The following is a 182,246-nucleotide window of genomic DNA, read 5'->3' on the forward strand; positions in this document are numbered from 1 at the left end:
AGCGTCACCGTCTTCTTCGGACCCACCTGCGCCTTCGGCGCACCCAGACCGGAGCGCGTGTCCATCAACCGCGCCGGCTGCACCGGCTCGAACGTGCCGGTGAGCTGCGGCTGGGGCGCGGTGACGGTCAGCGTGCCCGTCGCCTTCGCGGCCGGGCCCGCGCCGTTGGCGGGGGCGACGGTCAGGGTCCAGGTGTACGCGCCTGCCGCGACGGTCCGGCCGTCCGGGCCCTTGCCGTCCCAGGCCGCGCGGACGGGGCCGCGGGTGGCGCCGGAGGTGACCCGGTGCACCTGCTTCCCCGCCTGGTCGCGCACCGTCAGCTCCCAGGAGGAGGCCGGGCGGGAGAGCTGCCAGCGCGGCTGCCAGGAGTCGCCGTCGACCGTCGTCAGGGTGCCGGGCACACCGGTCGGCAGGGCTGCGAGGTCGGAAGGCGCCACCGGGCTCGGGAGCACCTTCCCGTTGCGCTCGTCGTCCAGGTAGGCGAGACCGCCGCCGAAGCGGTCGACGGACCAGGAGTAGCGCCGCATGGCGTGGCCGCCGTTCCAGGCGGGCCGCTCCTCCAGGTGGCGGGTCTCCGGCGTGCCGTCCTGGAAGGTGGTGACCGCGAAGTTCCAGGACGGGGTGCTCACGAAGTAGCCGTCGCCGAGTAGACCCTGTCCCCTCGGCAAGGTGACCTTCGCCCCCGTCTTCCGTTCGACTGCGCCGGAGGCGCCGAAGCCGGGGCACGACCAGGAGAGCCAGCGTCCCGCCGTCTGGAGGTCCACGATGGCGCACGTCGCGCCGGTCTGGAGTGTGCCGGTCTTCTTGCCCGTCTCCAGGTCGGTCAGCTCGACCTCACCGGACGTACCGGTGGATGTGTAGAGCGTGCTGCCCCAGATTGTCGCCGCGCTGTACGGCTTGCGCAGCACGATGCCGGAGCCGGCCGGCGCGTCGAAGTCGGCGACGATCAGCTCGCCGTCGACGTCAGGGTCGCCCGGGTAGCTGGGACGGCCGCTGGTGAAGGCCGCGTAGCGACCGAAGACATCGACGATCTGGCCCTCGAACGCTCCGGTGTTCACCCGGGAGACCGCGTCCCCGCCGCCTCGCGCGACGAGTTCGATGCGGGAGGAGCGCACGGGGTAGACGACCCGGCCGTCGCCCGAGGCGAAGACGTACTCGCACGCGCGCTGCCCACAGCTCGTGTAGTCGTAGCGGCCCGACTCCCGGCCGAGCCACGTGGGCTCGCCGGCCGTCTCCGGCTCACCCAGGGGCGCGAGGTCGCGGCGGTAGAAGCCGGAGGCCGCCTTCACACCCGTGTTCTCCACGGTGGTGACCGAGCCGCCGGCCACTGCGATTCCGTCGGCCCTCGCGTTCATGGGGTCGATCCGGGTCAGCTTGCGCACCGCGGGCTCGCCGTCCTCGACGGTGATCCGGTGGGCGAACCACGCCTCGGCGGAGTCGCCGCCCAGGGCGAACGCTCCGCCCCCGGGGAACTGGTCGGTGTGTCGGTCCGCGTTGTCCAGCAGAACCGTGCGCCGGGTGCCGTCCAGGGTGAAGGCGACGAGCTCTCTGCCCAGCGAATAGTCGCCCGATTCCTTCTGCGGCGCGACCATCCAGTCGCCGCCGAGGAACATCGCGTACTGCGGGTCGAGGTCTTCGGGAACGGTGACCAGGCGCGCGGCGGCGTCGAGGTCGTCCCGGTCCCGGACGTGGAGCTTGCGGTCCCGGTACTCCCACCAGCCGATGTGCTCGGGATCCAGGGCGAGGCCGAGCGCCGAGTGCCCCGCGACGGAGCGCAGCCCACCGGTGTCCAGGTCGACGACACCCACCCGGTCCGGCTCGTCGTACTGGTCGGGCGTAGTGCTGAACGAGAGGACCACGGACTCCGCGTCACCACCGAGGACCTGCACGCTCGTGAAGACACTGCCCTCGGGCCAACCGGTGACCTCGGTCCGGGCCACGGCCTCCTCGCCCTGCGGACGGAGCAGGTAGTAGCCCGTCGCCCGCGCCGGGTCCTCGCCCTTGTAGTCCTGGACGAGGACGGCGGAACCGAACACCCCTTGGTTGATGTCCCCGTCCGGGACCTCGATGCGGGTGACCTTGCCGGTCGTCATGTCCTTGAGGTCGACGTTCTCGCTGTCGCCGCCGACGCCCTGGAAGGCGACGACGTCGGAGCCCTCACCTGCCGCGCCGGGGTACCCCGCGCCGGGGCCGCTGCCACCGCCCTCGCTGACGAGTTCGACGCTCTTGCCGGTCGCGTACTCGGTCCACACCGAGGCGTGGCCGCTGATGCTGCTGTGGCGCTCCGAGCCGTGCAGGAAGCCGGTCGGACCGACGTTCCACACTTCCTCGGTGCGGGGCTGCTTGCGCGGGTTGAGCGGGAAGGACAGGCTTCCGGCCTGCCGCGCCTCCGCGGTACCGACCGTGCCGGCCGGATCGGCGGCGGCGGGTGTCGCCACCAGCGCCAGTGGCGCGACGAGTGCCGCGGCCGCCACGACGGCTACCGCGGCATGACGGACATGGGCGCGTTGTGGCACCTGATTCCCTCCCCAGGGACAGGCCGGGGATGTGAGCGCTCGCCGGGTCACGGCCCCCCTGGCCGCCCGACCTGCGCCTCCCGGCTAGATCAGGCGGATCCTAGCAACGGCCTCCGGCTGGATTTCACCCCCGCCCCCGGTCGCCCACCCGTCCCCGGCCCAACGGCCCGTCGGCTCTCCCGTCTCCGGCGCCCAATCCGCTTGCGGCACCCACCCGCCCCCGACGACCATGCCCGGCATGACGTCATCGATCCGCAGGATCAATCCCGACACCCTCCACGAGACCCCCGGCTACCACCACATCACCGTCGTGGAGACGGGCCGGACGGCCTATCTGGCCGGGCAGTGCCCCCTGGACGTGACCGGGGACCTCATCGGCGAGGGGGACGTGACCGCGCAGGTCCGCCAGGTCGCCGCCAACTCCATGACGGCGCTCGCCGAACTGGGCGCCGGGCCGGAGCACGTCGTGCGGTCCGTGATCTACGTGGTCAGCGACCGGGGCAGCGTTCTCGCCAACGCCTGGCGCATCTTCCGCGAGTCCCCTCTCGCACCCGCGTTCACCACGGCGAGCACGCTGCTGGGCGTGGCCCAACTCGGCTACCCGGGCCAGCTCGTGGAGCTTGACCTCACCGTCGCACTCCCCGACTGAGGTCCGACGGGCGGGGCTCGTGCCACTGCTGCTGGTGAGCGAACGATGGCGTCCGCTGCGGGCCCGCGCCCTGGCGGCGGTGACAGGTCGTACAGCCGCCGGCACCGGGCAACCGCGCGCCGCTAGCTTGCGTCTCCCCCGCCCTCCACCCCATCGGCCTCCGTCCCGACCTCCGCCCAGACGGTCTTGCCCACCGGGTCCCGCTTCTCCGCGCCCCAGCGGTCGGCCAGCGCGTCGATCAGGAGCAGGCCCCGGCCGGACACCTCGTCATCGGGCGGGGTCGTGGCGGTGGCCGGGGGCAGTTCGTCGGACGCGTCGGACACCTCGACGCGCACCCGGCCGCGCCGGGCGTCCGCGCGCACCCGCAGCAGGAAGTCCCGCCCGGGGACGTGCCCGTGGCGCACGGCGTTGCCGGCCAGTTCCGCAACCAGCAGGGCGACGGTCGAGGAGAGGTCGGAGTCGGCGGGGTGCCCCCAGTCGGCCAGGTGCCGGACGGCGACCCGGCGGGCGAGCCGCGCGCCCCGACGCGTGGAGCCGAACATCGCGGTGAACTCCGCGACCTGGCTGTCCTGTTCCCGCGCGCCCGTACTCGCCGTCGCCGCCGCTCCGTCCGTCGTGGTCTTCAGCACGTTCCGCCGTCCCGTTCTCTTCGGTCTCTCACTCCCGGACACCACCCACTGGTGTGCGGATGGTGACTTTCCGTGTTCAAGAGTGGTCCGGCGGCCCTACGCTCGGAAGGGCGGACTGCCTTACATCGCGAGCGGTAAGGAACGGAAGTGAGCCCATGGCCAGAGCAGTTGAGCCCGAGGAGTCCATGGCGGCCCTCTTCGGCGCGCAGGTCCGCCGCCTGCGCCTGGCGGCCGGGCTGACACAGGCGGAGCTGGGCGCGCTGGTCCATGTGGTGAGCACCCGCATCACCCAGATCGAGCGCGCGTCCGGCGCGAAGCCGACGCTGGAACTGGCCCGCGCCCTGGACGCGGCGCTGGGAGCGGACGGCCTGCTGAACGACCTCTGGCCGCACGTCCACCGGGAGTCCTTCCCGGACTGGTCGCGCACGTTCATGGCGCACGCCGCCAGGGCGACGGCGATCCGTGAGTACACCGCGCACGTGGTTCCGGGCCTTCTCCAGACGGAGGCGTACGCGCACACCCTGCTGGGGGTCGACCCCGCGCTCAAGGACGAAGTCCAGTTACGGGAACGCCTGACCGCCCGACTGGAGCGCCAAGAGCGGCTTTCCGCCCCGGATCGGCCAGAGCTTCTGGTGATCCTCGACGAGTCGGTGCTGCGGCGGCCAATCGGCGAGCCGGAGGTGATGCGAGCGCAGCTGACCCGTCTGCTGCGCGAAGCTACCAAACCGCACATCACGGTCCTGGTACTCCCCTTCGACCACGGCGCGCACGGCATGCTCGGCGGGTCGCTGACCCTCCTGACGCTACCTAACGGCTCTGAAGTCGCCTACACAGAAGGCGCGTACGACGGTCAGCTATTCGAGGAAAACGAAGACGTCAAACGCTTCGCACTGACCTACGATCGGCTCCGGGAGGCCGCTCTGCCACCGCGCAGGTCCCTCAGCCTGATCCAAACCGCCTTGGAGGACGATTACCGTGACCTCGCTCTCCCTTCCCGGCACGCGCGACGCCGCCTGGCGAAAGAGCAGTTACAGCAACCAGGCGGGCGGCAACTGCATCGAGGTCGCGGACGGCATCCCCGGCCACGTCCCGGTCCGTGACAGCAAGAACCCGCACGGCCCTGCCCTCACCTTCACCGACCCCGCGTGGGCGGACTTCGTCGCCACCCTCAAGTCCCCGCGACGGGGCTGACCCGACCGGGGCCCGGTGGCCCCGGGGCCGGTGGGCCGACGGGCGTCAACGTCCCTCCGGGGCCCGGTTCGCCAGGGGGCGGTGGGGCACGGGATCCCCCAAAGAACCTGGGGGAAAGAACCTTCCCGCCCTCCCTCCCCTCCCGCGTCACCCGGACGGGTGACCGGCTTGCAGGGGTGGGGAGTTGGCGGTTACGTTCCCCGCAACAACCGCAGACATATGACGGCCCCCGCCGGGACGGCAATCCCGAACGAGGGCCTCACCGCTCAGGAAGACGAGACCTTCCCGATGGCTGATCGGCAGTCTAACGCGCCCCTGCGCGCCCCCGCCGGAGCTCCGAGTTCCGGGGTGATCCACGTCCGCACCCGGCTCGACGCCGACTTCACGGTGATCTCGAACCGCCTCGCTCAGCGCACGGGAAGCGCCGTCACGGTCGGCGTCGCGGCGTACATCCTGTCCCTGCCGGACGGGGTGCGGATCCGCATCGAGGACCTGTGCGCGCACTTCACCGAGGGCGAGATCCTGATCGCCCGCGCGCTGCGGGAGCTGGAGGCGGACGGCTACCTGGAACGGCTCGTCGGACGCGGCGGCGACGGCCGGCTGCACACACGCACCCTGTTCCACGACGTGCCACCGCGCGGCGCCGGGCCCGAGCCCGACCCGCCGCCACAGCCACCACAGCCACCACAGCCACCACGACCGTCGCGCCCCCGCCGGACCGCGCCGATACCGGGCCCGGCACCGGAGGGTCCGGCACCAACCGCTCCCGCCCCCGCCCCGGAAGCCGCCGCCCCTGCGCCGGGCCCGGCCCACGAACCGCACCCCGGCCCGGCCCACGAACCGGACCCCGGCCCGGACCCCCGCGCCGCGTCGCTCCTCGCGGCGCTGCGTCTCGCCGACCCCCGGCTGATCCTGTCCCGCCGCGAGGTGGAGTCGCTCGCCCCGGCCGTCGCCGAGTGGCTCGCCCACGGCGTCGCCCCCGAGGACCTCACCGCCCACCTCACGGACCGCCTCCCGGCCCCGCTCCGCGCCCGCCCGGCCCGGATCCTCGCCTACCGCCTGCGCGAACTCCCGCCGCCCCTGCCCGCCACCTCTCCCCCGGCCGGCCCCGGCACCCCCGTCCTCCCCTGGCAGACCTGCGACGGCTGCGAGCGCGCCGTCCGCGCCCCGTACCCGGGCGCCCGCTGCCGCGACTGCCCGCCGGGAGCGGAGGAGTCCGCGCGGGTGCTGGAGGCGGCATGCTGAGCAGCGCGTGTGCCGTCGCGAGCCGTCGGGGAGGCTGGTTGTGCGACGCTGGGCCCGTCGGTGCCAGGAAGAGGTGGAACATGATCGACAGGTTCACGGACGGGTTGCTGACCCCGATCGAGACGTCCTCCTACCTTCAGATCCCCGTTTCCACGCTCAGCTCGTGGCTCAAGGGCACGGCCGCCGGCGCGCCCCTCGTGCACCAGGTCGAGCCGGTACGCAGGAACCAGCCCTCGGTGCCCTTCATCGCGGTCGCCGAGGCCCATGTACTGCGTTCGCTCCGCACCCACGGCCTGCGGATGAGCGAGATCAAGGAAGCCGCGGCGGCTGTCCGGGAGGCCTTCGGCACGCCGTACGGCCTCGTCTCCAAACGCATCGCCACCGATGGCGTCGACATCTTCGTGGAGCACGGCCTCGGGGACCTCCGCCGGGCCCGTGACGGCCAGGCGCCCATCCACGAGGTCGTCTCCGACTACCTGCGCTATCTGTCCTGGGACGCGGACGACGCCTTCCCCACGAGCCTGCGCCTTCGCCAGTACCCGGACTCCGTACCAGTCGTCATCGACCCCCGGTTCGGCCGGGGCCTCCCGGTCATCGAGGCCAACCGCGTCCCGGTCGGAGCCGTCACCGATCTGTGGGAGGCGGGCGAGACCGTGGAGGACATCGCCTATGAGTACGACATGACCCCGGAGCAGGTCGCCGCCCTGTGCGACGCCGTGGTGCACTTTGCCGCCTGAGTTCTTCCTCGACCGCAATCTCGGGCGCCGGGTCGCCGAGGAACTGAGGGCGCGCGGCTGGACGATCCACTGCATCGCGGACGTCTTCGACTCTGACGCCCAGGACGTCCCCGACGCCGACTGGATCATGTACGGCCTGGAGCGGTCCTGGGTCCCCCTGTCCAAGGACGGCAGGATCAAGACGCGCGACCGGGAAATCCAGCCCGTCCGCGAGCGCTCGGCAGTGCTCTTCTACCTGGACAACCAGCAGCTCCGGACCCTCGCCATGGTCGAACGCCTCCATGACCGGCGAGATGCCATCCACGCGGCTGTCGCACGTGGCGGCCCCGCCGCGCACGCCGTTCGCCAGGACCGCATCGATCGCACCTGGCCCTGAGGCCGCGCTCCGACCAGGGCAGACGCGGGGCCTCGCCTCCAGGAGACAACTTCCGCTGTACGTAGGGTTGTCGGGCCGCAGCAGAACCGCCCCACCCCGCCCCGCGGATGAATCACCGACGTCCAGAGCCAGGAGCGCCCCGCCCCCTCCGCGCCCGTGGGAGCGGAGGGTCCTGACACCGCGTCCGCGAGGCGGTGGCGGGCAAGCGGCCGTGGTGGGACTCGTGGTGCTTGTCAGAGGGCGAGCAGGGCACGGCCTGCGTACGTCGGGTCGGCGAGGGGTCTCAGGGCGAGGCGGACCAGGGCGAGCGGGTTGTCGTCACCGGCGATGCGGTTGACGCTGAGCTCGCCGCAGGTGGCGCACTGGTGGATGATCATCCACTCCCCGTCGCTGCGGACGGACATGCCCAGCGCCTCCATCCGGCCACGGCAGTCCGCGTCACGGTCGCCCGGGACCTTCCGGTCGACGTGCAGGCTGGCCAGGCAGTTGGGGCAGTGGTTCCGGTGCGCGGTGCCGGGCGCGTCCAGGGACACGTCGAGCCGGCAGGAGGCGCACCGGAAGTCATTGGCCCGGTGGCCCCCCTGGGTGTGCAGTACGTCCTTGTGCCGTTGCGCCCGGCGTCGGCCGCGACCGCTGCGGTTGTGGCGTGACATGGCGGTGCTCCTTTCCTGAACGGGCGGTCAGAGGGTTCCGAACGCTTCGAGCGGGAAAGGTGGTTGGGCCAGTGGGCGGACCGCCATGCGCATCAGGACGAGCTGGTTGTCGTCCGCGCGGACCGGGGTCGAGGTGAGTTCGTCGCAGCGCACGCAGCGGTGGATCACCATCCAGTCACCGGTGCGGAGCACGGCGACGGCGATCGGGGTCATCCGGCCCTCACAGGCGCTCGGACCGCCCTCGACGCGGTCGACGACATGCCGGGAGTGCAGGCAGGACGGGCAGTGGTCGCGCTGGGCGCCGTCGGCGGCGTACGCGGACACGGTCAGTCCGCACCACGCGCAGGCGAAAGTGCCGAGGTCGAGAATGTCGTTGTTGGGGGTGGTGTGGCTGGACACCCGGGTGCTCCTTGCTGGAAACGGTTCACGACAGCAAGAGCAGGCCGAGTGGCCTCGTCAGACGGCAGCCCGAGAACGCCTCAGAACGGCGGACAGGCGGATCGGAGCACCGGAGAACACGTCCGGCAGCCGCCCGGAAAAGCGGGCAGCCAAAGGCAGCGGACGGTTACGCGGTACGGCGAGGCGCACTCGGCGCGGGCCGGGACATAAACACACCCTTTTCCAGGACTCTCAGGCCCAGGACGAATCGAGAACGAGTAAGGCCTTTGCAGGTTAACAAGTCGCCTTCCGGGGGTGTCAACGCATTAAACGACGCCGCCGTTCGAGGCGCCCGCTCAGTGGGCCGAGGACAGGGACTACACCCTCGGCGCGTTCCCCTGGTCTTCACCGACCGCCCGCTCGTCGCCCTGGTCCACTTGCGCGTCAGGAGCCTGGACGGACGACACCCACGCACCCGCCCTCGAACGATCGGCACGATGCCCCCGGCCGGCCGTCACGCGTCGAACCAGCGGTCCCGTTCCAGTTCCGCCGTGCGGGAGGCGTCCTCCAGGAGGGCGGCGACCTCGAAGCGGCGGGGCCACTGGCCGGCGGCCCAGGCGAGGCCGGCGGCGACGCCCTCGAAGGTGGCGGCGTGGATGGTGCCGTCAGAGGTGCGGCGCCAGTCCAACTCGACGTCGCCGACGCGGAGTTCGTCGTGCTCGACGTAGGTCACGGGGGTGGCCGGGCCCAGCAGGGTGCGGACGGAGGCCGGGACCTCGTGCTCCTCACCCTCGGTGGTCACCTCCGCCGTGACCGCCTCGCTCAGGCGCCGGACCTGGAGGAGCTCCGCCAGGTCCGCCGCGCGGGACGGGGCGACCGGGAGCAGGGGCAGACCGGCGGCGAGGGGCAGCAGGTCGGGGGTGTCGGCCACCACCGCGTCGGCCGCGTCGACCACGACCGGTTCGCCGTCGACGACCGCGCGCAGCTCGTCCGGGAGGGTCACCTGCTCCGGGTCCAGCTCGGCCAGGGCCGTGTAGAGGGCGTGCAGTTGGGCGGCGCGGACCGGGCGGTCCGGGTCGGCCAGCCGGGAGAGGAGTTCCGCCGCGCCGCCGGGTTCGTCCAGCAGGGCCGCGGCCGAGGTGCGCACCCCGAGGGCGTGCAGGACCTGGGCGTCCTCGAATCCGGTGGTGTCGGCCGCCTCGTACAGGCCGTCCAGCAGCGGGTCCGCGCCCGCCGCGCGCAGGCCGGCCGGGCGGCGGCCGTCCAGGACGGGGTGGTCGCGCAGCCACCAGGCCGTGTAGGGGCGGACGGACTCGGTGGTGCCGTCCGGGAGGAGGACGCGCACGGGCTGGGTCAGCGCGTCCCGCAGCGGCTGCCGCGCCAGCAGGGCGAGGGCCTGCGGCCAGCGGTCGTCGTCCACGAGGTCCAGGTCGCGGACGGCGACGATCTCGGTGGCGACCGGCGGGAGCGGGCTCTCGGGCAGCCGGTCGAGAGCGTCCTCGCACCAGACGTCGACCGCGTCCAGCAGTCCCACGTCGTCCGGTTCGGCGAAGTCGCCCTCGCGGGGCTCCAGTTCGTCCGGGTCGAGGACGACGTCGGTGGCGCGGACGAGGGTGAAGCCGGCGAGCACCCCGCAGGCGGCGAGGGGCTGTTCGCCCCAGCGCTCGGCCAGTTCGGCGTCGCAGAGGGCGAGTTCGTCCTCGCGCATCACGGCGGCGAACGCGCTGCCGGGCAGCACCAGTTCACCTGCCGGGGCCAGTTCGCCGTCCTCGTCGGGGAGGGCGAGGGCGCCGAGCCAGGGCTCGTCGCCGGGCTCCAGCTCCGCGTCCCGGACGAGGGCGAGGACCGTCTCCGCCAGCTCCTCCGCGTCCAGCGTGTCCGCGTCCTCGTCCCAGATCTCGCCCTCGTCCAGCGAGGCGGCGACGGCTGCCCGGACCTGGGGGGTGGTCAGGACGGCGCGGGGCGTGGCGGGGAGGGCGCCGAGCTTCTCCAGGAGGGGGTGGGCGGCGTCGGGGTGGACGACCTTCAGGCCGAGCCGGGCCAGGTCCGCCGGGGTGTCGGCGAGGGGGAGGAGGGTCTGGCGCGGGCCGATGGTGGTGCGGCCGTCGGCGAGGGGGACGGGCAGACCGGTCAGGCGGTCGGGGTCGGTGCCCGCGAGGCTGTCGTACAGCCGGCGCCACCAGTCGGGGGCGCGCTCGAGGCCGGCGAGCCGGTCGATCGCCTCCGTCAGCGGGACGCGGGCGACACCGAGGGTGCGCAGCTCGACGCGGCGCTCCAGACCGGCGGGCAGCAGGCTCGGCAGCACCTCGGCGAGCACTCGCACGGTCTCGGCGCCCGCGCCCTCCAGCACCTCCGCCTCGACGGGGCGCAGCGCGGGCGGGGCGTCGCGGCCGGGCAGACCGGTGGTGTCCGAATCGGATTCGGGGGCGAGGTCGGGGTCGGGATCGAGGTCGGCCGGCGGGGTCGCGGGGAGGGCGGGCTCCAGGAACGCGGTGCGCGGGAGCCGGTTCAGGATCGCGGCGCGCAGCGCGCCGTCGAGCGCGCCCTTGCCGAGCGGGCCGGGCACCAGGTCGATCGTGCCGGTCGTCACCGGCCGCCAGGCGGCGAGGAGTTCGGCGTACGCGTCGGCCGCCCGCGCCACGAGGAAGTCGGTCAGCGGACCGGGCGCGGGGTGCCGGCGGGTCGGGTCCAGCGGCAGGCTGGCGATCAACAGGGCGGGCACGCCCAGGGGTTCGTCGGTGGGCGTGGGCGCGTGGACGACGGGCGCGGTGTCGGGACGGGCGGGCGCGCCGTCCGCGTCGACGGGCACGGCCCAGGTGACGGACCAGTGCGGACGCAGACGTTCCTCGACGGGCCGGTCCGCGAGGAGGGCGGGCTCGACGGGCCCGCCGCGGTGGACGACGCGCCAGCGGCGGGCGTCGGCGCGGGCGCTGTCCTCGATGCGGACGTACGGGCCGCCGTGGCCCTCGGGCGCGCCGTAAACCCCGGGCGCGCCGCGGTCGTCCGGGGTGGGCCGGTCGTCGGGGACGCGGCGGATCTCGCGGACGCCGTCGGGGGTCTCGACGACGATCTCGGCGAGGCCGGGGAGGGTGAGCAGCAGCGCGTCGTCGATCCCGGCGAGCAGGCGCTCGACGAGGTCGACGGCGGCGCCGTCGCGCAGCGGGAGCACCACGACGGTGTCGTAGCCGGCGGGCGCGGAGCCCTCGGCGGGCAGCGGGAGACGGAGCAGGGGGACGTGGCCGTCGCGGCGGCGGAGTTCGTCGCCGAGGCCGGGGCTGCCCTGGGCCGTCTGCCGGGCCAGTTCCCGGGCCTCGGGAAGCGACCAGCGGACGCCGCCGTGGCGGCCGACGAGGGCGGGTTCGTCGCTGACGGCGAGGACGGCGGCGAAGCCGACGCCGAAGCGGCCGACGGCGGTCGTCGCGTCGGCGGCCTCGCGTTTGGCGCTGGCGCGCAGGGTGCTGAGGGACTCGACGCCGGCCGCGTCGAGGGGGGCGCCGGTGTTGGCGGCGGCCAGGACGGTGGGGTCGTCGCCGCTGCCGGGGCGGAGGGTGAGGCGGAGGCGGCCGGGGACGCGGGCGCGGGCGGCGGCGTCGGCCGCGTTCTGGGCGAGTTCGACGACGAGGCGGTCGCGGTAGCCGCCGAGGGCGAGGTCCTCCTCGGCGTTGGCGTCCTCACGGAAGCGGGCGGGGCTCGCGGACCAGGAGTCGAGCACCCCGCGCCGCAGCCGCGCCGTTCCGAACGGGTCGGCCCCTTCGGTCGTGTGGACGCTCACGCTGCGACTCCGCTCTGCTGTGCGTTTCGGCTGGCCGGGTGGGGCGGGTGTGCCTGTGGCGAAGGTACCGCGTCCTGCCGACGCCGCGCCCCGCCGCCCACCCTTTCCGCCCTCGCGGGCCCGGGCCGGGCCCGGCCGCCCGCCTTCCCGGACCGGGCCAAGGCCGGCTGCCCAGCCCCGCCGGCGATCGAGGCGCGAACCCGGCCCGCGGACCGGCGGTCGCGGCACGGCCTACGGCCGTGTCCTCAAACGCCGGACGGGCTGAGAAGACATGCGCTCCACGCCAAGCCCGACCACAACGGCCGCCCGCACGGACGGCAAGCACGCACACCCGCCACCGACCCCTCCCGCCGGCGAACGAGGCGCGAACCCGGCCCCGGGCCGGCGGTCGCAGCACGGCCTACGGCCGTGTCCTCACACGCCGGACGGGCTGAAAGGCGCGCTCTCCACCGCAGCCCGGACAGGCTGAAAAGCGCTCCCCCGGGCTAGGAGTGGCCCAGGTCTGCCGAGGCCTCGTCCGTGTCCGAGGACACGGAACCCCCGTCCCGCGCCGGCCGCAACGGAAACGCGTCCGCCGTCACCGAGTCCAGCACCGGCGCCGACGGCACCGGCGGCTTCGGCATGATTGCCGCCTCGGAGTGCCCGCCGCACCCGTACGCGAGGGACACCACCCGCCCGTCCGCCGGGGAGAACTCGTTCGCGCAGACACCGAACGCCTGGCCCAGCGAGCCCCCCACCGGCATCAGGAACGCGCAGGTCATACAGGACGCCGGGGCCGCCTGGGCCATCGGCGTCTTCGCGCCGAACGCCTCCTCCCAGCGGTCCGCCGCCGCGTGCAGGCCGTACCGGGACAGGACGCGGGGGCGGGCCATGCCCATTTCCTCCGCGAGCGCCGCGATCTGGCCGCGCCCGGTGCCGTCGGCTCCCGCCGACACCGCATCCGCCCGGTCCGTCAGCTCCGCGTCCTCCGCGTCGACCCGCTCCGCGAGCTCGTGGGAGGGCGCGCCGGGCGCCAGGGCCGAGTTCGGCGGGACCTCGTCCTCGCCCGTGTAGCCCGGCTCCAGCCGCAGGTCGTCCGCCTCGGTGGGCAGCAGGTCCCCGGGGCCCATGTCCCCGGGCCGCAGCCGCTCGCTCCACGGCACCCATTCCGGTGCGAGGAGCGCGTCGGGGCCGGGCAGCAGGACGGTCTCGTCCAGGGTGACGACCTTGGCGCGGGACGCGCGGGCGACCGTGACGGCCCAGCGCCAGCCCCGGTAGCCCGGTTCCTTGCACTCGAAGAGATGCGTGACGACCCGGTCCCCCTCGGAGACGAGGCCCACATGCTCACCGACCACCCCGGGCGCCGCGGTCTCCTCCGCCGCCTCCCGGGCGAGGTCTACCGCCTCGGCGCACAGACGGTCAGGGGTACGGCTTCGCGTCGTCGCAGCACTCACAGGTCTCGCTTCTCTCCTACGCCGTCTCACGGGTGCGCGCGCCGGCACGGGAGGTACGGGGCGGTGGGCGGAGCGGACCTGGGGGCCGCATCGACGTCCACGCGCCCGGACCGATCAGTTTCCGGGCACACCTGACGTCATCCATTCTGCGGGATGCCGAAGAGGCGCGCGGCCGAGAACAACCGCCGGTGGCGCGCTGTGCACGCTACCCCCTTCACCGCTCCCCGCCCACATGCCCGTCCCAACACGAGCCGAACCGGTACCCCGCGCACGGCTTCCCGCACCCCGCCCCGGACCCCGGACGCACCCCGCCCCGGACCCCGGACGCACCCCGCCCCGGACCCGGGACGCGCCCCGCGCCGGACCCCGAAAGGGCACCCGCCCGGCGGCGAACACGCGGCGGACATACGGCGGACCCGCGGCGAACACGCCGGGGCCGGGAACACGATCACGGTTCGGGGCGGCGGTCGTTGGGGCACTATGACGAGGTGGCAGCCGCGAGGTCGTCCGACGACTTGCCCGGGCCGCTCCGTCGAGCGGGCCGGGCGACAGGGCGTGCCCTGCACCGTCCGTTCACCGGCACCGCCCGCGGCATCCGCAGGGCGACGCACGCGCACGGCGCGGGCGAGTCGGGTCTCGGCAAACTGATCGAGCTGCACGCGGTCAACGGCGCGGGCGACGTGATGATCACGGTCGCCCTCGCCTCCACGGTCTTCTTCTCCGTCCCGACGGACGAGGCGCGCGGCCGGGTCGCGCTCTACCTCGCCGTGACCCTCGCGCCCTTCGCCCTGCTCGCCCCGGTGATCGGCCCCCTCCTGGACCGCATCCCGCACGGCCGGCGCGCGGCGATGGCCGGGGCGATGCTCGCCCGGGCCCTGCTCGCCGTCCTGCTCTCGGGCGCGGTCGCCACCGGCGGCCTGGAGCTGTATCCGGCGGCGCTCGGCGTGCTGGTGTCCTCCAAGGCGTACGGAGTGGTGCGCAGCGCCGTGGTGCCACGGCTGCTGCCACCGAAGATCTCCCTGGTCAAGGCGAACTCCCGGGTCACCCTCGCGGGTCTGCTGGCGACCGGGATCGCAGCGCCGGCCGGGGTCGGTCTCCAGATGATCGGACCCGAGTGGCCGTTGTACGGGGCGTGCGTGCTCTTCGTGCTCGGCACCTACTGGGCCTTCACGATGCCGCCGAAGGTCGACTCGGCGAAGGGCGAGCGCAAGGCGCACATGCTCACGCACGGCGAGAAGAAGCCGAGCCTGCGGACCGTCGGCCCCTCGGTGCTGCACGGCCTCCAGGCGAACGCGGCCCACCGCGCCCTCTCCGGCTTCCTGATCTTCTTCCTGGCGTTCCTGCTGCGCGAGCACCCGCTGCCGGGCCAGTCGGCGGCGGTGTCGCTCGGGATCGTGGGCGTGGCGGCCGGGGTGGGCAACGCGGTGGGCACGGCGGTGGGCGCCTGGCTCAGAGCCCGCGCCCCGGAGGTGATCATCGCGACGATGCTCTCCCTGGTGCTGACGGCGGCGATCCTCACGGCGGTCTTCTTCGGCACGGGCATGGTCGCGGTCCTCGGCGCGACGGCGGGCTTCTCGCAGGCACTGTCCAAGCTGTCCCTGGACGCGCTGATCCAGCGTGACGTGCCGGAGCAGGTCCGCACCTCGGCGTTCGCCCGCTCCGAGACCCTGCTCCAGATGTCCTGGGTGGTGGGCGGGGCGATCGGCATCGCGCTGCCGCTCAACGGCTCGCTGGGCATGTCGGTGGCGGCGGGCATCGTGGGCGCCGGGGCCCTCGCGGCGGGCCGCGGCCTGCTCTCGGCCTCCCGCCGCAGCACCCAGCCCGGCCGCGCCCGGGTCGCCTGACGCGCCCGTGCTGCCTGACGCGCCCGGGTCGCCTGAGAGGGCCGCGCGGGACCGGCTCAGCCCTACGTCTGGCCGCAGCCGCCCGCCACAGCCCCCCGTACGCCCGCCGCAGCCGCCCGTACGCCCCCACGGGGCAAACGTGCCGCCGCGCCGTACCCCCGCGACGCGGGGACCACCGGGCCCGATAGCCTTCGGAGCATGACCGTTGCGTTCTTCTCCGGCAAGCGCCGCCGGGCCGTCGCCGCTCTCGGCGTCGTGTCCGCCGGGCTCCTCGTCCTCTCCGCCTGCGACAAGCCGACCCCGCTCGCCACCGTGACGGTCGGTTCGGACTCCGTCAACACCGAGGCCACCTGCTACAACGACGGCAAGGCCCTCAAGGAGTCCGAGGTCCAGGACTGCCTCACCAAGGGCACCCCCACCAAGATCTCCTTCAGCATGGACGACAAGGTCCGCCTGGGCGTGGACCCGGAGATCGCCGACAACGGCTGGACGCTGCTCTTCGGCACGCAGCCGGTCGAGCAGGAGCCGTACAAGAAGACGTACCGGACGATCCCCGGCAACGCGTTCTTCTCCTCGCAGACCGGTGAGCCGACCGACAAGGCCGACGTCAACATCCTGGAGACGCAGGGCAAGAAGGTCATCGGCATCTACCGCTTCCAGTTCGAGAAGAAGGACGCCTGACCCCGCCGTCCCCAAACGGCACGGAGCGGAGGGTGCCCGGGATGCGCGTCCTCGTCGTGACCGCCGTCGAGGCGGAGGCGTCGGCCGTCGCCGGACCGTCCTGCGGCGACGGCCGACCGGGCGCCCTGCCCGGCGGGTACGCGCTGCTGCGCTCCGGCCCGCTGGACGTCCTCGTCGCCGGGGTCGGGCCCGCCGCCGCGGCGGCGGGCACCGCGACCGCGCTGGCCGTCGCCGGGCCCGGGGCCTACGGGCTCGTCGTGTCCGCCGGTATCGGCGGCGGCTTCCCCGGCCGGGCGCCCGTCGCCTCCCTCGTCGTCGCCGACGCGATCGTGGCCGCCGACCTCGGCGCCGAGACCCCCGACGGCTTCACGCCCGTCGACGCCCTCGGCTTCGGCCGCGCCGTCCACCACCCGCCCGCCGCCCTGTCCGCGCGCCTCGCGCGGGAGACGGGCGCCGTCCACGCCCCCGTACTGACCGTGTCGACCGTGACCGGCACCGCCGGGCGGGCCGCCGAGCTCACGGCGCGTCACCCCCGGGCCGCCGCCGAGGCCATGGAGGGCTTCGGCGTCGCGGAGGCGGCCGTCGCGCACGGTCTGCCGGTCTGCGAGATCCGCGCCGTGTCCAACCCCGTCGGCCCGCGCGACCGCGCCGCCTGGCGCATCGGCGACGCCCTCGCGGCACTGGGCGGGGCCTTCGGCCGGCTCGTCCCCGTCCTGCGGGCGCACCCGCCCCCGTCCCGACCGGAGTCGTCATGAGCCTGAAGATCGCCTACTCGCCGTGCCCGAACGACACCTTCGTCTTCGACGCCTGGGCGCACGGCCGCGTCCCCGGCGCCCCGGAGCTGGACGTCACCTTCGCGGACATCGACGTCACCAACGGGATGGCCGAGCGCGGGGAGCTGGACGTCCTCAAGGTGTCGTACGCGGTGCTGCCCTGGGTGCTCGACGACTACGCGCTGCTGCCCTGCGGCGGCGCGCTGGGCCGGGGCTGCGGGCCACTGGTGCTGACGCGCGAGCCCGGCGTCGACCTGACCGGCCGGACGGTCGCGGTGCCGAGCGAGCGCTCGACGGCTTACCTGCTGTTCCGGCTGTGGGCGGCGGACGCGGTCCCGGGCGGGATCGGCGAGGTCGTGGTGATGCCGTTCCACGAGATCATGCCCGCGGTACGAGACGGGAAGGTGGACGCCGGTCTGGTGATCCACGAGGCCCGCTTCACGTACGGGCAGTACGGGCTGCACTCCCTCGCGGACATGGGCGAGCACTGGGAGGCGACGACCGGCCTGCCGATCCCGCTCGGCGCGATCATCGCCAGGCGGTCCCTGGGCGCGGACACCCTGCGGCGCCTGGCGGACGCGGCGCGCGCCTCGGTGCGGATGGCCTGGGACGACCCGGCGGCCTCCCGCCCGTACGTCCTGGAGCACGCGCAGGAGATGGACCCGGCGGTGGCCGACCAGCACATCGGTCTGTACGTCAACGAGTTCACCCACGATCTGGGCGTCGACGGCTACGCGGCCGTGCGGGGCCTGCTCACGCGCGCGGCGGCCGAGGGGCTGGTGCCGCCCCTCAGGCCGGACGCGCTCGCGTTCGTGTGACGGTGCTTCGTGTGTTCGTGTGACGGTGACGTCGGTGTGGTGGTGGCGGACGGGAGCGGAGGTTCTTCCGGGCTCAGACGTCGAGTTGGTCGGCGACCGCCCGCAGCAGGCCGGCGATCTTCTTGCCCTGGGTCTTCTCGGGGTAGCGCCCGCGCTCCAGCATCGGCGTGATGTTCTCCAGGAGCGTGGTCAGGTCCTGCACGATGGACGCCAGTTCGTCCGGCTTGCGGCGCTGGGCCGCGGCGACGGACGGGGTCGGGTCGAGCAGGGTCACGGACAGTGCCTGGTCCCCGCGCTGGCCGGCCACCACGCCGAACTCGACCCGCTGGCCGGGCTTGAGCACGTCGACCCCGGACGGGAGCACGGAGGAGTGGACGAAGACGTCGCCGCCGTCGTCGCGGGAGAGAAAGCCGAAGCCCTTCTCGCTGTTGAACCACTTGACCTTGCCGGTGGGCACGTCTGTCCTCGTCCTCGTACTCGTGGGGCGCCGGTGGCACCGCATGCGGGGCGCCGGAAACCGGCTCTGGATAGCACTACAGCGGGTCGCCCTGACCCGCCAACCCCAAGGCTAATGGTCCAGAGGCTGGTGACAAGACGTCCCCGAACGGTTCCTGCGCGCTGGGGAACTACCCTGGCCGAATGACTGCTACTCCTCCGGCCGCCTCCGCCGACTCCGCCGCCCCGGGCGACGGTCTGGTTCGCGTCGGCGCGATCGTGTTCATCGTCGGCGCGGTGGCCACTCTGGTCACTGTTGCCCCGCTGTTCCTGGGCACCGAGCCGTTCCCGACAGTGGCGTACGCCGTGTCGATGCTGATGGGAGTGGGTTTTCTGATCGCCGGGGCCGGGGTGCTGCGGTCCATCGCGGCGCAGCGGCGTCAGGCCGGATCCGCTCGGTCCTGACCGCGCTCCGGCCGGATTCCGCCCGTCCGTTCGGGCGGTGGGCGCCCGGATCCGGCCGCGGGGCGGGGCCGGACACGCGCCGTCCGCTGCCGGGGCGGGGCCGGTGCGCGGCCGGGCACGCGCCGTCCGCTGCCGGGCCGGGGCCGGGCGGGGGCGTCCGCCTGTGGGCCGCGGGCCCCTCGCGGGTCAGACGGCCGCCGGGCGGCCGACGAGATGCCCCTCCAGCCAGGCCGGGAACGCGGTGAGGTCGGCCAGGACCACGTCCGCGCCCGCCGCGCGCAGCGCCGCCTCGTCGCAGGGCCCGGTGGGCACCGCGACCGAGAGCGCGCCGGCGGCCCGGGCACCGCGCACGTCGCCGATGTGGTCGCCGACGTACACGCTCGCGCCGTGCTCGCGCAGCGCCTCCGCCTTTGCCTCCGCCCACAGCCAGCCGATCGTCTCGTCCGGCTCGATGCCCAGGTGGGCCAGGTGCAGCCTGGCGTTCGGCTCGTGCTTGGCGGTGACGACGACCGCCCGCCCGCCGAGCGCGCGCACCGCCGTGATCGCCTCCCGGGCGCCGGGCATCGCGGGCGTCGGCCCGACCGCGTACTCGGGGTAGATCTCGCGGTAGCGGTCGCCCATCTCCCGCACCCGCTCGTCGGGGAACCAGTGCGCCAGCTCCTGTTCGAGCGGCGGGCCGAGCCGGGTGACGGCCAGGTCGGCGTCGATGAACACCCCGGTCTCGGCCGCAAGGGCCGTGTACGCGGCGTGGATGCCGGGCCGCGAGTCGATCAGCGTCATGTCGAGGTCGAAGCCGACGGTGAACGGCGGCCGGGCGGCGGGCTGCGAGGTCATGGGCCCATTGTGCCGAGGGGGCGGGACGGGCCCGGGGCGGGGGGACGGACCCGAGGGCGGGCCGGGCCCGGGACGGAGGGGCGGGCCCGAGGGCGGGACGGGCCCGAGGGCGGGACGGGCGCGGGGCGGGGGGACGGACCCGAGGGCGGGCCGGGCCCGGGACGGAGGGGCGGGCCCGACCTGCGGGGCCCGTCCCGGGGTCAGCGCACCCGGGTCGCCGTGCGGGCCCGCCACAGCAGGTACAGGGCCGTGGCGACGGCCGCGCCCTTGAGGACCCACGGCCAGGTCCCGGTCAGCACCTCGCGCATGCCGTCCTGCGGGATCGGTTCGCCCCAGCGGCCGTTGACCCGCCCCCAGAGCCAGACCAGCCCGCCCGCCACCGCCGCGCCGGGCAGATAGAGGACGGCGGTCTTCGACTGCCCCGCCGTCAGCCGCCGTGAGCCGTACGCGATGAGCCAGCCGCCCGCGAGCGGCAGCAGGGAACCGAGCACCGCGCCGGTCAGCAGCAGCGCGGCGGCGAGGAGCAGCAGCGGGTTGGCGAGCCGGACCCGGGCCGGGGTCGCCGCCACGACGGGTTCGGCCTCCACCACCTCGGGCGGGCCGGCCCGGCGCAGCACCCGGGGCAGCCGGGCACGCAGCCGTCGGTGGGCGGGGGCCGCCTCCGTCCCGGTCCCGTCCCCGGCGTCCGCGTCCTCGTCGCCGGTACCGGTGCCCGGGGCCCGGTCGTCCTCCTCCGGGGGCGGACGCAGTATCTCGGGCACCTCGATGCCGCCGACGAACCCACCGACCCGTTCCCCGGCGCCGAACGGCCCGGTCTCGGTCCGCCACCAGTCGGGGCGGGCGGCGGCGGGGCCAAGTTCGTCCATGCCCGCGAGGTGGGGCGGCGAGGCGCCGGCCGGCGCGGCGGGCGCGTCCAGCGCGGGCGCCTGCTTGTCGCGGGGGCGGGGCCGGGGGATCCGGAGACGGCCGCGGGGGCGGGTGGGCGGGCCGTCGGGCCCCTCCCCCGCCGGTCCGGGGCCGGCAGGTGCGGATCCGGCGGGGGAGTCCGCCGGGGCGGTCGCGGCCGGGCGTGGCTCCGGGGCGGAGGCGGCGGGTCCCGTGCGGGCGGCGCCGGGGTCCGCGCCGGTGCCGGTCCGGTCCGGCCCCGGGCCCTCCGCTCCCGGGTCCGGCAGCGGCACGCCGGGCGCGGGCCCCGCGTCCCGGTCCCCCGTGGACGCGCCCGAGCCCGTGGACCAGCCCACCGGCGTGGCCGTGGCCGTACCCCGGTCCGTGGCCGTCTCCGCGGCGGAGGCGACCACCTCCGCCGGGGTGCCGAGCCGGCCGAGGATGCGCCGGACCCCGGCCGGGCTGCCGCCGCCGGTCCGGGACCGCTGTTTCTCGATCTCGCCGCGCAGCGAGGTCACCAGCCGCATCCGGTCCCCGGACGGCAACTGGGCCTGCTGGGCCAGGTCGCCGACCCGGCTCAGATAGTCGTAGACGAGCTGATCGCTCTCGATCCCCACGGCCGTCCCCCGCGCTCCCCTGCGTCGCTCACGTCGTTCGCGTCCCTGCCCCGCCGCCGCCACGGCCAGGCCGCACCTCACACCCCGCCGCGTACCGCGGAGCGGGCCGCCCTGCCCCCGACGGTAGCGCTCCAGCGGCTACCGTGGGGCGGATGGGGACGATGCCCGAGGGAAGCGGTGGCAGCGGCGGCGCCACCGGACCGCGCACGCTCGCCGAGGCGCTGCGCGCACGCGCCGACGGGGAGCTGGCGGCGCTGCTGCGCGCCCGGCCCGATCTGCTGAGCCCGGTGCCGAACGACGTCACCCAGCTCGCCACCCGCGCCGGCACCCGGGCCTCCGTGGTCCGCGCCCTGGAGCGCCTGGACCGCTTCACCCTCCAGACGGCCGAGGCGCTCGCGGTCGCCCCCGACCCGGCGCCGTACGCGACGCTGAGCGCCCTGCTCACGGGAGACGAACCGGACCCGGCGATCGAGGCCGCCCTGCCGGGCGCCCTCGCCGAACTGCGCCGCCAGGCCCTGGTCTGGGGCGGGGACGACCGGCTGCGGCTGGTGCGCACCGCCCGTGAACTGCTGGCGCCCTCCCCGACCCGGCCCTCCCCGACCGGTCTCGGGCCGACCGTCTCGGAGGCGACGGCCGGGATGTCCCCGGGCCGCCTCCAGGAGATCGTCGCGGCGGCCGGGCTGCCGCCGACACACGATCCGGTGTCGGCGGTCGCCGCGTTGACGGCCCTCTTCACGGACCGGGAGCGGATGGGGCGGCTGCTGGACACCGCCCCGCCGGAGGCCCTGACGGTCCTGGACCGGCTGGTGTGGGGTCCGCCGTACGGGGAGGTCACGGCCACGCCCGCGCCGCCGGTGCGCTGGCTGCGGGACCGGGGTCTGCTGCTGCCCGCGTCGGCGCGCACGGTGGTGCTGCCCCGGGAGGCGGCGCTGCATCTGCGTGCGGGGCGGGCGCACCGCACGCCGGAGCCGGTGCCGCCGGAGCCCGTGGTGACCGCCGAGCGCCGTCCACAGGTTGTGGACAGCGCGGCCGCCGGGCAGGCGTACACGGCCCTCGCCACCGTCGAGGACCTGCTGAAGGACTGGCACGAGGGCGGCCCGGCGGTGCTGCGTTCGGGCGGGCTCTCCGTCCGCGACCTCAAGCGCACGGCGGTGGCCCTGGACACGAGCGAGCCGTTGGCCGCGTTCTGGCTGGAACTCGCCTACGCGGCCGGGCTGCTGGCCTCCGACGGCGAGGCGGACGAGCGGTACGCGCCGACCCCGGCGTACGACGAGTGGCTGGAGCGCCCGGCGGCGGACCGCTGGGCGGACCTGGCCTCGGCGTGGCTGGCGGGGACGCGCGCCCCGGGGCTGGTCGGCGGCCAGGACGGCAAGGGCCGGGCGCTCTCCGCGCTCGGCCCGGACCTGGACCGCTCGGCGGTCCTGGAGGTCCGGCTGCGGGTCCTCGGGCTGCTCGCCGCCCTCCCGGAGGGGGCCGTTCCGGACCCGGACTCGGTGCGGGAGCGGCTGCGCTGGGAGCGCCCGCTGCGGGGGGACGCGTCGGCCCGGGCGTCGGCGGCGGTGGCTCCGGGACCGGGGGGCGCGCGTGATCTGCGCGACCGGGCGGTGGACTGGACCCTCTCCGAGGCCGAACTGCTGGGCGTGACGGGGCGGGGCGCCCTCTCCGCCCACGCGCGGGCGCTGCTGCCCCCGGAGGCGACCGGCCCGGGCGCGGGCGCGGACCTCCCGGACGCGGGCGAAGTGCCGGGCACGGGCGGGGCCCCGGGAGCGGGCGGGGCCCCGGGCGCGGACCGGACTCCGGAAGCGGGCGCCCCGGGAGCGGGCGCTCCGGGCGCGGACCGGACTCCGGAAGCGGGCGCTCCGCAAGCGGACCGGACTCCCGGCACCGGCCGCACCCCGGAGGACGCCGAGGCCCGCCGGGCCCGGGCCGTCGCCCTCCTCGCCCCGCTTCTCCCCGAGCCGCTGGACCACGTCCTGCTCCAGGCCGACCTCACCGCCGTCGCCCCCGGCCCGCTGGAACGCCCCCTCGCGGAGACCCTGTCCGTCCTCGCCGACGTGGAGTCCAAGGGCGGCGCCACCGTCTACCGCTTCACCCCCGGCTCGGTGCGCCGCGCCCTGGACGCCGGCCGCACCGCGTCCGACCTGCACACCTTCCTCGCGGCCCACTCCCGTACGCCGGTGCCGCAGCCGCTCGGCTATCTGATCGACGACGTGGCCCGGCGCCACGGCCACCTGCGCATCGGCGCGGCGGGCGCCTATGTCCGCTGCGACGACGACACCCTGCTCGGCGAGATCCTGGCGGACCGGCGCGCCCAGTCCCTGGGCCTGCGCCGGCTCGCGCCCACCGTGCTGGCCGCCCAGGCGGACCCCGGCACGCTGCTGGCGGGCCTGCGCGCCATGGGGTACGCGCCGGCGGCCGAGTCGGCGGAGGGCGATGTCCTGATCACCCGCGCACACGCCCGGCGCACCCCGCCACGCACGCCCCCGGCGCCCGTCCCGGACGGCCCGCCGGTCCCGGACCGCACCCTGCTCGGCGCGGCCGTCCGCGCGATCCGGGCGGGCGACCGTGCGGCGACGGTGGAACGCAAGCCCGTCCCGTCCGCCGCCGCGCGCCCCCTCGCCAACGGCGAACTCCCGCGCACCACCGCCGCCGAGACCCTGGCCACGGTCCAGGCGGCGGCCCTCACCGGCTCGGCCCTCTGGATCGGCTACGTCAACGCGGACGGCGCCGCCAGCCAGCGCGTGATCGCCCCGGTGCGGGTGGAGGGCGGCTTCGTGACGGGCTACGACCACACGGCGGAGGAGGTCCGCACCTATCCGCTGCACCGCATCACGGGCGTCGCGGAACTCGCCGACGACTGAGCCCGCGGACGACTGAGCTCGCGGACCAGCCGACAACCGGCCTCGCCGACGACTGGGGACGCCCCGGCCCGGGAGCCGGACGCGCACTCAGGACCCGGAGGCCGGCACGACCTTCTCCGCGCCGATCCGGCGCGCCCGCTGCGTGCCCCACGCGCCGAGCGGGGCCAGCGCCGCGTTGAGCGAGACGCCGTCCTCGGTCAGCGAGTACTCGACCTTCGGCGGGACCTGCCGGTACACCTCGCGGTGGACCAGCCCGTCCTCCTCCATCTCCCGAAGATGCTGGATCAGCATCTTCTCGCTGACGCCCGGCAGTCCCCGGCGCAGCTCGGCGAAACGCCGCGTCCCGAAGGTGTCCAGCTCCCACAGGATCAGCGGCTTCCACTTGCCACTGACCACGTCCATCGCCGCGTCGATCCCGCAGAAGTACGGGCCGGACCGGGTCCGGCCGCCCGGCTTCCCCTGCCCGCCACTCGCCGTCCGCTCCGCCATCCCGGCCCGCCTCCCCGCACCCGTACTCCCCGTACTCACCAGAAGGTAAGTACCCCACCAATTAGTCCGTACTGGTCAACGGTAGCTGCAGCGACCACGATCGGGACAACGGCGGAACAACGCCGCCGCAACCCTGCCGAAGCGAGGAGCCGAGACCATGACCGGAACAGCGCCCGCCACCACACCCGTGACCGTGCTCGGGCTCGGCGCGATGGGTGCCGCCCTCGCCCGCACCCTGGTCGCGGCCGGGCACCCGACCACCGTGTGGAACCGCTCGCCGGGGAAGGCGGAGGCGCTTGTCGCGCTGGGCGCCGAGGCCACCGCCACCCCCGGGGAGGCGGTCCGGGCGAGCCGGCTGGTGATCGTCTGCCTGCTGGACCACGCCTCCGTCCGCGAGGTGCTCGACCCGCTCACCGGCGACCTCACGGGCCGCACCCTGGTCAACGTCACCACCACCTCCCCGGACCAGGCCCGCACCTCGGCCGCCTGGGCCGCCGACGCGGGTATCGACTACCTGGACGGCGGGATCATGGCCGTGCCCGAGATGATCGGCGCCCCCGGCTCCTCGATCCTCTACAGCGGTTCGGCCACCGCCTTCACCGAGCACCGGAAGCTGCTGGACCTCTGGGGCGAGAGCGAGTTCTCCAGCGAGGACGCCGGTCTCGCCTCCCTCTACGACCTCGCGCTGCTCGCCGGGATGTACGTGATGTTCGCCGGCTTCCTCCAGGGCGCGGCCATGGTGGCCCCGGCGGGGATCACCGCGCGCGAGTTCGCCGCCCGGTCCGCGCCGTGGCTGTCCGCGATGACCGGCGGCCTCGCCGAGTACGCGGAGGTGGTCGACGGCGGCGACTACACCGCCCCGGGCCAGCAGAGCCTGCGCTTCTCCGACCTCGGCGACATCCTCGCCGCCGCCGCGGAACAGGGCGTCGGCGACGAGCCGGTCGCCATGGTCCAGCGCCTCATCCGCCGCCAGATCGACGCGGGCCACGGCGACGAGGGCTTCGCCCGCGTCTACGAGAGCATCCGCCGCGGCCCCCGCTGAACCGCGGGGCCGCCCGCCGACGTTCCGCCAGGTCCCGCGACCGGCGTACGGGATAGGGACGCAAGTCAGCGCATCGCTGCGGCCTTCTGGTCCAGCAACCCACCGACGAGCACATCCACATCGGTCCACGGGTTGCTGAGGTGGCCCTTCTCTGCACTGGCTCGCAACGTTCCTGCCCGCGCGCAGGCCCGACCGTGCAACGTGCGCAGCGACTCATAGTCCACATGCTTCCGGTCGGATCGATAGCCACAGACGTCGAGTTGTTCCAGCGCCCGCTGAGCGGCCACCGAAGTGCGGTAGCCGTGGAGATCCTGGAAGTGGAGCAGCAACCAGAGCTCGAAGCAGGGGTTCGACAGGGCCACCTTGATGCCGTGATCCCTTGCCGTGCGCAACGCCGACGCGAGGTCGGGGTGGGGCACGGGTGCCTCCACGTCCATGACACACCACACATCGTCGTAGGCCGCCGAGCGGTCGGCTCGGCTCGTGGGAGCTCGCTTCTTGTGTTTCACTGCGGCCCGGACCAACTCCGTGGGGACCCCGTGCGCCGGGCCGAGTTCGATCTGCACGGGGATTCCCCGGAGGTCGGTCTTCAGACCTCGGAAGTACTGGTCCTCCGTGCACTCCCCCTCGCAATAGATGAGGACCCTACGCAGCTCCGGGCGCCGACTTCTCCCCCGGGTCAGCGACTTTCCCCGCCCCATGGGCCCCTCCGCTCGACAGGTCATTCACCAGACGCTTCAGGAGCGCGTCGTCGAGATACGGCAACGCCCCATAACGACCGGACAAGTACCGTTTCTCGATGTTGTCCTTCGCCGCCCTCGAATCCCTTACGTGGAAGTCTGTGACGGGGAAAAGCCGGGTAGCACAGGTATCGGCGTCCTTCTCGGTGAACCAGATCTGGTCACGGAAGAGTTCGGTTCTGGCATTGCCCCCTAGGAGGGACGCTTCGTGTGTCGTGAACACCAGCTGTGCACCGTTGCGATTGGTCTCGGGATTCTGGAAGAGACCGACAAGCGCATCCGTGAGATACGGATGCAGGCGGGCATCGAGTTCATCGACGCACAGAACACCGCCGTCGCGCAGGGAAACGACAACCGGGCCGAGCATCCCGATCCAGGTCCGGGTCCCACTCGACTCCTCATGGATGTCCAGCCCGAACACCCCTTCATGGGTGCGGTGTTCCACCTGGACACGATGGCGGGGAAACCCTTCCACCCTCCTCAGACGCTTCCCCAGGGCCTTCTCTAGCGCCTCGGTGACCCGCCCCTGCTCCGCCTTCATGTGCTCGTCCTGGTCCCGGACGTGCAACCCTTCGACCCCAAGGTCCGCGAAGCGCAGCAGCTCTGCCAGAGAAGCGGGCATCTGCCGCACCTCCCCATCTGCGGGCCGGCGGAAAAGCTCCACCGTGAAGTCGAGCCGTTCGGCGAAGTCGTTGTCCGTGGCAACTCTGATCCCGTTGCGGAACCACCGGTACAGCACCCCGAGACGTTCATGACCCTGAGCTGCTGCAACGGACAAGTACAGGCTGTTGGGACGCAGGAGTTCCGAGATCGTCTTACGACGCCCGGTGAGCCAGCGACCGAATTTCACTGATGCCGGGCCATCCCCCGTGCGCTCGTAGAGCCGTCGGCGGTTTCCTTCCGGAAAGTAGAAGAGCCACTCCTCGAGCACTTTCTCGTCGTCCACCGTGAAGCCGTACTCGTACCGCGTCCCGTCCACGACGAGATCCATCTCGTAGGTGCTCGGGAAGGCTCCCGGGTCGCTGCGCAGCTGAAACGGTCGGCGGGGCACGCCGCCGCCCGGGTCCCAGCTGCGGAACGATGACAGGACAGCCCACCGCATCCACATCACCGCGCCCAGAGCGTTGGACTTGCCGGATGCGTTGGGGCCGTAGACAGCGGCGACCGGTACTGCGTGGTGCGAGCTTCCGGGCACTGACCGTTCCGCCCGGTCGGGCCGCCGCACACCGTCAGCGATCAAGGACAGAGCCTGCTCGTCCCTCAGTGACGCATGGTTGGTGACACGGAAACGGAGTAGCATCCCGACCCCTCTCTGCGCACTCGGCCATGCTGTTTGTGTGGCGTTATCGTCGGGTCCCGACGATAACGCCACACAAACAGCAAACACCACCCCCTTCACCCGTCCGGGAAGCCTCCCGTGCTCCCGTTCGCTTCCCAGTTCCTCTCCCAGGAGCGGAGCCCCCACCGGGACGCCGGGTGCGGCACACTGGAGGTTTGGCCCGCGCCGAAGGGATGCACGTACGTGAACGGACCCCTGATCGTCCAGAGCGACAAGACCCTCCTCCTGGAGGTCGACCACGAGCTGGCCGACGCCTGCCGTCGCGCCATCGCGCCCTTCGCCGAGCTGGAGCGCGCGCCGGAGCACATCCACACCTACCGGGTGACCCCGCTGGGGCTGTGGAACGCGCGGGCCGCCGGGCACGACGCCGAGCAGGTGGTGGACGCGCTCGTCGAGTACTCCCGCTACCCCGTGCCGCACGCGCTCCTCGTGGACGTCGCCGAGACGATGGCCCGGTACGGGCGGCTCACCCTCTCCAAGCACCCCGTGCACGGGCTGGTCCTCACCACGACCGACCGGCCGGTGCTGGAGGAGATCCTGCGGTCCAAGAAGATCCAGCCGCTGGTCGGCAACCGGATCGACCCGGACACCGTGGCCGTGCACCCCTCCGAGCGCGGGCAGATCAAGCAGACGCTGCTGAAGCTGGGCTGGCCCGCCGAGGACCTGGCCGGGTACGTCGACGGCGAGGCCCACCCCATCGAGCTGGCCGAGGACGGCTGGGCGCTGCGCCCGTACCAGACGCAGGCCGTGGAGGGCTTCTGGCACGGCGGCTCGGGCGTCGTCGTCCTGCCCTGTGGCGCGGGGAAGACCCTGGTGGGCGCGGGGGCGATGGCGCAGGCGAAGGCGACCACGCTGATCCTCGTCACCAACACCGTCTCGGCCCGCCAGTGGAAGCACGAGCTGGTGCGGCGGACCTCGCTGACCGAGGACGAGATCGGCGAGTACAGCGGCACCAGGAAGGAGATCCGCCCGGTCACCATCGCCACCTACCAGGTGCTGACGACCAGGCGGAAGGGCGTCTACCCGCACCTGGAGCTGTTCGACTCCCGCGACTGGGGCCTGATCGTCTACGACGAGGTGCATCTGCTGCCCGCCCCCGTCTTCAAGTTCACCGCCGACCTCCAGGCCCGCCGCCGCCTCGGGCTGACCGCGACCCTGGTGCGCGAGGACGGTCGCGAGTCGGACGTGTTCTCGCTGATCGGGCCGAAGCGCTTCGACGCCCCCTGGAAGGAGATCGAGGCGCAGGGCTACATCGCCCCGGCCGACTGCGTCGAGGTCCGGGTCAACCTCACGGACTCGGAGCGGCTCGCGTACGCGACGGCCGAGACGGAGGAGAAGTACCGCTTCTGCGCGACCACCGCGACCAAGCGGAAGGTCGCCGAGCGGCTGGTCCGCAAGCACCGGGGGCAGCAGATCCTGGTCATCGGCCAGTACATCGACCAGCTCGACGAACTCGGCGAGCATCTGGACGCCCCCGTGATCAAGGGCGAGACGCCGAACTCCCAGCGCGAGAAGCTGTTCGACGCCTTCCGCAACGGCGAGATCAGCGTGCTGGTGGTCTCCAAGGTCGCGAACTTCTCGATCGACCTGCCGGAGGCGACCATCGCCATCCAGGTCTCGGGCACCTTCGGCTCCCGCCAGGAGGAGGCCCAGCGCCTCGGCCGGGTGCTGCGCCCGAAGGCGGACGGCCACAAGGCGCACTTCTACTCGGTCGTCGCCCGCGACACCATCGACCAGGACTTCGCGGCGCACCGCCAGCGCTTCCTGGCGGAGCAGGGCTACGCCTACCGGATCGTGGACGCGGACGACCTGCTGTCCGGGGCGGCGGAACCGGAGGGCGAGCAGGCGTAGCGGCGGCGTCGCGGGGTCACGGGGTCGTCGCGTAGCGGGGTCGAGGTGTCACGGCGGCACGGGGGCGCGAGGGCGCGGGGTCACGAGGGCGCAGACTCGCGGGGTCGCGGCCTCGCAGGGCTCAGTCGGCGAGGGCGAGCAGCGGGCCCGTGACCAGCAGGCCGTACTGGAGCCACAGCAGCGTCGCCCGGGTGGTGCGGCTCAGGGTGTCGCGGGAGGCGGCGGCCGCCACGGAGCCGGGGAGCAGGGAGAGCCCGAGTGCCCACAGGGCGGCCAGGGCGAAGCCGCCCGCCGCGCCGTCGCCCGGCTCGTAGGCGTCGGTCAGCATCAGCAGGAAGGTGCCCAGCAGCGCGGGCACGAAGAGGGCGAGCCCGATCAGCGCGGCGACGCGGGTGCCGCCGGTGGAGACCTCTTCGGGGTCGCGGAGCAGGTTCGACGTGGTCATGGGTCCAGCACACCGGACGGCCGGGGCGGGCCCATCCGCACGGGTACTCAGGCACGTACTCATCGGGTCCGCCGCGTACTCACACACACGGCGGGTCCGCTGCGAGGGGGCGGGTCAGCGGCGGCGGACGCCCGCCGCCTCGCCGTATTCGCCCAGGACCGTCACCGAGAACAGGGTCTCGGTGAAGACCTTGACCGCGCGCAGGGCGTTGCCGAGGCGGTGCGGGGCGTGGTGGACGGAGCCGGTGGCCGTGGCACCGCGGCGCGGGGCGGGGCCCGGACCGGCCGGGTTGCCTGGGGTGAAGGTCGCTGTGCTCATGTATCCAGAGTGGACCCGTTCACCCGCTCGGAGCATCGGCCGCGGGGACCGATCACGGGCCCCCGCGCGTACGACTCGCGGCAGAGGCCGTCCCCTTCAAGGAGGACGGACGCCCCTGAGGGCCCCTGACCCGGGATCCGGCGGGGAGGGCCCGGCCGGGCGGGCGGCGCGGAAAGGCGTTCACGGCCGGGAAGGGCGTTCGCGGCCGGGCGGGCGGCGGGGAAAAGCGTTCGCGGCCGGGCGGGCCGCTGGCTAGAATCGCCGGCTTGCCCCGGGTCGTGCCCGGGACCTCCCCGCCTCCCTCGCCGGAGTGCCGCCGCCCGGTTGGAAACCGGCCGGTCCGCCATGTCCTGATCACGCAGCAGCGCCCTTCCGCGGCGGCCCGCTGTGTCCTGTCGAGCCGGAGGCAGCCCCGTGCCCGCGCACGTCCCCGACCCCGCGTCCCCGACCACCGAACCCGGCCACGGCCCCGGCCCCGGCGGGGATTCCGCCGCGCCGGTCCATGACGACCCCCTCGCGCGCGAGCAGGCGCACCTCGCCGCCTCCCGGGCCGCGCTGCGCGCGATGCGCGAGGAGGTCGAAGGACTCGACATCCGGGACGTCACCGCGAACTGGGTCAACGCGGCCGTGCTGGAGTCGCAGATCGAGCAGCGCGTCAAGGCGCTGGCCGACCTCGCGCACACCCCGCTGTTCTTCGGCCGCCTCGACTACCTCCCCACCACCCAGGAGGGCCAGAGCTTCTACATCGGCCGCCGCCATGTCCACGACGCCGACGGCACGCCCATGGTGATCGACTGGCGCGCCCCCGTCTCCCAGCCCTTCTACCGCGCCTCCCGCAAGGACCCGCACGAGGTCGCCCTGCGCCGCCGCTTCGGCTACACCGGGGGCGGGCTGACCGCGTACGAGGACGAGCACCTGACCGACCCGGACGAGGCCGACCGGACCTCCGCCCTCCTCCAGGCCGAGATCGAGCGCCCGCGTGTCGGCCCGATGCGGGACATCGTGGCGACGATCCAGCCCGAGCAGGACGAGATCGTCCGCAGCGGCCTCGCCGGCACGGTGTGCGTGCAGGGCGGGCCCGGCACCGGGAAGACGGCCGTGGGCCTGCACCGGGTCGCGTACCTCCTCTACGCGCACCGGGAGCGGCTGGCGCGCACCGGCACCCTGGTCATCGGACCGAACCGTTCCTTCCTGCACTACATCGAGCAGGTGCTGCCCGCGCTCGGCGAGCTGGAGGTGAGGCAGTCCACGGTGGACGAGCTGGTCGCCCACGTCGAGGTGCGGGGCACCGACACCGCCGAGGCCGCCGTGGTGAAGGGCGACGCCCGGATGGCGGCGGTCCTGCGCCGGGCACTGCGCTCGCACGTCGTGCCGCCCACCGAGCCGGTCGTGGTGGTCCGCGGCTCCCGGCGCTGGCGCGTCCCGGCATACGAACTGGCTGAGATCGTGGAGGAGTTGCTGGCCCGCGACATCCGCTACGGGGCCGCCCGTGAGGCCCTGCCGCAGCGGATCGCGCACGCGGTGCTGGTGCGCATGGAGGAGTCCGGGGAGGCGCCGGACGACCGGGTGCAGGACGCGGTCGCCCGCAACGCGGCGGTGAAGGCGGCGGTCAAGGAGATCTGGCCACCCGTCGACCCGGCGAAGCTGGTGCTGCGGCTGCTGTCGGACGCGGAGTTCCTGGCCACCCACGCGGAGGGCCTCCTCACGCCGGACGAGCAGTCGGCGATCCTGCTGGCCCGGCCGCCGCGCGGCCCGCGCACCGCGAAGTGGTCGCCGGCGGACGCCGTGCTGATCGACGAGGCGACGGACCTGGTGCGGCGCACCCAGTCGCTCGGCCACGTCGTCCTCGACGAGGCGCAGGACCTCTCCCCGATGCAGTACCGGGCGGTGGGCCGCCGGTGCACGACCGGGTCCGCGACGGTCCTGGGCGACCTGGCGCAGGGCACCACCCCGTGGGCGACGGACTCCTGGGCGCAGGCGCTGGCGCACCTCGGCAAGCCGGGGGCGGCGGTCGAGGAGCTGACGGCGGGCTTCCGTGTGCCGCGCGAGGTGATCGCGTACGCCTCGCGGCTGCTGCCGCACATGTCGCCGGGGCTCGCGCCGGTCTCCTCGGTCCGCGAGAACCCCGGTTCCTTCACCGTCCGGGCCCTCGGCCCGGCGGACGGGGCGGAGCCGGACGGGGCGGAGCCGGACGGGGCGGAGCCGGACACGGCCGGGACCGCCCCGCAGCCGGAGCCCGACGCGGCCCGGACCGCCCGGGAGCCGGGGCGGGACGCGGCCGTCGTCGCGGCCTGCGTCGAGTCCCTGGAGCGGGAGGGCTCGATCGGTCTGATCGCGGCGGACGCCCGGATTCCGGCCCTGGCGGCGGCGCTCACCGCCGCGGGCCTGCCGTATCTGGCCCCCGGAGAGGAGACCACGGCCGTCTCCCGGCTGACCCTGGTCCCGGCCTCCCTCGCCAAGGGCCTGGAGTACGACTACGTGGTCCTGGACGAGCCCGCCGCCGTGGTCGCCGGCGAACCGGACCGGCGCACCGGCCTGCGCCGGCTGTACGTGGCCCTGACCCGTGCGGTCTCGGGCCTGGTCGTGGTGCACGCGGAGCCGCTGCCGGACGAGCTGGCCGGCCCCGCGGCCCCCGCCGCCCTGTGAGCCGCGTCTCACCGTGTCAACCGGTCGGGGGGCGCGGTGCGTAGTCGCGTGTGAGTACGACCTGACCAGCAAGGAGACCGCCGTGACCGGAAAGCCCGTGGCCGAAGCACCCCCGGCCGAAGCGCCCCCGGCCGGAGTGACGCGTTGACCGAGGAGGAGTTCGCCGCCTTCTACGCGCACTCCGCCGGGCGCATCACCGGCCAGGTGTACGTCATGACGGGGGACTTCCACGAGGCGCAGGACGTCGTGCAGGAGGCGTTCGTCCGGGCCTGGGACCGCCGCCGGGTCCTGGACCGGGGGCTGGGGCCGGAGGCGTGGGTGCGCACCGTCGCGTGGCGGCTGGCCGTCAGCCGGTGGCGGCGGGCGCGCCGGGGCAGGCTGGCCTGGCTGCGCAGCGGGGCCGGGGGCGCGGTGGCGGAGGGCGTCCCGGACCCGGGGGCGGTGGACGTGGCGTCGGCGCTGCGGCGGCTGCCGCCCCGGCAGCGGCAGTGCGCGGCGCTGTACTACGTCTGCGATCTGCCGGTGGACGCGGTCGCGGCGGAGACCGGCCTCTCGACGGGCACGGTCAAGACCCATCTCGCCCGGGCCCGCGCGGCCCTCGCCACCAGCCTGGACGGCCCGTCCCGTGCCGGTGACCGGGCCCGGGCTCGTGCCGGTGACCTGTCCCGTACTTCCGACCCTGCCCGCCCCGCCCACGCCGTGGAGGACCGTGATGCCTGAAGGGACGACCGGAGGGACGCCCGGGGGGACCCCGGAACGCGCGGACGACCGGGTGGCCGCGCTGCTGCGGGGCGCCGCCGGGGCGGCGTCCTCGCACGCCCGCCCGGCGGGGCTCGGCACCATCGCGGCGGGGGGCCGGCGACGCCGGCGCCGCCGGCTGGCTGTGGCGGCGGGCGCGGGAACGGCCTGCGCGGCGGCGGTCGTCGCGTTCACGGTGGCCGCGCTGTCGGGGCCGCCGCGGGGCGCCGAACTGCCCGCCTCACCGGACGTGGTGCCCACCGCCCCGCCGTCCGGCACCGAACCGACGGGCGGACCGAGCGGGCTGCCGACCGCACCGCCGACAGGCGACGCCTCGGTCTCCGTCCCCCCGGAGTCCCCCGAGGGCTCGGACTTCCCGACGGGCACGGACTTCCCGACGGGCTCGGACACGCCGACGGGCACGGACTTCGCGACAGGCACGGCCACCTCCGGGTCCCCGGGCGCGGGCCCCACGGGCAGCCCGCCCCCGACCGGCGGTGGCCCGCGCACCTCGCCCCCGGCGACGACCACGCCGCCGGGCGGGTGACGGAGGGGGGACGGGCAGCCGGGTGTGACTCCGGTCTCAGGCGTCAACCCCGCGTGGCGCGCCGGGCGTAGGACGGGCGACACACCACCCACGCGAGGAGCCCGCCGATGACGCCACCGACTGCGCCGGCCACGGGACGGCGGCGTCGCCCGGGTGAGGGTGGAGCGCCCGACGGACGCGTGTGCGCCGGGCGAGGGACCGCCGCCACCCGGCCGGCGCTTCGGGGCGGGCGGTGCGGTGGGAGCGCCGAGGCGGCCCCGGACGCGGGGAAGTTGGGGCCGGGTACTGCCCCGGGGGCCCCGAGCCGGGTCCGCGTCCGGGCGGGTGCGGTGGCGCGGGCGGCGTGGCCGGTTCTCGCCGTGCAGGCCGCCGCGGGGGCGCTGCATCTGCTGATGCTCGCGCTGCTGCACCGCCCCGAACGCGGCACGCTGCGGGACCACGTGCTCGCGTGGGACGCCCGGCACTTCCTCACGATCGCGACGGACGGCTACCCGGACGGCTTCACGTACACGCCCGAGGGCGAACTCACCGGCAACGAGCTGGCGTTCTTCCCCCTCTATCCGCTGACGGTCCGGGCGGTGGGCGCGGTCACGGGCACCGCGCCGGAGGCGGCGGCCCTGCTCGCGACACAACTCGCCTTCTTCGCCGCGCTGTTCGCGGTGCACCGGCTGGTGCTCTCGCTGCACGGTCCCCGGACGGCCCTGATCGCGATCGTGCTGCTGGCCGCCGCGCAGCCGATGGGCGTGGTCTTCCTGATGGGTTACAGCGAAGCGCTGCTGCTGGCGCTGGCCGCCGGGGCGCTGCTCGCCTGCCGGCGGGAGGCGTGGCTGACGGCGGGCGCGGCGGCCTGCCTGGCCGGGCTGACCCGGCCGACCGCGGCGGCGGTGACGCTGGCGGTCGCGGTGGCGGCGGTGCAGTTCGTGGTGCGGGAGGGGCGCATCGGGTGGCGCCCGGTGGCCGGGGTCGCGCTGGCGGGGGCGGGGATACCGGCGTATGTGCTGTGGGTGGGCGACCGGCTGGGCCGCTGGGACGGCTGGTTCCGGGTACAGGAGGCGGGCTGGGGGACGCACTGGGACACGGGCGCGCAGTTCGCCGGCTTTCTGCCGGGGGCGCTGGCGCGGGAGACGGGCTGGGTGCCGGTGAGCACGGCGGTGCTCGTCCTGGTGCTGATCCTGCTCACGGTGGCGGCCTGGCGCACGCCGGGGTGGTTGCCGCTGCTGGTGTACGGGACGGGGGTGGTGGTGATCGCGCTGGGGCAGAGCAACTACTACCACTGCAAGCTGCGGATGCTGGTCCCCGCGGTGATCTTCCTGCTGCCCCCGGCCCGGGCGCTGGCCGCGGCGCACCCGCGGACGGCGGGGGTGTGCATGGCCGGGGCGGGGGTGTTCGGGGCGTGGTACGGGGCGTCGATGCTCACGACGTGGCCGTACGCCATCTGACCGGGCCCGGCCGCCCTTTCGACCGGGCCCGCCCCGCGAGCCCCGGCCGCGCGCCCGACCGGGCCCGCCGCTTCGACCCGTCCGGCCTCTGGGACCGGGCCAACCTCTCCAGCCCGTCCGGCGATTGAGGACACGGCCGCAGGCCGTGCCGCGACCACCGGGAGTCGGCGCACCCCGAAGCCGAGCCCCGCCCACGCCTCGAACGCCGGCAAGGCTGGGTAGTCGGGGCCGGCCAACCCCGCAAAGCCGTCCCACCCCCACGCCTCAAACGCCGGCGGGGCCGGGTAGTCGGAAGCAGCCCGACCCACGACCTGCGCCCCGTCCACGCATCGAACGCCGACGGGCCGGGCGGCCCGGGCCGACGGGGCCGGGGGCCCGGGGCCGGCCCGGTCGGGGCCGGGGGACGCGGCCCGCTACGCGTCCAGCGCGTCGCGCCATTCCCGCACCGCGCCCGGCGAGACCGGCGCGTCCCACCCGCCCGGCCTCGCCGCCCCGCCGATGTGGAAGCCCTCGACACCCGCCGCCCGCAGCGCCGGGAGGTGGTCGAGGCGCAGGCCCCCGCCCACCAGCAGCATCGGCTCGTAGCCCGGCTCGCTGCGGTGTGCCGCCTCGGAGAGCAGCGTCGGCAGGCCGTCGTCGACGCCGGCCGCCGAGCCCGCCGTCAGATACGTGTCCAGGCCGGGAACGTCCGCGAGCTGCTTCCGCAGCGTGCCCCGGTCCGCCGCGTGGTCGATCGCGCGGTGGAAGGTCCAGCGGCAGCCCTCCACCGCCGCCGCCAGGCGCTCGACCGCCGCCAGGTCCGGCAGCCCGTGCTCGTCGAGGAACCCGAGGACGAACTCGTCCGCGCCCGCCTCCCGCAGCTCCTCCGCCGTGCGGACCAGGGCCTCGACGGCGGCCTGCCCGCCCGCTGCGAAGCCGTCGGTCCGGCGCAGCATCACCCGCAGGGGGATGTCCACGGCCGCGCGGATGCGCGCGAAGGTCGCCGTGGAGGGGGTGAGGCCGTCGGCCGCCATGTCGGTGACCAGCTCCAGCCGGTCGGCGCCGCCGGCCTGCGCGGCGACCGCGTCCTCCGCGTCGAGAGCGATCACCTCAAGGAGTGCACGGTTGCTCATGGGCCCATTCCTCCGGGACATACGGGGCGGCGGCCGCTTCGGCCCGAGCGGCCGAAGAGGTCAGGAAGAGACGGAGAGGTCTAGTCCAATGTCCAGCCTAATGCCCATCCCGCCCTGAAGCAGCCGCCCGGACCGCACCTGGCCCGTTCCCGCCCCTGGCCCGTTCCCACCCCTGCCCATGACCCCGCCACCGACCGGCACGACAGCCCGGCACCTTGCATCTCGATACCCCCTAGGGGTATACAGTGGTACCAGATACCCCCTAGGGGTACTCTGTCATCAGCGGACACCGACGAAGGAGCGCGGACATGCCGACCGCAGCCGTTCATCCGGCCCCCGGGGAGGCCCAAGAGGTCGAACTCGCCATCGGCGGGATGACCTGTGCCTCCTGCGCGGCCCGGATCGAGAAGAAGCTCAACCGCATGGACGGCGTCGAGGCGACGGTCAACTACGCGACGGAGAAGGCCAGGGTCAGCTTCGCGGGCGAGGTCGCCGTGGCGGACCTGATCGCGACGGTCGAGGCCACCGGCTACACCGCCCACGAGCCCGCCCCCGTGCGCCCGGCGACCCCCGGACACCCCCGAGATCCCGCAGGCCACGCACACGACGCCCACGACCGCGGGACCCCCGCGGAAGGCGACGACCTGCGCCAGCGCCTGATCACCGCCGTGGTGCTGTCCGTCCCGGTGATCGCGATGGCCATGGTCCCCGCGTTCCAGATCGAGTACTGGCAGTGGCTCAGCCTCACCCTGGCGGCCCCCGTGGTCACCTACGCGGCCTGGCCCTTCCACCGCGCCGCCTTCGTGAACGCCCGGCACGGCGCGGCCACCATGGACACCCTCGTCTCGGTGGGCACCTCGGCCGCGTTCCTGTGGTCACTGTGGGCGCTGTTCTTCGGCACCGCGGGCGAGCCGGGCATGACCCACCCCTTCGAGTTCACCATCGCCCGCGGCGACGGCGCGGGGAACATCTACCTGGAGGCCGCCGCCGGCGTCACCGCGTTCATCCTGGCCGGCCGGTACTTCGAGGCCCGGTCCAAGCGCACCGCCGGGGCGGCCCTGCGGGCCCTGCTGGAGCTGGGCGCCAAGGACGTGACCGTGCTGCGCGACGGCCGCCAGGAGACCGTCCCGGTCGGCGAGCTGACGGTCGGGGACCGGTTCCTGGTGCGCCCCGGGGAGAAGATCGCCACCGACGGCACGGTGGTCGAGGGCTCCTCGGCGGTCGACGCGTCCATGCTGACCGGCGAGTCCGTCCCGGTGGAGGTCGCGGTCGGCGACGCCGTCACCGGCGCGACCCTGAACGCGGGCGGCCGCCTGGTCGTCGAGGCGACCCGGGTCGGCGGGGACACCCAGCTCGCCCGGATGGCGCGCATGGTGGAGGACGCGCAGAACGGCAAGGCGGCCGCCCAGCGGCTCGCGGACCGGATCTCGGGCGTCTTCGTGCCGATCGTGATCGCCCTGTCGCTGGCCACCCTCGGCTTCTGGCTGGGCAACGGGGCCGGGCTGACCGCCGCGTTCACCGCCGCCGTCGCCGTGCTGATCATCGCCTGCCCCTGCGCCCTGGGCCTGGCCACCCCGACCGCCCTGATGGTCGGCACCGGGCGCGGCGCGCAGCTCGGCATCCTGATCAAGGGGCCCGAGGTGCTGGAGACCACCCGGTCCGTGGACACCGTCGTCCTCGACAAGACCGGCACCGTCACCACCGGCCGGATGACCCTGCTGGCCGTCCGCACCGCCGAGGGCACGGACGAGGCCGAGGTGCTGCGGCTCGCGGGCGCGCTGGAGCACGCCTCCGAGCACCCCGTCGCCCGGGCCGTCGCCACCGCGGCGGCCGAGCGCACCGGGCCGCTCCCCGGGCCCGAGGACTTCGCGAACGTCCCCGGCCTGGGCGTGCGGGGCGTCGTCGAAGGCCGCGCCGTCCTCGTCGGGCGCGAGCGGCTGCTCCACGAGTGGGCCATGGAACTCCCCGAGGAGCTGGCCGCCGCCCGGGAAGCGGCCGAGGCCGCCGGCCGGACCGCGATCGTCGTGGCCTGGGACGGGGAGGCCCGCGCGGTCCTGGAGGTCGCCGACGCCGTGAAGGAGACCAGCGCCGAGGCCGTCCGCCGGCTGCGCGCCCTGGGGCTCGCGCCCGTACTGCTGACCGGGGACAACCGGGCCGTGGCCGAGAGCGTGGCGGCCGAGGTCGGGATCACCGAGGTGATCGCCGAGGTCATGCCGGAGGACAAGGTGGACGTGGTCCGGCGGCTCCAGGCCGAGGGCCGCAGCGTCGCGATGGTCGGCGACGGGGTGAACGACGCCGCCGCCCTCGCCCAGGCGGACCTCGGACTCGCGATGGGCACGGGCACGGACGCGGCCATCGAGGCGGGCGACCTGACCCTCGTCCGTGGCGACCTGAACGCGGCGCCCGACGCGATCCGCCTCGCCCGGCGCACCCTCTCCACGATCCGGACCAACCTGTTCTGGGCCTTCGCCTACAACGTGGCCGCCCTGCCGCTGGCCGCCGCCGGCCTGCTGAACCCGATGATCGCCGGGGCCGCGATGGCGTTCTCCTCGGTCTTCGTCGTCGGCAACTCGCTGCGGCTGCGGACCTTCAAAGCCCTCTGAGGTACGGGTCCGGCCCCGCCCGAGCCCGGAGCGCCGGGCGGGGCGGGCGGGACGGGCCCGGCGGCACAATGAGCCCATGCCCGCCGCCGCCCCGCCGCCCCCGCACCCCGCCCACGACGACCTCCGCCGCCGCTGGCGCGCGGCCCTGCCCGGCCTCCCGGCGCGGTCGGAGGACAGCCCGGACCCCGACCGCTACGCCGAGGACCTGCTGCGCCGCTGGGCCGAACCCCAGCGGCGCTATCACACGACCGACCACCTGGTGGCCGTGCTGGACCGGATCGACGAACTGGCCGCGTACGCCCGCGATCCGGCCGTGGTCCGGCTCGCGGCCTGGTTCCACGACGCCGTCTATCTGCCCGACCGCTCCGAGAACGAGGAGAGGTCGGCCCGCCTCGCCGAGCGCGCCCTGCCCGAGCTGGGCCTCGACGCGCACCGCACCGCCGAGGTCGCCCGCCTGGTCCGGCTGACCGTCACCCACGACCCGGCCCCGGGCGACGCCGACGGCGAGGTGCTGTGCGACGCGGACCTCGCCGTCCTCGCCGCCGCCCCGCGGACGTACGCGGCCTACGCGGCCGCCGTCCGCGAGGAGTACGCCTTCGTCCCCGAGGAGGCGTTCCGCGACGGCCGGGCGGCGGTCCTGCGGCAGCTCCTGGCCCTGCCCCGGCTGTTCCGTACGCCCCACGGGCAGGAGCGGTGGGAGGGCCCGGCACGGCACAACCTGACCGTGGAGCTGGAGTTGCTGGCCGCATCGTGAGACGGTCCCGGACCACGGAATGACAGGGACGAACGCCGTGTTGGCACCTGTCATGCCCGAGTCCCCGGAACACCTCGACACCACCTCCGGCGAGGGGGCCGCGACCGCCTGCGCCACCGCCGACCTCCCGCGTCCGGCCCCCGGCCACCAGCCAGGCCCCGGCCCGGCCGTCGCCCACCCCGGAACCGCAACCGGAGCGGCGCACCCCGGCGCCGGACCGGACCTCACCAAGGCGTCCCCCGGGCCCGGCGCGGCCACCGCCCCCGCCTCCTCCGCCTCCTCCGCCGCCCCGCGCCGGATGCCCCTCGCCGTCTACATCCTCGGGCTCTCCGTCTTCGCGCTCGGCACCAGCGAGTTCATGCTCTCCGGGCTGCTGCCGCCGATCGCGGCGGACCTGGGCGTCTCCATCCCGCAGGCCGGGCTGCTGATATCCGCCTTCGCGATCGGCATGGTCGTCGGCGCGCCGCTGCTCGCGGTGGCGACCCTGCGGCTGCCCCGCCGCACCACCCTGATCACCCTCATCACCGTCTTCGGCCTGGGTCAGGTCGCGGGCGCGGTGGCCCCGACCTACGAGGTCCTGTTCGCCTCCCGGGTGATCAGCGCGCTCGCCTGCGCCGGGTTCTGGGCCGTCGGCGCGGCCGTCGCCGTGGCCATGGTGCCGGTGACCTCGCGGGCCCGCGCGATGGCCGTGATGATCGGCGGACTGTCGATCGCCAATGTGCTGGGCGTCCCGGCGGGCGCGTTCCTCGGCGAGCACCTCGGCTGGCGCTCGGCGTTCTGGGCGGTGGGCGCGGCCTCGGCCGTCGCGCTCGTCGGCGTCGCCACCCTGATCCCGCGCATCCCGCTCCCCGCCGAGCGGCCCCGGCTCACCCGGGAGCTGGCGATCTACCGGGACCGGCAGGTGTGGCTGGCGGTCACCGTCACCGCGCTCGCCGCGGGCGGCGTCTTCTGCGCGTTCTCCTACCTGGCCCCGCTGCTCACCGACGTCGCCGGACTGGCGGACGGCTGGGTCCCCACGGTGCTGGGCCTCTTCGGTCTGGGCGCGCTCGTCGGCACCACCATCGGCGGCCGGGTGGCCGACGCGCACCTCTTCGGCGTGATGCTGTGGGGCGTCGGCGCCTCCACCGTCCTGCTCGCGGCCCTCGCCCTGCTCGCCTCCCTCCCCGTCGCGGCGGTCGCGCTCTCCTTCCTGCTGGGTGTCTCCGCCTTCTTCACCGCCCCGGCCCTCAACGCCCGCATGTTCAACGTCGCCGGTGCGGCCCCCACCCTCGCGGGCGCGACGACCACCGCCGCCTTCAACCTCGGCAACACCGGCGGCCCCTGGCTCGGCGGCACGGTCATCGACGCGGGCCTCGGCTTCGCCGCCACCGCCTGGGCGGGCGCCGCCATGACGATCACCGCCCTGGCTCTCGTCGCCGTCTCCCTCCGCCTCCACCGGCGGCCCGGGGCGGGTACGGCCGTTCCGGCCTGAGGGCCGCCCGGCGGCCCTTCCGTGCGTGTCCCGGTTCTTGATCACCCGATCGTGGGACGCTGAGGCGAACGCACTCGCGGAGCGATCTCCGGCCCCTACGTTGCGGAGCGTCAGGGCAACCGAGAGAGGAATCCACGATGCCCGCGTCGCTGGTCGAGCCCGAGCTGTGGGAAGCGGAGGATGACATGCCGTCGTGGGACTACCTGCTGAGTACCTGGCAGGAACTGGACGGGCCGGAGGGCTGGCGCGCCGAGATCGGCGAAGGGCAGATCACCTTGGTACCGCCGCCGGACGACGGACACCATCTCATCGCAGCGCGGGTCCACAGGGAACTGATCAGAACACTGCCCAGCGGCTGGGGCGTGTTCCAGAACCTCGGGCTGTTCCTCTACCGCGACGAGCGCCTGTGCATCCCGGATCTCGTCGTCGTGCCCACCGAGGTGCTCGTGGAGCGCGCGAAGAAGAAGGAGAAGGCTCCGCTGCCGGCTGCCGAGGCCGCGCTCGCCGTCGAGATCACCTCACGGGGCAACGCCTCGCACGACCGGCGGGCGAAGCTGCACGCGTATGCGAACGGCGGTGTGCCGCTGTACCTGCTGATCGACCGCTTCGACGACGGCGGGCCGGCCGTCACCCTGTACTCGGAGCCGCACGAGGGCCGGTACCGCACCGGGCTGCGGAAGCCGTTCGGCGAGACCTTCACGCTCCCGGAGCCGTTCGACGGTGAGCTGGAGACCACCGGCTTCGTCTTCTGACCCGTTCCGGCCTCCCAGCGGCCGTGCACGAAGCGGCCCGGCACCGGGCGGCCCGGCACCGGGCGGCGGTCCCGGGCTCAGGCGTGGGGGCGGCCCTTGGGGCGGCGGAGGCCCGCGGCCGTGATGCGGCGGACGAGTTCCTTGGAGCCGATCTCGACCGCGCCCGCGGCCACCGCGTCGGCATAGCGGTGGGAGGGCACGTCGTAGTGGTCGCGCTCGAAGGCGCGCCGGGGGCAGCCGATCGACGCGGCGAAGGCGTGCAGCTCCTCGAAGGAGGCGTCGCTCACCAGGTGGGACCAGAGGCGCCCGTGGCCCGGCCACTCGGGCGGGTCGATGTAGAGCGTCACCGCAGGCCGCCGACCGGGGCGACGACCACACCCGCCTTCTCGCACACCCAGCGCGGATCGGGCCCCAGCTCGGGGTCGACCGCCAGCGCGTGCGGATCGCCCGCGTCGCACACCGGGCAGAGCGGCCAGCGGCCGTAGCGCTCCAGCAGGGCGTCCTGGACGTCCTGGGCGACGAGCCCGGCCACGTACTCCGCACCCTCGGGCCACTGCTCGACCCACCAGCGGCGGTGCGTCACCGCGTCCTCGACCAGGGAGACCACCTCCGCCTCCGCCACATCCCGCGCGGCGAGGTCCGCGAGGACCAGCGCACGGGCCGCGTGCAGGGCCTGCTCCAGCGCGTCGGGGACGGGACCGGGGCCGCCGGATCCGTGGTCGGGGGCGTTCATTTCTCCATTGTCACCCGGTGCCCGGGGGGCTTGACGCGACCCGAAATGTGAAAATACCTTTCATAGGTGACCTATCCAGTGAAGGAAATTTTCAACGGTGAGGCACCGCCCGCGCCTGCGGCCCTGGCGGCGAAGGTGCGCACACTCTCCCCGTCCATGACCCGTTCCATGCAGCGGGTCGCCGAGGCCGTCGCCGACGACCCGGCGGGCTGCGCCGCGCTCACGGTCACCGGACTCGCCGAGCTGACGGGCACGAGCGAGGCGACCGTCGTCCGCACCGCCCGCCTCCTCGGCTACCCGGGCTACCGGGACCTGCGCCTGGCCCTCGCCGGGCTCGCGGCCCACCAGGAGTCCGGCCGCGCCCCCGCCCTCACCACCGACATCGCCGTCGACGACCCGATCGGGGACGTCGTCGCCAAGCTCGCCTACGACGAGCAGCAGACCCTCGCCGACACCGCCGCCGGACTGGACACCGTGCAGCTCGGCGCCGCGGTGGCGGCCGCGTCCACGGCCCGGCGCATCGACATCTACGGCGTGGGCGCCTCCTCCCTCGTCGGCATGGACCTGGCGCAGAAGCTGCTGCGGATCGGCCTGATCGCGCACGCGCACGCCGATCCGCACCTCGCCGTCACCAACGCGGTGCAGCTCCGCTCCGGGGACGTGGCCATCGCGATCACCCACTCCGGCTCGACGGGGGACGTCATCGAGCCGCTGCGGGTGGCGTTCGACCACGGGGCGACGACCATCGCGATCACCGGCCGTCCGGACGGACCGGTCTCGCAGTACGCCGACCACGTCCTGACCACGTCGACGGCCCGCGAGAGCGAGCTGCGGCCGGCCGCGATGTCCTCGCGGACCAGCCAACTCCTCGTCGTGGACTGCCTGTTCATCGGCGTGGCACAGCGGACGTACGAGTCGGCGGCGCCCGCGCTGGCCGCGTCGTACGAGGCACTGGCGCACCGGCACAGCCCGCGCACCACGCGCTGAGCGGCGCTCCCTCGCCCCGGCCCGCGTCCCCGTCCCCGGCCCCCGGGCCCGGCCCAACTCAACACCCGCACCCGCACCCGCACCCGCACGCCGTACGTCCCGAGAAAGCAGAGCCGCTCCCCATGACCTCCACCCACGGTGAACTCCGCGCCCAGCTCGCCACGCTCGCCACCGAGGCGTTCCGCCCCGAGCTGGCCGACATCGACCGGCTCCCGACGGCGGAGATCGCCCGGATCATGAACGGGGAGGACGCCGCCGTCCCGGCGGCCGTCGCCGACCGGCTGCCCGCGATCGCGGCGGCGATCGACGCCACCGCGGAGCGCATGGCGCACGGCGGCCGCCTGGTCTACGCAGGCGCGGGCACGGCGGGCCGGCTCGGCGTCCTGGACGCGAGCGAGTGCCCGCCGACGTTCAACACGGACCCGTCGGCGGTCGTGGGCCTGATCGCGGGCGGCCCGGAGGCCATGGTCACGGCGGTGGAGGGCGCGGAGGACAGCAAGGAGCTGGCCGCGGCCGACCTGGACGGCCTGAAGCTCACGGCGGACGACACGGTCGTCGGCATCTCCGCGTCCGGCCGCACGCCGTACGCGATCGGCGCGGTCGAGCACGCGCGGGGGCTGGGCGCGCTGACGATCGGGCTCTCCTGCAACGCGGGCAGCGCGCTGGGCGCGGCGGCCGAGCACGCGATCGAGGTGGTGACCGGCCCCGAACTCCTCACCGGCTCCACACGGTTGAAGGCGGGGACGGCGCAGAAGCTGGTCCTCAACATGATCTCGACCATCACGATGATCCGGCTGGGCAAGACCTACGGGAACCTGATGGTCGACGTCCGCGCCTCGAACGACAAGCTCCGCGCCCGCTCCCGCCGGATCGTCGCCCTGGCGACGGGCGCGCCGGACGCGGAGATCGAGGCCGCGCTGGAGGCGACCGACGGCGAGGTGAAGAACGCGATTCTGGTGCTGCTGGCCGGGGTGGACGCGGGGGTGGCGGCGGGGCTGCTGGCGGGTACGGGGGGGCACTTGCGCGCGGCGCTGCCGACGGGGCCGGACCGCACCGGCCCCGCCGGGCCCGCCGGGGTTTGACCCACCCCGACGACTCCGGCCACCCCGACCGCTCCGGCCCCGCCCGCGCACCCCGAACCCCCAGGAGGTGCTCGCCGGACACCTCCTGGGGACGGACGGGCCGCAAGCGCGCCCCCGTCACGACACCCGGTCCCGCACCACCACCCGCCCCTTCCGGATCGTCGCCACCCTCGGCGCACGCCTCGCCAGCGCCGAATCATGCGTCACCATCACGAAGGTGAACGCGTGCTCCTCCCAGAGCCCCTCCAGCACGTCCATCACCTCGTCCCGCATCGACTCGTCGAGGTTCCCCGTCGGCTCGTCCGCCAGCAGGACCCCCGGCCGCTTCACCAGCGCCCGCGCGATCGCCACCCGCTGCTGCTGCCCGCCGGACAGCTCCCCCGGCAGATGCCGCAGCCGCTCCCCGAGCCCCACCGAGGCAAGCGCCTCCCCCGCCCGTTCCCGGCGTTCCCGCGCGCCCAGCCGCAGCGGCACCAGCGCGGTCTCGACGTTCTCCTGCGCGGTCAGCGTCGGGATCAGGTTGAAGCCCTGGAACACGAAGCCGATCCTCTCCGCGCGCACCCGCGTCAGCCGCGCCTCCGGCAGCGTCGCCAGGTCGGTCTCGTCGAGCAGCACGCTTCCCTCGCTCGGGCGGTCCAGGCCGCCGAGCATCTGGAGCAGCGTGGACTTGCCCCCGCCCGTGGGCCCCTGGATCACCAGCCGCCCGCCGTCCGGGACGGTCAGGTCGACGCCGTCCAGCGCGTTCACCGTGTCCCTGCCGCGCCGGTAGCGCTTGACCACTCCACTGAGCCGGTACATCTTCAACTCCTGCCGTGCCAAAGGGAACCAAGGAAATACGTGCGCATACGCCGGCCGAACGCCCCGCCGGCGCCGCTCACCCGAGCCGCCGCAACGCGTCCGCCGGCCGCAGCCGGGAGGCCCGCCACCCGCCGAACGCGCCCGCGACGAGTCCTCCGGTGACCGCCAGCGCGACGGCGAGGCCGACCGTGGTGAGCGAGACGGGCGCGGTGAGCGCGACGTCCAGGGCCCGCGACGCGCCCCCGGGGCCGTCACCACCGGGCCCGGCCGTGCGCATCCCGCCACCACCACCGGGACCCCCGCTCCCCAAAGCCCGTGCCCCGCGACCGAGTTCTGCGGTGAGCGTCGGCCCGAACGCGGTGATCAGCCAGGCGCCCGCGAGCCCCGCGGCGATCCCGAGCGCTCCGCCGATCAGCCCGTTGACCAGCGCTTCCCCGGCGACCTGCCGGGTCACACGCCCGCTGCGCCAGCCGAGCGCCTTGAGCGTGCCGAACTCGCGGACGCGGCGGCTCACCGCCGAGGAGGTGAGCAGCCCGGCGACCAGGAACGCCGCTCCGAGGACCAGGTACGACAGCCACTTCCCGACGCCCGAGGCGAGCCCGGCCGCCGTGGACAGGGAGCCCGAGACCGTGTCCGCGAGGTCGGCGGAAGTGGTGACCGTCGTCCCGGGGACGTTCTTCTGCACGGCCTCCTTGACGCCCTCGATCCGCTGCGAGTCGTCGGCGCGGACGTAGACGGTGGTCACCTTGTCCTTGGCGTCGGCCAGGGTCTGCGCCTGCTTCAGGGGGAGGTAGACCTGGGCGGCCGCGTCCCCGCTGTCGGCGGTCGCGATGCCGATGACCTCGAACTTCTCACCGGAAACGGTGAGTTCGCCGCCCACCGCGAGGTCCTTCTCCTTCGCCCACGCGCTGTCGAGGACGACGACCCGCGCGTCCTGCTCGTCCGCGCGGAAGGTCCGGCCGGAGGTGATCTTCGAAGTGGTGAGCGGGCCGAGGTCCTGACGGGTGACGTCGGTGCCGTAGGCGGTGTACGCGTCCACGTCGAAGGCCGCGCCCCCGCCGCGCACGGCCCCGCCGGGTCCGGGCCGGCCCTCGCCCTGCCCGTCCCGCGGCACGGTCTCCACCGCGCCGCGCGTGAACTCGCCGTCCACCTTCATGACCCGGATGCTGAGCCCGCCGACCGCGTCCGCGACCCCGTCCTGCCGGGCCACCTGCGAGACGGTGGACGAGGCGAGCGACTGGAAGCCCTGCACCATGACCATGTCCTGGCTCTGCCGGGCGTCCTCGTCACCCTCCTCCCCCGCGTCGAACCTGAAGCGCGGCGCCCGCACGGCCCCGCCCTCGCCGGGCGGTTCGGCGGCCTTGGTGACGGTCATGTCGGTGCCGAGCCCGTACAGCGACTCCAGCACCCGCTCCTGGGCCCGGTTCATGCCGGTGGAGACCGAGTTGACGACGATGACCAGCGCGATACCGACCGCCAGCCCCGAGGCGACGACCAGCGCCGCCTTCCTTCGACGGCGCAGCTCGCGCCGGAGGTAGGTGAAGAACATGGCGCGACGCTAGGAGCGGGGTGTGATGAACGCTTAAGGCCCGGATGAGAGCCGGATGAGTCTTCGGACCTCCCGGCACTCACCCGCTCACCCCTGAACCGCAAAACAAATTCTGCAAAACTTCTTTTGCAGAACGCGGCATCCGCTCTACGCTCACCCCGTGCCCACCGAACCCCGCCGTCGCGTCCTCGACCCCGCCCGGGACACCGCCGCGCTCAAGGCCCTCACACATCCGCTGCGGATCCGGCTGCTCGGGCTGCTGCGGCAGCACGGACCGGCGACCGCGAGTGAACTGGCCGTACGTACGGACGAGTCGTCCGCGTCGGCCAGCTACCACCTGCGGGTGCTGGCCCGGCACGGCTTCATCACGGAGGCCGAGCACCGGGACGGACGCGAGCGCCGCTGGCAGGCCGCACACGAGCTGACGAGCTGGTCCAACGCGGCGATGACGGACTCCGCCGAGGCCCGCGCCTTCGTGGACGCGGCGCGGGGGGTCCAACTCACCCATCTGGAACGGTCGCTGGCGGCCCACGCCGAGGACGTGGCGACGGGCCGGGCCGGGTCCGCGTGGGTGGAGGCGGCGGGGATCACGGACCTGGTGCTGCGTCTCACGCCCGAGTCGCTCACCGAACTGTCGGAGACCTTCCTGCGCACGGCGCTGGCACTGGCCGCGCGGGACGAGGGTGCCCCGGGCGCGCAACAGGTCGTCCTCGTCACGGCCGGCGTCCCCGTCCTCCCCTCCCCCGGGCCCGGAACCGGACCGGAACCGGGGCCGGGACGGGGGGAGGGGCCGGGGCCCGAACCTGGGCCCGGACCCGAACCCGGCTCAGGGGGGCCCGAACCCGGGCCCGAATCCGCTGTCTCCGCGGAGACGGCCGAATGAACCCCACCACCGCCCGCCGCCGCTTCGCCGCCGTCACCTTCCTCTTCTGGCTGCCCGTCGGCCTCTACATCCCGTCCCAGGTCCTGCTGCTCACCGAGCGCGGCATGGCACTCGCCGCCGTCGCCGGGCTGTTCGCCGTCCACTCGCTGACGGTGTCCGCGCTGGAGCTGCCCACCGGCGGCCTCTCCGACGTCCTCGGCCGCCGGCCCGTGCTCGCGGTGTCCGGGCTGCTCAACCTCGGCGCGCTTCTGCTCCTCGCGCTCGGCGGCTCCCTGTGGGTACTCGCCTGCGCCATGCTCCTCCTCGGCTCGGGCCGCGCGCTCTCCAGCGGCCCGGCGGAGGCGTGGTACGTGGACACGGTCCAGGCATCCGCCGGACCCGGGGCCGAGCTGCGCACCGGGCTGGCCCGCGCCGGCGCGGCCTCCGCCGCCGCCCTCGCCGCCGGGACCCTCGCGGGCGGCGCGCTGCCGCTGCTGGCCGGGCTGCTCCCGGGCCCCGGGGTGCGGGCGGCGACCTCCGGCCTCGTCCTGCCGCTGTCGGTCCCTGCGCTGCTGGGCTCGCTCGTGTGCGCCGGCTACATCGCGTACGTCCTCACCGCCCTGCCCGAGCCGCCGCGCCCACCCGCGACCGCGCGGTCCGTGCTGCGCGGCGTCCCGACCACCGTCCTCGCGGGGCTGCGACTGGGGACGGGGGACGCCCTCGTCCGCAGGCTCCTGCTGACGGCGGGCGCGACCGGTGCGGCCCTCGCCCCGGTCGAACTCCTCGCCCCGGCCCGCGCGGCCGGCCTGACCGGCGGGGCGGAGTCGGGCGCGGTGCTGTTCGCGCTGATGGCCTGCACGGGCTTCGCCTGCACGGGCCTCGGCAGCCACCTCGCACCGCGCACGGCCCGCCGGGCGGGCGGCAGCGGCGAACGGGCGGTGCTGCTGAGCCTCGCCGTGAGCGCGTCCGGGCTGCTGCTCCTGGGCGTGACGGCCCACCCGGCCCTGGCCGCCCACCCGTTCGCCCTGATCGGGGCCGCGACGGGCTACGCCCTCGTCTACCTCGGCCTCGGCTCGGCGGGCCCGAACGCCAACGAACTCCTCCACCGGCGCGTGGGCGGCTCGGTACGGGCGACGGCCCTGTCCGTCCAGTCCCTCGCCCTCCAACTCACCGGCGCCCTCGCGGGTCTGGCCGCCGGCACCCTCCCGACGGGCCCCCTCCCCTGGCTCCTGGCCGGCGGCGCCCTCCTGACGGCGGCCCTGCTGTGGCTCCGCGGCGCGAACACCACGGCGGGGGCGGTCGATTCGACCCGCCCGCTACCGGACGCGGTTCCCTCGGGCAGGGGGACGGGCACGGGCACGGGGACAACGGCGGGGGCGGGCGTGGTGTGACGCGACACCCGCACCACCCGCCCGCCACCTGCCGGCTCGTCGCTCACCGGTGTCACCGGCGGCACCGGCGCCACCCGCTCTCCGGTCAGTCGGCGGCTTCGGTGGAACCGTCGGCATGGATGAGCAGCCGCATCGCGCCCCCGAAGCGGTCGTCGTGGACCACGGCCACCGCGGGGACACCGGTCTGCTGGGCCCGCTGCTGCAGGATGCCGATGACGACGTCCTGGATGTCGCCGTAGGGGGCGACCACAGGGAGTCCGAGTTCGGCGGGTGGTCGGGAAACCGGACGGTGAACGAGTCCGTGCGGCGGGAGCGCGTCCTCCAGGTCTCCGACCTGGGGTCCATGCCCCCGGGACGGGCCCTGGTGCTCGCCTCCGGCACCAAGCCCGTGCTGGTGGAGACGATTCCGTGGTGGGAGGGGCCGTACGCGCGCGAGGTGCGTGAAGCATGCGTCACATTGACGACTCGACGACGCGGAGGGGCCGTACGCGCGCGAGGTGCGTGCCTCCTTGGCCGCCCACGATCCGGGCACCAAGGGCTGAGGGCCTTGGGGGGCGGGCCCGTTCCCGCCCCGGCGTCCCTCAGCGCCGGCCCGCCCCCGGAGGTCTCCTCACCCCCGCAGCCGCACCCCGTGCCTCACGCGGAGGCGGTCGATCTCCCAGTAGGCAACCGCGGTGACGGACAGCGGGCCGCAGAAGACCGCGAGGATCTGGATCAGGGGCGGGCCCGGGGGCATGCCCGCCGTGACGAGGTTGATCACGGCGAGCTCCCACACCAGGACACCGGTCAGCAGCGCGGGCAGTGCCGCGTGGACCTCGGAGGTGCCGAACGCGGTGCGGACCATCGTCGGGGAGGCGAAGCCGACGAAGCAGAGCATCCACAGCACCGGGTAGAGCAGCGCAAGGGACAGGAACGGCGACCAGGGCTTCCCCCCGAAGTAGTCACCGACCGCCATGACCAGCACGAACGTCACCGGTACCAGGGTGAAGGCCCCGAAGTACCAGAGCACCAGCCGCGCGGGCCGCCGCAGCCGGGACCGCATCCCGGGGCGGGCGGCCGGCGGGGCGAGGCGGAAGAGGAGGACGATGACCAGGGGCGCGGTGAGCAGCAGCAGCCAGGGCGTGATCGCCAGGCGCAGCAGAAACTGGTCCTGGGCCTCGGCCCAGTCCTGGTCCGTGCCGTAGGCGGTCAGGATCAGCAGGGAGGCGGCCAGCGCGATCCACGCTCTGGTCCGCTGCACCTTCCACACCTGTGGATCGTGGATGCGGCGGTGCGGTTCGGAGGGGAACGTCCGCCGCGACCGCGTGCGCGCCGACCGCGCCACCGGGTACGCGAACAGCAGCAGGCCCGGTACGCAGCAGATGAGCAGCGGCAGCAGATAACAGCCGCTGACCCGGGTTCCCGACAGCAGCTCCCGCAGCGTCGGCCACTCGTCCTCGCGGAAGCGGGCCCACAGCGACCTCGGCCCGGTCGGCGGAACATAGGGCGGGGGCACATAGGGCGGCCTGTAGGGCGGGGGCGGAGGCACATGTGGCCCCGGGCCATATGGGGGCGGAACGTGTGGCGGCGGCCCATAGGGCCCGGGGCCATAGGGGTTCCCTCCCGCATAGGGATTCCCGCCTCCATAGGGATTCCCGCCCCCGTAGGGGTTGTTGGGCCCCGGCCTGCCGCCGCCCGGCCCGTACGGATGGTGTCCCCCGGCTGTCACTGCGTGCGCTCCCTTTCCCGCCCGACCTCGCCCCGCCCGCCCGTGCGCGGACGGCGGCCGTCGATCGTCCCAGAGCATTGAACAGCGTCGACGCCGGCGAGGAGGTGGATTTACCGGCGCCACCGTCGCGATCAGGCCGGCGGGCGAAAAAGGCCCGGAACAAGCCCGGTTGACGCCCCCCGAGCACGCACGGGCGACGGAGCCGAGCCGTCCCCGACCCCGGCCCGAGACCCGGGATCCGGGACCCGAGCGCCCCTACTGAGGAATGGGTGGAGGGCTCCAACCCGCCCTCCCACCCTGCTCGTTGACATGCACGCTGACGTGCGGCGACGGATTTGCCACACAGCGTCACCGCGCTCTACGGTTCCGTCCTGACAACCGAATCCGATAAACGAACGACCCCCGCCGGTGCACCAACACCGAACGGGGGTCTGACCAACAAGATCGAATGAGAGTCGATCCATGGCTGACGCAGAGTTTAGCGACGCCGCGTACCCCGTAGCCAATCCCGGCTACGGCAAGCGCTCCGTCCCCGGGCAACTCCCGCCCACAGGGAACGACTTCGGACACCTCCGACCGCGGGACGCGGACATCGCCTCCTTCATCGACCGGCGGCGCGACAACGACGACATCTCCCTGAAGACGCTGGCCAAGTACACCGTGTACGGTCAGACGGCGGTCGGCAGCGCGCTGCGGGCCCTGGTCGCGGCAGGGCATCTGCGACGCGGGCTGGAGGCGGTGACCTCGGAGTCGGGTTCCACCCTGTGGGTGACCCGCACATGGTGGTCGCGCACACCACGGGACGACGCCTGGTGGGACGCGTACGCCAGGGGCGAGCTGCCGGCCGGGACGGCCGAGTCGCGTCCGCCCCGGCCCACCCGCTCCCGGGCGTACATCCTGCTCGCCGCGCTCGGGCGGGAGAACCCGGCGCTGTCCCTGTCCCACATGGACTGCACCCTCCTCGCGCCGCTGGTGGAGGAGTGGTTCTCGCGGGACGCGACCGAGCGTCAGGTACTGCACGCGCTGACGGTCGGGCTGCCCGTACCCGTCCACCACCCGGCCGCGCTCGTCCGCCGCCGCCTGCGCGACAAACTCCCGCCCGCACCCCCGCCCCTGCCGGACCGGCCCCGCATCCTGGAGTGCTCGGAGTGCGGCCGCCCGCCGGGTGCGGGGGTGGTCTTGCGGCGGGGGCTGTGCGACCGCTGCCGTGGCGTACCGCGCATGGACCCACCGCCCGCCCTTCCGCCCGCCCGCGTCCACGCCCTCGCCGCCGAGGCCCGCGCGGCGGCCGGCCGCCCACCGGAGAGGACACCCGTATGAAGCGCGACGGCTACGCCGGAGTCGGCATCCCCGTCCACCTCCTGATCGACCGAGGCAAGGGCGCCGTCGTGGTCAACAGCGCACCCATGGACGGCACCTACCGGCTCGTGCGCATCCACCCCTACGGGAGCGTCGGCCGGCGAGCTCCGGGCCAGAGCTTGCCGTATACGGCTGCCTCACGTACGTTTTTCTGTACGTACAAAATCCCGTACAGCATCGAGGAGTCCAGGATGCGCACCCTGACCTACACCGAGTCGCGCGCGAACTACGCCAAGACCCTGGACGCGGTGGTCGACGACCGGGAAGAGGTCATAGTGACCAGGGCGGGCCGGGAGCCGGTGGTCATCGTCGCGCTCGCGGAGTATGAATCCCTGAAGGAAACCGCCTACCTGCTGCGCAGCCCGGAGAACGCCCGGCGTTTGCTGGCGTCCATCGACCGTCTGGAGAACGGCGGCGGGACGGTCCGGGAGCCGGTCGAATGAAGTTCGTCTGGGACGAGTCGAGCTGGGCCGACTACATCTGGTGGCAAGCACAGGACCGAAGGGTCCTCAAAAGGATCAACACCCTGCTCCAGGACATCGCCCGGAACGGCAACGAGGGCATCGGCAAGCCGGAACCACTCAGGCACGGCTTCCAGGGTTACTGGTCCCGGCGCATCACCGACGAACACCGGCTCGTCTACAAGGTGGTGGACGACGAGATCCGGGTGGCCGCCTGCCGGTACCACTACGAGCGCTGAGCCGGCGCCATCACGGGACAGGCCGGGCGCCGCGCCCCGCTCGGCCTTTCGGCCGGGGAAGCGCGAGGCCGTGCAAAGCGCAGGAGGGCGCCGACGCAGACGCCCGAGGGCGGCACCCCCGGTGGGGGTGCCGCCCTCGGTCCGTGCGGACGGGTCCGATCCGGGAGCCGGATCAGAAGTCCATGTCACCGCCCGGCATGCCGCCGCCGGCCGGGGCCGCGGCCTTCTCCGGCTTGTCGGCGATGACGGCCTCGGTGGTGAGGAACAGCGCGGCGATGGAGGCCGCGTTCTGCAGGGCGGAACGCGTCACCTTCGCCGGGTCGATGATGCCCTCGGCGATCATGTCGACGTACTCGCCGGTCGCGGCGTTCAGACCGTGGCCGACGGTCAGGTTGCGCACCTTCTCCACGACGACGCCGCCCTCGAGACCACCGTTGACGGCGATCTGCTTCAGCGGGGCCTCCAGCGCGAGCTTCACGGCGTTGGCGCCGGTCGCCTCGTCGCCGTCCAGCTCCAGCTTCTCGAAGACCGCGGAGGCCTGGAGCAGGGCCACGCCACCACCGGCGACGATGCCCTCCTCGACGGCCGCCTTGGCGTTGCGCACGGCGTCCTCGATGCGGTGCTTGCGCTCCTTGAGCTCGACCTCGGTCGCGGCGCCGGCCTTGATGACGGCCACGCCGCCGGCCAGCTTCGCGAGGCGCTCCTGGAGCTTCTCGCGGTCGTAGTCCGAGTCGCTGTTCTCGATCTCGGCGCGGATCTGGTTGACCCGGCCGGCGACCTGGTCGCTGTCACCGGCACCGTCGACGATGGTGGTCTCGTCCTTGGTGATGACGACCTTGCGGGCGCGGCCCAGCAGGTCCAGGCCGGCGTTCTCCAGCTTGAGGCCGACCTCCTCGGAGATGACCGTGCCGCCGGTGAGGATGGCGATGTCGTTCAGCATGGCCTTGCGGCGGTCGCCGAAGCCCGGGGCCTTGACGGCGACGGACTTGAAGGTGCCGCGGATCTTGTTGACGACCAGGGTCGACAGGGCCTCGCCCTCGACGTCCTCGGCGATGATCAGCAGCGGCTTGCCGGACTGCATGACCTTCTCCAGCAGCGGAAGGAGGTCCTTCACGTTGCTGACCTTGGAGTTGACGATCAGGATGTACGGGTCGTCGAGGGACGCCTCCATACGCTCCATGTCGGTGGCGAAGTACGCCGAGATGTAGCCCTTGTCGAAGCGCATACCCTCGGTGAGCTCCAGCTCCAGACCGAAGGTCTGGGACTCCTCGACGGTGATGACGCCTTCCTTGCCGACCTTGTCCATGGCCTCGGCGATCAGCTCGCCGATCTGGGTGTCGGCGGCGGAGATGGAGGCCGTGGAAGCGATCTGCTCCTTGGTCTCGACGTCCTTCGCCTGCTCCAGCAGCGCACCGGAGACGGCCTCGACGGCCTTCTCGATGCCGCGCTTCAGGGCCATCGGGTTGGCGCCGGCGGCGACGTTGCGCAGACCCTCGCGGACGAGCGCCTGGGCGAGAACGGTCGCGGTGGTCGTACCGTCACCGGCGACGTCGTCCGTCTTCTTGGCGACTTCCTTGACCAGCTCGGCGCCGATCTTCTCGTACGGGTCCTCGAGCTCGATCTCCTTGGCGATGGAGACACCATCGTTGGTGATCGTGGGGGCGCCCCACTTCTTCTCGAGGACGACGTTGCGACCCTTGGGACCAAGGGTGACCTTGACGGCGTCGGCGAGCTGGTTCATCCCGCGCTCGAGACCGCGCCGTGCCTCCTCGTCGAACGCGATGATCTTGGCCATGTGAAGTGGTCCTCCCGGACTGGGGTGGATGCTTCGGATCGCGTCCGGCGCCCGCGACGGCCGGCCTGCGCGCCCTGCGGTTCCTTGCCCCGCACGACCCGCGGGCCTCACCGACCCGATCCAAGTTCTGTCACTCTCACTCGGAGAGTGCTAACGCCAATGATTAGCACTCGACCCCCCCGAGTGCAAGCGCCTTCGAAGAAGGCTCGATGAGGGGCGGTGGTCGGGCGACGGGAGGGAGCAAGCGCCTTCGAAGAAGGCTCCACGAGGGGCGGCGGTCGGTCGACGGGCGGGAGCAAGCGCCTCCGGCGAAGACCCGTGGGGGGCGGTGGCCGGGCGGCGGGCGCCTCCGGCGGCCCGGGCGCGGGCATGCGCGAGGGGCCCGCTTCCCGGTGGTCGGGATGCGGGCCCCTCGGCGTGAGTGCGTCGGTGGCCGAACGCGCCTGAATCAGTCGGATCAGTCGGATCGGACGGATCAGACGGCGAGCTTGACCATGTCCGCCTGCGGACCCTTCTGGCCCTGCGAGATCTCGAACTCGACCCGCTGACCCTCTTCAAGGGTGCGGTATCCGTCCATCTGAATCGCGCTGTAGTGGACGAAAACATCCGCACCACCGTCGACCGCGATGAAGCCGTACCCCTTCTCCGCGTTGAACCACTTGACGGTGCCCTGAGCCATGCCTAACTCCCCTATTACTGGCCCTTGCGCAGGACCGCACTTCGCGGACCCGGGTCAGACCTCACCCCGACAGGAGGGGTGTGCGCCGGAACGCGTCGACCGCGGCTGAATGTATCTGCACAACTGCCCTCTGCAACAGGTCAATCGGACGAGAAATCCAGGCAGGACCGATCGTCCGATCCGTACCAATCCGCTGAATTCCGGGGCAAGTCGGGCCCGACAAAGCGGCACTATTGAGGCAATTCGATCGCAGAGTTTGGCCGCTTTCTTGCGGTGCGGCTCAAATGCTCTCCCGCTGCGCGGCCGGGGTTTCCCAGACTCTACCGCGCCTAACCATGCAGAATCGCCCCCTCCGCTTAGCTCGCGGAAAGGGCGATCCAGGTAACTCCGGGTAACTAACGGGCGTTGTGCACGAAACGCCCGGGCCGGCCCCGAGGCCGGAGGGCCCCGTGCCGGCCCCGTCGCTCAGCCGCGCCTCAGCCGCCGGTTCTGCCGCCGGCCACCGTCGGTTCAGCCGCCGGCCACCGCCGGGATGATGGAGACGCCCGCGCCGTCCGGCGTCGCCGTCTCCAGGCCCTGCTCGAAGCGCACGTCGTCGTCGTTCACGTACACGTTCACGAAGCGGCGCAGCTTGCCCTGGTCGTCCAGGACGCGGGCCGCGATGCCCGTGTGGTTCTTCTCCAGGTCGGCGATGACCTCGGCGAGGGTCGCGCCCTCGGCCGGGACCTCGGCCTGCCCGCCCGTGTAGGTGCGCAGGATGGTGGGGATGCGGACGTTGACGCTCATGCGAGGCCAGCCTCTCGGAAAGAGTCCAGGTTGGGTCGGATGACAGCGGTCATACCCGTCGTGGGGGCGACCGCGTCCAGGGTCTTGAGGCCGTCACCCGTGTTGACGACCACCGTCGTCAGGGACGGGTCGATGAGACCGGCCTCGATCAGCTTCTTGGTCACGCCGAGGGTCACCCCGCCCGCGGTCTCCGTGAACACGCCCTCCGTGCGGGCGAGCAGCTTGATCGCGTCCACGATCTGCTCGTCCGTGACGTCCTCGACCGCGCCGCCGGTGCGGCGGCAGATGTCCAGGACGTACGGGCCGTCGGCCGGGTTGCCGATCGCCAGGGACTTGGCGATGGTGTCCGGCTTCTGCGGCCGGACCACGTCGTGGCCCGCCTTGAAGGCGACGGAGACCGGGGAGCAGCCCTCGGCCTGGGCACCGAAGACCTTGTACGGCTTGTCCTCGACGAGGCCCAGCTTGATCAGCTCCTGGATCCCCTTGTCGATCTTCGTGAGCTGGGAGCCGGACGCGATCGGGATGACGATCTGGTCCGGGATCTCCCATCCGAGCTGCTCGCAGATCTCGTACGCGAGGGTCTTGGAGCCCTCCGCGTAGTACGGGCGCAGGTTGACGTTCACAAAGCCCCAGCCCTCGCCGGCCGGGTCGCCGATGAGCTCGGAGCAGAAGCGGTTGACGTCGTCGTAGTTGCCCTCGATGCCGACGAGTTCACCGCCGTAGACGGCGGCCATGACGACCTTGCCCTGCTCCAGGTCGTGCGGGATGAACACGCAGGAACGGAAGCCGGCCCGGGCCGCCGCGGCGCCGACGGCGCCCGCGAGGTTGCCGGTGGAGGAGCAGGAGAGGGTGGTGTAGCCGAAGGCGCGGGCGGCCTCCAGGGCCTGGGCGACGACCCGGTCCTTGAAGGAGTGCGTCGGGTTGCCGGAGTCGTCCTTGACGTGCAGTCGGCCCGGCTCGACGCCCAGCTCGCGGGCGAGGTTGTCGGCCCGCACGAGCTTGGTCCAGCCCGGGTTCAGGTTCGGCTTGCCGGCCACGTCGGCGGGGACGGGCAGCAGGGGCGCGTAGCGCCAGATGTTCTCGGGGCCGTTCTCGATCTGCTTGCGCAGCGCTTCCGGGTCGCCGCTCGGGATGTCGTACGCGACTTCGAGCGGCCCGAAACAGGCCTCGCAGGCGAAGATCGGGCCGAGGTCGAAGCGCTCCCCGCACTCGCGGCAGGAGAGCCCGCAGGCGGGTCCGAGGTCGACGGCACCGGCCCGGGAAGCGGTGGGGGAAGCGGCGTCCGTGGAGGTCGCGGCGGTCTGTGCAGCCATGGAGGCGAGGCCCTTTCTCCTCATCTTCCTCATGGCGCATCTCGCCATGAGACGGATTTGGCACCTTCCCTAGCCGGGAGCCTCGCTTCGTGGTGAACGAGACCGGCTGGAGGGTTGCCGGGGCTTCAACGGGCCGTTTCCCTCTGCCCCTCTGGATGAGCGGTATTCGATTGTCCGAACGGGACGACCCCGACATGCGACGGTCATCCGCGTTGTTCAAGACTGTAACCGAACCCCCGGACGGTCCGAGACGGTCGTCCGATCCGCGAGATGGAGATCACGTGCTGGAAGAGGTGGAGCGCTGGCTGGCCCGGCGGTCCTGGACGGTGGCCGACCGCCCGCTGGACCGGCTGATCGCCGCCAAGCAGGGCACGTCCGGCCGGCGGGGCACCACGGTCAGCGTCGTCCTCCCCGCACTGAACGAGGAGGAGACGGTCGGCGAGATCGTCACCGTCATCCGCGAGGAGCTGATGACGGACGCGGTGCCGCTCGTGGACGAGCTGGTGGTCGTGGACTCCGGCTCGGCCGACCGCACCGCCGAGGTCGCGGCGGCGGCGGGCGCGCGGGTGGTCCACCGGGACGCGATCCTGCCGCGGCTGCCGGCCGTGCCCGGCAAGGGCGAGGTGCTGTGGCGGTCCCTGCTGGTGACCGGCGGGGACGTGGTGTGCTTCGTCGACGCCGATCTGCGCGACTTCTCCGCGGACTTCGTCACCGGGACCGTCGGCCCGCTGCTCACCGAGCCGGACGTGCACTTCGTCAAGGCGATGCACGACCGGCCGCTCGGCGCCGAACCGGGCCAGGGCGGGCGGGTCACCGAGCTGGTGGCGCGGCCGCTGCTCAATCTGCACTGGCCGCAGCTGGCCGGCTTCGTCCAGCCCCTCGGCGGCGAGTACGCGGCCCGCCGCTCCCTGCTGGAGCGGCTGCCGTTCCCGGTCGGCTACGGGGTGGAGCTGGGGCTGCTGGTGGACGCGCTCGGCGCGGTCGGCCTGGACGCCCTGGCCCAAGTGGACGTCGGCACCCGCAGGCACCGCCACCAGGACGGACGGGCGCTGGGCCGGATGGCGGCGACGATCTACCGGACCGCCCAACTGCGGCTGGCTCGGGGCCACTTGGTGCGCCCGTCGATCACGCAGTTCGAGCGCGCGGAGGACGGGTTCGTGCCGCGGACCTACGCCGTGGACACGGAGGAGCGGCCGCCGATGCGCGAGATCGGCGAGTACGCGACCCGCCGCGCGGCCTGAGAGACGCCGCCCCGGGCGCAGGCGCGGCCCGTACGCCGGGCGCAGGGGCGGCCGATCCGGGCACAAGGAGCCGCCTCTGAGCAAGGGCGGCCGATCCCGGCGCAAGGGCGGCCGATCCCGGCGGCGACGCGCCCGGCGTACGGCCGCATCCGGAAAAGGGATGGTCGTTTTGTCTACCTTTTCTCCTTATGGACTCGCTCAGTCATGTGGACGCGCTCGTCCACGCCGCCGAACTCGCCCGCACCGGCTCCGCCGCCGAGCAGCTCTGGCTCCTCGGCGGGGTCGTGCTCAGCCTCGTCGCCGCCGGGATCGTCGCCCTCGCCGCGGCCCGTGGCCGGAATCGCGACCACTGACCTGCGGCGGAGCCGTACGCACGTTTGAGGGCGGGTGGTACGGGCTACGTTCGCCTACATGGTCACCGACGCTGCCCCGATCGACGCTGCCCGGATCCTCGTCGCGTCCAACCGCGGCCCGGTCTCGTACACCCTGACCGAAGGCGGCGGACTCGACGCCCGGCGCGGCGGCGGCGGGGTCGTCTCGGGCCTGTCGGCCATCGGCTCCGACGAGCAGTCCCTGTGGGTGTGCGCCGCCCTCGGCGAGGGCGACCGGGAGGCCGTGCGGCAGGGCGTCGGTGAACCGGGGGTCCGGATGCTGGACATCGACCCGGACGTGCACGCCGACGCGTACAACGGCATCGCCAACTCGGTCCTGTGGTTCCTGCACCACCTGCTGTACCAGACCCCGCTGGAACCGGCCTTCGACCAGGAGTTCCGCCGGCAGTGGGACGCCTACCGGTCCTACAACCGGGCCTTCGCCGACGCGCTGGCCGAGTCGGCGGCCGAGGGCGCGGCCGTGCTGATCCAGGACTACCACCTGGCCCTTGCCCCCGGGATGCTCCGCGAGCGACGCCCGGACCTGCGTATCGGCCACTTCTCGCACACCCCGTGGGCCCCGCCGGACTACTTCCGCCTCCTCCCCGACGACATCGCGGAGGAGCTGCTGCGGGGGATGCTCGGCGCGGACCGGCTCGGCTTCCTCACCCGGCGCTGGGCGGACGCGTTCACGGCGTGCGCCACGCAGGTCGTGGGCGGCACCGGCTCGACGGTCACCGGGGTGTACGGCCTCGGCGCGGACGCCGGCTTCCTGCGCGAGCGCGCGCACCGGCCGGACGTCGGCGAGCGCCTGGCCGAACTGCGCGAGGCGGTCGGCCCGGACCGGCGCACGATCGTCCGGGTGGACCGGACCGAGCTGTCGAAGAACATCGTCCGGGGGCTGCTGGCGTACCGGACCCTGCTGGAGACCCGTCCACAGTGGCGGGAGCGGGTGGTGCACATCGCGCTGGCCTACCCGTCCCGGCAGGACCTCGCCGTCTACCGGGAGTACACCGCCGAGGTGTCCCGGCTCGCGGCGGAGATCAACGAGCAGTACGGCACGCCCGGCTGGACCCCGGTCCTGATTCACGTCAAGGACGACTTCGCCCGCTCGCTCGCCGCGTACCGGATGGCCGACGTGGCCCTGGTCAACCCCATCCGGGACGGTATGAACCTGGTCGCCAAGGAGGTCCCGGTCGTCTCGGACGAGGGCTGCGCGCTGGTGCTCTCCCGGGAGGCGGGGGCGTACGCGGAGCTGGGCGACCACGCGATCACGGTCAACCCGTACGACGTGACCGCCACGGCGGACGCCCTGCACCGCGCCCTGACCATGCCCCCCGCGGAGCGCGCCGAACGCACCAAGCACCTCGCGGCGGCGGCCACCGCCCTCCCCCCGCGCCGATGGTTCCTGGACCAGCTCGACGCGCTGCGGAACCAGACCCCGCCTTCGGCTCCGGCCGGGACCGGCCCGGCCTGATCCAGGAGAACGGCCCTACGGCGTCCCGGCTTCGCCGAGCTGTGCGGCGAGGCCGGCGAGGAGGGCGGCCACGGCGGCGGGGCCGGGGAGTACCAGGTCCGCGCGGCCGGCCAGGTCCGGGACCTCGTCGCCGCTGCACACCAGGACGCCCGGGGTCCCGTCCGAGCGCAGCTTCCCGACCGCCGCGTAGGCGGCGAGATCGCCCAGGTCGTCGCCCGCGTAGAGGACGGCCCGGGCGCCCGTCTCCCTGACGTACTCGGTCAGCGCCACGCCCTTGTCCATACCGGGCGGGCGCAGTTCGAGGACCATCCGGCCCGGTTCCAGGACCAGTCCGTGCTCCGCGGCCAGCGCGGCCAGCGGCTCGCGCAGGGTGTCGAACGCGGCCTGCGGGTCCTCGGCACGGCGGGTGTGGACGGCGACCGCGCGGCCCTTCTCCTCGATCCAGGCGCCGTGCCGGACGCCGACGCTCTCCAGCAGCCCGGGCAGCTCCGCGCGGACGGCGGCGACCCCGGGGTGCGGGTCGGGCGCGGTGACGGCACCGGTCACGGCGTCCCAGCGCTCGGCGCCGTAGTGGCCGAGGACGACGAGGTGTTCGAGGCCGGGAACGCCCGCGAAGCCGCCGTAGCGCACGGCGACCCCGGCGGGCCGGCCGGTGATCACGACCACGGAGGCCACGTGCGGGGCGAGCGCAGCGAGCGCGGGCACGACATCGGGGTGGGCGCGGGCCTGTTCCGGGTCGGGGACGATCTCGGCCAGGGTGCCGTCGAAGTCGAGGGCGACGACGGCGGCGGAGGGGTCCCGCAGAACGGCGGCGAGGCCGTCGCGGCCGGCCGGGGTGGACGGCACGGGGTGCGGGAAGTCCGTCGGGTTCGGGGAGTTCGGGGAGCTGCCCATGGCCACGACCCTATCGGCGCATCCTCCGCGCGTCCCTGACTCGGCGGAGCCGGTTGACGGTCACGGGGTCGTGGGCGAGGGCGCGGGGGTCGTCGAGGAGCGTGTTGAGCAGTTGGTAGTACCGCACGGGCGACATCCCGAGCCGCTCCCTGATCACCCGCTCCTTCACCCCGGCCGCCCCCCACGACCGCCGTTCGGTCGCCAGCACGGCTTCCGCGACCGCGCTCAGCCCACCCGCCGCGGTCCCGCCCCCGCCGGGGGCGGGCTCGGCCGGCGGGAACAGCTCGGCGCGGTCCTCGGTCACGGGCTCGGGGTCGTCGTCGCTCACGGGACCAACGTAACGGCCGCCGCCGACACGCCCCGCCCCGCGCCCGGGCACGGAGCGCCCGGTACGACGCGCCCGGGCACGGAGCGCCCGGGCGACGCGGGCTACTCCGCCGCCTCGGCCTCCGCCGCCTCGCGGTCGATCACGCCCAGCGTCGAGGTCGGGTTGCCGTCGGGCGCCGCCGCGGAGCCGATCTTCTTCTTGATGTTGTCGCTGACCGCGGCCCACGAGGTCTTGCCGACCGGCGGCAGCACCGACTTCGGCAGCTCCTGGAGGAACTCGCGCAGGTCCTTGTGCTCCGGGTCCTTCTCCATCGTCTCGGACGCGGTGACCGTCGGCGGCAGCAGGTCGTTCTGCCCGGCGAAGGCGAGCACGTTCTCGTCGCTGAAGACGAAGTCCAGGAACTGGCCGATCTCCTTGCGGTGGCCGTTCTCCTTGAAGCCCATGATCCAGTCGGCGACGCCCATCGACGCCTTGGCCTCGCCGTCCCGGCCGGGCAGGGCGACCTTGCCGACGTCGACGCCCTCCTTCTCGGCCGCCTGCATCAGCGAGGGGTGGCCGTTGAGCATGCCGACCTCGCCCCGGGTGAACGCGGCGAACGCGTCCTTCCGGTTCAGCTCGCCCGGCGCCACCGGCCCCGTCAGCCCCGGCGTGACCAGCTCGTCGCGCAGCCACTCGAAGGTGGAGATGTTGGTCGCGGAGTCGATGGCGTACTTGTCGACCGCGTCCGTGTAGCCCGTGCCGCCGCTGAGCAGCCACATCATCGTCTCGGCCTGGGCCTCCTCCGGCCCGAGCGGGAGGGCGAAGGGGAACTTGGCGCCGGTGTTCGCCTTGATCGCCGCCGCGTCCTCGGCGAGCTCGTCCCAGGTCTTCGGGGTGCCCTCGATCCCGGCCTCGGCGAAGAGCTCCTTGTTGTAGAAGAGCAGCCGGGTCGACGCGGCGAACGGCAGCCCGTACTGGGTGCCCTTGTACTCGCCGGCGTCGGTCAGCGGGACGAGGAAGTTGGACTGCACCGGTACGGAGAGGAGCTGGTCCGCCGAGTAGAGCTTGCCGTCGGCCGCATAGTCGGCGTACGCGCCGATCTGGGCGATGTCGGGGGCGTCGCCGTCCTTGACCATCTCGGCGACCTTGCGGTCCACGTCGTTCCAGGACTCGATCCGGACCTCGACCTTGACGCCCGGGTGGGTGGACTCGAACGCCGCGGTCAGCTCGTCCCAGTAGGTCTTGCTGCTCTGCCCGCCGGCCACGTCGTAGTCGGCGGCGACCAGACGGAGGGTCACCTCACCGGACCCGCCACCGCACGCGGTCAGCGAGACCGCCATCCCCAGCGCCGCGGCGGCCGCGGTCAGTCCTGTGAAGGAACGCTTGAAGGGACGCTGCACTGCTCTCCCCCACCCTCTGCTGCTCTGCTGCCCGTCGTCGGATCGCCCCAGGCCGGCCCCCGTCGACGCCCTGCGAGTGAACGTAGATTGTCCCATGGGCGACCACGAGGTCTACACCAGTGCCGGTCTCGCTTTCGCAACACGCCCCACGGGCGTCCCGCGCGTGGCCCGTCCGCGCCGCACCCGCGTCCCGTCCGTGCCCTGCCGGGACAGAAGCCCGTTTGTATGGCGTGGCAACAATCTCGGCAACTGGACTAGACCTATTCACCGTCCGCGGGCGAGACTGTCCCCCGTGAGACACGTCATCGCCCTCGATGTGGGCGGCACCGGCATGAAGGCGGCCCTCGTCGGGGCGGACGGCACCCTGCTGCACGAGGCGCGGCGGGCGACCGGGCGCGAGCGCGGCCCCGACGCCGTCGTGGAGTCGATCCTCGGCTTCGCCGCGGATCTGCGCGCCCACGGCCAGGAGCACTTCGGCCGCGCGGCCGAGGCCGCGGGCGTCGCCGTCCCCGGCATCGTCGACGCCGGCCACGGCATCGCCGTCTACGCGGCCAACCTCGGCTGGCGCGACGTGCCCCTGCGGGCGCTGCTCGGCCAGCGGCTCGGCGGCATCCCGGTCGCCCTCGGCCACGACGTCCGCACCGGCGGGCTCGCCGAGGGCCGGATCGGGGCCGGACAGGGCGCGGACCGTTTCTTCTTCGTCCCGCTCGGCACCGGCATCGCGGGCGCCATCGGCATCGCCGGGACCATCGAGGCGGGCGCGCACGGATACGCGGGCGAGATCGGGCACATCGTCGTCCGGCCGCTCGGCCCGGAGTGCGGCTGCGGGCAGCGCGGCTGCCTGGAGACCCTGGCCTCCGCGTCCGCCGTCAGCCGCGCCTGGGCCGCCGCCTCCGGCGACCCGGACGCCGACGCGGCGGACTGCGCGAAGGCCGTCGCCGCCGGGGACGAGAAGGCCGCGGCGGTCTGGCAGGAGGCGGTCGAGGCGCTGGCCGACGGCCTGGTCACCGCGCTCACCCTGCTGGACCCGCGGACCCTGATCATCGGTGGCGGCCTCGCCGAGGCGGGGGAAGTCTTGTTCACACCGCTGCGGGCGGCGGTCGAGGAACGCGTGACGTTCCAGAAACTGCCCGCGATCGTCCCGGCGGCCCTCGGGGACACCGCCGGATGCCTGGGCGCAGGGCTCCTCGCCTGGGATCTACTCGCCACGGAGGTAACCGCCTGATGGCCGCTCGCGCCACAGCCACCGTTCTGGCCGGAGCCCGTGTGGTGCTGCCGACCGGCGTCGTCGACCGCGGGCGGGTGGTCGTAGACGGCGGCCGGATCGCCGGCGCGGCCGAGGACGGCACCCCGGTGAGGGACCTCTCCGGGCACTGGATCGTCCCCGGCTTCGTCGATCTCCACAACCACGGCGGCGGCGGGGCCTCCTTCACCTCGGGCACGGCGGAAGAGGTCCTGACGGGCGTCGAGACCCACCGCAGGCACGGGACGACCACCCTGGTCGCCTCCACGGTGACCGGTGAGATGGACTTCCTCGCGCACCGGGCGGGCTTCCTCTCCGAGCTGGTCGAGCAGGGCGATCTGGCGGGCATCCACTTCGAGGGCCCGTTCATCTCGCCCTGCCGCAAGGGTGCCCACAGCGAGGCACTGCTGCGCGACCCGGACCCGGCGGACGTGCGCAAGCTGCTGGACGCGGCACGCGGCACCGCGCGGATGGTCACCCTCGCGACCGAGCTGCCCGGCGGGCTGGACTCCGTCCGGCTGCTCGCCGAGCACGGGGTGATCGCCGCCGTCGGGCACACGGATGCCACCTACGAGCAGACCGTCGAGGCGATCGACGCGGGCGCCACCGTCGCCACCCACCTGTTCAACGCGATGCCGCCGCTCGGCCACCGCGCCCCCGGCCCGATCGCGGCCCTGCTGGAGGACGAGCGGGTCACCGTCGAGCTGATCAACGACGGCGTCCATCTGCACCCGGCCGCCCTGGAACTGGCCTTCCGCCGCGCGGGCGCGGGCCGGGTCGCGTTCATCACCGACGCGATGGACGCGGCGGGCTTCGGCGACGGGCGCTACCGGCTCGGGCCGCTGGACGTGGAGGTCACGGACGGCGTCGCCCGGCTCGTGGAGGGCGGCTCGATCGCGGGCTCCACCCTCACCCTGGACACCGCCTTCCGGCGGGCGGTCACGGTGGACCGGCTCCCGGTGGAGGACGTGGTCGAGGCGATCTCCGCCAACCCGGCCCGGCTGCTGGGCGCGTACGACCGGATCGGCTCCCTGGAGCCGGGCAAGGACGCGGACCTGGTGGTGCTGGACGCGGACTTCGGGCTCAAGGGCGTGATGCGCAAGGGCGAGTGGGTGGTCGACCCGGTCGCGGGCTGAGCCCCCGCCGGGCGCCACCGCACGACCGCCGGGCGCCCGCCACGCGCCACCGCACGACCGCCGCACGCCCGCCGGACGCCCGCCGGGGCCCGGTCCACGGCTGCGGCCTTGGGCCGGGACCGGGCGTTTGGCATGATCAGGACCGTACGAGCTCAGCAGGCACGGTCCCGGGTCCGCTCCCGGCCGGGGCCACGGCGCAAGGGGTGCACGGGTGATCCTGACGGTCACGCTCAACGCCGCCCTGGACATCACCTACGACGTCCCGGCCCTCGTCCCGCACGGCGTGCACCGGGCGACGGGGGTACGCGAACGCCCCGGCGGCAAGGGCGTCAACGTCGCCCGGGTGCTCGCCGCCCTCGGCCACGACTGCACGGTGACCGGCTTCGCGGGCGGGCACACCGGAGCGGTCCTGCGGGAGCTGCTCGCACCCCTGCCGGTGCGCGAGGCGCTGGTGCCGGTCGCCGGGGCCACCCGCCGCACCCTCGCGGTGGCGGACACCGCGAGCGGCGACACCACCCAGTTCAACGAACCCGGCCCGGCCGTCGCGCCGGACGAGTGGGCCGCGTTCCTCACCGCGTACGACGGACTGCTGGCCGGTGCCGAGGCGGTCGCCCTCTGCGGCAGCCTCCCGCCGGGCGTCCACGTCGGCGCCTACGCGGACCTGGTCCGCCGCGCCCGCGCCGCGGGCGTCCCCGTCCTCCTGGACACCAGCGGCGAACCGTTGCGGCGCGGAGTGGCCGCCCGGCCCGACGTGATCAAGCCGAACGCGGCGGAGCTGGCCGGGCTCACCGGCTCCCGCGAGCCGCTGCGCGCGGTGCGCGACGCGCGGCGCCGGGGCGCGCACGCGGTGGTCGGCTCCCTCGGCCCGGACGGACTGCTCGCCGCCACGGCGGAGGGCGCCTGGCGGGCGGCCCCGCCGTCCCCGGTCCGCGGCAACCCGACCGGCGCGGGGGACTCGGCGGTCGCGGGCCTCCTCTCGGCCCTGGTCGAGGGCCTCGACTGGCCCGCCCGCCTGACCCGCGCGACCGCCCTCGCCTCGGCGACGGTCCTCGCCCCGGCGGCGGGCGAGTTCGACGCAGCGGCGTACGCGGAGTTCCGGGGCGGGGTGACGGTGACGGAGGAGGGGGCGGGCTGAGCCCCCGCCGACCGGGCCGACGAAACGTGCCCCCGGCCGGGGCCGGAGACGCCGCGACCCCCGCCCGGAGGCAGGGGTCGTCGTCGCATGTGGCGGGTGTCAGCCGCTCTTCTTCTTGTGCCCGGCCTCCAGCCACACCTGGTCGAGGTAGGCCTCGCACTGGTTGCCCGCCTCGCAGGAGATCCTGAGGTCGTTCTTGCCCTTCTCCAGCTCGACGAAGGAGTAGGTGTTGGTCCAGCCCTTCTCCCAGTCGCCCTCGGCGGCCTTCGCGAAGTTGGACATGTTGATCTCGCGCGGCTGCTGGCCGTTGATGGTCAGCGAGGTCTTGGCGTCCTTCCCCGGCACGCTGTACGTGAGGTACATCGTGTAGGGGCCGGCCTCGGGGACCTCCACGGACCAGCTCGCCGAGCCGCCCTCGCCGTTGAACATCACATAGGCGCCGCCGGTGCCCTTGGCGCCGGGGACGTCGGTGCCGGTGGCGGCCGGGCCGCCGAGGGTCAGCGTCGCCGCGTCCTGCTTCGGGAGCTCGGCCGGCGCGTCCGGCTTCTTCGACGGCGGCTCGCTCGGCTTCACCGACTCCGCCGCCGTCGGGGAGGTGCCCGCGCCCGGGTCGCCCTTCGCGTCGTCCTCCCCGTCGCCGCCGGTCATCAGCGCCGCGCCGATACCGATGACGACCACCGCGACCACCGCGATCGCGCCGATCAGGAGCCCGCGGGTGTTCGGACCGCCGCCGCGGCCGCGGCCGCCCTGGACCGGGCCGCCGGAGGGCATGGCCGCCGTCTGGCGGTTCGGCGCCCCCGGGTACGTCTCGGGGGCGGCGTACGCGGCGGTCGGCCGGCCGTAGCCCTGCTGGCCGTACGGCTGCTGCGGGGGCGGGTAGCCGTAGCCGCCCTGCTGCTGCGGGGGGACCTGCTGGGCGTACTGACGGCGCTCGCCGACCGTGCGGACCTGGTTGTACGAGGTCCGGGGGACGCCCGGCTGCGGGGCCGGACCCGGGTAGCCGTAGCCGCCGCGGCCCTGGCCGGGCGGGGTGGCCCCCGCCTGCTGCCCGTCCTCGTACAGGTAGCCGAACGGGTCGTCGTCCTCGGGCGTGCCTGCGCCGTTGTTCGCGGCCGTCATCCAGTCACTCCTCACCTCTCGTCGACAGATGCCGACGCCAGGCGAGCCTACCCGGTTCCACTCACCCCATCGGGTGTCCTGTGCCTCATCCGCCCGTGCCGCAACTGCCCACCGCTGTGAGGCTCGTCTCGTCCCGCCGCTCAGCCCGCGCGGCGGTGGACCTTGGACCGCGAGCGCTTCTCCACGTACATGCGCTGGTCGGCGGAGGTGAGGACCTCGTCGACCGACATCCCGCAACTCGCCCACCCGATACCGAAGCTGGCCCCGACCCGGACGCCCCGGCCGCCGACCCGGATCGGCAGGATGATGGCGTTCCGCAGGCGGACGGCGAGATCGGCCGCGTCCGCCGCGCCGAGGCCGTCCGCGAGGACCACGAACTCGTCGCCGCCGAGGCGGGCCACGGTGTCCCCGTCGCGGACGCCGGTGGTGAGCCGGCGGGCGACCTCGACCAGGACCGCGTCCCCGGTCTGGTGCCCGAAGCGGTCGTTGATCGACTTGAACCCGTCCAGGTCGCAGAAGAGGACCGCGAGCCCCTTGGTGCCGTCGTCGTACTCGTCGTCCGGCGCGACCATGTGGACGTGGTGGTCGTACGGGCGGCTGCCGACGGCGTCGAAGCCGAAGCCGTCGTCGTGGTATCCGTCACCGTGGTAGTCGCCGTGGTAGTCGCCGTGATAACCGTCACCGCCGTATCCGTCACCGGCGTAGGCGGCCTCCTCGTAGGCCGCGTCCAGCGCGTCGACGTCGCCGGGGCGGCCGGCCCCGGGGCGCTCGCAGAGCCGGGCGCTGAGCCGGGCCCGCAGTTCGGCGCTGTTCGGCAGGCCGGTCAGGGCGTCGTGGGAGGCCCGGTGCGCGAGCTGGAGCTCATGGCGCTTGCGGTCCTCTATGTCCTCGACGTGGGTGAGGAGGAAGCGGGGGCCGTCGGCGGTGTCGGCGACCACGGAGTTCCGCAGGGAGACCCAGACATAGCTGCCGTCCCGGCGGCTGAGGCGTATCTCGGCCCGGCCGCCCTCGGCCGAGGTACGCAGCAGGGTGCCGACGTCGTCGGGGTGGACGAGGTCGGCGAAGGCGTAGCGCCGCATCGCGGAGGCGGGCCGGCCCAGCAGGCGGCAGAGGGCGTCGTTGGTGCGCAGCAGGCGGCCGTGCTGCTCGCCGCCCATCTCCGCGATGGCCATGCCGCTGGGGGCGTACTCGAAGGCCTGCCGGAAGGATTCCTCGCTGGCGCGCAGGGCCTGCTGCTCACGCTCCAGCCGGACCAGGGCGCGCTGCATGTTCGCACGCAGGCGCGCGTTGCTGATCGCGATACCGGCCTGCGAGGCGTACATCTGGAGGGCTTCCTGACCCCACGGTCCGGGGCGGCGGCCGTTGCGCGGGCGGTCCACCGAGATGACGCCGAGCAGCTCGCGCCCGCCGCCGGAGGCGTACATCGGCGCGTAGAGCCGGTCCTGCGGGTGCCACTCGTCCTCGAAGCGGGGCTCGGGGCCGTCGGTGTGCCACTGGGGGACGTCGTCCTCCATCAGGACCCAGCCCTCGGTGTGCGGTATGAACCGCAGGTCGCCCCAGCCCTCCCCCATGGAGAGCCGGCGCTCCCAGGAGGCGCGAGAGCCGACCCGGCCGGTGATCAGGGCCTCGGCCGCGGCGCTCCCGGCGAAGGCGGCGACGACCAGATCGCCGTCGGGGCGGACGAGGTTGACGCAGGCGAGCTCGTATCCGAGGCCCGCGACCACGCCGTCGGCGACGGTCTGCAGGGTGTCGGCCAGGCTGCGGGCCGTGTTCAGCTCGGCGACGACCTGGTGGAGCTGCCGCAGGGTCGCAAGACGGACGTAGGGCTCCGACTCGGTCTCCATGGCTCGCTCGCTCTCCCCGAGACTTCGACAGCAACTCCAGGGTGGTGATCGGCGTACTTCGTTCGGCCTACTCGTCGCGGTATCCCGGCCACTGAATCACAGCGAGCTGCCTAGCCGGTACACAGGGTCAACAATTACTGCACTCTGTGACTCAAGTCACATTGGCTGATGGTGGGTTGATCGCACCCCACCCCGCCGACCTCGCTTTTCTTGAACGCACAACCAGTTTCCCGGACACCGGCGGGCCTACTCCCGGTAACCGAATGGTCCGCGCGGTGCACACGCCCACGCGGCCGGATCGCGCCCCGGAGGTGAGGCGGACGGGAGGCATTCGGCGAACGTGCGGGGAAATGTACCCGGGTGCCGCCGGAAGTCCCAGGGATGTCCGGACACGACCTCGGGTTCACCGGCATGGGACCTAGGTCCCGGCTGGTTCCGAGGTCCGATGCGGGCGGCGGGCGGGCCCGGCTAGCGTGCTTGTTGTGTTCCCGACGATCCCCTCTCCCACCGAAGCCGCCGCGACCGAAGCCGCTCCCGCCGGCGCCGCCGTCCCCCGCGCCGCGGCCGTCCCCCATGCTGAAGGGGTGAGCAACGAAGAGTTCCGCGCCGCGATGTCCCGCCTGGCGGCGGGCGTGGTGCTGGTCACCGCGTTCGACGAGGACCACGGCCCGCGCGGCGAGGACGTGGGGATGACCGCGACCGCGTTCCTGTCGGTCTCGCTCGACCCGCCGTTGGTGATGGTGAGCCTGCGCAACGGCTCCCGGATGGACGACCTGCTCGCGGAACAGCCGCTGTGGGGCGTGTCGGTGCTCGCCGAACACCAGCGGCAGATCGCCGGCCGGTTCGCGATGAAGGGCCGGGTCAGCGACCGGCTGCTCTTCGAGGACCTGGAGTGGCGGCGGGGCGAGGTGTGCGGGGCGCCGCTGATCGGGGGCGCGCTCGCGGTGCTGGAGTGCCGGACCGAGCAGCGGGTCGAGGCGGGTGACCACACGCTGGTGATCGGGCGGGTGCTGGCGGCGGACATCGACGCCGGGGAGGGCGGGGGGCCGCTGACGTACTTCAAGGGGAGGTACCGGCAGTTGCGGTGAGCCGGGGGGCGGAGGCACGGGCGGGGTCGTGGGCGGGCCCGGGTCTCGGGTGGCGGTCGCGGGCACGTGGCGGGCCGGGTCGGGTTCCCGGGCACGGTCCGGGTCGCGGGCGCGGGGCACGGTCGCGGCCCGTGGCGGGCGCGGGCCTTGGGTGCGGTGCACGGTCGCGGGCCCGTGGCCGGCCCGGGCGGGGTCGTGGGCGGGCCCGGGTCGCGGGCGCGGTGCCCGCGCCGGGTCACCAGTCGCGGCCCGAGCGGCCCCGCTTGGTCTCGGCGCGCTGCTTCTTCTCGCGCAGGCGCCGCTCGTTGATGCCCCGGGGGATCTTCGTCGGACGGCGCGGCCTCGGCGGCGGGGCCGACGCCTCCGCCAGCAGCGAGGCGAGCCGCACCGCCGCCGTCTCACGGTTGCGCCACTGAGAGCGGTGCTCCGAAGCGCGAACAGCGATCACACCGTCCACCAGGCGGCCCGCCAGCCGCTCCAGCGCGCGTTCCTTCCAGACCGGCGGGAGCGCCTGCGTGCCCGCGAGGTCGAAGCGCAGCTCGACCTGCGAGTCACTGGTGTTGACATGCTGGCCGCCCGGCCCCGAGGAGCGCGAGAAACGCCACTGGAGCTCGGCCTCCGGCAAGGAGACCGAACCGCGGATGATGTAGGGACCGGACATGACACCCATGGTCCCCCGGCCGGCACGCGGCCGTCACGCGCATTTCCCGGCCGCCGGCCGAGAAGGCGCGCGGATCGTGGAACCTGGCGGTCCCCTGTCCGCGTTATGACGGATGACGGTAACTTCGCCGGCATCCGACGGCCGCAGACACGGCCCGCACCCGAACCGAAGGGGACTTCCCGATGGCAGTAAGCCTGTCCAAGGGCGGCAACGTCTCGCTCACCAAGGAGGCACCGGGCCTGACCGCCGTCACGGTCGGCCTCGGCTGGGACGTCCGCACCACCACCGGCACGGACTTCGACCTCGACGCCTCCGCGATCGGCGTCAACGCCGCGGGCAGGGTCGCCTCCGACGCCCACTTCGTCTTCTTCAACAACAAGGCGACGCCGGACCAGACCATCGTCCACACCGGCGACAACCGCACCGGCGAGGGCGGCGGCGACGACGAGCAGATCAACGTCAACCTCGCGGGTCTCCCCGCCGACGTCGACAAGATCGTGTTCCCGGTCTCCATCTACGACGCGGTCGCCCGCTCGCAGAACTTCGGCCAGGTGCGCAACGCCTACATCCGCATCGTCAACCAGGCGGGCGGCGCCGAGATCGCGCGCTACGACCTCAGCGAGGACGCGGCCACCGAGACCGCGATGGTCTTCGGCGAGCTCTACCGCAACGGCTCGGAGTGGAAGTTCCGCGCCGTCGGCCAGGGTTACGCCTCCGGTCTGGAGGGCATCGCCCGCGACTTCGGCGTCAACATCTGACCCGGCCGTCCCGAGCGGCCCACGGCCCCGGTCCCGGCGAGCGCGCCGCGGGCCGGGGCCGTGGCGTTCGCGTGGGCATGGGTGCCCGGGGCCGGACGACGCCGCCCGGGACCGGCGGACACCCACCGGCCCCGGGGCCGGTTCAGCGGGCGAGGGGCGGGCGGCCGTCCCCGTACAGCCAGGCGTCCCACAGGGGCCCGAGGTCTCGGTCGCCGGCCCGCGCCTGCGCGTAGGCGATGAACTCCTCGGTGGAGGCGTTGCCGTGGCGGTGCTCCGCCGCCCAGCCGCGCACGATCGCGAAGAACACGCGGTCGCCCACCTCCTGGCGCAGCCGGTGCAGCACCATCGCGGAGCGCTCGTACACCGGCGGGGCGAACAGGTCCTCGCGGCCGGGCGGTTCGGCGGGCGGGAACGCCCAGTTCGCCTCGTCCTCGTAGGCCGAGGTGAAGCTCTCGGCGACCGGCGTCCGGCCGGAGTCGTCCAGCCACAGCCACTCCGCGTAGGTGGCGAAGCCCTCGCTCAGCCAGAGGTCGCGCCAGGACTCGGGCGTGACGGAGTTGCCGAACCACTGGTGGGCGAACTCGTGGACCACGGTCTCCTCGTCGAAGGCGTCCAGCGGGAAGACGGGCCGGGTCTGCGTCTCCAGCGCGTAACCCACCCGACCGGCCGGGACGACGACCGCGCCCGCCGAGGAGAACGGATACGGGCCGAAGCGTGCCGCGCACCACTCCACGAACTCCGGGATCCTGCGCAGCAGTCCCGCCGCCTTCCCGGCCGAGGACGGGTCGACCGCCGTGACCACCGGCAGACCGGAGGCGGTGCGGGAGGTGGTGACCCGCAGGTCGCCGATGGCGAGGGTGGCGAGATAGCTCGCCATCGGCTCCGCCGAGCGCCAGACCGTGGTGGTCCGCCCGTCGCGGGTGCGCCCGGCGGTCCGCTCGCCGCCCGCGACGGCGTCGGTGCCCTCGGGCACGGTGACCGTGATCTCGTAGACGGCCTTGTCGGAGGGGTGGTGGTTGCCGGGGAACCAGGCCGCGGAGCCGGTGGGCTGGCCCAGGGCGACCGCGCCCCTGCCGGGCAGGGGCAGCCAGCCCTCGCGGGAGCCGTCGGCGCCGGTGACGGTGGCCGGGACACCGGAGTAGCGGACGACGGTCCGGAAGCGGGCGCCCTCGTCGATGTCCCGGCGGGGGCGGACGGTCAGTTCGTCGCCGGCCCGGTTGGCGGCGGCGGGCCGCCCGTCCACCGTGACCTCGCGCACGGTCAGCCCGTGCAGGTCCAGATGGAAGGCGCTGAGGTCCTGGGTGGCCCTGGCGGTGACCTCGGCGGTGCCGTCGAGCCGGCCGGTGGCGGGGTCGTAGCCGAGGGTCAGGTCGTACCGCTGGACGTCGTACCCGCCGTTGCCCTGCTTCGGGAAGTACGGGTCACGCAGCCCGGCCGCCCCCGGCTCACCGCGCACGCCCGTCGCGACCGGTGTGCACGCCGCACCCAGCAGCACCGTCAGGACGACGAGGCCGGAGGCGAGGGGACGGAAGGGGGCACGCGGTTCCACACCAGGATCCTAGGCCGCGGGTGCGCCGCGCTCCGGCGGGCGGGGCGGGCCGCGGCCCGGCCGGGGAAACGCGGTCCGGGCGCGGCCGGGCCGGCACCGCCGCGCCCGGGCCGCGGGGCGGGTGGGGCCGGGGCCCCGAGGGGGCCGGCCTCACCGCACGGCCCGGGGGCGCGCCGCCGCATGACACCATCCCCGTGTGCTCGACATCGGCTACTCCCTCTCCCGGCGCTTCCCCGACCCCCCGCAGACCGACTACCGGCGCGCGGACGTCCACGCGCTGCGCCACGACCTCTTCTGCGGCGACGTCTACCTCGCGGACACCAAGGCCGACCGCGAGGTGTCCACAGCCTGGGGATGGGTGCCCGTGCTCGACTTCGCCTGGGCCCTCTGCGACACCGTCGAGCGGCTCGACCGCGACCCGCTCGGCAGCCGCGCCGCCAAACCGCAGTACGCCGAGATCGACTTCACCGAGTCCGCCGACCGGATGCTCTTCGAGCGCCGCTTCGGCTGGGTCGACGTGGAGGCCGACTGGATGCCGGGCGACGAGCGGCCGCTGACCTTCGCCCACACCGAACTGCGCCGCGAGGCAAGGGACTTCCTGCACGACCTGGTCGCCGACCTGTGCGACATGCACGAGTCCCTCGCCGACAACCCGGCGGTCTGGGACCTCCAGGCCCGCTTCCCCCGCACGCCCTGACCGCCTCGCACGCCCTGACCTCCGGCCGCCCCGGCCGGGAGTTCCCCCGCACGCCCTGACCCCCGGCCGCCCGTGCCGGAAAATCCCCCGGCCCCGAGCCCCGCCCCGCCGCACCCTCAGGCGCCGCCGTCCACCACCCGCACCCCGATCTGCGCCGCGAACGCCGGGGCCAGGTCGAAGAGCTGCCCGGAGTCGATCACCGCGCCCGTGAGCCGCTCCACCCCGCGCGCGATGCCGAGCTCCGCCGCACCGCGCAGGTCGACGTCCTTCATCACCACGGCGGTGAAGTCCACCCGCCGCAGCACGCAGTTCGGGAACGCCACCCGCTCCAGTCCCGCCCCCGCGAAGTCGGCCTCGGCGAGCACGCACCCGTCGAAGACCACGTCCGTCAGCTTCGCCTCCCGAAGATTCAGATAGTCGATCTTGCCTCCCCTCACCACCACGCCCGTCAGGGCCGAACCGTGGGCCTGCACCCCGCCGAGGCGGGCCTCCCTGATCTCCACGTCCCGCAGCGAGGCCCCCGCCAGGTCCGTGCCCACCCCGCGCACCCCGTCCAGCACGCTGTCCACGAACCGGGCGCCGGCCAGCCCCGTCCCCTCCAGCGCGCAGTCGATGAAGCGCGCCCCCGCGCCCTGCTGCCCGCCGAGGTCGAGCCCGGCGAACTCCACCCCGTCGTAGTCCCCGTCCGGCTCCAGGCCGGTTCCCGCGAAGGGAGCCAGCGGTGGCAGCCGCACCTCGGTCACCCGCGCGACCGCCACGGTGGGCGCCGCCTTCCCACGCGTCCTCGCCATGCCCTCCATCGTGACGCACGCCACTGACAACTCCCCGGCCGCGATGTCACAACCGCGCACCCGCCACCCGTCGTATCCGTGACGGCGGTTCGCACGCGCGGCCCGCCGCACCCGCCGCACCCGGCACGACGCACAACGCGCAGCACGCATCACGCAGCACACAGCACACACCGCACAGCGACAACACCACGCCACAGCACGTCACGGCACCTCAGGGAGAGAGCGGACATGCAGAAGATCACGGTCGTCGGCGGCGGCTTCGCCGGACTCACCGCGGCCATCAGCGCCGCCGAGTCCGGCGCCCGGGTCACCCTCCACGAAGCGCACCACACCCTCGGCGGACGGGCCCGCACCGCCGACGGCCCCTACCGCACCAACGACGGCCCGCACGCCCTCTACCGCAGCGGCCCGCACTGGAGCTGGCTCAGCGGGCGCGGCCTGCTGCCCCGCGGCTCCGTGGCCTCCGTACCGGCACGCGAGCTGGTCCGCTTCCGCTTCCGCCGCGGCGGCGCCCTCCGCGTCGCCCCGCCGCGCGGACTGCTCGGCCTGGCCCGCCGCCCGGCCGCCGAGGCGCCCGTGGACAGCGACTACCTGAGCTGGGCCACCGGCGTCGCCGGGGAGACGGCGGCGCGGGCGGCCGCGCACTTCATCGGGGTGGCCCTGTTCCACCACGACCCCGGCTCGCTCTCCGCCCGCTTCGTACAGGAGCGCCTGCGCAGGGTGACCGCGCTGCCCCCGCAGGCCCGCTACCCGGTCGGCGGCTGGGGCACCCTCGTCGACCGGATGGCCGACCGGGCCCGGGAACTCGGCGTCCGCGTCGAGACCACCGCCCGGGTCGACGCGCTGCCCGCGGACCACGGCCCGGTCGTGGTCGCGACCTCCCTGGACGCGGCCCGCTCGCTCCTCGGCGACGACACCCTGCGCTGGACGAGCGGCCGCACCACCCTCGTCGACCTCGCCCTGCGCACCCGCACGGGGGACCCGTTCATCGTCTCCGACCTCGACGCCCCCGGCTGGGTCGAACGTTTCAGCGCGCAGGACCGCACCCTGGCCCCCGCCGGGCAGTCCCTCCTCCAGTGCCATGTCCCGGTCGCCCCCGAAGAGCCGAAGACCGAGGGCGTCGCACGCGCCGACGCCCTCCTCGACCTCGGCTTCCCCGGCTGGCGCGACCGCACCGAGTGGCGCCGCAACGCCCTCTCCCAGGGCCGCACCGGCGCCGTCGACCTCCCCGGCACCACCTGGCGCGACCGGCCCGCGATCGACCGGGGCGACGGGGTCTACCTGGTCGGCGACCAGGTCGCCGCGCCCGGACTGCTCAGCGAGGTGTCCTTCACCTCGGCGCTGGAGGCGGTGTCCCTCGCGCTGCGCGCCGGCCCGCGCCGGGCCCGCCGCGCCCTCGGCACCGCTTGACCTCAAGCAGACTTGAGGTCGGAGAGTGGGCTCCCGGCCGACCACATCCGCAGCGCCCGCCCGGAGCGCACCTCCGGACGGGGCGTCCGGACCGCACCCAGGGAGCCCGCCTCATGCACGCCGTACGCCTGCACACCTTCGGTCCCGCCGAGAACCTCGTCCACGAGACCGTGCCGGACCCCGTCCCCGGCCCCGGCCAGGTGCGCGTCGCCGTCGCCGCGGCCGGGGTCCATCTCCTGGACGCGGCCCTCCGCGAGGGGATCCAGGGCCCCTACCCGACCCCCGTCGAACTGCCCACGATCCCCGGACGCGAGATCGCGGGCACGGTCGACGCCCTCGGCGAAGGGGTCGACCCGGCCTGGCTCGGCACGTCCGTCGTCGCCCACATCGGCATGAACCCCGGCGGTTACGCGGAACTCGCCGTCACCGGGGCCGACCGCCTGCACGCGATCCCGGACGACCTCGACCCGGCGGGCGCCGTCGCCATGATCGGCACCGGCCGCACCGCCCTCGGCATCCTCCAGTTCACCGACCTCGGCCCGGCCGACACCGTCCTCGTCCCGGCGGCCGCCGGCGGCATCGGCACCCTGGTCGTCCAGTACGCGAAGAACGCCGGGGCGCGCGTCGTCGGGCTGGCCGGCGGGCCCGCGAAGACCGCGCGCGTCCGCGCGAACGGCGCGGACCTGGCCGTCGACTACACCCGCCCCGACTGGCCCGACCGGGTCCGCGAGCACCTCGGCGACCGCCGGGCCACCGTGCTCTACGACTCCGTCGGGGGCGAGGTCGCCCGGGAGGCGGCGGGCTTCCTCGGCAAGGGCGGGCGGATCGTCGTCTTCGGCTGGTCCAGCCAGGGCTTCGAGGACGCCCCGCCCGTCTTCACCGAGGCGGAGCTCGCCGCCCGGGGTATCACCTCCGAGAGCGTCCTCGGCCCGGCCATGCTGGAGCGGGCCGGCGGCCTGCGCGCCCTGGAGACCCGCGCGCTCGCCGAGGCGGCGGCCGGCCGGCTGCGCCCCGCCGTGACCCGCTTCGCGCTGCACCGGGCGGCCGAGGCGCACCGCGCGCTCCAGAGCCGGGGGACGGTCGGCAAGGTCGTCCTCGTCCCGGACCCGGCCGGTTCCCCGGGCAGGTGACGGCGGAGTCCCCGGGCAGGTGAGAAGGGGCGCGCCCGGAACGGGGCCCGAACGCGCCCGAACCGGACCAGGGGCTCACTCCGCCGCGGTGCGCACCGGGTCCACCGTGCCGAGCCGGGCCAGGGCCTCGTCCGTCAGCCGGTACACCGTCCACTCGTCCTGCGGCCGTGCCCCCAGGGACTCGTAGAACGCGATGGACGGCGCGTTCCAGTTCAGCACCGCCCACTCCAGCCGCTCGTACCCGCGCTCGGCGCAGATCCGCGCCAGCTCCGCGAGCAGCGCCCGGCCGTGGCCGCCGCCGCGCAGGTGCGGGCGCACATACAGGTCCTCCAGGTAGATGCCGTGCACACCGCGCCAGGTCGAGAAGTTGAGGAACCACAGCGCGAACCCGGCCACCTGCCCGTCGTCCGTCTCCGCGATGTGCGCGAAGGCGGCCGGGTGCTCGCCGAACAGCGCCTCGCGCAACTGCTCCTCGGTGGCCCGCACTTCCTGGAGGGCCTTCTCGTAGTCCGCGAGTTCGCGGACCATCTCGTGGATCACGGGCACATCGGCGGGCGCTGCGGTACGAATCATGCGCCCAGCCTGCACCGGCGCCGCCTCGGCGCGCGAGGGGGGTCCACCCGGTGAACACCCGCACGTCGCGCCCGCGCGGGCGGAGCAGTAGATTCCCGCCACACGGCGACACCCACACAGAGCCGCCCCACACAGGCCGCCCCCACATGGGTCCGTGCCACACAGGTCCATCCCACACAGCGCGCGCAGGCGCACCACCGGCAGGGAAAGCAGCGATCCACATGAACACCGTCAACGGCGGCATATCGTTCTGGTACGCGCAGGACGGCGCCTCCGCACCCCGCGAACCCCTCCCCGGCGACACCACCGCCGACGTCTGCATCGTGGGCGGCGGCTACACGGGCCTGTGGACGGCCTACTACCTGAAGAAGGCCGTCCCCTTCCTCGACATCGCCGTCCTTGAGGCCCGGTTCTGCGGTTACGGCGCCTCCGGGCGCAACGGCGGCTGGCTCTACAACGGCATCGCAGGCCGGGACCGCTACGCCCGCGCCCACGGCCACGAGGCCGCAGTCCGCCTCCAGCAGGCCATGAACGACACCGTCGACGAGGTCGTCCGGACCGCCGCCGAGGAGGGCATCGAGGCGGACATCCACCGGGGCGGCGTCCTGGAGGTGGCGTACACCCCGGCCCAGCTCGCCCGTCTCAAGGACTTCCACAGTGTGGAGATCGCCTTCGGCGAGAAGGACCGCAGGCTGTTCGGTGCCCGCGAGACCGCCGAGCGGATACGCGTCAGCGGCGCGGTCGCGTCGAGCTGGACCCCGCACGGCGCCCGGCTGCACCCGGTGAAGCTCCTCAAGGGGCTCGCCGCAGCCGTCGAGGCGCTGGGCGTGACGATCCACGAGTCCACCCCGGTGACGGAGATCCGCCCCAAGCACGCGGTCACCCCGTACGGCACGGTCCGCGCGCCCTATGTCCTGCGCTGCACCGAGGGCTTCACCGCCTCCCTCAAGGGGCAGCACCGGACCTGGCTGCCGATGAACTCCTCGATGATCGCCACCGAGCCGCTGCCCGCCGAGGTCTGGGACGAGATCGGCTGGGCCGGCCGGGAGGCCCTCGGCGACATGGCGCACGCCTACATGTACGCCCAGCGGACCGCCGACGACCGCATCGCCATCGGCGGCCGGGGCGTCCCGTACCGCTTCGGCTCGCGCACCGACAACGACGGCCGCACCCAGCCGGCCACAGTCGACGCCCTGCGCGACATCCTGGTCCGCTTCTTCCCCCGGCTCGCCGGGGTCCGGATCGACCACGCCTGGTCGGGCGTCCTCGGCGTGCCCCGCGACTGGTGCGCCACCGTCACCCTGGACCGCTCCACGGGCCTGGGCTGGGCGGGCGGCTACGTCGGCTCCGGCGTCGCCACGGCCAATCTCGCGGCCCGCACCCTGCGCGATCTGATCCAGCAGGACTCCGGCCAGTCGGGCCCGACCGATCTGACCGCCCTCCCGTGGGTCGGCCACAAGGTCCGCACATGGGAGCCGGAACCCCTGCGCTGGCTCGGCGTCCACGCCCTCTACGCGGCCTACCGCCGCGCCGACCACCGCGAGGCGACGACCCACACGGCGACCACCCCGCGCCTGGCGGCCCTGGCGGACCGGATCTCGGGCCGCCACTGACCCGGGCCGCTCCCCCCGCCGGGCCCCGCCCGCCGGGGCTTGGGCCGGGGGTACCGGCTCGCGCCGGGCGCGGGCCCATGCCGAGATCAACCCGCCCGAACGCCGCCCCATCCGACGCACCCCTCCCCGGTCCACCCGAAACACCCCACACCCCCGTGAAGGCACAAGTCTCCTGGATCAAGGGGCTTTTGGGCACCTGCTTGCGCGAATGCCGGGGCCACCGGGCTGAGGGCCCGTCCCGGCGCACGGTCCCGGAAACGCCGGGGACCCCCGGCCGTGAACGGCGGGGGGTCCCGTGCTGTGGAGCCTCCTGTCGGAATCGAACCGACGACCTCAAGATTACAAGTCAAGCGCTCTGGCCAACTGAGCTAAGGAGGCAGCGAGAGCAGTGTAACCAACGCCGCCGACGCCCCGGCCGGGAATTCCGCCCGCCGTCGGCTGCTGACAGATCCGCGTTCGCCAGGTAGCGTCACCGCAGGTCCACCCCTGTGGACTACACCACTCCCTTACTCGGATCGTCCGGCACGTTCCTGCCGGTGAAGGAGACGCATCAGCATGGCCACTGTCACGTTCGACAAGGCGACCCGGGTCTACCCGGGCTCCGAGAAGCCCGCCGTCGACCAGCTCGAGATCGAGATCGAGGACGGCGAGTTCCTCGTTCTCGTCGGCCCCTCCGGCTGCGGCAAGTCCACCTCCCTGCGCATGCTCGCGGGCCTGGAGGACGTCAACGGCGGCGCCATCCGCATCGGAGAGCGCGACGTCACGCACCTGCCGCCCAAGGACCGGGACATCGCCATGGTGTTCCAGAACTACGCGCTCTACCCGCACATGAGCGTCGCCGACAACATGGGCTTCGCGCTCAAGATCGCCGGTGTCAACAAGGCCGAGATCCGCAAGAAGGTCGAAGAGGCCGCGAAGATCCTCGACCTCACCGAGTACCTCGACCGCAAGCCGAAGGCCCTCTCCGGCGGTCAGCGCCAGCGTGTGGCCATGGGCCGCGCCATCGTCCGCGAGCCGCAGGTCTTCCTCATGGACGAGCCGCTGTCGAACCTCGACGCCAAGCTCCGCGTCTCCACCCGTACCCAGATCGCGTCCCTCCAGCGCCGCCTGGGCATCACCACCGTCTACGTCACCCACGACCAGGTCGAGGCCATGACGATGGGCGACCGCGTGGCGGTCCTCAAGGACGGTCTGCTCCAGCAGGTCGACTCGCCGCGCAACATGTACGACCGCCCGGCCAACCTCTTCGTCGCCGGCTTCATCGGCTCCCCCGCCATGAACCTGGTCGAGGTCCCGATCACCGACGGCGGCGTGAAGTTCGGCAACAGCGTCGTCCCGGTCTCCCGCGAGGCCCTGACCGCCGCCGCCGACCGCGGTGACCGGACCGTCACCGTCGGCGTCCGCCCGGAACACTTCGACGTGGTCGAGCACGGCGCCGCCACCGGCTCCTCCCTCTCCAAGGAGGCCCCGGCCGGTCTCGCCGTCGCGGTGAACGTGATCGAGGAACTCGGCGCCGACGGCTATGTGTACGGCTCCGCCGACGTCGGCGGGGAGCACAAGGACCTCGTGGTGCGCGTCGGCGGCCGCAGCGTGCCGAACAAGGGCAGCGAGCTGCACGTCGTCCCGCGCCCGGGCGAGCTGCACGTCTTCTCGACGTCGACGGGCGAGCGCCTCAGCGACTGACGCGCCCCCTGCGCGGCCCGGGTGGCCAACTCCCGGCCCCCGTCGGCGCGTTCCGGGCCCGTACCGCACCCCGCGGTACGGGCCCGGCCCGTTTCCACGCCCCGGCCCCCACCACCCGGACCGCCCTCGCGGCAGTACACATACCCGAGAAACCAGGGCACTTCATACCAGCACGTCAACACACGATTCGAAAGCGGGACGCGAACCGTCCCCCACGCGAGTGACTGAATGTCGCCAAACCATCACCGGCCGCTACGCTCGCTGCCGTGACCCACACAGCCCGCCGAATCGGCCGCACCCTCGCCCTCGTTCTGCCCGTCGTCCTGGTGCTCTCCGGAACCCTCGCGGTCTCCACCGTCCCGTGGGCCGGGCAGAACTCCCAGTCGTCGCAGTTGCTCACCGCGTCGAACGCGACCTCCGAGAAGGCCGTCACCGACGCCATGCCCGCCGCGCCGCAGGACGTGCTGCGCGAGAAGCTGCTCACCACCCTGGACACCAAGGACCCCGGCGTGGCGCTCACCGAGCTGCAGCGCGCGGTCGAGGCCCGCCCGTCGCTCGCCGAGCACTGCTTCGGTCTCGCACGGACCCTCGGCCGCGCCGCCGTCGACAAGTACGGCCCGACGCGCGCCCAGCGCTTCTCCCGCCCCGTCTGCGACACCTCGTTCGCCACGGGCGTCTCCCAGCAGGCCATGGGGCACTGACCCCACGCGCCTCGCCCTCCCGGGCGGCCCACGGACCGGACCCGTCACCACGGGTCCGGTCCGTGTCGCGTCCGGGGCTGCACATATCGTTCACGGCATGCAAACGCCTACGCATCCCACGCAGGCCGTGGTCCTGGCGGGCGGCCAGGGCTCCCGGCTGCGCCCCTACACCGACGACCGCCCGAAGCCGATGGTCGAGATCCCGGGTACGGGGACGCCGATCATCGGGCACCAGCTCGCCTGGCTCGCGGCCGAGGGCGTGACCGACGCCGTCGTCTCCTGCGGCCACCTCGCGGAGGTGCTCCAGGAGTGGCTGGCCGGCGCGGACCTGCCGCTGCGGGTGACGACCGTCGTGGAGTCGGAGCCGCTGGGCCGCGGCGGCGGCCTCAAGTACGCGGCGGCCGGCCTGCCGCACCCGGACCGGCCCTGGTACGCGACGAACGGCGACATCTGGACCCGCTTCTCGCTGCGCGAGATGGCCGCGTTCCACGACGAGCGCGACGCGACGGCGACCCTGGCCCTGGCCCGGCCGCGCATCCCGTGGGGCGCGGTGGAGACGGACACCTTCGGCCACATCACGGACTTCATCGAGTCCCCGCCGTCCCCGTTCCTGATCAACGCGGGCGTGTACGTCTTCTCCGCCGCGTTCACCGCCCTCCTCCCGGACGTCGGCGACCACGAACGCACCACGTTCCCGCGCCTGGCGCGTGAAAAGCGCCTCGCGGGCTTCCCGCTGCCCCAGGGCGCCTACTGGCGCGCCATCGACACGGCGAAGGACCTCACGGAGGCGGCCAGGGAACTGTCCACGCAGGCCCGCTGAGGCGGGCCGCCCGCGTCCCGGCGTCGCAGGGAGGCCCGCCCGTGGCGGGGTCCGGGCTCACCCGGAGCCCGGGGGCCCTGGGCTTCGGGCCGCGTCCGCCCCCTGGGGGCGCAACTCCATCCTCGGGGAGCGGGGGCGGCCAGGGGCCGCCCGTCCCGGCGCCGAAGAGCCGCCCGCCCCCGCGGCAGGGCCCCGGCCCACCCGGAGCCCAGGACGTTCCCCGCGAGAACACCAGCCGCCCGCTCGCCCGTGCCGGATGCCGCCAGGGGCATCCGGCAGGCGGCCCCGGCATCCCCGAGCGACCCTGGTATCCCTGAGCGGCCCCACGGCCCGTCCCCGAACGCCCCGTGGCCGCAGAGGCGGCCACCGAGCCGTCGGTTGCCGGGCGGGCGAGGGGTGTTCCCCGGGGAACACCCCTCGCCCGCCCCGCACCACGCACGCGGAAGAGCGGTCGCCGGACCATGTCCGGCGACCGCCCTCACCACGGCACGCGCCCCTCCCGGGCGCCCGCCCCTCAGCCCAGCAGGCCGCCGATCACCTTGCCGCCGCCGCTGCCACCGCCGTTGCCGCCCGGTGCGGAGCCGTCGTCGCCGGCTCCGCCGCCCGAGGCGTCGCCGGACGGGGCGCTGGAGCCCGTGCCGCCGGAGCCGGTGCCGCTGTCGGCCGCGGGGCCGGAGCTGGTGGCGGGCGGCGGGGCCGGGCGGGAGCCGGTCGCCGGCTGCCCGCCGCCCGTGCCCTGCGTCTGGCTCGGCGCCCCGCTGCTCGCACCGGCCGTCTCGCGGACCGTCCCCTGCGCGGGCGACGAGGTGCGGGACTCGGGCGTCGCCGAACGCGTCGCGGCCGGCGTCGGCGTGTTCTTGCGCTGCGCCGGACCGCGGTCGGTGCCCGTCTCCTGCGGGAGCGGCGCCCCGGGGAGGTGGTTGGTCGGCGCCTGGCCCGGCCCCGGGACCGTGACCACCTGGGTGGAACGGACCGCTCCGCCGAGCATCGAGCCGATCAGCATGGTCAGACCGACGACGACACCCGCGAGCAGCCCGCCGCGGCGCAGCACCCGCCGCCGCAGGTCCCAGATGTCCGAGCGCGGCCCGAGGGTCCGCCACGCCTCGCCGGAGAGGCGCGCGTCGACCGAGTAGACCGGCGCACCCGCGATGATCAGCGGCGACCAGGCGGCCAGGAAGATGATGTCCGGCGCGTCGTAGACCGGGACCGTACGCCAGCTCACCGTGAGGATCAGTGCGGCGGAGAGCAGCACCCCGACCACCGCCGCTACCCGCTGCCACAGACCGAGCAGGGTCAGCACACCCACGATGACCTGGAGGAACGCCACGGTGAGGCCGGAGCCCACCGGGTGGGCCAGGGCGAAGTCCCGCATCGGCCCGGCGAGCGCCCACGGCTCCAGAGACTCCAGCCAGCGGACCATCGAGCCGCGCTCGCCGCCGTCGAAGTACACCGGGTCGCAGAGCTTGCCCATCCCCGCGTAGACCGAGATCAGGCCGAGCAGGATGCGCAGCGGCAGCAGCACGACACCGAGGTTCACCCGGCGGTCCGGGTAGTAGGCGTGGCGCGTGTGGTCTCCGCCGGCCCGGTGCGAGGGTCCCGACCGGCCCCGGTCGCCGGCGTCCAGCGGCGCCAGGTCGTACGCGCCGGTGTCCCGGCCCGCGCCTTCGCTTCCGTACGCCGGGGTGTCGTACGCCCCGACCGCCTGCCGCATCGGCGGCAGCAGCGGCTTGTCCCGGCGCAACCCGCCGGTGTCGGTGACGGCGGGGTGCAGCACGGTGTCGCCACCGAGGTCCACTCGCGGGATGACCTGCGTGGCGCCGGTGCTGTACGGGTCCTGCACGGACGGCGCCAGCGTGTCCGTCGTGGAGTTCCGTACGGCCTGGAGGAGGCCGGTCGCGCCCGAGTCCCCGGGTGCGGACCTGCCGCTCCAGACGACGGGCGCACGCCGCCGCGCGGATCTGCCCGCCGCTCCCGCCAGGCCCGCGGCGCCGGCCGCTCCGGCGCCGACGGAGGCGAGCCGCGCGTTGTCGGCCAGGCCACGCACAGGGCGGGGGCTCCGGGCGAGCTGGACCCGGAAGCTGGCGTGGTTGACGATGACCTGCGCCGGATCGCAGTGCACCTTGACCATGCTCAGCGCAGGCTGATCATCGAACCCGGACCGGGGTGTTCTGGTGTCCACACTCATCTAACCGAGTGATGTGTGTTTAGGGCACGGCCAGACCCGGCTCGATGTGTCCGAGACCCGTCAAGAGCGCCTCTTGTGCTTTTTTGACCGTACGGACCCAGAACCGGACCCGGAACCGGACCCGCTCGGACACCGCCCGGCCACGAAGCGGAACCGGCCCGGCCGCATCCGCTCCGGCCGTGCTCGAGCGCGGCGCCGGCGCAACCTCCCCTGCGGGCCCGCTCGGACGCGGCGCCGGGCCTCCACCTCCGCGGGACACTCAAGCGCGGCGCCGGGCCGCCTCGTAGAGCACCACGCCCGCCGCGACACCCGCGTTCAGCGACTCCGCGCCGCCCGGCATCGGGATGCGCACCAGGAAGTCGCAGGTCTCGCCAACCAGACGGGACAGGCCCTTGCCCTCACTGCCGACCACCACCACGACCGGACCGCCGAGGGCCTCCAGCTCGCCGACCTCGGTCTCCCCGTCGGCGGAGAGGCCGACCACCGTGAGACCGGCCTTCTGGTACGACTCCAGCGCCCGGGTCAGATTGGTGGCCCGGGCCACCGGTGTCCGCGCGGCCGTGCCGGCCGAGGTCTTCCACGCGCCCGCGGTCATCCCGGCCGCGCGCCGCTCGGGCACCACCACCCCGTGCCCGCCGAACGCCGACACGGAGCGGACCACCGCGCCCAGGTTGCGCGGGTCGGTGACGCCGTCGAGCGCGACGATCAGCGGGTCGTCGCCCTCGTCGAACGCGGCCGCCGCCAGGTCCTCGGGGTGCGCGTACTCGTACGGCGGGACCTGGAGGACCAGGCCCTGGTGGTTCAGCCCGTTGGTCATCCGGTCCAGTTCGGGGCGCGGCGCCTCCATGATGTTGATGGTGCCGCGGCCCGTGGCGAGCTGGAGGGCCTCACGGACCCGCTCGTCGTTGTCGATGAACTGCTGCACGTACAGGGTGGTGGCGGGCACGCCGTCGCGCAGCGCCTCGAAGACCGGGTTCCGGCCGACGACCATCTCGCTGGTGCCCTTGCCGCCCCGGCGGGCCACGGGCCGCCGCTGGGCCTGCTTGGCCTTGGCGTTGGCGATCCGGTTCTTGACGTGCCCCTTACGGGCGGAGGCCGGCGGGGTCGGCCCCTTGCCCTCCAGGCCGCGGCGCCGGTTGCCACCGCTGCCGACCTGCGCGCCCTTCTTGTTGGACGTGCGGCGGTTCCTGCGCTGGCTGTTTCCGGCCATGACCTCGACCTACCTGTTTCTGTGAAGCTCGCTCAAACAAAAGTGTGTATGCAATGAAGTGTGCCGCCCGGGGGTCCGGGCGGCACATCGCCGGGTGTCAGCGGGACCCGAGAGTCCACCGGGGACCGTCGGCGCCGTCCTCGATGACCAGGCCGGACTGGTTCAGCTGGTCGCGGATGGCGTCGGCGGTCGTCCAGTCCTTCCGGCCGCGGGCCGCCTCGCGCTGCTGGAGGACCAGCCGCACCAGGGTGTCGACCACGCCGTGCAGGTCGTCGCCCCGGTCCGCGCCCTGGCCGGCCCACTGCTCGTCCAGCGGGTCCAGACCGAGGACCCCGAGCATGGCCCGGACCTCGGCGAGCCGGGCGACGGCCGCCTCCTTGTCGTCGGCGGCGAGCGCCGAGTTCCCCTGGCGGACGGTGGTGTGGACGACCGCGAGGGCCTGCGGGACGCCGAAGTCGTCGTCCATCGCCTCGGCGAAGGCGACCGGCACCTCGCCGGCCGGGGCGACCGCCCCGCCCGCCTTCTCGACCACCCGCTGCACGAAGCCCTCGATCCGCGCGAACGCGGACTCCGCCTCGCGCAGCGCCTCCTCGCTGTACTCGATCATCGAGCGGTAGTGCGGGGTGCCGAGGTAGTAGCGGAGCACGATCGGGCGCCAGTGCTTGACCATCTCGGAGACGAGGACCGAGTTGCCCAGCGACTTGGACATCTTCTCGCCGCTCATGGTGACCCAGGCGTTGTGCGCCCAGTACTGGGCGAAGTCGTCGCCGAAGGCCTTGGCCTGGGCGATCTCGTTCTCGTGGTGCGGGAAGATCAGGTCGAGCCCGCCGCCGTGGATGTCGAAGGCGGGGCCCAGGTACTTGTGGGCCATCGCCGAGCACTCCAGGTGCCAGCCCGGACGGCCGCGGCCCCAGGGCGTCTCCCAGTCCGGCTCACCGGGCTTGGTCGCCTTCCACATCGCGAAGTCGCGCGGGTCCCGCTTGCCGGTGATGCCCTCCTCGGCGGGCTGGCGCAGATCGTCGATGTCCTGGTTGGAGAGGGAGAGGTACCCGGGGAAGGAGCGCACGTCGAAGTAGACGCTGCCGTCGGCCTCGTAGGCGTGGCCGCGCTCGATGAGACCGCGCATCATCTCGACCATCTCGGTGACATGGCCGGTGGCGCGCGGCTCGTAGGTGGGCGGGAGGCAGCCGAGGGCCTCGTACCCGTCGTTGAAGGCGCGCTCGTTGGCGTATCCGATGGACCACCAGGGGCGGTCCTGCTCCACAGACTTGGTGATGATCTTGTCGTCGATGTCCGTGACGTTCCGGATGAAGGTGACGTCGTAGCCGCGGTAGGCGAACCAGCGGCGCATGATGTCGAAGTTCAGGCCGGAACGGATGTGGCCGATGTGCGGCGCGGCCTGCACGGTGGCACCGCACAGGTAGATCGAGACACAACCCGGCACGAGGGGGGTGAAGTCACGGATCTGCCGGGCGCTGGTGTCGTACAGGCGAATAGTCACGCATCAAGGGTAGTGGCCGCGCGGCAGTGCCCAGCGCCCCTGTGGACAACTCGTGCGAGGAGTTCGCCACGCCCGCCGGCCGGGGCGCGCACGGGCGTCGCCGCGCCCGTGCGCCGGAACGTCCCGCGTGCACCGGGGCCTCCGGGGCACCGCGGCCCGGCCCTGCGGCACGGACCCGTGCCCGTCCGCGGCACGGTCCCGTGCCCCGGACGCCCGGGACCGTCAGCGGGTGCGGACCACCAGCGCGGTGGCGATCGCGGCCAGCCCCTCGGCCCGGCCGGTCAGCCCCAGCCCGTCCGTGGTCGTGCCGGAGACCGCGACCGGCGCGCCGACCGCCACCGAGAGCGCCTTCTGCGCCTCCTCGCGCCGCTTGCCGATCTTGGGCCGTACGCCGATGACCTGCACGGACACGTTCCCGATCTCGAAGCCCTCGGCCCGCACGATCCGCGCCGCCTCCGCGAGGAGGGTGACACCGGAGGCGCCGGACCACTCGGGGCGGGAGGTGCCGAAGTGCGCACCGAGGTCGCCGACCCCGGCCGCCGAGAACAGGGCGTCGCAGGCGGCGTGCGCGGCGACGTCGCCGTCGGAGTGGCCGGCGAGGCCCCAGCCGTCGGAGTCCTCCCACAGCAGCCCCGCGCACCACAGCTCGCGCCCCTGCTCGAAGGCGTGCACGTCGGTGCCGATCCCCACCAGGGGAAGCCCCGGCACCCCGGGCGGAAGCGGACGCTCAGAATCCATCGTTGGCCCTCCTGCGGGCGAGTACGGCCTCGGCCAGGACGAGGTCCAGCGGACGGGTCACCTTGAACGCCTCCTCGTGGCCGGGCACCACGACGACCCCCAGCCCGAGCTGTTCGACCATGCTCGCGTCATCGGTGACCTCGCCGGTCACCGTCCGGTGCGCGCGGGCGAGGGTGGCGTGGTCGAAGCCCTGCGGGGTCTGCACCGCGCGCAGCCGGGACCGCGCGGGGGTCGCGACGACCGGCTCGGGGCCGCCGTCGGCGGTGGGACCGACCTCCTTGACCGTGTCGGCGAGCGGCAGCGCGGGCACGACGGCCGGTGCGCCCTCGCGCACGGTCTCGATCACGGCGTCCACCGTCTCGACGGGCACCAGGGGGCGGGCCGCGTCATGGACGAGGACGATGTCGACGCCCTCGGGCAGCGCGTCGAGTCCCAGCCGTACGGACTCCTGGCGACTCTCGCCGCCGGGGACGACCAGGTACTCCGTGCGCTCGGGCAGGGTGTGAGCGTCGAGGAGGCGCTTCACCTCCGGGGCGCCCTCGGGCGGGGCCACGACGACGACGAGCGCCACGGACCGGGAGGCGGCCATGGCGCGGACGGCGTGGACGAGGATCGGCGTTCCGTTCAGCGTGCGCAGCGCCTTGGGGGCGCCCGGTCCGAGGCGCACGCCCCGGCCGGCGGCAGGGATCACGGCCGCGGTGCGAGGGGGGCGCGGTTGGTCTGGCATCGGTTGCTCTCCGGCAGGTTTGTTTCCTCGGCCGACATGGGTATGGCCTGGGGGAACCCCCGGCCGCTGGTTGGGGGTTGTGCCGGGCGGGGCACGTGACCGGACCCTTCCGTGACCTCGGTCTGCGCCATCCGCCCGGGCCCGGCACACCAGAGCAACGTCACCGGGCGTGCGAGCGGTTCCCGTCCGCGCGCCCGGAGCAGGCTTCCCGGCGGGTGTGCCGCGCGTGCCGCGCGTGCCCGTCGAGGGAAGCGTCCGGGGGCACCGCACGCGGCCGGCCGGGTGCCGGGCGCCCCGATGTGCGGGTGCAGTGTCATATCCGGGCGTCATATCCGGGTGCAGCGTCGCGAACATGCCGCAGTGCCCGACGGCGGACCGGATTTCCTGGCGGGTTTCCCGGTGTGCCGTCGGGCACTGCGGCATCAATGGTGCGTCAGGACGCGAGGACCTCGTCCAGCAGGGCCTCGGCCTTGTCCTCGTTGGTGTTCTCCGCGAGGGCGAGCTCGCTCACCAGGATCTGGCGCGCCTTCGCGAGCATCCGCTTCTCACCGGCGGACAGCCCGCGCTCGCGCTCGCGGCGCCACAGGTCGCGCACCACTTCGGCGACCTTGATGACATCGCCGGAGGCGAGCTTCTCGAGATTTGCCTTGTAGCGACGGGACCAGTTCGTCGGCTCCTCGGCGTAGGGTGCACGCAGCACCTCGAAGACCCGGTCCAGCCCGTCCTGACCGACCACATCGCGCACGCCCACGAACTCGGCATTGTCAGCCGGTACACGAACCGTCAGGTCGCCCTGGGCGACCTTGAGCACCAAGTAGGTCTTGTCCACGCCTTTGATCTGGCGAGTTTCGATGGCCTCGATCAGCGCGGCCCCGTGATGGGGATAGACCACGGTGTCGCCAACCTTGAACGTCATGTGACAGGTACCCCTTCCGTGGCTATCCAGGGTAACACGGAAACAGCGGGTTCTGAATGGCGTTTTCGCAGGTCAGGGCATATCTCGGGGCTTGACAACACAGACCGGGACGTGCTGCGACCGGCTTCCGGGAGGGGGTATCCGCAGGTCGGAGCGGCTGCGCGGGGGCACAGAAACGCACACGTTACACACCGCGCCGGCCCGACCCAAGTGGCTGAACGTCCTGATTTGCCCGGTTCTTGAACGTCGAGATCAACTACTCCGTTCGGACATCGATCACTCGTACGGGCGTACGCGCCGGTGAATCCGGAATTGATCACCATTGACCTCCGGGGGCCTCCCGGGGCTATTCGCGCGGAAAACGGCGGGCATCCCGGAAATTGATCAACCCCCCGGATTTGTGAACGGCGTGTGTATGTCCCACCCGCCTCGCCGCCGGCCCTCCCCGCTTCTTGGCCGCGGGCCGCGGGTGACGGCAAAGGGCGGGTCGGGTGCGGGGCGTGACCGGGCACTCGGTAACCTGAGCCGGAACTGACGCCCCCGTCCGGTTCGGGCCGGTGACAGTCACCCCACCCGTCCGCAGTCCGTACGTCCAAGGAGATGCCGCCGCCGTGAGCCGCAGCCTTCGACGCGGTGCCCTTGCCGGCGCTGCCATCGTCTTCTCGATCGCCTCGCTCTCCGCCTGCGGTGCGGGCAACAACGCGCAGACCCTCGGGGTCCGGCCGGACAACGCCGCGACCGCCGTCGACAGCCTGAAGCTGCAGAACGGCACCGTCATCACGCAGCCCAAGCCCGACGCCGAGGGCCCTGCGGTCATCGCCGTCACCGTCTTCAACGACGGCACCGAGGCGCAGACCCTGGAGTCGATCACCCTGCCCGGCTCGAACGCCGAGGTGGAGCTGAATCCGGCGAGCGGCTCGGGCCCGCTCACCGTCCCCGCGGGCGGCCGCCTGATCATCGGCGGCCAGGGCAACGCCTCGGCCGTGATCACCGACGGCCGGGAGGCCGTGCAGGACGGCGGCGTGCAGGAGATCCTGTTCCGCTTCAGCGAGACGGGCGATGTGCGCATGATGGCCTTCGTCGTCCCCGCGACCAACTACTTCAAGGACTTCGGCCCCAGCACGCTGCCGGAGCCGCCGGCCGCCAGCCCCGCCGAGACCCCCGAGGGCACCCCGTCCGGCTCGCCCTCCGGCACCCCGGCCGACGGCGCGTCCCCGGAGTCCGCGGGCGGCGAGGCGGCCGACCCGGCGACCGGCGCCACTCCGGGGGCGGACACCACGCCCGAGGCCGGCACCGGCAACTGACGGCCGCGGGGCACGCCGGGCCCTCCCGCCCGCCGTGCCCCTCGCGCCCGCCGTACCCGTCGCGTCCGCGAACGCCCGAGGGGCGGCCACCGCATCACGCGGTGGCCGCCCCTCGTCGCTCACACCTCACCCCGGCCGGGCGCGCGCCCGGCCACCGGCCGTCTCTACGGCTCGAACTTGTAGCCCAGCCCGCGCACCGTCACCAGGTACCGGGGCGCGCCCGGGTCCGGCTCGATCTTGGCGCGCAGGCGCTTGACGTGGACGTCCAGGGTCTTGGTGTCCCCCACGTAGTCCGCGCCCCAGACCCGGTCGATGAGCTGCATCCGGGTCAGCACCCGGCCCGCGTTGCGCAGCAGCATCTCCAGCAGGTCGAACTCCTTCAGCGGGAGGTCCACCTTGCCGCCGGAGACCGTGACCACGTGCCGGTCCACATCCATCCGCACCGGCCCGGCCTCCAGGGCCGCCGGGGTGACCTCCTCGGGCTCGCCGCGCCGCCGCAGCACGGCCCGGATGCGGGCCACCAGCTCGCGCGAGGAGAACGGCTTGGTGACGTAGTCGTCGGCTCCTATCTCCAGCCCGACGACCTTGTCGATCTCGCTGTCCTTGGCGGTCACCATGATCACCGGGACGTTGGAGCGGCCGCGCAGCTGGCGGCACACCTCGGTGCCGGGCAGGCCGGGGAGCATCAGGTCGAGGAGGACGAGGTCGGCGCCGTTGCGCTCGAACTCGTCGAGCCCCTCGGGCCCCGTGGTCGCCACCGCGACCTCGAAGCCCTCCTTGCGGAGCATGTAGGACAGGGCGTCGCTGAAGGATTCCTCATCCTCGACGACGAGCACTCGGGTCACGGAAGGACCTCCGGGGCTGGGATCTCACTGGTCGGATCGGTGTCGTAAGGCCGGTCGTCGTCCTGTTCGGCGCGGTCCGGTCCGTGGGTCGAACGGTCTCGGGCCGCGGCCGCCTCGGGCAGCCGCAGGGTGAACGTGGAGCCCTGGCCCTCGGAGCTCCACACGGTGACCTCCCCGCCGTGCGAGGCGGCCACGTGTTTGACGATGGCGAGGCCCAGGCCGGTGCCTCCGGTGGCGCGGGAGCGGGCGGGGTCGACGCGGTAGAAGCGTTCGAAGATCCGCTCGCGGTCCTTCTCGGGGATGCCGATGCCCTGGTCGGTCACCGCGATCTCGACGTGCGTCCCCGAGCCGCCGCCCGCGACGCCGCCGGGCGCGGCCACCCGGCGGGCGGAGATGCCGACACGGGTGCGGTCGGGCGAATAGTTGACGGCGTTCTCGACGAGGTTGCCGAGGGCGGCGGCAAGCTGGCCCCGGTTCCCCCAGATCCGCAGGTCGCCGCCGCCGATGCCGTCCGTGCCGCCCCCGCCCGGAGCGGCGGCCCCGCCGACGGCCATGGTGATCTGCTTGGTGGAGGCGGCGTGCCGGGAGCGGTCGATGGCCTCCGCGACGAGTTCGTCCACGCGGACGGGCTCGGAGTCCTCCAGCGGGTCGTCGTTCTGCACCCGGGAGAGGTCGATCAGCTCCTGCACCAGGTTGGTGAGCCGGGTCGCCTCGATCTGCATCCGGCCGGCGAAGCGGGTGACCGCCTCGGGGTCGTCGGAGGCGTCCATGACCGCCTCGGACAGCAGGCTGAGCGCACCGACGGGGGTCTTGAGCTCATGGCTGACGTTGGCGACGAAGTCGCGCCGAACCGCCTCTATGCGCCGGGCCTCGGTGAGGTCCTCGACGAGGAGGAGGACCAGGCGGGACCCGAGGGGCGCCACCCGGGCGGAGACCGCCAGCGCCTCGCCGCGACCCGTGCCGCGGCGGGGCAGGTCCAGCTCGACCTGCCGTATCTCGCCGTCCCTTCGGGTGTCCCGGGCCATGTGGAGCATGGGCTCCACGGCCAGCTTGCCGCCCCTGACCAGCCCGAGCGCATACGCGGCGGAGCTGGCCTTGACGACCGAGTCGGACTCGTCGAGGACGACCGCGGAGGAGCGGAGCACGGACAGGACCGTGTCGACGCCCGGGGGCAGGACCGCGTCGGTGTGGAGCGAGCTGCGGGTGGGGCGCTTCTGTTCGCGTTCGCTCCAGCGGAACGCCAGCACCGCGATGACACCGGTGCACAGACCGGCAATCGCTGCGGCTGCGGCGACTGCCGCGTTCACGTCCATGCTCACCAGGTTATGCGGGTCGCCGGGGACCCTCCCAGCCGTAAGGGTGGCACCTCGAACAGTCGTCGCCCAGAGTTCACCGAGGGGACGGTGCCGGTTCATTTGCGGGGGACTGTCCGGACCACTCGGGAACCGAACGTGGGAGCGTAGGGGTCTCGGAGCCCCACCCGGACCCCGGCCCGAACAAGAGAGGGACTTCCCATGCGGGACGCGTACCACGAGGAACTGGACTCGATCGGCGAGGGCCTGGTCGAGATGGCCCGACTCGTCGGGTCGGCGATCGGGCGCGCCACGACGGCCATGCTCGACGCCGACCTCAAGCTCGCCGAGAGCGTGATCGCCGCCGACCAGAAGGTGGACGACCTCCAGCACGACCTGGAGGCCCGGGCGATCGCGCTCCTCGCCCGGCAGCAGCCGGTGGCCACGGATCTGCGGATCGTGGTGACCTCGCTGCGGATGAGCGCCGACCTGGAGCGCTCGGGCGACCTGGCCCAGCACGTCGCCAAGCTGGCCCGCCTCCGCTTCCCGGACCGCGCGGTGCCGAACGACCTGCACGCCACGATCCTGCAGATGGGCCAGCTCGCGCAGCGGCTGATGGCGAAGGCCGCCGAGGTGATCATCACCAAGGACGTCGACCTCGCGCTCCAGCTGGAGCAGGACGACGACGAGATGGACCTGCTGCACCGCACGCTCTTCCAGCACCTGATGGACGACCGCTGGAAGCACGGCATCGAGACGGCGGTGGACGTGACCCTGCTCGGCCGCTATTACGAGCGCTTCGCGGACCACGCGGTCTCGGTCGCCAAGCGGGTCGTCTACCTGGTGACGGGCGAGCACGCGGACGAGCTCCAGCAGCCGACGCCGGTCGAGGGCGCGTAGCCGGGACGCGCGCCGGGCCGGACCGGCCCGGCGCGCCGCCCCGGTTGCCCTACCGGGGTGGTCACCGCCCCACCCCCGGGCGCCCTGCCGGGCCGCCGCCCTACACCGGGCGCCGCCGCCCTACCCCGGGGGCCGGCGGCCTACCCCGGGCGCCGCCGCCCGCGCTCGAACCGCAGCAGCACCGCGACGACCCGCCACACCAGCACCACCCCGGCCCCGGTCCCCGCGACGACCCCCGCGCCTCGCATGGCACCTTCGCCCAGCCCCAGCACCAGAATCGGACTCGCGAGCACCAGCCCGGCAACCACCGCCAGGAACACCCCGGACACCAGGGCGAACCCGATCTCCACGGTCACCGCGTCCCGCTCCCCCTGACTCCGCCGCCCAGCCATCGGCCTCTCCCCCTCCATCGCCGCCGTCCCCTTCACAGCTACCGGCCACCCGCTCCCGGAGGCAATGCTTCCGGGGGCGAGCCCCTCCGGACCACGGACAGACCCCCTCCGGGGGCACTCCGGGAGGGGGGCTGCCCCGCGAGAGCGGCCCCCCTCCAGGCCTGGGGGCACACTCCGCGCGTACACGCGCCTGACGCCATCCAGACAGAAGCACAGAAGCCCCCTCCCGGCGGAGAAACCGCAGGTCGGGGGCCTCGTCGTGCCGTCGGGCTACTTCTTGCCCTGGTTCTTGACCGCCTCGATCGCGGCCGCGGCCGCGTCCGGGTCGAGGTAGGTGCCGCCCGGGTTGACCGGGTGGAAGTCCTCGTCGAGGTCGTAGACGAGGGGGATGCCCGTCGGGATGTTCAGGCCCGCGATGTCCTCGTCGGAGATGCCGTCGAGGTGCTTGACCAGGGCGCGGAGGCTGTTGCCGTGGGCCGCGACCAGGACCGTGCGGCCGGCGAGGAGGTCGGGGACGATGCCGTCGTACCAGTACGGCAGCATCCGCTCGACGACGTCCTTGAGGCACTCGGTGCGCGGGCGGAGCTCGCTCGGGATGGAGGCGTAGCGGGGGTCGTCCGACTGGGAGAACTCCGCGCCGTCCTCGAGCGGCGGCGGCGGGGTGTCGTACGAACGGCGCCAGAGCATGAACTGCTCCTCGCCGAACTCGGCCAGCGTCTGCGCCTTGTCCTTGCCCTGGAGGGCGCCGTAGTGGCGCTCGTTCAGGCGCCACGAGCGGTTGACCGGGATCCACTGGCGGTCGGCGGAGTCCAGGGCGAGCTGCGCGGTGCGGATGGCACGCCTCTGGAGGGAGGTGTGCAGCACGTCGGGGAGCAGACCGGCGTCCTTCAGCAGCTCACCGCCGCGGACCGCCTCCTTCTCGCCCTTCTCCGTGAGGTTGACGTCCACCCAGCCGGTGAACAGGTTCTTCGCGTTCCACTCGCTCTCGCCGTGGCGGAGGAGGATCAGCTTGTACGGTGCGTCGGCCATGGGCCCGAGCCTAATCGACGCCTCCCGCGCCCCGCGCGTGTGCCCGAGGAGCGGAACGGAGGCCGGGACGGCGGCCGCTGCGGCGGACGGGACGATTGACGGTCGGCGTCAATCCGGTGGCGACCGGGACCCCCGCGCTCGTAACGTGCGGATGCCGATCCGGACGCTTACACCCGTGGGGGACCCGTATGTCGATCGCCGCCGTGCGACGTGCCGTGGACCAGAGCGTCTCCGGGCTCCCCCCGGCGTTCTGGTGGCTGTGGACGAGCACCCTCGTCAATCGCCTCGGCGGCTTCGTGGCCACCTTTCTGACCCTCTACCTGACGATCGAACGCGGATATCCGGCCACCTTCGCCGGTCTCGTCGTGGCGCTGCACGGTCTCGGCGGGGTCGTGGCCTCGCTCGGCGGCGGAGTGATGGCCGACCGGCTCGGACGCCGTCCGACCCTGCTGATCGCGCAGACCTCGACCGCGCTCTCGGTCGCCCTCCTCGGCTTCGTCCAGCAGCCGGCCGCGATCGCCGCCGTCGCCTTCGTGGTCGGCGCGGCGGGCAGCGCCTCCCGGCCGGCGGTCCAGGCGATGATGGCCGACATCGTGCCGCCCGAGGACCGGGTGCGGGCCTTCTCACTCAACTACTGGGCGATCAACCTCGGCTTCGCGGTGTCCTCGGTGGCCGCCGGGTTCATCGCCGAGTACAGCTATCTCGTCGGCTTCCTCGGCGAGGCGGCCATGACCCTGGCCTGCGCGATCGTGGTGTTCGTCAAGCTCCCGGAGTCACGGCCCGAGAGGCCCGCGGGTGCGGGCGGGCCCACCGGCGCGGTCACGGGCGCCGGCAAGGACGCGGGGGCCGGGCTCGGCACCGTACTGCGGGACCGGCGCTTCATGGCCGTGGTCGGGCTGTCGTTCCTGGTCGCGCTGGTCTTCATGCAGGGGCACATGGGCCTGCCGCTGGCCATGGCCGCCGAGGGGTTCAGCAGCTCCGACTTCGGCCTGGTCGTCGCCGTGAACGGCCTGCTGATCGTGATCCTCCAGATCCCCGTCACCCGGTTCATCGAGCACCGCGACCCGGGCCGGCTGCTGGTGCTGTCCGCCCTCGTCGCGGGCTACGGTTTCGGGCTCACCGCGTTCGCCGGGTCCTCGCTCGCCTTCTACGCGCTGACCGTCGCCGTGTGGACCCTCGCCGAGATCGTCAACGCGCCGACCCAGACCAGCCTCGTCGTGCGGTTCTCGCCCGTGCACGCCCGTGGCCGCTACCAGGGGATGTACTCGCTGTCCTGGTCGGCGGCGGCGCTGGTGGCCCCGCTGATGGCCGGATACGTCGTCGACACCTGGGGGTCGGCGTGGTTGTGGGGGCTGTGCGCGGTGATCGGCACGGTGGGGGCGGTGGGCTACGCGCTGGTGCTGCGCGGCCTGCCCGCGGAGGAGCACGTCCTCGCCGAGGAACGCGCCCCCGCCGACGAGCCCCTGGAGGCGACGGCCCCGGACCCGGCGGCCCCGGACTCGGCGTCTCCTGACTCGGCGGCCCCGGACTCGGCGTCTCCGGCGGCGCGGAAGGACCTCGGCGCGATCGCCTAGCGATCGCCCCGGCCGGGTCCCTGCCGATTACCCGGCCGTGCCCCGGCCAAGCCCCCGCCGAACCCCTGTCGAGCCCCGGCCGCGACGGTGGCCTCCGCACAACGCGGGGGCCACCGTCGTGCGGCGGGCGGTGGTCAGCGGTCCGCCGCCGTCCCGGACGCCTTACCGGGTGCGGCACCCGGCGCCTCCGGGGTTCCGGACGGGCCCGGGGCCCCGGATCCGCCGGAATCCGAGGTCACCCGCGACCCGGGATGGCGCAGCGCGCACAGGAACGCCACCGCGAGCATGATCGCCATGCCGTAGAACACCCACTGGTTGGCCTCGGCGAAGTCCATCCGGATGGCGTTCATCGAGTCCCGCATCACCGTCTCCACCGGCCCGTCGCCCGTCGGCGTCCGGCCGTCCGCGTGGCCGGTGACGGACTGGGCCACCGAACGTCCCGCCTCCCGCGCCGTGTCCTCGGGCAGGCCGCGTCCCTGGAGGGTGTCCGCGACCCGGTTGGTGGTCATGTGCGTCAGGATCGTGCCGAAGACGGCCAGGCCGACACTGGCCGCGAAGTTGCGCACGGTCTGGGTGATGCCCGTGACCTCGCCGTACGAGGCGCCGATCGCCCGGTTGACCGCGTCGGTGGAGGCCGGTGCCAGCAGGAAGCCGATGCCCGCGCCGGCCAGCGCGACATACGGCCACTGGTCGTGCATCGAGAGGTCGGTGAGCTTGCCGGCCCACAGCGCGAAGCCGACCGCGCCCAGCGCCGTGCCCATCTTCATGGCCGGACGGGCGCCCCGCTTGTCCAGGATGCGGCCGCCCCACTGGGAGGTGACGGCGAACCCGATGAAGAAGTACAGCAGGTAGAGGGCGGCCTGGTTCGGGGAGGCGCTCAGCGAGACCTGCGCGTACACCGAGGCGAAGAAGAACACCGGGACGAACGCGATCATCGAGAAGAACAGCACCAGGTTGTCGACGGTGAACGCCTTGTCCCGGAACACCTTCATCTTGATCAGGGGTTGCTCAACGCCCAGCTCGTAGCGGACGAACACCGCGAGCACGGCGAGGCCGGCGATGATGCACACCCAGGTCAGCACGCTGCTCCAGCCCCACGCCTGGGCCTGCTGGAGGCCGAGGACGCTCAGGCCCATGCCCACCGCGACCAGCACGGCGCCCGGTACGTCGAGCTTCTCGGGCCGCCGGGTCTCCGGGATCTTCGCCATGACGGTGAGGACGATGGCGATCAGCGCGACCGGGACGTTGACCCAGAAGATCGCCCGCCAGGTCCAGCTGGTGAGCCAGCCGCCGAGCAGCGGGCCGACCGCCGTCAGGGCGCCCGACAGACCGAAGAACAGCGCGAGCGCCCGCCCGCGCTTCTCCAGGGGGAAGACGTTGACGACCACGGCCAGCGCGGCCGGGAACATCAGCGCCGCGCCCAGGCCCTGCGTCGCCCGGAAGACGATCAGCCAGGCCTGCGCAAAGTCCCCCTCGGGGACGCAGCCGCACAGGACGGACGAGATCACGAAGGTGAGCGTGCCGATCAGCATGATCCGGCGGTGCCCCAGGAGGTCGGCGAGCCGGCCGCCGAGGGCGAAGAACGCCGCGAGGGCCAGCAGATAGGCGTTGACGACCCATTGCATCCCGGAGGACGAGAGTCCGAGCTCCTCGATGATGTCCGGCGCGGCGATCGAGACGATCGTCTGGTCGATGAACGTCATCGACACCGCGAACAGCATCGCCGCGAGCGCGAGGGTCTGGTGCGGCGCGCCCGCCGCCGAGGAGGCGGCGGAGCCCGCCGGGGACCGTTTGGTACCCATGAGATCGAGTTTGTACCCGGGGGCCGGGAAGCGCATGTGCGGCCCGCCCGGGTCCCGTTCACGGTCACGGTCGCGTTCGCGGACTCGTTCACGGTCGCGGTCGCGTTCACGGTCGCGGTCGCGGTCGCGTTCACGGTCGCGGTCGCGGTCGCGGTCGCGTTCACGGTCGGCCGGACGCGCCGGCCGGCCGGAGTCGGGCAGCGGGGGCGCGGGGGCCGTCAGTCCTCGGAGCGCCGGGTCAGGTGGGTGAACGCGTCCAGGTTGCGGGTGGACTCGCCCCGGGACACCCGCCACGCGTACTCCCGGCGGATGGCGCTCGCGAACCCCAGCTCCAGCAGGGTGTTGAACGCGCCGTCGGCCGCCTCCAGAACCGTCCCGAGCAGCCGGTCCAGCTCATCCGGTGTCACGACGGCGAGCGGGAGCTTGCCGACGAGATAGATGTCGCCGAGCCGGTCGACCGCGTAACTCAGGCCGTACAGCTTGAGGTTGCGCTCCAGCAGCCAGCGGTGGACGGCCGCCTCGTTCTCGTCGGGGTGGCGGATGACGAACGCGTTGAGCGACAGGGAGTGCCGCCCGAGCCGCAGGGAGCAGGTGGTCGACAGCTTGCGGGTGCCGGGCAGGGTGACGACGTAACTGCCCGGAGCCGGACTCTCCCACTCCAGTTCCGCGTCCTTCAGGGCCTGTTCGACGACCTGTGCCGCGTCGCGCTCTGCGTCAGACATGTCTGGGAGCGTACGTCACGGCCGTCCCGGGGCGCGTATGTCACGGCGGGCGGGCGTTCGGCTGCGCGGCGGGGGACGCCGGGGCGCGTCGTGGGTCGCCGGGCACGCGGGCGTCAGTGGAGGTGGGCCCGGGTGCGCCGGCGGTGCTCCTGCATCGCCGCCGCGTAGACGTCCGCGGTGGCCGAGGCCGCCGTGTCCCAGCCGAAGGACCGGGCGTGCCGGGCGGCCGCCCGCCCCATGCGCTCGGAGCGGCCGGGGTCGCGTACGAAACCGGCCAGGACGTCGGCGTAGTGCGCCGGATCGTGCCCGGGCACGAGGAAGCCCGTCTCCTCGTCGCGGACCGCGACCGGGAGCCCGCCCACCGCCGCGGCGACGACCGGGGTACCGGCCGCCTGCGCCTCGACGGCGACCAGGCCGAAGGACTCGCTGTACGAGGGCATGACGAGGACGGACGCGGCCCGGAACCAGTCCGCGAGCCGCTCCTGCCCGACCGGCGGGTGGAAGTGGACCACGTCGGCGATGCCCAGCCGCGCGGCGAGCTTCTGGAGTCCCTCGGGCTTGGCCAGTCCGCTGCCGCTGGGTCCGCCGACCACCGGCACGTGGACGCGGTGGCGCAGCGAGGGGTCGCGTTCCAGCAGCACGGCGACCGCGCGCAGCAGGACGTCCGGGGCCTTCAGCGGCTGGATCCGGCCCGCGAACAGCGGGATGAACGCGTCCTGCGGGAGGCCGAGCCGGGCGCGGGCGGCGGCCCGGCCGTCGGCGGGACGGAAGACGTCCAGGTTCACGCCGGGGTGAACGACGGCGACCTTGGCCGGGTCCGCGTCGTAGAAGCGGACCAGTTCGTCCGCCTCCTCGGCGGTGTTGGCGACCAGGCGGTCGGCGGCGGCGACTATCTGCGTCTCACCGATGACCCGGGTGGCGGGCTCGGGGGTGTCCCCCTCGGCGAGGGAGGCGTTCTTGACCTTGGCCATGGTGTGCATGGCGTGGACCAGCGGGACGCGCCACCGCTCGGCGGCCAGCCAGCCGACGTGCCCGGAGAGCCAGTAGTGGGAGTGGACGAGGTCGTAGTGGCCGGGCCGGTGGCCGGCCCAGGCCCGCATCACGCCGTGCGTGAAGGCGCACAGCTGGGGCGGCAGGTCCTCCTTGGCGAGCCCCTCGTAGGGGCCGGCGTCGATATGGCGGACGAGGACGCCCGGGGCCAGCTCGACGACCGGGCGCAGGCCGCCCGCCGTGGCCCGGGTGAATATCTCCACCTCGATGCCGAGGACGGCGAGGCGCTTGGCGAGCTCCACGATGTAGACGTTCATACCGCCCGCGTCACCCGTTCCCGGCTGGTGGAGCGGGGAGGTGTGGACGCTGAGCATGGCCACCCGGCGCGGCTTGCGGTGGCCGCCGGGGAACCGGAGACGGGGGGCCATCCGGCTGCTGCCGAGGCGGGAGACGTACTGGCTCACGTCGGCGGTCCTCTCGCTGCGGGCACGGGGGTCACTGCGCGCGCTGCGGCACGGCAATGGGCGGGGCGTGGGGTCCCGCACGGCTCACAACAGCGGAGTGGGGACTTCCATTTCCCGGCCCCCCGCACTTTGCCAAATCATTACCGGGGGTGACTCAGGTGGAGTGGGGTCGAAGAGGGCCCGGGGCCGGGGGGCCTGCGGGGGCGGGCCTTCGAGGGCGGGCCTTCGGGGGTGGGCCTTCGGCGGCGGACCTTCGGGAGGGGGCCGGGTGGCCGGTTCGGGGCGGGCGGCGCGGCCGGGGCCGGGCGGGGCGGCCGGGGGCCGAGGCCGGGCCGGTCCGGTCCGGACGTCGGACGCACCGCATACCCTCGGAGCCATGAACCGCCCCGTCGGCACCGCCACCCGCGGGACGACCAACCCCAACCGTCTGCGCCGCATGGACCGCTGGATCGCCGCCGTGCACGGCCCGGCCCTGCGCCGCAGCGCGGAGGCGCCCGTCGCGGTGGACCTCGGATACGGGGCCGCCCCCTGGACCGCCGTCGAGCTCTTGGGGCGGCTGCGCACCGCGGACCCCCGCTGCGAGGTCGTCGGCATCGAGATCGACCCGGCCCGGGTCGCAGCGGCGGCACCGTACGAACGGGCGGGCCTCACCTTCCGGCACGGCGGCTTCGAGGTCCCGACGCGGCGCCGCCCGGCGCTCATCCGGGCCGCCAATGTGCTGCGCCAGTACGACGAGGGCGAGGTCGGCGCCGTCTGGGCCCGGCTCTGCGACCGGCTGGCGCCGGGCGGGCTGCTGGTGGAGGGGACCTGCGACGAGATCGGGCGCCGGCACGCCTGGGTGGCGCTCGGGCCGGAAGGGCCGCGAACGGTGACCTTCGCGACCCGGCTGGGCTCGCTGGAACGGCCCTCCGACCTGGCGGAACGCCTGCCCAAGGCGCTGATCCACCGCAACGTGCCGGGCGAGCCGGTACACGCCTTCCTCCGGGACTTCGACCGCGCCTGGGCGGCCGCGGCGCCGTACGCCTCACTCGGCGCGCGGCAGCGCTGGGTCAGGGCGGTGGGCGATCTGGCGGCCTCCTGGCCGCTCGCGGACGACCGGCGACGGTGGCGACAGGGTGAGGTCACGGTGGAGTGGCACGCGGTGGCACCCGCGGGCTGATGCCCCGTCCACTCCACGGCTCAAACCACCGGCACGGATGAATCCTGGATGTTTCAGCGCATCCGGTACACCGTCAGGAGTGAAACGGGCCGCCGAGGGAACACCCTGCCGGTTCCACTCGTCAGTCACGGTGGGCACGGAGACACGGGGCGGGCGTCTCCGTCCGACGGAGATCGCACAGGCATCATCGGGGCGGGTCATGCGCAAGGGGCGAACTGCCGGTCAAGCCTGTCGTTTTCCACCGCGTCGTGACACCATCACGGACGTCACGCGCAAGTTACTGACGGTTAACCAGGTGCGCGCATCGGGCGCGCACCCGGAGGGGGAGTCGTGAACCGACGACGCATCGCCACTGCCGCCGCGATCGGCGTGGTCAGCGCACTGACGGCACTGACCGTGCTGGTGGCGCCGGGTCAGGCGTACGCCGCTCCCGAACCGCCCCCGCAGGCACCGGCGTCCGTCACCGTGCCGGGCCCGATGGCACCGCCGCCGCCGAGCGAGTCGCTCGAAGCCGTCCGTCTGAAGATAGAGAAGCTCTACCAGCAGGCCGCCTCCGCCACCGACGCCTACAACCTGGCCGAGGAGCGCACCGAGAAGCAGTCGGCGGAGATGGTGAAGCTGACCGAGGACATGGCCGAGGGCCAGGCCCGGCTTGACGACCTCAAGAACCGCGCGGGCGAGGCCGCCCGCGCCCAGTACCGCGGCGGCGGCCTCCCTCAGGAGGCCCAACTCGCCCTCACCGACGACCCGCAGCTCTTCCTGGACGGGGTGGGCCGGATCCGGCAGGGCCACAAGGCCACCAAGGACCTCATCGCGGAACTGACCAAGGCCCAGGCCGATCTGGCGGCCTACAGCAAGGTCGCCAGCTCCCAGTGGGAGAAGCTGGAGGCCAACCGCATCAAGCGGGAGAAGGCCCGCAAGGAGATCACCGAGAAGATCTCCGAGGCGAAGAAGCTTGAGGACAAGCTGGAGAAGGAGGAGCGGCAGCGGCTCCTCCAGCTGGAGCGGGCGGCACAGGACCGGGCCCAGACCCAGTGGCTCGGTTCGGGCGCCCTGAAGGAGCTCGAGGGGCGAGCGAGCGAACAGGGGCGCAAGGCGGTCGAGTTCGCGACCGCGCAGATCGGCAAGCCGTATGTGTGGGGCGCCGAGGGCCCCGGCTCCTACGACTGCTCCGGACTGACCTCCCGGGCGTGGGCGGACGCGGGCCGGACGATCCCCCGCACCTCCCAGGAGCAGTGGCGGCTCCTCCCCCGGATACCTGTCGGGGACATGCGGCCGGGCGATCTGATCATCTATCACTCCGACGCCAGCCATGTCGGGATGTACGTGGGCAACGGCACGATGGTCCACTCCCCCCGGCCGGGCCGGCATGTGACGCTCGCGGGCGCGGGTTCGATGCGGATTCTCGGGGTCGTCCGCCCCGACAAGTAGGTCCCGGCCGGGCCCGCCCGCACCACCCGTGGGGCTTTCCGGCCCGGAGCGGCGCGCGTGATGTGCGTCCCACGGCCGGGCGGACGGGGCCCCGCGAGGCGGGCACCCGTCCGTCGCCGTGTGGCACAAGTGAGCTGTGCCACCTGCCGGATGCGGGCGAATAGGGCACCTCTCCCGTCAGGGCGTGACCTTCGTCATGACCGGGCGGGCAACTGTGCCCCCATGCGCGGCATATGCCAATGGCTCTTCATCGATCGCCATTCCGTTCGGCCGCCGCCTACCGCTATGGTCCCCGTCTGGCGGGACGTCGTTCGGCGCCCTGCCGCGCCCTCGGGGGGAGGGAAGGAAACAGCACCGATGCCCGTACCCGTACCGCGACAGAGGAACGCCCCCGTCGCGGAGACCGCTCCTGGCGGCAAGACCGGGGGCGACCTGACGCTCCTGGTGATCGAGGACGACCCGGCGGGCACCCTCGGCGTCCCCGAACTCCTCGACGCCTCGGGCGCCCGGGTCCGCATCCGCACCGCCCGCAACCTCACCGAGGCGGAGCGACTGCTCACCGACGACGTCCACTGCGTCCTCGTCGACCTGGCCCTGCCCGGCCGTGTCCAGGACGAGGAGCTGGGCGCCCTCAAGCACGTCCTGCGGCTCGCCCCGCGCCACGCCGTCCTGGCGCTGACCACCGCCGGTGACACCGACCTGGCCGCCGAGGCGGTCCGCGTCGGCGCCCAGGACCACCTGGTGCGCGAGGAGCTGGACGGCCGGCTCCTCAGCCGGGCCGTGCGGTACGCGGTCGAGCGCAAGCGCGCCGACACCGCGCAGCGCAAGCTCGCCGAGTCCCGTCTGCGCGCCCAGGAGAACGCCCGCCTGGAACGGGGCCTGCTGCCCACCCCGCTGCTGGAGGGCTCGGACCTGCGCTTCGCCTCGCGCTACCGCCCCGGCCGCTCCCGCGCCCTGCTCGGCGGCGACTTCTACGACACCGTCCGCACGCCGGACGGCACCGTCCACGCCATGATCGGCGATGTCTGCGGCCACGGCCCCGACGAGGCCGCCCTCGGCGTCGAACTCCGCATCGCCTGGCGCGCCCTGACCTTCGCCGGACTGTGCGGCGACGAACTGCTCTCGACCCTCCAGCGAGTCCTGGAGCACGAGCGGGAGAGCGAGGAGATCTTCGCGACGCTCTGCACCGTGGACATCGCTCCCGACGGGCGGCGGGCCGGGCTGTGTCTCGCCGGCCACCCCGCCCCGCTGATCGCCCGCCACGGCCGCGCGGCGCAGCTCCTCCCCTACGAGGACGGCGGCCCCGCCCTCGGCCTGCTGCCGCGCGCCCGCTGGCCGCGCCGGCAGGTGGAGCTCGGGGGTGTGTGGAGCCTGCTGATGTACACGGACGGTCTGATCGAGGGCCGGACGGGCCCGGACACCCGGCAGCGTCTCGGCCAGGAGGGCATGCTCGCGACGGTCAACCGCCTGCTCGCCGGCGGCCTGGAGGGCGAGGCCCTCCTCGAAGCGGCGGTCGGCGAGGTGCGCGAGCTGAACGGCGGCGACCTGACGGACGACGTGGCGGTGCTGCTGCTCAGCCGGGACACGCGGCGCGGCGGGTGCGGCTGACGCGGGGACGCAGCCGCGCGCCGGCGGGTGCGGCTGACGCGGAGGCGCGGCGGCGGGAGCGGCTGACGCGGAGGCGCGGCGGCGGGGGCGGGAGCGGGGCTGCCTACCGGTACCGCTGCTCTACCGGTGCCACCGTTCTGCCGGTACCGCTGCTCTACCGGGCCTGCTCACCGGCCGCCGTTCCAGGGTCCGTAGGGACCGTCGCTGCTGGAGCCGCGGCCACGGCCCCTGCCACCACCGGAGACCTGCTGGAGCGCGGGGCGCACATCGACGAAGAAGACGATGGCCGCGATCAGCCCGGCGATCGACAGGAAGAGCATCGAGATGAACGGGATCAGGTTCACGGCGGCGGCGAGGCCGAGAATGATCAGCCAGAAGGACTTGGTCTTCTTGTCCGCGGCACGGTAGGCGTCCTCGCGCGCCATGGCGGCCATCACCAGGGCCGTCAGCGAGGTCACGACGAACACCAGCCTCGTGATCATCATGAGCCCGAAGTCGAAGTTGTCAGCCAGCATGCCGAGCACCGCCTCGTCAGTCGTGTGTGCCGCCTCGCGGCCAAGGTACCCCCGCAAAGGCTCCGGCCGCGACGAGCCCGACGGGGCGCCGCGTCACCGCGGCGCCCCGTCCCGGTTCACGTTCCGTTCCCGGATCAGGCTCCGGCGGGCCCGGTCGTCTTCTTGGCGGCGGGCTTGCGCGCCGGGGCCTTCTTCGCCACGGGCTTCTTCGCCTCGGCCGCCGCGGGCTTGGTCTGAGCGGCCTTCGCCTCGGCGGTCTTCGCCTCCAGGACCTCCGGGGAGGCAGGCGCGGGAACGACCGGCTCCGGCTCGACGGCCACGGCGATCTCGGTGATCTCCTCGGCCGCCTCACCGCGCCACGAGCGCACGGCCTGCTCACCGTGCTCGGCGACGCGCTCGTACGCCTCACGGGCCTTGACCGCGTACTCGGCGGCCACGCCCACACCGCGCAGCGCGAGATCCTGGGCGTTCTCGCCGAGCTTCTTCAGGTCGGTGTCGAGACCACCGACGACCTCGGCGAACTTGGCCTGCACCGTGGCCTGCGCCTCCTTGGCCTGCGAGGTCACCTTGTCCTGCACGGCCTTGGGGTCGGTGTTGCGCACGGCGTCGATGCGCGCGGGGGCCTCGGCGGCGAGCTGCTCGATCAGCGCGGGGACCTTGCGGGCCTGCTGGACGGCGAGGTCGGCGGTGCCGGCGGCGAAGTAGAGCGGAGTCGGGTCGCTGAAGGTCTTGCGCAGGTCATCGGTGATGGCCATGACTGTCGTCCTCCCGAACGCAGATGGGGTGGTCTCAGTTACGTGCTCGGATCGTTCCTGCTCGGTTCGGCACCGCCCGCGCCGGCCGTGCGTGGGCCGTCATCGGCGGTGTCCCCGGCGCTGCCCGCGTCGCCGTCCACGGAGGCCTCCCCGGACGGTTCCGCCGCGTCGAGCCCGTTCTCCTTGCGGAAGGACTCGTAGATCTGCAGCAGCACCTGCTTCTGTCGCTCGTTGATCGAGGGGTCGGCGAGAATCACCGCCCGCGTCTCCAGCGGCTCCCGCTCCTGCTCGTCGAGGATCCCGGCACGGACGTACAGGGTCTCGGCGGAGATGCGCAGGGCCTTGGCGACCTGCTGGAGCACCTCGGCGCTCGGCTTGCGCAGCCCGCGCTCGATCTGGCTCAGATACGGGTTGGACACCCCGGCGGCGTCGGCGAGCTGCCGCAGCGAGAGCTGCGCGCTGCGCCGCTGCTCGCGGAGGTAGTCACCGAGGTTGCCGACGTTGAGCGATGCCATGCCCTCGATGGTGCCGCACCGCTGCTAACTTTTGCAAGCACCTGCTTGCAAAAGTGTCGCCCGCCACCCGCGCGGCCCCCTGTGCCTGAGCAAGATAGTTGTCACTTGAGCAGGACAACTGTCACCGCACGGCTTGGCGGACTCCCGTGCAGGCGAGGACCGCGCTGGCGTCGTCGGCGAGGAAGAGCATGAAGGCCCACGTCCGGGCCGGTGAGAAGACGCAGCCGATCCTGACCTGAGCGGCTTCGAGCTGGGTGAGGATGTCGACGGTGGACGGCAAGGCGAGAGTCTCAGTACCTCGCTTCCTCGCACGTCGGAGACGAGCCGCGTAGATGCTGGCAAGCTCCTGACTGGGAACGCTGCCGTCCCATACGACGAAGTCGCCTCCGTGGAGAAGCGCAGCTCTGGCGGGTTCGCAGGCCGCAGTCTGGTCCCCCAGCATCTCGGCGAGTTCCGCCCGGTCCATCTGCCGTCCTCTCGCGTGCTGCCCCAGTGTCCGCTCAGTCGTCAAAGTGGAGTTCGGGCCGGGTCCAGAGGGTGAGGTCGCTGCTGGTGGCGACCGCCAGGGTCCGGCCGGAGGGAGAGAACCCGGCTGCGCGGAGTTCCGAGTACTCGGAGTGGAAGATGTGCCACCACGTCCCTCCTGCCGGGCCTTTGTGGGACCCGCCGTCGGCGGAGAGGATGACACGGTCGTGGGGCCACTCGGGGCTGACGACGTCCAGGGTCCAGCCGTCCGGTGTGGTGCTGTGCAGGCCGCCACCGAAGAGCCCGGCAATGCGCACCGGGACGCCTGCGACCGGACCGAGCCCAGGGCAGGTGAGGTCCGGGTGGACGTCGGGGGTACTCGTTTCGGGGTCAGGATCCCTGTCGCGAGCGATCTTCTCGCCAGTGACCGCGTTGAGGACTCCATGGCCATCGCTGGACACGACCATGACGAGGTCGTGGCCGCTGTCGGGATGGACGGTGAATCCGATGCCGAGGAGGCCCCCGATGGGCGTCCTGCGGTCCAGCACCGGCTGCCACGGCTCAGGGGCCGGCTGGACCGGGGCGGCGAGATAGCGCTCGCGCAGCTTCTGCTGGTACTCCGTGATCAACTCGTCTCCTCGGTGCGATTCGCGTCGAGGGCCTCTCGCGCAGCAGCCCACGTCGACTCGAATTCCTGGCGGGTGGTCTCGGCAACGCCGTCCGCTTCTCGCCAGCCTTCCAGGGTGCCTTCCGCGAGGACGCCGTACTGCCGCTCGTAGGAGGCCATGGCTGCAAGGTCGCCGCGGTCACGGATCTCGATGACCCCCGCCAGCGAGGCTGCGGTCACGGGCCGGCGCTGAGGTCCTTGCAGGTCGACGTGCCGTAGCGCCCATTCCTCGTCGTCGAGTTCGAAGTACGACCAGATTTCGCTCTCGTCGTCGTAGGTGCGGATCCAAGTCGTCACGGTCGCATGATCTCTCGGCGGGAAGACGACGCATCCGGCAGGACGCACGGGCCAGCTGCTTCCCGGCTTGTCCGCAACTGGATCACGCCATGTGACTCGATTCAGGATGGCTCCGAGAGGCACGGCGATAGCCCTCCGTGGTCGACTTCCCTTGCCCGCCCGGTTGGATCGGGCCACGGGCGATGATCTGGTGCATCGGAGCCATCTGGTTGAAGTGGTTCATGACGACGATCCGCAGCGGGAACGAGATCCAGGCTTTGCGCCGGAGATAGAGCGACAGGGCTTGGTCGAGATCGCTGGCCTGGTGAATGAGTGGCAGCATGCGCTCGCGGGCCTGCTCTTCGTCGTCGGCGTCAAGGAGATGTTCGGCGATCCCGAGTACTGCCCCCATGAGCAACGGTTCCAGCGGAGGGTCGGTGAAGGGGCGGGAGCTGTGCTTCTTTCCGGGTCTGCCCCGGAGGATTGTCGCGCGGGCATGGCGTTGCCCGGCGTCGCGATCAAGTGCCGCCGCGAGGGCTGGTGTTGCGGCGAAGGGCCGGGCCGCCGGCCAGGACAAGAACACTAGACCGAGCAACGCTCTGAGGTCGGCGAAGTAGTCAGCGGCAGGGATCAGCCAGCCGACGCACGGTGTCATCTCGGGGCCGATCGGGTTGAGGAGATCCAGAAGTCGCTGCTGGAGGCCGAGCAAGTGTTCCAGTGTCTGTGCGTCGGTAATGCCTTGGGGAAGCGCGCCGTCGGGTTCGGCGAGTTGGACACCACAGGCGGGTTGAAGGCGCCCGACGGTGCGCGGTGCGGTGGTTGTCCGGCACTGGGTGGGGTCCAGGTCCTCGTCCCAGGGACGGGCAATGATGCTGTTCATCTCGACCGTGTGAACGGGTTGTCGGCAGGTGGGGCAACTGATTCGCAGCAGGCGACGGTGCTTGGTGCAGGCGAAGACGGGTGGGAGGCGCCAGAAACATTGCCAGGATCCGCCGTGAAGCTGCTGGATCTCGCTTCCGTCCCCGACGAGGCATTGCGGGCAGTAACGAGAGGTGCGGGTCAGCAGCCAGGCGTTGTTATTGACCATCCTCGCGGCGCTCTTGCGTGGGGTGAACTTCTCGTTCAGTGGCCCGTATCGCTCGGCGAGCGAGGAGGTCAACAGGCGGCTGACGTCATCGGGGGCGAGTCGGGTGGATCGGGCGAAGACCCGAACCTGTTCAGGTCCTAGCCTGCGCGTTTCACTTGCCACGGTGTCCGGATCTTGAGCGGGAACGCGAAAGTGCCTTCTGACCTGGGACGATGAGGCTTGTCTAAGGTCTCCGTCGTTCCAGCGGGAAGGCACTTTCGGCGTGCACACTACCGGGTCGCGCCCCAAGCTCGTGGTCTCGGCCGACGGGCGCGGGGTCGTCAACCACGCTGGGTCCCGCCTGCTGGCCGATCTCGCCGATGCCACCGGCCTGACCGCATCCTTCACCGACGCGCTGCGTCGGCTGCGGCCACGCGGCACCGGGCACGCCCCGGGCAGGATCGCGGTGGATCTGGTGGTGATGCTCGCCGACGGCGGCGAGGCCATCACCGACCTGGCCCTACTTCGCGATCAGGCCGAGGTGTTCGGTCCGGTGGCCTCCACTCCGACCGCCTGGCGGCTGCTGTCCGACATTGATCCTGCCGCCCTCGCGGCCCTGCGGGCAGCCCGCGCCGCCGCCCGCGAAGTCGCCTGGATGCAGGCCACCGACACCGGCACCGGGATAGCCGCGGCCCACGCGGGCGGACGTGACCTTGCGGGCTGGTCCTGGACATCGATGCCACACTCGTCACCTGCCACTCCGAGAAGGAGCAGGCGGCGGCCACCTATAAGCGCGGCTTCGGCTACCACCCGCTGCTGTGCTTCCTGGACAACACCGGCGAAGCCCTGGCCGGAGTGCTGCGGCCCGGCAACGCCGGGGCCAACACCGCCTCCGATCACATCGCCGTCCTTGATGCGGCCCTGGCCCAGATCCCCGACGCCCACCGCCACGGCACTCCCATCCTGATCCGCACCGACAGCGCCGGAGGCGCGAAGGCATTCCTGACCCATCTGCGCAGCCTGCGCTCGCGCGGCATCCACACGTTCTTCTCGGTCGGTTACCCCGTCACCGAACCGGTCCGCGCCGCGATCCGAGCCCTGCCCGAACACGTCTGGCATCCCGCGCTGGAGCAGGGCGGCTCCCTGCGCACCGGAGCGGAGGTCGCCGAACTGACCGGCATGGTGGACCTGGACGGCTACCCCGAGGGCACGCGGATCGTCGTGCGGCGTGAGCGCCCACACCCCGGCGCCCAGCTGTCCCTGTTCGACCTCGACGAGGGCATGCGCCACCAGGTCTTTCTCACCGACACCCCGTACGGCGAAGGCTCATTGCAGCACCTGGAAGTCCGCCACCGGGCGCACGCCCGCGTCGAGGACCGCATCCGCTGCGGCAAGACCACCGGTTTCGGCCGCTTCCCCTCGCGGCACTTCGCCATCAACCAAGCGTGGCTGGAGCTGTCCCTGACCGCCCTCGACCTACTCGCCTGGATGCGCACTCTGCTGCTGGCAGGCGAACTGGCCACCACCGAGCCGAAGAAGCTCCGCTACCGGCTGCTGCACGCAGCAGCGCGCATCACCCGAGGCGGTCGCCGCCTGCACCTGCGGATCTCCGCGACCTGGCCCTGGCGAAACGAGCTGACCAGGGCATTCGCCCGCCTCACAGCCCTTCCACGGCCGGCCACCTGAACCACGGCACCGCCCCTGACCACCCACGACCCGAGGAACCCTGGAGAACCCGACCCGCGCGTCGGGCCCCGGCCATGCCCGCCCGGCCACGAGCAACCGAACCCACCGCTTCACCGTGATCCAACCAGCTCAGCCGCACGAAGCGAAACGGGGAGGCTAGTGCGACAGTTGTGCCGACTGGCCGCACGGAAGGACGGCACGCTGGAGATCTCCGAGATGCTGCCCACGCCCGACCAGCGCTGGTTGAGCGTGCACGGTCATCGCTACACCAGCGAGCTGCGGTGCGCCGTGTTCTCACCGGGGGGCCCGAGGTGAGCGCACACACCACCTTTCGCTTCAGTTCCGGCTATCACCGGGTGATCGGTGCCGCGAGCGCGTCGGCGGTCGGCGACGGCATGCGCTTCGCGGCCCTTCCGCTGCTGTCCGCCACGCTGCTGCACGACGCGTTCCAGGTGTCCGCGGTCACCGCGGCCACGACGGTGCCCTGGCTGCTGTTCGGCCTGCCGGCAGGGGCGTATGCCGACCGGTTCGAGCGCGCTCGCCTGATGGTCATTGCCGACCTGCTGCGCGCCGTGACGCTGATCGTCACCGTGGTGCTGCTTGCCTGCGGCTGGCTGACGTTCTGGCCCCTGATGACCGCGGCGTTCCTGCTAGGTGTCGGAGAGGTGCTGTTCGACTGCGCGTCCTTCGCGCTGCTGCCGAGCATCGTTCCCAAGGAGAAGCTGGAGTCGGCGAACGGCCGACTGTGCTCGGCGGCGTGCTCTTCGTGATGGGCAGGGTGATTCCCCTCCTGCTCGACGCACTCTCCTTCCTGATGTCTGCAGCGTTGCTGACCGGCGTTCGCGGGCCGCAGCCCGAGCGGTCCACGGCCAAGCCGCGGCTCCTGACCGACATCCGCGAGGGCCTGGTCCACGTGCTCCGTGACCCTCTGCTGCGCGCCCTGACCGTCTCCGCGGGCGTCATCAACGCTGTGTACCTCGGACAGATCGCCGTCTTCGTCATCCTGGTGCGCGACGTGCTTGAGCTCCCGGACGCCGCATACGGGGCACTTCTGGCCGCCGGAGCTGCCGGGGGCGTGGTCGGCAGCATGGCTGCAAGCCGTATGACTGGAGCGACAGGCCGGGTCCCTACCCTGATCGGAAACCTGGCCCTCATGGGTGTGGGAGGTCTGGCGGTAGCAGCAACCGACAGCGTGTACGTGGTCACCGTCGGATACTGCGCCGCTGGGTTCGGCCTCATGGTCTGGAACGTCGTGGCTGTCTCCCTGCGACAGGAACTCATCCCGGATCGCCTCCTCGGCCGGGCAACCGGCGTGTATCGGTTGTTCGCCTGGGGGACGATGCCCCTCGGCGCGCTGATCTTCGGCTGGCTGAGCACGTCGGCGGGACCGCAGACGGCCTTCGCGGTCGGCGGCGCGGTCACACTGGTGATGTGCCTGCCCATCGCTTTCACCCTGCTGAAGGACAGCAGAATCACCGACGACCGCAAGACCCCCGAAGGTGTACATGATGAGTGAGCGATTCGCCGAGTTGGACAACCTGGCCGAACGGTGGGGCTTGAGCGGCCTGGAACCGGTCGGCAAGGGTCTGGAATTCTCCGTCTACCGGGCACGGGGGCGCGACGGGCAGCCCGTCGCGGTACGTCTCGCACACCGGCGATTCGACTCGAACGCCAATGACCCTCATGTGGACACCCGGGCCCTACTCCTTCAGGAGTACGAGATCGCGAGGCATCTGGCCGCCCATGGTCTGCCGGTCGCGGAGGCGAAGGAACTCGTCCTGGCGGACGAGCCGGCGTCCCCTGACGTACTACTGTCCGCATACGTCCCCGATGACGGGTCGGATCTTGACTCCTTCGCGCTCGGGCAGCTCCTCGCACGGCTTCATCAGGTGCCGCCGCCGCGCCTGAGGCCCGTCGCGTCGGAGGGAGTGCCAACGGCGAGCGCGATCACCGCACGCATCTGGCGCCGTTGGGCCGAGATCGGCCACCTTGTCGATGACTGGCCCGAACCACCGGACGTGTCCCTCATCGCCGAACAACTCACCAGCCTCACCGAGGACAGCCTCCTCCACCTCGACGTCCGTAGCGACAACATCCGGCGCCGGCAGGGGCGGGTCGTCGCCCTGCTGGACTGGTCGAACGCCCTGCTCGGATCCCCCTCGCTGGAGTTCGGGCGCCTGGTCGAGTACGCCCGGTATCCGGAGAACGAGCTCGACATGGCAGCGATCCGTAGCGGATACGCAAGGACGGCAACGGTTCCACCCGACAGCGATCCGTGCTTGTACGTCTGCCGACTGGACGCCGCACTGATGCTGGCTCTCGTCTTCCTTTCCGAGGCGCCCGACCCGAGCCGTGGACCGGCAGCAGCCGACCACGCACGAGAACTCGCGCTCAGGATGAGCGCACGTCACGCGTAACAGATCATTTCGCTGCGGATCTCTTGAAGTACGTCATGGTGAACCTCACACGTATCTACACGAAGACGGGAGACGACGGCACGACCGCTCTTGGTGACATGAGCAGAACGAGCAAGCTGGACAAGAGGCTTGCGGCCTACGCCGACGTGGACGAGGCGAACTCCACGATCGGCGTCGCCATCGCGGCGGGGGACCTCCCGGACGAGATCTCCACCCTCTTGGTGCGGATCCAGAACGACTTGTTCGACGTGGGCGCGGATCTCTGTACGCCCCTGTCGGAATCCGGGCGTGACACGGCCTCGCTTCGTGTGAAGGACTCGTACGTAGAGTTCCTGGAAGAGCAGTGCGACCGGTTCAACGAGGGTCTTGAAAAGCTGCGCAGCTTCATTCTCCCCGGCGGAACGCCCGCTGCCGCCGAACCTTCTGCCAACCCGCTTCGACCAGGGCCTGCTGGTCCGGTGGTGCCGTATCCATAGTGACCATCATGCCCGTGCAGCCGAAGCCGGATGTTCGTATCCGGCTCGAACAAGGACGACGCTGATGACAACAAGCGCGCGCACTTGGTGACAAGTACCGCTGAGATTCCGGCGCGGGACCGCAGGTCGGCCACCGTCGCCGGTGACATCTATCGCTGCGAGGCACACCCCCAGCCCGCCGGAGCTTCCCGGCCGTCTACTCGTTGATGCGCACCCACTCCGCCACGGCCGTGAAGTCCGCGTCCGTGAGGCCGTGGCGGGGATCGACACGGTGGAGGAGGGCGCGGCTGGGGTGGTGGGCGGAGACCCAGGTGCGTTCGATGGCGGTGAGTTCGTCGTCCAGCCAGACGAAGGGACGGCCCGCCGCCCAGTCGACGAGGGGGCGGGCCTTCCAGTGGAGGCCGTGGGGCTCGCCCTCGCCGGAGTCGTCCAGGCCGTCCGGGCAGACCACGGGCAGGTCCGGAAGACCGAGCCAGGGGGCGACGCTGTCGTTCGCGTCCGTCGCCCAGGTCGTCGCCCACACCAGCTCGCACCCCAGAGCCATGAGCCGTGGCCCATGGTCGGGGTTGATCCGGGCGAGGAGCGGGTTCGTGTCGTCCGTCCGGCGGCCGGAGGGCGGGCGGAAGAGCGGGGAGCCCGCCGGGTACTGCTCCGGCGTGGCCCCGAAGGGGATGAGAGGGCCGTCGACGTCGAGGAAGAGGAGGGGGCGCGGCCCGGAAGCGGTCATGGGGGGACGGCAGCGTGTCACGTGGCGTCCAGGATCTCCAGGAAGGCGCGGAGGGCCGGGGACGGGTTGAAGTCGCTCCAGATCAGGTACTCGACGCGGCGCGGGCCGTCCGTGACCGGGACGGTGGTCAGGCCGTCGCCGCCGGTGCCGATGTAGGACGCGGGCAGGAGCGCGACCGCGAGGCCGCGGCGGACGAGGCGCTTGAGCAGGTCCGCGTCGGAGACCTCGAAGGCGACCTCGCGCTGGAGGCCGGCGTCGGCGAAGGCGAGGTCGCTCTGAGTGCGGCCCGGAGAGCCGGCGGGGAAGTCGGCGAAGGGCTCGTCGGCGAGCCGGGCCAGGGGGATACGGGGCGCGCCCGCCAAGGGGTGACCGGCAGGCAGCACCGCCACCGACGCGTCCCGGGCCAGCTCGCGGACCTCCACGCCCCGGGGCCGGTCCCGTTCCGGAAGGCCGAGGAAGGCGGCGTCCAGCTCGCCCGCCGCCACCTGGGCCGTCAACTCGTTGCTCCGGCCGACCTGCAGGGCGGCCCGGACACCGGGGTGCCGGTCCCGGAAGTCCTGGAGGACCTCGGGGATGTCCACCGCCGCGACCGTCGGGATGATGCCCACCCTGAGCCGCCCGCGGATCTCGCCCACCGCGGCGGCGGCCTCGGTGACAGCGCGTTCCGCGGCGGCCAGGGCCTCGCGCGCGGCCGGGAGGAACGCCCGCCCCGCCGGGGTGGGTTCGACGCGGCGGCTGGTCCGCGCGAACAGCTTCAGCCCGAGTTCCCGCTCCAGCTTGGCCACTTGGTGGCTCAGCGCCGACTGGACGACGAAGCAGCGCTCGGCGGCACGCGTGAAGGAGCGGGTCTCGGCCACCGCGACGACATAGCGGAGCTGTTGCAGGTCCATGAATTAATCGTGAAGCACGATCGGTAGAATGAAAAGCATGTCCTGGACTCATGGATCGGACGGTCCAAGACTGCTGGGGTGACCCTGAGCAGAGAGACCGCGCCTCCCGTTCACCCCGCCCGGCCCCCGCGCCGACGGCCTCGGTGGACCGGCCACCGGGCGGCATGGATCGCCGTGACCGCCCTCGCACCCGTCGCCTGGGGCACGACGTACTCGGTGACCACCGAGTTCCTCCCGCCCGACCACCCCCTGTTCGCCGCGCTGATGCGCTCACTCCCGGCGGGTCTGCTCGCGCTGGCGTTCACCCGGGTCCTGCCCTCCGGGTCCTGGTGGTGGCGGGCCGCCGTGCTCGGAGTACTCAACATCGGGGCGTTCTTCCCGCTGCTCTTCGTCGTGGCCGAACGGCTGCCCGGCGGGGTCGGGGCCACCCTCGGCGCCGCCCAGCCGGTCGCGGTGGCCCTGCTCGCGGTGGCCGTACTCCACGAGTCGCCGTCGTGGTGGCGGCTCGGCTGGGGGGTGGCGGGAGCGGCGGGCGTCGGGCTGGTGGTCCTGGGCCCGGACGCCGGTCTCGACGCGGTCGGGGTCGCCGCCGGGCTCGGCGGCACGCTCTCGATGGCCCTGGGCCTGACCCTGACCAAACGCTGGGGCCGCCCGCCGGGAGTCGGTCCCCTGACCCTCGCGGGCTGGCAGCTCACAGCGGGCGGGCTCGCCCTGGTGCCCCTGGCCCTGGCCGTCGACGGGGTGCCGTCCGGAATCGGCGCCCGTGGCCTGGCCGGGTACGTCTGGCTCGGCACGGCAGGCGGTGTGCTCGCGTACACCCTGTGGTTCCGCGGCCTCGGCCGCCTCCCGGTCACCGCGACCGCGCTGCTCGGCCTGCTCTCCCCGCTTGTCGCGGCGCTGATCGGCACCTTCGCGCTCGGGGAGACGTTCACACCGGTCCAGATCGCCGGCTTCGCCCTGGCCCTCGCCGCCCTCGTCGCCGGGCAGTTCGGCGGCGGGCAGTTCGGCGGCGGACGGCTCGGCGGTGAACGGGTCGGCGGTGGACGGTTCATCGGCGGACGGTTCGGCGGCAGATCCGGCGCATGAGCGCACCCGGGGCCGAGGCCGATGTCCCCGGGCACCTCCAGTCCGCCCGCGGCCTCCGGCCGCATACCGGCAGGGGCGCGGGAACCGGGTGGCGCGAGGGCGCGTCCGTCCCGGCTGACAGCCGCGTCCGGGCCCCGCCCGGCCGGAACCGGCGGCACCCGAACGGAAGGCTCCCGTATGACGGACCGCGCCACGCGCTATCTCTACCTCGCCCGCCACGGGGAGGCGACGGCCGACGAGTCCGGGCTGACGGAGACGGGCCGGCGCCAGGCCGCCCTGCTCGGGGAACGGCTCCGGGCGGCGCCCCTGAGCGCGGTCCACCACGGCCCCCTCCCCCGCGCCGCCGAGACCGCCCGCCTGGTGCGCGACCGGCTCGCGCCCGACCGGTCCGGGGCCGAGGTGCCCCTCCGGGTCTCCGAGGCCGCCGGCGACAGGAGGTGTCCGGTGGATCAGGGCCGGTTGGGACGCGGCGTCTGGTGCGGTAGATCGCAAGGCGCCGGGATGCCTTCATAGCGGAGCTATTCAGGCATTGCGGCAACGCGGCGAGATGCCGTGCCAGGCGTCGTGGCCCCGGCCAGGATCCGCCGGACACCTCCTACATCCCCCATCTGCCGGACCGGTCCGAGCTGCCGGACGACTCGGCCGAGGCGCTGCTCGCCTTCCTGGCCGGGGCGGACGAGGAGGACCGGCGGCGCGGGCCGGTCCTCGCGCGCGAGGCGCTCGCCGCGTTCACCGGGGCGGTGGACGGCGGCGAGGAACGTCATGAACTCGTGGTCACCCACGCGTTCCTGGTCGGCTGGCTGGTCCGGGCGGCCCTCGACGCGCCCGCGTGGCGGTGGATGGGGCTCCCCGTCGCCAACACCGCGCTGACGGTGCTGCGTTGGACCCCCGGGCGTCCCGCTGCCGTGCTGCTGCTCAACGACATGGCCCATCTGCCCGCCGAGCTGCGCTGGACCGGTTTCCCGCCGGGCGTCCCCCGCGTCTGAGACCCCGGGACCGGACCGGTCAGTCCGCCGGGTCGCGGCCGGACGCCGCCGCCCGGCGGTCGACCAGGACCGCGACCCCGTCCAGCAGGCGATCCAGACCGAACTCGAACTCCCAGTCGGGGTCGTCCGGTTCGTACAGGACCCGGCTGTCCAGCAGCTTCGCGAGAGACGGGTAGCGGTCCCGGTCCGCGAGGCGCGAAAGGGTGCGGCCGTAGCCGCGCATGACCTCCTCGGCGGAGCGGCCGCTCGCCGCGACGGCCGCCCCCAGATCGGCCATGAGCAGCGCCTCGTTGCGCACGAACCCGCCCAGCAGCAGGATCACGGAGATCTTCTCGCCCTCGTCGAGGGCGGTGTCCGCCATCGCGGCGAGGCCCAGGTCCCACCAGGCGACGGAGTTCGGGGTGGCCGGGGGGCCCGAGATGGGGATGCGCAGCATCCACAGGTTGCGGTGGAAGACCTCGCGCTGCGCCCTCGCCCACGCCTCCAGCGCCTCCCGCCAGCCGGTGCCCGGCGCGGGGGCCTCGGGCGGGAGGCCGATCGCCACGTCCTGCATCAGGATGTACAGCTCGTCCTTGGCTCCGACATAGCGGTACAGGGACATCGTGGAGACACCGAGTTCCTTGGCGACGCGCCCCATGGAGACGGCCGCCAGCCCCTCGGCCCGCCCGAGGGCGAGGGCGGCCTCGACGATCCGGTCGACGCCGATCCCCGGCTTGGGCCCCTTGCCGGGGCGCTCCCGCAGGCCCCAGGCGGCCTCGATACTCGGGGGCAGCCAGACACCGGCGTCCGCGCCGTCCCCGGAGCCGCGCCCCGGGCCGTCCCCGGAGCCGCGTCCCGGGCCGCCCTCGGCCTCGCCGCCCGGGCCGCGCGCGTCGCCGCCTGCCCGCGTACCGCCGTCCGTCATCACCGCCACACTCCTCGCCGAAACCCCGCCGAACCGTCGAACCGTCGAACCGCCGGACCGCCGAACCGTGGAACCGCCGGACCGCCGGGCCGCCGGAGCCGTCGCACTCGTCGGCCCCGTACCCGCCGGGCCCACCGCCCGCGCCCGCTCCCGCGGCCCCGGCGCCTCGCCGGCGCCGCCTTCACGCTTGACGCCATCCTAGTAATGCGTAAGCCTTACACAGTAACGCGTATGCCATACGCAGAAGGGTCCCCGGCCGGGCCGGGCGCCCCCGTGGCGCAGCACGCTCCGGGAAAGGAAGCGCAGCCATGTCATCCACCCAGGCCGGCGAGACCGGCACCGTCACCCGGACCGCCCACGGGCGCTTCGCCGTCGAGGCCGAGGGTCTGCGCAAGTCCTACGGCGGGACGCCCGTCCTCGACGGCATCGGGCTCCGGGTCGAGTGCGGGAGCGTGTTCTCGCTCCTCGGGCCGAACGGGGCCGGCAAGACCACCACCGTCCGCATCCTCGCCACCCTCACCGACGCCGACGCCGGCACCGCGCGCGTCGGGGGCCACGACGTGGTGGCCGAACGGGCCCGAGTGCGCCGGGCGATCAGCCTGACCGGCCAGTTCGCCGCCGTGGACGAGAAGCAGACCGGCGAGGAGAACCTGCGCATGATGGCCCGGCTCGGCGGACTGTCCCGCCCGGCCGCCCGCCGCCGCGCCGCCGAACTCCTCGAACGCTTCGGCCTCACCGGCGCGGGCCGCCGCCTCGCCCACACCTACTCCGGCGGGATGCGCAGGCGGCTCGACCTCGCGGCGGGGCTGGTCACCGACCCCGAAGTCGTCTTCCTGGACGAGCCGACCACCGGCCTCGACCCGCGCAGCCGCCAGGAGTTGTGGGAGGTGGTGCGCGAACTCTCCGCGGGCGGCACGACCGTGCTGCTGACCACGCAGTACCTGGAGGAGGCCGACCGCCTCGCGGACCGGATCGCGGTGCTGGACACCGGCCGGATCGTGGCCGAGGGGACGGCGGCCGAACTGAAGGCGGCGGTCGGCGGGCAGCGGCTGGACGTGGTCCTCGCCGACGAGGACGCCTACCGGCGCCTGGCTCCCCGCGCGGTCCACCGCGCCCGCGCCACCCGCACCCTGGGGCTGGCGACCGACGGCACGGCCGCACACGTCCGGACCCTGCTGGACGAGATCGACCCCGAGCGGCGCGACGTCGTCCGCTTCTCCCTGCACGCGACCACCCTGGACGACGTGTTCCTCACCCTGACCGGCACCGGAGGCGGAGCGGGCACAGGCACCGGAACCCCGCCCCGCGCCACAGCCGCCCGCGACGGACGGACGGAGTCCTCCCGTGTCTGAGACCACCCCGACCGCCCCCACCGCCCCGGCACCCACCCGCACCGCGCGCCCCCGCCCCGGGCCCCTGACCCCCGCGGTCACCCTGGCGGGCCGCTGCGTCCGGCTGAGCCTGCGGGACGTCGACGCGCTCATCACCGCGCTGATGCTGCCGCTCATGCTGATGCTGGTCTTCATCTACTTCTTCGGCGGCGCCATCGACACCGGGACCCGGTACGTGAACTACGTGGTGCCCGGCATCCTCGTGCTGTGCTCCGCGTTCGGCGCGGCGGGCACGGCGGTGCGGGTCAGCGAGGACATGAAGGGCGGCATCGTCGACCGCTTCCGCGCCGTGGACATCGGCGGGACCTCGCTCCTCGCGGGCCATGTGGCCGCGAGCGCGCTGCGGAACCTGTGCGCGACCGCCCTGGTGCTCGGTGTCGGGCTGCTGATCGGCTTCCGCCCGTCGGCCACCCTCGCGGGCTGGCTCGCCGCGGGGGGCGTGCTGCTGCTCTTCGTGACGGCCGTCTCCTGGCTGTCGGCCGCCGTGGGGCTGCTGGCGAAGACACCCGAGGCGGCGTCCGGGTTCACCTTCGTGATGATGTTCCTGCCGTACCCGAGCAGCGCGTTCGTCCGCGTGGACACCATGCCGGCCTGGCTGCACGGCTTCGCCGAACACCAGCCGGTCACCCCGCTGATCGAGACCCTCCGGGGACTCCTGCACGACCAGCCGGTGGGCTCGGCGCCCTGGGTGGCGTCGGCCTGGTGCTCGGGGATTCTCGCCGTGGCGGTGGTCCTCTCGGGCGTCCTGTTCCGCGCCCGCACCTCCTGAGCCCACCGGGCACCCGAGGCCCGGAGCCGCCGGAGCGCCGGAGCCCGCAGCCGCCCTACCGCGTGCGGAGCCAGTCCGCCGAAGCCCGCAGCCGCCCTACCGCGTACGGTGCCAGTCCGCCGGAGCCCGCAGCCGCCCTACCGCGTACGGTGCCAGTCCGCCAGCGCCCGGGCGATCCGCCGGAACGAGGGCGGCGCGGAGATCCCCAACGCGGGCGCCGCCCCGGCGATGACCGACTCCAGCTTGCGGGCGGTGGCCGTCAGAAGCCGCCGGTCGGCCTCTGCCCGGCCGCCGCCGTGTCCGCCGCCGTCTCCGCCACCGCGTTCACCGAGCCCGATCCCGGCCCGCACCACGTCCGTGTAGACGGACTGGACCCGCTTGTACGCCAGCAGCGCGGGCAGGTCCCGCCGCCAGCCGCGCGCGGCGCCCGGGCGGGCCGCCTCCACCGCGTCCCGCCAGCGCAGCGGCACCGAGGCCGCCTGCCGGGCCGGATAGCGCATCAGGTGCAGATGGGTGGCGAGGTCGTAGAGGGGGTCGCCGAAGGCCGCCAGCTCCCAGTCGATGGTCCACAGCCGGTCGTGGCAGTCGACGACGAAGTTCTCCCGGTGCAGGTCCCCGTGGAGGAGGCAGAACGGCCGGGAGGTGAACGCCTCCGTCCGGCGGGCCATCCGGTCCAGGCCGTCGTCCGGCACGCCGAGCGCGGCGAACAGGTCACCGTAGAGGGGGAGATGGGCGCGGCGGACCTCCAGCTCGGTGAACCGGACCAGTTCGGCGGCGAAGCCCGCGCAGTCGTCGTCCGCCACCGGCCCGCCCACGCCCGGGAGCACCGCCGGACCCGGTAACAGGTCCCGGGGCCCGATCGCGGCCAGCTCCCCGAACAGCTTCTCCACCTGGGCGAGATGGCGCTCGGCGACCGGCCGGCCCGGACCGCCGTGCGCGCCGAGGGTCGAGCCCTCGATGAACCGCTGGAGGCCGATCCCGTCCACCAGGATGATCTCCGGGACGCTGCCGACCCGGCCGGCCAGGGCGCGGAGCAGTGCGCCCTCGGAGGCGAACCAGCGCCGGTCGAACCAGAGGACGCCGTCCCGCGGCTCCCGGCACTTCCAGCGCACCGTCCCGGCCCGGCCCCCCGTGTCCGGGAGCGGGAAGGCGTATGTCTCGTGGTGGTACCCCTTGAGCGGGCCCTCGATCAGGGCCTCGACGGCGCTGAGCCGCACCGCCCGCTGCCTGCTCCGCGACGCCGGCTCGGCCGTCATGCGCGCTGCCCCCGTGTGAATGCGGCCGCCTCCTTCGCCCGGGGCCCGGCCCGCCGCCCGCGCCGTGCCGGGGAAGGCACCGCGGAGGGCACTGTGGCCGGGTCCGGGCGGCACCCGGCGGGGCCCGCCCGCGAGGGACGTTCCGCACCCGGTGTCAGCCGAACACCGACAACTCCGCCATCCGCGCGACGACGAGCGGGGCGCCGGCGGCCGACAGCCGCTGCCGGCCCGCCCCCTGGGCGTGATACCCGCAGAACGGCATCCCGACCTGTCGGGCCGCCCGGTAGTCCGTCACGGTGTCGCCGATCATGAGGTGCCCGCCTGGACCGACGCCCGGCCGCATCGCCCTGAGCAGCGGGACGGGGCTGGGTTTCATCTCCCGGGCGTCGCCCGACCGGCCGACGACCGCTCCTTCGGGGAAGCAGTGCAGCACGCCCATCCGCTCCAGGATCCGCGCGGCGGCCTCCGCGTGGTTGTTCGTCGCGACGGCGAGGGTCCGTCCGGAGGCGTGGCAGGCCTCGATGAACGCGGCGGCGCCCGGGGTGGGGACGGCGGTCTCGGCGGCCTTGCGCTCGTAGTCGTCCAGGAGGTCGTGCATCGCGGCGACGGTGCGGCGCCATCCGGGGTCCGCGCCGTGGGCGTGCAGGGCCCGGGTGTGGGCGCTCAGGACGGCGATGGGGTCGGCGCTGTGGCGCACCGTCTCGACGAGGCGCCCGTCCCGGCGGGCGAGGCCGACGAGTTCGGCGGCGGCGACGGCCGCGGGTTCTCCCGCGAAGACGCTCGCGACCGGGCCGTCGAGATCGAGGACGACGCACCGGGCCCGGGTCACCGCCTCCCGGGTCACGGACGGGGCCTCCGGGGGGGCAGTGGCGTGTGGCACGGTCAGATTTCCGCCCTTGTGGCTTGGTGGTTCCAGGTGTTCTCGAAGAACTTCCGCATCTGGCGCACGATGCCGACCTGATCGGGGGTGGAATCGGCGGAGGCACGGAAGGGGAAGAGGGTCGCCCCGGTGCCGTAGGAGTCGAGAATGGTCACTTCCTCGCTGTCCGGCGGGACCGTGACCGTGCCGAGTTCCGGCGGGTAGAAGCCCTGTAGGGCGAGCCGCCGGTTCAGGATGTACAGCTTGATCTGCGGGGAGAACGCGACGAGGCGGACCTCGACCGAGACCTCGGGGACGAAGCCCCGGTTGCGCAGTTCGTAGAGCGACTCCCGGAGCATGGTGGCATGCGCCCGCAGGATTCCGTGCATCCGCACGCGCACCCGCGGGTCGTCCGATCCGTCGACCGGGCGGGGCACGGCGAGGTGGTCGGAGGCGGTGTCCGGGAGGAGCAGCCGGGCCGTGATGCTGCGGGGCGGCTGGATCTCCCGGTCGAGGATGCGGTCCTTCTGCTGGGACACCTGGGTCGCCAGGGACTCGGTGGTCATGGAGAACACGTCCAGGGTGACCTCGGTCGCCTCGAACGCCTCCTCCAGATACGGCTTGAGCCGCACCTGGGGCACGTTCTCCGAGACGACCGCGTAGCTCTCGTCGCCCGCGGCGGCCGGGTCGCCGGTGGCCGCCGCCGTTCCGCCGGGCCCGTCGGCCTCGCCGTGTTCGCCGTGCTCACCGTGTTCGCGGACGAAGGTGCCGCTGCCCTGGACGACGTGGACCAGCCCTTCCTCGCGCAGCAGGTTGACCGCCTGGATCACCGTGTGACGGGAGACGTGGTACTGGCCGGCCAGTACCTCCTGCGTGGGGATGCGCTGACCGGGCAGCCGCGTCCCCTCGTGGATCTCCTTGCGCAGCTCGTCGGCCAGCCACATGTAGCGGTACTGGCCGTCCCTCGGGGCGGATCCCTGACTGGTCACCCCACAACCATACAACTCCCCGTACAGCAGGCGGAGATACCCAACACATTCCTTCATTCGAATGATTGACCACCCGAAGACACCGCCGGACAACCGGACAAGTTTACGGATCTGTCGAGACAGGGCATCACTCCAGCAAGTCAACCGGACCAATCTATCGGAGAGTTGACAATCTGACCGGACCAATTCCCCAGCAGCACAACGGTGTGCGAGCTCGGCGGCTCACCCTCGAAGGAGTGACACACCATGCCTCTCATCGCTCTCGTCGTCGAGCAGTACGTCCAGTTCCGGTACGGATTCACGGCCGGACTGGGCCTCGCCCTGCTGGCGGTCGGCATCAAGGCGGAGAACGCGACGTGCGCGGGGGTCGGCGGACTGCTCCTGGTCGCCCCCGCCGTCACCTCGGGCTGACCGGCCCGCACAGGTTGACCGGGCCGCACGGCTCCCGGGCCGCGCGGGCTGACCGGGCCGCGCGTTCCCCCGCGCGTACGCCCAGGGCCGGCTCGGGCTCAGAACGCCGGCAGGACCCCGCCCACCGGCGCGCCCCCGCCCAGCAGGGGCATATGGCCGATCCGGTCCACGACCTGCGCCTCCACGCCCATACGGGTCAGCGCCCGCGCGAGCACCGGGCCCAGGGCGCGGCCCGCGCCGTCGTCGATCTTGAAGGCCAGGGCGCGGCCGTCCGCCAGCGCCACCGCCTGCACCGCCTCCGCGCCCATCTTCGACAGCGCGCCCGGCACCTCCCGCATCAGCCAGGTGTCCGGCCGCCGGGTGCCCGCCACATACTCCGGGTGGGCGCGCATCGCGTCCGCGACCCGGCGCTCCGGGGAGCCTGGCGCGGCGAGCACGAAGTGCCGGAAGGCGCGGGCCAGACCGGTCAGCGAGATCGCCATCAGCGGCGCCCCGCAGCCGTCCGTGCCGACCGCCGCGACCCGCTCCCCGGACGCCTCCTCCACCACCGTGTGCACCAGCCGCTGAAGCGGGTGCTCCGGGTCGAGATAGCCCTCCCGGTCCCAGCCGTTGAGCGCGCAGGCGGCGAGCATCGCGGCGTGCTTGCCCGAGCAGTTCATCGTCACCCGGTCCCGCACGTGCCCCTGCGCGAGGTAGGTCTCCGCCTCGGCCGGGTCCAGCGGCAGGTCGGGCGGGGTACGCAGATCGGCCTCGTCCAGCCCGTGCTCGGCGAGCATCCGGCGCACCAGCTCGATGTGGAAGGCCTCGCCCGAGTGGCTGGCCGCCGCGAGCGCCAGGCGCTCCCCGGACAGGTCGAGACCGGCGCGCAGCACGGCCGCCGCCTGCATCGGCTTGTTGGACGAGCGGGGGAACACCGGCGCCGCCGGGTCCCCGATGGCCAGCTCCACGCTGCCGTCCGCCGCCAGCACGACCAGCGAGCCGCGGTGGTGGCCCTCGACGAAGCCGGAGCGGACGACCTCGGCCAGGACGGGGGGTGCTGCGGCCCGGGATATGTCCGCGGTACCGGGGGCGGTGGGTGAGGTCATGGCGGCGCGTCTCCAGTACGGGACCCGCCCCTCCGGGCACGCCGGGACCGGTCCCGGCAGGGCCGCCCGGGGATCGCCCGGCGGCCGCTCAGATCAGCAGGTCGTCTACTTGTGCTTCGCCTTCACGGTACCTGCGGGCGATCTCCGCGCTGCAACCGTCGGCCGTCCGCTGGAGCTGCTGCCGGCGCCGGGAGACCTGCTGCTCGTAGGCGTGCAGGCGGCCCATCGCCGCGTGCAGTTCCTCGTCCGTCCGGGCTCCGAGGTCGGAGAGGCCGATCTCGTCGAGGACGTCGTCCGCGAGCCGCCGGTACTCCTCGCCGTACGGCGTCGACAGGGTGACGTGCCGGGCGGAGGAGCCCCGGGCGGACGGCGGGTCGGCCAGGATCTCGGAGAGCCGGTCGACCACCGGTGACTCCGGATCGGCGCGGCGCGCCACCTCGGCCCGCAGGATGTCGATACGGCCCTGGACCAGCCGGCGCACATAGCTGAGGTCCGCCTCGTCGCGCTGGGAGTCCCTGCGCAGGGCCCGCAGCTCGGGCAGCCGCAGGGCGACGAGGTCGGGCTCCGAACGGCCGGGGAGCCCGTCCCCGGCCCGCTGCCGGGGCGGTGCGGCCACCGCTCCGGGGTCCGCCGCGGCTCCCGTGACGGGGCCGAGCCGCGGCCCGGCGCCAGATGTGGTGCTCATGTGCGTACGTCCGTCCCCTCGCGACCGGTGCAGGAGCCTCCCGGGGCCCGGTGGGCCGAGGGGGTGCACCGCCTTGGTGCATGGTGCCACCCCGGTGTGCGCCGACGCAGGCGGTCCGCACCTGTTCGGCCCCGAATGGCCGCCAGGTAGTTTTCTCCGCATGCGTGCAGTGGTGCAGAGGGTTGACGGCGCGAGCGTCGTGGTGCAGGGAGAGTCCGGCCCGGAGACGGTGGGCGAGATCACGGGCGAGGGACTGTGCGTCCTGGTGGGGGTGACCCACGACGACACCCCGGAACAGGCCGCCCGGCTGGCCCGCAAGCTGTGGTCCCTGCGCATTCTGGCCGAGGAGCGGTCCTGCTCGGACGCGGACGCCCCGCTGCTGGTGATCTCGCAGTTCACCCTGTACGGCGACGCCCGCAAGGGCCGCCGCCCCACCTGGAACGCGGCAGCCCCCGGCCCGGTCGCCGAACCGCTCGTCGACGAGGTGGTGGCCCAGCTGCGGGCCCTCGGCGCGACGGTGGCGACGGGCCGCTTCGGGGCGCACATGCGGGTCTCGCTGACCAACGACGGACCGTTCACGGTCCTCGTCGAGGTCTGACGGGCGGGACCGCGCCCCCCGACCCCTGGGACCGCGCCCCCCGGGGGCCGGGGGGCGGCTCGGCTGCCCCGGGCTACGGCTCGACGACGGTCTCCTGCGCGGCGGCGGTGTCCCCCGCCACCAGCTCGGCGTCGACCGGAACGTTCCGCTTCACCAGGGCCAGCGCGATCGGGCCCAGCTCGTGGTGGCGGCCCGAGGTGGTGACGAAGCCGAGCTGGCGGCCCTCCTCGCCGTCCGCCGCCAGGCGCACCGGGGTGCCCGGACCGGGCAGATGGACCTCGCTGCCGTCCAGGTGCAGAAAGACCAGCCGCCGTGGCGGCTTCCCCAGGTTGTGGACGCGCGCGACGGTCTCCTGACCCCGGTAGCAGCCCTTCTGGAGGTGCACGGCGCTGCCGATCCAGCCCAGTTCGTGCGGGATGGTGCGGTGGTCCGTCTCGAAGCCGAGGCGCGGGCGGTGCCCCTCGATGCGCAGGGCCTCGTACGCGAGGATTCCCGCGAGGGGGCCGTTGGCGGTGGCGTACGGCTCCAGGTCCGCGCGCGGCAGGAACACGTCCCGGCCGTGGGCGGCCTCCCGGACGACGGCGCCCGCCGGGACCTCGGCGATCGACCCGGCGGGCAGGTGCACCACGGCGAACTCGTCCGTGCGGTCGGCGATCTCGACCCGGTAGAAGAACTTCATGGACTCCAGATAGGCGAGCAGCGCCTCCCGGGTGCCCGGTTCCACGTGCGCCCAGACCGTGGTGCCGTCGTCGACGAGGTAGAGGGCGTGCTCGATGTGCCCGTTCGCGGAGAGGATCAGGGCCTCGGTCGCCTGCCCGGCCGGGAGGTCGCTGACGTGCTGGGTGAGCAGCAGATGCAGCCAGCTCAGCCGGTCGTCACCGGTGACGGAGACGACCCCGCGGTGCGACAGGTCGACCAGACCCTTGCCGTCGGCGAGCGCGCGCTGCTCACGGAACAGGTCGCCGTAGTGCGCGGCGACCCCTTCGTCGCGTCCCTCGGCCGGCACCGCGCCGGGCTGGGACAGGAGAGGGCTCTTCATGCGAACAAGCCTACGACCCGGCAGGGGGCGTCTTCCCGGCGCTGCGGGTGCTGTCGGGGCCGTTGAGACTGCCGGTGCTGTCGGGGCGGTTGAGGCTGTCGGTGCTTTCGGCGCTGGTGGGGCTGTCGGCGCTCTCGCTGCGCTTGGTGCAGTCCTCGCAGCGGCCGAAGATCGCGAAGTGCTTCATGTCCGTGTCGAAGCCGAACCGGAGACGTAGCTTCTCGGTGAATTCGGAGGCCACCGTCACATCCGCCTCGATGACCCCGGTGCAGTCCCGGCACACCAGGTGCAGATGGTGGTGCCGGTCGGCCAGGTGGTAGGTCGGGGCACCGTGGCCGAGATGGGCGTGGGAGACCAGGCCCAGTTCCTCCAGCAGCTCCAGGGTCCGGTAGACGGTGGAGATGTTGACGCCCGACGCCGTCTTGCGCACCTCGCACAGGATGTCGTCCGGAGTGGCGTGCTCAAGGGTGTCCACGGCTTCGAGGACAAGCTGGCGCTGCGGGGTCAGCCGGTAACCGCGCTTGCGCAGATCGGTCTTCCAGTCGGTGCTCACCACGCCCCCAGTGTAGGCAGCGGCGGCCCGGGGGCCGCCTGCCCCTGCGCGTACTCGTCGGTGGTACCCGCCCTGCGGCGGCCCGCTGCCGTCAGGGCGAAGGCGGAGGACTACTTGAAGAAGGCGATGCCGTCGTCGGGCAGATCGCCCAGGTCCTTGGCCCAGTTGGCGACCTCGTCGGGCGTGACGACCTTCTTCAGGTGCGCGGACATGTACGGCCGCAGCTCCACCTCGGGGGTGGCCTTCTCGCCGACCCACATCAGGTCGCTGTTGACGTAGCCGTAGAGGCGCTTGCCCCCGCTGTACGGGCCGGACGCGGCGGTCCGGGCGACGGCGTCGGTCACCAGGTCGATCTGCGGCTTCTGGTCGGCCAGCTCGCCGTACCAGATCTCCACGACGCCCTGGTCGCGCACCATGACGACCTCGACCTTGCGGTCCTTGTCGATCCGCCAGTAGCCGCTCTCGCTCTCCAGGGGCTTGACCTTGTTGCCCTCGCCGTCCAGCACCCAGGAGTGCGAGACGTATTCGAGGAAGTCCCGGCCGTCGTGGCTGAAGGTGACGGACTGGCCGAAGTTGCACTTCTCGGCGCCGGGGAAGTCGGAGACGCCCGCGCCCTCCCAGGTACCGAGGAGGAAGGCCAGGGGCACGAGGTCCGGGTTGAGGTCGGACGGAATCTCGATCATGAGCAGCTCTGTCGTTCGAAGGCGGAAGCGGTACGGAAGGTCAGCGCTGGCCCTGGTAGAGCTTCTTCACGGCCAGAGCGGTGAAGGCGAGCACGCCGACGCAGACCAGGACCAGCAGGGCTTCGAAGAAAACGATCACGGGAGGGCTCCTCGACGACGCGTGACGGCAGAACGGGCCGCACCCAGCTTAGTCGCTGGGGGTGCGGCCCGTTCTGCGAGGTGCCCGGCCCGCCGGGGCAGGGCGGCCCCGGGCTCAGCCGGGTGGGTTCAGCCGAGGAGCTGGTTCTGCAGGACGACGGTCTGGTGGAAGGGGACGGCCGGGACCTCGCCCTTCCGCGAGAGGACCACGAGGGCGATCGTGTCGCCCGCCGTGATGTACGCGTGCCGGACGTGGACCGGACCGCGGGGCGCCGGCTCGTCGTAGACATAGCGCTCGGTGGACGCCACGTCGGCCGCCTTGTCGTAGCCCTCGTCGTAGGAGGAGATCTCCTCGACGCCGACGGGTTGGAGGAGGGTGTCGAGGCCGCCGCCCAGCTGGGCGGCGAAGTAGTCCCCGGCGACGGCCGAGGTGTGGAAGCGCAGCAGGAAGATCCGGGCGGTGGTGCCGTCCGGCATCCGCCAGCCACGGGCCACGACCTCGCGCACCCGGGACTCCCGCAGGTGCTCACGCAGCGGCTCGCGGTCGTCGGCGACGTACTCCCGGAGATGGCGCTCGACCCCGACCCGGCTCCGCTCGCCCCGCAGGGTCGGGTCCGGTGCGGCCCCTTCCGGGGCGGGGAGGAGCAGCTTCTCCAGGTCGGCGTAGTGGATCTCGCCACGGTTCGAGGGAGCGAACGGGAGCGGGGCGCCCGCGGGCAGCGCGGGCTTGCTCAGCTCCGGGTACGTCCAGCGGCCGTCGTCCAGCGTGGCGAGGCCGGGAACGTCGGTCCGCTCGCGCTCCACGACGGCGTACGCGCTGCCGGCGGCGACGGTGGCGAAGACGGCCACGGCGGCCGTCCAGCGCAGCACGGCCCGCAGCACCCGCCGGTCCTTCACCACGGGGGCGGGGGCGGGGGCCTCCGGCGGGACGGTGGGCTCGGGCGGGACGGGCGGCGCCGGCGAGGCGGGGGACACCGGCGAGGCGGTGGGCGCCGGGGGCACAGGGGCCTCCGCCGGCATGGGGGCCTCCGCCCGCACCGGGGCCTCGGGCGTGGCCCCGGACGGCGGCGGGGTCGTGGGCGGTGTCGTCGCCACGGGCTCGGATACGGCGTCGGTGCTCACACGGCCTCCCCGGGCGACGTGACGTGGTCGAGCTGGTCGCCCACGAACTCCTTGATCGTTCCGAGCGGGAGCTCCTTCGGCCCGTACGCGTACACGCGCACGAGGATCTCGCCCACGGGAGCCGTGCAGACCATGCCGTCGATCCCCACGCCGTCGATCTTCGGCATCCGCAGGCACACGGCCTTCGGGTGACCCGTGATCCTCGGCCCCTTGCGGAAGAACCCGGACGACGAGTCCCCCAGGCTCTTGTGGAAGGCGGTCATCCGGCTCACGGCCTTCTTGGCCTCCAACTGGGCGAGTTGCGTCTCCACGACGAACTCGGCGTCGGCCGACCGGTAGCTGCGCATGGCCAGCCCCTTGACGCGCAGTTCCCCGACGGCCTTGTCGAACCGCTTGCGCTGCGGCCCCGGCAGGCCGCGCGAGTCCTCCTTCAACAGGGCGACGGCCCGCGCCTCGTTGAGGACGCCGTCGTTGCCGAAGCCCTTGATGTCGGGGCCGGGGAGGTAGTCGTCCGGTACGGGCAGCAGGTGGGCGGCGAGGCCGGTGGGCTCCGCCTCGGGGACGGGCCCCGCGGTGTCCGGGTCGGGCTCGGCCCACAGGACGGTGGGCGCGGTGCGGTCGGCGTCCCGGAGGACCGACCAGCCCCACGCGCCCGCACCGGCGACCAGGCCCGTGCACACCACGGCGGCGACGAGCGCCACCGGGCGCCGCCGGCGTCGGCGACGCGCGCCCTGGTCGGGGGCGGCAGCGGTGATCGGGTCGGTGACCGGGGCGGTTTCCCGGTCGGGGGTCGGGGCGGTGACCTGGCCGGGGGCCGGCGGTGTCTCGGCGGCCGGCTGCGGCTCCGGCCGCACGCCCGAGTTCGTCGGCTCGTTCACAGTCGCTCCAACTGGCGCTTCGCGAGCGACTTCAGGGCCTTCTCGTCGACCGGCCCCGCGTTGTTCGCGTACTCGATGATCATCACGATGTCGCCGCGCCAGGCCACGGCCCGCCCCTGGTACAGGGGCTCGTAGCCCGCCTCGCGGTGGGGTTCGTCGAAGACGTAGGTGCGGCCCTCGGCGCTGCCGGGGATGGGCTCGCCGTCGTTGCCCGCCCAGTCGTCCTCGTCGAGGTACCACTGCTGGCCCTCAGTGAGTCCCCCACGGGCTTCGAGGCGCGGATTCCGTATCCGCGCACAGAGAGCTGACCCGCAGCGCCTACCGGGGGTTGTGGTCAGGAGCATTACAGTTCGGCATATGGCGAAGAAGCTCGTGATCAAGGTGACCGCCGGGGCCGACGCCCCCGAACGCTGCTCGCAGGCCTTCACGGTGGCGGCCGTCGCCGTCGCCAGCGGGGTGGAGGTGTCGCTGTGGCTGACCGGTGAGTCGTCGTGGTTCACGCTGCCGGGGCGGGCCGCCGAGTTCGAACTCCCGCACGCGGCACCGCTGCCCGAGCTGCTGGACGCGATCCTGGCGGGCGGGTCGGTCACCCTGTGCACGCAGTGCGCGGCGCGGCGCGGGATCACGGAGAAGGACGTGCTGGAGGGCGTACGGATCGCCGGGGCGCAGGTGTTCGTGAGCGAGGCCGTGCAGGACGACGTCCAGGCACTCGTCTACTGACGTCTCGCGCGGGGAGACGTCAGGACGGCGGCGGGCGGCGCTTGCCGTCCAGTTCGTCCCACCATTCGTCGGACGTGGGGTCGCCGGACGGGTCGTCCCACCAGCGGTCGTCCGGGCCGCGCCGGTTGGCCATCACCGCGGCGACGGGCGGGATCACCATGGCCACCACGCACATCCCGACCGCGACCGGCACCGACCAGAGCCGTACGACGGCCCAGGCGGACACGAACAGGACCAGGCAGCCGCCCATCATCAGGAAGTAGGTGCGGCGCCTCCGGGCGAGCATGTCTCCAGGGTACGGCCGCGCCCCGGACGAGCCCCCGGAACGGGGCCGGGCATGACCGAAGGGCCGCACCTCGTTCCCGGTAGCGTCCAACCCCCAGGAGGTGCGGCCCTTCGGCCGGTCAGGTCGTGCAGGTCGTGCAGGTCGCGCAGGTGACTCCTGTGGTGCGCGTGATGCGGATGATGCGGGTCGTTTCGGACCTCAGACCGCGATCGCGACCTCGGCGAGACCGCCGGTCTGTGCCACGACGGTGCGGTCCGCGGTGGCGCCCGGGACGAGCGCCCGCACGGTCCAGGTGCCCTCGGCCGCGTAGAAGCGGAACTGCCCGGTCGCGGAGGTCGGGACCTCGGCGGTGAACTCGCCGGTCGAGTCCAGCAGGCGCACATAACCGGTGACGGGCTCGCCGTCCTTGGTCACCTGGCCCTGGATGGTGGTCTCACCGGGCTTGATCGTCGAGGCGTCGGGGCCGCCGGCCTTCGCTCCACACATGTTGCTACTCCAGAAAGGTCGGATCGGGATGGTCTGTTGACGCCGGTTACTTGTTGGCGCCGAGCTCGATCGGCACGCCCACGAGGGAGCCGTACTCGGTCCACGAGCCGTCGTAGTTCTTGACGTTCTCGACGCCGAGCAGCTCGTGCAGGACGAACCAGGTGAGCGCGGAACGCTCACCGATGCGGCAGTAGGCGATGGTGTCCTTCGCCAGGTCCACCTGCTCGTCGGCGTAGAGGGCCTTCAGCTCCTCGTCCGACTTGAAGGTGCCGTCGTCGTTGGCGTTCTTCGACCACGGGATGTTGCGGGCGCTCGGCACGTGGCCGGGGCGCTGCGACTGCTCCTGCGGGAGGTGCGCCGGGGCGAGCAGCTTGCCGCTGAACTCGTCGGGCGAGCGGACGTCGACCAGGTTCTGGCTGCCGATCGCGTTCACCACGTCGTCGCGGAAGGCGCGGATCGACGTGTCCTGCGGCTTGGCCTTGTAGTCGGTGGCCTCGCGGGCAGGGACCTCGGCGACCAGGTCGCGGGAGTCCAGCTCCCACTTCTTGCGGCCGCCGTCGAGGAGGCGGACGTCACCGTGGCCGTAGAGCTTGAAGTACCAGAAGGCGTAGGAGGCGAACCAGTTGTTGTTGCCGCCGTAGAGGACGACGGTGGAGTCGTTGGCGATGCCCTTCGCCGACAGGAGCTTCTCGAAGCCCTCCTGGTCGATGAAGTCACGGCGGACCGGGTCCTGGAGGTCCTTGGTCCAGTCGATGCGGATCGCGTTCCTGATGTGGTTCTTGTCGTAGGCCGAGGTGTCCTCGTCGACCTCGACGATGACGACCTTCGGGTCGTCGAGGTGGGCCTCGACCCAGTCGGCGTCGACCAGGACGTCGCTGCGGCTCATGAGTTTCTCCTCCGGGGCAGTGTGCGGCGGTGGTGCGCGGGCGTGGTGCGCGGGGTGTGCGGGACGCGCGGAAGGCGCGTCGACCTGCACGGAGCGGCCCCGACGTCGAAGGTCGGAGGGCCTGAGGGATACGGGAGTGTGAACCCGCTCAGACGGTGCGACAGAGCATGGCGGCGACGCGGCACAGGTCTACTGCCCGCCGCTTCGTGAGATCCGCCTGTCGCTGCTTCATGGCACCGATCGTAGGGACGAGACGGGCGCGGTGTCACCGGCGTGTCGTATCGTGAGACGCGATCGTCCACTATGCGGAACGGGGAGAGGGGAGGAGCCCTCCCCCGCGCGGTGCGCGGGGGCTCCGCCCCTCGGTTGATCTGCCTGCCGGACGGCACTGTCTCAGCATGCGGCCAACGGCCGTCCGGGCGCGTTTCCGGGCCGGGTTGCTCCGGGCCGGGCTCCTCCGCGCCGGCTCCGTGCCGGGCTCCTCCGCGCCGGTTCCGGGCCGTTCCTCCGTGCCGGGCTCAGCCCGTCAGCCGGACGTCCTCGCCCGTGCCGGAGAAGCGCAGGCCGGTCTCCCCGGCCTCCACCTTGTCGAGCGTGATGGTGGACGGCAGCCCCTCGATCTTCAGGTCCAGGTCGACGGCCTTGCGCAGCCGCTCCTCGAAGCCCGGCAGCGGCAGCTTCGGCAGCGACTCGGCCTCCAGCCGGACCGTCGCCCCCTCCACCAGGGTCACCGTGCTGTACGTGGCGACCTCGCGGTCGCCGATCAGGGCCTTCGCCGCCTCCGGCAGCGGGACGTCCGCGTCCTCCAGCAGCTTCACCAGCGGGCCGCTCACCTTGACCTGGCCTTTGGCCGCGCGCTCGGGGCCCGCGTAGGTGACCTCGGCGCCGCCGGGGGCGGCCTCCGTGAGGTCCGCGTAGGAGATCCGGGCCGAGCCGTCGGCCCGGGTGGCGGTGGCGGAGGAGAAGGAGCCGTCGATGCGCACCCCGCGCAGCTCGGCGCGCGCCTCGGTCACGTTGACCTCATTGCCGCCGGCGGTGGCGGTGAGGTCGGAGAGCGCCACGTCGACCTCGTCCAGTTCCTTGCCGAGGACCTGGGTCAGGAAGGGGAAGCCGTGGATGGAGACCTCCGGCGTCCGGTCCAGGCCCTGGCTGGTCCGGATGCGGTCGGCCGTCTCCGACTCGGCGTAGTTGACCGCCAGCCGGTCGGCGGCGGCGAAGAGGCCGCCGAGGACGACGGCGACGATCAGCAGTATCCGCAGTGCACGCATAGTGTTCGGTGTCCCCCACCCTGTCTGTGGCCCCCGGCCGCCCACGGGCGAGATCGGTCCGGACGACGCCATCCGCTCAATGATCGACGTCCCGGGACCGCCGTTGGTTCCGGGACGCGCACCGGACCGGCGCGCTTCGCTGCGCAACCGGCCCGTGTTCTCCGCTTACCTGTTCCTGCTGCCTGCTACCTGTTGCCTGCTGCTTGTTACCTGCTGCCTGTGCCCGGGAGACCGCCGTCCCATGTCTCCCTCGGGCCGGCTGTCTCCCGGGGCGGCCGGGACGGCGGTCAGCCGAGCGCGCGGCCGAGGAGGTACACCGCGGGCGCGGCGGCCGTCAGCGGCAGGGCGACGCCCGCGGTCATGTGTACGAAGCGGGACGGGTAGTCGTAGCTGGCCACCCGCAGGCCGATCAGCGCACAGGCCCCGGCGACCGCGCCGAGCAGCGCCCCGTCGCCAACGCCGAGTCCGGCCAGGGCGCCCGCCAGGGCCCCCGCACCGGCGGCGGAGCCGAGCGAGACGGCCAGGGAGACCGGGCCGGGCAGCGGGAGGGCCCGGGCGACGGTCGCGGCGGCGACGGCGATTCCGCCCGCCACGACCGCGTCGGGCTCGGCGGCGAGGTGGGCCGTCGCCAGGATCGCGAGGGCGGCGGACACGACGGTGGCCATCAGCCCGTAGAGCCGCTCGTCGGCGGCGGCGCGACTGCGCAGCTGGAGGACGAGGGTGAGGAGCACCCAGACCCCGAGGGTGCCGAGAATCGCGCCGGTCGCGTCGCCGTCGGCGGCGGCGAGCAGCGCGACGTCGGCGGCGAGTCCGCCGGCGAAGGCGAGGGCGATCCCCTGACGGGCGGGCCACATTCCGTTCAGCCGGAACCAGCCCGCGGCGGTCACCGCCTGGAGCATGACGAGCGGCACGAGCAGCGCGTACGGGCCGAGCGCGGCCCCGCCGGCGAGCAGCAGCCCGAGCCCGGCGGTCAGCCCAGCGGGCTGGATCCCGGGCGGAATGACCGGCGAACGCCCCTCGGCCCGGGCTCGCTGCGCATCGGTGACCCGCGCGTTGCCGCCGGTGGTGGGGGTGCTGTAGCCGTCGGTGGCGGAGGCGCCGGCGGGGGTGGCGTCCCCGTACGCGTGCGCCTCGGGCACGCCGTGGGCCGCGCCCGGCGCGAGGCCCACCGCGTGAGGTTCGTGGCCGCCCGCGTGCTGGGCCGGCCCGGCGGCGTGGGCCGGCACGCCGGTGCCGTGGGACGGGTACGCGCTCCCGTGCGCGGGAGCCCCCGGGCCCTGCGGCCCCGGGTAGCCCACCTCGGGCGCCGAGTGGCCCGCGCCCTGCGCCGGGTGGCCGCCCGCGTGCGGGGGCAGCACGGCGGCGTGGGCCGGCACACCGGTGCCGTGGGACGAGTACGCACCCGCGTGCACGGGAGACCCCGGGCCGTGCGGTGCCGGATGGCCCGCATCCGACGCCGAGTGGCCCGCGCCCTGCGCCGGGTGGCCGCCCGCGTGCTGGGCCGGCCCGGCGGCGTGAGACGACTGGGCGCCCCCGTGCACCGGAGACCACCCGCCCTGCGCGAGCCCCGCGCCCTGCGGCGCCGCGTGGCCCGCCTCCGGCACCTGGTGGGCCGGGACGCCGGTGCCGTACGACGCAGGGCCCGGGGCCTGCGCGTAGCCGGCGCCGGCTGGGGCGGGCGGCACCCGGCCGGGTCCCGGCGCCGACTGGCCGCCCGCGTGGGACGGGTGGGCACCCCCGTGCGCGGGAGAGCCCCCACCCTGCGCGTATCCGACGCCGCCAGGAGCGGGAGCGGGCGGTCCGGCGGGCGTGGCGGGCTGCGGGAAGCCGTCCCCGGGCGACGGCGCGTAGCCCGCCTCCGGCGGCAGGGGCCCCGCAGGGGCATGCGGCGGCAGCGGCCCCGCAGGGGCCGACGTGGGCGGGAACGAGGGAGGGACAGCCGGCTGGTACTGGGTGTCCCAGGTCTCGCCCTGCCAGGTCTGCGCCGCGGCCGCGCCCCCGTCCTGGTGCCCGTCCCCCTGACCGGCGGCCCGGTCCTCGTGGGACTGCCAGGGCGGCTGCTGCCGGTACGGGTCGTACGGGTACTGCTGATCGCTGCTCATGCTGTGCGGTTCACCCTCCTGCGAACGGCGGGAGCACCTCGACCGTGCCGCCCTCGGCAAGGCGTACGGTCTCATGGCTCCGGGTCCCGACGGGGTCACCGTCGACGAGGAACGAGCACCGCAGGAGGACGCGGCTCAGTTCGCCCGGGTGGCGTTCGCGTACCGCGTCGAGCGCCTCGGCGAGCGTGCCGGCCGTGTACGGCTCCTCGGCCGTCCCGGCCGCCGCCTTGGCCGCGGCCCAGTAGCGGATGGTCCCCGCTGCCATAGCGGCACTCCTCTCATTCGTGTCGCGCCGCCTCCATGATGGGTCATCGCCCCGGCGGCCTGGACGACGCTCCCCGGCGCCCGACACCACCCGCCCGGATCGCCGCGGGCCCGCCCGTGCTCCCGCGCGCGCCCTTCGCGCCCCCTGTGCCGCCACGCGCCGCCCCGTATACAGCGCACCGGCATCACCCGTCCGCCGCGCTGGTCAGCGCCCCGCACCCGGCCGCACATGTTGCGCGCAAGGGGCGGGAGGAGATCCAGGACACGTCCACAGTGTGAAATCCGCCCTCTTGCACGGAAGGCATCTGGGCTATTGTGCTGGGCAGAGGATCCGGGCAGAGCAGCCCCCGGGTCCTTTTGCGTTTCCGGGTCGTTGTTACGGCCAGGTGAACAAGAGCTCACACCGGCTTCCAGGCGCGCGGGAGCCGGTGCGGGACAGAAGCGCCGGACAGAAGCACGGGACAGAGGCGCGGAACACAGCGCGGAACAGAAGCACCGCGTACGAAGCAGTCACGAAGCAGTGAGAAAGCAGTGCCGCAGGCGTCCTCGCAGGGACCGAGGAGGAACCGACGTCATGGACGAGCGAACCGAGCACAGGACCGGCAACCGACCCCCAGACGACCACCGCAGGGCGAACCGGGCGGGTGACACGCGATGAGCTCTCTGCTGCTCCTGACGAACGCCCTCCAGCCCTCCACCGAGGTGCTGCCCGCCCTCGGACTGCTGCTCCACAACGTCCGGGTCGCCCCCGCCGAGGGCCCCGCCCTCGTGGACACCCCCGGCGCCGACGTCATCCTGATCGACGGCCGGCGGGACCTCCCGCAGGTGCGCTCCCTCTGCCAGCTCCTGCGCTCCACCGGGCCGGGCTGTCCGCTGATCCTGGTGGTCACCGAGGGCGGTCTCGCGGCCGTCACCGCGGACTGGGGCATCGACGACGTCCTGCTGGACACCGCGGGGCCCGCCGAGGTCGAGGCACGGCTGCGGCTCGCCATGGGCCGCCAGCAGATCACCGCGGAAGACTCCCCCATGGAGATCCGCAACGGCGACCTCTCCGTGGACGAGGCGACCTACAGCGCCAAGCTCAAGGGCCGGGTGCTCGACCTCACCTTCAAGGAGTTCGAGCTGCTCAAGTACCTCGCGCAGCACCCGGGCCGGGTCTTCACCCGCGCCCAGCTCCTCCAGGAGGTCTGGGGCTACGACTACTTCGGCGGCACCCGGACGGTCGACGTCCACGTACGGCGGCTGCGCGCCAAGCTCGGTCCCGAGCACGAGTCCCTCATCGGCACCGTCCGGAATGTCGGGTACCGCTTCGTCGCCCCGGAGAAGGTCGAACGCGCGGCCGAGGAGGCCAAGGCGAAGGCCGCCGCGGCGGTCACCCACACGGAGGACGAGGCGGCTGCCGAGGAAGCCGCCGTACGCCCTGCCCAGAGGTAGGTCACCCCGCGTAGACTTCGCGCGTGGCCAAGGTGACGCGGGACGACGTTGCGCGACTGGCGGGTACTTCGACCGCCGTCGTCAGCTACGTCATCAACAACGGACCCCGGCCGGTCGCCCCGGCCACGCGCGAGCGGGTACTCGCCGCGATCAAGGAGCTGGGCTACCGGCCCGACCGGGTCGCGCAGGCGATGGCCTCGCGGCGGACGGACCTCATAGGCATGATCGTGCCGGACGCCCGGCAGCCCTTCTTCGCGGAAATGGCGCACGCGGTCGAACAGGCCGCCGCCGAACGCGGGAAAATGGTGCTCGTCGGCAATTCGGACTACCGCGACGAGCGCGAGGTCCATTACCTGCGGGCCTTTCTCGGTATGCGGGTCTCCGGGCTGATCCTGGTCAGCCAGGGGCCGAGCGAGCGGGCCGCGGCCGAGATCGAGGCGTGGGACGCGCGGGTCGTGCTGCTGCACGAGAGACCCGAGGCGATCGACGACGTGGCCGTGGTGACGGACGACATCGGCGGAGCGCAGCTCGCGACCCGGCATCTCCTGGAGCACGGCCACGCGTATGTCGCCTGCCTCGGCGGCGTGGAGAACACCCCGGAGGTCGGCGACCCGGTCGCGGACCACGTCGAGGGCTGGCGGCGCGCCATGCGGGAGTCGGGCCGGTCCACCGAGGGCCGGCTCTTCCAGGCGCCCTACAACCGCTACGACGCGTACCAGGTCGCGCTGAAGCTGCTGTCCGGTCCGGAGCGGCCGCCCGCGATCTTCTGCTCCACGGACGACCAGGCCTTCGGTGTGCTGCGGGCCGCCCGCGAACTGCGCATCGACGTGCCGCGGGAGCTGGCGGTGGCCGGCTTCGACGACGTCAAGGAGGCGGCGCTCACCGATCCGCCGCTCACGACCGTCTCCTCCGACCGCCCGGCGATGGCCCGGGCGGCCGTCGATCTGGTCCTGGACGACGGCCTCCGGGTGGCCGGCTCCCGTCGCGAGCGGGTGAAGCAGTTCCCGTCGGGCCTGGTGATCCGCCGCTCCTGCGGCTGCGGCGAGCCGTAGCGGCTACCTGGCCCGGGGCGCATGATCTGCCGGGCCCGCCCGGACCATGGGCGGCGCACCCCGGGGTCGGTTCCTTATCCCGGGCATACGGGGTTCTTCCGGGCTTCTCAGTGGCGTCTCAGACGGCTCTCATCTACGGGCTCCAGAGTCGACGGCATGAGCGAAGACCACCGCCGAAGCGGCGACGACACCGGCCGTCCGTACCCGCAGCAGCCCGCCCGCGACCCGTGGGCGGGCGCCCCCGCCCCGCACGGCGACCCGTACGCGGCCCCGCGCACGCAGACGGACGGCGCGGGCTTCCCCCCGCCGCCCCAGGAGCCCCCGCGGCCCCCGGTCACCGTCTGGCCCGGCGACGGCGGCTCCGCCTACGTGCCGGACCCGGGCGGCACGCTCCGGACCGCCGCCGGCGGCCCGGTCGCCCCGGCCGCACCCGCCTCGCGCCGCCGCGCCAAGCGGCCCGTCGCCCTGATCGCCGCCGTCGCCATCGCGGCCGGTGCCGTCGGCGGCGCCGGCTCCCTCCTGGTGGACCAGTTCCTCGGCGACCGGGCCTCGGGTGGCACGGGCGGTCCGGTCACCGGGACGAACGTCTCGCAGTCCAGCAAGGGCACCGTGGCCGGCGTCGCCCAGGCGGTGTCGCCGAGCATCGTGGAGATCAGCGCCGCCACCTCCGCCGGTGGGTCCACCGGCTCCGGAGTGATCATCACCTCCGGCGGGGAGATCGTCACCAACAACCACGTCGTCTCCGGCGCGGACACCGTGAAGGTGCGCCTCAGCGACGGCCGGACCTTCACCGCCGACGTCGTCGGCACCGACCCCGGCAAGGACCTCGCCCTGATCGAGCTGCGCGGCGCCTCCGGGCTGAAGGCCGCGGCGCTCGGCGACTCGGGGGACGTGAAGGTCGGCGACGAGGTCGTCGCCATCGGCTCCCCCGAGGGCCTGACCGGCACGGTCACCAGCGGCATCGTCTCGGCCCTCGACCGGGACGTGACCGTGGCCAGGGACGAGCCGCGGCAGCCGCGCCAGGACTCCCGGCAGGACTGGCCGTTCGAGTTCGGCGGCCAGGAGTTCAACGGCGACACCGGCGACTCCACCACCACCTACAAGGCCATCCAGACCGACGCCTCCCTCAACCCGGGCAACTCCGGCGGCGCGCTGATCAACATGAACGGGGAGATCATCGGCATCAACTCGGCCATGTACTCACCCAGTTCCGCGAACGGCTCGACCGCGGGCAGCGTGGGCCTCGGCTTCGCCATCCCGATCGACACCGTCAAGGCCGACCTGGACGCCCTCCGCTCCGGCGGGAACGACTGACGGCGTGGGAGTCTGGACCGCATGAGTGAAGGCGAGCGCATCCTGATCGTCGACGACGAGCCCGCCGTGCGCGAGGCCCTCCGTCGCTCCCTCGCCTTCGAGGGCTACGCCACCGAGACGGCGGTGGACGGGATCGACGCCCTCACCCGGGCGGAGGCGTACGGACCGGACCTGATCGTGCTCGACATCCAGATGCCCCGGATGGACGGCCTGACCGCGGCCCGCCGGCTGCGCGCCGCGGGCTCGCGGGTGCCGATCCTGATGCTCACCGCGCGCGACACCGTCGGCGACCGGGTCACCGGCCTGGACGCCGGCGCGGACGACTACCTGGTCAAGCCCTTCGAGCTGGACGAGCTGTTCGCCCGTGTCCGGGCCCTGCTGCGCCGCAGTTCCTACGCGGCCGCGCGGGACGCCGCCGACGACGAGGACGTGCTGGCCTTCGCCGATCTGCGGATGGACCTCGCCACCCGGGAGGTCACCCGGGGCGAACGCCGCGTGGAGCTGACCCGTACCGAGTTCACCCTCCTCGAACTGTTCATGGCCCACCCCCGGCAGGTCCTCACCCGGGAGCAGATCCTCAAGTCGGTCTGGGGCTTCGACTTCGAGCCCAGCTCCAACTCCCTGGACGTGTACGTGATGTACCTGCGGCGCAAGACCGAGGCCGGTGGCGAACCGCGCCTGGTGCACACCGTCCGGGGGGTCGGCTACGCACTCCGCGCGGACGGCCCGGAGTGAGCGGGCCCACCACGCCGGGGCCCGCGCGACGGGGGCCCCTCGGGCGCTTCCGCGCCCTGCCGCTGCGCTCCCGGCTCGCGCTGCTGGTGGCGACGGCGGTCGCCCTCGCGGTCGCGGCCGTATCGGTGGCCTGCTGGTTCGTGGTGCGCGGCAAGCTGTACGACGAGGTGGACAACAGGCTCCAGAGCAACCGGCAGACGCTGAACCTCCGGGCCGGGGCGATCGCCGCGGCGCTGCGGAGCTGCCCCTCCGAGGCCGCGCCGCAGACCGAGTTCGCCCCGCCGCGCGACTACTACTACCAACTCGTGCGGGCCGGCGAGAGCGACCCCTGCGTCATCTCGGGCGACTCCATGGGCACCCTGCGCGTGACCGGGGAGGACCGGGAGGTGGCCCGCCGTGCCGATCCGGAGTTCCAGAGCCTGCACAACGCCACGGACACCGAGGGGGACCCGGTGCGGGTGCTGACCGTGCCGGTCGTCCTCGACCAGGGCCCGGACGGGAGCATCGGCGGGGGCGTGGTGCAGGGCACCGCCCTGTCCATCGGGGCGCCGCTGAAGGAGACCGAGCGGACCCTCGGCGACCTCGCGCTGCTGCTGCTCCTGGTCTCCGGGATCGGCGTCGTCGGCGCAGGGGCGACCGGGCTGTGGGTGGCGCGGGCCGGGCTGTCGCCCGTGGACCGGCTCACCGGGGCGGTGGAGCACGTCGCCCGGACCGAGGACCTGAGCGTGCGGATCCCGGTGGAGGGGGACGACGAGATCGCCCGGTTGTCGCGCTCGTTCAACTCCATGACGGCCGCGCTCGCCTCCTCCCGGGACCTCCAGCAGCAGCTGATCGCGGACGCGGGGCACGAGCTGCGCACCCCGCTGACCTCGCTGCGGACCAATGTCGAGCTGCTGGCACGCAGCGAGGAGACGGGGCGGGCGATCCCGCCGGAGGACCGCAGGGCACTCCTCGCCTCGGTGAAGGCGCAGATGACGGAGCTGGCCGCGCTCATCGGCGACCTCCAGGAACTGTCCCGTCCGCAGGGTGCCGCCCCCGGCCGTCAGGTGCAGGTGGTGGCACTGCACGAGATCGCGGAGGGCGCCCTGGAGCGGGCCCGGCTGCGCGGCCCGGAGCTGGACTTCGCGGCGGACCTCTCCCCCTGGTACGTCCGGGGCGAACAGGCGGCCCTGGAGCGGGCGCTGGTCAACGTCCTGGACAACGCGGTGAAGTTCTCGCCGCCCGGCGGCCGGGTCGAGGTACGGCTGCGGGAGGGCGAACTGACCGTGCGCGACCACGGTCCCGGCATCCCGGCCGAGGAACTGCCGCATGTCTTCGAGCGGTTCTGGCGCTCCCCGTCGGCGCGTTCGCTGCCCGGCTCGGGCCTCGGCCTGTCGATCGTGGCGCGGACGGTGCAGCAGGCGGGCGGCGAGGTGGTGCTGACCGGGGCGGACGGCGGCGGGACGCGGGTCGCGATCCGGCTGCCCGGGGCCCCGACGCCGCCACCGTCCACGACGGGCTGCTGAGCGGGCGCGGGGCCGGGCCCGCCGGAGGGGCCGGTGCCCGCTCGCCCTGCCGGGGCGCGGCGCGGTCCGGCCGCCCGCCCCCCTCAGCCGTTGTGGCGGATCAGTGACTCCACCAGCCCGGCACGGGTGTTGGGGTAGTCCATGGGCACGATCCCCAGCCCCCGCCAGCCGCTCGCCTCGCCGTCGAGGAAGCGGTGCACCCGGGGGTTGAGGTTGTCCGAGTTCCAGCGCGGCGGCAGATACGCCGAGGTGCTGACGTAGTTGACGAACAGCTTCCCCGGCTGCTGCGCCGCCTTGCGGAAGTGCGCCTGGATCCTGGCGTACTTGGGGTCGGGCAGCGCGTTCCAGTCGTCCTGGATGTCGAAGTGCGCGCCGTCGGCGTACCGGACCCCGGGCAGGCCGCCGTTGTCGCCGAGCAGGACGACCCGGCCGCGGGCCTCGCCCAGCGCCGGGAGCCCGTCCCCGATCCGGAAGAGGGGACGCCAGCCGCGGCGGTCGAGGTAGTCGTCGAAGATCGCCCGGAAGACCGCGTCGCTCTCGCCGGAGTACTCCTGCTTGACCCGCATCAGCACGGTCTCGGAGGGGTGCGCGGCGAGGAAGTCGCGGCAGGCGATGAGCACGTCCCCGAACATCATGTTCTGGAACGAGGGCCCGTGGTGGATGGCGAAGGAGCCGTCGATGGCCCGGCAGCGGACGTCGAGGAAGCGGATGCCGCTGGTCAACTGCTGGGCGATGGTGGTGTTCTGGCACTCGCTCCACGGTCCGCCGAAGCGGGCGCCCGAGTCGTGGGTGCCGGGGATCGTGAGTCGTTGCAGGGGGGTCGAGTCGGCGGCCCCGGCCATCCAGTCCTGTACGGAGAGGATGGTGCGGCGGGGGGCGGCGACGGCGGTGTGGGGGGTGCCGAGCAGGGCGGTGGCGGAGACGGCCGCGGCGCCTGCGAGGAATCTGCGTCGGTCCATGCGCGGAGTATGTCGCGGACACGACAACTCTTACCAGGGTTCGCACACCTCCGGCGTCCGCACACGGAGCGGGGCGGCCGGTCCGTACGCCGGACCGGCCGCCCCGCCCTCACACGGGTCGTGCCCGCACCTACCGGACCACGGTGATCCGGTCCGCGGCGGGCGGCGCGATCGGCGCGGAGGCCGAGGAGTTGGCCGCCAGGTAGGCGTTGAAGATGTCCAGGTCGGACGCGCCCACCAGCTTGTTCTTGTGCTCCTTCAGGACCGCGAAGCCGTCGCCGCCGCCCGCGAGGAACTCGTTCATCGCGACGCGATAGGTCTTCGCCGGGTCGATCGCCTCACCGTTCAGCCTGACCGAGTCCGTGACGACCCGGGCGGCGCCGGTCTTCGTCAGGTCCAGGGTGTAGGTGAAGCCCCTCGAGACCTGGAGGATCTTCGGGGCGGCCTCGTTCGGGCCGCTGACCTGCTGCTGGAGCGCGGTGATCAGCTGGGCGCCGGTCAGGTCGACCACGTTCATCATGTTGGTGAACGGCTGGACGGTGAACGCCTCGCCGTAGGTCACCACACCGTCCCCCTCGCTGCCGGACGCCTTGAAGACCAGGTCGGACCGGATGCCGCCCGGGTTCATCAGCGCGAGCTGCGCGCCGCCCTTGTCCGCCGGGGCGAGCCCGGTGAGCTGGGCGTCGGCGATCAGATCGCCGAGCGGGGTCTCCGGCGCGGTGAGGCCGCGGCCCGGGATGTCGGCGGAGATGAAGCCCTGCGGACGGCCCGCGATCGGCGCGGCCAGCGTGTTCCAGCGGCTGATCAGGTCCGTCATGTCCCTGGCCTTGGGCTGGTCGCGGGTGACGACGTGGTTGGCCGAGGTCACCGCCGTGCGCACGATGTCATGGGTGCGCTTGTCGTAGGTGAGCGTGGTGTCCGTGTAGAGCTTGCCGAACGAGGAGGCCGAGGTGACCATCCGGGGCTTGCCGGACGGGTCCGGGATGGTGCACACGTACGCCTGGTGCGTGTGGCCGGTGACCAGCGCGTCGACCTTGGGCGTGATGCCCTTGGCTATCTCCGCGATCGGGCCCGAGATGCCGTCGCCCGGACCGGGCGAGTCGCAGTCGTAGTTGTACGACGGGGAGGCCGGGAAGCCGCCCTCGTGGATCAGCGCCACGATCGACTTGACGCCCTTGCGCTCCAGCTCGCGGGCGTACTTGTTGATGGTCCTGACCTCGTCGTGGAACTTCAGGCCCTTGATGCCGTTCGCGCTGACGATGTCCGGCGTGCCCTCCAGCGTGACCCCGATGAAGCCGATTCGGACGCCGTTCTTCCGCCAGACCGTGTACGGCTTGAGGATCGGCTTGCCGGTCTTCTCGTTGGTGACGTTGGCCGCGAGGTACGGGAAGTCCGCGCCCTTGAACGTGCGGCCCTTCTCGTAGCAGCCCTCGGTCGGGTGGCAGCCGCCGTTCTGGAGGCGGGCCAGCTCGACCGCGCCCTCGTCGAACTCGTGGTTGCCCACGCCCGCGACGTCCAGGTTCAGCTTGTTGAGCGCCTCGATGGTCGGCTCGTCGTGGAAGAGCCCGGACAGCAGGGGGCTCGCGCCGACGAGGTCGCCGGCGGCCGCGGTCACCGAGTACGGGTGGCCGCCGCGCGCGGTGCGCAGCGAGGTCGCCAGGTACTCGACGCCGCCGGCCGGGATCGACTTCACGGTGCCGTCGTGCTGGATCTCGGAGACGTTGCCGGCCGAGCCGGCCGGCGGCTCCAGGTTGCCGTGCAGGTCGTTGAAGGAGAGGAGTTGCACGTCTACCGTGCGCGGCTTGGCGGGGTGCCCGTGCCGGTCACCGCCGTGGCGGTCGCCGTGGGCGGCTCCGGCGGGCATGGCGGCGACCAGGGCGCCGACGGTGGCCAGTCCCGCGGCGGCGGCGAGCAGGCGCCGGGTGCGCCGGGACGCGCGTTGGTTATGGGGTCTCGCTGACATCTGTCCCCTTGTCAGTTCCAGCGTGGAGGGTTGGTGGGGGCCGCCCGCGGGCGGCCCGCCGGGCCGCAGCCTAGGGTCAACGCGCGTAGCGCGACAGGGGATGCGGGTTACGACCTGGTTGCCTTTCGCCCACGGACCCCCAGGAAACGACCGAACCGGACACTTCACCCGCCCGGGGGACCGTGCCACCGCCGCGCGCGCCCCACCTCCCCGGACGCCGCCGCCGTACCGTGGACCCATGACGATCGACGCAGTGATTCCGGGACCCGGCCGGCAGATCCACGCCCTCGACGAACTCACCGCGGACCAGGCCGAGGCCGTCCTCGCACTGCTCGCCGAGGCCGCCCGCTCCGACGGCACCCAGGCCGTCTCCGAACAGGGCCGCCTCCAGCTGCGCGGCGGCCCCCGGGAAGGCGTCCGGCACTTCCTGCTCACCGTGGACGGGCAACTGGTCGGCTACGCGCAACTGGAGGACACCGACCCGGTCGAGGCCCCCGCCGCCGAGCTGGTGGTCGTCCCTGGCCACCGCGGCCGGGGCCACGGCCGGGCGCTCGGCACCGCACTGCTGGACGCCTCCGGCAAGCGGCTGCGGATGTGGGCGCACGGCGGGAAGCCGGCCGCCCGCCACCTGGCGCAGGTGCTCGGCCTCACCCTCTTCCGCGAACTTCGCCAGCTCCGCCGCCCCTTGGGCCCGGACTCGGTCCCGCCGCGCGACTACCCGCCGGGCGTCACCGTCCGGACGTTCGTCCCCGGGCAGGACGAGGAGACCTGGCTCTCGGTCAACGCCGCCGCCTTCGCCCACCATCCCGAACAGGGCTCGCTCACCCGGCGCGACCTCGACGACCGCGAGGCCGAACCCTGGTTCGACCCGCGGGGCTTCTTCCTCGCCGAGCGCGACGGCGAGCTGATCGGCTTCCACTGGACCAAGGTCCACGCCGAGGAGCAGCTGGGCGAGGTGTACGTGGTGGGCATCCGCCCGGACGCCCAGGGCGGCGGCCTCGGCAAGGCCCTGACCGCGACCGGCCTGCGCCACCTCGCCGCCCAGGGCCTGCCCACGGCGATGCTCTACGTGGACGCGGACAACCCGGCGGCCCTGCGGGTGTACGAGCACCTGGGCTTCGTCACCCACGAGGTGGACCTGATGTACCGCACCGAGTCGTAGACCCACACGCACACCGGGCGGGCCGACCGCGCAGGGGGCGGCGGGCCGGGACGCCGCCCCGCCCCGGCCACGCACGGCCGGGGCCGGGGCGCCACCTGGGCGGGGCCGATCGGGGGACGGCCCCGCCCCGGTCCGCCCGGGCCCGGGCGGACCCCCGCGGACCCCGTCCCGCTTGCCCGTACGTCATGTCGTCGTTACCGGCCATTCAGACACCCTTGCGACCCTCGGTCGATGCAGACCGCCGCGCCCGACTCCCCGAACGGGAGAAAAGCCCTCGCTCCGCCCCGCTCCGACGCGCCGCCGAGCCTCTCCGCGCGGAAGAATGGCTCCATGAGCCAGCAGCCTGCCGAGGTCCCGGTCCAGCACCCCCAGCCGTCCGTCGCGTCCATAGCGGCGCACCGGCCGCACACCGTCGCCGCCACCGTCTCCGACCTCGAACCCGACCTGGACGCGGACGCCGACGCCTACGAGGACGACCCGGCGACCGGCACCGAGCTGCCCCAGGGGCGCTTCCTCGACCGCGAGCGGAGCTGGCTCGCCTTCAACGAGCGCGTCCTCGAGCTCGCCGAGGACCCGGCCACCCCCCTGCTGGAGCGGGCCAACTTCCTGGCGATCTTCGCGTCCAACCTGGACGAGTTCTTCATGGTCCGCGTCGCCGGCCTGAAGCGCCGCATCGCGACCGGCGTGGCCACCCGGTCCGCCTCCGGTCTCCAGCCGCGCGAGGTCCTGGACCTGATCTGGACCCGCTCGCGCGAGCTCATGGCCCGGCACGCGGCCTGCTTCCAGCAGGACGTGTCCCCCGCCCTCGCCGACGAGGGCATCCATCTGATCCGCTGGCCCGAGCTGACGGAGAAGGAGCAGGCCCGCCTGTTCACCCTCTTCCGCCAGCAGATCTTCCCCGTGCTGACCCCGCTGGCCGTGGACCCCGCGCACCCCTTCCCCTACATCTCGGGCCTCTCCCTGAACCTCGCGGTCGTCGTCCGCAACCCGGTCAGCGGCCACCGCCACTTCGCCCGGGTCAAGGTCCCGCCGCTGCTCTCCCGCTTCCTGGAGGCGTCCCCCCAGCGGTACGTCCCGCTGGAGGACGTGATCGCGGCCCACCTCGAAGAGCTGTTCCCCGGCATGGAGGTGCTGGCCCACCACATGTTCCGGGTCACCCGGAACGAGGACCTGGAGGTCGAGGAGGACGACGCCGAGAACCTGCTCCAGGCGCTGGAGAAGGAGCTCATGCGCCGCCGCTTCGGCCCGCCGGTCCGCCTGGAGGTCGAGGAGTCCATCGACCCCTACGTCCTGGACCTCCTGGTGCGCGAGCTGAAGGTCTCCGACGCCGAGGTGTACCCGCTGCCCGGGCCGCTGGATTTGACCGCCCTGTTCGGGATCTCGGCCCTGGACCGGCCCGAACTGAAGTACCCCAAGTTCGTCGCCGGCACCCACCGGGACCTGGCCGAGGTGGAGTCCGCCTCCGCGCCCGACATCTTCATGGCCCTGCGCGAGCGGGACGTGCTGCTGCACCACCCCTACGACTCCTTCTCCACCTCCGTGCAGGCGTTCCTGGAGCAGGCCGCGGCCGACCCGGACGTCCTGGCGATCAAGCAGACCCTGTACCGCACCTCCGGCGACTCCCCGATCGTGGACGCGCTGATCGACGCGGCCGAGTCGGGCAAGCAGGTCCTCGTCCTCGTCGAGATCAAGGCCCGCTTCGACGAGCAGGCCAACATCAAGTGGGCGCGCAAGCTGGAGGAGGCGGGCTGCCACGTCGTCTACGGCCTGGTCGGACTGAAGACGCACTGCAAGCTCTCGCTGGTGGTCCGGCAGGAGGGCGAGACCCTGCGCCGCTACTCGCACGTCGGCACGGGCAACTACCACCCCAAGACCGCCCGGCTCTACGAGGACCTGGGCCTGCTCACCGCGGACCCGCAGGTCGGCGCCGACCTCTCCGACCTCTTCAACCGGCTCTCCGGCTACTCCCGGCGCGAGACCTACCGCCGGCTGCTGGTCGCCCCGAAGTCCCTGCGCGACGGGCTGATCCAGCGCATCAACCAGGAGATCACCCACCACCGCGCCGGACGCCCCGCATACGTGCGCATCAAGGTCAACTCCATGGTGGACGAGGCGATCATCGACGCCTGCTACCGGGCGGCCATGGCGGGCGTGCCCGTGGACATCTGGGTCCGGGGCATCTGCGCGATCCGCCCGGGGGTGGCCGGGCTCTCGGAGAACGTCCGCGTGCGCTCGATACTCGGGCGCTTCCTGGAGCACTCCCGTGTCTTCGCCTTCGGCAACGGCGGCGAGCCGGAGGTGTGGCTCGGGAGCGCCGACATGATGCACCGCAACCTCGACCGCCGCATCGAGGCACTGGTCCGGGTCACCGACCCGGCCCACCGCGCGACCCTGACCCGGTTCCTGGAGACGGGCATGTCCGACTCCACCGCCTCCTGGCACCTCGGCCCGGACGGCGCGTGGACCCGGCACGCCACCGACCCGGACGGGCAGCCGCTGCGGCATGTGCAGGAGATGCTCATAGACGCCCGGAGGCGCCGGCGTGCACAGCCCTGAACCGTCCCACCGCGGCACCGCCACGGCGGGTGAACAGCTGTCCCGCCACCTGCACACGCAGGCGGCGGACTTCCTGCGCAGCCTGCGCCTGCACAGCGAGAGCGGTGCGGACACGGCGGCCGCGGCGGAGGCGGCGCGCGCCCTGCGCGCGTCGTCTCGGCGGATCGGCGGAGCCCTCGCCACCTTCCGGCCCCTGCTCGACCCGTCCTGGGCGGACGGCCTGCGCACGGAGCTGTCCTGGCTCTCGGCCGTCCTGGCCCAGGAACACGACTGCACGGCCCGCCTGCTGCGCCTGATGGACGCGCTCTCCCGCCTCTCGGGCACCTCCCCCGTCCCCCCGGCCCGCGCGGAACTGCGCCCGCTGGGCCGCGACGCGGCGGGCGGCCCACCCGGCGGGCGCGCACCGGCCACGGGCGGGGCGCGGGACGCGGCGGGGAGCCCACCCGGCGGGAGCGCACCGGGCGGGGCCGCGCCGACGGCACCGGCCGGCAGCGGGGCCGGAACCGTCCCGCAGGCCGACGGCGCCAGCGCCGCGGCCGTGCACCCGGCAGCGGCCGGGACCGCCCCCGCCGGCGGCGCGGCGGACCACCCGGTTCTGGCACTCCGGCCCGCCGGACGGGCCACGGCGGGCCCGGTGACCGCGGATGCGCGGACCACCACGCCCACCGCCGGCGGCCCGGCGGACGCGGCCGGGTCCCAGGCGGACCCGGTCCCGGGCGCGGGCACCCCCCGCGAGGCCGCGCCCCCCGGGCCCCGGGGCGGCGGCCCGGGCGCCCCGCCCCGCGCCGGGGCGGCGCGCGGGGCGCTCGCGGTCGGGGTCGCGCGGGCCGGGGCGCTGCTGGAGCGGCGGCTCACGCTCGCCCGGACCCGGGCCCACTCCGCCGCGCTGGGCGCCCTCGGGTCCGCCCGGTTCCACGCCGTCGCGGACGCCGTCGCCCTCCTGGCCTCCGACCTCCCGCTCGCCCCCGCGGCCGCCGGGCCCGCCGGGCCCGCCGACGAGACCCTGCCCCTCCTCGCCGGCCTGGCCGAGCGGCGGCTGCTGGACGCCGTCGCCCGGCTGCCCCTGAGCCGCGCCGCCCACCCCTACAACGCGGAGGCCCTCGGCGGCGGCCTCGGCACGGAACCCGACGACGCCGCCCAGCAGGACGCCCCCTGGCACGAGGTCCGCCGGCTGCTGCGTCTGCACCGCTACGCCCAGGAGGCCGCCCGCCCGGGCGCCGCCCCGGTCCTGCTCCGGGCCGCGCTGCTGCTCGACCACCACCGGGACGCGGCCGAGGCCGCCGAGGCCGCGGCCGCCGCCGCGCGCACCCCGCGCATCGCCCCGGCCACCGCGTACGCCCTCGGGGTGCTCCACGCGGACCAGCGGCACGAGGTGGAGGCGGCCCGCTTCGCGTTCCAGCAGGAGTGGCGGCACACCACGACGGCGGTGCCGGCGCCATGACCGCCCGTAACGGCGCCCACCCCGCCCCCGGCGCGCACCAGGACCCCGGCCAGGCGCAGGACACCGTCCTGGCCGCCGGCTGCGTCCTGTGGCGGCACGCCCCGCACGGCGGCCCCGGCATCGAGATCTGCCTCGTCCACCGCCCCAAGTACGACGACTGGTCGCACCCCAAGGGCAAGCTCAAGCGCGGTGAGGACGCCCTCGCCGCCGCGCTGCGCGAGGTGCTGGAGGAGACCGGCCACCGCTGTGTCCCCGGCGCCCGCCTCCCGTCCCTGCGCTACCTCGCCAACGGACGGCCCAAGCACGTCACCTACTGGGCAGCCGAGACCCGCTCCGGTTCCTTCGCCGCGAGCGCCGAGGTCGACGCCATAGCCTGGCTCCCGCCCGCCGCGGCCCGCCGCCGGCTCACCCAGCCCCGCGACCGGGACCTCGTCGACGCCCTCCTCGACGCCCTGCGCGACGCCTGACGGAGGCCGCCCGGCCCACCCCTTCGGGGCCCCGCCGGCCCGTGCCCCCGCGCTCCCCGACACGCCGCGGTGCCGACAGGCCGCCACAGCCGAACGGGTCAATGCTGGGTAGTGGCACCGGGCCGCCCGACACGGTTCACCTCGCGTTCACTCTCCCCCGTCGGCCACTTCACCTGATCTGCCTAATTTCGGCCTTACACGGTGACCGGCACGGTGCCGGCCCCCCACCCCGACACACGCCGCACGGACAGCGGCAACTGGAAGGAACCCCCGAAAGTGAAGCTTCAGCGCAAGAACGGGCTTCGCGCCGCCGCGCTCGGTGCCCTCGCCGTTTCCGGTGTCCTGGTCCTCACGGCGTGTGGTTCGGACGACAACACCGGCAACACCGGCACCGCCGGTGAGAAGACCGGCGCTGCGTCGAACGTCAAGTGCGACGACGCCAAGGGCAAGCTCATGGCCGCCGGCTCCAGCGCCCAGAAGAACGCCATGGACCTGTGGGTCAAGAACTACATGGCGGCCTGCACCGGTGTCGAGGTCAACTACAAGTCCTCCTCCTCCGGCGAGGGCATCGTCAACTTCAACCAGGGCCGCGTCGCCTTCGCCGGCTCCGACTCGGCACTCAAGCCCGACGAGGTCGAGGAGTCGAAGAAGATCTGCAAGACCGGCCAGGGCATCAACCTGCCCATGGTCGGCGGCCCGATCGCCCTCGGCTACAACCTCTCCGGCGTCGACAAGCTGAACCTCGACGCCGCCACCATCGCCAAGATCTTCAACGGCAAGATCAAGAACTGGAACGACCCGGCGATCGCCAAGCTCAACGAGGGCACCGAGCTCCCGGACAAGGCGATCCAGGCCTTCCACCGTTCCGAGGACTCCGGCACCACCCAGAACCTCGGCAAGTACCTCGGCGCCACCGCCAAGGCCGACTGGCCCTACGAGGCCGAGAAGAAGTGGCCCGCCCCCGGCGGCCAGGCCGCCTCCGGCTCCTCCGGTGTCGCCGCCCAGGTCAAGCAGGTCGACGGCGCGATCGGCTACTTCGAGCTGAGCTACGCCACCTCGCAGTCCATCCCGACGGTGAACGTCGCCACCGGCGCCTCCGCCCCGGTCGAGGCCACCTCCGAGAACGCCTCCAAGGCCATCGCCGCCGCCAAGGTCAAGGGCACCGGCAAGGACCTGGCCCTGGAGCTGGACTACGCCACCAAGGCCGAGGGCGCCTACCCGCTCGTCCTGGTGACCTACGAGGTCGTCTGCGACAGCGGCAACAACCCCGAGACCCTCCCCACCCTCAAGTCCTTCCTGACCTACACCGCCGGTGACGAGGGCCAGAAGCTGCTCTCCGACCACGGCTACGCCCCCATCCCGGCCGAGATCAACAGCAAGGTCCGCGAGACCGTCGCCGGCCTGAAGTAGGACCGCGCGGCCGGCGGGGGCGCCCAGCCCCCGCCGGCCCGCCCTCCGGTGCACCGCCGCCAGGGGAGCCGTCCCGCTCCCCCACCACAGACCGGAAAGACCATGGCTTCCACGACACCCACAGACCTCACCCCGCGCCCGCCGGCGCCACCGGCCGCCGGGCTCGGGGACGGGAAATCCACCGGCCGGGCCGGGGACCGGATCTTCGTCGCGCTGTCCCGCGGCTCCGGCATCCTCGTCCTCCTGCTCATGGCGTCGATCGCGGCGTTCCTGACCTACCGCTCGGTGCTCGGCATCTCGAAGAACGAGGGCAACTTCCTCACCACCTTCGACTGGAACCCGGCCGGCGACCCGCCCGTCTTCGGCATCGCGGTCCTCCTCTTCGGCACGGTGGTCAGCTCGATCATCGCGATGGTGATCGCCGTCCCCGTCGCCGTCGGCATCGCGCTCTTCATCTCCCACTACGCGCCCCGCCGGCTGGCCACCCCGATCGCCTATGTGGTCGACCTGCTGGCCGCCGTGCCGTCGATCATCTACGGCATCTGGGGCGCGCTCTTCCTCGTCCCGTACCTGGAGGGCCTCAACCTCTGGCTCGACCAGTTCTTCGGCTGGACGTACGTCTTCGACAAGACCGAGGTCGGCGTCGCCCGCTCCCTCTTCACCGTCGGCGTACTGCTGGCGATCATGATCCTGCCGATCGTGACCAGCGTCAGCCGCGAGGTCTTCCTCCAGGTCCCGCGCATGAACGAGGAGGCCGCCCTGGCCCTCGGCGCGACCCGCTGGGAGGTCATCCGCATGTCGGTCCTGCCCTTCGGCCGGTCCGGCGTCATCTCCGCCTCGATGCTCGGCCTCGGGCGCGCGCTCGGCGAGACGATGGCGGTGGCCACGGTGCTCTCGCCGAGCTTCGTGATCTCCCTGCATCTGCTCAACCCGGGCGGCGGCACCTTCGCCCAGAACATCGCCGCCAAGTTCGACGAGGCCAACGAGCTCGGGCGGGACGCCCTGATCGCCTCCGGCCTGGTCCTCTTCATCCTGACCCTGCTGGTCAACGGCGCGGCCCGCCTGATCATCGCGCGCCGCAAGGAGTACTCGGGGGCCAACGCATGAGCCACGCAGCCGTCACGCAGCCCAAGGCCGCGCCGCCCGCGCCCGGCCCGCGCCGCAGCCTGAGCAGCCGCTCCCTGCCGCGCTGGGCCCCGGCCGGTTTCGCCGCCGTGTCGACCGCCCTCGGCGTGGGCATCAGCCTGGCCGCGGGCTGGGAGAGCCGGGTCCAGTGGGGCCTGATCTCCGCCCTGCTGTTCGTCGTCGTCTCCTACACGGTCACCAGCGCCGTGGAGAACAAGCGCCAGGCCAAGGACCGGCTCGCGACCAGCCTGGTCTGGGTCTGCTTCATCCTCGCCGTCATCCCGCTGCTCTCCCTGATCTGGGTCACCGTCAGCCGCGGTGTGAAGGTCCTCGACGGGTACTTCCTCACCCACTCGATGGCCGGCGTCCCCGGCTTCGAGGCGGGAGGCGGCGTCTACCACGCGATTCTCGGCACCCTGGAGCAGGTCGGCATCGCCACTCTGGTCTCCGTGCCGGTCGGCCTGCTGACCGCGATCTACCTGGTCGAGTACGGCAAGGGCGCGCTGGCCAAGGCAGTGACCTTCTTCGTCGACGTCATGACCGGCATCCCCTCGATCGTCGCGGGGCTCTTCCTGCTGTCGATCATGCTGATGTTCGACCTCCAGCCCTCCGGCCTGATGGGCGCGCTGGCACTGGCGATCCTGATGATCCCGGTCGTCGTCCGCTCCACCGAGGAGATGCTGAAGCTCGTCCCGAACGAGCTGCGCGAGGCCTCACTCGCGCTCGGTGTGCCCAAGTGGCGGACGATCCTGAAGGTGGTCGTCCCGACCGCGCTGGGCGGCATCACCACCGGTGTCATGCTGGCCATCGCCCGTATCGCCGGTGAGACCGCGCCGATCATGCTCCTGGTCTTCGGCAGCCAGCTGATCAACGCCAACCCCTTCGAAGGCCCGCAGTCCTCGCTCCCCTTCTACATCTGGGAGCAGTACCGCGTCGGCAGCGAGGCGTCCTACGACCGCGCCTGGGCCGCCGCCCTGGTCCTGATCGCCTTCGTCATGCTCCTCAACCTCGTGGCCCGCGGCATCGCCCGCTGGAAGGCCCCCAAGACCGGCCGCTAGGCCACCCAGGAAGTGATCCCCATGGCCAAGCGAATCGACGTCAGCGGCCTGACCGCCTACTACGGCTCCCACAAGGCGATCGAGGACATCTCGATGACGGTGGAGCCCCGCTCGGTGACGGCCTTCATCGGCCCCTCCGGCTGCGGCAAGTCCACCTTCCTGCGCACCCTGAACCGCATGCACGAGGTCACCCCCGGCGGCCGCGTCGAGGGCAAGGTGATGCTGGACGACGAGAACCTGTACGGCTCCGGAGTCGACCCGGTCACCGTGCGCCGCACGGTCGGCATGGTCTTCCAGCGGCCGAACCCCTTCCCGACGATGTCGATCTTCGACAACGTGGCGGCGGGCCTGCGGCTCAACGGCTCCTACAAGAAGAGCGAGCTGGCGGAGGTCGTCGAGCGCTCCCTCAAGGGCGCCAACCTCTGGAACGAGGTCAAGGACCGCCTCAACAAGCCGGGCTCCGGCCTCTCCGGCGGCCAGCAGCAGCGCCTGTGCATCGCGCGCGCGATCGCGGTCGAGCCGGACGTCCTGCTGATGGACGAACCCTGCTCGGCACTCGACCCGATCTCGACGCTGGCGATCGAGGACCTGATCGGCGAGCTGAAGGAGCGCTTCACGATCGTCATCGTGACGCACAACATGCAGCAGGCCGCCCGGGTCTCGGACCGCACCGCCTTCTTCAACCTGGCGGCGGTCGGCCAGCCCGGCAGGCTGATCGAGATCGACGACACCGAGCGCATCTTCGCCAACCCGTCCGTCCAGGCGACCGAGGACTACATCTCGGGCCGCTTCGGCTAGACGGGCCGCCGGCGGGCCCGGCCGGGCCCGCCGGCGCAGGACGTCCTGCGGTGCTGCATGGCGGTGCCACCGCAAGGCGAAGGGCCCGCCCCCTGGTGAGGGGGCGGGCCCACTCACGTCCACCGGCCCGCACGGCCCGCACCACGGCGGACTATGGCGAAGACCACTCCCCCGACCGCACAACCCCATGATCGGCTTGCCGGTCTCCACCATGCACCCGCGACGGGCCGCGACCGCCGCCCGTGAACCGAAGCACCCTGGGGGAACCTTCTTGCGCACCATCCACCGCGTGACGGCGGCCGCCTGCACCACGGCCGTCCTCGCCCTCGCCGGCGCGACCCAGGTCGCCGCCGCGCCGGCCGCCGAGGCCCCCGCGGCCAAGGCACCGGCCGCCACCGGGGCCACGACCCGAGCCGCCGTACCCGCCCCCGCCGACTTCAACGGCGACGGCTACCCGGACCTGGCCGTCGGCGCCCCGAACGCCACCGTGACGGGCATCAAGCGGGCCGGAGCCGTCTCCGTGATCTACGGCTCCGCCACCGGTCTGCGCACCGACCGGCAGCAGATCACCACCCACGCCACCCCCGGCATCCCGGGCGAGCCCCGGCACCGGAGCTACGGCTGGGGAACGGAAGCCGCCCACGGCGACCTCGACCACGACGGCTACGACGACCTGGCCGTCACGGACAACGGAACGATCCTGGTGCTCTGGGGCGGCCCCGCCGGGCTCTCCGGCGGCACCGAGCTGCCGGCCGGCGCCGGCACCACCGCGTCCCCCGCCATCCGGTCCTCCTCGCTGGCCGTCGGGGACGTGAACGGCGACGGCAGGCAGGACCTCGTCCTGCCCGCCCAGGTCGGCCCCGAGTTCGCGGGAGCGACCTGGGGGATGGCCGTGCGGTACGGCCCGTTCGACCGCGCCACCGGCAACCCGGCCAAGGCCGTCTTCCGGGACACCAAGGCCAAGGACCAGGTGGCCGTCAGCGGCGTCCGGGCCGGCGACATGACCGGGGACGGCATCGCGGACATCGTCGCCATGGGCACCGGTGCCGCCTCCAGCGCCTTCAAGGCCCTGGTCCTCAAGGGCACCCGCGACGGGCTGGTGCCCGGCGGCTCGATCGACGCCCGGCACGGCGGCCGCTTCGGGGACATCAACGGCGACGGCTACCAGGACTTCGTCGGCTCCCCGCAGCGCTTCATCCAGCAGATGACCGGCGGTATCACCGTCACCTTCGGCGGCCCCGACGGCGTCAGCCGGACCCTCCCGGCCCGCTTCTACGACCAGGCGTCCCCGGGCGTCCCCGGCGTGAACGAGAAGGGCGACCGCTGGGGCACCGACGTGGCCCTGGGCGACCTCGACCGGGACGGCTACGCGGACATCGTGGTCGGCGCCTCCTGGGAAGGCGGGACCGGCGAGGCCACCGCCGTCGCCGGTTCGATCACCGTGCTGCGCGGCTCCAGGACGGGTGTGACCACCACGGGTGCGCGGGTCCTGACGCAGAACACCAAGGGCGTCCCGGACACCTCCGAGAAGTCCGACCACTTCGGCGAGGCGGTCACCGTCCTCGACGCCGACCGCGACGGCCGGCCCGAGGTCTACGTCGGCGGCAACGGCGAGAACACCTGGGTCGGCCGGGTCTGGCAGCTGCCGACCGGTCCCGGTGGGGTCCTCGACACCAACGGGGTCACCGGTGCCCGGAGCTTCGGTATGGGCGCCGGCAACGGCAGCGCCCACTTCGGCCGGTGGTTCAGTCACTGACCGTTCCGGAACCCCGGGAAAGCGAAGGGGCGGGGAGGGGGTGCTCCCCCTCCCCGCCCCTTCCGGTTTCCGGGCCGGGCCCGTCAGCCGAAGATCAGCCAGACCACCCCGTAGCTCAGCGCCGCGACCGCCGCCGCGGCCGGCATGGTGATGAACCACCCCAGGATGATGTTCTTCGCGACGCCCCAGCGGACCGCGTTGACCCGCTTAGTCGCGCCGACGCCCATGATCGCCGAGGTGATCACATGGGTGGTCGAGATAGGCGCGTGGAAGAGGAACGCCGAGCCGAACATGATCGACGCGCCCGTGGTCTCCGCCGCGAACCCCTGCGGCGGGTCCAGCTCGATGATCTTGCGGCCGAGGGTCCGCATGATGCGCCAGCCGCCCGCGTAGGTACCGAGCGAGAGCATCACCGCGCACGCGATCTTGACCCAGATCGGGATCTCGTCGCCCGCCTGCTCGACGTCCGCGATCACGAGCGCCATGACCACGATGCCCATGGTCTTCTGCGCGTCCTGGAGGCCGTGCCCCAGCGCCATACCGGCCGCCGAGACGGTCTGCGCGATCCGGAAACCGCGCTTCGCCTTGTGCGGGTTGGCCCGCCGGAACATCCACATGATCGCGACCATCACCAGATAGCCGCAGATCAGACCGACGATCGGGGAGACGAACATCGGGATGACGATCTTCTCCAGCACCCCGGTCCAGATCACGTCCGTCCCGCCGGCCAGCGCCGCGCCGACCATTCCGCCGAAGAGGGCGTGGGAGGAGGACGAGGGCAGCCCGAAGTACCAGGTGACGAGGTTCCACACGATCGCGCCGACGAGCGCCGCGAAGAGGATGCCCATCCCGCGGTCGCCGTGCGGGGTCGCGATGAGCCCCTCACTGACGGTCTTGGCGACCCCCTGCCCGAGGAAGGCGCCCGCGAGGTTCATGACCGCGGCCATCGCCAGCGCGACCCGCGGGGTGAGCGCACGCGTCGACACGGAGGTCGCGATGGCGTTCGCGGAGTCGTGGAAGCCGTTGGTGTACGTGAAGCCGAGCGCGACACCAATGGTCACGATCAGGGCAAAGGTGTCCACGAAGCTCAGGACTCCTTGACCGCGATGGTCTCCACCGTGTTCGCGACGTGCTCGAAGGCGTCAGCGGCCTCCTCCAGCACATCCACGATCTGCTTGAGCTTGAGGACCTCGATGGCGTCGTACTTGCCGTTGAAGAGATGGGCCAGGAGCTTGCGGTGGATCTGGTCGGCCTGGTTCTCCAGGCGGTTGACCTCGATCCAGTACTCGGTGAGGTTGTCCATGGTCCGCAGGTGCGGCATGGCCTCCGCGGTCAGCTCCGCCGCCCGCGCCAGGACCTCGATCTGCTGCTCGACACCCTTGGGGAGCTCCTCGATGTTGTAGAGGACGACGAGGTCGACGGCCTCCTCCATGAAGTCCATGATGTCGTCGAGGGAGGACGCGAGGGAGTAGATGTCCTCACGGTCGAACGGCGTGATGAAAGAGGAGTTGAGCTGGTGGAAGATCGCGTGCGTCGCGTCGTCCCCCGCGTGCTCCGCCGCCCGCATCCGCTCCGCGATCTCGGCCCGGGCGGAGGGCTCCGCGCCGAGCAGTTCCATCAGGAGCTTCGAGCCCGTGACGATGTTGTCCGCGGACGCGGCGAACATGTCGTAGAAGCTCGTCTCCCTGGGGGTCAGACGAAATCGCACAAGGGGTCCTCGGGTGTTCCGGTGTCGGTCAGGCTGATGCTAGGCGCATCATCCGGCCACTGTTGAGCGGCGACAACCCAGTGTCGCCCATCGAACGGCCTGATCCGCACGGACCCCCTCCGATTTCCGCACGATTCGTTAACATATACCCGCGAGGGGTATACAGACCCCTTTCAGGACAACGGGAGGACGCGATGACGACCACCGAGACCGGGGCCGTCACCGGCTCCGGGACCGAGGGCGGGGCGGAGACCGGGACCGGCACGGATACCGGGACCGGGTCCGCGGTCGTGACCGACCACGACCGCGGGGTGCACGGCTACCACGAGCAGAAGGACGAGCACCTCAAGCGGCTGCGCCGGATCGAGGGCCAGATCCGCGGCCTCCAGCGGATGGTCGACGAGGACGTCTACTGCATCGACATACTCACGCAGGTCTCGGCCTCGACGAAGGCGCTCCAGTCCTTCGCCCTCCAGCTCCTGGAGGAGCACCTGCGCCACTGCGTCGCCGACGCGGCCCTCAAGGGCGGCGAGGAGATCGACGCCAAGGTGGAGGAGGCCACCAAGGCCATCGCCCGCCTGCTGCGCACCTGACCGGGGCGGTCGCGCGCCTGCCGGGCCCCGCGGCGAGACGGCCCCGGACCCGGCTCACACGCCCGCCTGGCTCGCGGGGCCGACGCGGCTTCGGCCCGGCTCGGGCCTTGGCCCGGCTCTGCTTCGGCCCGACTGGGGTTTCGGCCCGGGTCTGCGGGCCCGCGCTGTTGGCCTGAAATCAGCGGTTCTCGGCGACGGCCCGGCGCGGTACCGGCACCCTGGCCCGCCGCTCGGCCGTCACCATGAGCACTTCGTCGATCCGGTCCGGGCTGAGCCGCTCACCGTCCGCGGCGGAGGCCGCGATCATCAGCTCGCCGCACAGTTCGATCTCGGCGAGGGCCACGCAGTCGTCCGGGACTGCCGTCGTACTGGGCGGAGCCACGCGCCGTCACCTCGTTCCCACCGCTGTCGCTTCGGTCCGGTCCGGTCCGGTCCGGTCCGGTCTCCTAGCGTAGGGAGCGGGCCACACACCGCGCATGGCACGTCCGGACCATTTGCGCCCTGGCCTTCCCGGGCCCCTCCGGGATCCCGGCCCGTGTGGCGGCTCCGGCCCGCCCGGATCAGGCGCCGACCGTGCCGGAGTAGATGTCCCGCTTCTCGGGGAGCCGCACCTCGACCGGCGTCCCGAAGTCGAAGAGCACGGTGGTGGACGTCACGGCCACGGAACGGCCCTCGTTGGCGAAGGTGAACCGGTGCCGCACCTTGCAGAGCCGGCCCGAGGAGTCGAGGTACGCGTCGAAGGGCACGGCGTGCTTGCTGAACCCTTCCGCCGCCGCCGCGAGCGAGGCCCGCACCTGGGGACGCGCCGTCTCGGCCGCCCGACGGATGTCGGTGGTGCCCCGGAAATGCCGGACCTTGTGCCCCTCCACCACGGCCTCCCCGACGAGCGCGACCTGCTCGGCGCCCCGCAGCAACTCGGCGGCGGCAAGAGGGTCGGTCGCCCCGCCGGTGACGAGGTTCCCGTCGTCCAGCGCGGTGGTGTCCACCCGGACCCACTTGTCGGCGGGGACACCCGCGCCCCGGTTCTTCATGTAGAGCGCGCCGGGCGTCAGCAGCTCGGTGATCGGCTTGTGCTCGGCCGGGCCCGCCGGGTCCTCGGGCAGGACCACCCGCAGTCGGCCGGTGCCCCGGGCGAAGTCGTAGCCGCCTTCCCCGCGGATGGTGACCCGGGTGCCCCCGGTGGCCATCTCCATGGCGGTCCGGGCCCGGGAGCTGCCCGCCCCGGCCAGCGCGTCGCCCGCGGTGCGGACCGCATCGGCGCCGGGGCCGCCCTTGCCGCCCTGGGCCGCGGCCCCTTCGCCGGAACACCCCGTGGCCGCCGCCATCACCCCCACCACGGTCACCGCGACGGCCATCGTGCCGCTTCTGCCCCAGTGCCGCTGCACCACCATCGCCTGCCCAACCCCCGTACTCGGGACCGCTTGCCGCCAGGAATCCCACCCGCCTCCCTAACGACGGCCCCCGTCACCGCGTCACGCCGTTCCCGGCCGCCGGACGTGTCGGCCGCCCGCCGCTCCGGTCCGGGTGCGGGCCCGAACTCCGCGCCGGGGACGCGGTGCCCCGCGGCCCGGTGGCGGGCAGTACCGTGGTCACGTGCCCGAGCAGGACTCGCCCGCCGCCCCTCCGACGGACCCGACGGACCCGACGGACGGCGCCACACATCTCACCAGCACCGTCGAACGCGGCTCCTTCGCCGTCGCGCGGTGCAGCTGCGGATGGTCCGGCCCCGCCCGCAGATCCCGCGACCGCGCCCGCACGGACGCCCGCACCCACTCCACACCCGGCTGACACCCGGGGCCGGCCGCTCCCGTGTCCGGTCCCGCCGCCCCTGTCCGGTCCCGCCGCCCCCTCGACGGAACCCGCCGTCCCCTTCTTCCGTCTCCGTCCCCGGGAGGACGACATGGACCGGCGCACCTTGCTCACCACCGCCGCCGCCCTCACCGCGGGCGCGGCGGTCACCGCCTGCACCGGCGGCGACGGCGACCCGGCCGGCTCGGCCGGCACCACCCCCGGCACCCGGCCCGCCTCCCCGCCGGGGTCGGCGTCCGCGTCCACCACGCCGAAGGGGAACGCCCCCGCCGACTGGGCCGCCCTCGCCCGCGGCCTCGACGGCCGCCTCGTCTCCCCGGGCGACGCGGACTGGTCGAGCGCCCGGCAGCTCTACAACACCCGGTTTGACGGCCTGAAGCCCGCCGCCGTCGCCTACGTCTCCGGTGCGGGCGACGTCCGCGAGTGCCTGGCGTACGCGCGGGCCCACGCCGTCCCCGTCGCCGTCCGCAACGGCGGCCACTCCTACGGCGGTTGGTCCTCGGGCGACGGCCGGCTCGTCATCGACGTGTCCTCGCTGGACGGCGTCGCCGCGGACGGCACCATCGGCGCGGGCGCGAAACTGGCCGCCGTCTACCGCACCCTGGCCCGCACCGGGCGGACGATCCCCGGCGGCTCCTGCCCCACGGTCGGCATCTCCGGGCTGACCCTCGGGGGCGGCCACGGCGTCACCTCCCGCGCCTACGGGCTGACCTGCGACAGCCTCCTGGAGGCGACGGTCGTCACCGCGGACGGGCGGACCAGGACCGCGAGCCCCGAGGCGGACGCCGACCTCTTCTGGGCGCTGCGCGGCGGCGGCACCGGGAGCTTCGGCGTGGTCACCGGCTTCCGCTTCCGCACCCACCCGGCCCCGCCGACGGTCACCGCGTATCTGTCCTGGCCCTGGCCGAGGGCGGCCGCCGTCCTCATGGCCTGGCAGCGGTGGGGGCCCGCGCAGCCGGACGAGATCTGGTCCTCGCTGCATCTGTCGGCCGGGCCGGGCGGAGTACGGCCGACCCTCTCCGTCACGGCGTTCACCCTCGGCGACGAGGCCGGGCTGCGGAACGCCGTCGACCGGCTCGCGGACGCCGCCGGGTCACCCGCCTCCTCGGTGGCCCTGCGCCCGCGCTCCTACCCGGACGCGATGCTCGCCTTCGCCGGGTGCTCCTCCCTCGACGAGGACCGCTGCCGGCTGCCGGGCACCACCCCGGGCCGGTCGGAGCGGGGCGCGCTGCGGCGGGAGACGTACGCCTCGGCCTCGGACTTCTACGACCGCGTGATCCCGGACGCCGGGGTGCGCGCCCTGCTCGCGGCGGTGGAGGCGTTCACCCGCATCCCGGCGGGGCAGGGCGCGGGCGGCGGGACGATCCAGCTCACCGCGCTGGGCGGGGCGGTGAACCGGGTGGGCCCGCTGGCCACCTCCTTCGTGCACCGGCGCTCCCGGCTGCTCGCGCAGTACATCGCCGCGTGGCGGCCGGACGCCCCGGGCACGGCCGCACGGTCCTGGCTGCGGGAGACCCGTGCTTCGCTGCGCCGGTACGCCTCGGGGGCCGCGTACCAGAACTACGCGGACCCGGAGCTGCGCAACTGGCGGGAGGCGTACTACGGGCCGGCGGCGGACCGGCTCACCCGGCTGAAGCGGCGCTACGACCCGGACCGGGTCTTCGACCACCCCCAGGTGATCTGACCCGCCCTCACGGCCGGGGCCCCGCCCGAACCCGGGCCGGACCTGCCCATGTCCGGGGGCGGGGCCTGCCCGCGTCCGGGCGCAAGGACCTGCCCGAGTCCGGGGGCAAGGACCTGCCCGAGTCCGGGGGCAAGGACCTGCCCGCGTCCGGGGCCGGGGCGGTCCACGTCCGTCCGGGGCCGGGCCGGTCCTCCGCGCACCCACCCGCCGCCCGCGCTCCTACGCGGCCAGGTCCTTGTGCCCCGGGCCGCGCCGTCCGCCGCGCGGGTCCGGGATGTCGAGGGGCTCGGTGACGAGCCGTCCGGCGCCCGCCCGGCGCGAGCGGACCAGCCGGCCCAGCCGCGGCGAGGCGGCCACCGCGGACACCAGCGGGGTGAGCAGCGCGAGAGCGAGCGGGGCGAGCAGCAGGGCGACGGCGGTGCCGAGCGCGAACCCGCCGATGACGTCGGTCGGGTAGTGCACGCCCATGTAGACGCGGCAGAAGCCCTCGGCGGCGGCGAGCGCGAGCGCGGCCGCGCCGAAGCGGCGGTTGGCGATGAACACGGCGGCGGCGATCGCCATGGCCATCGTCGAGTGGTCGCTGACGAAGGAGAAGTCGGTCTTCCCCTCGACCAGCACCTCCAGGCCCCGGTGGTCGAGGAACGGCCGCGGCCGCTCGACGAATCCGCGGATGGGGATGTTGATCAACAGTGCGATGCCGGCGGCGAGGGGCGCCCACACCAGTCCGGCGAGGGCCGAGACGGAGTCCTCCGCGGTGCCGCGCCTTCGGACGCTCCACCAGCAGCCGAGCACCACCAGCACCAGGCCGATCATGATCCCGTACTCGCCGGTGAACGACATGGCCCGGTCGAACCAGCCGGGGGCGTCCTTGGCCAGGCCGTTGATGTCGTAGAGCAGGCCGACGTCGGGGTTGGTCCCGCTCCTCGCCTCCGTGACGGGGAACCCGTTCGCGAGTCCAGCCATCTGCCGCGGCCCCTTGCCTTGTCGCCTGCGGGCGCACCGCCTGTGCGCCGCTCTGCCAACCCCCGTGATCCGTCGGGTGCGTGCTGCATGGTCAGTGCGGCTGTCCCTGTCCAAGGGAACGACGCGATCCACGGTGCCGTTCCGCTCTCCACCGAACGATCACGATGACGTTATCGAAGAGTGATGCGTCGTCGCAGCTCAGAGCCCTGCGGCCAGGGTCTGTTTCCAGCCATGACCGAACGCGTCAGGTTCCCGCGGGCGGGGTCGGCAGGGCCGCCGCGCCGTCCTTGGTGACCCGGGTCGCGCCGAAGTAGTCGGGGGTGTCGATCTTGTCGAAGCGGATCACCGCGCCGGTGAACGGAGCGTTGATCATGTAGCCGCCGCCGACGTAGAGGCCGACGTGCCGGATGGCCCGGGAGTTGGTCAGGTCGTCCGAGAAGAAGACCAGGTCACCGGGCATCAGCTCGTCCCGCGAGGGATGCGGCCCGGCGTTGTACTGGTCGTTGGCGACGCGCGGCAGCTCGATCCCCACCGTCCGGTAGGCGGCCTGGGTGAGGCCCGAGCAGTCGAAGCGCCCGCCCTGCTCGGGGGTGCCGTTGCCGCCCCAGAGGTACGGCGTGCCGAGCTTCTGCTGCGCGAAGTAGATGGCGCCGGCCGCCTGGCGCGAGGGCTCCACCCGCCCGGCGGGCCGCGCGAAGCTCTTCTCCAGGGTGCGGATGACCTTCACGTAGTTCTGCGTCTCGCGGTAGGGCGGGACACCGCCGTACTTGATGACCGCGTAGGCGCCGGCGTTGTAGGCGGCGAGCATGTTGTTCGTCGGGTCACCGGGCGCCTTGCGCACATATCCGGCCAGTTCGCAGTTGTACGAGGCGGCCGAGGGGATCGCGTCGGCCGGGTCCCAGACGTCCCGGTCGCCGTCCTTGTCCCCGTCGATGCCGTGGGTGGCCCAGGTGCCCGGGATGAACTGCGCGATGCCCTGGGCGGCGGCCGGGCTCTGCGCCCGCGGGTTCCAGCCGCTCTCCTGGTAGAGCTGCGCGGCGAGCAGCGCGGGGTTGATGGCCGGGCAGAGGGTGCCCCACTTCTGCACCAGCGCCTGGTACTTCGCGGGCACCGCCCCCTTGGCGAGGGAGACCGTGCCGTTCTTGCCGTCCCCGCCGAACAGCCCGGCGGCGGCCGAGTACGTCCCCACGACGAGCAGCGCGACGAACAGCAGCGCGCCCCCGAAGGACACCCCGGCGAGCAGCCACGCCTTACGCACCGTCAACCACTCCCCGTCGCACGGCAGTAGACCGACCCCGGGCCAGTGTAGAAGGCGAACACCCCGCCGGGGAGGACCACGGCCCGCCGAGTAGGCGTCCGTACCTCCGAGTAGGCTTCGAACGAAGTCGGTCCGGGCGGGCCGCGATTCCAGCACCCGACCAGTGCCGTCCCTGGAACGGCCCTGCCCGTCCCAAGCCTCGCGGCGCGCCAGGGGCGTCGGCCGTCTCCAGGAGAACCCCCGACCGTGCGAAACCCCACCTGCCTCCTCGGCGGCCCCGGCATACCGGACCGCGTCACCCACGGGCACGATCCCGACCGTTTCGTGGAGATCGGGTCGCTGAGCAAGGTCTTCACCGGCACCGTCCTCGCCCGGCCGGCGGAGCAGGGCGTGCTGGATGCGGACACGGCACTGTGCGAGCTGGTCGACGAGGTGGACGCGGGCTGCCCCGTGACCCTGCGCCACCTCGCCGAGCACACCCCGGGTCTGCCCCGGCTGCCTCCGCAGCCGGCCGGCCCGCCCGACGACCCGTACGCCCACTTCACGGAGCCCGCGCTGCGGACCGCCCTGAAGGGCCTGTCCCCCCGGCCGCGGGACGAGCCGGAGTACTCGAACCTGGGATACGCCGCACTCGGCCTCGCCCTCACCACCGCCACCGGACGCACCTACCAGCAACTGGTGGACGAGCACGTCCTCCAGCCCCTGGAGCTGCCGGCGGGGTCGGTCACCGCGTCCCCGCCGCGGGAGCGCCGCCTCGTGCCGCGCACCCTCTTCGGGCGGCCCCGCCCGACGTGGACGCTGACCGGCGCGATCCTGCCGTCCGGCGGCCTGTCGGCGACCCCCGGACAACGGCCCGGGTACTGGTCGGCCTGCTCGTGGAACGCCGGCCGGGTGCGCCCGCCGCCACCTGGCAGCGCGGTGGCCCTGTCCTGTGGCACAACGGCGCCACCCGGGACGCATCCGTCGTGGCCGCGGCCCACGACGACGGCCGATGGCTGCTCCTGCACCGGTACGGCGCTGCCCCGGAGCGCACCGACCGCCTCGCCGTCGCCACCCTCACCGCCGCGCCCCCCTCGCGTCCGACGACTGAACCCGTCCCCGCCGCGCCCACGCCGGCGAGCCGGGCTCGCGGTCGAAGCGCACCGGCCCTGGCCGAAGGCGCCAGAAATTCCTGCGACTCCCCCGCGTGCATCTCCCCGCGAGGGGCACACGGAGTTCACGACACGACCTCATGGACCGACACAGGACGAAGAACGGGAGACAACGATGGGAAACTCCGGACACATCACCGGCACCGGCGCGCGCTCCACGGCGAACGGCCTGGCCATCGCGAGCCTCGTCTGCGGCATCGTCGGCGTGTTCGTCCTGAACGTGATCCTCGGGCCGCTCGCCGTCGTGCTCGGCTACGTGGGCCTGAAGCAGTCACCCACCAAGGGCGGGGCGGGCATGGCCAAGGCGGGCATGGTGCTGGGCATCGTCGCCCTGGTGCTCTTCATCGTGATGCTGGCGGTGGCCTCGTCCAGCGGCGGCTTCAGCTGGTACGTCGGCGGCTGACCAGCCGCACCCGACCCGATTCGGCCACCCTTGAGCACGGCTGAGCACCCCTCAGCCACGTGGCCGACCGCAGCCAGGTCGCCGGGAGTCTCCCCCTCTCCCCGCGACCGCGCCCGGGACCCCCCGCCCGGGCGTCATCCCGCCCCGGACGCCGGCCGCCACCCCCGTCGGCCCGCGTCCGGGGCGCTCCCCTGCACACCGCCCGTCGCGCCCCCCCGCCCATGGATTCATGGAGGAGCGGTGCCGATCCGGCGAAGCCCCGGTGGCCGCCGTGCGCCGACGTCACCGGGACCACCCCGGTCATTACTTTCCGTATCCGAGTGCCTGACGAGAAAGTGTCGGTGCACCCGTCACGCAGTCGTACGATATGAGCGCGGGAAGCAAAGAGGCCGGTAGCAGGCTCGGATACCCCCGCACCCGGGTATGTGGTCTGAACCAGTTGCCGCTACTCTGTGTCACGCAGCCAACCAGGCTGAGGCCGGAACCCCGCCGTCGACCACGGCGGGGCGAGCACCACAGGAGCACCAGTGAAGAACTCTGCGATCGTGACCGACGCACCGGACACGGAGATCGCGCAGAACGGGGGAGCCCGCGACCGCAAGCAGGGTCGTGGTGACGCCGGCGGTGCCGCCGCCACGATCACCTTCATCGCCCTGCTGGCCGTCGCCCTCGGCCTCCTCGGCTACATGGTCCTCGGCCGCTGACACACCGGCCGCGCACCACGCGAAGGGGCGCCCGTCCCTGGGGGACGGGCGCCCCTTCCGCGTTCCCGGAACCTCGCGTTCCCGGAGCCTCGCGTGCCCGGAGCCTCGCGTGCCCGGGGACCCGTGCCACCGCCCCCGCTACGCCTTGCGGCCCACCCCGCCGTACATGGCGACCTCGGCCGGTGCCCGCAGGTCCTGCTCGTCCGGCCGCCAGCGGTTGCACGAGACCACGCCGGGCTCCAGCAGCTCCAGGCCGTCGAAGTAGCGGGCCACCTGCGCCGGCGTGCGCTGGGTGAGGCGCGGGGTGCCGTTCTCGTTCCAGAAGGCGACGGCCTCGTCCACGTCGGGCATCGCGGGGCTGGTGATGGTGTGCGAGAGCACCAGATGGCTCCCGGCGGGCAGCGCCTCCACGAGCCGGCGCACCACCGCGTACGACTCGGCGTCCTCCTCCACGAAGATGACGACGCCGAGCAGCATCAGCGCGACCGGCTCCGAGAAGTCCAGGGTGGCCGCCGCGCGTTCCAGGATCGCGTCCGTGTCCCGCAGGTCGGCGTCCAGATAGTCGGTGCGGCCCTCGGGCGTGCCCGTGAGCAGCGCCCGCGCGTGCACGAGGACCAGCGGGTCGTTGTCGACGTACACGATCCGCGCGTCGGGGCGGACGCGCTGGGCGACCTCATGGGTGTTGTCGGCGCTGGGCAAACCGGTTCCCACGTCGAGGAACTGACGGATGTCCACATCGGCGGCGAGATGCCGGACCGCCCGCCCGAGGAAGCGCCGGTCGGCGAGGGCGTACTCCCCGATCCCGGGGTGCAGCTCCCTGATCCGGTCGCCGACGGCCTGGTCGACCGGGTAGTTGTCCTTGCCGCCGGTCCAGTAGTTCCAGATCCGGGCCGTGTGGGGGCGGGTGGTGTCGATGCGCGCCTGTATCCCTGTGTCGTCGGTCACGGCAAGCACCTTAGTGAACCTCCGTACCGGGCAGGAGGGTTGTGACGAGGTTCGGCGGACCGCGAGGCCCGCTGGACCTGGGCCCGCCCGAGAACCCCTGGATCAGGCCATTACCGATCGGTAGCGTGGGTCGCGCACAGCGACCGGCGAGGACCCGCGCGAGCCGCCACGGGGACAGCCGCAGGCACGGGAGGCACCCGACATGACGGCACCGGAGGCCGAGGCGTTCTTCGTCCGCCTCGACGAGAACCGCTACGCCCCCACCGAGCACACCCGGGGCCCCTGGAGCGCGGCCGCACAGCACGCCGGTCCGCCCGCCGCCCTCCTCGGCCGCGCGCTGGAGGAACGGCCGGGCGCCCGGACGGACATGCGCCTCGCACGCGTCACCTACGAGATCCTGCGCCCGGTGCCGATCGCGCCCCTGGAGATCACCACCACCGTCCTGCGCGCGGGCCGCGGCACCGAGGTGGTCGAGGCGGTGCTCGCCCCGGCCGGCGCGGCGCCGGTGATGCACGCCCGCGCCCTGCGCATCCGCACGGCGGCGGAGCCCGGCCCGGCGGTGGCCCGGGGCCCGCTCGTCCCGTCCCCCTCGGAGTCCGCCGAGACCCCGTTCTTCGGCGTTCCGTGGGACGTGGGCTACCACACCGCGATGGAGTCCCGTTTCGCCGAGGGGAGCTGGCAGGACCGCGGACCGGCGACATGCTGGCTGCGTATGCGGCTGCCCCTGGTGGCGGGCGAGGCACCCCGGGCCCTGGACCGGGTCCTGGTGGCCGCCGACTCGGGCAACGGGCTGAGCAACGTCCTCGACTTCGGCCGCCATGTCTTCATCAACCCCGACCTGACGGTCCATCTGCACCGTCACCCGGTCGGCGAATGGGTCTGCGTGGACGCCCGTACGGGTGTGGACGCCGCCGGCATCGGCCTCGCGGACGCGATGCTCCACGACGAGAAGGGGCCGATCGGCCGCAGCGCCCAGAGCCTCTTCGTCGCCCCGCGCTGAGACCGGGCGCCACGTCCTCGCGGTGCGCCGACCGGACGGCGCACGGCTCACATTCCCGGGCCCCCGGCGCCGTGGAGGGGCAGCCGTGCCGTCCCGACCGGGCCCCGGAGCGGCTCGGGCAGCACGACGTCCTCACCGTACGCGCCCTGCCGCCGGACCCGGTACCGCCCGTGCTCGGGGCGGGAGTGGACCGCCCAGGTGCCGCACCGGGGGTCCACGACGAGCAGGACGGGCACGCAGGCGACGGCGTACCACGCCGGGCGCTGGGCCGGCTCGGGTGCCTTCTCCTGCCGGGGCACGACCTCCACGGCGAGCGCGACCTCATGGGTGTCCAGCATCCGGCCGGGCCCGGGCGACCGGCGGGGCTCGGGGGACCGGCCGGGCTCCGGTGACCGGCCGACGGGCGTCCGCAGCACCAGGTCGGGAACGGCGAAGTCGTCCGCGTCGAACGGCATCGCGAGGGGGGCGGCCCGCTCCACGACCGGCGCCGCGGCCGGGGACCCGTACGCGAGTTCGTCCACCAGCAGGCGCACCGTCTCGGCGCGTGTCGGGCAGTCGGTACGGGTGAGCACCATGCTCCCGCCGAGCACCTCGACCCGCAGACCCGACACCCGGGAGACGACCCGGGCCAGTTCGCGCGGTGTGCCCGGGAACAGCCGTCGGCCTCGCCGGCCGGTCACGGGCGGGCCCCGCCCAGTTCCACCCACAGCAGCTTCCCGCCGTGCGGCAGCCGGGTCGCTCCCCACGCATCGGCGCACACCGCGACCAGCGCGAGCCCGCGCCCGCTCTCGGCATCCGGGCCCGGCCTGCGCGGCAGCCCCTCGAACGGGGCCGGGACGTCCGGGCAGCCGTCCCATACCCCGACCCGCAGCCGCCCCCGTCCCAGCGTGTGCAGCCGCATCCCGTACGGCCCCTCGGTATGGCGGTAGGCGTTGGTGACCAGTTCGGAGACGAGCAGTTCGGCGGTGTCCACGAGCCCGCAGAGCCGATGGGCCCCCAGCACCGCCCGCACCGAACGCCGCGCGATACCGGGCGCACGGGGATCCTGCGGAAGACGAAGGGCGTAGGTCCAGGGCGGGGATACGGTGGTGAGCATGGAAGTCTCCTCGGCGAAGCGCGTGTTGGGCTGGTGCGGCAGATTCGGTGCCCGGTGACCAGGTCGCTCCGTCGAGCGGGGTGCTTCCGGGCGGGTGGCCTGAGACGCACCGTAGAACGAATGAGGGAATGCATTCCATGAAATCTGCGGAATGCATGCCATTTACCCACGTGTGGGTGACGCGTTGGGAGAGCTGATGACACAGAACCTGCCTCCTTCAGCCCGCCGCAGACGACTCGGCGCCGAACTGCGCAAGTTGCGCGAGAAGGCAGGGCTGACGGCAACTCAGGCAGCCCGGCTGATCGGGGGCAACCAGGCCCGGATCAGCAACATCGAGGCGGGACGCTACGGAGTGAGCGCAGAACGGGTCAGAACCCTGAGCTGCCACTACGACTGCTCCGACATCCCCCTCGTCGAAGCACTGGCAAACATGACGGGCGAGCGGAAGCATGGCTGGTGGGAGAGCTACCGCGAGATCCTCTCCCCCGGCCTGCTCGACCTGGCCGAAGTCGAACACCACGGACACCGGCTACGCACGGCACACACGTCCGGCATCCCCGGCCTGCTGCAGACACCGGAACACGCGCGGGAGATCATGAACCAGGTCGTGCCGCCGCTGCCCCGGTCGGAGGCCGAGCATCGCGTCTCGTTCCGGATGAAGCGCCAGGCAGTACTGGACCGGGCCGACCCCGCGCCCTACCAGGCCCTCATCCACGAAGCGGCTCTCCGCATGCGGTTCGGCGGGCGGGCCGGGGCGGAGCGACAGCTGCGACACCTGCTGGAATCCGGAAGCAGGAGCCACATCACCGTCCGCGTCATCCCCTTCGCAGCGGGAGCCTTCCCCGGCGCGGGCCAGCCCGTCTACTACATCGACGGCCCCGTCCCCGAACTGGACACCGTACAACTGGACCAGGCCCACGGACCGGTCTTCCTGAACGCGCAGGCGCAGCTGAGCAAGTACCGGCAGCTCCTCTCCAGGCTGGAGACACTCGCGCTCGACGAGAACTCCTCCCGCACCCTCATCGAATCCATCCTCAAGGACCTGTGAGGCCACAGCACATGCCGATACCCCCGGGCACCTGGCACAAGTCGTCGTTCTGCGGCGAGGGCGAGTCCTGCCTTCACGTATCCGCACACAGCTCCGGCGTGCTGCTCACCGAGAGCGGCGACCCCGACGGGGTCATACTCCGCACCAGCCCCGCCGCCTTCGGGGACCTCCTCCGCGCCCTCCGGGCCGGCGACCACCCCTCACACATACGCGTGTCCGAGGATGCGTACGGCACCGTCCGCATCCACCACCCCGACAGCCCCGGACACGCCGTCACCACCTCCGCCGACAAGTGGCACGCCTTCACCCTCGGAGTCCGCGCGGGCGAGTTCGACCACTTCGCCGATCCGGTCGGCCACCCCGCCTGAGCGAGACCCGCAAACCACCCCAAAGGTGGCACAACGACAGTCATTGCCCGGAGTCACGCAGCGTGATACATAGAGTGACGGTGCTCGCACGCAGACCGGATCGCACCACCCCGCCCAGGTCAGGGCGGTCGGCTCGGTCATACGTGCGGAGATCGGGTAAAGAGACCCTCGAAGACGGCTTACGTGCGCGCGTTCATCAGCGAAGATAGAGAGTGACCCGTGCCGTGGGGCGTGGGCGGCGAAGAACCCGACAGGGGCGGTGAGTTACATGATCCTGGCAGCCGAGAAGGGCGACATCAACACCATCATCGGCGGTATCGCGCCGAACTGGGGCCCGTTCGGAGGCCTGGGCAACGAGGCTCGGGTGATGATCGAGGTCGTGATGGCCGTCGCCATCCTCATCTGCCTCGGCATCGCGATCTGGGGGGCGGCCAAGCAGCGCATCGGGGCGACGGCGCTCCGTGACACCTTCAGCGCGGAACAGGGCAAGGGCCTGATCGTCGCCGGTCTGACCGGCGTCTTCATCATCGGATCACTCGGCACCTTGTTCACCATCGTCTACGGAATGGCCGTCTGACCGCACGTCAGTCCACGCCGGGCTCGCCCGGGCCCATCGTCAGAAGTTGCGTTCCCTGATGTCACGTCACCACGCCGCGCCCGCGCGGCACACAGCACGTCCACGACCGGTTGAGGGAGCCCGCGCGAAATGAGCCTCGGCGACGAGCACGACACCCGCAGGGGCGACGCCTACGGCGGCTCGGGCCAGACCCGCACCCGGCTCCCCGGCGCGGCCGACACCGACGTCTATGGCGGCGCCCGCCGCCCCGTGCGGACCTCGCGCTCCCTCATCGGCGTGGTCGGCGTGATCGTGCTCCTGATCGCGGCGATCGCCTTCGCCAACCAGGGCGGCGGGGACGACACCGACGGCGCCTCCGCCAAGTCCCCGGACGCGGCCCCGACCGCGCCCTCGGGCGTCCGCCCGGTCAAGGGCTCCACCTCCGGCATCCCGACGGGCTACCCCCAGGACGAACAGGGCGCCCAGAGCGCGGCGGCGAACTACGCGGTGGCGCTGGGGTCCGTCGACATGTACGACAAGGCTCGCAGAGATGCCATCGTCAACATCGTGTACGCACCCGATGTCGCCGCGCAGCGGAGGGGCGACCTCGACAAGGTCTACTCCGACGAGGCCTTTCTGACCGGAATGGGACTGAAGCCGGACGGCACCGCGCCCGCGGGCATGACCTTCATCAGCCGCTTCAACCCCGCCGGGGCCAAGGTCGAGAGCTTCTCGCAAGGCACCGCGAGCATCTCGGTCTGGTACTCGGCCCTGTTCGGCCTCGCGGGCGAAGGGTCGCAGAACCCCGTTACCGAGAGCTGGTACACCAACACGTTCTCGCTGCGGTGGGTCGACGGTGACTGGAAGGTCACCGACTTCACGCAGAAGGACGGACCGGTGCCGGTCGGGCGCGACCAGTCCGCATCCGGTGCTGAGGAGATGGCCGACGCAGTGAAGCAGTTCGGAGGGTTCACCTATGCGCGGTAGCCGCCACCTCACCACCGTCGTAGCAGCCGGAGCGGCTCTGCAGGCCGCTCTCGTCGTCTGCGCCACCCGCGCCGTGGCCGACCCCTCACCGAGCCCGGCCAGCCCCTCCCCCAGCCCGAGCAACAACCCCTGCGACCTCATCCGCGGCCCCGCCCGCGACTACTGCGAGAACGGCGAAGCCCCCTCCGGCACCCGCGCCCCGGGCAGCGTCACCAACCCCGCCGACGCGCTCGACCCCCTCTCCTCGCTCGCGCGCGGCTGCGCCGACGCCGCCGTGGCCGTGCTCGACTTCCTGTCCGGGGCCGTGAAGGAGACCGCCGAGGTCGACTTCACCAACCCGGCCTTCCTCGCCCGCTACGCCATCGTCTTCGCCGCCGCCACCGTCCTCACCCTCGTCCTGTGGCTGCTCGCCGTGGCCAAGCGCGCCATCCGGGGCGTACCGCTCACCACCGCGATCTCCGAGGCCGTGGGGTTCCTCTGGCTCACCGTCCTCGCCTCCGCCTTCACCCCGCTGATCCTCTACACCGTCGTCTCCGCCACCGACGCGATCACCGAGGTCGTCGCGTCCGGGACCCAGGAGCAGACGGACATGTTCTTCGGGAGCTTCAAGGAAGCCCTCCAGAAGGGCGACAGCATCAGCGGCGGACCGATCATGCTGATCATCGTCGCGCTGGTCACCGTCGTCGCCGCCGGCATCCTCTACCTGGAGCTGTTCATCCGGGCCGTGCTCCTCTACGTCGGCGCGCTCCTCGGCGTCGTCGTCTACGCCGGTCTGGTCGACAAGAACATGTGGGGCCACGTCCGCCGCTGGGCCGGCATCATGATCGCGATCATCCTGGTGAAGCCCATCATCGTGATCGTCCTCGGCCTCGCGGGCGCGCTCTCCGCCGGCGAGGGCCCCGACTCGTTCTCCGCCGTGGTCTCCGGACTGTCGATCATCCTGCTGGCCATCTTCGCCTCCGCGATGATCTACCGCTTCGTGCCCGGCTTCGGCGACGAGATCGCGAGCTCCCGCAACAACCGCATCCAGAATTCCGCCGAGGGCAAAGCCGCCGCTGTCATCAGCTCCCCGGCCGCCCTCGTCTCACAGGGCATCAAGACGCACAGCAGCCGCGGGCCCCAGGGCGGCGGCGACGGCGGCGGCAGCTCCGCGCCCCGGCCCGCCAACCCCGTCAGCGGCGGCGTCGCCGCCCACGGCGGGCGTGGCGCCGCCCCGGCCGCACCCGCGGCCTCCGCCGCCCCCGCGCCCCGTAGCGCCGCCCCGACGGGCAGCACCCCGCACAGCAACCGCAACACCTCAGGAGGTGGACGGCGTTGACGACCCAGTCCCAGCCGATCGCGCCCCGCCGCACGTACCTCATCGGCCGCGCCCGGCCGAACGCGATCGTCGGCAAGAACCGCGAGACCGGCGAGATCGCGCTGATCATCGCCGGGGCGTTCCTCGGCATGATGAGCGGGCTGCTCGTCCCCGTCCTCTCCCTGCGCATCGTCCTGCTGGCCGGCTTCCCGATGCTCGCGCTGGCCGCCGTGTACCTGCCGTACAAGCACCGCACGTTCTACCGCTGGTTCGAGATCAACCGCAGCTACAAGCGCACCCTGCGCCAGGGCACCACCTACCGCTCCGGCGCCGTCGAGGCCGGCACCCGTCTCGACGGGCGCGAGATCGAGGTCGGCCCGCCGCCCGGCATCGGCCGCATCAACTGGCTCGCCGCCCCCTTCGGCCCCGACGAGATCGCCGTACTGCTCCACGCCGACCGGCGCACCGTCACCGCCGCCATCGAGATCGAGGGCCCCGGCGTCGGCCTGCGCGACAGCGAGGACCAGGAAGCCCTCGTCGACCGCTTCGGCACCCTCCTCAAGCACGTGGCGAACGGCGACGGCTTCGTCACCCGCCTCCAGATGCTCGCCCGCACCCTGCCCGCCGACCCCGACGCGCACGCCAAGGACGTCGCCCAACGCGGCGACCGCGCCGCCCCCGGCTGGCTCCAGGACTCCTACGACCAGCTCCAGTCGATGGTCTCCACCTCCAGCGAGCAGCACCGCGCCTACCTCGTCGCCTGCATGCACTACTCCCGCGAACTGGCCGCCGAGGCCCACGCCATGGCCCGCGCCGCCAAGGCCGCCTCCGGCGCCCGCCGCCTCGACAAGGACGCCGGCCTCGCCGTCGTCATGGCCCGCGAACTGACCGACATCTGCGCCCGTCTCGCCGAGGCCGACATCCGGGTCCGCCAGCCGCTGGGCCAGTCCCGCCTCGCCTCCCTCGTGCACTCCATGTACGACCCGGACCACCCCATCGACCACATCCAGGCGATGACCAAGCGCAACGCCTGGCCCGCCGAACTGGACGCCGTCGAACCGACCTACCTCCAGGCCAAGACCCGCGAGTCCTCCACCCGCGCCCCCTGGTGCCACTCCACGGCCTGGGTGAAGGAGTGGCCGATGACGCCCGTCGGCGTGAACTTCCTCGCGCCGCTGCTCGTCCACACCCCCGACGTCATCCGGACGGTCGCGGTCACCATGGACCTGGAGCCCACTGAGGTCGCCATCGAGCGCATGCTCACCGAGAAGACCAACGACGCCGCGGACGCCAGCCGCGCCGCCAAGATGAACCGGACCGTCGACCCGCGCGACATCGCCGCCCACGGACGGCTCGACCAGCGGGGTGAAGATCTCGCCAGCGGTGCGGCGGGGGTCAACCTCGTCGGGTACATCACTGTGTCGTCGCGTTCGCCCGAGGCCCTGGCCCGGGACAAGCGCACGATCAGGGCCTCAGCCGGCAAGTCGTATCTGAAGCTGGAGTGGTGCGACCGCGAACACCACCGGGCCTTTGTGAACACCCTGCCGTTCGCGACCGGCATCCGCCGATAGGGGCCCGATCTGATGCGTGATCCGCTGTCCGCCGTCACCGATGCGTTCACCTCCTTCGTGTTCGGCAAGGTGGAGACGACGCGCCTGCCCGTGCGCACCTCCACCGGGCAGGCCCAGGCCGTCTACCTGCCCACCGCCGCCCCCGGACTCGGCGACTCCGGCGTGATCATCGGCCGCGAGGTCTACAGCGGCAAGGGCTACATCTACGACCCCTTCCAGCTCTACGGCCAGCAACTGCCCGCCCCCCACTGGCTCGTCCTCGGCGAGTCCGGCAACGGCAAGTCCGCGCTGGAGAAGACCTACGTCCTGCGGCAGTTGCGCTTCCGCGACCGTCAGGTCGTCGTCCTCGACGCCCAGGGCGAGGACGGCGTCGGCGAATGGAACCTCATCGCGCAGGAGCTGGGGATAACTCCCATCCGGCTGGACCCGATGACCGCCCTCGACGGCGGCATCCGGCTCAACCCCCTGGACCCGGCCATCACCACCACCGGCCAGCTCGCCCTGCTGCGCACCATCATCGAGGTCGCCATGGGGCACGGCCTCGACGAGCGCAGCGGCTTCGCGCTCAAGGTTGCCCACGCCTACGTCAACGAGACCGTCACCGACCGGCAGCCCGTCCTCACCGACATCGTGGAGCAACTGCGCCATCCGGAGGCCGAGTCCGCCCAGGCGATGAACGTCGACATAGACGATGTCCGCGCCTGGGGTCTGGACGTCGCCCTCGTCCTGGACCGCCTCGTCGACGGCGACCTCCGCGGCATGTTCGACGGGCCCACCACCGTCGGCATCGACCTCGACGCGCCGCTGATCGTCTTCGACCTTTCCCATATCGACCGCAACTCCATCGCCATGCCCATCCTGATGGCAATCGTGGGTGTGTGGCTGGAGCACACCTGGATCCGGCCCGACCGCAAGAAGCGCATCTTCCTGGTGGAGGAGGCGTGGCACATCATCAACAGTCCTTTCGTGGCTCAGCTGTTCCAGCGTCTGCTCAAGTTCGGCCGGCGGCTCGGGCTGTCCTTCGTCGCCGTCGTCCACCACCTCTCCGACGTGGTGGACGGCGCCGCCGCCCGTGAGGCGGCGGCCATCCTGAAGATGGCCTCCACACGGACCGTCTACGCCCAGAAGGCCGACGAGGCACGCGCCACCGGCCGCGTCCTCGGCCTGCCCCGCTGGGCCGTGGAGATCATCCCGACCCTCACCCCGGGCATCGCCGTGTGGGACGTCAACGGCAACGTCCAGGTCGTCAAACACCTGATCACCGAGGCCGAACGACCCCTCGTCTTCACCGACCGGGCGATGACGGAGTCCTCCCACCCCGCCGTCCCGGAGCACGTCCAGGCCGCCGAGTGGGAGGCGGAACAGCGGGCGGCGCTGATCGAGCAGCACCAGCAGGGCTACGACGACGAGTCGTCTCCCTCCTCGTCCCGGTCGACGGTGGCGTGACATGCACGGGGGACACGGCAGCCGGGGCGCGGGCGGGGGACGCGGCGGGGCGCGGCCGTCCGGCGGGGTTCCCGACGGTCTGCTCGTGGCGCTGCTGGCCCTGGTGCTCGGCCTGACCGTCGTCGTGTGGACGGGTACGGGTCTCGCGGCTCTCCTCTCCCATGGCTCCTGGCCTGACGGCGTCTCCTACACGGGCTCCCCCCAGGCCGTGCGTTCCCTGCTCGGCGCCCCCGACGACCTCGCGGCGGCCTGGCCGGACGCCCCACCCAAGGCACTTTCCGGGTACGGACTGTTCTGGGGGCTGGTCATCGGACAGGTGATGATTCTCGTCGTCCTGACCGTGTTCGTCCTCGGCACGGTCGCCCGCTGGCGGGCGGTCCGGGCCGACGCCGCAGCTGCCCGGGCCCAGCGGCGGGCCACCGCCGGGGGTGCCGACCGCGTGGACGGCGACGCTCAGGTGCACCCCGGCCCGATCCTGGAGAAGCCCGGCCGGGCGGCCTCCGCCCCTCCGCGTACAGCCTTCGCCCCGCCCTTCCACGAGTCCCCCGCAGACCCGCAGGCAGCAACCTCCCCCTCTCCCGGGCCGGTTCCCGACACCACACCGGTGGTACCGGCCCCCATCTCCTCGGCGGTCTCCGCCCCGGCCGTGCCCTCCCCCGTCGTCCCCGGGCCCCGTGGGCGGACCTCCCACCTCCTGTACGGCGGCCCGACCCTCCGCCGGCCCGCCGCCGTCCAAGCCCTCCTGGACGCGGAGGGCCCCGCCCTCGTCGTGACCTCCGACCCCGCCGTCTGGGCCGACACCAAGGACGCCCGCGCCAAGCTCGGCCCCGTCCTCGTCTACGACCCCGGCCACCTGTGCGACACCCCGGCCCGGCTGCACTGGTCGCCCACCGCCGGCTGCGAGTCCGCCGACACCGCTGCGGCGCGCGCCCGCGCACTCCTGGCACCCGTCCGCCCCCGCGCCCTGGTCGACGCGGCGATGGCCGACACCGCGGAGACCCTCCTGCGCTGCTGGCTGCACGCGGCGGCCGTCGACGGCCGCCCGTTCCGCCAGGTCCCCCGCTGGGCCCAGGGCTCGGCTGCCCAAGAACCCGTCCGGATCCTGCGTACTCACCCCAGGGCGGCCGCGGGGCTCGCCGGTCTGCTGGAGTCCGCGCTCACCGCGTACCCCGAACGCCGGGACATCGCGCAAGAGTTGGTCGTGGGCGCCTTCGGAGCGCTCTCGACCGTCCACATCCGCGAGGCATGCACAGCGAACCGAGGAGATGCGCTCGCCTTGGAATCTTTTGTGCACGAAGGGGGCACCCTTTATGTGGTGGGTGAACCGATCGAGGACCCGCGCACCCGCCCCGGCGCGATGCCGCTGCTGACGGCACTCGCCTCAGACGTGGTCGAGCACGGCCGCCGCATGGCCGCACGGTCATCCGACGGTCGGCTCGACCCACCACTGACCCTGGTGCTCGACGACATCGCGGCCGTCGCCCCCTTCCCTCTGCTCCCCCGCCTGATGGCCCCGGGCCAGGACGAGGGCATGCCCGCCCTGGTTCTGCTGCGCTCGGCGGAACAGGCGCGTGCCCGCTGGCCGGAGCCTCTGCCCACCAACTCCCCCTGACGCCAAGTCCGTCCGGGACCACCGGCAAGAGCGCCTACACTTTGGCCGACGGCCGCACCACCACGTACTCCCGCGCGTCCGCGTCCCCCGGTATCGGGGCCGTGTCACCGCTCGGCAGGAAGCCCATCCGCCGGTACAGCCCCTCGGCACGCACGTTGTCCGCGTGAAAGACCAGCCGCACCCGCTCGGCGCACGGCGATTCCAGCGCCCATGACCAGTCCAGTGCCGCCCGGAACAGCGCGTCGGCCACCCCGCTGCCCCGCGCCTCCGGCCGTACGAACACACCCACCACGTGCGTCTGATCCACCGGCGCGGCCTTGCCTATCCGTGCTTCGGCCCCCGCCCGCTCCACCAGCACAGTGACCGTGCCGTCCCAGCCGCCGTCCGACGCCTCTGCGACGAACTGCACGATGTCCCGCCCCTCGGCCGCCCTCGCCGTCCGTTCCTGCCACTCGGCATCCGGGCGGGCCAGCGCGGTCTCGTAGGTCTCCAGGAAGGCGATCGGGGCCAACGGGTCCCGCAGCGCCGCGAGCCGCAGCTCCCGGGCCGCCGCCCACTCGTCGGCGCACACCCTGCGTACGACGTGCCCCGATGACGGCACGTGTGCCCGTGCCGGCTTCTGCTCCAGTTCCAGTTCCATGGACCGATGGTCGCCCGTCCTCGCGCGGAGCGACAACGCGTTATCCACAGACGGGCCCCGCAGTCATACCGGCTGTCCGGAAACGCGGCGGCGACGGCCGCCGTACCCCCCGCCCGCTCCTTCGGAACGGCGTCGTCGTGCCCCCGTACCACGCCCGCTCCCTCGGACGGTGTCCCGGTCGGGTGCCTGGAAACGCAAAAGGGCCCCGCCCCGGAGAATTCCTTCTCCAGGGAACGAGGCCCTTATAAATAATTGTTCGGCGGTGTCCTACTCTCCCACAGGGTCCCCCCTGCAGTACCATCGGCGCTGAAAGGCTTAGCTTCCGGGTTCGGAATGTAACCGGGCGTTTCCCTAACGCTATGACCACCGAAACACTATGAAACTGTACGAACCAACCACCCGGCCAACAGTATTGGTGGTGTTCGTTGTTTCAGAACTAACACAGTGGACGCGAGCAACTGAGGACAAGCCCTCGGCCTATTAGTACCGGTCAACTCCACACGTTACCGTGCTTCCATATCCG

The 182,246-nt window shown here is 73.3% G+C and carries 175 protein-coding genes, 1 tRNA gene, 1 rRNA gene, 4 pseudogenes and 1 riboswitch; of the genes and pseudogenes, 92 read left to right on the forward strand and 89 right to left on the reverse strand.

Annotated elements, in window-relative coordinates; all coding sequences use genetic code 11:
- Window positions 1-2,516: FlgD immunoglobulin-like domain containing protein (locus C593_RS29230; RefSeq protein WP_158686811.1), on the reverse strand; the 2,516-nt coding region annotated here is incomplete at its 3' end.
- 238 nt (window positions 2,517-2,754) lie between these two features.
- On the opposite strand from C593_RS29230, the gene C593_RS0109480 reads away from it, so the two are divergent.
- A complete protein-coding gene (locus tag C593_RS0109480; protein WP_051093653.1) occupies window positions 2,755-3,165 on the forward strand; it encodes a RidA family protein in 411 nt (136 codons plus the stop codon).
- 122 nt (window positions 3,166-3,287) lie between these two features.
- On the opposite strand, the gene C593_RS0109485 is transcribed toward C593_RS0109480, so the two are convergent.
- On the reverse strand, window positions 3,288-3,794 hold the full coding sequence (locus C593_RS0109485; RefSeq protein WP_018847060.1) for an ATP-binding protein: 507 nt from the start codon (window positions 3,792-3,794) through the stop codon (window positions 3,288-3,290).
- Window positions 3,795-3,949: 155 nt separating this feature from the next.
- Here C593_RS0109485 and C593_RS0109490 point away from each other — a divergent pair, with 155 nt between their 5' ends.
- From C593_RS0109490 to C593_RS0109505, 5 genes are all read left to right on the forward strand, one after another.
- Window positions 3,950-4,894 (forward strand): Scr1 family TA system antitoxin-like transcriptional regulator, encoded by a 945-nt coding sequence (locus tag C593_RS0109490; protein ID WP_018847061.1) that lies wholly within the window; start codon window positions 3,950-3,952, stop codon window positions 4,892-4,894.
- Complete coding sequence (locus C593_RS33655) at window positions 4,851-4,985, forward strand: DUF397 domain-containing protein (RefSeq protein ID WP_486591105.1); 135 nt, start codon at window positions 4,851-4,853, stop codon at window positions 4,983-4,985. Before C593_RS0109490 ends, C593_RS33655 begins: the two co-directional genes overlap by 44 nt.
- Before the next feature lie 288 nt (window positions 4,986-5,273).
- Window positions 5,274-6,230 carry a hypothetical protein gene (locus C593_RS29235; RefSeq protein ID WP_051093654.1) on the forward strand — a complete coding sequence of 319 codons (957 nt, stop codon included), beginning with the start codon at window positions 5,274-5,276 and terminating at the stop codon, window positions 6,228-6,230.
- Between the two features lie 80 nt (window positions 6,231-6,310).
- A complete protein-coding gene (locus C593_RS0109500; RefSeq protein WP_018847063.1) occupies window positions 6,311-6,967 on the forward strand; it encodes a DUF433 domain-containing protein in 657 nt (218 codons plus the stop codon).
- Window positions 6,957-7,343, forward strand: coding sequence for a PIN-like domain-containing protein (locus tag C593_RS0109505; protein WP_018847064.1), 387 nt, complete (start codon window positions 6,957-6,959; stop codon window positions 7,341-7,343). The genes C593_RS0109500 and C593_RS0109505 overlap by 11 nt, the downstream gene beginning before the upstream one ends.
- Before the next feature lie 233 nt (window positions 7,344-7,576).
- On the opposite strand, the gene C593_RS0109510 is transcribed toward C593_RS0109505, so the two are convergent.
- From C593_RS0109510 to C593_RS0109525, 4 genes are all read right to left on the reverse strand, one after another.
- Window positions 7,577-7,996, reverse strand: a complete 420-nt coding sequence (locus C593_RS0109510) for an RNHCP domain-containing protein (RefSeq protein ID WP_018847065.1) — start codon at window positions 7,994-7,996, stop codon at window positions 7,577-7,579.
- Between the two features lie 27 nt (window positions 7,997-8,023).
- Window positions 8,024-8,395 carry an RNHCP domain-containing protein gene (locus C593_RS0109515; RefSeq protein WP_018847066.1) on the reverse strand — a complete coding sequence of 124 codons (372 nt, stop codon included), beginning with the start codon at window positions 8,393-8,395 and terminating at the stop codon, window positions 8,024-8,026.
- A gap of 493 nt (window positions 8,396-8,888) precedes the next feature.
- Window positions 8,889-12,146, reverse strand: coding sequence for a sacsin N-terminal ATP-binding-like domain-containing protein (locus C593_RS0109520; RefSeq protein ID WP_018847067.1), 3,258 nt, complete (start codon window positions 12,144-12,146; stop codon window positions 8,889-8,891).
- A 485-nt stretch (window positions 12,147-12,631) separates the two neighbouring features.
- Window positions 12,632-13,579, reverse strand: a complete 948-nt coding sequence (locus tag C593_RS0109525; RefSeq protein ID WP_026277532.1) for a DUF3027 domain-containing protein — start codon at window positions 13,577-13,579, stop codon at window positions 12,632-12,634.
- 488 nt (window positions 13,580-14,067) lie between these two features.
- Here C593_RS0109525 and C593_RS0109530 point away from each other — a divergent pair, with 488 nt between their 5' ends.
- The 4 genes from C593_RS0109530 to C593_RS0109545 all read left to right on the forward strand — a co-directional run bounded on the left by C593_RS0109530 (window position 14,068) and on the right by C593_RS0109545 (window position 17,695).
- A complete protein-coding gene (locus tag C593_RS0109530; protein ID WP_026277533.1) occupies window positions 14,068-15,423 on the forward strand; it encodes an MFS transporter in 1,356 nt (451 codons plus the stop codon).
- 198 nt (window positions 15,424-15,621) lie between these two features.
- Entirely contained in the window at window positions 15,622-16,104 is a 483-nt protein-coding gene (locus C593_RS0109535; protein ID WP_018847070.1) for a hypothetical protein, read from the forward strand.
- Between the two features lie 41 nt (window positions 16,105-16,145).
- Window positions 16,146-16,859 carry a futalosine hydrolase gene (locus C593_RS0109540; RefSeq protein ID WP_018847071.1) on the forward strand — a complete coding sequence of 238 codons (714 nt, stop codon included), beginning with the start codon at window positions 16,146-16,148 and terminating at the stop codon, window positions 16,857-16,859.
- Entirely contained in the window at window positions 16,856-17,695 is an 840-nt protein-coding gene (locus tag C593_RS0109545) for a 1,4-dihydroxy-6-naphtoate synthase (RefSeq protein WP_018847072.1), read from the forward strand. The genes C593_RS0109540 and C593_RS0109545 overlap by 4 nt, the downstream gene beginning before the upstream one ends.
- Window positions 17,696-17,768: 73 nt before the next feature.
- Here C593_RS0109545 and C593_RS0109550 read toward each other — a convergent pair whose 3' ends face one another.
- Complete coding sequence (locus C593_RS0109550; protein ID WP_018847073.1) at window positions 17,769-18,152, reverse strand: cold-shock protein; 384 nt, start codon at window positions 18,150-18,152, stop codon at window positions 17,769-17,771.
- Between the two features lie 182 nt (window positions 18,153-18,334).
- Between C593_RS0109550 and C593_RS0109555 the strand changes: the two genes are divergently transcribed.
- Window positions 18,335-18,595 carry a hypothetical protein gene (locus tag C593_RS0109555; RefSeq protein WP_018847074.1) on the forward strand — a complete coding sequence of 87 codons (261 nt, stop codon included), beginning with the start codon at window positions 18,335-18,337 and terminating at the stop codon, window positions 18,593-18,595.
- 186 nt (window positions 18,596-18,781) lie between these two features.
- Here C593_RS0109555 and C593_RS0109560 read toward each other — a convergent pair whose 3' ends face one another.
- Complete coding sequence (locus C593_RS0109560; protein ID WP_018847075.1) at window positions 18,782-19,429, reverse strand: HAD family hydrolase; 648 nt, start codon at window positions 19,427-19,429, stop codon at window positions 18,782-18,784.
- 200 nt (window positions 19,430-19,629) lie between these two features.
- A complete protein-coding gene (locus tag C593_RS0109565) occupies window positions 19,630-20,931 on the reverse strand; it encodes a hypothetical protein (RefSeq protein ID WP_018847076.1) in 1,302 nt (433 codons plus the stop codon).
- Window positions 20,932-21,083: 152 nt separating this feature from the next.
- On the opposite strand from C593_RS0109565, the gene C593_RS0109570 reads away from it, so the two are divergent.
- Window positions 21,084-23,792 (forward strand): helicase C-terminal domain-containing protein, encoded by a 2,709-nt coding sequence (locus tag C593_RS0109570; protein ID WP_051093655.1) that lies wholly within the window; start codon window positions 21,084-21,086, stop codon window positions 23,790-23,792.
- An 87-nt stretch (window positions 23,793-23,879) separates the two neighbouring features.
- Here C593_RS0109570 and C593_RS0109575 read toward each other — a convergent pair whose 3' ends face one another.
- Window positions 23,880-24,281: a winged helix-turn-helix transcriptional regulator gene (locus tag C593_RS0109575; RefSeq protein WP_018847078.1), complete on the reverse strand. Its 402-nt coding sequence runs from the start codon at window positions 24,279-24,281 to the stop codon at window positions 23,880-23,882.
- Between the two features lie 157 nt (window positions 24,282-24,438).
- Between C593_RS0109575 and C593_RS0109580 the strand changes: the two genes are divergently transcribed.
- A complete protein-coding gene (locus C593_RS0109580) occupies window positions 24,439-25,323 on the forward strand; it encodes an imine reductase family protein (protein ID WP_018847079.1) in 885 nt (294 codons plus the stop codon).
- Window positions 25,324-25,388: 65 nt separating this feature from the next.
- Here C593_RS0109580 and C593_RS0109585 read toward each other — a convergent pair whose 3' ends face one another.
- Both C593_RS0109585 and C593_RS0109590 read right to left on the reverse strand, forming a co-directional pair.
- Window positions 25,389-26,048 carry an RloB family protein gene (locus tag C593_RS0109585; protein ID WP_486591099.1) on the reverse strand — a complete coding sequence of 220 codons (660 nt, stop codon included), beginning with the start codon at window positions 26,046-26,048 and terminating at the stop codon, window positions 25,389-25,391.
- Window positions 25,969-27,303 (reverse strand): AAA family ATPase, encoded by a 1,335-nt coding sequence (locus C593_RS0109590; protein ID WP_486591100.1) that lies wholly within the window; start codon window positions 27,301-27,303, stop codon window positions 25,969-25,971. The genes C593_RS0109585 and C593_RS0109590 overlap by 80 nt, the downstream gene beginning before the upstream one ends.
- 282 nt (window positions 27,304-27,585) lie before the next feature.
- Between C593_RS0109590 and C593_RS0109595 the strand changes: the two genes are divergently transcribed.
- Complete coding sequence (locus C593_RS0109595; RefSeq protein ID WP_026277535.1) at window positions 27,586-29,253, forward strand: DNA repair helicase XPB; 1,668 nt, start codon at window positions 27,586-27,588, stop codon at window positions 29,251-29,253.
- Window positions 29,254-29,374: 121 nt separating this feature from the next.
- Here the strand turns inward: C593_RS0109595 and C593_RS0109600 are convergent, their stop codons facing one another.
- The gene (locus C593_RS0109600) at window positions 29,375-29,698 is read right to left on the reverse strand and encodes a hypothetical protein (RefSeq protein WP_018847083.1); all 324 of its coding nucleotides are present in this window, start codon (window positions 29,696-29,698) and stop codon (window positions 29,375-29,377) included.
- Between the two features lie 114 nt (window positions 29,699-29,812).
- Window positions 29,813-30,016, reverse strand: coding sequence for a hypothetical protein (locus tag C593_RS0109605; RefSeq protein WP_018847084.1), 204 nt, complete (start codon window positions 30,014-30,016; stop codon window positions 29,813-29,815).
- Window positions 30,017-30,430: 414 nt separating this feature from the next.
- Here C593_RS0109605 and C593_RS0109610 point away from each other — a divergent pair, with 414 nt between their 5' ends.
- The 5 genes from C593_RS0109610 (at window position 30,431) to C593_RS32945 (ending at window position 35,514) form a co-directional block, all read left to right on the forward strand.
- Entirely contained in the window at window positions 30,431-32,662 is a 2,232-nt protein-coding gene (locus C593_RS0109610; protein ID WP_018847085.1) for a UvrD-helicase domain-containing protein, read from the forward strand.
- A 144-nt stretch (window positions 32,663-32,806) separates the two neighbouring features.
- A complete protein-coding gene (locus C593_RS29240; RefSeq protein ID WP_018847086.1) occupies window positions 32,807-33,382 on the forward strand; it encodes a SigE family RNA polymerase sigma factor in 576 nt (191 codons plus the stop codon).
- A complete protein-coding gene (locus tag C593_RS0109620; protein ID WP_158686812.1) occupies window positions 33,375-33,947 on the forward strand; it encodes a hypothetical protein in 573 nt (190 codons plus the stop codon). The genes C593_RS29240 and C593_RS0109620 overlap by 8 nt, the downstream gene beginning before the upstream one ends.
- A gap of 359 nt (window positions 33,948-34,306) precedes the next feature.
- Entirely contained in the window at window positions 34,307-35,386 is a 1,080-nt protein-coding gene (locus C593_RS0109625) for a glycosyltransferase 87 family protein (RefSeq protein ID WP_199790010.1), read from the forward strand.
- Window positions 35,368-35,514 carry a hypothetical protein gene (locus C593_RS32945; protein WP_158686813.1) on the forward strand — a complete coding sequence of 49 codons (147 nt, stop codon included), beginning with the start codon at window positions 35,368-35,370 and terminating at the stop codon, window positions 35,512-35,514. The genes C593_RS0109625 and C593_RS32945 overlap by 19 nt, the downstream gene beginning before the upstream one ends.
- Window positions 35,515-35,799: 285 nt before the next feature.
- Here the strand turns inward: C593_RS32945 and C593_RS0109630 are convergent, their stop codons facing one another.
- The gene (locus C593_RS0109630; RefSeq protein WP_018847088.1) at window positions 35,800-36,498 is read right to left on the reverse strand and encodes a copper homeostasis protein CutC; all 699 of its coding nucleotides are present in this window, start codon (window positions 36,496-36,498) and stop codon (window positions 35,800-35,802) included.
- 308 nt (window positions 36,499-36,806) lie between these two features.
- Here C593_RS0109630 and C593_RS0109635 point away from each other — a divergent pair, with 308 nt between their 5' ends.
- From C593_RS0109635 to C593_RS0109650, 4 genes are all read left to right on the forward strand, one after another.
- Entirely contained in the window at window positions 36,807-39,101 is a 2,295-nt protein-coding gene (locus tag C593_RS0109635) for a heavy metal translocating P-type ATPase (protein ID WP_018847089.1), read from the forward strand.
- Window positions 39,102-39,177: 76 nt separating this feature from the next.
- The gene (locus C593_RS0109640) at window positions 39,178-39,855 is read left to right on the forward strand and encodes a hypothetical protein (RefSeq protein ID WP_018847090.1); all 678 of its coding nucleotides are present in this window, start codon (window positions 39,178-39,180) and stop codon (window positions 39,853-39,855) included.
- A 298-nt stretch (window positions 39,856-40,153) separates the two neighbouring features.
- Window positions 40,154-41,326: a Cmx/CmrA family chloramphenicol efflux MFS transporter gene (locus C593_RS29245; RefSeq protein WP_051093663.1), complete on the forward strand. Its 1,173-nt coding sequence runs from the start codon at window positions 40,154-40,156 to the stop codon at window positions 41,324-41,326.
- A gap of 137 nt (window positions 41,327-41,463) precedes the next feature.
- The gene (locus tag C593_RS0109650; protein ID WP_018847092.1) at window positions 41,464-42,078 is read left to right on the forward strand and encodes a Uma2 family endonuclease; all 615 of its coding nucleotides are present in this window, start codon (window positions 41,464-41,466) and stop codon (window positions 42,076-42,078) included.
- Between the two features lie 77 nt (window positions 42,079-42,155).
- Here C593_RS0109650 and C593_RS0109655 read toward each other — a convergent pair whose 3' ends face one another.
- The gene (locus C593_RS0109655; RefSeq protein WP_018847093.1) at window positions 42,156-42,425 is read right to left on the reverse strand and encodes a DUF4031 domain-containing protein; all 270 of its coding nucleotides are present in this window, start codon (window positions 42,423-42,425) and stop codon (window positions 42,156-42,158) included.
- On the reverse strand, window positions 42,422-42,811 hold the full coding sequence (locus C593_RS0109660) for a hypothetical protein (protein WP_018847094.1): 390 nt from the start codon (window positions 42,809-42,811) through the stop codon (window positions 42,422-42,424). Before C593_RS0109660 ends, C593_RS0109655 begins: the two co-directional genes overlap by 4 nt.
- A gap of 66 nt (window positions 42,812-42,877) precedes the next feature.
- Here C593_RS0109660 and C593_RS0109665 point away from each other — a divergent pair, with 66 nt between their 5' ends.
- Both C593_RS0109665 and murQ read left to right on the forward strand, forming a co-directional pair.
- Window positions 42,878-43,798: a MurR/RpiR family transcriptional regulator gene (locus C593_RS0109665; RefSeq protein WP_026277538.1), complete on the forward strand. Its 921-nt coding sequence runs from the start codon at window positions 42,878-42,880 to the stop codon at window positions 43,796-43,798.
- Between the two features lie 122 nt (window positions 43,799-43,920).
- A complete protein-coding gene (gene murQ, locus C593_RS29250; RefSeq protein ID WP_018847096.1) occupies window positions 43,921-44,880 on the forward strand; it encodes an N-acetylmuramic acid 6-phosphate etherase in 960 nt (319 codons plus the stop codon).
- Window positions 44,881-44,997: 117 nt separating this feature from the next.
- Here the strand turns inward: murQ and C593_RS0109675 are convergent, their stop codons facing one another.
- Window positions 44,998-45,678 carry an ABC transporter ATP-binding protein gene (locus C593_RS0109675; RefSeq protein ID WP_018847097.1) on the reverse strand — a complete coding sequence of 227 codons (681 nt, stop codon included), beginning with the start codon at window positions 45,676-45,678 and terminating at the stop codon, window positions 44,998-45,000.
- 76 nt (window positions 45,679-45,754) lie between these two features.
- Window positions 45,755-47,227 (reverse strand): ABC transporter permease, encoded by a 1,473-nt coding sequence (locus C593_RS0109680; RefSeq protein WP_018847098.1) that lies wholly within the window; start codon window positions 47,225-47,227, stop codon window positions 45,755-45,757.
- A 160-nt stretch (window positions 47,228-47,387) separates the two neighbouring features.
- Between C593_RS0109680 and C593_RS29255 the strand changes: the two genes are divergently transcribed.
- Window positions 47,388-48,110 carry a helix-turn-helix domain-containing protein gene (locus tag C593_RS29255; protein ID WP_018847099.1) on the forward strand — a complete coding sequence of 241 codons (723 nt, stop codon included), beginning with the start codon at window positions 47,388-47,390 and terminating at the stop codon, window positions 48,108-48,110.
- The gene (locus C593_RS29260; RefSeq protein ID WP_018847100.1) at window positions 48,107-49,480 is read left to right on the forward strand and encodes an MFS transporter; all 1,374 of its coding nucleotides are present in this window, start codon (window positions 48,107-48,109) and stop codon (window positions 49,478-49,480) included. Before C593_RS29255 ends, C593_RS29260 begins: the two co-directional genes overlap by 4 nt.
- 85 nt (window positions 49,481-49,565) lie before the next feature.
- Here C593_RS29260 and C593_RS33290 read toward each other — a convergent pair whose 3' ends face one another.
- A complete protein-coding gene (locus C593_RS33290) occupies window positions 49,566-49,730 on the reverse strand; it encodes a hypothetical protein (RefSeq protein WP_018847101.1) in 165 nt (54 codons plus the stop codon).
- A gap of 360 nt (window positions 49,731-50,090) precedes the next feature.
- On the reverse strand, window positions 50,091-50,975 hold the full coding sequence (locus tag C593_RS0109700) for a hypothetical protein (protein WP_018847102.1): 885 nt from the start codon (window positions 50,973-50,975) through the stop codon (window positions 50,091-50,093).
- Between the two features lie 675 nt (window positions 50,976-51,650).
- Between C593_RS0109700 and C593_RS0109705 the strand changes: the two genes are divergently transcribed.
- From C593_RS0109705 to C593_RS0109715, 3 genes are all read left to right on the forward strand, one after another.
- Complete coding sequence (locus C593_RS0109705; RefSeq protein WP_018847103.1) at window positions 51,651-52,508, forward strand: hypothetical protein; 858 nt, start codon at window positions 51,651-51,653, stop codon at window positions 52,506-52,508.
- A gap of 230 nt (window positions 52,509-52,738) precedes the next feature.
- Window positions 52,739-52,990: a type II toxin-antitoxin system prevent-host-death family antitoxin gene (locus C593_RS0109710; protein WP_026277540.1), complete on the forward strand. Its 252-nt coding sequence runs from the start codon at window positions 52,739-52,741 to the stop codon at window positions 52,988-52,990.
- The gene (locus C593_RS0109715; protein WP_018847105.1) at window positions 52,987-53,247 is read left to right on the forward strand and encodes a Txe/YoeB family addiction module toxin; all 261 of its coding nucleotides are present in this window, start codon (window positions 52,987-52,989) and stop codon (window positions 53,245-53,247) included. The genes C593_RS0109710 and C593_RS0109715 overlap by 4 nt, the downstream gene beginning before the upstream one ends.
- A 172-nt stretch (window positions 53,248-53,419) precedes the next feature.
- Here C593_RS0109715 and groL read toward each other — a convergent pair whose 3' ends face one another.
- The 4 genes from groL to thrC all read right to left on the reverse strand — a co-directional run bounded on the left by groL (window position 53,420) and on the right by thrC (window position 57,844).
- Window positions 53,420-55,042, reverse strand: a complete 1,623-nt coding sequence (gene groL, locus C593_RS0109720; protein WP_018847106.1) for a chaperonin GroEL — start codon at window positions 55,040-55,042, stop codon at window positions 53,420-53,422.
- Window positions 55,043-55,517: 475 nt separating this feature from the next.
- Window positions 55,518-55,721 carry a cold-shock protein gene (locus C593_RS0109725; RefSeq protein ID WP_005315736.1) on the reverse strand — a complete coding sequence of 68 codons (204 nt, stop codon included), beginning with the start codon at window positions 55,719-55,721 and terminating at the stop codon, window positions 55,518-55,520.
- 510 nt (window positions 55,722-56,231) lie between these two features.
- The gene (locus C593_RS0109730; RefSeq protein ID WP_018847107.1) at window positions 56,232-56,507 is read right to left on the reverse strand and encodes a MoaD/ThiS family protein; all 276 of its coding nucleotides are present in this window, start codon (window positions 56,505-56,507) and stop codon (window positions 56,232-56,234) included.
- The gene (thrC, locus tag C593_RS0109735) at window positions 56,504-57,844 is read right to left on the reverse strand and encodes a threonine synthase (protein WP_106434596.1); all 1,341 of its coding nucleotides are present in this window, start codon (window positions 57,842-57,844) and stop codon (window positions 56,504-56,506) included. The genes C593_RS0109730 and thrC overlap by 4 nt, the downstream gene beginning before the upstream one ends.
- Window positions 57,838-57,982: riboswitch (SAM riboswitch) on the reverse strand. (Overlaps the previous gene by 7 nt.)
- A 119-nt stretch (window positions 57,983-58,101) precedes the next feature.
- Here thrC and C593_RS0109745 point away from each other — a divergent pair.
- The 3 genes from C593_RS0109745 (at window position 58,102) to C593_RS29270 (ending at window position 60,909) form a co-directional block, all read left to right on the forward strand.
- Window positions 58,102-59,061 carry a glucosyl-3-phosphoglycerate synthase gene (locus tag C593_RS0109745; protein ID WP_018847110.1) on the forward strand — a complete coding sequence of 320 codons (960 nt, stop codon included), beginning with the start codon at window positions 58,102-58,104 and terminating at the stop codon, window positions 59,059-59,061.
- Window positions 59,062-59,249: 188 nt separating this feature from the next.
- Window positions 59,250-59,414 (forward strand): hypothetical protein, encoded by a 165-nt coding sequence (locus tag C593_RS32950; RefSeq protein ID WP_018847111.1) that lies wholly within the window; start codon window positions 59,250-59,252, stop codon window positions 59,412-59,414.
- Window positions 59,415-59,472: 58 nt separating this feature from the next.
- Window positions 59,473-60,909, forward strand: a complete 1,437-nt coding sequence (locus C593_RS29270; RefSeq protein ID WP_018847112.1) for a trehalose-6-phosphate synthase — start codon at window positions 59,473-59,475, stop codon at window positions 60,907-60,909.
- 15 nt (window positions 60,910-60,924) lie between these two features.
- Here C593_RS29270 and otsB read toward each other — a convergent pair whose 3' ends face one another.
- The 3 genes from otsB to C593_RS0109770 all read right to left on the reverse strand — a co-directional run bounded on the left by otsB (window position 60,925) and on the right by C593_RS0109770 (window position 63,510).
- Complete coding sequence (otsB, locus tag C593_RS0109760) at window positions 60,925-61,803, reverse strand: trehalose-phosphatase (RefSeq protein ID WP_018847113.1); 879 nt, start codon at window positions 61,801-61,803, stop codon at window positions 60,925-60,927.
- 10 nt (window positions 61,804-61,813) lie between these two features.
- A complete protein-coding gene (locus C593_RS0109765) occupies window positions 61,814-62,086 on the reverse strand; it encodes a DUF3263 domain-containing protein (protein ID WP_051093664.1) in 273 nt (90 codons plus the stop codon).
- Between the two features lie 146 nt (window positions 62,087-62,232).
- Window positions 62,233-63,510 carry an extracellular solute-binding protein gene (locus C593_RS0109770; RefSeq protein ID WP_018847115.1) on the reverse strand — a complete coding sequence of 426 codons (1,278 nt, stop codon included), beginning with the start codon at window positions 63,508-63,510 and terminating at the stop codon, window positions 62,233-62,235.
- Between the two features lie 331 nt (window positions 63,511-63,841).
- Between C593_RS0109770 and C593_RS0109775 the strand changes: the two genes are divergently transcribed.
- The 3 genes from C593_RS0109775 (at window position 63,842) to C593_RS0109785 (ending at window position 67,024) form a co-directional block, all read left to right on the forward strand.
- Window positions 63,842-64,735, forward strand: coding sequence for an ROK family protein (locus C593_RS0109775; RefSeq protein WP_486591106.1), 894 nt, complete (start codon window positions 63,842-63,844; stop codon window positions 64,733-64,735).
- Complete coding sequence (gene nagA / locus C593_RS0109780; protein WP_018847117.1) at window positions 64,735-65,889, forward strand: N-acetylglucosamine-6-phosphate deacetylase; 1,155 nt, start codon at window positions 64,735-64,737, stop codon at window positions 65,887-65,889. The genes C593_RS0109775 and nagA overlap by 1 nt, the downstream gene beginning before the upstream one ends.
- A gap of 211 nt (window positions 65,890-66,100) precedes the next feature.
- Window positions 66,101-67,024 (forward strand): 1-phosphofructokinase, encoded by a 924-nt coding sequence (locus tag C593_RS0109785; RefSeq protein ID WP_018847118.1) that lies wholly within the window; start codon window positions 66,101-66,103, stop codon window positions 67,022-67,024.
- 99 nt (window positions 67,025-67,123) lie between these two features.
- Here the strand turns inward: C593_RS0109785 and C593_RS0109790 are convergent, their stop codons facing one another.
- Together C593_RS0109790 and cdgB are read right to left on the reverse strand one after the other, a co-directional pair.
- A complete protein-coding gene (locus C593_RS0109790) occupies window positions 67,124-68,143 on the reverse strand; it encodes a carbohydrate-binding protein (RefSeq protein WP_018847119.1) in 1,020 nt (339 codons plus the stop codon).
- Between the two features lie 140 nt (window positions 68,144-68,283).
- A complete protein-coding gene (gene cdgB, locus C593_RS0109795; RefSeq protein WP_018847120.1) occupies window positions 68,284-69,987 on the reverse strand; it encodes a diguanylate cyclase CdgB in 1,704 nt (567 codons plus the stop codon).
- A 584-nt stretch (window positions 69,988-70,571) separates the two neighbouring features.
- Between cdgB and C593_RS0109800 the strand changes: the two genes are divergently transcribed.
- Window positions 70,572-71,075 (forward strand): flavin reductase, encoded by a 504-nt coding sequence (locus tag C593_RS0109800; RefSeq protein ID WP_020610275.1) that lies wholly within the window; start codon window positions 70,572-70,574, stop codon window positions 71,073-71,075.
- Between the two features lie 235 nt (window positions 71,076-71,310).
- Here C593_RS0109800 and arfB read toward each other — a convergent pair whose 3' ends face one another.
- Window positions 71,311-71,745 (reverse strand): alternative ribosome rescue aminoacyl-tRNA hydrolase ArfB, encoded by a 435-nt coding sequence (gene arfB / locus C593_RS0109805; RefSeq protein ID WP_018847122.1) that lies wholly within the window; start codon window positions 71,743-71,745, stop codon window positions 71,311-71,313.
- Window positions 71,746-71,918: 173 nt separating this feature from the next.
- Here arfB and C593_RS0109810 point away from each other — a divergent pair, with 173 nt between their 5' ends.
- Window positions 71,919-72,494: a TerD family protein gene (locus C593_RS0109810; protein ID WP_018847123.1), complete on the forward strand. Its 576-nt coding sequence runs from the start codon at window positions 71,919-71,921 to the stop codon at window positions 72,492-72,494.
- 142 nt (window positions 72,495-72,636) lie between these two features.
- Here C593_RS0109810 and C593_RS0109815 read toward each other — a convergent pair whose 3' ends face one another.
- Window positions 72,637-74,043 carry a M1 family metallopeptidase gene (locus C593_RS0109815; RefSeq protein ID WP_018847124.1) on the reverse strand — a complete coding sequence of 469 codons (1,407 nt, stop codon included), beginning with the start codon at window positions 74,041-74,043 and terminating at the stop codon, window positions 72,637-72,639.
- Between the two features lie 196 nt (window positions 74,044-74,239).
- Between C593_RS0109815 and C593_RS0109820 the strand changes: the two genes are divergently transcribed.
- Entirely contained in the window at window positions 74,240-74,740 is a 501-nt protein-coding gene (locus C593_RS0109820) for a hypothetical protein (protein WP_018847125.1), read from the forward strand.
- 116 nt (window positions 74,741-74,856) lie between these two features.
- Here C593_RS0109820 and C593_RS0109825 read toward each other — a convergent pair whose 3' ends face one another.
- Window positions 74,857-75,531 carry a pentapeptide repeat-containing protein gene (locus C593_RS0109825; RefSeq protein ID WP_037745356.1) on the reverse strand — a complete coding sequence of 225 codons (675 nt, stop codon included), beginning with the start codon at window positions 75,529-75,531 and terminating at the stop codon, window positions 74,857-74,859.
- Window positions 75,532-75,759: 228 nt separating this feature from the next.
- Here C593_RS0109825 and C593_RS0109830 point away from each other — a divergent pair, with 228 nt between their 5' ends.
- On the forward strand, window positions 75,760-76,941 hold the full coding sequence (locus C593_RS0109830; RefSeq protein ID WP_018847127.1) for an NAD(P)-binding protein: 1,182 nt from the start codon (window positions 75,760-75,762) through the stop codon (window positions 76,939-76,941).
- Window positions 76,942-77,054: 113 nt separating this feature from the next.
- Window positions 77,055-78,071 carry a zinc-binding dehydrogenase gene (locus tag C593_RS0109835; protein WP_018847128.1) on the forward strand — a complete coding sequence of 339 codons (1,017 nt, stop codon included), beginning with the start codon at window positions 77,055-77,057 and terminating at the stop codon, window positions 78,069-78,071.
- Window positions 78,072-78,146: 75 nt separating this feature from the next.
- Here the strand turns inward: C593_RS0109835 and C593_RS0109840 are convergent, their stop codons facing one another.
- Complete coding sequence (locus C593_RS0109840) at window positions 78,147-78,644, reverse strand: GNAT family N-acetyltransferase (RefSeq protein WP_026277543.1); 498 nt, start codon at window positions 78,642-78,644, stop codon at window positions 78,147-78,149.
- A 221-nt stretch (window positions 78,645-78,865) separates the two neighbouring features.
- Here C593_RS0109840 and C593_RS0109845 point away from each other — a divergent pair, with 221 nt between their 5' ends.
- Complete coding sequence (locus tag C593_RS0109845; RefSeq protein WP_018847130.1) at window positions 78,866-80,257, forward strand: FAD-dependent oxidoreductase; 1,392 nt, start codon at window positions 78,866-78,868, stop codon at window positions 80,255-80,257.
- Window positions 80,258-80,558: 301 nt separating this feature from the next.
- Here C593_RS0109845 and C593_RS0109850 read toward each other — a convergent pair.
- Window positions 80,559-80,635: transfer RNA gene (locus C593_RS0109850), tRNA-Thr, on the reverse strand.
- A gap of 177 nt (window positions 80,636-80,812) precedes the next feature.
- Between C593_RS0109850 and C593_RS0109855 the strand changes: the two genes are divergently transcribed.
- The 3 genes from C593_RS0109855 to C593_RS0109865 all read left to right on the forward strand — a co-directional run bounded on the left by C593_RS0109855 (window position 80,813) and on the right by C593_RS0109865 (window position 83,461).
- Complete coding sequence (locus C593_RS0109855; protein ID WP_018847131.1) at window positions 80,813-81,940, forward strand: sn-glycerol-3-phosphate ABC transporter ATP-binding protein UgpC; 1,128 nt, start codon at window positions 80,813-80,815, stop codon at window positions 81,938-81,940.
- Between the two features lie 266 nt (window positions 81,941-82,206).
- Window positions 82,207-82,641, forward strand: a complete 435-nt coding sequence (locus C593_RS0109860; protein ID WP_018847132.1) for a hypothetical protein — start codon at window positions 82,207-82,209, stop codon at window positions 82,639-82,641.
- A 97-nt stretch (window positions 82,642-82,738) separates the two neighbouring features.
- Window positions 82,739-83,461 (forward strand): nucleotidyltransferase family protein, encoded by a 723-nt coding sequence (locus C593_RS0109865; protein WP_026277544.1) that lies wholly within the window; start codon window positions 82,739-82,741, stop codon window positions 83,459-83,461.
- A gap of 514 nt (window positions 83,462-83,975) precedes the next feature.
- Here the strand turns inward: C593_RS0109865 and C593_RS0109870 are convergent.
- From C593_RS0109870 to C593_RS0109895, 6 genes are all read right to left on the reverse strand, one after another.
- Window positions 83,976-85,646 carry a DoxX family membrane protein gene (locus tag C593_RS0109870; RefSeq protein ID WP_106434597.1) on the reverse strand — a complete coding sequence of 557 codons (1,671 nt, stop codon included), beginning with the start codon at window positions 85,644-85,646 and terminating at the stop codon, window positions 83,976-83,978.
- 259 nt (window positions 85,647-85,905) lie between these two features.
- Window positions 85,906-86,856, reverse strand: coding sequence for a 23S rRNA (guanosine(2251)-2'-O)-methyltransferase RlmB (gene rlmB, locus C593_RS0109875; protein ID WP_018847135.1), 951 nt, complete (start codon window positions 86,854-86,856; stop codon window positions 85,906-85,908).
- A gap of 97 nt (window positions 86,857-86,953) precedes the next feature.
- Window positions 86,954-88,357, reverse strand: a complete 1,404-nt coding sequence (gene cysS, locus C593_RS0109880; RefSeq protein ID WP_018847136.1) for a cysteine--tRNA ligase — start codon at window positions 88,355-88,357, stop codon at window positions 86,954-86,956.
- Between the two features lie 222 nt (window positions 88,358-88,579).
- Window positions 88,580-89,095: a 2-C-methyl-D-erythritol 2,4-cyclodiphosphate synthase gene (gene ispF, locus C593_RS0109885; protein WP_037745192.1), complete on the reverse strand. Its 516-nt coding sequence runs from the start codon at window positions 89,093-89,095 to the stop codon at window positions 88,580-88,582.
- Window positions 89,085-89,822 carry a 2-C-methyl-D-erythritol 4-phosphate cytidylyltransferase gene (gene ispD / locus C593_RS0109890; protein ID WP_026277545.1) on the reverse strand — a complete coding sequence of 246 codons (738 nt, stop codon included), beginning with the start codon at window positions 89,820-89,822 and terminating at the stop codon, window positions 89,085-89,087. The genes ispF and ispD overlap by 11 nt, the downstream gene beginning before the upstream one ends.
- Window positions 89,823-90,255: 433 nt before the next feature.
- Window positions 90,256-90,738: a CarD family transcriptional regulator gene (locus tag C593_RS0109895; protein ID WP_003953493.1), complete on the reverse strand. Its 483-nt coding sequence runs from the start codon at window positions 90,736-90,738 to the stop codon at window positions 90,256-90,258.
- 611 nt (window positions 90,739-91,349) lie between these two features.
- Between C593_RS0109895 and C593_RS0109900 the strand changes: the two genes are divergently transcribed.
- Window positions 91,350-92,042 (forward strand): hypothetical protein, encoded by a 693-nt coding sequence (locus tag C593_RS0109900; protein WP_018847139.1) that lies wholly within the window; start codon window positions 91,350-91,352, stop codon window positions 92,040-92,042.
- A gap of 164 nt (window positions 92,043-92,206) precedes the next feature.
- On the opposite strand, the gene phoP is transcribed toward C593_RS0109900, so the two are convergent.
- Together phoP and phoR are read right to left on the reverse strand one after the other, a co-directional pair.
- Complete coding sequence (gene phoP / locus C593_RS0109905; protein ID WP_020610279.1) at window positions 92,207-92,878, reverse strand: two-component system response regulator PhoP; 672 nt, start codon at window positions 92,876-92,878, stop codon at window positions 92,207-92,209.
- Window positions 92,879-92,883: 5 nt separating this feature from the next.
- Entirely contained in the window at window positions 92,884-94,200 is a 1,317-nt protein-coding gene (phoR, locus tag C593_RS0109910) for a two-component system sensor histidine kinase PhoR (protein ID WP_018847141.1), read from the reverse strand.
- Between the two features lie 201 nt (window positions 94,201-94,401).
- On the opposite strand from phoR, the gene phoU reads away from it, so the two are divergent.
- Entirely contained in the window at window positions 94,402-95,079 is a 678-nt protein-coding gene (gene phoU / locus C593_RS0109915; RefSeq protein ID WP_018847142.1) for a phosphate signaling complex protein PhoU, read from the forward strand.
- Between the two features lie 140 nt (window positions 95,080-95,219).
- On the opposite strand, the gene C593_RS0109920 is transcribed toward phoU, so the two are convergent.
- Both C593_RS0109920 and C593_RS0109925 read right to left on the reverse strand, forming a co-directional pair.
- On the reverse strand, window positions 95,220-95,471 hold the full coding sequence (locus C593_RS0109920; RefSeq protein ID WP_051093666.1) for a DUF6332 family protein: 252 nt from the start codon (window positions 95,469-95,471) through the stop codon (window positions 95,220-95,222).
- 270 nt (window positions 95,472-95,741) lie between these two features.
- Window positions 95,742-96,500, reverse strand: coding sequence for a phosphoglyceromutase (locus C593_RS0109925; protein ID WP_018847144.1), 759 nt, complete (start codon window positions 96,498-96,500; stop codon window positions 95,742-95,744).
- 188 nt (window positions 96,501-96,688) lie between these two features.
- On the opposite strand from C593_RS0109925, the gene C593_RS0109930 reads away from it, so the two are divergent.
- Window positions 96,689-98,074: an MDR family MFS transporter gene (locus C593_RS0109930; RefSeq protein ID WP_018847145.1), complete on the forward strand. Its 1,386-nt coding sequence runs from the start codon at window positions 96,689-96,691 to the stop codon at window positions 98,072-98,074.
- A 134-nt stretch (window positions 98,075-98,208) separates the two neighbouring features.
- On the opposite strand, the gene C593_RS0109935 is transcribed toward C593_RS0109930, so the two are convergent.
- The 3 genes from C593_RS0109935 to mshA all read right to left on the reverse strand — a co-directional run bounded on the left by C593_RS0109935 (window position 98,209) and on the right by mshA (window position 102,052).
- Window positions 98,209-99,876 carry an MFS transporter gene (locus C593_RS0109935; RefSeq protein WP_078521355.1) on the reverse strand — a complete coding sequence of 556 codons (1,668 nt, stop codon included), beginning with the start codon at window positions 99,874-99,876 and terminating at the stop codon, window positions 98,209-98,211.
- 218 nt (window positions 99,877-100,094) lie between these two features.
- The gene (locus C593_RS0109940) at window positions 100,095-100,598 is read right to left on the reverse strand and encodes a type III secretion system chaperone family protein (RefSeq protein ID WP_018847148.1); all 504 of its coding nucleotides are present in this window, start codon (window positions 100,596-100,598) and stop codon (window positions 100,095-100,097) included.
- A 113-nt stretch (window positions 100,599-100,711) separates the two neighbouring features.
- Window positions 100,712-102,052 carry a D-inositol-3-phosphate glycosyltransferase gene (gene mshA, locus C593_RS0109945; protein WP_018847149.1) on the reverse strand — a complete coding sequence of 447 codons (1,341 nt, stop codon included), beginning with the start codon at window positions 102,050-102,052 and terminating at the stop codon, window positions 100,712-100,714.
- Between the two features lie 376 nt (window positions 102,053-102,428).
- On the opposite strand from mshA, the gene C593_RS0109950 reads away from it, so the two are divergent.
- From C593_RS0109950 to C593_RS29275, 3 genes are all read left to right on the forward strand, one after another.
- The gene (locus C593_RS0109950) at window positions 102,429-103,211 is read left to right on the forward strand and encodes a hypothetical protein (RefSeq protein WP_018847150.1); all 783 of its coding nucleotides are present in this window, start codon (window positions 102,429-102,431) and stop codon (window positions 103,209-103,211) included.
- A gap of 330 nt (window positions 103,212-103,541) precedes the next feature.
- Window positions 103,542-104,642, forward strand: a complete 1,101-nt coding sequence (locus C593_RS0109955) for an NlpC/P60 family protein (RefSeq protein ID WP_018847151.1) — start codon at window positions 103,542-103,544, stop codon at window positions 104,640-104,642.
- Window positions 104,643-104,999: 357 nt separating this feature from the next.
- Complete coding sequence (locus C593_RS29275) at window positions 105,000-106,250, forward strand: fused response regulator/phosphatase (RefSeq protein ID WP_018847152.1); 1,251 nt, start codon at window positions 105,000-105,002, stop codon at window positions 106,248-106,250.
- A gap of 167 nt (window positions 106,251-106,417) precedes the next feature.
- On the opposite strand, the gene C593_RS0109965 is transcribed toward C593_RS29275, so the two are convergent.
- The 7 genes from C593_RS0109965 to C593_RS31480 all read right to left on the reverse strand — a co-directional run bounded on the left by C593_RS0109965 (window position 106,418) and on the right by C593_RS31480 (window position 110,896).
- Window positions 106,418-106,765: a DUF2516 family protein gene (locus tag C593_RS0109965; protein ID WP_026277547.1), complete on the reverse strand. Its 348-nt coding sequence runs from the start codon at window positions 106,763-106,765 to the stop codon at window positions 106,418-106,420.
- A gap of 134 nt (window positions 106,766-106,899) precedes the next feature.
- Complete coding sequence (locus tag C593_RS0109970) at window positions 106,900-107,520, reverse strand: hypothetical protein (protein WP_018847154.1); 621 nt, start codon at window positions 107,518-107,520, stop codon at window positions 106,900-106,902.
- 38 nt (window positions 107,521-107,558) lie between these two features.
- Window positions 107,559-108,035, reverse strand: coding sequence for a helix-turn-helix domain-containing protein (locus tag C593_RS0109975; protein ID WP_018847155.1), 477 nt, complete (start codon window positions 108,033-108,035; stop codon window positions 107,559-107,561).
- 121 nt (window positions 108,036-108,156) lie between these two features.
- On the reverse strand, window positions 108,157-108,315 hold the full coding sequence (locus tag C593_RS33660) for a hypothetical protein (protein WP_486591101.1): 159 nt from the start codon (window positions 108,313-108,315) through the stop codon (window positions 108,157-108,159).
- Between the two features lie 220 nt (window positions 108,316-108,535).
- Entirely contained in the window at window positions 108,536-109,129 is a 594-nt protein-coding gene (locus C593_RS0109985) for a hypothetical protein (RefSeq protein WP_018847157.1), read from the reverse strand.
- Window positions 109,126-109,464 carry a hypothetical protein gene (locus C593_RS0109990; RefSeq protein ID WP_018847158.1) on the reverse strand — a complete coding sequence of 113 codons (339 nt, stop codon included), beginning with the start codon at window positions 109,462-109,464 and terminating at the stop codon, window positions 109,126-109,128. The genes C593_RS0109985 and C593_RS0109990 overlap by 4 nt, the downstream gene beginning before the upstream one ends.
- An 82-nt stretch (window positions 109,465-109,546) precedes the next feature.
- Window positions 109,547-110,896, reverse strand: a complete 1,350-nt coding sequence (locus tag C593_RS31480) for a TniQ family protein (protein ID WP_486591102.1) — start codon at window positions 110,894-110,896, stop codon at window positions 109,547-109,549.
- Between C593_RS31480 and C593_RS31485 the strand changes: the two are divergent.
- From C593_RS31485 to C593_RS29290, 5 genes and pseudogenes are all read left to right on the forward strand, one after another.
- Window positions 110,793-112,195 (forward strand): annotated as a pseudogene (locus C593_RS31485) (IS1380 family transposase). The gene C593_RS31480 and the pseudogene C593_RS31485 sit on opposite strands and share 104 nt — an antisense overlap.
- Before the next feature lie 311 nt (window positions 112,196-112,506).
- A complete protein-coding gene (locus C593_RS0110010; protein ID WP_018847162.1) occupies window positions 112,507-112,965 on the forward strand; it encodes an MFS transporter in 459 nt (152 codons plus the stop codon).
- Window positions 112,953-113,711, forward strand: coding sequence for an MFS transporter (locus C593_RS0110015; RefSeq protein ID WP_158686816.1), 759 nt, complete (start codon window positions 112,953-112,955; stop codon window positions 113,709-113,711). Before C593_RS0110010 ends, C593_RS0110015 begins: the two co-directional genes overlap by 13 nt.
- Window positions 113,704-114,612, forward strand: coding sequence for an aminoglycoside phosphotransferase family protein (locus C593_RS0110020; RefSeq protein WP_018847164.1), 909 nt, complete (start codon window positions 113,704-113,706; stop codon window positions 114,610-114,612). The genes C593_RS0110015 and C593_RS0110020 overlap by 8 nt, the downstream gene beginning before the upstream one ends.
- 35 nt (window positions 114,613-114,647) lie before the next feature.
- A pseudogene (locus tag C593_RS29290) lies at window positions 114,648-115,028 on the forward strand (cob(I)yrinic acid a,c-diamide adenosyltransferase); the annotation flags it as partial.
- 256 nt (window positions 115,029-115,284) lie between these two features.
- On the opposite strand, the gene C593_RS0110030 reads toward C593_RS29290, so the two are convergent.
- On the reverse strand, window positions 115,285-115,815 hold the full coding sequence (locus C593_RS0110030) for an HAD domain-containing protein (protein ID WP_018847166.1): 531 nt from the start codon (window positions 115,813-115,815) through the stop codon (window positions 115,285-115,287).
- 17 nt (window positions 115,816-115,832) lie between these two features.
- Window positions 115,833-116,705 (reverse strand): LysR family transcriptional regulator, encoded by an 873-nt coding sequence (locus C593_RS0110035; RefSeq protein ID WP_018847167.1) that lies wholly within the window; start codon window positions 116,703-116,705, stop codon window positions 115,833-115,835.
- A gap of 168 nt (window positions 116,706-116,873) precedes the next feature.
- Here C593_RS0110035 and C593_RS29295 point away from each other — a divergent pair, with 168 nt between their 5' ends.
- Both C593_RS29295 and C593_RS33665 read left to right on the forward strand, forming a co-directional pair.
- Complete coding sequence (locus C593_RS29295) at window positions 116,874-117,791, forward strand: EamA family transporter (protein WP_106434609.1); 918 nt, start codon at window positions 116,874-116,876, stop codon at window positions 117,789-117,791.
- A 177-nt stretch (window positions 117,792-117,968) separates the two neighbouring features.
- Window positions 117,969-118,777, forward strand: a pseudogene (locus tag C593_RS33665) (histidine phosphatase family protein).
- A gap of 19 nt (window positions 118,778-118,796) precedes the next feature.
- Here the strand turns inward: C593_RS33665 and C593_RS0110050 are convergent.
- Window positions 118,797-119,681 (reverse strand): TetR/AcrR family transcriptional regulator, encoded by an 885-nt coding sequence (locus C593_RS0110050; protein WP_018847170.1) that lies wholly within the window; start codon window positions 119,679-119,681, stop codon window positions 118,797-118,799.
- A gap of 308 nt (window positions 119,682-119,989) precedes the next feature.
- On the opposite strand from C593_RS0110050, the gene C593_RS0110055 reads away from it, so the two are divergent.
- Together C593_RS0110055 and C593_RS0110060 are read left to right on the forward strand one after the other, a co-directional pair.
- Window positions 119,990-121,033, forward strand: coding sequence for an ATP-binding cassette domain-containing protein (locus tag C593_RS0110055; protein ID WP_018847171.1), 1,044 nt, complete (start codon window positions 119,990-119,992; stop codon window positions 121,031-121,033).
- Entirely contained in the window at window positions 121,026-121,841 is an 816-nt protein-coding gene (locus C593_RS0110060; RefSeq protein ID WP_018847172.1) for an ABC transporter permease, read from the forward strand. The genes C593_RS0110055 and C593_RS0110060 overlap by 8 nt, the downstream gene beginning before the upstream one ends.
- A gap of 137 nt (window positions 121,842-121,978) precedes the next feature.
- Here the strand turns inward: C593_RS0110060 and C593_RS0110065 are convergent, their stop codons facing one another.
- The 3 genes from C593_RS0110065 to C593_RS0110075 form a co-directional block, all read right to left on the reverse strand.
- Window positions 121,979-123,097, reverse strand: coding sequence for an aminoglycoside phosphotransferase family protein (locus C593_RS0110065; protein WP_018847173.1), 1,119 nt, complete (start codon window positions 123,095-123,097; stop codon window positions 121,979-121,981).
- A gap of 154 nt (window positions 123,098-123,251) precedes the next feature.
- A complete protein-coding gene (locus C593_RS0110070) occupies window positions 123,252-123,941 on the reverse strand; it encodes an HAD family hydrolase (protein WP_018847174.1) in 690 nt (229 codons plus the stop codon).
- Between the two features lie 38 nt (window positions 123,942-123,979).
- Window positions 123,980-124,945: a winged helix-turn-helix domain-containing protein gene (locus tag C593_RS0110075; protein ID WP_026277549.1), complete on the reverse strand. Its 966-nt coding sequence runs from the start codon at window positions 124,943-124,945 to the stop codon at window positions 123,980-123,982.
- 246 nt (window positions 124,946-125,191) lie between these two features.
- On the opposite strand from C593_RS0110075, the gene C593_RS33295 reads away from it, so the two are divergent.
- Window positions 125,192-125,356: a hypothetical protein gene (locus C593_RS33295; protein WP_018847176.1), complete on the forward strand. Its 165-nt coding sequence runs from the start codon at window positions 125,192-125,194 to the stop codon at window positions 125,354-125,356.
- A 98-nt stretch (window positions 125,357-125,454) separates the two neighbouring features.
- Here C593_RS33295 and C593_RS0110085 read toward each other — a convergent pair whose 3' ends face one another.
- Both C593_RS0110085 and C593_RS0110090 read right to left on the reverse strand, forming a co-directional pair.
- The gene (locus tag C593_RS0110085) at window positions 125,455-126,441 is read right to left on the reverse strand and encodes an asparaginase (protein ID WP_018847177.1); all 987 of its coding nucleotides are present in this window, start codon (window positions 126,439-126,441) and stop codon (window positions 125,455-125,457) included.
- A gap of 88 nt (window positions 126,442-126,529) precedes the next feature.
- Entirely contained in the window at window positions 126,530-127,126 is a 597-nt protein-coding gene (locus tag C593_RS0110090; RefSeq protein ID WP_037745194.1) for an RsiG family protein, read from the reverse strand.
- A 160-nt stretch (window positions 127,127-127,286) separates the two neighbouring features.
- Between C593_RS0110090 and dtd the strand changes: the two genes are divergently transcribed.
- Window positions 127,287-127,724: a D-aminoacyl-tRNA deacylase gene (gene dtd, locus C593_RS0110095; RefSeq protein WP_026277550.1), complete on the forward strand. Its 438-nt coding sequence runs from the start codon at window positions 127,287-127,289 to the stop codon at window positions 127,722-127,724.
- Window positions 127,725-127,797: 73 nt separating this feature from the next.
- Here dtd and ygfZ read toward each other — a convergent pair whose 3' ends face one another.
- From ygfZ to C593_RS0110135, 6 genes are all read right to left on the reverse strand, one after another.
- Window positions 127,798-128,763 (reverse strand): CAF17-like 4Fe-4S cluster assembly/insertion protein YgfZ, encoded by a 966-nt coding sequence (gene ygfZ / locus C593_RS0110100; RefSeq protein WP_018847180.1) that lies wholly within the window; start codon window positions 128,761-128,763, stop codon window positions 127,798-127,800.
- Between the two features lie 10 nt (window positions 128,764-128,773).
- The gene (locus C593_RS0110105; protein WP_018847181.1) at window positions 128,774-129,319 is read right to left on the reverse strand and encodes a Fur family transcriptional regulator; all 546 of its coding nucleotides are present in this window, start codon (window positions 129,317-129,319) and stop codon (window positions 128,774-128,776) included.
- Between the two features lie 107 nt (window positions 129,320-129,426).
- On the reverse strand, window positions 129,427-129,999 hold the full coding sequence (locus C593_RS0110110) for a heme-binding beta-barrel domain-containing protein (RefSeq protein WP_018847182.1): 573 nt from the start codon (window positions 129,997-129,999) through the stop codon (window positions 129,427-129,429).
- Between the two features lie 267 nt (window positions 130,000-130,266).
- Window positions 130,267-131,259 (reverse strand): hypothetical protein, encoded by a 993-nt coding sequence (locus tag C593_RS0110120; RefSeq protein WP_486591103.1) that lies wholly within the window; start codon window positions 131,257-131,259, stop codon window positions 130,267-130,269.
- Window positions 131,256-132,137 (reverse strand): hypothetical protein, encoded by an 882-nt coding sequence (locus C593_RS0110130; RefSeq protein ID WP_018847186.1) that lies wholly within the window; start codon window positions 132,135-132,137, stop codon window positions 131,256-131,258. Before C593_RS0110130 ends, C593_RS0110120 begins: the two co-directional genes overlap by 4 nt.
- Entirely contained in the window at window positions 132,134-132,481 is a 348-nt protein-coding gene (locus C593_RS0110135; RefSeq protein WP_018847187.1) for a hypothetical protein, read from the reverse strand. The genes C593_RS0110130 and C593_RS0110135 overlap by 4 nt, the downstream gene beginning before the upstream one ends.
- A gap of 13 nt (window positions 132,482-132,494) precedes the next feature.
- On the opposite strand from C593_RS0110135, the gene C593_RS0110140 reads away from it, so the two are divergent.
- Window positions 132,495-132,857, forward strand: a complete 363-nt coding sequence (locus tag C593_RS0110140; RefSeq protein WP_018847188.1) for a DsrE family protein — start codon at window positions 132,495-132,497, stop codon at window positions 132,855-132,857.
- Window positions 132,858-132,876: 19 nt separating this feature from the next.
- Here the strand turns inward: C593_RS0110140 and C593_RS0110145 are convergent, their stop codons facing one another.
- The 7 genes from C593_RS0110145 to C593_RS0110170 form a co-directional block, all read right to left on the reverse strand.
- The gene (locus C593_RS0110145) at window positions 132,877-133,143 is read right to left on the reverse strand and encodes a DUF3099 domain-containing protein (protein ID WP_018847189.1); all 267 of its coding nucleotides are present in this window, start codon (window positions 133,141-133,143) and stop codon (window positions 132,877-132,879) included.
- A 198-nt stretch (window positions 133,144-133,341) separates the two neighbouring features.
- A complete protein-coding gene (locus C593_RS0110150; RefSeq protein ID WP_018847190.1) occupies window positions 133,342-133,629 on the reverse strand; it encodes a DUF1416 domain-containing protein in 288 nt (95 codons plus the stop codon).
- Between the two features lie 46 nt (window positions 133,630-133,675).
- Window positions 133,676-134,515: a sulfurtransferase gene (locus C593_RS0110155; protein ID WP_018847191.1), complete on the reverse strand. Its 840-nt coding sequence runs from the start codon at window positions 134,513-134,515 to the stop codon at window positions 133,676-133,678.
- Between the two features lie 148 nt (window positions 134,516-134,663).
- Window positions 134,664-134,747 (reverse strand): putative leader peptide, encoded by an 84-nt coding sequence (locus C593_RS33670; RefSeq protein ID WP_355648638.1) that lies wholly within the window; start codon window positions 134,745-134,747, stop codon window positions 134,664-134,666.
- A 286-nt stretch (window positions 134,748-135,033) separates the two neighbouring features.
- Window positions 135,034-135,783 (reverse strand): LmeA family phospholipid-binding protein, encoded by a 750-nt coding sequence (locus tag C593_RS0110160; protein WP_018847192.1) that lies wholly within the window; start codon window positions 135,781-135,783, stop codon window positions 135,034-135,036.
- Window positions 135,784-136,070: 287 nt separating this feature from the next.
- Window positions 136,071-137,885: a hypothetical protein gene (locus C593_RS0110165; protein ID WP_018847193.1), complete on the reverse strand. Its 1,815-nt coding sequence runs from the start codon at window positions 137,883-137,885 to the stop codon at window positions 136,071-136,073.
- A 10-nt stretch (window positions 137,886-137,895) separates the two neighbouring features.
- The gene (locus C593_RS0110170; RefSeq protein ID WP_018847194.1) at window positions 137,896-138,150 is read right to left on the reverse strand and encodes a MoaD/ThiS family protein; all 255 of its coding nucleotides are present in this window, start codon (window positions 138,148-138,150) and stop codon (window positions 137,896-137,898) included.
- Window positions 138,151-138,803: 653 nt separating this feature from the next.
- On the opposite strand from C593_RS0110170, the gene C593_RS0110175 reads away from it, so the two are divergent.
- The 5 genes from C593_RS0110175 (at window position 138,804) to C593_RS0110195 (ending at window position 144,189) form a co-directional block, all read left to right on the forward strand.
- Window positions 138,804-139,583, forward strand: coding sequence for a response regulator transcription factor (locus C593_RS0110175; protein ID WP_018847195.1), 780 nt, complete (start codon window positions 138,804-138,806; stop codon window positions 139,581-139,583).
- Window positions 139,584-139,606: 23 nt separating this feature from the next.
- On the forward strand, window positions 139,607-140,635 hold the full coding sequence (locus C593_RS0110180; RefSeq protein ID WP_018847196.1) for a LacI family DNA-binding transcriptional regulator: 1,029 nt from the start codon (window positions 139,607-139,609) through the stop codon (window positions 140,633-140,635).
- Window positions 140,636-140,791: 156 nt separating this feature from the next.
- Entirely contained in the window at window positions 140,792-141,949 is a 1,158-nt protein-coding gene (locus C593_RS29310) for a trypsin-like peptidase domain-containing protein (RefSeq protein WP_018847197.1), read from the forward strand.
- Window positions 141,950-141,970: 21 nt separating this feature from the next.
- The gene (locus tag C593_RS0110190; protein ID WP_018847198.1) at window positions 141,971-142,684 is read left to right on the forward strand and encodes a response regulator transcription factor; all 714 of its coding nucleotides are present in this window, start codon (window positions 141,971-141,973) and stop codon (window positions 142,682-142,684) included.
- A complete protein-coding gene (locus C593_RS0110195) occupies window positions 142,681-144,189 on the forward strand; it encodes a sensor histidine kinase (protein ID WP_018847199.1) in 1,509 nt (502 codons plus the stop codon). The genes C593_RS0110190 and C593_RS0110195 overlap by 4 nt, the downstream gene beginning before the upstream one ends.
- Before the next feature lie 83 nt (window positions 144,190-144,272).
- Here the strand turns inward: C593_RS0110195 and C593_RS0110200 are convergent, their stop codons facing one another.
- Both C593_RS0110200 and C593_RS0110205 read right to left on the reverse strand, forming a co-directional pair.
- Window positions 144,273-145,148, reverse strand: coding sequence for a phosphatidylinositol-specific phospholipase C (locus C593_RS0110200; protein WP_018847200.1), 876 nt, complete (start codon window positions 145,146-145,148; stop codon window positions 144,273-144,275).
- A gap of 130 nt (window positions 145,149-145,278) precedes the next feature.
- Window positions 145,279-147,111: a bifunctional metallophosphatase/5'-nucleotidase gene (locus C593_RS0110205; RefSeq protein ID WP_018847201.1), complete on the reverse strand. Its 1,833-nt coding sequence runs from the start codon at window positions 147,109-147,111 to the stop codon at window positions 145,279-145,281.
- A 238-nt stretch (window positions 147,112-147,349) separates the two neighbouring features.
- Between C593_RS0110205 and mshD the strand changes: the two genes are divergently transcribed.
- The 9 genes from mshD to C593_RS0110250 all read left to right on the forward strand — a co-directional run bounded on the left by mshD (window position 147,350) and on the right by C593_RS0110250 (window position 158,884).
- Entirely contained in the window at window positions 147,350-148,273 is a 924-nt protein-coding gene (gene mshD / locus C593_RS0110210; RefSeq protein WP_018847202.1) for a mycothiol synthase, read from the forward strand.
- 330 nt (window positions 148,274-148,603) lie between these two features.
- Window positions 148,604-150,829: an RNA degradosome polyphosphate kinase gene (locus C593_RS0110215; RefSeq protein ID WP_018847203.1), complete on the forward strand. Its 2,226-nt coding sequence runs from the start codon at window positions 148,604-148,606 to the stop codon at window positions 150,827-150,829.
- Window positions 150,816-152,270 carry a CHAD domain-containing protein gene (locus C593_RS0110220; RefSeq protein ID WP_018847204.1) on the forward strand — a complete coding sequence of 485 codons (1,455 nt, stop codon included), beginning with the start codon at window positions 150,816-150,818 and terminating at the stop codon, window positions 152,268-152,270. Before C593_RS0110215 ends, C593_RS0110220 begins: the two co-directional genes overlap by 14 nt.
- Window positions 152,267-152,737, forward strand: a complete 471-nt coding sequence (locus C593_RS0110225; RefSeq protein WP_078521359.1) for an NUDIX hydrolase — start codon at window positions 152,267-152,269, stop codon at window positions 152,735-152,737. The genes C593_RS0110220 and C593_RS0110225 overlap by 4 nt, the downstream gene beginning before the upstream one ends.
- A 276-nt stretch (window positions 152,738-153,013) precedes the next feature.
- The gene (gene pstS / locus C593_RS0110230) at window positions 153,014-154,147 is read left to right on the forward strand and encodes a phosphate ABC transporter substrate-binding protein PstS (RefSeq protein ID WP_018847206.1); all 1,134 of its coding nucleotides are present in this window, start codon (window positions 153,014-153,016) and stop codon (window positions 154,145-154,147) included.
- Window positions 154,148-154,249: 102 nt separating this feature from the next.
- Entirely contained in the window at window positions 154,250-155,254 is a 1,005-nt protein-coding gene (pstC, locus tag C593_RS0110235; RefSeq protein WP_018847207.1) for a phosphate ABC transporter permease subunit PstC, read from the forward strand.
- Complete coding sequence (pstA, locus tag C593_RS0110240) at window positions 155,251-156,330, forward strand: phosphate ABC transporter permease PstA (RefSeq protein WP_018847208.1); 1,080 nt, start codon at window positions 155,251-155,253, stop codon at window positions 156,328-156,330. The genes pstC and pstA overlap by 4 nt, the downstream gene beginning before the upstream one ends.
- Window positions 156,331-156,351: 21 nt before the next feature.
- The gene (gene pstB / locus C593_RS0110245; RefSeq protein WP_018847209.1) at window positions 156,352-157,128 is read left to right on the forward strand and encodes a phosphate ABC transporter ATP-binding protein PstB; all 777 of its coding nucleotides are present in this window, start codon (window positions 156,352-156,354) and stop codon (window positions 157,126-157,128) included.
- 271 nt (window positions 157,129-157,399) lie between these two features.
- A complete protein-coding gene (locus C593_RS0110250) occupies window positions 157,400-158,884 on the forward strand; it encodes an FG-GAP-like repeat-containing protein (RefSeq protein WP_018847210.1) in 1,485 nt (494 codons plus the stop codon).
- 83 nt (window positions 158,885-158,967) lie between these two features.
- On the opposite strand, the gene C593_RS0110255 is transcribed toward C593_RS0110250, so the two are convergent.
- Together C593_RS0110255 and C593_RS0110260 are read right to left on the reverse strand one after the other, a co-directional pair.
- On the reverse strand, window positions 158,968-159,966 hold the full coding sequence (locus C593_RS0110255) for an inorganic phosphate transporter (protein ID WP_018847211.1): 999 nt from the start codon (window positions 159,964-159,966) through the stop codon (window positions 158,968-158,970).
- Between the two features lie 5 nt (window positions 159,967-159,971).
- The gene (locus tag C593_RS0110260) at window positions 159,972-160,592 is read right to left on the reverse strand and encodes a DUF47 domain-containing protein (protein ID WP_026277555.1); all 621 of its coding nucleotides are present in this window, start codon (window positions 160,590-160,592) and stop codon (window positions 159,972-159,974) included.
- A 194-nt stretch (window positions 160,593-160,786) separates the two neighbouring features.
- Here C593_RS0110260 and C593_RS0110265 point away from each other — a divergent pair, with 194 nt between their 5' ends.
- Complete coding sequence (locus tag C593_RS0110265) at window positions 160,787-161,185, forward strand: metal-sensitive transcriptional regulator (protein ID WP_018847213.1); 399 nt, start codon at window positions 160,787-160,789, stop codon at window positions 161,183-161,185.
- A 178-nt stretch (window positions 161,186-161,363) separates the two neighbouring features.
- Here the strand turns inward: C593_RS0110265 and C593_RS29315 are convergent, their stop codons facing one another.
- Complete coding sequence (locus tag C593_RS29315; RefSeq protein WP_037745200.1) at window positions 161,364-161,567, reverse strand: hypothetical protein; 204 nt, start codon at window positions 161,565-161,567, stop codon at window positions 161,364-161,366.
- Between the two features lie 178 nt (window positions 161,568-161,745).
- Window positions 161,746-162,576, reverse strand: a complete 831-nt coding sequence (locus C593_RS0110275) for an SCO4651 family lipoprotein (protein WP_018847215.1) — start codon at window positions 162,574-162,576, stop codon at window positions 161,746-161,748.
- Window positions 162,577-162,778: 202 nt separating this feature from the next.
- On the opposite strand from C593_RS0110275, the gene C593_RS0110280 reads away from it, so the two are divergent.
- Window positions 162,779-162,973: a hypothetical protein gene (locus C593_RS0110280; RefSeq protein ID WP_018847216.1), complete on the forward strand. Its 195-nt coding sequence runs from the start codon at window positions 162,779-162,781 to the stop codon at window positions 162,971-162,973.
- Between the two features lie 112 nt (window positions 162,974-163,085).
- Complete coding sequence (locus tag C593_RS0110285) at window positions 163,086-164,678, forward strand: FAD-binding oxidoreductase (protein WP_018847217.1); 1,593 nt, start codon at window positions 163,086-163,088, stop codon at window positions 164,676-164,678.
- Between the two features lie 219 nt (window positions 164,679-164,897).
- Here C593_RS0110285 and C593_RS0110290 read toward each other — a convergent pair whose 3' ends face one another.
- Together C593_RS0110290 and C593_RS0110295 are read right to left on the reverse strand one after the other, a co-directional pair.
- Window positions 164,898-165,641, reverse strand: coding sequence for a phosphatase PAP2 family protein (locus C593_RS0110290; RefSeq protein ID WP_018847218.1), 744 nt, complete (start codon window positions 165,639-165,641; stop codon window positions 164,898-164,900).
- Window positions 165,642-165,885: 244 nt separating this feature from the next.
- Window positions 165,886-166,899: a bifunctional lytic transglycosylase/C40 family peptidase gene (locus C593_RS0110295; protein ID WP_018847219.1), complete on the reverse strand. Its 1,014-nt coding sequence runs from the start codon at window positions 166,897-166,899 to the stop codon at window positions 165,886-165,888.
- A gap of 324 nt (window positions 166,900-167,223) precedes the next feature.
- Between C593_RS0110295 and C593_RS33675 the strand changes: the two are divergent.
- From C593_RS33675 to C593_RS33300, 3 genes and pseudogenes are all read left to right on the forward strand, one after another.
- Window positions 167,224-167,682: pseudogene (locus C593_RS33675) on the forward strand (serine hydrolase domain-containing protein); the annotation flags it as partial.
- 483 nt (window positions 167,683-168,165) lie between these two features.
- Window positions 168,166-168,453, forward strand: a complete 288-nt coding sequence (locus tag C593_RS0110305) for a DUF4190 domain-containing protein (RefSeq protein WP_026277556.1) — start codon at window positions 168,166-168,168, stop codon at window positions 168,451-168,453.
- Window positions 168,454-168,998: 545 nt separating this feature from the next.
- Window positions 168,999-169,157 (forward strand): hypothetical protein, encoded by a 159-nt coding sequence (locus tag C593_RS33300; RefSeq protein ID WP_199790011.1) that lies wholly within the window; start codon window positions 168,999-169,001, stop codon window positions 169,155-169,157.
- A 138-nt stretch (window positions 169,158-169,295) separates the two neighbouring features.
- Here the strand turns inward: C593_RS33300 and C593_RS0110315 are convergent, their stop codons facing one another.
- Window positions 169,296-170,102 (reverse strand): SAM-dependent methyltransferase, encoded by an 807-nt coding sequence (locus C593_RS0110315; protein ID WP_018847221.1) that lies wholly within the window; start codon window positions 170,100-170,102, stop codon window positions 169,296-169,298.
- A gap of 202 nt (window positions 170,103-170,304) precedes the next feature.
- Between C593_RS0110315 and C593_RS0110320 the strand changes: the two genes are divergently transcribed.
- Window positions 170,305-171,102, forward strand: coding sequence for a thioesterase family protein (locus C593_RS0110320; RefSeq protein WP_018847222.1), 798 nt, complete (start codon window positions 170,305-170,307; stop codon window positions 171,100-171,102).
- Window positions 171,103-171,149: 47 nt separating this feature from the next.
- Here C593_RS0110320 and C593_RS0110325 read toward each other — a convergent pair whose 3' ends face one another.
- Window positions 171,150-171,782 carry a Uma2 family endonuclease gene (locus tag C593_RS0110325; protein ID WP_018847223.1) on the reverse strand — a complete coding sequence of 211 codons (633 nt, stop codon included), beginning with the start codon at window positions 171,780-171,782 and terminating at the stop codon, window positions 171,150-171,152.
- Window positions 171,779-172,198 (reverse strand): ATP-binding protein, encoded by a 420-nt coding sequence (locus C593_RS0110330; RefSeq protein ID WP_018847224.1) that lies wholly within the window; start codon window positions 172,196-172,198, stop codon window positions 171,779-171,781. The genes C593_RS0110325 and C593_RS0110330 overlap by 4 nt, the downstream gene beginning before the upstream one ends.
- A gap of 196 nt (window positions 172,199-172,394) precedes the next feature.
- Between C593_RS0110330 and C593_RS0110335 the strand changes: the two genes are divergently transcribed.
- The 8 genes from C593_RS0110335 (at window position 172,395) to C593_RS0110370 (ending at window position 181,083) form a co-directional block, all read left to right on the forward strand.
- The gene (locus C593_RS0110335) at window positions 172,395-173,246 is read left to right on the forward strand and encodes a Scr1 family TA system antitoxin-like transcriptional regulator (RefSeq protein WP_078521329.1); all 852 of its coding nucleotides are present in this window, start codon (window positions 172,395-172,397) and stop codon (window positions 173,244-173,246) included.
- A gap of 11 nt (window positions 173,247-173,257) precedes the next feature.
- Window positions 173,258-173,614, forward strand: coding sequence for a DUF397 domain-containing protein (locus C593_RS0110340; RefSeq protein ID WP_018847226.1), 357 nt, complete (start codon window positions 173,258-173,260; stop codon window positions 173,612-173,614).
- Between the two features lie 268 nt (window positions 173,615-173,882).
- Window positions 173,883-174,191 carry a hypothetical protein gene (locus C593_RS0110345; RefSeq protein WP_018847227.1) on the forward strand — a complete coding sequence of 103 codons (309 nt, stop codon included), beginning with the start codon at window positions 173,883-173,885 and terminating at the stop codon, window positions 174,189-174,191.
- Window positions 174,192-174,320: 129 nt separating this feature from the next.
- Complete coding sequence (locus C593_RS0110350) at window positions 174,321-175,157, forward strand: DUF8175 domain-containg protein (protein WP_018847228.1); 837 nt, start codon at window positions 174,321-174,323, stop codon at window positions 175,155-175,157.
- Window positions 175,147-176,475 carry a hypothetical protein gene (locus tag C593_RS0110355; protein ID WP_018847229.1) on the forward strand — a complete coding sequence of 443 codons (1,329 nt, stop codon included), beginning with the start codon at window positions 175,147-175,149 and terminating at the stop codon, window positions 176,473-176,475. Before C593_RS0110350 ends, C593_RS0110355 begins: the two co-directional genes overlap by 11 nt.
- On the forward strand, window positions 176,472-178,025 hold the full coding sequence (locus C593_RS0110360; protein ID WP_018847230.1) for an SCO6880 family protein: 1,554 nt from the start codon (window positions 176,472-176,474) through the stop codon (window positions 178,023-178,025). The genes C593_RS0110355 and C593_RS0110360 overlap by 4 nt, the downstream gene beginning before the upstream one ends.
- Before the next feature lie 12 nt (window positions 178,026-178,037).
- Window positions 178,038-179,471 (forward strand): ATP-binding protein, encoded by a 1,434-nt coding sequence (locus C593_RS0110365; RefSeq protein ID WP_018847231.1) that lies wholly within the window; start codon window positions 178,038-178,040, stop codon window positions 179,469-179,471.
- Between the two features lies 1 nt (window position 179,472).
- Window positions 179,473-181,083: a hypothetical protein gene (locus tag C593_RS0110370; RefSeq protein ID WP_018847232.1), complete on the forward strand. Its 1,611-nt coding sequence runs from the start codon at window positions 179,473-179,475 to the stop codon at window positions 181,081-181,083.
- Window positions 181,084-181,117: 34 nt separating this feature from the next.
- Here the strand turns inward: C593_RS0110370 and C593_RS0110375 are convergent, their stop codons facing one another.
- Together C593_RS0110375 and rrf are read right to left on the reverse strand one after the other, a co-directional pair.
- Window positions 181,118-181,723: a GNAT family N-acetyltransferase gene (locus C593_RS0110375; RefSeq protein WP_018847233.1), complete on the reverse strand. Its 606-nt coding sequence runs from the start codon at window positions 181,721-181,723 to the stop codon at window positions 181,118-181,120.
- Between the two features lie 254 nt (window positions 181,724-181,977).
- Window positions 181,978-182,094, reverse strand: a 5S ribosomal RNA gene (gene rrf, locus C593_RS0110380).
- Window positions 182,095-182,246 lie beyond the last annotated feature (152 nt).

The organism is Streptomyces sp. CNT372 (assembly GCF_000377145.1).

What these genes read in the sequence shown, in the direction of transcription:
- C593_RS0109480 (WP_051093653.1), top strand. Translation starts at nt 2,755, where the DNA reads ATGACGTCATCGATCCGCAGGATCAATCCCGACACCCTCCACGAGACC.
- C593_RS0109490 (WP_018847061.1), top strand. Translation starts at nt 3,950, where the DNA reads ATGGCCAGAGCAGTTGAGCCCGAGGAGTCCATGGCGGCCCTCTTCGGC.
- C593_RS29235 (WP_051093654.1), top strand. Translation starts at nt 5,274, where the DNA reads ATGGCTGATCGGCAGTCTAACGCGCCCCTGCGCGCCCCCGCCGGAGCT.
- C593_RS0109500 (WP_018847063.1), top strand. Translation starts at nt 6,311, where the DNA reads ATGATCGACAGGTTCACGGACGGGTTGCTGACCCCGATCGAGACGTCC.
- C593_RS0109510 (WP_018847065.1), bottom strand. Translation starts at nt 7,996, where the DNA reads ATGTCACGCCACAACCGCAGCGGTCGCGGCCGACGCCGGGCGCAACGG.
- C593_RS0109535 (WP_018847070.1), top strand. Translation starts at nt 15,622, where the DNA reads ATGACCGTTGCGTTCTTCTCCGGCAAGCGCCGCCGGGCCGTCGCCGCT.
- C593_RS0109540 (WP_018847071.1), top strand. Translation starts at nt 16,146, where the DNA reads ATGCGCGTCCTCGTCGTGACCGCCGTCGAGGCGGAGGCGTCGGCCGTC.
- C593_RS0109545 (WP_018847072.1), top strand. Translation starts at nt 16,856, where the DNA reads ATGAGCCTGAAGATCGCCTACTCGCCGTGCCCGAACGACACCTTCGTC.
- C593_RS0109555 (WP_018847074.1), top strand. Translation starts at nt 18,335, where the DNA reads ATGACTGCTACTCCTCCGGCCGCCTCCGCCGACTCCGCCGCCCCGGGC.
- C593_RS0109560 (WP_018847075.1), bottom strand. Translation starts at nt 19,429, where the DNA reads ATGACCTCGCAGCCCGCCGCCCGGCCGCCGTTCACCGTCGGCTTCGAC.
- C593_RS0109570 (WP_051093655.1), top strand. Translation starts at nt 21,084, where the DNA reads ATGGGGACGATGCCCGAGGGAAGCGGTGGCAGCGGCGGCGCCACCGGA.
- C593_RS0109575 (WP_018847078.1), bottom strand. Translation starts at nt 24,281, where the DNA reads ATGGCGGAGCGGACGGCGAGTGGCGGGCAGGGGAAGCCGGGCGGCCGG.
- C593_RS0109580 (WP_018847079.1), top strand. Translation starts at nt 24,439, where the DNA reads ATGACCGGAACAGCGCCCGCCACCACACCCGTGACCGTGCTCGGGCTC.
- C593_RS0109585 (WP_486591099.1), bottom strand. Translation starts at nt 26,048, where the DNA reads ATGACCTGTCGAGCGGAGGGGCCCATGGGGCGGGGAAAGTCGCTGACC.
- C593_RS0109600 (WP_018847083.1), bottom strand. Translation starts at nt 29,698, where the DNA reads ATGACCACGTCGAACCTGCTCCGCGACCCCGAAGAGGTCTCCACCGGC.
- C593_RS0109605 (WP_018847084.1), bottom strand. Translation starts at nt 30,016, where the DNA reads ATGAGCACAGCGACCTTCACCCCAGGCAACCCGGCCGGTCCGGGCCCC.
- C593_RS0109620 (WP_158686812.1), top strand. Translation starts at nt 33,375, where the DNA reads ATGCCTGAAGGGACGACCGGAGGGACGCCCGGGGGGACCCCGGAACGC.
- C593_RS0109630 (WP_018847088.1), bottom strand. Translation starts at nt 36,498, where the DNA reads ATGAGCAACCGTGCACTCCTTGAGGTGATCGCTCTCGACGCGGAGGAC.
- C593_RS0109635 (WP_018847089.1), top strand. Translation starts at nt 36,807, where the DNA reads ATGCCGACCGCAGCCGTTCATCCGGCCCCCGGGGAGGCCCAAGAGGTC.
- C593_RS0109640 (WP_018847090.1), top strand. Translation starts at nt 39,178, where the DNA reads ATGCCCGCCGCCGCCCCGCCGCCCCCGCACCCCGCCCACGACGACCTC.
- C593_RS29245 (WP_051093663.1), top strand. Translation starts at nt 40,154, where the DNA reads ATGCCCCTCGCCGTCTACATCCTCGGGCTCTCCGTCTTCGCGCTCGGC.
- C593_RS0109650 (WP_018847092.1), top strand. Translation starts at nt 41,464, where the DNA reads ATGCCCGCGTCGCTGGTCGAGCCCGAGCTGTGGGAAGCGGAGGATGAC.
- C593_RS0109660 (WP_018847094.1), bottom strand. Translation starts at nt 42,811, where the DNA reads ATGAACGCCCCCGACCACGGATCCGGCGGCCCCGGTCCCGTCCCCGAC.
- murQ (WP_018847096.1), top strand. Translation starts at nt 43,921, where the DNA reads ATGACCTCCACCCACGGTGAACTCCGCGCCCAGCTCGCCACGCTCGCC.
- C593_RS0109675 (WP_018847097.1), bottom strand. Translation starts at nt 45,678, where the DNA reads ATGTACCGGCTCAGTGGAGTGGTCAAGCGCTACCGGCGCGGCAGGGAC.
- C593_RS0109680 (WP_018847098.1), bottom strand. Translation starts at nt 47,227, where the DNA reads ATGTTCTTCACCTACCTCCGGCGCGAGCTGCGCCGTCGAAGGAAGGCG.
- C593_RS29260 (WP_018847100.1), top strand. Translation starts at nt 48,107, where the DNA reads ATGAACCCCACCACCGCCCGCCGCCGCTTCGCCGCCGTCACCTTCCTC.
- C593_RS0109705 (WP_018847103.1), top strand. Translation starts at nt 51,651, where the DNA reads ATGGCTGACGCAGAGTTTAGCGACGCCGCGTACCCCGTAGCCAATCCC.
- C593_RS0109710 (WP_026277540.1), top strand. Translation starts at nt 52,739, where the DNA reads ATGCGCACCCTGACCTACACCGAGTCGCGCGCGAACTACGCCAAGACC.
- C593_RS0109715 (WP_018847105.1), top strand. Translation starts at nt 52,987, where the DNA reads ATGAAGTTCGTCTGGGACGAGTCGAGCTGGGCCGACTACATCTGGTGG.
- groL (WP_018847106.1), bottom strand. Translation starts at nt 55,042, where the DNA reads ATGGCCAAGATCATCGCGTTCGACGAGGAGGCACGGCGCGGTCTCGAG.
- C593_RS0109725 (WP_005315736.1), bottom strand. Translation starts at nt 55,721, where the DNA reads ATGGCTCAGGGCACCGTCAAGTGGTTCAACGCGGAGAAGGGGTACGGC.
- C593_RS0109730 (WP_018847107.1), bottom strand. Translation starts at nt 56,507, where the DNA reads ATGAGCGTCAACGTCCGCATCCCCACCATCCTGCGCACCTACACGGGC.
- thrC (WP_106434596.1), bottom strand. Translation starts at nt 57,844, where the DNA reads ATGAGGAGAAAGGGCCTCGCCTCCATGGCTGCACAGACCGCCGCGACC.
- C593_RS32950 (WP_018847111.1), top strand. Translation starts at nt 59,250, where the DNA reads ATGGACTCGCTCAGTCATGTGGACGCGCTCGTCCACGCCGCCGAACTC.
- C593_RS29270 (WP_018847112.1), top strand. Translation starts at nt 59,473, where the DNA reads ATGGTCACCGACGCTGCCCCGATCGACGCTGCCCGGATCCTCGTCGCG.
- otsB (WP_018847113.1), bottom strand. Translation starts at nt 61,803, where the DNA reads ATGGGCAGCTCCCCGAACTCCCCGAACCCGACGGACTTCCCGCACCCC.
- C593_RS0109775 (WP_486591106.1), top strand. Translation starts at nt 63,842, where the DNA reads ATGAAGGCGGCCCTCGTCGGGGCGGACGGCACCCTGCTGCACGAGGCG.
- nagA (WP_018847117.1), top strand. Translation starts at nt 64,735, where the DNA reads ATGGCCGCTCGCGCCACAGCCACCGTTCTGGCCGGAGCCCGTGTGGTG.
- C593_RS0109790 (WP_018847119.1), bottom strand. Translation starts at nt 68,143, where the DNA reads ATGACGGCCGCGAACAACGGCGCAGGCACGCCCGAGGACGACGACCCG.
- cdgB (WP_018847120.1), bottom strand. Translation starts at nt 69,987, where the DNA reads ATGGAGACCGAGTCGGAGCCCTACGTCCGTCTTGCGACCCTGCGGCAG.
- arfB (WP_018847122.1), bottom strand. Translation starts at nt 71,745, where the DNA reads ATGGGTGTCATGTCCGGTCCCTACATCATCCGCGGTTCGGTCTCCTTG.
- C593_RS0109810 (WP_018847123.1), top strand. Translation starts at nt 71,919, where the DNA reads ATGGCAGTAAGCCTGTCCAAGGGCGGCAACGTCTCGCTCACCAAGGAG.
- C593_RS0109825 (WP_037745356.1), bottom strand. Translation starts at nt 75,531, where the DNA reads ATGGCGAGGACGCGTGGGAAGGCGGCGCCCACCGTGGCGGTCGCGCGG.
- C593_RS0109830 (WP_018847127.1), top strand. Translation starts at nt 75,760, where the DNA reads ATGCAGAAGATCACGGTCGTCGGCGGCGGCTTCGCCGGACTCACCGCG.
- C593_RS0109835 (WP_018847128.1), top strand. Translation starts at nt 77,055, where the DNA reads ATGCACGCCGTACGCCTGCACACCTTCGGTCCCGCCGAGAACCTCGTC.
- C593_RS0109840 (WP_026277543.1), bottom strand. Translation starts at nt 78,644, where the DNA reads ATGATTCGTACCGCAGCGCCCGCCGATGTGCCCGTGATCCACGAGATG.
- C593_RS0109845 (WP_018847130.1), top strand. Translation starts at nt 78,866, where the DNA reads ATGAACACCGTCAACGGCGGCATATCGTTCTGGTACGCGCAGGACGGC.
- C593_RS0109855 (WP_018847131.1), top strand. Translation starts at nt 80,813, where the DNA reads ATGGCCACTGTCACGTTCGACAAGGCGACCCGGGTCTACCCGGGCTCC.
- C593_RS0109865 (WP_026277544.1), top strand. Translation starts at nt 82,739, where the DNA reads ATGCAAACGCCTACGCATCCCACGCAGGCCGTGGTCCTGGCGGGCGGC.
- C593_RS0109870 (WP_106434597.1), bottom strand. Translation starts at nt 85,646, where the DNA reads ATGAGTGTGGACACCAGAACACCCCGGTCCGGGTTCGATGATCAGCCT.
- rlmB (WP_018847135.1), bottom strand. Translation starts at nt 86,856, where the DNA reads ATGGCCGGAAACAGCCAGCGCAGGAACCGCCGCACGTCCAACAAGAAG.
- ispF (WP_037745192.1), bottom strand. Translation starts at nt 89,095, where the DNA reads ATGGATTCTGAGCGTCCGCTTCCGCCCGGGGTGCCGGGGCTTCCCCTG.
- ispD (WP_026277545.1), bottom strand. Translation starts at nt 89,822, where the DNA reads ATGCCAGACCAACCGCGCCCCCCTCGCACCGCGGCCGTGATCCCTGCC.
- C593_RS0109895 (WP_003953493.1), bottom strand. Translation starts at nt 90,738, where the DNA reads ATGACGTTCAAGGTTGGCGACACCGTGGTCTATCCCCATCACGGGGCC.
- phoR (WP_018847141.1), bottom strand. Translation starts at nt 94,200, where the DNA reads ATGGACGTGAACGCGGCAGTCGCCGCAGCCGCAGCGATTGCCGGTCTG.
- phoU (WP_018847142.1), top strand. Translation starts at nt 94,402, where the DNA reads ATGCGGGACGCGTACCACGAGGAACTGGACTCGATCGGCGAGGGCCTG.
- C593_RS0109920 (WP_051093666.1), bottom strand. Translation starts at nt 95,471, where the DNA reads ATGGCTGGGCGGCGGAGTCAGGGGGAGCGGGACGCGGTGACCGTGGAG.
- C593_RS0109925 (WP_018847144.1), bottom strand. Translation starts at nt 96,500, where the DNA reads ATGGCCGACGCACCGTACAAGCTGATCCTCCTCCGCCACGGCGAGAGC.
- C593_RS0109930 (WP_018847145.1), top strand. Translation starts at nt 96,689, where the DNA reads ATGTCGATCGCCGCCGTGCGACGTGCCGTGGACCAGAGCGTCTCCGGG.
- C593_RS0109935 (WP_078521355.1), bottom strand. Translation starts at nt 99,876, where the DNA reads ATGGGTACCAAACGGTCCCCGGCGGGCTCCGCCGCCTCCTCGGCGGCG.
- C593_RS0109940 (WP_018847148.1), bottom strand. Translation starts at nt 100,598, where the DNA reads ATGTCTGACGCAGAGCGCGACGCGGCACAGGTCGTCGAACAGGCCCTG.
- C593_RS0109950 (WP_018847150.1), top strand. Translation starts at nt 102,429, where the DNA reads ATGAACCGCCCCGTCGGCACCGCCACCCGCGGGACGACCAACCCCAAC.
- C593_RS29275 (WP_018847152.1), top strand. Translation starts at nt 105,000, where the DNA reads ATGCCCGTACCCGTACCGCGACAGAGGAACGCCCCCGTCGCGGAGACC.
- C593_RS0109965 (WP_026277547.1), bottom strand. Translation starts at nt 106,765, where the DNA reads ATGCTGGCTGACAACTTCGACTTCGGGCTCATGATGATCACGAGGCTG.
- C593_RS0109970 (WP_018847154.1), bottom strand. Translation starts at nt 107,520, where the DNA reads ATGGCCATCACCGATGACCTGCGCAAGACCTTCAGCGACCCGACTCCG.
- C593_RS0109975 (WP_018847155.1), bottom strand. Translation starts at nt 108,035, where the DNA reads ATGGCATCGCTCAACGTCGGCAACCTCGGTGACTACCTCCGCGAGCAG.
- C593_RS0110020 (WP_018847164.1), top strand. Translation starts at nt 113,704, where the DNA reads ATGAGTGAGCGATTCGCCGAGTTGGACAACCTGGCCGAACGGTGGGGC.
- C593_RS0110030 (WP_018847166.1), bottom strand. Translation starts at nt 115,815, where the DNA reads ATGACCGCTTCCGGGCCGCGCCCCCTCCTCTTCCTCGACGTCGACGGC.
- C593_RS0110035 (WP_018847167.1), bottom strand. Translation starts at nt 116,705, where the DNA reads ATGGACCTGCAACAGCTCCGCTATGTCGTCGCGGTGGCCGAGACCCGC.
- C593_RS0110050 (WP_018847170.1), bottom strand. Translation starts at nt 119,681, where the DNA reads ATGACGGACGGCGGTACGCGGGCAGGCGGCGACGCGCGCGGCCCGGGC.
- C593_RS0110055 (WP_018847171.1), top strand. Translation starts at nt 119,990, where the DNA reads ATGTCATCCACCCAGGCCGGCGAGACCGGCACCGTCACCCGGACCGCC.
- C593_RS0110065 (WP_018847173.1), bottom strand. Translation starts at nt 123,097, where the DNA reads ATGACGGCCGAGCCGGCGTCGCGGAGCAGGCAGCGGGCGGTGCGGCTC.
- C593_RS33295 (WP_018847176.1), top strand. Translation starts at nt 125,192, where the DNA reads ATGCCTCTCATCGCTCTCGTCGTCGAGCAGTACGTCCAGTTCCGGTAC.
- C593_RS0110085 (WP_018847177.1), bottom strand. Translation starts at nt 126,441, where the DNA reads ATGACCTCACCCACCGCCCCCGGTACCGCGGACATATCCCGGGCCGCA.
- C593_RS0110090 (WP_037745194.1), bottom strand. Translation starts at nt 127,126, where the DNA reads ATGAGCACCACATCTGGCGCCGGGCCGCGGCTCGGCCCCGTCACGGGA.
- dtd (WP_026277550.1), top strand. Translation starts at nt 127,287, where the DNA reads ATGCGTGCAGTGGTGCAGAGGGTTGACGGCGCGAGCGTCGTGGTGCAG.
- ygfZ (WP_018847180.1), bottom strand. Translation starts at nt 128,763, where the DNA reads ATGAAGAGCCCTCTCCTGTCCCAGCCCGGCGCGGTGCCGGCCGAGGGA.
- C593_RS0110110 (WP_018847182.1), bottom strand. Translation starts at nt 129,999, where the DNA reads ATGATCGAGATTCCGTCCGACCTCAACCCGGACCTCGTGCCCCTGGCC.
- C593_RS0110135 (WP_018847187.1), bottom strand. Translation starts at nt 132,481, where the DNA reads ATGCTCCTGACCACAACCCCCGGTAGGCGCTGCGGGTCAGCTCTCTGT.
- C593_RS0110140 (WP_018847188.1), top strand. Translation starts at nt 132,495, where the DNA reads ATGGCGAAGAAGCTCGTGATCAAGGTGACCGCCGGGGCCGACGCCCCC.
- C593_RS0110145 (WP_018847189.1), bottom strand. Translation starts at nt 133,143, where the DNA reads ATGCTCGCCCGGAGGCGCCGCACCTACTTCCTGATGATGGGCGGCTGC.
- C593_RS0110150 (WP_018847190.1), bottom strand. Translation starts at nt 133,629, where the DNA reads ATGTGTGGAGCGAAGGCCGGCGGCCCCGACGCCTCGACGATCAAGCCC.
- C593_RS0110155 (WP_018847191.1), bottom strand. Translation starts at nt 134,515, where the DNA reads ATGAGCCGCAGCGACGTCCTGGTCGACGCCGACTGGGTCGAGGCCCAC.
- C593_RS33670 (WP_355648638.1), bottom strand. Translation starts at nt 134,747, where the DNA reads ATGAAGCAGCGACAGGCGGATCTCACGAAGCGGCGGGCAGTAGACCTG.
- C593_RS0110160 (WP_018847192.1), bottom strand. Translation starts at nt 135,783, where the DNA reads ATGCGTGCACTGCGGATACTGCTGATCGTCGCCGTCGTCCTCGGCGGC.
- C593_RS0110165 (WP_018847193.1), bottom strand. Translation starts at nt 137,885, where the DNA reads ATGAGCAGCGATCAGCAGTACCCGTACGACCCGTACCGGCAGCAGCCG.
- C593_RS0110170 (WP_018847194.1), bottom strand. Translation starts at nt 138,150, where the DNA reads ATGGCAGCGGGGACCATCCGCTACTGGGCCGCGGCCAAGGCGGCGGCC.
- C593_RS0110175 (WP_018847195.1), top strand. Translation starts at nt 138,804, where the DNA reads ATGAGCTCTCTGCTGCTCCTGACGAACGCCCTCCAGCCCTCCACCGAG.
- C593_RS29310 (WP_018847197.1), top strand. Translation starts at nt 140,792, where the DNA reads ATGAGCGAAGACCACCGCCGAAGCGGCGACGACACCGGCCGTCCGTAC.
- C593_RS0110190 (WP_018847198.1), top strand. Translation starts at nt 141,971, where the DNA reads ATGAGTGAAGGCGAGCGCATCCTGATCGTCGACGACGAGCCCGCCGTG.
- C593_RS0110200 (WP_018847200.1), bottom strand. Translation starts at nt 145,148, where the DNA reads ATGGACCGACGCAGATTCCTCGCAGGCGCCGCGGCCGTCTCCGCCACC.
- C593_RS0110205 (WP_018847201.1), bottom strand. Translation starts at nt 147,111, where the DNA reads ATGTCAGCGAGACCCCATAACCAACGCGCGTCCCGGCGCACCCGGCGC.
- mshD (WP_018847202.1), top strand. Translation starts at nt 147,350, where the DNA reads ATGACGATCGACGCAGTGATTCCGGGACCCGGCCGGCAGATCCACGCC.
- C593_RS0110215 (WP_018847203.1), top strand. Translation starts at nt 148,604, where the DNA reads ATGAGCCAGCAGCCTGCCGAGGTCCCGGTCCAGCACCCCCAGCCGTCC.
- C593_RS0110225 (WP_078521359.1), top strand. Translation starts at nt 152,267, where the DNA reads ATGACCGCCCGTAACGGCGCCCACCCCGCCCCCGGCGCGCACCAGGAC.
- pstC (WP_018847207.1), top strand. Translation starts at nt 154,250, where the DNA reads ATGGCTTCCACGACACCCACAGACCTCACCCCGCGCCCGCCGGCGCCA.
- pstA (WP_018847208.1), top strand. Translation starts at nt 155,251, where the DNA reads ATGAGCCACGCAGCCGTCACGCAGCCCAAGGCCGCGCCGCCCGCGCCC.
- pstB (WP_018847209.1), top strand. Translation starts at nt 156,352, where the DNA reads ATGGCCAAGCGAATCGACGTCAGCGGCCTGACCGCCTACTACGGCTCC.
- C593_RS0110265 (WP_018847213.1), top strand. Translation starts at nt 160,787, where the DNA reads ATGACGACCACCGAGACCGGGGCCGTCACCGGCTCCGGGACCGAGGGC.
- C593_RS0110275 (WP_018847215.1), bottom strand. Translation starts at nt 162,576, where the DNA reads ATGGTGGTGCAGCGGCACTGGGGCAGAAGCGGCACGATGGCCGTCGCG.
- C593_RS0110285 (WP_018847217.1), top strand. Translation starts at nt 163,086, where the DNA reads ATGGACCGGCGCACCTTGCTCACCACCGCCGCCGCCCTCACCGCGGGC.
- C593_RS0110290 (WP_018847218.1), bottom strand. Translation starts at nt 165,641, where the DNA reads ATGGCTGGACTCGCGAACGGGTTCCCCGTCACGGAGGCGAGGAGCGGG.
- C593_RS0110305 (WP_026277556.1), top strand. Translation starts at nt 168,166, where the DNA reads ATGGGAAACTCCGGACACATCACCGGCACCGGCGCGCGCTCCACGGCG.
- C593_RS0110320 (WP_018847222.1), top strand. Translation starts at nt 170,305, where the DNA reads ATGACGGCACCGGAGGCCGAGGCGTTCTTCGTCCGCCTCGACGAGAAC.
- C593_RS0110330 (WP_018847224.1), bottom strand. Translation starts at nt 172,198, where the DNA reads ATGCTCACCACCGTATCCCCGCCCTGGACCTACGCCCTTCGTCTTCCG.
- C593_RS0110335 (WP_078521329.1), top strand. Translation starts at nt 172,395, where the DNA reads ATGACACAGAACCTGCCTCCTTCAGCCCGCCGCAGACGACTCGGCGCC.
- C593_RS0110340 (WP_018847226.1), top strand. Translation starts at nt 173,258, where the DNA reads ATGCCGATACCCCCGGGCACCTGGCACAAGTCGTCGTTCTGCGGCGAG.
- C593_RS0110345 (WP_018847227.1), top strand. Translation starts at nt 173,883, where the DNA reads ATGATCCTGGCAGCCGAGAAGGGCGACATCAACACCATCATCGGCGGT.
- C593_RS0110350 (WP_018847228.1), top strand. Translation starts at nt 174,321, where the DNA reads ATGAGCCTCGGCGACGAGCACGACACCCGCAGGGGCGACGCCTACGGC.
- C593_RS0110355 (WP_018847229.1), top strand. Translation starts at nt 175,147, where the DNA reads ATGCGCGGTAGCCGCCACCTCACCACCGTCGTAGCAGCCGGAGCGGCT.
- C593_RS0110365 (WP_018847231.1), top strand. Translation starts at nt 178,038, where the DNA reads ATGCGTGATCCGCTGTCCGCCGTCACCGATGCGTTCACCTCCTTCGTG.
- C593_RS0110370 (WP_018847232.1), top strand. Translation starts at nt 179,473, where the DNA reads ATGCACGGGGGACACGGCAGCCGGGGCGCGGGCGGGGGACGCGGCGGG.
- C593_RS0110375 (WP_018847233.1), bottom strand. Translation starts at nt 181,723, where the DNA reads ATGGAACTGGAACTGGAGCAGAAGCCGGCACGGGCACACGTGCCGTCA.